The following is a 230686-nucleotide window of genomic DNA, read 5'->3' as shown; positions in this document are numbered from 1 at the left end:
CAGTGGGCAAACATACAAGGTGGACCAACTATTGCGAATCTTTCTTTACACGGTCAAACTACAAAAGCAGGATTGAATTTTGGTTTGAATGTAATCAATGATACACGCGGTGTATTGAATACCTCGGGGTTATCAGTTGCCTTTGGATACTCCGCTTCGTTGTCGGATCAGGTTTCACTTCGTTTTGGTGTTTCGGTTGGGGGAGCCTGGAACATGGTTAACCTGGAAGAAATTGAAGATGCATCTGATCCGGCTCTTGCTGAGTTGTTGGATCAGAATGCTTTCCTGCTCGGCAACGCTGGAATATCGTTGCATGCCAAAACATTTCACCTGGGGGTATCGCTGCCATCTATATTTTCACCATCGTATGTAAGTGTAGATCCGTTCTCTTTCAAAGAAGTCAAGCCTTTTCAATCTGTAATTGTCAGCGCCAGCAATCGGTTTTACTTTGGTGGGGATAAACACATTTTTGAACCTTACGTATTGTATCGTATCAACACCGGTTTGCCTTCACAATATGAGGTTGCCGGTGTGGTTCACCTGAATCATGTTATATGGGTTGGTGGAAGCTATAAACAGGATTTCGGCATATCCGCATTGGGCGGTGTTAAGATTAATCACACCATTCTTATTGGAGGATCTTATTCTTTGAAAAATACCGGCATCAATGAACTGAACAGTCCAACTTATGAGGTGCAAATGAGTTATCTACTTGGTCAGCGAAAGCGAAATGTACCGCACTATTCTTTCGTTGATGCTGAAAAGGAAAAGCCTAAGAAGCGTAAGTCCGCCAGCGAGTTGATCGCTGAACGTAGAAAAGAACAAGAGGCTGAGCAAAAGAAACGCCAGGAAGAACTGGCCAAAAAGCAACGCGAGGAGCAATTGGCGAAAGAGAAAGCGGCAAAAGAGCGTGAGGCCCAACTACGGGCTGCTCGTGAGGCCGAACAAAAGCAAAAGGAAGCAGAAGTGCTCGCAGCCAAACAGGCAGAACAAAGACAAAAAGAGGCGGAAGCGCAGGCGGCACGACAAGCTGAATTGAACAAACAACAGGCACAACAACAAGCGGTACAAACTCAACCCCAACCCCAACAGCCTCAGCAACAACAAACGCAACCAGTTGTAGTACAGCCTCAGCCTCAACAACGTCAACCTGTTGTGGTTCAACAACCTCAACAAACCCAGCCACAGCCAGTAACACCTGTAGAGCCCCCGTTGGAAGATCATAGTCATGATGGCGGAGCTCGATTCAGAAGTCAATTATATGTGCCGGTTTATGTAAGCGATGAAGAAAATGAACGTACATTAAGGTTAGAGGAGCATGCTGCTGACCCAGATGAGCACCATGGAGAGGATCCGGATTTTCATCCCAATGCCGAGCGCCATGAATTTGTCAAGCGTGGTGGGCATCAGGATGAAATGGATACGGGTGATTTTGTGGTGGTCGGTACCTTCCGATCCAAGGAAAATGCCATACACTTTTCTGAGGGGCTGGTAAAATTGGGTTTCACCGCTGATTACGGCCATTTGACCGAAAAAGAGATGTGGTACGTTTACGTTGCCCAGACAAACGATATTAATACTGCACGCACCGAACGTGATAAATACAGAAAAATGAAAATTTTCAGGGATGCCTGGCTGCTAACGGTACACCATTAATTAAACTATGCGCTCAGTTATTTTATATGGAGTAATACTTTTGATGTCGCTGGTGGTGGCTTCTGCCCAGGTGCCTGCAATCAGTAGTTTCGATCAGGTTACCGATTACCCGTTCTCAACCGTACGCATTAATGGCTCAGGCTTCAGTGCAAACGCGGCACAATTGCAGGTTTGGTTTGGTTCTGTAAAAGGTACTATTTTATCAGCATCAGAAACATCAATTGCCGTTCGCGTACCTGCGGAGGCAAGGGTAAGCAGTGTTGAAGTAATTAACCTGAGCACCAGACTTTCAGCCCGGTCATCAAAAAAGTTTGTTTCAAATTTTAGTGGGGTTCAACCTTTCACTACAAATTTTACGAATAACGCCTTTTCAAACCCAGACGATATTTTTGATTTGTGTTCCTGCGATTTTGATGGAGATGGAAAGCCGGATATGGCAGGCTCAAAATTCAGGGATGGGAAATCCAACATCATGCTACTGCGCAACACCAGTACAGTTGCGGCTAATAACACTACCCTTAGTTTTACCCAAACTTCACTTACGTTAAGTGTGCCCACTTTTAGCGTTACCTGTGGTGATTTGAATGGTGATGGTAAACCTGAATTGGTGGCGAGCAGAGGTGGAACCGTTACAGGTAGCAATATTTATGTATTCCCAAATACCAGTAACGTAGGTACAATCTCCTTTGCTGCACCAGTAACCTTGAATCTTCAAACCGGAGACTTCGCCAAAGAAATCGCCATTGCCGATTTGGATCGCGATGGTAAGCCTGAAATCATTGTTACCAACGGCCAAACCAATAACCTATACATCTTTGATAATAATGTAAGCGCAGGCGTGATAAATGCCGATGCCTTTACCCGTGTTGAAAAAACTGTAGTCGGGGCAACCAATACGCTTGCCCTTGATGTAGCTGATTTTAATGGTGATGGTTGGATTGACATTGCTTTTTCTGCCAACACCAATGCACAGCGTGTATTCATTTATAATAACCCCGCGAACGGCTCACTAAATTTCTCAGCTATTTCCAGTATATTAATCAGTGGAAGTACCAACATCAATGATATCGCTTCCGGAGATTTTAATCTGGATGGCCGCATGGATTTTGTCGTAGCCGATCGTGGTGCCAACAAAGCATTTGTTTACCTCAATACCGGAGGGTTTGCATTCAGTTCAGTGAATTCAACCACAGGCTTCCCCTCACCAACGGCATGGGGTGTTGATGTAGCCGATATGAACGGAGATGGTTTCCTTGATTTTGTTGTGGGCAACCGTGACTTCGCAAGTCCGCAACTCAATGTTTATATCAACAATGGAAATGCGACTCCTGGTTTTGGTCAACATACAATCGTTACACCAAAGGCCAACTGGTTTGTGCGTGCAGCTGATTTCGATGGGGACGCCAAACCCGATATTGCCATCACTTCCACAAACAACGTGGCCAGTTTTTCCATTGATGTATGGAAAAACAGGAATTGTCATCAGCCGGTTATTTTCAATGATGATCCGGTAACAATATGTAACGGTCAGACGATTGAGCTTGCCAGTATTCCCATGCAGGGCGTTGCTTTCTCGTGGAGTTCAGGTGGAACAGGCCCAACCAAAAGCATAACCTTTGCCGATGCGCCTTCCACCATTACATTGACAGCAGTAGGTGAGGGTGGCGCCTGCTCACAACAAGCATCGATTAGTGTAATAGCCGGTGCCGGAAGTGCGCCAGCCAATCCGGTAATCAATGCGCCTGCGGCAGTATGTGCCGGCAATACATTAACGCTAAGTACAACTACTACAGCAACACAATATTTTTGGACGGGGCCGGCAGGGTTCAGTTCAAATCAACAAAACCCTGCCGGTATACCCAATGTGGCAGCCGTTAATGCGGGTACGTATTCGCTTCAGGTACAATCAGGTGATTGCCGAAGCAATGTAACCACGGTAAATGTAGATGTGGTAGAGCCTGCTTCCTTCTCCATCGCCACCAGTACAGGAAGTTCGAAGGTATGTACAGGTCAGGCTATTACGCTTTCTATAAATCCGGTAGCCGGGTATGATTATCAATGGAAGAAGAATGGATCAAATATTATCGGGCAAACGGGAGCATCCTTATCCATTGCATCGGCTGCAGCCGCTGATGCAGCGGCATATACCGTATTGGTTTCTCATCAAACCATTACCTGCACAAGTGAAACGAGCGTATTAAATCTTCAGGTAATCAATACTCCGGTTGCATCGTTTACGACAGCGCCTGCATTGGTATGTGTAGGCACAGCTGTAAACTTTAACAGTGCAGGCTCCATGTTTGACAATGCTGAGGCGGTTGCTTATGCATGGGAATTTGGAGATGGAGACGTAGGCACAGGACAAACCACTACGCATACGTACACAGCCGCGCAAGTTGGCATAGTGGCACGACTTACGCTAAGCTACCCGGGTGTAACAGGCTGTTCAAATAATACAACCCGGAATTTTAATGTAAATGCAGCAACACCGCCTGAAATTGTTGCCGATCCCGATGTAACTGACATATGTGCTGATGGTTCAGAATCTGTCAACTTGAGTGTGGCGGGTTCATTCACCAGCTTTTCATGGAGTACCGGAGGAAGTGGATCATCCATTTCAGTAACGCAACCGGGTACTTTTACTGTAAATACGGTTGACAACAATGGTTGTGCAGGTACTGATGAGCTGATCTTAGAACCAAAGCCTGAGTGTGACGATCCGCAAGGACCGATTGATATTACAATTCCGAAAGTTTTCTCACCTAACAACGATAATATCAATGACTTTTGGATTATTGCCAACGTTGAAAATTACCCCGATTGCAACATGAATGTATTTGACGGAAGAGGCAGAAGAATATATGAGGTAATCGGTTTTCCGGTTACAGGTTGGGATGGCACCAGCAATGGAAAAACCGTCCCTGAGGGTACCTATTACTATGTATTTGGATGCCCCAATGCAGCACCCATAACAGGTAGCGTTTTAGTAGTACGATAAATAGGTTACTTAAATTTTTCTTTTTGCGTATTTCTCCTGAGCCTTTGCGCCATGCTTGGTCATTTTATTATGATGAGAATAGGCAGGGCAGCTTGATAATTCAAAGCTGCAGGAAGCAAGGGCTAAACAAGCGATCAGACTTAGGCCAACGATAGTGCGTTTCATGTGGGTTGTTATTTTTTGATAGTTCAAAAGTAGGGCGGCTAGGCTTCGCAGGATTGCTGTTGTGCCGCGTGTTCTGATTGATGTAAGGGGAGGTGGGTAGATTTACGAAAAACGATTTTGGCTCACGAGAATCGTTTTAAATACTTAAAAGCCTTACACGGTAAAGTGGTGTAACTTAGGTGTAATTGTCTTGAATTACATTTGCGCCAATTGATATTAATGCTCTTCTAATCAAGTGGTTGGAATGAATTTGCAATGCGTAACATGAATAATAAAAGTGCCGATTTATTGCAGAATCAGCCTTTTTAGTAACAAATGGCGAAAAGTTAATTTTTGGATTGAATTCTGGCATTTTGTACCAGAAGTACACATCAGGTTACTGATGAAGGAGATTAATGGTGGGCAAATTCAATGGTTTCTTCCACCTCAACCAGCCCTTTTTCATTGATGGAGGTCAGCCTGACCGACTTCAGTTCATTGATCAGTAGCGGGTCGTATTTGGCGGCTACCCGGATGTAATTCTCCGTAAAGCCGTGCATATTGCCGTCTTCAATGTCATTTTCAAACAGCACTGTAAACTGCTGCCCCAGGTTTTCTTCGTAAAATTTCCTTCTCTTTTTGTCCGACAGAATGTGGAGCATTTTTGATCGCTCTGCCCGGTCCTTTGTGGAAACTGTACCCGGCAAAGTTGCGGCAACCGTATTATCCCGTTCAGAGTACGTAAATACATGCAGGTAGGCGATGTTAAGCTCATTGAGGTAGTTATACGTCTCCAGGAAGTCCTCGTGGGTTTCTCCCGGAAATCCCACAATTACATCAACACCAATACAAGCATGGGGCATGGTGCCTTTTATTTTCTCTACGCGACTGGTATACAATTCGCGCTGGTAACGCCTGCGCATTAACCGGAGTATTTTATTTGATCCCGATTGAAGGGGAATGTGGAAGTGCGGAACAAACTTTTTGGAGGTGGAAACAAACTCAATGATTTCGTCTGAGAGCAGGTTAGGTTCAATGGAAGAAATCCGAATACGCTCTATGCCATCCACCTGAGCAAGGGCTTTTACCAGGTCAACGAATCGTTCAACGCGGTTTCCGTTTTGTATGCCAAAATCACCCGTGTTTACACCCGTCAGTACAATTTCCTTCACGCCTGATTTAGCAATCTCCTGCGCATTCTTTACCACATTTTCAAGGGTATCGCTTCGGCTTGAGCCGCGTGCCAACGGAATGGTGCAGAAGGTACAGGAATAGTCGCACCCATCCTGAATTTTAAGGAATGTGCGGGTACGGTCGTGCAAGGAAAATGACGTATTGAAAGATTGGGCCGATTCAACTTCAGAGGCATAGACAACCGCCTCAGGCTTTCGCACAAAGCCATCCAGTAATTCTACCAACCGAAATTTTTCAGCAGCCCCGAGCACGGCATCTACACCGGGTATCTCCGAAATTTCTTTTGGCTTTAATTGCGCATAGCATCCGATGATGGCCACATAGGCATCAGGAGAAATGGCACGCGCTTCGCGCACAATTTTGTGGCATTTCTTATCCGCATTTTCAGTAACCGAGCATGTATTTATGATGAAAATGTCTGGTGACTCGGTAAATGAAACCTTTTTATAGCCCTTTTCCTCAAACTGCCGTGAAATGGTTGAGGTCTCGGAATAATTGAGCTTACAGCCCAGGGTATAAAAAGCTACTTTTCTCATGTATCGGTTTAACGAACCGCAAAGATAACCTCAGGAAATTGTTGAGCCAACGATTACGCCAGGCTTGTTGGAATATTGTTAAATGTTGGAAATAATGGCGATTATGGTATATATTCCAGTAATAATTGTTCCTCTTGTAGCTTATGAGCACCAATACCATAAAGGTTCTGCTAACCGATGATCATACCCTGATCCGTCATGGTGTGGCTGCAATGCTTAGCGATGTAGATGATGTGGAGGTTATTGGGTCAGTATCCAGTGGGGAAGATGCCATCAATGCAGTGCGGGAGAATCGGCCTGACGTTATTCTTATGGACATTCTGATGGGAGGCATGACAGGCATTGAGGCTACACGGTGGATAAAAGGAGATGATCCTACTATTAAAGTGGTCATGCTCAGTATGGAAATAAGCCGGGAGTATGTTTCTGCGGGTATTCAATCGGGTGTAGATGGATACCTGCCCAAGGATATTGACAAGGATACGCTGGTTGAAGCTATCCGCACCGTTAAAAATGGTGGTCGCTTTTTCAACGATGCGATCATGAAACTTGTGTTTGAAGATTTTTATTCCCGTGAGAAATTTAAAGCCCCATCGTTAAAACTCCCCAACGACCTGACCAAGCGTGAGTTTGAGGTACTTGGTTTGGTGGCTACAGGCCGAACCAATAAAGAGGTAGCCGAATCGCTTTTCATTAGCGTGAAGACCGTGGAAACCCACAAGACCAACATCTTGCAGAAGCTGGGCTTAAAGAATACCGCAGAATTGGTCAAATATGCCATTAAGAACAAGCTCATCGATGTAGATACCATCTAAGGGCTCATTTTTTCTCAGGGTTTTCCCTGATTTCTCAGGGGTATACCTTAAAGCGCTACTCAGGGATTACTCCAATTCTCCTCCTGATAATTTATCAACTCGAAATCAAAATCATCAGTTTTTGATGTACAGGACAGTATAATTCTATTCTGTATCCTGATTTTTCCAATATCCGATTTGCCCTGATTTTTTCGGGCTGTACGTGCTCCACCTTTGCTTCGTGATTACTGAACGCGAAGAACTATTAACAACCCAATTAAAAAATACTTTTATGGACACGTATAACAGATTTGAGTACAACATTGTAAAAGGAACATTCCTCCTGGTGCTGTTCACTGTATTGATGGTGAAGTCATGCATGGCGCAAGCACAACAACCTTTGTATAAAGGAATCGCTACAAATTTTGGTGTGCGAACCTTTACGTTAACCAGCGACATTTCTGAAATCAACAACATGACTGTTGTGCAAGAAGGAGGAAATGCCGGATTTATTATTGGAAATAATATTGTACAGGCACGTATTCACGGATTAGGATACTACTATTCCTCAGCTCGTACGCCACGTACAGTGAATATGATTGAAGTGGAAGGCTTAGCCAATTTCTATCCCATCAACCTGTTCAATAGAAACCTGGAGGCTCGTTTTAATCCTTACTTTCTGGGTGGTGTTACGCAAGATTTTATGAAGTTTCATGGCGCCTACCTGAACAATGAAAATCATCCCGTGAATTACAGTGCTGGCAGTGAGCCTTTGCTGGGCAAGATGGCTGCCACAATTACTTCTGTAGGAATGGGTTTTGAATACCGTATACAAAACTTCGGAACGTTTATCCATATTTTTTCTGAAGTGCGCTACGGCATGCCTATAAACATCAGCAGTGATGACGCATTCAGGAATACAACTCTTTCAAATCAAACATCAGTAAGTATTGGTGTAAGCTTTGGCGCCATTCGCTAACCTGTTTAATAAATTAACTCATGGAGAATTCAACTATGAAACAATCAGCAACATTTCGTCAGTGTACTGAAGAAACCCTGGCGATGCTCACATCAGTTCAAGGTTTGTTATTGCTGACTGAACGCTACTACACACACCCTGACATAAAAGATTATCTCGGGATTATTTCAACCTGCCTGTGTCGTGTTGAGCAGAATATCAAGAAGGCGGTTACACTCAGTGAGTCGGTTGCTACTAAAAATGAAAATTGAAATGAAGACGTTAATTATCATCTGCATGCTGCAAGTGCCACTTATAGTAGCAGCTCAACAAGTTGTACTTCAATCTGGAATTGAGAAAACAGTATCCAATATTGAGTACACGGCAAGGGTAGGATTCGAATTGAAATCGTTGTTTGGCATTGGTGGATTTTACCAGGCCGGTTTGCAACGGGGCACCGAGTCAAACTCATTAAATCGGGTTAACCCGTTCTTTGGCGGGTTTCTTCAAGTGCCGGTAGCCAAAAGTGAACGCTTAGCCTTTTTGATTAACGTACGTGCTGGCATTGTGAACGAGAATTTCTTTGCGGTAGTACCTGGGGTAGAAACCCGTGTACACTTAAGCCCTCGTGTAGGATTTTCTTTCGGCTCTGCGCTTCGCCATGGCCATGCATCCTTTTCTACTCGCTTGTTTCTTAAAATGTTTTAGAAAATTTAATACTTACTACTATGAAAGATACACTCTTATATGATCATACGCGAAGACAGTTGTCCCGCGAAGAAATTGAATTGAAATCTGAAAAGCTTCGTCAGCGCTTGGCAAAAGTAGCAACCGGAATGGTTGTGGCTATTCTGGTATTGACTGTATTGATTACTCTGTTTGACTTTTGATTTAACTTCCGAATCTATGAAACCCTTTCTCAATCTGTTTGTTGTATTGTCAACTTTGGTGTTGTTGGCATGCGAGCCTGCAGCTGATATGTTTAAAACCTTTACGGTTAAACAAGGAGAGCATTACTCTACGCCTCGTCTTGTTCAATCGCTTCAATCGAATACACTTCTGTTTGAGGCCCGTTTCGATGAGTCAGCTATTTATAAATTTAACGAGGAAGGATTTCAGGATTCAAAGAATAAGTTATTGGGCTTTGCTGATTGTAATTCACAACACCATGATAACAGTGCGCGTTTTGGGTGGCAGTGGTATAACGAACAATTGGAAATCTATGCCTATTGCTATGTGAACGGTGAGCGTAAGGAAGCTTTTATAGGGGTTGTTGACATTGATGCGGTTAACCGATACAGCATAACCATTGAGAAAGATGCTTACTTTTTTCAGTTAAATGATGGCGAGCCGGTTGTGATCGAACGAGGCAATACCTGTAATACGGGTGTTTACTACATGTTATGGCCTTACTTCGGTGGGCAGCTCCCAGCGCCTCACGATGTCTCTATTGATTTGAATATCCAATATTAATTCACGCCCCATGAATCGCTTTTATGTTTTGATTATTGTATTGTGCTGTTTCTTTTTCCTGTTGATGTTGGGTGTGCTATTGATCGCCAGTGTCTAACCAATAGTTCAAGAAGTTGTCATCCTGCGGTGGTAATTCACTTGACCCAGGTGGTAATTCAGATGTCCCGCCAGGTGAATCAAAAAGAAAATGGTCGTTACCGGGTATCCCCAAACCTGAACCGGATATTCCGATTCAAGTACTTCCGTATCCAGTTCTTGTAGGGTATGCTTAACCGCTTCTTTCGTTTTTAAAATTTCATCCAGCAATTGATGGCGGGGAATATGGCGCGCGGCAAATTCGTGCTCCCGATTACGTACATAGCCATTTTTATTCAGAACTGCGCCCAGAAAGTGTTGCAGGTTTCCACATAGATGGAGACAGAGTGTGCCCCCAGAATTTTTAATATCTCCGTGTAATGCCCATACCGACTCTTCATCCGGATAGAGGTTAATCTCCTTTTCGAGTTGGGTTAACTCACGATCAAAAAGCGTGGTTAAAGATGCAATGAAATCCTCCTGCATAACTTATAAAGCTAAAAGGTATTTCTCAATATGATTTATTTTCTCATCCAGCTTCTGGTTTGCGATCTCAAATCCATCCCGGCTGGAAATTGTTGTATTCACACTAATGTAGAATTTAATCTTGGGTTCTGTGCCTGACGGACGAACAGATATCTTTGTTCCGTCTTCCAGGTAAAATTGCAGTACATCAGATGTTGGAAAGTTAAGTGTGGTTGTTTCGCCTGAAATCAGATTAGTCTCTTTTAACGTCTTATAATCTAACGAACGCGTAACCGTAACCCCGTTGATGGAAGAGGGGGGATTAGACCTGAACTTCTGCATCATGGCTTTTATTTCCTGTTCGCCTTGCTGTCCTTTTTTTACCAAGTTAATCAATCCTTCTTTATAGAAGCCATGTTCCACGTACATATCAATCAGCCAATCATACAACGATTTACCTTCTTCAGCAGCCACGGCTGTCATGGATGCAAAAAAGGCACAGGCTGAAACGGCATCCTTATCGCGGATAAAATCACCAACCATATATCCGTAACTTTCTTCGCCTGCCGCAATAAACCGTTGCTTGCCTTCCAGTTCACCCATCAGTTGGGCAATGTATTTGAATCCGGTTAAGGTATTGTAACAGGCTACGCCATAGTTGCGGGCAATGGCGTCAACCAGCTCGCTGGTAACAATGGTTTTGGCGATGTACGCATCCTTTTTGTTTTTCAGATTTTTCAAAATAAACCACATCATCAGGCTAAAGGCCTGATTGCCATTCAGCAGCACAAATTCGCCTTGTTTATTCCGCACACCAATTCCCACGCGGTCGGCATCCGGGTCGGTGGCCATCACCACAGAAGCCCCAACAGCTTTTCCCTTTTCGATGGCCATTTCCATGGCTGAACGTTCTTCGGGATTGGGTGATTTTACTGTTGGGAAATTTCCGTCTGCCTTAGCCTGTTCTTCAACAACATGCACGTTGGTAAATCCAATCTGCTTCAGGCATTCGGGTACCATGGTTGAGCCCGTACCATGAAGCCCGGAAAATACGATTGGAATGTTGTGCTGTTTTTTGATGATTTCTTTTTTGGGGATCACACGGATTACTTCCTTGTAATACGCTTCTTCCACTTCTGGACCAATAGTATGAATGCGCTTTGAGTCGCCTTCAAATTTCACCATTCCAAAATCGGTGATGGATTGTACTTCCTTAATGATGTTTTTATCGTGAGGGGGAACCACTTGCGCACCGTCATTCCAATAGGCTTTGTATCCGTTGTATTCTTTCGGATTATGCGAGGCGGTCACCACAATGCCCGACTCACATTTCAGGTAGCGGATGGCATAGGATAGAAGGGGAGTTGGTCTGAGTTCTGAAAACATATACACCTCAATGCCATTAGCCGAAAACACATCCGCAGCAATTTTTGCAAAGTACGGACTGTTGTTTCGGCAATCATGTGCAATGGCCACTTTAATCGGTTTGCCTGCAAAAGCTTTCAGTAAATAGTTGCTAAGCCCTTGTGTGGCCACACCCACGGTGTATTTGTTCATGCAGTTCGAACCTGCGCCCATAATGCCACGCAAGCCACCGGTTCCAAACTCGAGGTCTTTATAGAAATTATCGATTAGTTCACGAGAATCGGAATTGTCCAGTAAAGCCTGTACCTGCTGCTTGGTATTCGTATCAATAACTGAACTTGAAAGCCAAACCCTGGCTTTCTCCTGAATGCTTGAAAGATTAGTGTCCATTTATTTTAATGTCGGTTATAGATTTCCGCGCAATGCCTGTTCCCGTTCAATAGATTCAAACAGGGCTTTGAAATTTCCTTTACCGAACGACTTCGCGCCATTCCGTTCGATGATCTCAAAAAATACAGTTGGTCTGTCTTGTATGGGTTTGGTAAAAATCTGTAACAAATATCCCTCTTCATCACGATCAATGAGAATATTCAGTTTCTTCAATTCTTCCAGACTTTCGTTAATGGAGCCAACGCGTTCCATTACATCTTCATAATAGGTTTCGGGTACGTACAAAAATTCAACACCTCGTTTGCGTAACTCATCTACAGTATGAATGATATCGTCAGTGGCTATAGCGATGTGTTGCACGCCTGCGCCTTTATAAAAATCCAGGTATTCTTCAATTTGTGATTTCTTCTTTCCTTGTGCTGGCTCATTTATTGGAAATTTGATGTAGCCATTTCCATTCGACACTACTTTCGACATGAGGGCACTGTATTCGGTCGAGATGTCTTTGTCATCAAACGTAACCAGCAAACTGAATCCCATTACCTTTTCATAAAAATCTACCCACGTATTCATTTTACCCAGTTCCACATTTCCTACGCAATGATCAACATATTTCAATCCGATCGGTTCAACGTTAACACCACTGGTGCGTGGTTTATATCCCGGAAGGAATGGGCCGTTATACTTTTTACGCTCTACGAAAGTATGGATGGTTTCGCCATAGGTTTTAATGGCCGATACGGTAACTTCTCCAAACTCATCTTTCAACACTTTCGGTGCAAAGGCGGGTTCGGCACCTCGAAGCGTAGTTTCCTGGAACGATTTTGTTGCATCGTCTACCCATAAGGCCAACACTTTCACACCATCGCCATGTTTCTTAACGTGCTCAGCTATTTCTGAGTCGGGCTGAAGGGAGGTGGTCAGTACCAACGTAATTTTATTCTGACGAAGTACATAGGAGGCGCGGTCACGAACACCGGTTTCGGGGCCGGCATAAGCAATCAACTGAAAGCCAAAAGCATACTGATAAAACAGAGCCGATTGCTTGGCGTTGCCTACATAAAATTCAATATGATCTGTTCCATTGATGGGTAAGAAATCCTGTGCCATGGTAGTTTACTTTTGACTGGGTAAAGTTAATCTGAAAGGACTAATCTTTCACCCAGAATGACGGAAAATCCAACGTGCTAGAACTGGAAATAGATAAACGGTTGAGATGCCTGCAGGCTTTGGTGCGCCAGGTACATAACCATAACCGCAATGGCAGCCTGATAACCCCAGTGGAGGTTAGCAAAAAACTCTCGATACTTATTTTTAAAATCACTGCTCAACCAGTGTATAACAAAGCCTAGAAGTAATACCACAAAGTAGATGTCGTATGCCTGTATAGCCTGCGGGATAACGGCCGCGTGAAATTGGGTTCCAATCTGGCTCATCATGTGCCGGGCAGTTTCCATATCGGGGGAGCGAAAGAAAATACGCGTAAAGGTGATGAACGAAAGCGTGAGGGTTATTTTCCAGATTCTTGCCACCAGGTGATTGGATTTTTCCCAAGGACTGATGCTTCGCCAAAGTTTGTACACTACTACACCCAATCCGTTTAGTCCACCCCAGATCACAAAGTTCCAACTGGCACCATGCCACAGCCCACCAAGCAACATGGTGATCATGATGTTTACATTGGTATTTACCCAATTCCGAAAGGAGGGAGAGATTCTGGAAATGATAACTAATACAAGTGTAGAAACTAAAATCACAGCCCCAACCTGAACCCAGAGTTTGCCACTCAGTGCGACCATGATGATCATGATTCCACTAATACAGATATAGGTAGCGAGCGTGCCCACTTTATTTCCACCCAACGGAATGTAGAGGTAATCTTTAAGCCACGTACTAAGCGAAATGTGCCACCGCTGCCAGAACTCGCCCACATGCAAAGCTTTATAAGGGGAATTGAAATTGGTATTTAACCTGAAGCCCATAAGTAAGGCAATGCCAATGGCGATGTCTGTGTAGCCTGAGAAATCTGCGTACACCTGCATGGTATATCCGATGATGGCCATCAGGTTTTCAAAGCCGGTAAACCGGAGCGGATCTTCAAATACACCATCTATAAATCCGTTAGCCAGAAAATCGGCCAGAAACGCTTTTTTAAGCAAGCCGTTTAAAATCCAGAATAAGCCAATGCCAAAATCATATCGAGTAATCTGATGTAGATTATTGAGTTGGGGAATGAAATCCTTGGCCCTCACAATCGGCCCGGCCACCAATTGGGGAAAGAAGGAAACGTAGAAACCAAAATCCAGGATGTTGTAAACCGGCTGCACCTCTTTTCGGTACACATCAACAATGTAGCTAATGGTTTGAAAGGTGTAGAATGAAATGCCAACCGGCAACAAAATTTTCTCTACACGAAAGGTTCCTCCAAACTGATCGTTAACCCATGCGGCCAAAACGTTTTTTACCTGCAGGTACTCACCGATGTTGGTGTTCCAGAATTCATTGAATGAAGAAACAAACAGGTTGTATGAGTCGGTAAAGAAGTAGGCATATTTAAAGTAGAAAAGCACCAACAGGTTTATGGTGATGCTGATGGCCAGAATTATTTTCTTGCCGCGTAACCCACTTGCCCGGTGGATGCCAATTCCACTTGCGTAGTTTATAAGCGTGGAGAAAACAAGAATCAGAAAGAAGAAACCGCTGGTTTTGTAATAAAAGAAAAGACTGGCTGCAAACAAAAAAGCATTTCGCGATGCGGTTTTGTGATTGTGCATCGCATAGTAAATAATAAAAAAGGCAAAGGTTGACCAGCAGATAAAGACGGGTCCTAATTGTGCCCATGTAAAGTAGAATAAACCAAGTATCGCGCTGGTGGTGCTGAATAGCAGGGCGGTGTACCACTTGTTTCCTTCTTCAATCAGCGATTGCAGGCCCAACACCAGCAGCAAGAATATCCAAAAGTAGACTTTTGTAAAAAACAGTCCATCGGACATACCCGAACCGACCGGATCTTCCCAAAAGAAAAAGATATATTCAAGCCACTCGATCATCAGCGCTTTGCTTTGGCCAGTATGTGTTTTTCGTAATCCTGAATGATGGCACTGGCGAGTAGGCTACCTAGTAACCGGTAGCCATCACCTGTAAAATGTAGCTTGTCTGTTTTGGCGAGGCGTGCGTCAATCCAGGTATCAATGCTGCCGCGGCCACCCATAATGCTGTACATATCCCAAACGGCTGTATTGAATTGTGCCGATAATTCACTCATTGCCTGCTTTACTTTTTCTCCATTGGGATTTACATACCTCCGTTTAAAATAGCTGTCGTTGTTGGTAGTGAATAATATGGCAGCCTCCGGTGCTACGGATTTTATTCTTCTGATCAACTCCCGATAGTTTTCTTTGTAGGCTTGTGGTGAAAAACTGGGATACAAGGCATCGTTTATTCCAATCGAAAGAATTACCAGGTCAGGGGGAGAGGTTTGCAGGTCGCGCGCGAAATTCGGGCTGCGCAAATACGCAGGTACATCTGCGCCATTGACTCCTACGGCATTGTAGTAGATACCGGGTTTATCAGTTTCAAGTTTAAATCCGTAACAGGTAAAGTACTGCTGAAGTGAATCGGTTTGCTTTACCTGAAGATGAAGGGTGTCTAACGCCCGTGTAAATGTAATTTTTGAATAGCCTTTATCTGGAAAGGTTTCAATAGTAGCTGCCGGATCGTTGGGAAATTCAAAGCAGAATGATTGCGCATCGGTAGCGTGGTAAACAATGACTTTGGTAAAGCGGTAATCAATAAGCTGATTTTCCTTCAACGCAATTTTTAACCACGCATCATTTCTTTCTGTGGTAACGGAAACCCCAAGTACACCCAGGTTGCAATCCTTATTTTTTTCCACATTGCGACATCCTTCCCAACCACCGGCATAATCAACTGTGTAATCATAGGGTGTATTTGTTCTGGCCGCCCGATAGGGAAAAACGAAACCTCTTCCTGCAACAATACCCGGGTGAAGGGCATGCAACGCTTCCCGTACACTACCCGACCATATTCCTGCCTGAATGTGTGATCCGCCAACATGCAGAATATTGATTTGTCCTTCGCCACGGTAAATCAGTTGATCGAGTTTATCATAAAAGCCACGCATGGGCTCAGCGGTACCAAAATATTGCAATTGATTCTTATCGTAATCAATGAAATCATAATTCGGGTAGTCATGAATATAGCGCTGCGCCTGCACGCTAAATGCCAGCAGAAGCATAAGGATAATCATGTAGGTTGTATTACTTCGAAAGTTCATTTTCCTTTTTCTTAGTCGGTGTGTTTGATTTGGTTTTTTGCTGCTTGAACTGCTGGTAATCTTTCAACAAGGCATCCATAAACCATTGGCTCACTTTCAAAGCTCCCTTGTCGGTAAAGTGTGCATAATCTTTTATGGCCAAGGGCGGATTGGCGTTAACCCATTCTTTCATGGATCCCTTGCCACCCATGGCTTCATACAAATCCCAATAGGCTGCACCCGCTTCATGAGCCGCTGTTTTCAATGCGTCACGAACTTGTGGTAGATGCGGATACGTTTCCCAATTGGTGCCGTTTAATACACTCATATCCGATGGTCCAATTACCAGTATCGCAGCATTTGGTTTAAGCTGCTTCAGGTATTGAATGTTGCGTTTAAAATTCCGGGCATACCCTTTAATCCGTTCTTCACTTTTTGCATACGGAACGGCATTGCCACCAAACTGAAGAATGAAAAGTGGAATATTGAATTCCCTGAATGCGAGGCTGTAGGATTCTTGTTCAAGTGAAATGAAACTTGCACCTGAATCGCCACGCATACCAATGTTGTCTACCATTATACCTTGTGTATCGTCAAGTGAAACTCCATACACATCAGGGCTTTCGTTTCCTGAAAAACGAATCGTTACCTCATTTATATATTTCGGAAAGGTGTACCGCACTAATCCAGGATTAGTTCTCGGTTTCAGAATTTTTGTATAGACTACCGAATCTTTATGCACCAGTTCTAGTGTAACGGGTTGATTATTCTTTCCATAAAATATGCGCACGTCCCTGAATGATCGTGTGCCTGAATAGGATCGTGATGATGATTTATAACTCACCCAGGCATAGTGCGTAGTACTGTCCTGCGTGGTGCTGTCCGGATAATCGGTAAACCGGGAAAAAATTCCCAGGTGTCCGTAAAGGCGATGGTCAACAAGACTGTCGCCTTGATTGTAGAAGTAATATGATTTCCAATTATCAGAATGATTGAGAATCACACTGCGGGGATAGGCGAGGGGTTTCACCGGCAACCAACCTGGTCCGCGTCCGCCAAATTGTTCCTGAAGCTTTTGACGGATGTAAGCCGTAATTCTATCGCCTTCAATTTGGCTATCGCCATAATGCACAATGTGAATAGGCTTTTTGTTGCTGTTCACTTTTTCCATCGTACTAAAGAAATTGTATAAAATACTTTTGTCGTTGTTTGGGTAATGAATACTTAGTTGTGCGCTGCGGATGGAATCTCTTATTTGAATGGAGCGAATGGAGTCTTGTTTGAATTTAACGGAATTGGAAATGGAATCAGATAAAATCTCTTCTTTTAAAATGGCCTGCAGGCGTTCTTGTTCTGATCGATCCGTTTGAATGAAGACTTCTTTTGCGGTTGGAAAATACAATCCGAAATTTTCCGTTAAACGAATGCCGTTTTCTGGATGAATAAGTTGAATGATGATTCCCGCAAGGAAAATTACCGTACCAAATAAAACGATCCGGTTAAGTTTCATTGTTTCTTGATTTTTAAAACCTGACCGATATCAATGCGTTCACCAATATTATTCCAGCGCATAATGTCATTAACTGTAACACCCGGAAATTGCTGAGAAATCGACCAGAGCGAATCGCCCTGCTTAACCGTGTATTCCGTGTAGGTTCCGGGTTCAAGCTTTTGTTCTTTTACTACTCCATTTGAAGCGGGCGCTGTGCTTTTGATTTGTTCTTTCGTGTAAATGATAAGTTGTTGCCCTACATTGATTCTATCACTTTTCAGATTATTCCATTCCTTTAATTGCCGGATGCTTACGCGATGATTCATGGCAATGCGTCCCAGGTTATCGCCATGCCGAACGGTGTACATAACGTTAAAGGTATTTTCGGGTGGAACGACTGGCTTTTTTTCGATTACTATTTTTCTGGTTTGAATTATAGAATCTTGTTGTTGCTGCAACTGATCAACGTTGGCGACAAGACTATCTTTCTGTTGCTTCGGAAGAAAGATGAACGTACCAGCCGGAATTTTCTTTCCACGTAAGGATGGATTGTATGCCGCGATTTCTGTTTCAGAAGTTTTCAGTAAAAGGGCCAGTGAGATGATCAGTGTTTGATTTTTAATTTGTACACTATCGACAGAAGGCAATAGCCCGTTGGGATGTTTCTCTCTGAAAGGCACTTCGTCAGGGAGAATAGAGGCAATGTAATTCCATAAAAAGATGTCTTCGCGTGTAGCGGCAGGCAGCTGATCGTAGATGTAATTCATTTTGGCAGCTTCATCTTTGAAACGCATGGTTTCCATTTTTGAAAATGCTGCTCTAACCGAACCCTCACTGTTGAAAAAGGCCAGCAAGGCCATATTGGTATCGCCACCAAACGTTTGTATCAGATCAGACAAGTAGTGAACGGCAATACGCGTATTGTGAATGGGATCAAGACGCTGATCGACATCATGCGTAAGCATAAGGTTATACTGTACGGCAATCAGGTGCGGAAGTTGCCATAGCCCTGCGCGCCCATCCGGCCCATAAAAGTTGTGTTGCATGGCTGAAAGGCTTAACGGTATCCATTTGAATGATGGAGGCAGATTATGTTGCCTGATCAGGCTATCGATTTCCGGGAAGTAGTTGTTCCCAAGGGCAAGAGCTGCGCCAAGCGTTTTCGGGTTTACGATGTTCCGGTCTCTCCAGCGGTTGGTTTGCTGTACAGAAAAGGCATCTTTCAGGTAAAATCGTGGCGTAGGAGGTGGTTTTATTTCAGGGTAGGATTTTGCCGAGGTGGTTGCCAACGCCAGGGTGAAAACAGTATCGCGGGAAAATTGAGAATAACTCCGCAGGCTGACACACAAACAGCCAGTCAGAAGGAAGAGGGTAATGAAAAATTTGGGGTACCGGACTGAAAAACTCAACGTTGAAAAAATATAGTTCATGTTTGGTTTACAAATTTACATGATTCGGTGAATTGTCCGCCTGGCTCGAATTATGTCTTTCAATTTCCCTTGAATTGTGCAATCTTTGTACAAAATGTTTACGTAATGGATTATAAGAAATTAGATAAGACCCTTTCTGCAATCATTGACAAGAAAAATGAACTTGAGAAGATAGATTACAACGATCCGCGCTACGATGAGGTTGAAGATGCGCTGCATGAGTTGGAGGATGATTTTGTGGATGAGTTTGGCGACTACATGGAGGAGAAACTTCAGGAAGTACACGACCGCATTTGTCCGGATACGGATGTACTTTCTCCTACAGCATACATTGGGAAAGGCGTAATTGTCGACCTGGAGAAGTTTCCCGGAAAGGAAGCCCGACTGTTAATTAATGGCAACCCTACCAGCATTGTTTTAGCCGTACGCGATAAGCAGGAGATACTCTGGAAAGCAGATTAATTAGAAGCCATCTCAAAAATACGGTCAGTGTCAGGTTGAGCCTGTCGAAACCGATTTTAGTATTCAAAACTGCCTTCGACATCCCGATAATTATCGGGACAGGCTGACAGAAGAAACTGATTTTTGAGATGGCTTTAGCAACGTCTACCGGAATCCTAACTTTTTACGAACACGTTCCAGTACACTAATGGCAATGGTGCGTGCCTTGTCTTCTCCTTGCTGAAGTTTTTTTTCCAGCTCTTCGGTATTGGAGTAATAGAAGTTGAACGCTTCCCGTTCGGCAGCAAATTTTTTCAGGATCAGTTCATGCAATTCCTTCTTGGCATGTCCATATCCATAATTACCAGCCAGGTAATTTTTACGCATCGACTCTACTTCCTCGGGTGAAGCCAGTAAACTATAGATGGCAAAAGTGTTGTCCTTATCCGGATCTTTTGGGGCTTCCAAAGGTGTGCTATCCGAAACAATGGATTTGATTTGTTTGAGTAATTCCTTTTCAGGAAGAAAGATATCAATAATGTTACCGTATGATTTACTCATTTTCTGACCATCTGTTCCCGGTATGGTCATTACTTGTTCTTCAATCTTTGCTTCGGGCACCACAAAAGTTTCTCCGTATTGCGTGTTGAACGAAGATGCAATGTCGCGCGCCATCTCCAGGTGCTGTTTCTGGTCTTTGCCCACCGGAACAATATTGGCATCGTATAGGATTATATCGGCCGTCATCAATACCGGGTAGGTGAATAACCCCGCATTAACATCCGCCAACCGATCGGCTTTATCCTTGAATGAATGGGCATTGGCCAGCATGGGAAAAGGAGTGAAGCAGTTGAGGTACCACGTAAGCTCGCACACTTCCGGAATGCGTGATTGCCGGTACAAGTAATTCTTCTCTACATCAAAGCCGAAGGCGAGCCACGCTGCTGCCACAGCCCGTACATTCTCCTCACGTGTTTTGGAGTCCTTAATCGTGGTTAAAGAATGCAGGTCGGCAATGAAAAAGAACGATTCATTTTCAGGCTGTTTGGAGAGTTTAATGGCAGGGATAATGGCCCCCAATAAATTGCCCAAATGGGGCCTTCCGCTGCTCTGAATACCGGTTAAAATACGTGTCATGCCGCAAAGAAAATAAAATAACCCGAACGGAATTATGTTTTAATTTTACAGTCGAAATAAATCTGCGATATGAAACGAATCAGTGCTGTCAGCTTATTTGTGGTAATGGGAGTGGTGGCCTTCGCCCAGTTAGCGAAGCCCGTTCAGTTTAGGGAGGAATCACATGATTTTGGAACCGTTATTGAGGAAGACGGGCCAGTGGCGCATGAGTTTGTATTCACCAATAATGGCTCAACCCCGATTCAAATATTGAAGGTGCAGCCCTCCTGCGGTTGTACTACCCCGGGCTGGTCCAAAGAACCGATTATGCCGGGAAAAACAGGAAGCATTAAAGCCCAGTATGATCCCAAAGGAAGACCGGGTTACTTCAGTAAATCGCTTACGGTAACAACTGATGCAAACAATCAGCCGATTGTATTGCATATAAAAGGTACGGTTACTTCTAAAAATGGATTTTCAACAGCCGAGTTTCAGGCACTTAGCGGAAGTATCCGTTTGAAAAGCCTGTCGTTTAACTTTGGTAAAATATACCTGAAAGATGAATTTGTAGTGCGTGAGTATGAGTTTGTGAATTCCGGTACCAATCCCATCACGTTTTTAGGTAAAGTCGATGCGCCTGCCTACATCCGGGTTGCTGCCGAGCCCACTGTAGTTGAACCCGGAAAGAAAGGAATCCTGAAAGTCAGCTACAACGGTAAGTTGAAAGGGCAATACGGTTTCCAGACAGATCATATCAATGTGCATACAAACGATGAAGTGCAGCCGGTTAAGGGTTTTAATGTGTATGCTACCCTGGAGGACTTTTTTCCACCTATGAATACTGATGAACTTGCCAAAGCACCTCTGCTTCGGTTTGCTTCTACTACTGTTGAATATGGATCTATGAAGCAGAACATTTCGGTTACACGTGAGGTAGAAATTTCCAACACCGGAAAATCTACGCTTGAAATCCGTTCGGTTCAAGGAAATTGCACGTGTATCAAAACAGAAGTAGAGAAACAAAAACTAAAGCCGGGTGAAACAACTAAGCTTTCCATCAGCTTTAATCCACAGGATAGAAAGGGTACACAAACCAAATCGGTTACTATTTACTCCAACGACCCGATAAATCCCGTACAACGGATTACGTTGACTGGAGTAGTTGACTGATTACTGTGCGAAAATTTTAACTGTTCGTGTGGTGTTGCCAGATTTGATGCGAACAAAATAAATTCCGGAAGGTACGCGTTGACCAACTTCATTTAGCCGGTTCCAGGTTGCAGTCAGTATTCCATCGCTTTCGGTGTAGTGAGAAATTCTTTTTAGTTGAACACCGAGTTGGTTGGTGATAGTAATTTCATAGCCCGTGTTTCTCATTGATTTTGATTGGATGGTTACGTCCTCAATGAATGGGTTTGGAAAAACGCGCACATCCGATAAAAAGGCTTCTTCCGCAATGCTGGTCACCACTTCTTCAATAATGTCCTCACCTTCAATTTTAATATCATCATAACAAATGCTGATACCAGCAAGTGGTTGATGTTCCGGTACAATTTCAATGCGGTCGATGTTGGTCCAGTCGAACAAGCCTTGTGGGTTATACCACGCATTATCCCAGGCGCCTTTTTCCTCCAATGTCTTTAGTGGGATTCTCACTTCCTGCCATTGGCCGTTAAACGAAGTAACGGTGTTGTCAATTGTTTTGCCCATGCGCCAAGGTCTGTCGGTTGGTCCTGTCTTGGTATCTAAAAAGCGTATATCAAATTTTACAGATGGCGAGGCTGATTTCACTTTGAATGCCAGTTCAAAATCATGGTCTTTTAGTTTGCTTAAATCTACGTCCGGCCTGAAGTCGAGTGCGATGGCATCGTATTGGCCCACATCATTCCAGCACAAACAGTAGTCTCCGCTGAAGGCGTTAGGGGCATAAAAATCAAGCACTCCGCTGCTGCGGTAGCTTGTATTGTAAAGTCTCGGACCGGGATAATCATCGTATAAAACCAAACTTTTTAGTTCTGGTTTTTTCACATACTCCTGTTGTGGTGGAACGGTAAAATTGAGTTTTTGCAGCAGGGGTACGTTCAAATCGTAGTCAAACATTTCTCCCGAATTTTTTTCAAACAAGCCAAAGCCACCTTTGTAATCCCACATCGTCCACGAAATACCTTTTTGATTCAGGTATTCGGTAACTACTTCATACCACAGAATACGATCTGCATTGTTGCTGTTTGGAATATACACACCAAGTTCTCCACAAAAGATTGGCACATTGCGTTGTTCTTTAAAGGCAACGGCAATATCAATGAGTTGACGCACGCGGTTAATAGTTCCTTCAGTAGGATAGTTGTTTATGGCGCTTTCAACCCACGTTCCTTTCAGATCATTGGGTGTGGCAGGCATGGAAGCTGCCTGGTAAGGAAAAGGAACGTTAGCCAAAGAGGCCATAGAAGGACTTCCCCAGGTAGCGCCTTGATGCGTGAAAATAAATGGATCGTAGAAATGAAAGGTGTAGATGAGTTTGTCATCTGCGTAAACCGGCAACGCTGAAAGGTTATTGTATCCGTTCCAGCCGGCACCGCCTACAACAATGTAATGTTCAGTATCGTGTTCACGGATCACATCAATTACTTCTTGCTGTATCTGGGCCCACGTAGCATCAGCAATACCGTGTGGTTCATTCAGTATTTCATAGTAGATGTATTCCGATCTGTTTTTGAAGTGCTCGGCCATCTGTGCCCATGTCTTTTTTAGTGGATGGATTACATCCGGTGACGTATCGACAGATGGATCAAATGTATGGTTGTCAAGAATTAAATGAATTTCTAATTCTTCTGCCCAGTCAACAACCTGATCAAGCATATTTAAAAACAGCGGATCGAGCGTGTAGTCAGGTTCACCGTTGGTCATGTAATGCAGGTTAATCGGCAGCCGGATTACATCACAACCCAATGATTTTATTTGCTCAAAATCATTCTTGGTAAACATGGTAAATTGAATTTCACGCGCGCTGCCCGACTGAAACCATCCGGTAACATTGACACCTTTGGTAAAATGCTGGGCGCTGGTTTGTGTCAGCGCAGTTACAAGCCACAGTAACATCAGGATCTTTATGGTAGCCTTCATTATTTCGTTTCGCTAAGCGCTTGCTTGAAATATTTTCCTTGTCGGGTAGTATTAAAATTCCAATCGCGTATCAACATCGGGCCCCAATCCGGATCAAAACACCAAACGATATACGAGATTCCTTTTTGTTTACTGTAAGCGGTAATGGCATCACCGTACGACTCATCACTGATTACCGGAATATGTGCCCCTTTTTCTTCTTCACCACTGAAACCAATTTCAGTAAGCATAATGGGGTAGCGTTCTGCCATAAAACCCCAATCCTTAGTCCATTTTTCTTCCCAGGGTTTCTCGCGTTTCATCGGGTAGGGGTGACTTACATAGCCTATATCCGTTGCACGTATCGGTTCAGCGCCAGCTTCTATGAGGTCGTAGCCCCAGTTAAACCCTGCCACGAGGGGGATGTTTGTTGCGCCTTCAGCACGAATGATGGCAATTAGATCTTCCATAATCGTTTTCCATTCGGCCCACGTGCAGCTTCCAAAATCACCATTGTTCACAGGTTCATTGAATAATTCAAAAAAGGCAACCGTTGAATTTTTACCATACTGTTTAGCCATAGTTTGCCAGAAATCGCGGGTTTCACTTATTGTGGTTTTGTATGATGGCCGGTGAAACACTTCCGTTTTCAGGTTACCGATGCTGTGCCAGTCGATGATTACATAAAGTTGTAACTCGGTAGCCCACTGAATACCCTCATCTAATAGTTTTATGTAGGCTTCTTTACCCAGCGTACGCCAGTTGGCCGGATGTACCGGAAACCGAACCGCATTTGCTCCCCAGTTTTTGATTTCCTGAAAGTACCGTTTGTTCCATTGTTTGTCGGCCTGTAGTTTGTAAGGATCGCTTGTGTTGAGCCCTCGAAATACAACGGGTTCTCCAATATTATTTACAAACAGATTTCCTTTTACCTGTATTTGCGGTAGCGGTGTTGGCTGAGCGTGAATGAAGCTGCTCAAACACACAAATACAATCAGTGTTATTTGATGAAAATATTCCTTCATAAAAGTTGGTCTACTTGTCTATCAACACTTCAAAACAGGATGCGGGTAGATTGGCCTTGTTAAAAAGATTCGGATTGGAATCATTTTTATAGGCGAAGCGAAAACCTTTTACTGTTTGAAGAGGTTTTGTATTCAGGACTACAGTTGCTCCGTTGATTTTAGCAGAAGCAGAAAGCCACTGTTTCCCATCGTAGAGCTCAAACTCGCTTAACACGCCACCTTTGGCTAACAATCCTCCTTCGCTGTGCCTGAAATGAATAATTACCTTACCATTTTTTATTTCATACGATTGATACAGCGGCCCTGAAAATGGAATGGTAAATCCATAATCATGATGAAGTGCCCATGCCACCAATCTTTTTCCCACATCGATTTTGTTTCGGGGATGGATGTCTTCCAGATCGCCAATATCGGATACAACTACCAACCCGGTATTAGGAACTGACTCCGTTACTTTTCGTTGTTGATCCCGTACAACAGCTCCCGAAACATTATCCTTACCATAACCCGACCATGGGGCTATCTGGACGATGTAGAATGGAAAGTCGTAGCCCCATGACGCGCGCCAACTGTTAATCAGCGCTGTTAGTGTTCGTTGGTAGTGGTTAGCATTGCTTGTGTTTGCTTCACCTTGATACCACAATGCGCCCTTGATCTTGTAAGGAATTAGAGGATGGACCATAGTGTTGTACAAACGTGCCGGTTCAATCGGGCTCCACCTGACAGGCGTTAATGAATTGGCGCTTGCTTTTAAGATGTTGTCACTTTCAAAAATGGATTCAGGCATCCACGCTTCAGCAGGTGAACCACCCCAAGCTGAACAGATAAGTCCGACTGGAGCATTTACTTTGGAATGAATTTCCCTTCCGAAAAAATACATCAACGCGCTGAAGTAGTACATACTTTCCGGAGTACACACCACCCATTTTCCGGCCACATACTTTTGTGGTGTTGGATCAGCCCAGGGCAGAACTGTAAAAAACCGTAGCTGCGGATAATTGGCTTTCAATTTTTCATCTTCACCACCATCAATTTTCATGGCTGGCGTCCACTCCATGTTAGATTGACCACTGCCCAACCACACTTCACCAATAAGTACATCATCGATAACAATGGTGTTATACCCTTGTATGGTAATCTGATAGGGGCCTCCGGCTTTTGGGGTTTCAATATTGAAACTCCAGTGGGAGGTAACATCCGTCACTTTCTTGTATTCTTTGGCTGTATTCCAGCTTACTGTAATTTTTACTTCTTCCAGCGCCTTGGCCCATCCCCAAATGGTAACGGTGGTATTTTGTTGCAGCACCATGTGATCGCTGAAAAGGGATGGTAGAATGACATTCGCTTTTGCTGCACTGACATCAGCTATGAGGATAACAAACAGAACGATTCTTAGGCTACATTTCATTATTTCTCCATCATGTTTCGTTGGGCATATTCTGAAGGTGTAACGCCAAACATTTTCTTAAAACATTCACGGAAGTAGGGGAGATCTGTAAATCCAACTTCGTAGGTCACTTCTGCTATGGTAAGCTGTTGTTGTTCCAACAGTTGTGCAGCACGTTTCAAGCGCATGCAACGAATAAACTCATTGGCAGAAAGGCCTGTGAGTGCTTTTAGTTTTCGGTATAGCTGCATGCGGCTCATGGCAACATCATGGCAAAGATGTTCTATGGTGTACTCAGCATTAGGCATGTTGTTTTCTATGCTCTCCAGCACTTGTTGTATGAATAATTCGTCTGCTGAGTTGAGTGTTACTTTTTTAGGTTCAATGTTAAGTACCTGGCTGTTCTTAAAGGCTTCGTGCAAGCGAGCACGAAGTTGAAGCAGGTTTCTCGCTTTTAACTCCAGCACCCTGGGGTTGAATGGCTTTGTCAGGTATTCATCAGCCCCCGTTTCAAGCCCTTCCACTTTAAAAATCAAGGAGGTACGCGCAGTAAGCAAAATAAGTGGAATGTGTGATGTTCGTTTGTCAGATTTTAGTCGCTTACATAACGTAATGCCATCCATAACCGGCATCATTACATCGCTGATAATAATATCGGGGATGTTGTTCAACGCCTTATCCCATCCTTCTTCACCTTGTGTGGCTTCTATAACTGTATAATTTTTATTAAAAATCGATTTAATGTACGCGCGTACAGCGCCAACATCTTCCACGATCAACAGTTTCGGTAAGGACGATTTGCTTCTGTCGCTCTTTTCATTTGACTCCTCGTAAACGATGGAGCTCCATTCCGCATCAATCAGCGAAGGGTAGTGGTCCATGGATTCCAGGTCATCTGACCAGGGTTGAATTTCTTCATGAGTGAAGTGGTCTTTTCCTTTCTTTAAGGTGATCTTAAAATGTGTGTATTCCCCTTCCTTACTTTCAACCTGAAGGGTTCCGTGGTGCATATCGATCAGGCTTTTTGAAAGTGCAAGTCCTATGCCTGTTCCGGTATGTTGCCGGTCTTCATCATAACTGAAAAAGGTTTGAAAAATTTGTTCGAAGTGTTCCTGGCGGATGCCTCTACCGGAGTCTTTTACGATAATCTCCACATGGTTACCCACGTCATTCACCTCAAGCACGATTCTTCCGCCTTGCGGAGTGTGTTTAAATGCATTGGATAACAGGTTGAACAGGATTTTTTCAAATTGATCGCGATCAAACCACACCTTAATATTTTCATGGGTAGATTCCATGCGGAAATTGATCTGCATCTGTTCAGCTAGCGAATCAAATGAAAGTTTGATTTCACGCACAAACCTCACCATGTTGCCTTCAGATACTTTCAGGTCAAGGTTTCCTGATTCGGCTTTTCTGAAATCTAGCAGTTGATTAACAAGCCTTAGCAAGCGTTGCGAATTGTCGCTGATACTGGCAACATCGTTTCTTCCCTGCTTGCTTAACTCTCCCGATTCTAAAAGTGATTGTGCCGGCCCGAGTATAAGGGTAAGTGGTGTACGGAACTCGTGAGAAATATTCGTAAAGAAATCGAGTTTGGCTTTGTTTAACTTTTCCAGGTTTTCGCGTTGTAAGCGTTCAAGTTTTATGTCGTGAAGCAAGTTGGCACGTAGCAGAATGAATTTTCTGAAAATGTACAGGGCTACAAATCCGAGCAATACATATAATACGGCTGCCCAGTATGTTTTCCACCAAGGCGGATGAATGATAAGCGTGAGCTGACTGTACTTTTCCTGCCAGGTACCGTCTATGCCGGATGCCTTTACCTTAAACGTGTAGGTACCGGGGTTCAGGTTGGTATAGTTGGCAAACCTTCTATCACTTTCTGTGTAACTCCAGGTATCGTTAAATCCTTCCAGCATATACGCATACCGGATTTTAGGAGGAGCTGCAAAATCGAGCGAGGCAAACTCGAAGGCAATGGAGTTTTCGAAATGCTTCAATTCAATGATGGAGTTATTGCGAAGCGGTTCGTTTAACAGTGTTCGGCCGTTTACTTCTTCTCCATAGGCAACGTCTTTTCCAAATAATTCAAACTGGGTAATGGCTAAAGGAGAATTTTCAGGTCGTTGAATTATTTTTTTTGTGTCAATCCGGTTAAAACCTTCCGAACCTGCAAACAGCAGCTCTCCCTCTATGCCTTTGGTACAAACATTATTATAGTAGAAACCGCCCATGATATGATCGTTTCGATCATAGTTTCGTGTCCAGGTTTCATCTGAAGGGTCAACTACGGTCAAGCCATTCCAGTGGGCAAGCCATAATTTTCCCTGACTATCCTCCAGGATGCTCACAATAACATCGTTACTGGGGCCTCCCTCAATTTTGTAATGCTCAAAGATGTTACGCCTTCTGTCAAAGGAACTTAATCCGCCATCGGTTGCCAGCCAAAAAATTCCGGCATGATCTTCATATATGCAGTTGATGAAATTATCGTTGATGCTATTTGTCTCCGATCGTTTATAGTGTTCTACTTTTAGCTCTACTCCGTCTTCTTTAATGCTGAAGAAACCATTGCCGCGGGTGCCTACCCAGGTTGTGCCCGACCGGTCAACATATAGGATCACATTAGGTGCGGTTGACAGCCGCGGATCTTCATAGCGAATAACATCACCATGTTGCAGAATCTTATATAAGCCACCGCTCCATGTTCCAATCAATACATTGTCACGTCCATCGCTTGTTATGGCCATGATGTAATTATCCTTTAATATAGGATTGGTTTCAGTTGAATAATGATTGTAAGAAGTGATCTCTGGTGTGGTAAGCTGATGTTCATTGAAGTGATAAACGCCAGCGCCAGCGGTGCCCACCCATACACTTCCCTTTCCATCAGAGTACAGGGTTTGAACAAACTCGGTGAAGGTATTTTCTTCCGGTGCGATAATCTTATACTTTGTGAAGGAATTATTTCCATCAAACTTATAAAGCCCTCCACCAATGGTAGATATCCAATACCCTCCAGTAGCGGATAGTTGAATGCCTGTAATAATACTTTTGGTTTTATCGAACTGGGCAACAGTAAACGACTCAAATTCTTTAGTGTACGAGTCAAATTTATTGATACCCTTTTTTGTACCCACCCACAATACACCACCACGATCAATATATAACGATGTGACAGAACCGTGGCTTAAATTCATTTCGTTCCAACCGGTTTGAATGCGTTCATCAAATTGCATGGCCGCTACATCGAAGAATGAAATTCCAGACTCAGAACCCGCTATCAGGTAGGGGCGGTCGCCCGGAACAACCTGAAGACTGCTAAACAAACTGTAACTTGCGGGTTTGTTAGGGACGCTATAGCTGTTAAGCTGTCCATTAATAAGCGCCTTAAGTCCTTTTTTGGTTGTTAGCCAAATGCCGGTACCATTTTCAGTAGGAAGACTTGCGATATCATAAATGTGGTTATGTAACCCATGGTTTTCCGGTTCCTTATCGAACAGGTAGTTTTTAAACACATAACGGTCATCGCCACTTTGTAATTTATTGAGTCCGTAGACTGTGCCAATCCACATTTCGTTGTTGGCTGACTTGTGTAATGATGTAATATAGTCGTGAGTAAGCGTAGGGGAGGTTTTAGTATTGATGTGTGAAAAACCTGAGCCATCTTTTTTAAGAATGTTGATTCCATTTTCAGTTCCAATCCACAAATTGCCTGCAGCATCTTCCTGTATGGCGCGGATATTATTGTTGCTTAGACTGGATGGATCAAGCTCATCGTTTGCAAATTTTTCAAACGTAGTATTGTTTTTGTTATACCGGAAAAGGCCGCCCATATGTGTGCCTATCCACAGAAATCCGGATTGATCTTCGTATAGCGTAAGTATCTTATTGCTTTGTAATTTTCCGGGTTGATTTTCGGAGTGAAACACGGTGGTTGTATATCCATCATAGCGAATCAATCCTGACCAGGTACCGATCCAGAGGTATCCTTCGCTGTCCTGTAAGATACAATTGATTGAACTTTGTGATAAGCTTAACTCTTCCTGCAGCTGATCAAATACGAGTTTTTTCTTGTGTAAATCTTCGGGTTGAGCCTGGCTGATAAACGGAATTAACACAATCACCAGGATGCTCATCCATAGCAGGAGGGCGCTACTTCTTCTATTCGCTGCTGTATTCCGTTTCATGAATATTAATCTATTCATTTTATCCTTTTAAAACAAACAGTGCATTCACCCATACACGGTGAAGAACTTATCGTATCAATAATTTCTGAACTACGGTTTTGTTTGCGTTTGCAACCTTAATGATATAAACTGCTGGTTTTATCAACAGTCGTTCCGTTGAAAAGATAATTTCCTGTTTGTCTGTTTTTTCTTCGATTAATTTCTTTCCGGACAGATCAAAAATACTGACCCATGTTGGTGAGTAGAATTCTTTAAACTCAACAACAATCTGATGCCGGTCCGGGATAAGCTTCACATGCACGTTATCCGCGTTAAAATTTTCTTCGTTTGACAGGATGAGTAGAGGCTGATATATGTTTTCAATCTCATCGCTAAACATCACATGTTTTGAGTTTTTAAAATTGCTGAAGCTTTGTTTGGCCGCTGTTGTACTGGCGGCATGTGGCACATAGGGATGCGACCAACTGGCGTTAATCCACGTCAATACCCATGCAATATTTAATGCCTTTCCGGATGTATCATTTACAATAGCCGGCAGCACGGTATCGTTCCAATACTTAGCGGCAGTTTCTCCGTTTCCTGTATCGTTTCGATATCCGGTTTCACTCAACACCGCAATTTTACCGTGTGTCTGGGCATAGTCTACAATAGCTGCTATATATTGACGAAAAGGGTTCGCTGTAATTTCATACATATCCAGGCCAAGTACATCTACATATTCATCGCCAGGGTAATAATTCGTGATTACCGTACTGTTAACCGGACTATTGGGCGACCAACAGAATAAAACACTTGTTGTTCTTTCTTTAATATATTTGACTGTTAGTTGAAAGAGAGCTTTGTACTCAGCAGGGGTAAATCCTGAACAGTTGGCGCCCCACCAAAACCAATTGCCATTCATTTCATGCAGTGGCCTGAATACAATGGGTATGTTCTCACCGTTCACGACCAAATCGTTGTTAATGATGTCGACCACCTTATCCAATTCAGCGAGGTACCAATCGCGATCGCCATTTGTATTTCCAGTGGCAATATTCTTAGCCAGATTAACAGGTGATCCATCGCAGGTGTACGATGAGGTGTTTCGGGCGCTAATGTGCCAGTCAAAAGTAACAACAAGCCCTTGTTGGTAAGCCCATTTTACTGCATCGGTGTGGTAGCCTCTTTCTGTGTCGCTCTTGTCAAGATAGTAATGGAAGTCTGACCCAAGCACGGCAGGGTAGGCTCCGGTTACTTCATGACTATCGGAATAGGTTTCATCACCATGTGCACTACCGGAACTAAACTTGAAACTGTTAAAAAACTCTTGTCCGAATAGAAAGTAATTGCTGTTTTGAATGGCCTTGAGATTATTGTACAGGATAATTGTTTTTTCTGATGCGTTATCATCTACTTGAGCAAATGAACGCAGCATCAATAAAACACAGCTTGCGATTAAAGTGGACCGATCAATCATTTACAAAGCACTATAGATCAAGCACCACCGTAGTTATGGTTTTACCCGGAAGGATTATCGATTTTGAAGGAGATGTAGTTGTTACCGATGTGTAGTAGCTTCCTTCCTTGCTTTGAACCACGCTAATACCGGTAGCCGTTTTACCTTCGGCAATAAAATGCACTTTAGCATTCGATGTGCCGTTATTAATTACAACGATGGTGACTTTCGTGTTATCAGGACTTACAAATGCTGACGTAACTAAATTTGAGGCAGGAGTGGTAGCCGTTGTTGTTTCTACCCGATGGTAGCCTGCATCGATATTTTTTGAGAAGTGCTTGATGAGATGATAGTAGGGTGTTACCTGGTACGGTGAAGTTGGACTTGATCCGGTACTGATCATAGCTGCATCTTCGCCTGAAGTGGGTGTGGCCCACATGAGTTTCCAATAAATGTAAGCCGAAGTGTTGGCGCGAGTTAAAGACTCCTGAATAAACAAGGCTGTATTGAACCATGAAAGGTTATCAGAGAACTCGGTCATCATATTGGGCTTTGATGAAAGGCTGGCTACGTTGTTGAGTGATGCAGTAATGGATGCGGCCGAAGTGGTTGAGTTAATGTTATAAGGATGCCAGCCAAACATGGCGCAATTCGGATTGTCTTTCAAGACATTCACAAATGGGCTATACGTAGGTATGTCTTGCGACTCGGGTCCAATCAATAGCGGTACATTCGCACGGTTTTTTATCTTATCATATACTTTATTGAGGGCCGTATTGTATCCCGGTAATGCTGCGGTTTCAGAAATGGACCACTTACAGGTTGTCCAGTTTGAATTGGTGTAGGTGGGTTCATTCTGGATGCTGATATAGTCAGGGTTAAAGGGGGTGTAGTCCAACAGATTGTTCCAGTATTCTGCGAACTCATCGTACATAAAGCCATTTTCATTTTTCTTAAGGGTACCTTCTCTTAATTTATTATTGTCTTTCAAGGATATTGGTGGTCCCCATGATGATAGCAGAACCTTTACGTTGGGGTTTCGTTGCTTTGCCAGTGTGTATAACTGATTGGTTGCATCCCAATGCGCTTTTGCATAATCATTGTCTCCGTTGTTAGACATATTGCTTACTTCCTTGTTGGAGGGATAGTTGTCAGGATAGTACCATGTTTTGAAACGGATAATATCAATACCCAAATCAGTAAACATCAGGTCGGCAATTTCATTTACCTTGGTATTGGAGGTAAGCCAATTACTGTACCAGGTAAGCGCGCCTCCAAAGCCGATCATTTCCTGCTTTTTGTTGGTCAGGTTTATGGTTAATGCAATACTATCTGAAACCGGATCCACATCGGGTTCTTTTGCTTCAGGTGTTTCGCTACTACAAGAGAATAAAATGGTTATGACAAGTAAGCAACACGCACTGATAACTAGCTTGGAAATTTTCATGTTCGAATCGGAATTGGGACGTATCTAATAAATATAATTGGTCTTTAATTTAAAGAATAGAAGGCTATTTTTAGCTAATAGCCTTCTTATTCTTTGTTCTATTACTGATTTAATTTCTTAATCCTATTTCATCAAAATACAGGGTTACCGGTAGGTTGGCGTTGTTGTTTTTAATGCGCAATTCTGAAACTGCGCTGGTGTTGCCATTCATAGTGGCTACAGGTAAACTTACTTCACTCCAACCCTGTGGTATGTTCAAATAATTATCGGCATCATTGTTTAGTTGCACGATTAACTGTTGCGCGGCAGCAGCATATACACGGAAGGTTAAAGTGGTGTACCCCGTCATGTCAAAGGCTGATCCTCGTCCAATCTGAATAGCACCATATTGGCCACTGTAAACGGCTTTTATAGACTTGGTTCCTTTAAACACTTCTTCCTCATTTGCAAAATCTTTGGAGTTCAGGTCCCAACCATCCCACTGTTGCCAACCATTTTGCAGCGCATCATCAAACAGATAATAATCCAAAGGCGCAGGTCCCGCTGGGCCAAAACCAACCCGGTCTGCATAAATAATGGATGAAGATGCGCCCTCAACCTTCAAGGCGAATCGTACAACCTGTGTGAGGTTTGTTGTCGGGTATGAACTAAGGGGGATTTGGTATTCTGTCCATGCGCCCTCTACCAATGTTACTGAATTATAATCACCCCAGTTATCATTGAGAATGGCGGCTACCTCAAGCCCATCGGTTCCGGGACCACCATACACAGCGAAGGTAAATACTTCCTGACTTGTTGCATCAACAGCGGTGATGCCACCAGCCGAAAGACCACCACCACTTGTGGTTTCGAACTTCCATGCCACATCGCCAGAATAGAACTGCTCCGTGCTTGCCCGATCCGACACTACGGCATTCCAACTCCAATCGCCACCACCGGCCGCAATGGTTTCGTCATACAAGGTTATGGGAAGCGGGGGAGGTCCAGGGGCTGGTACGCGTACCGTTACACCCAGGTTTCCGGAGAAACCGTGAATAGTTTTGTAGGTAATGCCACCTGATTTTGTTCCTTCCGGAACTGCAAGTACTATCTGTGTTGCCGTGTGTGATTTAAAACTTGTGGCTGCAACAGCACCGTAAGTTGGTAGGCCTAATTCTGCAACGAGATCAAGGTTTGTACCGGTAATGGTAAGGTCATCCGTTCCGGGAACAGCCGGTGAGGGGGTTGCTGCTGTACCGATTGGTAAGATGATGGTAAGTTCATCTTCCGTTTGTACCGTTACCGGTGAAGCTTGCTTTAATGTTAACTTTCCTTTGATGGTTGTAGCCGGAACATTAACGATTATTTCGGTTTCTGAATGACTGACAAAATCAGCCTTTAGCACCTCAGCGCCTCCGCCAAACGTTACGGCAGTAACCAGATCCAGGTCAGTACCGGTAATAGTTAGTTCATGTGTGTGTCTGATCGATAAGGGCTCAACATCGGTAACCGTAGGAACGGTAACGATTAGTTGCTCTTCAGTGCCAAAAGTCATGCCTTCCGTTCCACCAACTGTGAAAATCAGAAATCCGGTTTGCGCTTCCATGGGTACGGTAACGACTACTTCAGTAAGTGATCGACTTACAAAGTCGTCTTTTGAAATCGTCAGGTCGCTTGGAAACGTGATGTCCTCAATCCAGTTTACCTTTTCACCGCTAATGGTAATGTTGGTTCCCGGTTTTGCTTCTGCTGTTATACTTTCAATTACAACAGGCACATCAAAATTCAAGATAGTCTTGCTTTCGATATCGCCTTGCGGAGTTTTTAAAAGGATTGTTCCAGCTTCCGCTTCATCGGGTACAATTATATTTATACGTTCAGCAGTTACCGATTTGAACGAACTTTTAGGAATTTCCACATTGGGTCTAAGAACGATGGCAGTTACCTTATCGAGGTTTTGCCCGAAGAAGGTAATTTCATCGCCATGCTGTACACCCGATGGGCCAAAACTCAACAAAACGATCTCGCTGGGTTTTTCATCATCCTGGCACGAAGTAAGTAGACTAAGGCTGCTGATTGTGCAAGCCATAACCAGGAAGTATATGCTGTATGTAACAATGTTTCTCATCTTTTTAGTAATTAAAATTCTACGAAACGAATGTTGTCAATGTGGAACTCAACGTTACCTCCGTTGTTTTCAGGTGACCCCAGGAACCATGTGCTGAAAGAACCTGCCGCAGATTCAACAAAAGGTTGATTAGGTGTATACACCACATTCGATCCCTCCATGCCCATATAATACTGGAATTCGGTTAATGGAATGGTTACGGTGATCCATCTTCCGTTTGTGGTAACCTCCGAACCTGTTGCTGCCCACGGTCCCCAAATGGCTCTTGCATTTAAGCTGTTGCTCCAGATTTCCTGATTGCTTCCTGCATGGGTAGGTGTAGACAAACACAAGTTGAGGTATCCACCATACCAGTTTTTGATTTTGGCTTCAAACTTCACTACGTACTCACGATATGAGTTGGGGTATAACGGATAAAAATTCTCAGTACGACCGGCAGGTCCACCCCAGAACTCCATACAAAGCGGTGATTCTGATGGTGCGCCAGGGCCTTCATCGCGTTGGTTAGCGGCAATATTCCCACGGATCACCAAATAGTTTCCATCTATCGGGTTTTCGAGATTTTCACGTAATCCAATTCGCCATCCATTTGCCACTTTGTCATCAAAATTCAAAATGATGTTTCGTGAATCCCAAACATGAAAGCCGGACTCAACGTCTCCAAAATTTGTAGCAACAGTGACAGGCCCTTCTGTGGCACCTTCAGGAACGGTAACCTCTACACGCGACTGTGTTACGGATACGACTTCACCTTGAACACCACCTGAAAATGTAACGGTTACAGGATCGAAAAAGTAGTTGCCGTTGATCACCAGGTTCTCACCATCTTGAGGCCATTCGTTACGTGCACTGGTAACAACAGGGGGTGGAATGGCCACCACAAATGGATATTCAAGTGTGTTTCCTTTTGCATCAACCAGATACAACTTGTCTGTGATTGTACCGGGTGCAATACTGGGTACACTCACAAAAATGTTACGGTTTGTAACCCAGGTTGGATTTAACCCAACAGCTTTTTGGTCGTTAAACCAAACTTCACGGGTTCCACCCAGGTTTTTACCCATAATCACTATACCTGTTCCCAGTGTTGCGCTCGCGATTAGCGAATCTGAAGTTTCAGGGTTAGCCAACCGGATGTAGTTGATGACAGGAGGCCCATCAGGTGATTCTATGTTCGTTCCATCTCCAGTCATCTCGCATGATGTTGGAACAAGAAGTGCACTTAACAGCATACATGGTATGAGTGCACCAATTAAATATTTTTTCAGTTTCATGTTCATCCTGGATTTTTAGTTGAAATCATACTCTACAGGTTCCTGATCAGGTGCCAGTAACGGATTAATCACCACCTGATTTCCAGGAATAGGTAATCTCATTTTGGAAGCCGTAAACACTACAACCGGATCCGTATTTTGATTGTCGTTTGGTGATGTGGTACCGGCTGGAACGAGTTCATATCCGGCAGGATCATTTTCCAAAGCATCATTGGCATCAATTCTAAAATACATGTCGGTCCGGTTTTGGCTGTTCAGGTAATTGAGAGCTTCATTGGCATTGCGGTAGTACCTGCGTTTTATATCAAGCCAGGATTGGGCCTCTAATGCCAACTCAATTCTCCGTTCATTAAATAGCTGTTCATACGTAACGGTAGTTCGTGGGTCAAGACCAGCCCTGGCCCGTACTGCGTTAAGGGCATCAAGTCCGGGGCCTCCGGATAATTCATTGCTTGCACCCATCAAGGCTTCAGTGTACAGCAGGTAAACATCGGCCAGGCGTAAATAATAGATATCGAGCGGTGAGTCCTGATTTGTGATTGCGAAACCTCCATTGTCGACATCATTGCCAACAATTTGTTTCTTTAAACTAGTAAGTGTAGGCGTAGAGCCCTCTATTACTGTATTCTCGGCATCGCGCGAAACAATATTATAGGTATATCCACCATTTTCAGTTGAGATGTAATCATAGTGATCACCACTTTGCATATAGATAGCCTTTCTACGTAGGTCAGTATCACCGCCTGCATTTGCAGAAACTGTATTGATTAAACTTACGGTAGCACACTTTCCTGATCCCCACGCGGTGGCATCACCGGTAACAACGGTACTTCGGGCAAAACGCGCCTGACGACTGCTACCGAATCCCCAACCACCGTTTATGAGTTGTGGCGCAAAAAGAATTTCGGGATTGTGTTCATTCTCAACCTTAAATAAGTCCTCATAATTTGGGTGTAACGAACGCCCGCTGTTATTGATTACATCGGCTGCGTAATTCGCGGCAAGTGTAAAATCATTAGCTGATCCAATGTTTTCACCACCCACACTTCGTTGTGCCAGGGAAAGGTGAAGTTTGGCAAGTAATCCTTTAGCGGCCCATTGCGTTACTCTTCCCGGATCATCTGTAGCCGGAAGATTTTCGGCAGCAAAAACCAAATCTCTTCGGGCAAATTCATACAGGCTTGCTGTTGTGTTTTTAGGTAACAACAAGTCGCCACTGGCAACTTTCTCTGCTGCTCTTTCAATAATGGGTGCTTCGCCCCAATATTCAACCAACATATAGTAGGCGATACCGCGCATAAACCTGGCTTCTCCCAAGCCTTCATTGATAGTGGTTTGATCAACCCCGTAACCGGAGGCAATGGTTGGCATATCGTCAATGATGAGGTTGGCAAAGGATATGACATCATAAAATCCTTGCCAACCTTGACCGATATACTGGTTTGCTTCATTGAACGACATATAAAAGAATTGTCCTTCGGCATCCCAGTTATGGTGAATGTCACCGGCCATTACATCACCGGCCAGCCAACTGAATTGATCATTAACACTCCACCAAACGCGTCCATACAGGGAAGCTGTTGCCTGGCGTATTTCGCTTTTGTTGCGGTACCAGGAATTTACCGTGGGTCTGTCTTCCGGAACGTATTCCAGAAAATCTTCTTTACATGAGCTGAGTACAACCAGGAGTACTGCAGTCAAAAAATATTTTGTGTATTGCTTCATAGTTGTAATCATTTTAGAAATCAACATTAATACCGAATGTGTATACACGAGGTGCCGGATAACGTCCCATGTCAACGTTCTGCATCAATGCGCTTTGGTTGAACGCACCGATTTGAGGGTCAAGTCCCTTGTACTTGGTAATGGTAGCCAGGTTTTGAATGTTGGCGTAAACCTGCACGTTGGAAATTTTAACCTTTTTAAGAATCGCTTGCGGTAGGTTGTAGCTGAACCGTGTGTTCTGAAGTCTAACATAGGTGCCATCTTCAATCCACCGGCTTGACATGTAGTGATTGCGATTTTCTCCACCGTTATCAAATCGTGGCATATTTGTTTCTGGATTGACCAGCTCCACATCATCAATAACGTTTATATCAAGACCATCCGGTTTTAGTTGGGTTCGGGCCCTGTTGATTACACTCATAGATTGGTTATCAAAGTTTCCAATCATTTGCTCATTACGGGCGCGTGAGTAATTCAGAATGTCGCCACCAACAGATCCAATGATGAACAGATCCAAACTAAATGGACCATAGGTGAACGTGTTGTTGAAACCAAATGTGAAATCGGGGTTAGGATCGCCAATAACTGTTTGATCCTGACTATTGATTACGCCATCTCCGTTAATGTCTTTCCATTTAACATCGCCTAACCACAAACCTTGCGTTCTTTCTATCAGGTTAACACCATTTGGATTTTCAGCTGTGACTGAATTAGGTGCCTGAATTTGAACGGCATGGTTTAGAATTTCTTCTTTTGAAGTGAAGATGCCTTCCATCACAAAACCATAGAATTGACCAACCGGAAAACCAGCGCGTGTCATGGTTGCTGTTTCAAATCCGGTATACCAATACAGGTTTCTGAAAATGGTGGTGCCACCCATATCGGTAACGCGGTTTCGGTTAACGGATAGGTTTGCGTTGGACGTCCATTTAAATCTTCCTTTGTCGATGTTTACAGTTGTAAGTGTCAATTCAACTCCTTTGTTGGTCATACTGCCAACATTGGCCTGAGGACCTTGAACCTGATTTCCAAATGTTGCCGGCAGCGGCACTTGAAGTAGCAGGTTATCGGTTACTTTATTGTAGGCCTCAAACGTAAGTGTAGCCCGGCCACTCCACAATTCTGCATCCAATCCAATATTGGTCATGGCAGTAGCTTCCCATTGAACATCCGGGTTGGAGTAGGCATTGTTGCGTACGGAGGGTCCGAAAAAAGATTGCACCGTAGTGAGCATGGAACCAAAAGCATAGTTCTGGATTTCCTGATTACCTGTTTGTCCCCATCCCAATCTCAGTTTAACGTTACTGATTACATCATTTTGAGGGAAGAAGTTTTCGTTCGAAACACGCCATGCAAATGATACGGAAGGGAATACTCCCCATCGGTTATTCGCACCAAACCGGGAAGAACCATCTCTTCGTACAGTCGCGGTTAGCAGATAGCGATCATTGTAGTTGTAGTTGATTCGCCCAAATTGTGAGTAAAGGGAGTTCCATTCAATTTGCCCGGTAGGAGGGAAATTCTCGTTAACGTCTCCCTGACTAACCACCGGAAGGTCGTTCGGTACGTTAAATTTATAGATGATCATATTTTCCCAACGGCCTTTCTGGGCTTCTATACCCGCCATGGCTGTAATATCATGGCCACCAAATGATTTATTGTATGTAGCATAATTTTTCCACAGCCAGAAAAAGCTTTGATCCGAACGTTGCCCCAGTTGACTGATGGTATTTCTAACACGCCCCCATTCATACGTTGGCATGAAAGCTTTATTAAGTGTGGTGTTGTAATCAACACCAATCTCAGACCTGAAATTTAGCCCTTTAATAAATTCAACATCCACATACATGTTCGACATGAGTCTGTTGTTGAGTACAGTGTTGTTTCTCAATAGGGCAAGTGCTACTGGGTTGGCGCCAACCTGGGCTGAAAGTTCCTGTTGACTTGGGCCCGCAAAGCTTCCATCAAAGTTGCGTACAGGAATATGTGGACCCATTTGTGCAGCCTGCGAGATTACACCATCACCACCATCCTGAAGTGTTATCGTTTCGTTCTTCCTGGAAAGACCGATGCTCATTCCCATTTTTACTTTTTCCTTTACCCGGCTGTCGATATTGGCGCGCAGGTTAAACCGATCGAAGTTCGATCCGATGATGATACCATCCTGTTTGAAGTATCCTCCCGAAACCATGTATTGAGTATTTTCATTTCCGCCTGTTGCAGTAAGGGTGTGGCTTTGCATCGGGGCTACACGAAAAACAGCATCCTGCCAATCGGTGCCCGGACCTAACAGGCTCGGATCAGCAAAGTTCGGGTTAGCGGTAATGGTTGATACTTCCTGTGCAACTTCATTATTGTATTGTGCATAGGTGGGTAAATCCATCATGTCGAACACTTTATACACTTCCTGAAAGGCGTAGAAGCTGTTGAAATTGAGTTTTGCTTCTCCTTGTTTTCCCCGCTTTGTAGTAACAATGACAACACCATTTGCTGCACGTGATCCGTAGATCGCGGTAGCAGAAGCATCTTTAAGAATTTCTATACTCTCAATGTCGGTTGGGTTAATAGCCGCAAGCGGGTTACTGGCAGCTTGTTGTTGACCTCCTGCTCCGCCCTGCCAGTCGAAACCGGAAATTCCCTGCGCATTACCGCCAACCTGAATGCCGTCAATAATATAGAGTGGTTCGCTACTTTGTGTAAGGGAAGTTGTTCCCCTGATGCGAATGGACACTGCACCACCCGGCTGACCGGAGTTTTGTGTTACCTGAACACCGGCTGCACGGCCTTGCAAAGCCTGATCAATACTTGCGGTTACTGTGCCCCTTAGTGATTCTCCGGAAACAGAAGAAAGCGCTCCTGTTAAATCACTTTTTCTCTGGGTACCATAACCCACCACTACTACTTCCTGAAGAGCGGTTATGTCTTCCTGTAGGGTAATGTTAATGACCGATTGAGAGCCGACTCTTATTTCCTGCGAGGCATACCCAATAAAGGAGAATACCAGCACATCATCAGGGCCTGCTTCAATGCTGAATCTGCCGTTGGCATCTGTTGTAACACCAGTAAGCGATCCTTTAATTAGTACGTTTACTGCCGGCATTTCAACACCGGAAGGATCTTTCACAAGTCCGGTAACCACAGCTTTTTGTGCCATGGCGTGCGCCCCCGCAAATAGCAGGCACACCATCAGGCCGGCCATTCGCATGTTGTTTTTCAGTAAAAACAATTTTCTCATAAATGGTGGGTTTAGTGTTTAGGGTTAATAGAAGAAAATACGAAGCAGGATAAGGATTACGAGGAGCGCACAGAGGCCGATGCCTATTTCGAGTTGCTTGAGAAAGCGTTCGTTACGAAGCAATTTTCTGAGCCTGGTGCGCATGGTTTCGGTTTACCTAACCCTGATTTTTATTTTAATCCACAGAAAGTTGGGATACAATCAGGAAATAGAGCAGGGGCAGACAGCTCAAAATAGGAGGGCAAACGTTTTCGGGAGGATTAATTTGCAATCCGTTGCTGACGCGAACATTAGATCACTTGAATAAATTAGCAGATTTGAAACTAACAGATGTTAGAATTATGCAAAATGTAAGGGGAATTAGGTATTGTGTACCCGAAGTAGCATTAGATAGCGGGGCAGGTTTAGTTAGTGGCAGGGTTTCAAATAAGCATTGATCACCAAGTGAATCCGGTGCAGCAAGTGACGTTGAAATGGGTTTTGGATAAGTAATTCAACTGATTATAGCTCAAGAATATCAGTCTCTATTATATTACTATTGTTCAATGCCCTATCCTTGATCTGTATCGATATTTTAAGCTTTTTCCCTCCAAATAACGGTTTAAACCCGTTGCTTTGTATGGTATAGGTTATTTTACCCTCGAAATTGTTCTTGACTTGGATAGTAAATGGGCCCGATGAAATGGTTGAATTATTTTTGGCTTCACTCAAATCGGGGAATCTTCCATTTAATGTATGACAAATTAATTCCATCCAATCGAGTTCTATAAAGTCAATGCCATTGTCACTCCAAAAGAACTTCACTAAAATATTAAAATGATTTTCGTTTAGTTGATAGTAGAGGAACTTATTCTCATAGTAATACCAATACTTACAATCGTACTTATTAACGTATGGTATAGTGTCATATGGAGGATAATCTAAATCAGAATATTGAATAAGATCATCAATTGAGGCTTCTTTGAAAAAAAAATGATCAGAGGTAACAGGGCTACCATCGATTTTCCTGAAGAAATAAGCATGATGAAATGGATCACTCTGGTATTCAAGGGATTGATCAAGTCCTAGGTTTGAATCGCCATCTCGATAATAAAAAGTCAAAGCGATTTCATCCGGCTCTGTTACATCAGGTGTTTCTGTAAATTTTATAGACCTAAATTCCATGTAAGGCTCAATCGGATAGTTCGGAGTTTCATCTTCCGAACATTTAGATAATAGAAACGAAAGGCCAACAAACAGAAGGGGGACTAACTTTCTGATCATAAGCTAAATTGTATATAAATAAATCTTCGTTACCGCAGAATGCAATCTACACAAAAGCCTGAATTCCCGTAATCTCCTTGCCTAAAATCAACAGGTGTATGTCGTGTGTGCCCTCATAGGTAATTACCGATTCAAGATTGGCCATGTGGCGCATGATCGGGTATTCACCGGTAATGCCCATACCGCCATGTATTTGTCGTGCTTCGCGGGCAATCTCTAAGGCTACATGCACATTGTTACGTTTGGCCAGGGAAATTTGTGCTGTGGTTGCTTTACCCTCGTTCATTAATGTGCCTAATCGCCAGTTCAGGAGTTGTGCCTTCGTTATTTCCGTTAGCATTTCAGCTAATTTCTTTTGCACCAATTGAAATGAAGCAATGGGTTTTCCAAACTGAATGCGTTCTATGGCATAGCGTCTGGCTGAATCGTAGCAATCCATAGCCGCGCCAATTGCTCCCCATGCAATGCCATAGCGAGCAGAGTCCAGGCACATCATGGGTGCGCCTAATCCGCTTTTACCGGGCAACAGATTTTCTTTCGGAACTTTTACGTTATCAAAAACAAGCTCACCGGTTGCACTTGCTCGCAGCGACCACTTGCCATGGGTTTCAGGCGTTGAAAAACCTTCCATGCCGCGCTCCACAATCAATCCGTGAATTCTTCCTTCTTCATTCTTGGCCCACACCACAGCCACATCGGCTTTGGGTGAGTTGGATATCCACATCTTGGCGCCATTTAACAAGTAATGATCGCCCATGTCTTTAAAGTTGGTCACCATGCCCGATGGATTCGAGCCATGATCGGGTTCGGTTAGCCCGAAGCACCCCAACCATTCACCCGACCCAAGTTTTGGAAGATATTTTTTCCGTTGTGCCTCACTTCCGAATTTATAAATCGGGTACATCACCAACGAGCCCTGCACGGAAGCGGTTGAACGCATACCTGAATCACCGCGCTCAATCTCTTGCATAATTAACCCATAGGAGATATAATCCAGTCCGCCACCACCATATTCGGTTGGAATGGATGGTCCAAACGCACCGATATCACCAAATTTCTTAACGATTTCATAAGGAAAGTGCGCCCGCTGTGCCCAATCTTCAATGTATGGGCTTATTTCCTTCTTCACAAAATCCCGGATGGAACTGCGGATGAGTTTATGCTCTTCCGTAAGCAAACTGTCAATTGCATAGAAATCAGGGTGATCGAACAGGTCTTGTTTCATGGATTTAACAGCCTTTTGCTCCAGGGTATGCGATGCCATAAGATTTTGTTTAATTAGCGGGCAATTTACACAAAGCGTTTCTAATCCGTAACACCATGGACGACCAGAAAGTTAACCCCGAATTACTCACCCAGCTTAAAAAACTTCAGGAGAAATATGACGTAATGGGTCAGGACTTATCCTCCTACCTGGATGGCTTGCTGTACTCGGATTATTTAACGTATTGGGATTACATCCATTTGGATACGTTGTTAAGCCTGCAAAGTCCTAAAACCAGTTTTCCGGATGAGCACATCTTTATTATTTATCATCAGATCACGGAGCTTTATTTTCGGTTGGTGATTCTGGAGCTGGAACAAATCACTTCGAAGGAAAATCCGGATGAGAAATTTTTCATAGAGCGATTGGATCGCGTAAACCGGTATTTCAGTCACCTGGAAAATTCGTTCGACATTATGGTGAAGGGTATGGAGCGCGATCAGTTTTTGAAATTCCGGATGTCGCTACTTCCGGCCAGCGGATTTCAATCGGCACAGTATAGAGTTATTGAATTTTATGCCACGGATGTGATTAACCTGGTAGCTGAAAAAGATCGGCAGCACATTACCGATCCGAAAAATGTGGATCAGGTAGTAGACCATTTGTATTGGCGCAGCGGAGCTACCGAACTGGCCACTGGAAAGAAAACACTTACGTTACAACAATTTGAGAAAAAGTACCTCCATGAATTTCGCGAGTTAAGTCTGTCGTTGGCGAACCGGAATTTATATCGGCTTTATAAAAAGCATTTTGAGGGAAATCAGAATGTTATCGATCGACTAAGAGAATTTGATACACTGGCCAATGTGTTGTGGCCGTTGGCGCATATGAAATCGGCAGCCCATTACCTCGAAAAAGATCCTGAAGACATCAAGGCAACCGGTGGTACCAACTGGCAAAAGTACCTGCCCCCACGTTTTCAACGCATTATCTTTTTCCCGGAATTATGGACTGAACAAGAAAAGGCCGAGTGGGGGAAAGCTGCCTTCATCCGCAAATAGTTTCATATTTTGTATCTTGCGGTAATCTTCTGAACGTGAAAAGGTTATCTCTGATCGGCTTTGTACTTTTAACGGTTCAAACCTATGCACAGGTTTTTATCCGGCAAACCTATCACGATCGCGAAAAGCGTTACATCAAGGAAGTTTACCAGGTAAAAGATACTGTCCGCAACATTCTTCACGGCCGTTATGCTTCCTATTTTCTTAATGGCAACATTGAGTCGAAGGGATATTTCTCGAACAATGAAACAACCGGCATTTGGGAATTCTTCTATGAATCCGGGAACATGAAAATGCGTGGGGCTTTGCGGCAAAATTCAAACTACGGCTTGTGGGAATACTTCTACGAGAGCGGACAGAAAAGCATGGAGGGCACTGTAAACGGAAAAGCCCGCGAAGGGGAATGGAAAACGTTTTATGAAAATGGCCAGATCAAAGAGATCGGGGTATACACCAATAATAAACGAACCGGTTTATGGAAATCATTCTATGAAGATGGTGTTCGGAAAGGCGAAATCGATTATCAGGATGATTATGGTCGCTATACGGAATATTATCACTCGGGAAAGGTAGCTGCTGAAGGGCCTAAGTCCGGAATGCGCAACGTGGGGCATTGGCGTTTTTATGATGAAACTTCCGGTACGCTACACATTGAAGGCGATTATGAAAATGGAAAAAAGCATGGTGAATGGATAACCTACTATGCTTCAGGTAATGTGGCCGTTCGTGGTGCCTACCATCATGATCAACCGGTTGGTAAATGGGAATATTATTTTGAGGATGGAACGATCAGTTCAGCTGGTGAGTATTTGGGAGGTCAGAAAAACGGATACTGGAGTTCATTCTCTGCTGACGGAAAATTATTGAGTGAAATTACATACGATAAAGGCACTGGCGAATACCGCGAGTTCTACGCCAGTGGCAAGTTGAAGTCGAAAGGCTTGATGAAAGATGATAAGCGTGAAGGGAAGTGGGAGTATTTTTATGAGGATGGCAAGAAGGAAGGAGAGTGCGAGTTTCAAAATGATCGCGGCACCTATTTTGGCTATTACCCGGATGGCTCGCTACAAACCCGTGGTGAGATTGATGGCGATAAGAAGATTGGCACCTGGGAGTTGTATGAGCGAGACGGAACTTTGTCTGGCTATTACAGGCCGTACTACAACGAAAAGCCCAACCTGGCAAAAGAGATTACTGAATTGGCGGAACGAACTTCAACTGTAAAACGCGTTACCGGAAATAGTTTTGATTATTTCATGCCGCGTGCCAATGAATACAAGGGCGTAATCGTGGAAGGAAATCCGGTACTTATGTTTGCCGGTCGCTTTCCGATGGCGGTAGAATTTTATTCACAAGAACGACTTGGCCATTCCTTCGAATTTATTGGTATTCGTAATCCATTTTTTGAAGCTGATGATCAGGTAGCGCCCTATAAGCTTTTCGAGCGCGGCTATAGCATTTCCATCAAACAAAAATTCTACAACCCGATAAAAGCGGGCATGTGGTATTTTGGTCATCAACTCAGGTTTACGAACATGGGGCATTTTACCAATGTAGTGTTTAATGGTAATCCGGAAAGTATCATCACGTTCACGGCCCCCGACCAACGGATTGAATATGGTGTATTATTAGGTTACCGGATCATTCAACGAAACAATGCCAGCGGATTTACTATTGATTTGTATGGTGCCGCTGGAGTGGGATATAGAAACGTAGATGTAGATGAGGTAAGTGCATCGTATTTTCAAAATGTTGATCAGCAGAAATTCATTGCTACCTTTTCATTCGGGCTTAACGTAGGGAATGTATTTTCCTACCGGTAGCCGTATATTTGCAGTATTGAAGGTTAACTCCCTTCCTGTATGTCAGTAAAAGAGATCATTCTTTCGCCTGAAGAGGCATTTGATGAAAGTCGGTTCACGACTTCGATTTACCAGAAACTTGGTATTAAGCAAGATGGCGATCAGTGGGTTCGGCCCATCAAGCGTTCCATCGATGCCCGCGGCAAGAAAATAGTGGTGCGTGTTCAATGCGAAGTTTTTCCGGCTTCCGAAAAAAAACCGTTGATCACGTATTCCAGAAATTATCCTGATGTTAATCATAAGCCTGCAGTTATCATCGTGGGTTCCGGTCCAGCAGGTTTGTTTGCCGCATTACGGTTAATTGAATTCGGCATTAAGCCAATTATTCTCGAACGCGGTGCTGATGTGCGTGCGCGCAGGCGCGATCTGGCAGCTATTAATAAAGATCAAATAGTTAATCCTGATTCCAATTACTGCTTTGGCGAGGGCGGTGCCGGCACTTATTCGGATGGGAAGCTCTACACCCGTTCAAAAAAGCGGGGAGATGTTGCCCGTATTATGGAGATTCTTGTAGCACACGGAGCAAAAGAAGAAATTCTATTCGATGCACACCCGCATATCGGAACGAATAAGTTGCCAAAATTGATTGAAGAGATCAGAAAAAGCATTCTGGATGCCGGTGGCGAAATTCATTTTAACACACGTGTTGTCGATTTTATTTTAGATGACAATCATATTGCAGGAGTTAAAACGCTTTCAGGCGAAACATTTACAGGTGAAGCGGTAATATTAGCTACCGGTCATTCCGCTCGTGATATCTTCGAATTACTTCACGCTCGAAAAATTTTGATAGAACAGAAGCCTTTCGCGCTTGGTCTGCGGGTGGAGCATGCACAACAACTGATCGACCGGATCCAATACCATTGTCCCGTTGAGCGTGGACCTTATTTACCGGCATCATCGTATGCGTTGGTGCATCAGGCTCACGTTAACGGCCAGCAGCGCGGTGTGTTTTCTTTTTGCATGTGTCCCGGTGGATTTATTGTTCCCTCAGCAACTGCACCGGGTGAAGTGGTGGTGAATGGCATGAGCCCTTCGCGAAGAGATTCGCGTTTTGCTAATTCAGGTATTGTTGTTTCAGTCAGTGAAGCAGACTTTAAACCCTATACAAAATTTGGTCCGCTGGCAGGCGTGCATTTTCAAGCGGCCATAGAAAAGCAAGCGTGTGCCACGGCTGGTGGCTCACAAGTAGCTCCCGCACAACGATTGGCCGATTTTGTTGAGCGAAAGGTTTCTAATTCATTGCTGGATACTTCTTATCAGCCGGGCCTTGCATCGGTTGATCTTGCTGAAGTGTTGCCCGGGTTTATTGCAGAATCCTTACGTCAAGGCTTTAAAAACTTTGGGTCTAAAATGAAAGGCTACCTCACCAACGAGGCGCAAGTAGTGGGGGTGGAGAGCCGAACTTCATCGCCTGTTCGTATTCCGCGCGATAGGGAAACCTTGGAGCATCCACAGGTTAAGGGATTATTCCCCTGTGGAGAGGGAGCGGGCTATGCAGGTGGAATTGTTTCGGCTGCGATGGATGGTGAACGATGTGCTGAAGCTGTGTGTTTGAAGATTGGAGTTAATACTAAAGAATGAAGACGGTTATTATTGGGGCAACACCTAATCCATCACGCTATGCTTACCTCGCAGCCGAAATGCTAACGGAGTATGATCATGAATTTGTGCCTGTGGGAATAAAAAAGGGCGAACTTTTCGGAAAGGAGATTCTAGACATCCGGACAAAACCACCTGTTGCGGATGTGGATACAGTAACGATGTACATCGGTCCGCAGCACCAGCCTGAATGGTACGAATACATCATCGGGTTGAAACCTCGCAGAATCATTTTTAATCCGGGTACGGAGAATTATGAATTTGAAACGTTAGCCCGGGAAAATAAAATTGAACCTATCGAAGCGTGTACGTTGGTGATGCTCCGCACCGGGCAGTACTAATCAGCGCACGGGTTCATTTTCTTTCTGCACGGCAATCACCGAAACGCAAACAATCTTCCACTGTCCGTTAATTTTTTCCATCACGCGAACTTCCGCCTGCGGTGGGCGACCAATATTATCGGATACTTCCTGGGTAAAGCGGATGTAGGCAAAGTTGCCGGCTATCCGGATGTGATGCCAGGTGCGCGTAATTTTTGCTGTAGAAGGTTTTGAGGTCTTAAAGTAGTTGTTGAAACCTTTATAAATTTCATCCCATCCTGAAAAAGAATTGACATCCGTTGTATCGGCAAACGACCAGAAGGCATAGGGTTCATGTACCCACAAATCAGCCCACGTTTTTTGATCGATTTCAAAAAAAGCTTTTGTTTCTTGTTCAATTATTGCCTTGATCTTCGCCTCATCCTGTTGTTGGGTATCGGGAGCTTTTTCTTTTGATTTTTTTTGGCCGTAAACCGCAACACTGGTGAGCAAAAGAACGACCATGAGCAGGTAAAGGATATTCGTGGATTTCATATCACATGAATTAAAGATTGCGGTGGTGGTAAATAGTTTAGAAGGTTGTGGTGATTTCCTGCCTGAAATTTTGTATCCATTCAGCCAGATCAAGCATCACATTTCGTAAATAACTCGCTGCAACGAGGCTGGCCACAAGATAGAGAAACAGGAAATCCAGCTTTTTAAAGGCTAGTTTCATAGGTTCTGGGTTTAGGTGATTAAAAGTTACGGAAACTTGTGTTTAAAACCAATGAAAATCCTCGCTCGGATATGAGCGAAATCATGTTGAGGTTCTGCGAATAACTTTTATCTTCATAACCGTTAATGCTACACCTATGCTCTCCGATGAAAAATTAATTAATGCCAAGAAGCTTTATGCCAAACCAGGTAAAAAAGTAAAACTAGCGGACTTTGATACTGAATACAAAGGCAAACAACTGGTAAAGAAAGAAGCTGAGCGGTTACTTGAAGAGGGGCGTAAACACCTCGCTGAAATTCAGGATATGCTGTATGCGCATAATCAATACAGTATTCTCATTATTTTTCAGGCCATGGATGCAGCCGGCAAGGATGGTGCGGTAAAGCATATCATGTCGGGGTTTAATCCGCTTGGTGTTAAAGTGTATAGCTTCAAAGCGCCAACCTCACATGAACTCGATCACGATTTCTTTTGGCGCCACAACCTGGCCTTACCGGCACGAGGGGAGATCGCGATTCATAACCGTTCGCATTATGAGAATGTGTTGGTGACTAAAGTTCATCCAGAGTGGATTTTGAATGAAAACATACCGGGAATTGAAACGGTAAAGGATATCAACGATAAGTTTTGGGAAAATCGGTACAAGCAAATTGTTCGTTATGAAAAGAACCTTGCGGCAAACGGAACCATCATTCTGAAATTCTTTTTGCATGTATCCAAAAAGGAGCAGAAGAAGCGATTTCTTGAACGCATTGACGATCCATCGAAGAACTGGAAGTTTTCGTTGTCGGATTTAAAAGAGCGCGGCTTTTGGGATGATTACCAGCGGGCGTATGAGATGGCCATTTCAGAGACATCAAAAGAACATGCTCCGTGGTTTATTATACCAGCCGATGATAAGTGGTATGCACGATTGGCCATTGCAGCCATCATTTATCGGCAATTTAAAAAACTCAACATGAGTTACCCTCAGGTTACCGATGCACAAAAGGCAGAATTGCAAAAAGCACGATTACACCTGATGGCCGAGAATGGCTCTACGAAATCAACTAAAGCAAAAAGTAAAAAGGTAAAGAAAGCTGCATCCTAATTATCCCCGGGTGGGTCCACTTCATCCTCGAGGGTATTCAGGTGAACGACCGTTCCTTTCTTGCGCAGTACTTCAGCAATACGGATGATGTCGTCATCTTTTTCCCATGCATTTCCCGTGAGTGCAAAAATCTGCAGTTTATCAAATGTGCTAAGTTCTTCTGGTATGCCATAGAGATTGGTGCGGGAAATGTCCAGATTCTCCAGGTTCTTCAAGGATAGAATTTCGTAAGGAAAGGTTGTTAATGAGTTATTGTTTACGCGAAGTACTTTCAGTTGACTCAGATTTGAAAGACTTTTGGGAAGGTAGTTGAGTTTGTTATGCGATAAGTATAGCTCCTGAAGGTTGGATAGTTGTCCGATGCTTTCCGTTAATGCGGTTAGTTCATTATTGGAAAGATATAAGATCTCCAGCTTTTTTAGTTTGCTCAGATCGATTGAAACGGCAGTCAACTGATTGAAGTACAAATCAATTTGCCGCAGGTTTTCAAGTTCTTCAATGCCTTTGCTTAGTTCTTTGAGCTTACAATTGTAAAAAGCCAGTTCCTCCAGTTTTTTCAGTTGACCGATGGCCGGATCAATATGACTTACTTGATTATTACTCAGAACTAATTTCTTAAGCGAAGGAAAGTGAGCAATTTCTGCCGGAACATGCGTAACCTTATTTCCTATTAGGTTTAATTCTTCTAGTGAACTACTGCGTATCTTTTTCAAATCATTCAGAGTTAACTGGTTTCCTATCAGATTGAGTTTAACCAATTTCTTGTTTTGTGTGATCGCTGGAAATTGATTGAATCCTATATTTCCAGACAGATCAAGTTCACGAAGTGAAGTAAAAGCTTTGTACTTCTTAGGTAGCCTTGCTGCTTCCGTTCCGCGAATGAGCACCTCTTCGATTGTCTTATTTTTTGCAAGACGCAATCGCGCTTTTGGAGTGTGGTTGTATACATAAATGCTTTTCAGTTCTGGGAGATTGCCCAGCTTTTTGGGAAGCTTTTTAACACGGGTATTCACCAGTTCAAGTTCTTTCAGGTTGGCACACTCAAAAATTATTTTCGGTAATTTTTTAAGCGAATTATTGGAGAAGCTTAGTTGTGTTACTTGTTTGGGATCTACCTTACCGTTCAATACATCCTGGTAATCTGTAAATTCATCATTTGGCTTGTAAATCACTTTGTAGCCAATAATCTTCGCTCTCAGGGTGTTGGAAATAGTTAGCAGACTATCAAACTTTTTGCGGTTCTCCATTGAGTTTGGATTTTGCTGTACAAGTTCCCGTATTGCAATTTGAACCTGAGAATATTGTGTTGAATCTGTTTTGTCTTTGAAAACAGGAGCGGAAATCTGGGCCTCAGCGACCAAAACAGTAATGAAAAGAAGGGCTATGACAAGTCTGTTTTTCATGCGAACAGGGGTTCAAAATCAACGTAATGCCCAAGGTCTTTTTTAGTCACCGGACAATCGAAAATAAAGTTAACTTTTTGCCTTTTAAATGCCTCATTTTCTTACGAAATCCCCTCGGAAAACCTTAATTTTGAAGGTTTTAAACTGTACTCATGAGTGACGTAAAGAAGAAAGCGCCAGCCGATTATTCAGCCAGCAATATTCAGGTTTTAGAAGGCCTGGAGGCCGTACGTAAGCGCCCGGCCATGTACATTGGCGATGTGAGCGTGAAAGGGCTTCATCACCTCATTTGGGAAGTGGTGGATAACTCGATCGATGAGGCTTTGGCCGGCTATTGCGATACCATCCGCGTAACCGTAAATGAAGATAATTCCATCCTGGTGGAAGATAACGGCAGGGGTATACCTACTGATATCCATGTGAAGGAAAAACGCTCAGCCCTGGAGGTGGTCATGACGGTGTTGCACGCAGGGGGCAAGTTCGATAAAAACACATATAAGGTATCCGGTGGTTTGCATGGTGTTGGGGTTTCTTGCGTAAATGCCTTATCGGAAGTACTGCATGCAACGGTTTACCGCGATGGCAAAGTATTCGAACAGGAGTATCACCGGGGTGTACCCCAGTATGCCGTTCGGGTAATTGGCGATACGGATAGGCGTGGAACTTCCGTGAAGTTTCTTCCGGATAAAGAGATCTTTACCGTTACAGAATACAATTACGTAACCATTGCTTCACGCTTGCGCGAGTTGGCGTTTTTGAATCCGGGTATCAAAATTTACCTGACCGATCTTCGGGAAAAAGATGAAGAAGGCAAGCCTCGTCAGGATGAGTTTTTCTCTGAAGGCGGACTTCGTGAGTTCGTCAGCTACATTGATGCAACCCGCGAAAAGCTTATTCCGCAGCCGATATACATTGAAAATGATAAAGGCGATATACCGGTTCAGGTAGCCTTAAGTTACAATACCTCATTTAGTGAAAACCTGGTTTCGTATGTGAACAACATCAATACGCACGAGGGGGGTACGCATGTGGCTGGTTTTAGAAGGGCGCTTACGCGTACATTAAAAACTTATGCCGATAAATCAGGCTTGCTGGACAAAGTAAAAATTGAAATCAACGGAGACGACTTCCGTGAAGGCCTTACTGCGGTCATCTCAGTAAAAGTAGCCGAACCTCAATTTGAAGGACAAACCAAAACCAAGCTCGGTAACTCCGATGCGATGGGTGCGGTTGATCAATCGGTAGGTGAGGTGTTGCAGTATTATTTGGAAGAACATCCAAAAGAAGCCAAGCTGATCGTAAGTAAAGTTATTCTGGCGGCACAAGCCCGTCATGCGGCACGCAAGGCACGCGAAATGGTTCAGCGTAAGAACGTACTAACAGGAACCGGATTACCGGGCAAGCTGGCCGACTGCTCCAGCACTGATCCCGGTATTTGCGAACTGTACCTGGTGGAGGGTGACTCTGCCGGAGGCTCAGCCAAGCAAGGAAGAGACCGTGCTTTCCAGGCGATTCTTCCGCTTCGTGGAAAAATCCTGAACGTGGAAAAAGCGCAGGAACACAAAATCTACGACAACGAAGAAATCAAGAATATCATTACAGCCCTGGGCGTTTCCTTTGGAACTGCCGAGGATGGAAAAGCGTTGAATCTGTCGAAGCTCCGGTACCATAAAATCATCATCATGACCGATGCGGATGTTGATGGCAGCCACATTCGTACGCTGATTTTGACCTTCTTCTTCCGTTACATGAAGGAGTTGATCGAAAATGGTTATGTGTACATTGCACTTCCTCCTTTGTATTTGGTTAAGAAGGGCAAAGAAGAGCGCTATTGCTGGACAGAGGAAGAGCGTGATGCTTTGGTAAAGGAGTTGGGTGGCGGAAAGGATGATTCGGTAACGTTGCAGCGCTACAAGGGTTTGGGAGAAATGAACCCCGAGCAGTTGTGGTCGACTACCATGGATCCTGCCCGCAGAACGCTAAAGCAGGTAAGCATTGAATCAGCTGCGGAAGCAGACCACTTGTTCTCCATGTTGATGGGTGATGAAGTGGCGCCTCGCAGGGATTTCATTGAGAAGAATGCGAAGTACGCCCGCATCGATATTTAATAATTTTTTAACCGATTAATTTCCTGTTGCACGTGTTGCCGTTGCGACCTTGCAACAATGTTTTGCTATGAATGACCCCGTAGCTGTTCGCGATCAGGTTTTAAACCGTATTGATGAAAGCCGTTACATTAGTCGTGACCTGAGCTGGATTCAATTCAACTACCGTGTGCTCGATCAGGCCAAGCACATCAACCGGAGTATCTTCGACCGATTGAAGTTTTTGGCCATTACGGCCTCCAACCTCGATGAATTCTGCACCATACGGCTCGGTAGTTTGTACAATTACCTCGACTATGGAAAGGAACGCTTCGATTACAGTGGGTTGCGCGAAGAACCTTTTCGGAAGTTGTTGCTTAATGCCATCCGGAATTTTGTTCAGGATCAGCACGAATACTATATCTATAAACTGAAACCCCTGTTTCAGGACAATGGATTTATGATTTGTCCGTATGAAGAGTTGTCGGAAGAGCATACCCGGCTGGTAAACGACTACTTTCATCATACAATATTCCCGATGCTAACCCCCATGGCATTTGATACCTATCATACATTTCCGGTGTTGAAGAATAACCGCTTGTTGTTTGGTGTGGTAACAAAGGTCATTGGCGATAGCCAGAATCAAAATCGGGTATCCTTTATTCAGGTGCCGAGTAATATTCCGCGTTTTTTTGAATTAAAGGGCGATGATGCTGTTCGGTTTATTCCCATTGAAGAAATCATCCGTCATAATATTCAGCACCTTTTCAGAAATGTCGACATCCAAAGCATTAACCTTTTCCGGATAAATAGAAATGGTGATTTTACGCTTGATGAAAGCGATGATATTGAATCGAATTTTCTGGAAGATTTAAAACAGAAGTTAAAGAGCAGACGAAGCGGTAGGGTAGTGCGCATGGAAGTTCACGGTCAGGTTGATCCATGGATGATGCGCCTGTTAAAAATTCAATGGGATATTGATGACAACAACATCTTCAGCATTCCCACCAAAAGCCTGTTGGATTTGGGTAGTTTAACCCAGATTATTTCGCATACTGAATTTAAAGGCAGGCGTGCGCAGCATCCGGGGCCAATACGCCCCCTGAACTATCCGGATGAAGAAAATCAGGAGTTGTTTGAGATTTTAAAGGAACGCGATATTCTATTGCATCATCCGTACAATTCGATGGAGCCCGTTTTGGAGTTGCTCGAACGTGCTGCAGATGATCCGTATGTATTGTCTATCAAAATTACGATCTACCGCGTTTCACGGGATTCTCGTGTGACCCGTGCATTGTTACGCGCAGCGGAAAATGGTAAACACGTAGCCGTGTTGTTTGAAGTGAAGGCGCGTTTTGATGAGGAAAACAACATGCGTGAAGCGCAGCGTTTGCAGAAGGCCGGTTGCTTTGTGATTTATGGCGTGAGTAGTTTGAAAACGCACACCAAGCTGATGCTCATTGTGCGGAAGGAGCCCGATGAAAAAGTATATCGGTATGTTCACCTGTCGAGTGGTAACTATAACGAATCCACTTCGCGACTATATACCGATATTGGCCTACTGACCACAAAGGAGATTTACGCCAACGATGTATCGGAATTCTTTAATGTAATCACAGGGCATTCGTACCCCACCACCTATCGAAACCTGATTACATCACCTCGTGATATGCGCATTCAGTTGTGCAACCTGGTTAGGAGAGAGGCAGAAAATGCTAAACAAGGTCTTCCTTCCGGTATCGTTATAAAAATAAATTCGCTGCAGGATAAAGAATTTATTGATGAGCTGTACGCGGCTTCACAAGCTGGCGTTCCGATTCGACTCGTTGTCCGAGGTATGTGCTGCCTGCGTCCCGGCCGACAGGGGTTAAGTGAAAATATTCAGGTGATCTCCATTGTGGGTGAGTACCTGGAGCATTCGCGGATTTATTATTTTCATAACGAAGGTGATCCGAAGGTGTACATCGGCAGTGCGGATGCCATGGTGCGAAGCTTTGATCGCAGGATTGAATCCTTATTTATGCTGGATGAAGCTATTCTGAAAAAGCAAGCCATGAACATTCTTCGCTTTAACCTGAAGGATAATGTGAACACCTACATCATGCAGGAAGACGGAACGTATACGTTAAAGCAATTAAATGATGAGCCTCCATTTAATGTACACAAGGAATTCTACACGGTTTCTAAGGAGATGGTGAAGGACGTTCAGTTGTTTTAGAACTTAATCACTTTCCTTCCTTTTGATTGATCCTCGATGTTGGCAAACTCGATTTTCTTTTGGCTTGAGTTCTTCCTGAACAGGTGAAGCATGATGCCGTCTTTTAATCCTACTTCAGGTACTTGTATGTATTTCGCATTCGCCCAATCCATTACTTTAATGTAGATGCTGCTGGCGGGTACAATGACATCTGCCCGGTCGGGGTTCATTTGCAGTTTATAAATACGCTCTTCAAGGGTATGCTTTTCAACCATCTCTTTGATCTCGCGTACGCGCTTCAACGACATTAGCCGGTGAGGCTTAAGTTGTGCCAGGTCAAAAATTTTGCTGATGTTACCGCCTGTTCCGATGGCTGTTACTTTTCCGTAGTCGGACTTAACGTTTTGCTTCACCCATTTTTCCATGTCTGCCCACATGGCTGGTGAGTCGTGATGTTCAAGAATACGTACCGAACCAATTTTAAATGACTGCGTTTTTACCTTTTTGCCATGCACGTAAATGTTCAACTCAGTGCTACCGCCTCCTACATCAATGTGCAGATACGTAGCATCGTTTAGGTACGAGATGATGGCCTGGTTAATGTATTCGGCTTCCTGTTTTCCATCTATGATGTTAATATCCAGTCCGATTTCTTCCTTAACCTGCCTTGCCAGTTCGGCCCCATTTTCTGATTCACGCATGGCCGAGGTGGCGCAGGCCATGTAATCGTCTACCTCATACAACTCAATCAGACTTTTAAATACCTGCATCAGTTTCTTAAACTTTGCCACGCTCTTTTCACTGATGCGGTTCATGGTGAATACATCATGACCTAATCGAAGTGGAAAGCGGACGTATTCCATTTTCTTGAAGATGACGCGTTCGGGAGAGTTGAGAACTGAAGAGACCTGGAAGCGGATGGCGTTGGAGCCAATATCAACTGCGGCTAATTTCATGCTGAAGCAAAAATAAGGCATTGGCTTTTCTTTTTAAGCACTTCTTTTTGTTTCTTTGTGGCACTTATCCAGAAAGACCGAGGGACTGGGCCCCATGACGTCTTAGCATCCTGTTCAGGTTAACGTTATGTTAATCAAACGTTGTGCTAAATCCCATCCTGCTCCGATTGCTATCGGGTTCAGGTAAAGATAAGTAACCCACCTTACCGGGCTCTCTGGATAATGTTGTGATGTATCCGATTTCAGAGCCTATGAAAATTGAAGACATTTTAAAAGAACGCATACTCGTACTGGATGGCGCCATGGGCACCATGATCCAACGGTATTCACTTGAAGAGCCGGATTTCCGGGGTGATCGTTTTTCAAATCATGCACATCCGCTAAAAGGAAACAACGACTTGCTTTCCATTACACGGCCCGATGTGATCAAAGAAATTCACAAGAAATACCTGGAGGCCGGAGCAGATATTATTGAGACCAATACATTCAGCAGTACTAGTGTGGCCCAGGCCGACTATCACCTCGAATCGTTGGCATATGAATTAAATTATCAGTCGGCTAAGATTGCCCGTGAAGTGGCTGATGAATTCACCAAAGCAAATCCTTCAAAACCTCGTTTTGTTGCTGGTGCCCTTGGCCCGACTAACAAAACAGCCTCCATTTCGCCACAGGTAAACGATCCGGGCTATCGGGCGATTACGTTCGATCAGCTGGTAGATGCCTACTATGAGCAAACAAAAGGATTGGTTGAGGGTGGATCTGATCTGCTATTGGTTGAAACCATATTTGACACCCTGAATGCAAAGGCTGCATTATTCGCTATTCAGAAATATTTTGATGATGCAGGAAAAGTATTACCCATCATGGTATCCGGAACCATTACCGATGCGAGTGGCAGAACCCTTTCCGGACAAACAACAGAAGCCTTTATGATTTCCATGTCGCACGTTCCGTTACTAAGCATTGGACTAAACTGTGCGTTAGGAGCCAATCAATTACGACCCTACCTGCAGGTAATGGCACGTGAATCCGATACGTTTGTCAGCGCCTATCCGAATGCCGGATTACCAAATGCGTTTGGTCATTACGACCAGACACCTGAAGAGATGGCCGCTCAAATTGAGGAGTACTTAAAGGAAGGATTGGTGAATATTGTGGGCGGCTGTTGTGGAACAACGCCAGATCATATTAAGAAGATTGCGGAAGTAGCGATGAAGTATAAGCCTCGTGTTCTTTTATTAGTCGATAGTAATTAGTCGATAGTCCATAGTTCAATGTGTAATTACTAATCAAGCAAAGTATGGCATTTAAGTTTGAAAATCTTAAGGTCTGGCAAAAGTCAATTGAACTCTCAGGTGAAATTTCGGAGCTGACTGAAAAGTTTCCTAAAAAAGAAATGTTTGTTCTGACTTCACAAATTCAACGGGCATCTGATTCCATTGCATTAAATATTGCTGAGGGGTCAACTGGTCAAACCAACCCCGAATTCAGAAGATTTTTGGCAATTGCGCTGCGCTCTGCCATTGAAGTTGTTTGCTGCCTTCACATTGGAAAAAGAAGAAGATTAGTTAATGAAAAAGAGTTCAGCTATTTCTATGATTTTCTGACCGAGATAGTGAAAAGTATTCAGGCCCTTCGAAATTCAATTAAGTAATGAGCTATCGACCATCTACTATCGACTATCGTCTGAAATTAAGTGGACTTGAACCGGTTACGGTAACACCCGCATCTAACTTTGTTAATATTGGCGAGCGAACCAACGTTACGGGTTCAGCAAAATTTTTAAAGCTGATCAAGGAAGATAAGTTTGATGAAGCCCTTGAAGTGGCACTTGATCAGGTGCGTGGCGGTGCTCAGGTGATTGATGTGAACATGGATGAAGGCATGCTCGATTCACAGGCGGCCATGGTTCGCTTTCTTAACCTGATGGCAGCGGAACCTGAAATTGCCCGTGTGCCGGTGATGATCGATTCCTCCAAGTGGGAGGTGATTGAAGCGGGGTTGAAATGTTTGCAAGGTAAAGGCATTGTCAATTCGATCAGCATGAAAGCTGGCGAAGAAGAATTTGTTCGTCAGGCAAAGCTGGTAAGGCGTTATGGTGCCGCTGTTGTTGTGATGGCCTTCGATGAACAAGGTCAGGCCGATACATTTGAGCGCAGGATTTCAATCTGCAAACGGGCATATGATATTCTGGTAGAGAAAGTAAAATTTCCACCACAGGATATCATTTTCGACCCGAACATTTTTCCGGTGGCAACCGGCATCGATGAGCATAAGAATTACGCCCTCGATTTCTTTCGTGCGGCAAAATGGATTCGGGAGAATCTGCCACACGCGCATGTCAGCGGTGGAGTAAGTAACGTGTCGTTTAGCTTTCGCGGAAACCAGAAAGTGCGTGAAGCCATGCATGCGGCATTTCTGTATCACGGCATTCAGCATGGCATGGATATGGGTATCGTAAACCCAACCATGCTGGAGGTGTATGATGAGATTGATAAGGAATTGCTGGAACGCGTGGAAGATGTGCTGCTGAACAGGCGGGATGATGCCACTGAGCGTCTGCTTGAGTTTGCTGAGACGGTAAAGGGATCAGCTAAGAAAAAGGAGGCGGATGACTCCTGGCGGAAAGGAACGGTTGAAGAGCGCATTACGCACGCGTTGGTAAAAGGTATAATTGATTTCATCGATCAGGATACTGAAGAAGCTCGGCAGAAATATGCCAAACCACTCGATGTGATTGAAGGTCCGTTGATGGCCGGCATGAATGTGGTAGGTGATTTGTTTGGCTCGGGTAAAATGTTTTTGCCGCAAGTGGTGAAGAGTGCACGAGTCATGAAAAAGGCGGTGGCATACCTGGAGCCTTTTTTACAGGAAGAAAAAATCAAAAGCGGCCAGGTGGGTAAACCTGCAGCCAAAATTTTATTGGCCACTGTAAAAGGCGATGTGCACGATATCGGGAAGAATATTGTAGGTGTAGTGCTTGCGTGTAACAACTACGATGTAGTTGATTTAGGGGTGATGGTGCCTGCAGATAAGATTCTTGAAGCAGCTCGTAAAGAGAAAGTAGACATCATCGGATTGAGCGGCCTGATTACGCCTTCATTGGATGAGATGGTATACGTAGCTAAGGAAATGCAACGCGAGAAATTCGATCTTCCCTTGCTGATTGGTGGTGCTACGACTTCACGTATCCATACCGCTGTGAAGATTGACCCGGTTTATGATGGCCCGGTGGTGTATGTGCTGGATGCATCGCGAAGTGTGCCGGTGGCGAGTGAGTTGATCAGTGAAAATTCACGCATAAACTTTAAGACAAAAACCAAAGAGGAGTATCAAAAACTTCGGCAGGATCATGAAAGCAGGAAGGAACTAAAAAATTATATCACGCTCACCGAAGCGCGCAAGAATAAAACAGCTATCGACTGGAATGCATTTGTTCCGGTCAAGCCGTCCTTTTATGGAAAGAAAGTGTTGTTGAATTATTCGTTGGAAGAATTACGCCAGTATATCGATTGGACGCCTTTCTTTCAGACGTGGATGCTGGCAGGTCGTTTTCCGGGAATTCTGGAAGATGCAGTGGTTGGGGCAGAGGCGAAAAAGCTTTATGATGATGCGCAAAAGATGCTCGATGAAATCATCCGAGAAAAAAGTCTTCAGGCAAATGGCGTGGTGGCATTTTATCGCGCTAACCGTACCGATCGCGAAGATGTAAAACTTTTCAAGGATGATGCTGCCGAACAGCCTTTTGCAACGCTTCATTTTCTGCGGCAGCAAAACAAGAAAGCGCAAAACCTGCCAAACTTTTCATTGGCTGATTTTATTGCGCCTGCAGACTCTGGAAAAACCGACTACATTGGCATGTTTGCGGTAACAGCGGGTATCGGATTGGAGAAACTGATTGAAAAGTATAAAGCTAATCATGATGATTATTCCGAAATCATGGCAAAGGCACTAGCCGATCGACTAGCAGAGGCTTTTGCGGAGTGTTTGCATGAACGCGTGCGCAAAGAATTCTGGGGTTATGCCAAGGATGAACAGTTGGGCAATGACCAGCTGATTGCAGAAAAATATCAAGGCATTCGTCCGGCACCGGGTTATCCCGCTTGTCCGGATCATACGGAGAAGCGAACCATTTTTGAAATACTGGAAGCAGAGAAAGAAGCAGGAATTAAGTTAACCGAATCCTGTGCGATGTATCCGGCTGCGGCAGTAAGCGGATATTATTTCTCCCATCCTGAATCAAAATACTTCGGTCTTGGAAAGATTGAAAAAGATCAGGTGGAAGAGTATGCTGAACGCAAGGGAATGAAGGTAGAGGAGGTGGAGCGTTGGCTCTCGCCAAACTTGTCTTATAACTAAATTCAATTAAAAAATTCTAAAGATGTACTTACTGGTGTTATGCACATGTTGCCACAACGACACAAAGTCACAAAGAAATTTAGTGCTTTGTGCCTCGGAGTCTTTGTGGCCTTTTTCATAATGTCAGTATGTAACTCAAATTACTTTATAGTCTGAAAACATGAAAGTAACAGAACATCTGGCAAAAGCCAACGGTAAAACGTTATTCACGATTGAAGTACTCCCACCTTTAAAAGGTGAGAACATCCGTTCGTTGTTCGATCACATGGATCCCTTGATGGAGTTCAAACCTTGTTTTGTGGATGTAACCTACCACCGGGAGGAATATGTGTACAAGAAACGCGAGAATGGCTTGCTGGAAAAAAAATCTACGCGTAAGCGTCCAGGAACAGTAGCGCTATGCGCAGCCATTCAAAATCATTATAAGGTTGATACCGTGCCTCACATTATTTGCGGTGGCTTTTCAAAAGATGAAACCGAAAACGCCTTGATCGACCTGCATTTTCTTGGAATTGAAAATGTGCTGGTATTGCAAGGTGATGGTATTAAAAACGAAGGCCGCTTTGTGCCAGAACCTGACGGCCATAAGTTTGCTTCGGAGTTATTGCAACAGGTAGCCGATATGAACAGAGGTGTTTACCTGGATGAAGAGTTACTCAACACAACACCCACCAATTTCTGTATCGGGGTGGCAGGCTATCCGGAAAAGCATTTTGCTGCGCCTAATCTGAAAACAGATTTGAAATATCTAAAACTAAAAGTTGATTTAGGAGCCGAGTACATCGTTACGCAAATGTTTTTCGATAACCAGAAGTACTTCGACTTTGTAGCCAAATGCCGGGAGGCTGGTATCAACGTGCCGATAATCCCTGGGATAAAACCCATCACTACAAAAAATCAGGTGAGTGTGCTGCCTACTATTTTTCATATCGACTTGCCGGAAGCGCTGGCCGATGAAGTGGAGAAGTGCAAAGACAACGCGGCTGTTCGCCAGGTTGGGGTTGAGTGGGCAGTTAAACAATCGAAGGAATTGATCAAGGCTGGTGTGCCCACACTCCATTTTTATTCCATGGGTAAATCTGATCCCATATATAAGATTGCCAAAGAGCTTTTTTAAGCGTCCGCTGGCGGACGAAAAAGTTCATAAAGGGACGAGCAGTCCGCGAAATGGTTGAAGGAAAGCCTGAAAACAAGGTTTTCTTTATAGGCACTTTCATTGTATAGGGGTTTCCATTCAAACCAACTCCATACTTTTTAGCCTATGTTTCTCAACTACCTCAAAATCACCATCCGCACCCTGATCAAGTATAAGGGGTATGCTACTATAAACTTATTGGGATTATCGCTGGGTCTTACTGCGGGTGTATTGATACTCGTTTATGTATTGGACGAACTCTCGTATGACCGGTTTCATGCCAAAGGCGATCGCATTTACCGCGTGGGTACCGATATGTACGACATTAAAACGGGAGCGCTTAACGGTGGCATTGAAGGCAATGGCTGGGCAGTTGGTAAATTGCTTGAGCGCGACTTCCCTGAAGTGGAAAAAGTGGTGTATATCTCCAACGCATCCGGCCTGCAGATTAACCACAACGGCAAACATCTTGACCAACGCATATTTTTTGCAGGTCAGGAATTCTTCGATATTTTTTCATTTCCGCTGATAAAAGGAAATTCCCAAACTGCGCTTGCACAACCGAACAGCATCGTCATCACAGCGTCAATGGAAGAAAAATATTTTCCCGATGAAGATGCGTTGGGAAAAACCATGCTTTTTGAAGACAGCCTGCTGTTTACGGTTACCGGTGTATTGAAAGATATTCCTGCACAATCGCACATGCAGTTTGATATACTGATTTCATTTACCACCTACGAATCTCTCAACCGGGGATTTACCTATGATGGGGGTTGGGGAAACCTGAACGTCCGTAACTACATTTTATTAAAAGACGGGGTTGACGCCAGTGCATTCTTTGCCAAGGCACGCGACCTGTATATGAACTATGTGGAAGAAGACATGCGCAAATGGGGCATGTTTATGTATGTGGGCTTTGAACCGTTGCAGCAAGTCTATCTGCACTCAAAGCGTGGCAATGGAATGGGACCGCTAGGTAGCATGGATCGCGTTTACCTGGTTTCCGGAGTGGCGTTGTTTGTAGTACTGTTGGCGTGTATCAATTTTATAAATCTTTCTACCGCGCGCTCGGCACACCGCGCCAAAGAAGTGGGGTTGCGCAAAGTAGTGGGTTCATCGCGAACTTACCTCATCACCCAGTTTTTAAGTGAATCATTCGTGTTGACGGTGTTGGCTTTTCTGGTGGCTCTTGGTTTAATCGGGGTAATACTGCCCATGTTCAACCAGTTGATCGGCAAAACATATAGCCTGGGTATTCTTATTCAGCCAGCAGTTGTTATTGGGGTGGTGGCCATGCTTGTTTCTGTCACGTTGCTATCGGGTTACTATCCCGCTATTGCCATTTCATCCCTAAGGCCAGCGGAAGTATTGAAAGGAAAAATCATGACCAGTCAGCGTGGCGTGCAGTTAAGGCGCGTGTTGGTGGTATTTCAATTTGTTATTTCTGCCGGATTGATCTTGTGTACCCTGGTGGTGATGAATCAACTTCAGTTCATGCAGAATCGCGACCTGGGTTTTAACCGGGATGAAGTGTTGATCGTTGATGTGGGAAAGGTTCCTTCTGGTGAGCAAGCCTATCACAACGCCTTTAAGAATGATTTAAGTGCGCTATCTGCTATTGAGTTAATAAGTTTTAGCAATGCAGTACCAGGCCGTAATGGCTGGGTAGGGCAGTGGGCGCATGCAGCCGATCGCAGTTCAGAAGAAAGCATCGGTACGGAATTCATGACCATTGATGAACATTATTTTAATACGCTCGACATCAAATTATTAGCCGGAAGAAATTTTGATCCGAACAATACTTCCGATCTGCAGGAAGGACTTATCATAAACGAAACTGCGGTGAAGCAATTTGGTTGGGAGACTCCCGAGAATGCCTTGGGTAAGAAAGTGGATTCTCCTTCCAGGCATCCGGCCGGAACGGTAATCGGGGTAGTGAAGGATTATCATCAGTGGGGTTTGCAACAGCAAATCTACCCGCAGGCCATGGCTTATAAGCCGCACTTCTCACGGTACTTTGTTTTGCGCTATAATGCTGCGGCAACAGCCGAGCTGCTTCCGCAATTGGAGTCCATCTGGAAAAAGCATTTTGAGGGGCATGATTTCAGCTACTTCTTCTTGGATGAGGATTTTGAGCGACAGTATCATGCAGAACAACGATTGGTGAAGGTGTTCACTGTTTTTTCTATTGTTACTATAATCATTGCCGTTATCGGTTTAACCGGTTTGGTTTCATTCATGGTAACCGCACGCACAAAAGAGATTGGCATCAGAAAAGTGCTTGGCGCAGATGTGTTGAACATCACACGACTTTTGTCGCGTGAGTTTTTAATGTTGGTAATCATTGCCAACCTGATTGCATTTCCGGTGGCGTGGTACTTAACCAATCAATGGCTGAATGGCTTTGCGTACAAAGTGACTATTGGTGCCTCCTTGTTTGTGCTAACATTTGTCTTGGCTATTGGCACAACGTTGCTTACCGTTGGCTATCAAACGATACGTGCTGCGTTGTCCGATCCGGTTGATTCACTTCGCTATGAGTAGGTTGATCTTAACGAATAATCTGTAAAAACTTTCAAATGTTTAAATCCATTTTAACTACCGCACTTCGGAATATTTACCGCAACCGGTTTTTCTCCATCGTGAATATGTTGGGGCTTGCCTTCAGCATGTCGCTGGGGTTGCTCATTATCCTGATTGTAAAGGAACAGTACACGTACGATAACTTTCATCAGGATATCGATCGGATTTATCGCATAAATACGGCTGCACTTCGTGTAAATGGTGACCGCGAGGAATATGCATCTACCGCTTACCCCATCGGGCAAGCTTTACTGGAGAACTACACCTTTGCAGAAGCAGTTGTTCGCATTAACCGGAGATTAAACGGAGATGCCATTTTCGGAAAAGTGAACGTACCGATTCGGGGCGTATTGGCTGATCCATCTTTCCTTACCGTATTCAATTTTCCGTTGGAGAAGGGTAATCCGGCAACGGCCTTGAATGAGCCCAACAACTTGATTTTAACCGCAGAAGCGGCAGAGAAAATATTTGGTGACGGAGAGCCCCTGGGCCAATCGTTGACCATATCCGGGTACGGTGAATTTGTAGTAACCGGAGTGCTTCAGAAAATTAAAGACAAGACTCACTTCGAGTTTGAGGTGATTGGCTCAACCACTGCGTTACCAGTTTTTGAACGCGATGGTGTGATTAGTGCCTCTGTCGATAATTGGAATAACTATTACAGCAGCTACATCTATGTAAAGCTAAAAGAAGGAAGAACGGGTGAGGAAGTTAAGCAAGCGCTTGATAAACTATACACTACCCACTATGCCGGACTAAAATTGGAAACACGTGATAAAGGATATGAATTTTATCTTCAGCCTTTATCAGCTATAACCCCGGGCCCTGCATTGTCCAATCAAATGGGTACTGGCATGCCTTCGTTGCTGATTATATTCATGGGTGTGCTGGCTGGTGTGGTCATGTTGCTGGCCTGCTTTAATTATACCAACCTGATGATTGCCAAATCGCTGGCGCGTGCCCGCGAAATTGGTATACGAAAAGTAGTGGGCGCCATGCGCTGGCAAGTGTTTGCCCAGTTTGTGGGCGAGGCTGTCGTGTTTTCATTGGTGGCCCTGATTTTTTCCTACTTGCTTTTACAATTTTTAAAACCTGGGTTCATGCAGCTAAGTATGGCGCAGGAGTTTGCTACTGAATTAACGGAAGATTACGCGATTTACCTGTACTTTGTATTGTTCGCCATTGGTGTTGGCGTGTTGGCCGGATTGCTTCCGGCAGGTTACCTCTCGGCCTTTAAGCCTACACGGGTGTTGAAAGATGCATCTGGCTTCAAGGTTTATTCTCGCCTAACTTTTAGAAAAGCGCTGATTGTAACGCAGTTCACGTTTTCGGTCGTTTTCGTTTTGGTTGTATTGATTATCTACAACCAGATAACCTTTATGGTATCAAAAGATTATGGATTGAAGGAAGACAATATCTACAACGTGCGCCTTCAGGGAATGGCGTTTGATAAGCTGGCCAATGAAGTGCAACAATTGCCCGGTGTTGTTCAGGTAGGAGGGGTTTCACATGCCTTGGGTACGTGGGCCGACCGCGCCAGTGACTACAAGCGTAACCGTAATGATGAGCCTTTTACGATTCGGGATTTTATAGTGGATGACAAGTACGTTGATAACATCGGCTTGAATTTTTTAGCCGGCAAAAATTTTGATGCGCAAGCAGAAGGCGAACATGAACGCCATGCCATTTTAAATGAACAGGCGCTTAGCTATTTCGGATTTACGGACCCAGCTTCAGCCATTGGTCAGACCCTGTACGTGAATGATTCGGTGATGTTGGCGGTGATCGGTGTGGTTCAGGATTTTCATTTCCGTCCGCTTAATTATGAAATTGGCCCGCTGGTGCTTCGGTATGATGTGGATCAGCTTGGCTGGTTAAGTGTGTTGGTGGCACCCGATAAAATGACTGAAACGGCCAACAGCATTGCGGCCATCTGGAAGCAGCTTGATCCGGTGCATGCATACGATGCAATTTCCATGGCTGATCAGATCGATGATGCCTATCGCACAGCCGGTTTTTTTGACATCCTTACCATCGTGGGCTATATTTCATTTCTCACCGTTACGCTGGCGTGTATGGGCATGTTGGGTATGGCTATGTACGCTACGCAAACGCGCACCAAGGAAATTGGTGTGCGAAAAGTAATGGGCGCTTCTGTGAAGCAAATTACGTTATTGCTGAGCCGTTCGTTTTTTATCATGATCGGTTTGGCTACGGTTATCGGAACACCGTTAGCCTTTTTATTGGGCGAACAGTTTTTGTCTATGTACGCCTTTAAAATTGAAATTACCCCGTGGTTGTTGCTGTCGGGTATTAGTATTGTGGCGTTGGCCGGATTTGTAACCATCAGCACGCAAACGCTACGGGCAGCATCCGCCAACCCGGTAAATTCTCTTCGCTACGAATAAATTATACGGATATGAAAACTTCATTCATTGTGTTTCTTTTTGTTGCTACGGGATTGTTGCAAGCGCAAGCCCAGTCAACCGACCGTGAGCAGGTTTACGCAGCCATTGAAGATTATGTAGATGGCTTATACCTCGTGCAGCCTGATCGTATCAAACGAAGTGTGCATCCGAATTTAACCAAAAAGGGTTTTTGGCGACAGCCGGATAAAACCGCCTACGAGAAGGAATCCATCATGACCTTTGATCAGCTTGTGGATTTAGCCGGAAGGTGGAATGCCAAGGGCACGCTTCCGAAAGAGGCACCAAGAATCATTGAAGTGTTTGATGTGCTGGATCAGACAGCAAGCGCCAAGCTAACCGCGCATTGGGGCATTGATTATTTTCAATTGGCGAAGTATGATGGGAAGTGGCTGATTGTAAATATCGTCTGGCAGGCACATCCACCTAAAGGATTATGATTATGCTTTGATAAAAATATTTGTAAACCACAAAGCCTGCCTGCCGGGCAGGCTCTCAAAGGTTTACACAAAGGGCACAAAGTTTTGTTATCTCCGGAAACTTCTTTGTGCGCTTTGTGTCTCCTTTGTGCACTCTGTGGTTAAGCTTTGGTAAGGTGACTTAATAATTATGATTTAGACCTCAGCCCACATGTTCAAGAACAACCTGAAAATCGCCATGCGCAATTTACTGCGACAAAAGATTTATTCCTTTATCAACGTAATGGGGTTGGCCGTAGGCGTAGCCAGTTGCCTGCTCATTGTGTTGTTCATCCGCCATGAATTTTCATACGATAAAAATTTTGCCGATCACGATCGCATTTACCGCATGGTGCTGGAGCGCAAGTATCCCAATCATTCTACGTTCTATGCCATCATCCCGGCTTCGTATGAAGATGTTGCCAGGCGTGAGTTTGCCGAGGTGGAAGCATCCACGCAGGCTTTCCGGTTTACCGATGTAGCCTTCTCATTCACCAATGAGCAGGAAGAGTTGATTCAGTTTGATGAAGAAAGCGTGCTGATAGTCGATAGTTCGTTTTTCGATGTATTCAGTTTTTCGTTTGTAAAAGGTAATCCCGAGCGTGCGCTGCTATCGCCAAATGAAATGGTAATTACCGAAGAATTGGCTAAACGCTATTTTGGGGAAGTTGATCCCATCAATAAAACCATCCGGGGTCCCGGCCCGCAAGGCGAGTTTAAAGTTGTGGGAGTGGTGTCCGATATTCCGGAAAACACACATTTTAAGTTCAGTGCCATCTTGTCGGCTTCTACATTTCCGTTTACGCGACAAGAAAATTTCACCAGCTTTTCGAACTACACGTATTTTAAATTACGAGCAGGAACCGATACGCGGGCTTTTGAAGAAAAATTCTCCGGGTTGGTTGACACGTACGCGGCCGCGCAGATTGAGCGCGAGTTGGGTAAGTCGTGGGAAGATTACAAACGCGAAGGCAATGGTTACCGCTATTATCTTCAACCGCTTTCTTCCATTCACCTTGATCCCGTTTACCTCGAGGCACAAATGAAGCCCAGCGGCAACATCAACTCGGTGTACATCATGATTGCGGTGGCCATACTCATTCTGGTTATTGCCTGCATCAATTTTATGAACCTCTCAACCGCCCGTTCGGCTGAGCGTTCGCGCGAAGTAGGGGTGCGAAAGGTAATGGGATCGTTGCGGCAACAATTGATGTCGCAGTTTTTAACGGAAGCATTTGTGCTGAGCGCCATTGGCGTGTTGTTAGCCATTGTGCTCATGACCTTCTTTCTGCCGTTTTTCAACAACCTTATTGGTATTGACCTGAGTTTCTCGCTTGAGCCAACCACCGTGGGTATGTTGTTCCTGTTAACGGCCATTGTTGGATTGTTGGCGGGGTTGTATCCGGCTTTTGTGTTATCCTCATTCAACCCGGTAACGGTAATGAAGGGCAAGTTCACGGGTAGTCAGAAAGGCAAATGGATACGAAACGGGTTGGTAGTTTTTCAATTCTGGATTTCGATCGTGCTCATGATCGGCACGTGGGTAATTGGCGACCAGATGAAGTTCATGCAGGAGAAATCACTCGGCTTTGATAAGGAACAACTGCTGGTGGTGGAGCGCGGCTTCAGCCTGCAACCCCAGCAAGGCAAAACCCTGATTGACGAATTGCGAAGATTACCCGAAGTACAATCCGCTGCCGGTGCGTTTGCCATACCCGGGCGGGAGGATAATTTCTTTGGCGTTCAGTTTCAGCCGGAAGGCTCATCGGAAATTCTCACCACCAAATCCATGGTGGTTTCAGATGGGTTGAGTGAAACGCTTGGGTTCGAGTTAGTGGAAGGGAGATTGTTTTCTGAAGATACGAACGATTCGCTTTCGGTGATCTTAAATGAAACGGCTGTTAAAACCATGGGGCTGGAAGACCCCATTGGAGGGAAACTGGTAGACATGCAGCAACAGCAGGACAGCATTGTGGCGGTTCCGTTTCGGGTTATCGGTGTGGTGAAGGATTTTAACTTCAACTCCCTGCGCGATCAGGTTACGCCTTTGGTGATTCAAAGCAACGAGTTGTTCAATGGCGGCAATCAGTATTACGTGGCCCGGATAAAACCAAACCAATTGGCATCAGCCATTCAGGCTGTGGAAACGAAGTGGAAAGAGATTGCCCCACAGGAACCGTTCAAGTATTTATTTCTCGATGAAAGCCTGAACCAGTTGTATACAGCCGAGCAACGCACGGGCAGGTTGTTTGCTGTCTTTTCAGGTCTTGCCATTTTTGTGGCGTGTATCGGCTTGTTTGCGTTATCTGCCTACATCACCACGCTGCGCATAAAAGAAATTGGTGTGCGCAAAGTGTTGGGTGCATCCGTAAGCAGCATTGTTGTTTTACTCTCTAGAGATTTTACCAAAATGGTGGCCCTGGCTTTTGTATTGGCCGTACCGGTGGCCTGGTATGTAATGGAACATTGGTGGCTGCAGAATTTTGCCTACCGCATACAAATGGGTGTTTGGATATTTGGTGGAGCAGGCATGGTAGCCATTTTAATTGCGTGGATTACGGTGAGCTATCAGTCCATCAAAGCCGCTACCAGCGACCCGGTGAAGTCGTTGCGGTATGAATAAATTCATTAACGATAATGAGAGCAACCCATAAAAGGTTGCTTTTTTCTTTTAATGGAAAACTGTACTTTAAAGCGTTAACCTTAATCATAGCTTCATGACTTCGTTTAAAACCTCACGCAGAAAGTTTATTCAGCAGGCAGGCCTTGCGGCCGCAGCGTTTACCATAGTGCCCCGCCACGTGCTGGGCGGCAAAGGATTTTTAGCTCCCAGCGATACCCTGTCGGTAGCGGGTATAGGCGTAGGTGGCCAGGGCGGTGGCGATATCAATGGAATTTTTGGTACCAACAAGGCCGTGATCTCCTTTTTGTGCGATGTGGATGACCGCAGGGCGGCCAATGCCATCAAGAATTTCCCAAAAGCCAAATACTACAAGGATTTCCGCGAGATGCTCGATAAGGAGCATAAAAGCATTGATGCCGTTTCGGTTTCCACACCCGATCATAACCATGCCGTGCAGGCCATGGCGGCCATGCAGTTGGGCAAGCACGTGTACGTGCAAAAGCCGTTAACCCACGATATTTATGAAGCGCGCATGCTCACCGAGGCTGCGAAGAAATACAGGGTAGTAACCCAAATGGGCAACCAGGGCGCATCGGGTGATGGCGTGCGTCAGTTGGTGGAATGGTACCAGGCCGGACTGATTGGCGAGGTGCACACCGTGTATTGCTGGACGAACCGCCCCGTGTGGCCGCAAGGCATTCCCTGGCCGGCACAAAAGGCAGAAGTGCCCAAAGAACTCGATTGGGATCTGTGGCTCGGCACCGCACCCTATAAAGATTACATTGAAAAGCTGGTGCCCTTTAACTGGCGCGGCTGGTGGGATTACGGTACCGGTGCCCTGGGCGATATGGCGTGTCACATTGTCGAGCCGCCCTTCCGTGTGCTGGAATTAGGTTACCCGATTGATGTACAGGCCAGCGTGGGCAGCGTGTATGTGGATGAATTCCGCAGGGGATATTTCCCGGAGAGTTGCCCGCCTTCGTCACACATTGTGATGACCTTCCCTGAGCGTGGAACCAAACCGAAAGTAAAAGTGCATTGGATGGATGGAGGCATCCAGCCGGAGCGCCCGGAAGAGTTGGGCCCGAATGAACAATTCGGTGATGGCGGCAATGGCGCGTTGTTTATCGGCACAAAAGGTAAGATGATGTGCGGCACGTACGGCATACTGCCCAAGTTACTGCCTACCTCAAGAACGGAGGAAGTAAATGTTCCGCAAACCTTAAAGCGTGTACCGAATGGTGACCGTGGGCATTATGCCAACTGGGTTGAAGGTTGTTTGGCCGGGTATGGCAAAACCGAGTTAAGTTCTCCGTTTGAAATAGCAGGACCGCTTACCGAAATGGTATTGATGGGCAACCTGGCCATTCGCAGTCATGATATCCGCATTCCAAGAAAAGATAATCCGAATCAATTCACCTATCCGGGTAGAGACATTAAACTGTTGTGGGATGGTGTGAACATGAAGATCACCAACTTTGAGGAAGCCAATCAGTTTGTGAAGCGCGAGTATCGGGCGGGCTGGAAGTTGTAACTTGCGAAATGTTTTTTCAGGATAAAGTTGTTTGGATAACCGGTGCCTCATCGGGTATCGGTGAGTCGTTGGCGTATGCGTTTGCCAGGCAAGGGGCAAAGCTTGTCTTGTCGGCCAGAAGGGTAGAGGAGTTGCAGCGTGTAAAAGCAGCGTGCAACATACCGGATGAAAAGGTGTTGATTTTACCGCTTGATGTTTCGGATACAGAAACCATTCCGGCACAAGCCAAAGCCGTATACGATCAGTTTGGCCAGGTAGATATTCTGATCAACAACGCTGGCGTTAGCCACTGGACGAAAATAAAAGACTTGTCGCTGGAGGTGATTCATAAAATTTTCAACGTGAATTTTTTTGGAGGCATTGCGCTTACAAAAGCTGTACTGCCAAAGATGTTGGAAAGCAAACGCGGACACATTGTGGTGATCTCAAGTGTGTTGGGTAAGATGGTGGTGCAGAAACAAGCGGCCTACAATGCGAGCAAACATGCGTTGCAGGGATTTTATGATACCCTGCGGCTGGAGGTGGCTGCGGATGGCGTAAACGTGTTGTTGGTTTGTCCGGGATTTGTACGCACCAACGTAGCGAAGAACTCGCTGAATAAAGATGGCGTGGCCATCAACCAGGATAATGATAAAATTGCCAAAGGCCTCGACCCCGATTATGTAGCTGAAGAAATACTAAAAGCCATTGAAAAGAATAAGGATGAAATCATTCTCGCGGGTAGACCTGAGAAGTCGGCTATATTATTAAAACGACTGGCACCCGGACTATTTTCGAAAATGATGCGCAAGCGTAAACTGCTGTAAGAAATGAATTTGCTGGAGTTGGTAGAGAAGTTGCAGGAGCGATTGAAACACGAATTGCCGGGGGCGAAAGCGCATGAGGTGTTGCGTGCAACACCGGTTGGCACCGTTCTTCCCAAGTTCGAACACAAAGTACCCCCCAAGCCCGGCAGTGTTTTAATACTGCTGTACCCCGAATCAAACGAAATCTATTTCCCGTTAATTAAACGCCCCGATTATTTGGGTGCACACAGCGGTCAGGTGAGTTTGCCGGGTGGCAAAGCCGAAGCCGGAGAGACCGTATTTGACACCGCCTTGCGCGAAGCACAAGAGGAGATTGGTATTCATCCTTCACGTGTAAAAGTGTTGGGCACGTTGAGTGATTTTTTTGTAGTACCCAGCAATTTTATGGTTACGCCTGTTATTGGTGTGGCAGAAGGAAAGCCCGAATGGATTCCGGATCAGCATGAAGTCGCACGCGTACTGCATGGAAGCATCGCACACATTGTTCAAGACGATGCCATCTTAATAAAAGAAATTATGGCAGCCGGCCGCTACAAAATGCTGGCGCCACACTTTGAAATAGAAGGGGAGGTGGTGTGGGGTGCTACGGCAATGATGTTGAATGAGTTGCGGCAAGTCGTTCAAGAACTCTATGTAAAAAAATAGGCCACCTGTCGGTGACCTATTTTTATTAAAGCCCTTTGTTGTTTTAGTTACCGGTATAGGTATCCCAATTCAATTCAGCTTGTGGAACAGGAAACTGTGTAAAAATTGTTCCCAGGTCATAGCTGGTTGGGATTTCATCAAGTTTGTCGTATCGTCTGGCATCGATCCAACGATGTCCCCAAGGCTCTGCCCACAGTGAGTATCTACGCTGATAGAGAATTTCATCAATCAATTCATCTAATGAGGTGCCTCCACCATATGGACCAATATCAGCTGCGTCACGGATAATGTCAATGGCCTCAACAGCCAGTGTAGGCTGGTTCAATTGAGCGTGGGCTTCAGCTTTTATCAAAATGAGTTCCTCATTTCTGATAAACGGTATAGCTGCTGTATTGCTTGCCCAGCGCTTATCCTGATGCGTACCAACAAGGGGAGTAGCATCCGTTGTGATCGTCACGGGAGTAGTCCGTTCAAAGAACTTATTCTCAACGCGTAAGTCGCCTGGTGTGGCGTCATCAATCATGGATGGATGAACAACAATGATGGTGTTGATGTTGGCATCCAGAACGTAGAACAACGGATTAAATGCATCCGGAGGTGCGCCATAGGTATGGGCAGGTCCAGCTTGCAAGTTTCCATCCAGATCCATAAACGAATCATCCAAGGCATCAAGTGCACCTTGCCAGTCTTCTCTGTAAACAGCAAGGCGTGCAGCAATTGCCCGGTTAACCTGCTTTAAGCCATCAATGGTGTTGAATCCGGCCCAACCGGAAGTTAATGTAAAAGGTAATGTAGTACCAGCTGCATTAAGATCGGCATAGCCTTCAGTCAACAAGGTATTGATAAAGGTCAGCGCCTGATCATAGGATACAAATGGTCCCGGGTTAAACGGATCCTTAACATCTATGCGTATACCATTTTGGTAGAGCCAATTAGCAGGAATCATAAATTGATACGCCTTAATGGTTTTGGCAAATCCTGACACAGCTTTCTTCTCCTGTTCATTGAGAAAAATCGTATTTTGTGCTGCATCAATCAAAACATCCGCTTGCTTGATTGCCTGGTACGGAACAGCGTAAGAACCACCACCTGTAGTGCCAAATCCAAAGTATGCGGCATCCGGCACACGACCAGCTTGGCCTAACCAGTCTGTTTGGAAACGTGGATCTGAGCCATTCAAATACCATACTTCGCGACCAAAGGTATTCCATGCTTGCGAAATATTGGTTACGTATCCACGGTGCCGTGATTCCAGCCCCGTAACCAAAAACTGAATTTGCCTACGTGACGCGTTATTGGCAACGCTGCTCACGTTGGGGTTATTGGGGTCAATCAACTCATCAACCTGAAAGGGGTTACAAGCTGCTGCAAATGCCAATAATCCAAAAAGATATTTTTTTAAATTGTTCATATGCATGTGAATTAAAAATCAATTTGTATATGGAAAAATAAGCGCCTTGTAGTAGGATATGGAGCAATGTCAACGTTGTTAGCCAAAGGCTGTGCACCAAATGTTGATGTCTCTGGATCATACCCTTCATAATCCGTTATCATAAACAGGTTATTACCTGAGAATCCTACACGGGCACGTTGAATTACATTTCCGAACCATTTTGAGGTTACTTCAGCGGGCACATTGTAGTACAATCCAATTTCTCTTACCTTCAAGAAAGTGGCATCCTGTACCCAACGACCTGCGTTATTGTACGGTGCAGGAGGTCTTTGGCGTCCATTGGGTGTTCCATCACCGTCATCATCATCAAACCATCCGTTGGTTGTTCCGCCACCATCTGTGAGGAAGCTTGACAAGTTTATGTTGTCTCCACCTTTTCTATACTCCATCAGGAAGTTAAGTTCGAAGTTTTTGAAAAGCGTTAATGAGTTATACCACGATGAGGTCCAATCTGGTTGAGCATCGCCCCATACCGTAAATACACCTGGTGATATGGCTGGTGTTCCAACAATGGTAGTTGGGGATATCCCTTCCTGAACAAGGAATGTTCCAAGTCCAGTACCAAATGCACCAGTTAGATACGAAGGTATTCCTAGCCTGGTGGTTTCTACTTCATTCTTCCACCACAGCAATCTTGAGAACCACCTGATGTTCGAATTATCAAGCACGTTTCCTGAAATACCAAGCTCTATACCTTTATTTTGAAGTTCGGCTTCGTTGCTAAGTGTTGATGTAACTCCAGTAGAAGGTGAAAGGTTTAGAAGTTGGAGATTGTCAATTGTGTTTTTGATATAATACGTTGCTTCTAAAGAAATTCTATTATTTAGAAAACCAGCATCAATACCGAATTCTATTTCTTCTGCTCTTTCAGGTACAATCTGAAGGTTTCCGATTGATGTTCCAACTACCGATCCCAAACCGCCTCCAATATTCGTTCCGCCAAGAGGAGTAAAGGTAGCCCCAAACGGAACCGGACCTGCTGTCTGACCATATGCAACGCGTGGTTTAAGAGAAGATACAGCATCTACTGTCCAGAAATCGAAGTTGGCCACGTTTACAGCAAGTGATGCTTTAGGAAAAGCAAAGAATTTATTAGCATCACCGTTGGTATTTGATTTATCCCAGCGTACACCAACCGTTCCTATGATTTTGTCTTCAAAGTTTAATTCCTGCTGAAAAAATATACCAACATCTTGTTGGGTACTTGCAAATTGAGATTCAATTTCCTGTACCGTTGCCTGCTTCAGGTTGCTTTGTCCCGGAGCAAGGCCTCTGCCACGATTAAATATAGACTCGTTTCTGAAATCCAATCGAGCAAACCCAGCTTGGGTATTCATATTAATGCGGCTTAGATTCCAATTATAGACCAAAGCAGTTTGGAAGTTGGTATTCAAACTTTCTTGCCGTCCAATTAATACATCGCCTGGATTTGCCTGTCCACGTTGAAACTGCAGATCATCTGGTAAGTAGATAATTGTAGAGTTTTGCAGATAATCCAATCCTCCATTTACTCGAAGCTTTAATTGCGAAGTAGCTGTGTTTAGTAAATTAGCATCTAAAGAAAAAGACTGGACAAAACGATTTACCAAGGAATTATTGATTGCCTTATCGGTAACAGCTACTGGGTTTTCAGCAAAGTAAGGGTTATCCGGATAAACACCTTCAACCGGTCTGAGATCAAAATAATTTGGAACATAAGCAATATTATAACCTATACTGGCACCGGAATTATTCTGGTTACCGGTAAATCCTCTGTCTGTATCAGTGCGGATATAGTTAGAGTTAACTGATAAATTAATATTTTTAGTCAGTTTGTGATCAATATTTGCACGTATAGATTGTCTTTGAAAGCCTGTTCTTCTAACAATACCCTCTTCATCAGTTAATGAGCCTGAAATAAAGAACTTTGTTTTTTCATCTCCACCTCTTAAACTTAAACGCGTGTTGCTTAGTAAAGCTGTATTATTATAGAAGAAATCTTCATAATCAACAAAGGTACCAGATGCAACCGCATCATTGTAACGTTGCAACTCTAAAGGTCTACGTGCAGCGGGGAAGAAGAAATTAATTTTATCCTCACTCCAATCGTCAACTCCCAAGAGTTTCAAGGGGGTTCCAATTCCAATATCTTGACCAAAGCTAATAACCGTTTTACCGGCTTGTCCTTTTTTGGTTGTGATAACAATAACCCCCGCATTTGCCCTTGTTCCATAGATAGCAGCAGCGGAAGGACCTTTCAGAATTTCCATGCTCTCAATGTCGTTGGGGTTAAGATCGGCAAGTCTATTTGCACCATCATCCTGATTGGAAGCACCCGCTCCCGTAACGGTAGCTCTTCCAGTACGTTGAAATGAGTTATTGAAATAAACACCATCAACGATTATTAGTGGTACTGGTGCAGTATTAATGCTTGATAGACCACGCAATTGAATGGAGAGACCTCCCCCCGGTGCGCCAGAATTCATTCTGATGTTAGCTCCCGCAATTCTGCCATAAAGCGCTCCGTCAGCTGTTTGGATTTGTGTTGTTCCGGTAATATCCTTTGCTGACACAGTTGTAACGGCATTGGCCAGGTTGGAACGCTTAATGGATGAGGCCAAACCTGTAATTACGACCTCCTCCAAACTTGTGTAATCTTCCTCCAGGTTAACAGTAACACTGGAGTTAGATGCACTCACACCCGTTTCCATTGTACGGTACCCGATGAAGGAGAAAACCAATGTTGCAGTTTCAGCATTCACCTGAAGGGAGAAATTCCCTTCGGCATCAGTAACTGTTCCAAGTGTGGTACCCTTAACAGTAACGTTTACACCAGGCATGGAATCACCGGTGCGGGCATCCTTTACAGACCCGCTGGCCGTGAACCCCTGTGCCATAATTTCCCCGGATGCAATAAGCAGCATACCGAGGAGAAAATTCCTCAAGTAAAATTTTAGCATAGAGTTTTTATTTGGTTAATAATACACCAAGCTAAAGAAAAATTTGAGATAGGTTATTAGAATTCGATTAGAAAATGAAAGAGGAAAATTGACCATAAAAGGGTACTTGTTCAATTCTGGACACTTGAGAAAGCCGTGTGCTAAACGGAGCAACAACCACTAAAGTTTTAAAAAATGAAGGAAAGAATTGTTGTGCTCCCTTAAGTTTAAATAAGGAAACAAATCATCCCACCTTCGTTGCAAACGCCTCCAACTTTCCGATCTCCTGATCAATCATCCACAACCCAACACCTTCTTCACCAATCAGGTCAAACAGTTCAACGGCCCTGCGGGCAATGGTTTCTTCTTCGCGTTGCTCCATCACATACCATTGTAAAAAGTTAAAGGTGGCGAAGTCTTTTGATTGAAAGCAATGATCCACAATGCTGTTGATGGAGCGGGTTACATCCAGTTCATGATTCAACACGGTTTCAAAAACTTCACGAAGTGATTTGAAGGTGTGTTTGATGCCGGTGATTTCCGGTTGTAGTGCATGACCACCTGCTGTGTTTACATAATGGATCAGCTTGAGCATGTGCATGCGTTCTTCTTCGGAATGTTTGTACAGAAACTGGGCTGATGTTTCATAACCTTTTGTCTCACACCAGGAAGCCATCGACAGGTAGGCGGCTGATGATTTGCCTTCCAGGACAATTTGGTTATTCAATAGGTCCTCGGTTTCCTTGGAGAGTGAGCGGGAAGGGGTGACGATCTGCTGTTTCATGGTTTTGAAATTTATGAAGGGATCAGATTACTTATCGTATGTAAGCTTATCTGATCCCTTCGTATTGAATTAAAAAAAACTAGCGTCTTCTTTTTGCTTTGCTGCCGCTCTTTTTCTTGGCTGCTTTCCTGGTCACTTTTTTGGCAACTTTCTTCGCGCCTTTTCTTACCACTTTTTTAGAAGCTTTTTTCGCGACCTTCTTTTTAGGAGTCACCTTTTTAGTGACCTTCTTCTTGGTGGTGGCCTTTTTAGTTACCTTTTTCTTCGCAGCAACTTTTTTAGTGGCTTTCTTTTTCGTTGCCGCCTTCTTCACTTTCCTGGCGGCTTTCTTTTGGGTTGCAGTTGGTTTTGCTTTAGCTGGTGATTTTTTAGCTGAAGCTTTCTTCGCAGCAGGTTTAGCGCTTGCTTTCTTCGCGCTGATCTGCTTAGCCATCAGGTTAAGCGCTGAACCAGCCTTGAACCATTCAATTTGTCCGGCATTGTAGGTGTGATTTACCTTAATGGTATCACTGCTTCCGTCTTTGTGTTTCAATACCAGTGTTAACTGCTTGTCAGGAGCAAATGAAGTCAGGTCAACAATATCAATGGTGTCGTCTTCCTGAATCTTGTCGTAGTCTGCTTCGTTGGCAAACGTTACAGCCAACATGCCTTGCTTCTTCAAATTGGTCTCGTGGATACGGGCAAAGGATTTTACCAGGATTACTCGAATGCCAAGGTGGCGTGGCTGCATGGCGGCATGCTCACGTGATGAACCTTCACCATAATTATGATCACCCACCACAATAGTTGGTACGCCTGCGGCTTTATAGGCGCGCTGGGTAGCAGGTACCGGACCGTATTCACCGGTAAGTTGATTTTTAACGTTATCGGTTTTCTCGTTGAAGTAGTTTACTGCACCGGTAAGCGTGTTGTTGGCGATGTTATCCAGGTGACCACGGAAACGCAACCATGGACCAGCCATCGAGATATGATCGGTGGTACACTTTCCTTTTGCCTTGATCAACAACTTCATGCCGGTTAGATTCTTGCCATCCCAAGCCTTGAATGGTGACAGGGCCTGCAAGCGGGTTGAATCTTTGGCAATCCGTACTTCAACCTTGCTGCCGTCTTTAGCCGGTTCAATGTAGCCGGCATCTTCCACATCAAAACCTTGTGGTGGAAACTCAACGCCTTTGGGTTCATCCAATTTAACCTGCTGTCCTTCTTCGTTGGTGAGCGTGTCGGTGAGCGGATTGAATGTAAGATCACCGGCAATGGCAAACGCGGTAGTAATTTCCGGAGACGCAACAAACGCATGCGTATTCGGATTACCATCGTTACGCTTGGCAAAGTTCCGGTTGAAAGAAGTGATAATTGAATTCTTTCTGTTCGGATCGTTGGTATGGCGTGCCCACTGACCGATACACGGTCCGCATGCATTGGCCAATACCACACCGCCCATTTTCTCAAATACACCCAGGTACCCATCGCGTTCTACTGTGTAGCGCACTTGTTCCGAACCTGGGGTAATGGTGAACTCTGCTTTAGCTTTTAGTTTTTTATCAACAGCTTGTTTTGCAAGTGACGCTGATCGGGTAATGTCTTCATACGAAGAGTTGGTACAGGAGCCGATCAAACCAACTTCCAGTTCCTGTGGCCAGCCGTTTTTCTTTACTTCTTCAGCGAATTTTGAAATCGGAATGGCGCGGTCTGGTGTAAACGGTCCGTTTACATGTGGCTCTAATGTTGAAAGATCAATTTCAATTACCTGATCAAAATATTTTTCGGGATTGGCATAAACTTCTGCATCACCGGTTAAATGTTCCTTAACCGAGTTGGCCAGGTCGGCCACTTCTTTGCGACCGGTTCCGCGCAGGTATTCGGCCATCTTCTCATCATACCCAAAGGTTGATGTGGTAGCACCAATCTCAGCGCCCATGTTACAGATGGTACCTTTACCTGTACACGATAAAGTAAGAGCACCCGGTCCGAAATATTCTACAATCGCTCCGGTACCACCTTTAACGGTTAGGATACCCGCAACTTTCAAGATCACATCTTTCGCGGAGGTCCAGCCACTAAGCTTGCCGGTAAGTTTTACACCGATCAGCTTGGGCCACTTTAATTCCCACGGCATTCCGGCCATCACATCTACGGCATCTGCTCCACCTACACCAATCGCTACCATGCCCAGTCCACCGGCATTTACCGTGTGTGAGTCGGTACCGATCATCATGCCTCCAGGGAAGCCGTAGTTTTCAAGCACCACCTGGTGGATGATACCGGCACCGGGCTTCCAAAAGCCAATGCCGAATTTATTGGAAACCGATTCGAGGAAGTTAAACACTTCACCGCTGGCGGTTAATGATTCTTTTAAATCCTGTGCTGCGCCATTCTTGGCTAAGATTAGGTGATCGCAATGAACCGTTGAAGGCACGCGTACCTTGGGTATTCCGGCCGACATGAATTGAAGCAGGGCCATTTGCGCGGTAGCATCCTGCATAGCCACCCGATCGGGTGAGAAATTCACATATGATTTACCGCGTTGAAAGTTTTCAACTGGCTGATCATCGTGCAGGTGACTGTAAAGGATTTTTTCAGAAAGGGTGAGGGGTTTTCCAACAGCTTTACGGGCTTTGGCGATGCGGCCGGGCATTGCCTTGTAAACGGCCTTAATCATGTCTAAATCAAAAACCATAGGTATCAAATTTAAGAGTGCTAAACTACAAATTATTTGGTTTTTAGTACGGTTTTGAGGGGTTTGAAACGACTAAAATCCACCTGTTAAACAATTATAATTCACTGCCTGTTCATGTAGCGGCATGAAAGTAGTTGTTATTGGCGCAGGCGTGGCAGGATTAGCAACAGCCAACCGGTTAAAGGCTTTGGGGTTGGATGTACAGGTGTTGGAAGCCAACGCTTACCCCGGAGGTAAGCTAACGGCTTTTGAGCAATCCGGATACCGGTTTGATGCCGGTCCTTCTTTGTTTACCATGCCGGATTTTCTGGATGATGTATTTCGGTTCTGTAAAAAAGATCCACGCGATTACTACACGTACCAAAAGCTGGATGTGGCATGTCACTATTTCTATGATGACGGAACCTTTCTATGTGGATACGCGGATGCTTCAAACTTCGCCTATGAGGTAGAAAAGAAGCTTGGTGTTTCAAAGGATTTGGTAGTCCGGTACTTGAATGATTCGGCCAGGCTTTACGAAACTACCGGCAGGATTTTTCTGGAGCAACCGCTTAACCGGTTAGCAACGTGGCTTTCCAAACCGGTTATGAAAGCCCTGACCTACATCCCCCGAATGGGGTTGTTTCAAACGCTGAATGGATTTAATGAAGCCAGGCTGGCGCACCCCAAACTGATTCAGTTATTCAATCGATATGCTACCTACAATGGCTCCGATCCGTATCGGGCACCGGGTATTCTAAGCACCATTCCGAATCTTGAATTTAACGTGGGTACGTTTTTGCCCGAAGGTGGCATGCATGCCATCACGAATGCGTTGGTAAAATTGGCCACTGATCAAGGCGTAACGATTCAATACCATACACCGGTTGAGGAGATACTGGTAAAAGAGAATCAGGTTTATGGTGTCCGAACCACTGATGAAATAATACAAGCCGATTTGGTGGTAAGCAATATGGATGTGTACTACACCTATCGGAAACTATTACCAACCCAACCTGCACCCGAGCGTAAACTCAGGCAGGAGCGTTCAAGTTCAGCGCTGATATTTTATTGGGGAATTAAACATACATTTCCTCAACTCGATTTGCATAATATTTTCTTCAGCGCAGATTACCGTAAAGAGTTTGATACCATTTTTAAAGAGAAAACCATTTCGGAAGACCCAACGGTTTACATCAACATAACTTCCAAATATGTAAAGACGGATGCGCCTGAAGGTTGCGAAAACTGGTTTGTGATGATCAATGTTCCGCCTGATGAAGGTCAGGATTGGGATAGCCTGATCAGCGAGGCCCGCGTGAATATAAAGCGAAAACTTAGCCGTATGCTGAATGCGGATGTCAATTCATTAATCGAAACTGAATCCATACTGGATCCGAGGTTGATTCAATCCAGAACACAATCGTTTCAGGGTTCGCTTTACGGAACCAGTTCCAATAGTCGGTATGCTGCCTTTTTACGCCACCCTAATGATTCCGTCATAAAGAACCTCTACTTCTGTGGTGGCAGTGTACATCCGGGGGGAGGCATTCCGCTTTGCCTGCAATCGGCCCGAATTGTGGCCAATCATATCGAAAACACTTTGCGCTAAGGGTTGTTTTATAAAACATGATAGCACGGGTTTACCAGGGTCTGCACCAAATAGTTCAATCGTATTCGCTTTCAATACTCGTGTTGATGCATGTGGTAGGCATTGTTGGGTTGCTTTCACCGTATCAGGAAATTTTCAGACTGTTAACACCCGTTAACCTGATGGTGAGCGCGTTATTGTTGAGCTTAAATCATTCCGATCGGTCGACCCGGTTTGTGTGGGCATCAGCACTCATATTTTCGTTTGGATTTATGGTTGAACTGGTGGGGGTGCATACGGGTATCATCTTTGGAGAATATCGTTATGGAGCCACCCTTGGACCGAAACTGATGGGTGTGCCTGTAATCATCGGATTAAACTGGTTATTGATTGTATATTGTATTGCCTCCCTGATGGAAGCGATAAAAATTCCAACCTGGCTTAAAGTGGTTTCCGGTTCTGTACTGGCTGTGCTTATCGATATGTTGATTGAACCGGTAGCGATGAAATATGATTTCTGGACGTGGAGTAAGTATACTGTTCCCTTACAGAACTACATCGGCTGGTTTATTACCTCCATGATCATGTTTTCAATTCTGTATCTGTTTAAAGTTAAAACCGAAAACAGAATTGCGTTGGGTTATTACTTTATTCAACTATTCTTCTTTTTGATTTTATTTCTTCTGATCTGATTAATTATTGAATCAGAAAATTTAACCATGTCATTGCGAGGAATAGGGAGGGAAGTGAGTAGGCTGACGAAGCAATCTCATCCAATACTATGGTTTTGAGTTATAAAATGGTCGCATAAAAAAAACCGACTGAAATGTCGGTTTTATTTTTAGATCACTAAGGAAAATTATTTTGCGTTGATATAATTCAGGAACTCACGCTTGATATTCTCATCATTAAATTTTCCTGAAAAATGTGCCGTTCCGGTTTTGCTGTTGGTGTCACCCACACCACGCGAAGCTACACACAAGTGAGTGGCATCAATCACTACTGCCACATCATCGGTATGCAATACACGTTGAAGTTCTTTCGCGATTTGTACGGTCAACCGTTCCTGCACCTGCGGTCGCTTGGAAAAATACTGAACAATGCGATTGATTTTGGATAAGCCAATTACCTTCCCGCTGGAAAAATAGGCCACATGTGCTTTGCCAAAAATGGGCACGAAGTGGTGCTCGCAATGGGAGTAGAACGTAATATCCTTCTCAACCAGCATCTGGTCATACTTGTACTTATTTTCAAACAATCGTGCATGCGGCCTGTTTTTGGGATTCAGACCGCTGAACACTTCCTTCACGTACATCTTGGCTACACGCTTGGGCGTTCCGTTCAGGCTGTCGTCTGTCAGGTCGAGCCCAAGTATGGTCATGATTTCACGAAAGTGCTTTTCAATGCGCACAATCTTTTCGTCATCATCCAGCTCAAAGGCATCGGGGCGGAGTGGCGTGTTGTATGAGGATGCAGCGTGGTCATCGCCCAACTCATCCGCATCGTTAAGAGGCCGGATATTCAACATAATTTCTTTCTGTCTCATACAGGGTAATTTTTAAATCAAGGGACGAGTCTATCTTATCACGCAAAATCTTCCAGATGACAACAGCGATGTTTTCAGCCGTGGGATTAAGGCTTTTAAAATATTCGGTATCTAAGTTAAGGTTTTTGTGGTCAAATTTTGAAGTAACGTGCTCACGAATCAGGTCGCTCAACACCTTCATATCGAATACATAACCCGTTTCCGGGTCAGGTGTTCCGGTTAGCGTGACTATTATCTCGTAATTATGACCATGGTAGTTCGGGTTGCTGCATTTGCCGAAAACGCGGGCATTCTCCTCATCACTCCAGGCAGGGTTAAACAGCCGGTGGGCTGCGTTGAAGTGCTCCTTACGCGATACTTTTACCTTCATTTGAACAATTGATAAACACGGATTAATGTAAAAGGTTCTTGATTTACCTGATCCGCACGAAAATACTTATTTCTATTGGCCTTCAGGTAACAAACGGTTGCATAACTGATATTTTACTCGAACCCCGGATATTGTCCTGCGTTTTTGTTTTCTTTGAATCTCTATGGATTTTAACGGAATCAAAGCGAAAATTGAGCAATATAAAGCTGAAAACAAGAAGGTCTTTACCAGTTCCTCGTTTCAATCGCACAGCCTGGTGTTGCTTCATATCCTGAGCCGGATTGATCAGTCCATTCCGGTTTACTTCATCAACACCGGTTATCACTTTCCGGAGACTATCCGCTTTCGGGATGAGGTTACCGAACTGTTCGGACTCAATACCATCGACCTGCAGTCGGAGGTACCCAAATACATGCAACGCGACAGTGAAGGCAGGCTGCTGTTTGCCTCCGATCCGGATCATTGTTGCTACTTAAACAAAACCCAACCGATGGATGGGGTACTGCGTACCCATGATGTGTGGATCAATGGTGTTCGTGCCGACCAAAGTGCTGTACGTGCGGCCATGAAAATAGAGCAACCGGCTCCTCATGGTGCCATCCGTTTTCATCCCATGCTGGATTGGTCTGCCAAAATGATATGGGAATATCAGAAAGAGTTTAAGTTACCCAAGCATCCGTTGGAAGAGAAAGGTTATGTAAGCATTGGCTGTGAACCCTGTACCCGCAGGCTCGATCCTGCCATGCAAGAACGTGAAGCACGTTGGTACGGATTGAAGAAAGTGGAGTGTGGATTACACACCGAGTTGGTATCGAAATAAAATTAGAGAGAACTACCCATAAGATGAATATACTGATAACTGGTGGAGCAGGATATATCGGAACGGAACTTACCCGCATTCTTGCACAGGATAAGGCTGTAGATAAAATCGTTGTCTACGATAATCTTAGCCGACAAAACTATAACCTGTTTCTGGGTTCGAAATTTCAGGGTCAGGAGAAAGTTCAATTCATCAAAGGTGAGTTGTTGGATTCACGCAATCTTAAAAAAGCATTAAAAGATATTGATGTGGTGTATCACCTGGCCGCGCGTGTAACCACACCGTTTGCCAATGCGGATGCACATTTGTATGAGCAGATCAACCATTGGGGCACTGCCGAGTTGGTGTATGCCGTTGAAGAAAGCAAGGTGAAGAAATTTATCTACGCCAGCAGTGTTGGGGTGTATGGTTCATCTGAGCAGGCGCTGGATGAACAATCTGCACCAAATCCAAAGACCTTTTATGCCATTTCAAAGCTCAGGGGAGAAGAGCACGTGAGGCGCTTACTACCCAAAATGGATACCTACATCTTCCGTTGCGGTAATGTGTATGGCTATAGTCCGAGTATGCGCTTTGATGCGGTCATCAATAAATTTGTATTTGAAGCAAACTTTGAAAAGCGCATTACCATACATGGTGATGGCGAACAAGCACGAACCTTTATTCATATTGATTTGATTGCACGTGCGCTTGCCAATGTGCTGACTAAAAATCTGGCAGGGGGGACTTACAACCTCGTTGAGCGTACATTAAAAGTAATGGACATTGTTGATGAGTTGAAGCAACTTATGCCGGAGCTGGAATTTATCCTGATTAATCAACACATGAAATTAAATCAGCTTGTGATTAAAGCAAATGATTCAATCAATAAGCAACTCGATATAAATAACCCAAGAAGCCTGAAGGAAGAACTTCAGGAATTTGTATCTCGCCTTTCTTTCTGATATTAGAAATCGCTGATCTGTGTCAGGTCGTGGAAATTAAATACGCCCAGGTTTAAGCCCAACGTTATTTCATGTGAGGTGAAACGTGTACCCACCGAATTGTTGGTAGGCATTTCAAACACATAGCCAAACCTCAGCTCATTGATTTTCATTTGGGCTAAAAACCCGTAGGTATTGAAATTTCGGGTGAGCACGCCAACGGCATAGCGTTCATCAATGTTAAATTGAAAATTAAGATCTGTGGAGAGCGGGGAACCGCTCACGGCTCGCAGTAAAACTGCTGGTTTTAATTTTACTCTGTCAGAGAGCAGGAAAACATAGGAGGCGAATCCGTAAAAGTGTTGCGTGTATAACGAAGTGGTTACCTCTTCAAAGGTTTCCTCCACGTTCAGAATTCGAGGGACAGATAACCCAAGGAATAATTTATCCGTCCGGAAAATGGCACCGGCTCCAAAGGATGGCTTAATGGTATTTAAATTTGTGAATGCCGGATCACCGGGGTCTGCGATATTCAACTCGCTGTTATCGCTTCTGAAATTCATAAAGCCGGCCTGCAGACCAAAGGATATATACCGGTAATCATCAAAGCGAACTTTGTATGAGTACGTAGCCTGAACAAACGTATTTGTGTTTTCCCCAACTTTATCTTGTGAGATAATCAAACCGGCCCCCATACGGTTATCAAACAAACTGGTATGTCCGGTTGCAGAAATAGTGGTTGGGCTTCCATCAAACCCGGCCCATTGTTTCCGGTAGCCAACCATCAGGTTCATAGATTTGTTCATACCACCGTAAGCAGGGTTGATCAGGAACGGGTTATTCAGGTATTGTGAATACAAGGGGTCAACCTGTCCTTGAACAGAAGTGGAAAGAAGGGCACACGCGGCAACAAGGGTAAAAACTATTCGCATGCAAGTTGGGGGTTAGAGTCTTTTTAGTTTTAATTACAAGATTAAAGATACAATGCCGGGCGATATGGCGGAAGTAAGTTCAAAAATATAAGATCACATATGCATGTTATAGAGATAGTCATAATCCTGCTGGCAGTTGTTACAGCTTTAGCTGAAATAACCGATAAGGTACGGATTCCGTACCCGATTTTATTGGTTTTGGCTGGTCTTGCCATTGGTTTTGTTCCCGGCTTACCCAGGCTGGATCTGGATCCGGATATAATTTTTCTACTTTTTCTGCCACCCATGCTATATGCCGATGCGTGGTACACTTCCTGGCCCGACTTCAAAGCAGCAAGGAGACCGATCTCCTTACTGGCTATTGGCTGCGTGATTTTTACTACCTGTGCCATCGCCTGGGTAGCGCAAGCCTTCATTCCGGGAATAGGTTGGCCGGAAGCGTTTGTGCTTGGCGCGATTATCTCGCCCACGGATACTTTGGCGGCAACGGCTGCGACCCAGGGGTTGAATGTGCCCAAGCGCGTGATAACAGTAATTCAAGGTGAAAGCCTGGTGAATGATTCTACCGGGTTAATTGCCTACAGGTTTGCGGTGGCTGCCGTGGTAACCGGTGCATTTAGTTTGGGTGATGCCACCCTGCAATTCTTTGTGGTAGCTGGGGGCGGAATTTTGCTTGGCGTGGGCATCGCGTATGTATTTAAGTGGATCCACCAGATAACCCCCGATAATGCCACCACCGATACAACCCTGACTTTTATTACGCCCTATGTCTGTTATTTGGTTGCCGATCATTTGGGGTTATCCGCTGTGTTGGCAGTTGTGGCATGCGGATTATTATTGAGTAGGAAAGCCAATGAGTTTCTTTCACAGAAGGCGCGGATTCAGACCATCGCCACCTGGGATACGGTAGTGTTTATCATGAACGGCATCATCTTCATCTTAATAGGACTTCAATTGCCGTATGTGTTGGATGCCATACAGAAATTTTCACTAGGTGAATTGATTCGCTATGGATTGATCATAAGTGGTGCAGTTATTCTTATCAGGATCATTTGGGTTTACCCTGGTGCTTATGTGCCACGGTGGTTGAGTAAAGAAATTCGTAAAAAGGAAACGACCACGAACCTTCGCACGGTAACCATTGTCGCATGGTCAGGAATACGCGGTGTGGTATCGCTTGCTGCTGCGATGGCGCTGCCGTTAACCATTGCCAATGATTCACCGTTTCCAAACCGCGAGTTGATTATCTTTTTAACGTTCAGTGTCATCTTCGCCACATTGGTTGTGCAAGGATTAACCCTGCGACCTTTAATTAAGTGGTTGGGACTCAAACCCGATAATCAGGTAGTAAAAGATGAGGAAGAAGCCAGGCTCCGGATTGCATCTGGCTTGATTGAACATATTGAAGAGAATTATTCTCTGATTGGTGATGACCTGCTACCCATTATAAAGAGCAAGTACGAAATCCGAATTCAGCGCATCCGAAAAGACCAGAGCCAAAGAAAGATTGATGACGAAACATTACATGCATTTTTAAACATTCAGCGTGAGTTAATTGCGACCGAAAGAGGAATGGTTTCGACTTTACGTAAGGAGGGAAAAATCAGTGAGGAAGTTTTACGAAAAATCGAATACGAGCTTGATTTGGAGGAGACTAGACTGATTATGGAGCATAGTTAAATCTTAGCAATTGCGTAATGAATATCCTCATCGCTCCTGATAAATTTAAAGGAACCCTTTCCGCAGCCCAGGTTTGCGATGCAATTGATCAGGGATTGTCGAATACCGGATTGAATTTTACTACACGGAAATTCCCACTAGCCGATGGCGGAGAAGGTACACTGGATATTTTTCTTCGACACAAAAATGGGCGGCTTATTGAACTAGAGGTACACGATCCGTTGATGCGAAAAATAAAATCGGGTTATGGCCTGTCAGCTGATGGTGCATTGGCTTTTGTTGAGATGGCTAATGCAAGTGGATTAGGTTTGTTGCGCGCAGAAGAGCGGAATCCGTTGCGGACCACCACTTTCGGAACAGGCGAATTAATTGCGGATGCAGTGAGGAGAGGGGCCAGTCATATTCTACTCAGCATAGGTGGCAGTGCAACAAATGATGCCGCGCTTGGCGCATTGGTAGCCCTGGGTGCGAAAATCACCGACCAATCTGGTGATTTGATTTTTCCAGTTGGTGAATCGCTAAAGCGTATCTGCAACATTGAACGTCAGTCGGTTTTGGATTTACTGGAAGACAAACGTATTACTGCTATCTGTGATGTTGATAATCCGTTTTATGGACGTGAGGGTGCAGCGGTTACTTATGCGCCACAAAAGGGCGCAGATGAAGCTGCGGTTCAGGTGCTGGATGCCGGTTTGCAGCATGTGGCCGATCTCGTGCTTCGTGACCAAGGAATAGATCTGCAACACGTTTATGGATCCGGAGCAGGTGGTGGGTTTGCCGGTGGACTTCATGCCTTTATGGGTGCGGAGTTAAAACGTGGAACGGATGTTATCTTTGAGATTACCAACTTTAATGAAGCCGTTGCCTGGGCGGATGTAGTGATTACAGGAGAGGGAAAACTCGACAATCAAACCTTGCAGGGCAAACTTGTTCATGGTGTTGTAGGAGCAGCGAAAAAATTAGGTAAGCCCGTTTACATAATCTGTGGAGAAAGTCAGCTCACCGCAGATCAGGTTCAATCCCTTAAGGCTACTTCGATCTTTTCACTTACAAGTTATGCAGGAAAGGAAACTGCGATGATTCAACCTGCCAAGACCTTATCAAAAATGACTGAGCTTCAGGTGGCTCAATCCATAAAAAAAGGTGACGGATAAGGTCACCTTTCTTTCTGCAAATATTTCTAACGATTAGCAGTACTCTTCAAACACTTCCAGCAAATGATTGCCGATCATTTGCGCGTTACGCCCTTCAATGTGATGGCGTTCGATGAAGTGAACCAGTTCACCGTCCTTAAATAAGGCAATGGAAGGAGATGATGGTGGATAAGGTAGCGTATACTCGCGTGCCTTTGCTACAGCTTCTTTATCCACACCTGCAAAAACCGTAGCTAACGTATCTGGCTTTTTGGTGGTTTGCTCAATGGCCCAACGAACACCAGGACGGGCTGCACCAGCTGCGCAACCACATACGCTGTTGATCACCAACAACGTTGTTCCTTTATGGTTTTTTAAGTGATTGTCTACGTCCTCAGCGGTTTTGAATTCCGTAAATCCGGCTGTGGTTAAATCAGCCCGCATGGGGGCTACAAGTGGTTCGGGATACATATTTTATATTAGTTATGGATGTATATGATTGATAATTTACTGATTCAACATAGTTACATAAAGCCTAGTTCCAATTTGGCTGCTTCGCTCATCATATCTTGCGAATAGGGTGGATCGAAGGTGATCTCAACTTTTACATCATTAATTCCTTCAATGGCTTTTACCTTTTGCTCCACTTCACCCGGCAACACTTCAGCCGAAGGGCATGACGGTGAGGTCAGTGTCATTAAAATGTACACGTTGTTAATCGGGTATACATTGATCTCATAAATCAATCCCAACTCGTATACATCTACGGGTATTTCCGGGTCGTATACCGATTTGATGGCACTTACAATCTTCGACTTCAAATCGGGTATTTCTACCGTTGCGTTTTCTTTATCGGTTTGTGATTCACTCATGAGCGAACTTCCTGTTTAGTTTTAAAGGCCAGGGCATACAGTTTCATTTGCTTGATCATGGCCGCAAAGCCATTTGAACGCTGGGTGCCAATAAACCGTTCCATCCCGATTTTATTCATAAAGTATAAGTCGGCATTTAAAATGGCATCGGGTGTCTGACCGTTGAAAATTCTTACCAGCAAACTTACCAGTCCTTTCGTTATGGCGGTATTGCTCTCTGCTGAGAAATAGATTTTATCCTGATCGAGGTTTGCCGTAAGCCATACTTTCGATTGGCATCCCTTAACAATATTTTCTTCAGTCTTGTCCGCTTCCTTCATGTCCGGGAGTTTTTGTCCGAGTTCCATGATATAGAATACGGTCATTTCCATATCACCATCCAGCAACGAAAACTCGCTGATAATTTCATCTTGAATGGTATTGATGGACTGCATTACTTAAAGACTGTTAATTCCAGCTTTGAAATTCTTTTTTCGTGTTCAGCAACAAGCCTGATTTCATCTGCCAGTTTAAGAATTGCGCGTGAATTCTCTGCGGTTTGCAATCCTTGCTTTATTAGCTCGGTATTCATCTGCTTGATTTGATCTTTCATTTCGGAAACTTCTCCGACAAGCCGATCTTGCCCACGAACCATTTCTGCCAGTAACTCAATAATTTTTTCTTCGTTTTTCATGGTTAGAACTATTTTGCTGACATGAAGTTAATAATTCTATCAAGTCCCTCCACTAAACTATCAATCTCCTGCTTTGTATTGTAAACAGCAAATGAGGCACGTACGGTTCCTTCAATGCCAAAGTGATCCATTAGCGGTTGCGTACAATGGTGCCCTGTGCGAACAGCCACACCTCGCGCATCAAGCATCTGTCCGATGTCGAAGGGATGAATGCCATCAACCGTAAAGGACAGTACGCTCACTTTGCTTTTTGCGGTGCCAATTAGTTTAACGTCTTTAAGCGCTGACACTTTTTCGGTAGCGTAGGTGAGTAGCTCGTGCTCATAAGCGCCTATGTTCTTTTTTCCAAGCTGATTGATGAATTGGATGGCAAAGTTTAAGGCTATCACATCAGCAATGTTAGGGGTACCCGCCTCAAATTTGTATGGCAGATCGTTGTAGGTTGTTTTTTCAAACGTTACCTCCTTGATCATCTCTCCGCCTCCCTGATACGGTGGCATTTTTTTGAGCAATTCTTTTTTGCCGTACAATATACCTGCACCTGTCGGACCATACATTTTATGGGCAGAGAGGCAATAGAAATCGCAGTTCAATTCCTGAACGTCAATTTCCAGGTGTGCACCTGCTTGTGCGCCATCAATCAATACAACGGCACCTGCTTCGTGAGCAGCATCAATGATTTCTTTAATGGGATTGATCGTACCCAGACTATTGGAAGCATGGTTGACAGATACAATTTTAGTTTTTTCAGACAGGAGTTTTTTAAACAAATCCAAATCCAGTTCTCCGTTTTCAAGAACGGGAATGACTTTTAGTATAGCCTGCTTTTCTTCACACAGCATTTGCCACGGAACGATGTTCGAGTGATGCTCCAGGCCGGATATAATGACTTCATCTCCAGCCTTAATAAAAGCCCTGCCGTATGTAGATGCAACCAGGTTTATCGCTTCCGTAACACCGCGAACGAAAATAACTTCTTGCTCAGAAGCTGCATTGATAAAAGCTTTGGCCGAATGCCGGGTATCTTCAAAAGCTTTGGTGGCTTTTTCTGCCAGGGTATGAATGCCGCGATGTATGTTGGCATTGTAGCCTTTGTAGTAATCAACTAACGCGTTAATTACGCCCAGTGGTTTCTGACTGGTTGCTGCATTATCAAAATAAACCAGTGGCTTACCATTTACCTGTTGGTGAAGCACTGGAAATTGCTCCCGTATTTGTTCAATATTCAAAATACCGGTAACGGGAGCATTCATACGATTAAAAGTTTTTGTGCAGGCGTTCGCTGATCAACGAATCGAAATAATTTTTCAAGGGCTCTGAATTGATTTTATCCAACACTTCTCCAGCGAAGGCATAAAGCATCATGGCACGGGCTGTTATTTTGTCAATGCCGCGTGCCTGTAGGTAGAACATCGCCTCTTCATCCAACTGACCGGTGGTACAACCATGCGAACATTTCACATCATCCGCCCAGATTTCAAGTTGAGGTTTGGTATTTACAGTTGCCTTATCGGAAAGCAGAATGTTTCGGTTTGATTGAAACGCATTTGTTTTTTGCGCATCAGGGCGAACATAGATTTTGCCATTGAAAACACCTTTGGCATTATCATCGATTACGCCTTTGTACAATTCGTTACTGTTGGCGTGCGGCTTTCTATGATCTACTACGGTGTGGTTATCCACTAACGTATCACCTTGTAGGATGTATAACCCATCCATATGTGATTCAATGCCTTCGCCATCCAGTATCAGTTGAAGGTTGTTTCGTATAAGCTTTCCATCCAGCGTAAGCGTAAATGAATTTACCCGACTGTCGCGGGTTTGCCAAATAGAGGTTTGACCGAAATGAAAACGTTTTCCTTTATCGGCTTGCAGACTGAAGAGATTCAATGCTGCATTTTCTTCTACAAATCCCTCGGTAACGATGTTGGAGAAACCAGCTTGATCACCAAAGGTATCTTGTTTTTCAATGACGGTTAAGCTGCTGCTTTTCCCTAATCGAATAATGTTTCGTGTAAACGATTTTACTTCGCCTTTTGAGTTGTCGTGTATATAATGCAACACAACAGGCTTGCTTACGGATGTGTTGGCTTTCACTTCAATTGAAATGCCACTGGTCCAGGCAGCTGTGTTCCATGCAACCAATGCATCCGATTTGTAATCCGCTAGTGTTCCAAAACCATTTTCTGTTCCAGATGTTGCTGTGATCTTCAAATCAGTTTGGTTGTACCGGGAGAGTTCCTCAACAAAAACTCCGTTTACAAAAACAAGGGTGTGTGCATCAACACCGGGAATAGCAAATGATTCGGTGCTTTTCAGTTCGCTTGCACTGTTTTTGGTAGCGAAGTTGAAATTCTTTTCAAGCGTACGGGTTATGGGTGTGAATTTATACTCTTCACTTTTATTGCCGGGTAAGCCGAGTTGTTCCAATACCGCGAATGCTTCAGCTTTTAACCCATCAATGGGTTTTATCGCTGCGAGGATATCCGAAAGTAGGGGAGATGTTTCAATTACTGCACTCATGATTACGCTACGGCTACCTCATCTTTAATCCAGTCGTATCCTTTCGCTTCAAGTTCAAGCGCCAGTTCTTTTGTACCTGACTTCACAATCTTGCCTTTGTACAATACGTGCACAAAATCCGGAACAATGTATTCCAGTAAGCGCTGGTAGTGCGTTACAACAATAATCGCTTTATTCTTGTCGCGTAATTTATTCACCCCATTTGCCACAATACGCAAGGCATCAATATCAAGACCGGAATCCGTTTCGTCAAGAATGGCTAACTTGGGTTCCAGCATGGCCATTTGAAATATTTCGTTGCGCTTTTTCTCGCCACCCGAGAACCCTTCATTCAACGATCGATTTAACAACGACTGATCAATCTCCACCAGCTTCATTTTTTCCTTCATCAGTCCGAGAAATGAAACGGCATCTAAGGGTTGCTGTCCACGCGCTTCACGTACCTGGTTAACAGCCGTTTTCATAAAGTTGATGGTGCTTACGCCCGGTATTTCAACCGGATATTGAAAGGCAAGGAATACACCTTCGCGGGCACGTTCTTCCGGAGCAAGCTCAAGCAAATCTTTGCCTAAGTACTCAACGGTTCCATCGGTAACTTCAAACTCTTCACGGCCAGCCAAAACCGAAGCCAGTGTACTTTTTCCGGAACCATTAGGCCCCATAATGGCGTGAACTTCTCCTGGTTTTACTTCCAGGTTCAAACCATTAAGAATTTGATTGTCTTCAATCTTGGCGTGTAAATTCTTTATCGACAGCATACTTTCTATTTCTGACTAATACGTGTAATTAAATTTTAAATCAACCTACGCTTCCCTCAAGCGTAAGTGCTAAAAGCTTTTGTGCCTCAACGGCAAACTCCATCGGCAGTTGATTGAGGACTTCTTTGGCGTAACCATTTACGATAAGGGCTACGGCTGACTCTTCATCGATGCCACGTTGTAAGCAATAGAATATCTGATCTTCGCCAATTTTAGACGTAGTAGCCTCGTGCTCCACTTTGGCGGAATTGTTTTCAACATCAATGTACGGGAAGGTGTGGGCACCACACTTATCGCCCATCAACAGTGAATCGCATTGGGAGAAGTTACGCGCACCTTCGGCACGTTTCAAAATGTGCACCTGACCGCGGTAACTGTTTTGTGAATGACCGGCTGAAATACCTTTCGATACAATTCTGGATTTAGTATGCTTACCGATATGAATCATCTTGGTTCCCGTGTCGGCTTGCTGGTAATTGTTGGTTACAGCAACCGAGTAGAATTCACCCGATGAATGATCACCCTTGAGTACACAGGATGGATACTTCCAGGTAATGGCTGATCCGGTTTCTACCTGTGTCCAGGAAACTTTGGAATGATCACCGGCACACAAGGCACGCTTGGTAACGAAGTTGTAAATACCACCTTTACCTTCTTTATCGCCAGGATACCAGTTCTGCACCGTAGAGTACTTTACATGCGCATCCTTCATGGCGTAGATTTCTACCACCGCAGCGTGAAGTTGATTTTCATCGCGTTGTGGAGCGGTGCAACCTTCCAGGTAGCTCACGTACGAACCTTCATCGGCAACGATCAACGTGCGTTCAAACTGACCTGTATTAGCTGCGTTTATGCGGAAGTAGGTAGATAATTCCATTGGGCAACGAACGCCTTTTGGAATATAGCAGAAGGAACCATCGCTGAACACAGCAGAGTTCAAGGCTGCAAAGTAGTTGTCATTCATCGGCACAACCGAACCGAGGTATTTCTTTACCAACTCCGGATGCTCTTGAACAGCTTCACTGAAGGAACAGAAGATTATGCCGAGTTCGCCTAACTTTTCTTTGAACGTAGTAGCTACGGATACGCTATCCAGTACCGCATCAACCGCAATGCCGGTCAGGCGTTTTTGTTCTGTAAGGGATATGCCGAGCTTTTCGAATGTCTTGAGTAATTCAGGGTCTACTTCTTCCAGGCTCTTCGGTTTTACCTTTTGCTTAGGAGCAGCATAGTAGATAACATCCTGATAATTGATTTCAGGGTAGGTAACATTAGGCCATTTCGGCTCTTTCATGTTCACCCACTGACGATAGGCTTTCAGACGCCATTCAAGCAGCCACTCGGGTTCATTCTTTTTGGCTGAAATAAACCGAACAATGTCCTCATTCAGCCCCTTAGGGGCCGATTCCATTTCGATGTTGGAGGACCATCCATGCTCGTATTCTTTCGAGGTGATTTCTTCCAGAACCTGATTGTCTTTGCTCATTTCAGCCTATTTAGACTAATTTTAAATATCCGCAAAGATATAACAGAAAGGGCAGTTTTTGGTTCGAAATCCCAATAAGTTTGTACTTAAACCAGATCCAGATTACGGTCCAGACTCTCTTCCAGGCTAATCATGGTCTCGGTACGCTCAATTCCGTCAACCTGCTGGATTTTGTCGTGAAGTACTTCTTTCAGGTGGTTTGTATCCCGGCAATGGATTTTGCAGAACATGCTGTAGTTGCCAGTGGTGTAGTGGATATTCGTGATTTCCGGTATGGATTTAAGCTTTGCTAACACTCTGTCGTATAAGGCGCTCTTTTCCAGGAAGATACCCAGAAAAGCCGTGATGTCGTACCCCAACTTGGCGTAATTGACTTTCAAGGTAGTTTTCTCCACAATGCCGGCTTCTTCCAATTTATTCATCCGAACATGCACTGTTCCACCTGAAACAAAAACCCGTTTTGCCACTTCGGTATAGGGTCTTTTAGCATCCTGCATGAGAATTTCCAATATCTGCAGGTCGGTTTTATCAATTTGTAAATTTCTGGACATTTTAGTTAATCGATTATTAGATTATTTCAATAAAAGTATATAAAAATTAAATATATCATAATAATAAGTACTATACTTGAATCAATAATCAGTGTTGGGCTTACTTTGTTGCGTAATTAATAATTACATCGTTCTAAACTTATATTGTAGGGTGTTGAAATTGGCAGACAAGCCCTCCTGTCTCGGGGGTGGGGAGCCAAGGATAAACGCAGGATAATGCCTGTCGGGTTTACCTGACAGACGGGGGTTGACCACCAAAGTTCTCTCGGTATGTCCTGTAGCTAACTTCCCTTTGCAGGTTCGAGTCCTGCTCCTACAGCGCTCTTCATGGTTATTTAAGTTTGAGAAAAACCCCGGCATCAGTTGGGGTTTTTGTTTTTATTTCAAAGGCATTCAGGTTCGCTTTACGTGCTTTATATTTGGCTCAAACAATCGTTTGTTAAGCAGTCAACCGTAAAGCACCATGAAAGATTTTCCCTGGATCAAGAATTACCCTGAAGGCATTCCCGCTGAGATTCATTTGTACGATTATCATTCTTTGGTAGACCTGTTTGAAAAGTCGTGCAAGCAATTCGCGGATCGTGTGGCGTTTGAAAATATGGGAGCTACACTCACTTATGCTCAGGTGGATAAGCTTTCGCTTGATTTTGCTGCTTACCTACAAAGCATTGGTTTACAAAAAGGTGATCGCATCGCCATTCAGATGCCCAACGTGCTTCAGTTTCCTATCGCTTTCTTCGGTGCCCTGCGTGCCGGCCTGATTGTAGTGAATACAAATCCGCTCTACACGCCTCGCGAAATGGAGCACCAGTTTAAAGACTCGGGTGCCAAGGCGATTGTGATTGTAGCAAACTTTGCCCATAGTCTGGAGAAGATTCTATCTCACACCTCCATTCAACATGTTATTGTTACGCAGTTGGGAGATATGCTTGGCGGTTTCAAAGGTTGGCTGGTAAATTTTGTGGTGAAGCACATTAAAAAGATGGTTCCTGCGTATCACCTTCCTACAGCCGTCAACTTCATGGATACCCTGAAGAAAGGTGCGGGGTTTTCTTTATCAAAACCAACTATTACGAATGACGATGTTGCTGTTCTTCAATATACCGGTGGCACAACGGGTGTTGCCAAAGGTGCGCAACTATCTCACGGAAATATCGTGGCACATAATTCCATGGTCACCAAGTGGTTTATTCCATACCTGAAGCAAACACCTAAAGTGCAGGAAGTGATCATCACCGCCATTCCGATGTACCACATTTTTGCACTTACCGTAAATGGGGTATTGATGTTCAGTGTCGGTGCGAAAAGTATTCTTATCACCAACCCGCGCGATATTCCCGGTTTCGTGAAGGAATTAAAAAAACATAAGTTCTCGATCATTACAGGTGTAAATACATTGTTCAATGGCTTGCTCAACAATCCAGACTTTGCAGCACTCGACTTCTCGTTTTTGAAAGGAGCAGTAGGGGGTGGCATGGCTGTACAAGATGTGGTAGCAAAAAAATGGCATCAGGTTACGGGTAAACCATTAGTTGAAGGATATGGGTTAAGTGAAACATCACCTGTGCTGTGTTGCAATCCGCTTGACGGAACACACCAAATGGGAACGATAGGTTTACCGATGCCCAGTACGGAGGTGGCGATTTTTGATGATGAAGGAAATCAACTGCCGCAAGGAGAGAATGGTGAGATTTGTGCCCGTGGTCCTCAGGTCATGTCGGGCTATTGGCAAAAAGATAATACGGGTGTTTTCTTTCCTGGCGGATGGTTCAGAACCGGGGATATTGGTTTCATGAATGAACAAGGGTTCTTCAAGATCGTTGATCGGAAGAAGGACATGATCAAAGTGTCTGGCTTCAACGTGTTCCCGAATGAAATTGAAAATGTATTAGCCGGGCATCCCAAAATTCTGGAGATCGCAGCCATTGGCGTACCGGATGAGAAATCGGGTGAAGCCATAAAAGCCTTTGTGGTGAAGCGCGACCAATCCCTTACAGCCGATGAGGTGATTGCCTACGCGCGGGAAAACCTTACGAATTATAAAATTCCACGGCACATTGAGTTCCGGTCGGAGTTACCCAAAACCAACGTTGGAAAGATTCTTCGTAGGGCACTGAAGGAAGAAACGGCCTCCTAGGTTCTTGTTTATTATTGGTATTTTCTTTTCGCACACGGGTATTATTCCTCCCACTGGCGTTATATTTTTGCGCCTTCAATTAATACCCCATTTTCATGCTATTCCGTTTGTTTGTTACCCTTATTGCATTGTTCACGATTGTATCCTGTTCAACTAAAAAGGAAGAGAATACTGCAGTAGAATATAACGAAGCTGCTGATTCGTTGAAGTATCCCAATGAAAGGCATATCCGAAACCTTCGTCAGTTGACATTTGGTGGGGATAATGCCGAGGCATACTGGAGTTTCGATAACACCAAACTTGTATTTCAATCCAACAACAAGGCGTGGGGAGTTCAATGCGATCATATTTTTTACACCACCGTTGGTGTAGATAATCTGAAAGAGAATAAGCCTGCCATGATCAGCAATGGAAAGGGGAGAACAACCTGCTCATACTTCTTGCCAGGCGATTCAACAGTGGTTTATGCATCAACACATTTAGGGGGTGATGCCTGCCCTGCTGATCCGGAACGCGTACCGGGTGGCAAATACCTATGGCCGATTTTTCCAACCTATGATATTTTTGTTGCCGATCTGAACGGTAACATCCTCAAGCAACTCACAACCGAAACCGGTTACGATGCGGAAGCAACCGTATCTCCAAAAGGAGATAAAATCGTATTTACCTCTACCCGTAATGGCGACCTTGACTTATACACCATGAATCTGGACGGATCGGATGTAAAACAAATCACATTTGATCTTGGATACGATGGGGGAGCATTCTTTTCACCGGATGGAAGCAAAATTGTTTTCCGCGCTTCACGTCCTAAAACTGATGAGGAAATAGCTGAATACAAAGATTATTTATCGAAAGGCCTCGTTGCACCTACCAATATGGAGATTTATATCTGCAATGTAGATGGATCAGATCTTCGCCAGGTTACCAACCTGGGCAAAGCCAACTGGGCACCTTTTTATCATCCTTCTGGTAAGAAGATTGTATTTTCTTCCAACCACCATGGCGAGCGCGGTTTTCAGTTTAACCTGTTTATGATCAATGAAGATGGTACCGGTCTGGAACAACTCACCTACGATGGTGTGTTTGATTCCTTCCCGATGTTTTCATACGATGGAAATCACCTGGTATTTTCTTCAAACCGCAATAATGGTGGAACGCGCAACACCAACCTGTTCGTAGCCGAGTGGGTTGATTGATTCAAATTTGTGGTGGCTGAGATACTCGAAGCCACCGTATTTGAGTCTTCACGGCAGTTTCCTTAATTTGCTGAAAATATCTACGGCTATGAAAGGATTTTTTGAGCACCAGTACCTCTCGTATAAGAAAAACCACCTGAAGCACTTGCTGGCCTTGGCCAATGCCGATGGAACGATTCACGAAAAGGAACTTAAGCTGTTGTTCAAGCTGGGTAAGAAGTATGGCCTCAAGGATTGGCAGATCCAGAACCTGGTGGATAGCAAGGAAAAATTTAAGCTGAACATTCCGGATAATTTCTATGACCGGATGAACCTCTTGTATGATTTGATTCTGATGGTGTATGCTGATGGTGTGGTGGAGAAAAGGGAGATCGCGTTTTGCGAAGATGTGGCCATTAAATTCAAAATGAAGAAGAGCATTGTAAAATGGTTACTCGAGAATTTTGAAAAGGGAACACCTCCGCCACCCGATGAATGGGAGGAGATCAAAGAACAAGCCCTGGAGAAGTATACGGTTGCCTAGTGCACCGACTTTTCAATTAGCTCACTTCTGTACTTGTTGAAAATCGCTGACTTGGAAATGAACCCGAGGTATTTACCCTGACGTGTTACAGGTAAATTCCATGAGTCAGTTGCATCAAACTTCTTCATGACCTCATCCATAGATTCGCCTTCTTCAATAATGGCTGGTGCTTTTCGCATCAGTTCTTTTACAACAATTTTATCGTAGAGTTCAGTGTTGAACATGATCTCCCGAATTGAATTGAGTTCAATCACTCCGGTCAGTTTACCTTCTTCGGTTATCACCGGAAAAATATTTCGGGTTGTTTTTTCAATGACAGCAATCAGGTCACGTAGCCGCGCTGTCTCCACGATTGATTGAAAATTCGTTTCGATTAAATTAGATAGGGATAGATCCGACAGAATTTTCTTGTCCCGATCGTGAATAATAACTGCGCCTTTTTGTGCGAGCTTTTTACTTTCTATAGACTCGGGTTCAATGAATCGGGATACGGTGTAACTGATAGAAGCAACAATCATCAACGGAATCATCAGTCCGTAGCCACCGGTAACCTCAGCAATAAGGAATATAGCCGTTAGCGGGGCATGCATGACACCACTCATAACCCCCGCCATGGCTACCAGTGTAAAATTGCTTTCCGGCAATTTGCCAAAGCCGGTCAGGTTAATGAATCGTGAGAAGAAGAACCCAAGAAAAGCTCCCGTCATCAGGGAAGGAGCGAAGTTGCCACCGTTTCCTCCGCTGCTTATGGTTGCACCTACCGCGAAAGTCTTGGCCAGCATAATGCCACCGATAAACAGAAGTATCAGCCATTCATTCGTAATAAAGTCTTTGAGGATGCTTGCATTCAACAAGGTTTGGGTGCTGTTCTGCGAAAGCGCAATTACACTGGAATACCCTTCACCAAAGAGGGGAGGAAAGAGTAGGATGAGTACAGCCAATATGCCGCCACCGATAAATACTTTTACATACGGACTTTTTCGCTTCGCAAACCAGGCATCCACTTGCAAAAAAGTACGGGAATGATAGGTGGCCAGCAACCCAGCAAATATTCCCATCAACACATAGTACGGAACGTTGTAAAAGTTAAATGGTATTTGTGTTTTGAAGGATAGCAGGATACCATCTTGTAAAATTATGTTCGAGCATAAAGCACCAACTGCTGATGCAATAATGAGTGGAATGAATGCTGTGGCGCTGATGTCAAGCAATAAAATTTCAATGGCAAAGAGTACTCCGGCAATAGGGGCGTTAAACGCAGCGGCAATACCTGCGGCTGCCCCGCAGGAAAGCAACAACGTACGTTGCCTGTAATTCAGGTGGTAGGTGCGGGCATAGTTTGAGCCAATGGCTGAGCCCGTAGTGGCTATGGGCGCCTCAAGTCCCGATGATCCGCCAAACCCGATGGTAATCGCACTGGTAATCAGGTGGGCTACCATGTGAAACGGTGCCATCAGGCTTGATTTCCTAGTTATGGCATACAGGATGAAAGAGGTGCCCTTATCGAATGAGCCTTTGTGAAAACGCTGCGCATAGAGTACTGTAATCAATAAACCGATAAAGGGTAAGAACAAGTAGAGCCAGAATTGAAAAGGCAGTTGGTAATCGTGGGTGACTAGTTCATAAATCAGATGCACCAACGATTTGAGCAGTACCGCTGCAAGCCCAGCGGTAAGCCCCACCAACACACTTGAAAGAATGAAGAATTGTCGTTCGCTAAGTTTTTGCTGTATCCAGCTTAATAACAGACTATGTTTTTGCGCCCATTCATTCATGCGTTCTTACTTGTCACAGGATTTTATCCAGTCCGAAAAATTTATCGATGATGATCAGGATAGAAAACAGCCCAAGCAATACAGGGCAAACATACTTGATGGTAAAGTTTATATACGATTCAATAAATGAACCCTTGTATCCGGGATTACCATTGGCAATCTCTTCGCTCATGTTCCTTGCGCTCCACCTTCTCGAAATAAAAATAGTCATGAGGCAACCTCCGAGAGGTAAACTAATATCGGAGAATACTTCACTAACAAAATCCAACGCTGACTTATCGTTATAGAAGCTAAGTGATGAGAATATGTCAACAGCGCCTTGTGAAAGCATGCTGGGCAATCCAAGAACAAAAACCAATGCGGCTAATATCCATACACTGATTTTTCTGGGCACTTTCTTTTGATCAACCATGTAGGCTACCGGTACTTCCAGCAATGAAATAGTTGAGGTTAATGCTGCAAAGCAGAGGAGCAGGAAAAAACCACCACCGACAACCTTGCCTAATATCGGACCCATAGCCTGGAAAATGCCGGGCAATACAACGAACACAAGCGCAGGTCCTTGTTCAGGCGACTGGCCTTGTGAGAAAACCAATGGAAAAATTAATAAACCTGCTAGAAATGCTACTGAAATATCAATGAATGTAATCGTCAATGCTGATTTCAAAATATTTTGATTCTTACTCACATATGATCCATATGTAATCAATGCACCCATGCCAAGCGATAAAGAGAAAAATGCTTGCCCCATGCCGGAGTAAAGTGTTTCAAGGGTAATTTCACTAAAATCCGGAAGGAGATAAAACTTAACACCATCCATAGCATTAGGCAATGTAAGGCTATAGATGATCAAGCTTATGAGAATCACAAATAACGTAGGCATCATAATTTTGGATGCCCGCTCAATACCGCCCTGCACACCCTTTACTACAATAAATGCAGTAATGAACATGAAGCATAGCGAAAAGATCAGGTTATCCCAGAAGTCGACCACATAACGCCCAAAAAAGGCGCCATAATCTTGCTCATTGAGTAAATCGCTGAAGGAAATTTCAATGAAGTATCCGAATGCCCAGCCCGCAACCACATTATAAAAAGAGAGGATCATGATGCCGCACAGGATTCCATAGAGCCCAAGAAAGCCCCACTTTTTTCCCCCAAGCTTGTTGTATGAACCGTAGGCATCCAGCCCGACCCTTCGGCCGATGGAAATTTCACCCACCATTACGGGGTAACAGAATAAGAAAGTCAAGGCCAGGTAAATGAGCAAAAATGCAGCACCACCGTTTTGGCCGGTCTCGTAGGGGAACTTCCAGATGTTGCCTAACCCTACGGCCGAACCTGCTGCCGCCAGTATAAATCCTATCCGACTGGTAAAACTTCCGCGTTGATCCATTTGTTTTATCTGGTAAAGTGCGAAAAATAGACCATCTGCGTTAATATTCAAAAAAACATACAACGCTTGAGTGGTTCGTTCAAGGTTGTTTACCTTTGATTGAATTTTTTGAACTGGCTTTAATCAATGTTGGGTATGATGGATGAATTCAGGAAACTGACTACGCAGGAAAAGGCGCTGCGTATTAACCTTAGTCGGGATGTGTATGGCTCCTTCGCAGAAATTGGTGCAGGGCAGGAGGTAGCGGCAAACTTCTTTAAAGCGGGCGGTGCTTCCGGAACTATAGCCAAAACCATGTCGGCTTACGACATGAAGTTCAGTGATGCCATCTATGGACAATGCGAGCGATATGTGTGTGAACCCAGGTTGATGAAAATGCTGGAACATGAATATCCTCTTTTAGCTGAACGACTTCCTCATCGCATTGAAACCACGAAATTTTTTGCATTTGCGAATACGGTTGAGGTGCTGAATTTTGAACGTACCAATCAGGCTCATGGATGGATTGGTTTACGCTTTCAGCTAAATCCGAAGGCGGATTATAATGATTGTGTAATACATGTGAAAATGCATGACAACGATCCGTTGCAACAGCAGTACGCATTGGGAATTGTTGGCGTAAACCTGATTTATGCATGTACATACTTTACCGATCCGGAACAAATTCTCATGTCATTGCTTGATGGATTACAAGGCAAGCGGATTGAAATCGATATGTTTCGACTTGCCGGTCCGGACTTCAAGAATGTCGATAACAGGCTTATGGCGTTGAAACTTGTTAAAAATGGTTTTACACGTGCAGCTATGTTTGGGCCGGATGGCGAAGTGATGCAGCCCTCTGATGAATTATATAAAAAAAATGTGCTCGTTTTACGTGGACGTTTCCGTCCGCCAACTCACGTAAATGTTGACATGTTGCTGGCTGCCCGAAGAAAATTCAAACATGAACCAGACGTAGAGCGATCAAATATTATGGTGTTGACTGAGTTGACACTTAATGATCTTAGCGCAGACGGTGCAATTGATGAAACAGACTTCTTACATCGTGCTGATATCATCTGCTCGTTGGGTCAAAATGTACTCATTTCAAATTATTTTGAATACTATCGTTTAGTCGATTATCTATCGCGTATAACCCGAGGAAAGAAAATCGGGATCATCATGGGTATTAATGCCTTGCAGAAGGTTTTTGATGAGAAGACGTATGAAAATACGCGTGGCGGAATTCTGGAATGTTTTGCTTCTCTGTTCGGAACCAATGTGAAACTCTATATCTATCCGGCATTGGTGCGTAACTCGGCCAACATCATGACCTTAAAAGATTTTGAAGAGGATTTGCCGGTCAACCTCAAAAACCTGTTCCGCTATTTAATGGACAACAACAAGCTGGAAGACATCAAAGATGCCAACACCAAAAACCTGCACATCATTTCCGATCATGTGCTGGCCATGATTAAGAATGGTCAGGTTGGTTGGGAGAAATTCGTGCCACACAAAGTAGAAGAGGCCATCAAAGAGCGAGGACTTTTTGATTATCATCCATCCGGAGGTGTTCCGGTATCTTAACCTTCTTTTGCTTTAAGATCGGCAAAATATCGTCTGGCTTCTTTTAACACGTTGGGAGCCAACAAAAATCCAGATACCATTGTGGGTATGGCCATTAATGCGTAAGCGATATCAATGATATTCATAATATCCTGCATGGAGGCAATTGCACCCAATACCACGGTTATCAGGTAAAAATAGTTGTACCACTTGCTGGCCTTAACTCCGAATAAAAAGGACAGTGATTTACTTCCGTAATAGCTATAGGAGAATACAGATGTAATCGCAAAGAAGAATGCGCAGGTTAGCAGAATGTATTTTCCAAAGCCGGGCAGTGCGCTTTGAAACGCCATAGAAGTTAAGGTTACACCATTCGCATCGGTTGTTTTCCAAACACCGGTTGCTAAAATTGCCAACGCAGTTAGCGTACATACAATCAGCGTGTCAATAGCCGGGCTCAACATGGAGACCAAGCCTTCGCGAATTGGCTCAGTGCTTTTTGATGCACCGAGGGCCATAGGTGCTGTACCAATACCTGCTTCATTAGAGAAGGAAGCTCTTCTGATTCCGGCAATGATCAAGCCGCCCAATATACCACCGAGTGCGGGCTCGCCATGATAGTTTTCAGCGGCAAAGGCATCGGTAACAATCATCCATAAATAATGAGGTATATCGGTGATGTGCATAATCAATATGGCAAACACCGAAAGAAAATAGAGCACAATCATCATCGGCACCATTTTGCCAGCCCAATTACCGATGCGTTGTATACCACCCAGAATTACAATACCGGCAATGATCATCAATGACAAACCAATAATAAATTTTGGGGTGCTGATGGTAAAGCCGATAAAGCTAAACGTTGCTGCTTTTATTTCTTCCGAACTGATTCCGATATCAACAATGGCTTGTGTTAATTGATTGGCCTGGAAAATTGGTAGGCAACCTACGAGGCAGCACACACTAAACAACACGGCCAGTGGATACCATTTCTTGCCTAAAGCTTCGCGTATCACATACATGGGGCCACCTTGAATTTCTCCGGCTGAATCTTTACCTCGATACATAACAGCAAGCGTACTGGTAAAGAAGTTGGTTGACATGCCAACGAAAGCGGTAACCCACATCCAAAACAAGGCACCTGGTCCACCAATGGAAATAGCAGCCGCGACACCGGCAATATTTCCCATGCCCACTGTTGATGCCAATGCGGTTGATAACGCTTGGTACGGATTGATTTGTCCGGGGTCGTTGGGGTTTGTGTATTTACCGCGCAACACATTAATGGCGTGCTTGAAATATTTATATTGAGCAAACCGGGAATAAATCAAAAAGAATAGTCCACCAAGAATCAGCAGGAAGGCTACAGGTGTGTAAATATCATTGGCGATGCGTGCAATCCATTCGCTCATGTGGCTAGCGTTTAAAAGTTTAGAAGCCTTAAAAGTATAAATTCTTTGTTGAATTCATATGCCATCTTCTGTAAGTGATTCCAGGCAAATTGCTCGTGCGCGTGCGCGCGTGATAGAAAAACATTTTTGACTTGCAAATATTTTTTTTAATTCAACTATGATTAGAGCTTTCTAATTTGTGTTTTTTGATGTGTAATATTTCTGTTTATCAGCACATTGAGCACTTTTCAAACATCTTAATAGGAGGGTGCTAAACAAACAATGTAGATGTAGCGTTGAGTTCTCAACTATCGTGTTGTTATCTGCTGAAATTTGATTTTTTAAAAATTTGCAGATATTTGAACCCTTTGATTAACGCGTAGACATGGGAAAAAATCTGGTAATCGTTGAGTCTCCGGCAAAAGCAAAAACCATTGAAGGTTATCTTGGAAAGGATTTCAAGGTGGCCTCAAGCATGGGTCATGTGCGTGATTTGCCTAAGGGCAGTGGTGCTATAGATATTGAGAACGGATTTGAACCAACGTATGAAATCAGTCCTGAAAAGAAGGATGTAATCAAGACACTTAAAAAGTTAGCCGAGGATGCAGAGATGGTTTACCTCGCGAGTGATGAGGACCGTGAAGGAGAAGCGATAGCCTGGCATCTGAAAGAGTCCCTTGACCTCAATGACAAAAAGACCCGAAGAATTGTATTTACAGAAATCACTAAGAAGGCAATTCTGAATGCACTTGAAAATCCACGCAGTATAGATATTGATCTGGTAAATGCACAACAGGCACGAAGGGTACTCGACAGGTTGGTTGGTTATGAACTTTCGCCTATTCTTTGGAAGAAAGTAAAGACGGGTTTATCTGCAGGTCGTGTGCAATCTGTTGCTGTGCGGTTGGTGGTTGAGCGTGAACGCGAGATTACCGACTTCAAAGCTAAGTCTGCGTTCCGCGTAACAGCATTGTTCGATTTAGGAAAGGGCAAACAACTTCAGGCTGAGTTGCCTGAACGCTTCGATTCTGAAGACGAGGCATTGGAGTTTTTGGAATCGTGCAAGGGAGCAAAATTCTCTATTGGTGATTTGCAGACCAAGCCCTTGAAACGTTCACCTGCGCCTCCGTTCACTACCTCTACATTGCAACAGGAAGCATCGCGCAAGTTGAGTTTCTCGGTAACACAAACCATGATGGTTGCGCAAAAGCTTTATGAAGGAGGTAAAATCAGTTACATGCGTACCGACTCTGTGAACCTATCGGACGAAGCGCAACAAGGTGCCAAGAAGCAAATTCAGGATACGTATGGAAATGAATTTGTTAACCTGCGTCAATACAAAACGAAATCATCAAGTGCACAAGAAGCTCACGAGGCGATTCGACCAACCGATTTTTCTGTACTTAATCCGGGTATGGATCGAAACGCCCAACGTTTATATGAGCTGATTTGGAAACGTGCCATTGCTTCGCAAATGGCTGATGCTGAATTAGAGAAGACTACCGCTACCATTGATATTTCCACTAATCCGCGAAAGCTTATCGCTACAGGTGAAGTGATTAAGTTTCAGGGATTTTTGTCTGTGTATATGGAGTCAGACGATGATGAAGATGAAGAACAAAGTGGAAAGGTATTGCCTCCGCTAATAGTAGGTCAAGATTTGAAATTAGACGAGCTCATGGCTCGCCAGACTTTTTCCCGTAATCCACCACGCTATACCGAAGCAAGCTTGGTTAAAAAACTGGAAGAACTCGGTATTGGTCGACCTTCAACCTATGCGCCAACCATCTCGACCATTCAAAAGCGTGGGTATGTGGTGAAGGAGAGTCGCGAAGGAGTGGAACGTGCTTACCATGTTTTCAAACTGGAAAATGATACGGTATCCCGTAAGGAAGAAACGGAAATAACGGGTGCTGAAAAGAATAAGTTGTTCCCAACCAACATTGCTATGGTTGTGAACGATTTCCTGGTCGATCATTTCCCGGACATTACCGACTACTCATTTACATCTGAAATTGAGCAGGAGTTCGATGAAATTGCCATGGGCAAACTGGAGTGGCATAAAATGCTGGATAATTTCTATTCACCATTCCATAAGAAAGTTAAGAAGACAGAACAAGTCGAGCGTTCATCGGTAAGTAAGAATCGCGAGCTGGGTGTAGACCCCAAAACAGGAAAGAATGTTTACGTTAAGCTTGGTAAGTTCGGTGCTTATATTCAATTGGGTGAAAATCCAGATGACAATGGGGGTGAGAAACCAAAGTTTGCCAGCCTTCGTCCCGGTCAGTTTATCGAAAACATTACCCTTGAAGATGCGCTTGAACTAATGAAGATGCCCAGGCAAATGGGAGAGTTTGAGGAAGGTCCGGTAGTAGTAAACATAGGTCGGTTTGGTCCTTATGTTTTACACGATAAAAAATTTGTTTCTATCCCAAAGGAAGAAGATCCGTATACCATCACACTTGATCGTGCCATTGAGTTGATTCAAAACAAGCGAATTGCAGACGCGAACAAAACTATAAAAACGTTTGATGAGAATCCGGATATCCAGGTGTTGAATGGTCGTTTTGGTCCATACATTAAAGCCGGGAAGAAAAATGTCAAAATTCCGAAAGACAAGGAGCCGAAGGACTTAACATTAGCGGAATGCCTGGAACTTGCGGCCAATGCACCGGAGAAGAAAGGAAGATGGGGACGTTTTGGCGGAGCGAAGAAGAACGAGGAGTCAACGGATCCCCCAGTGGCAAAGACAGCGAAAAAGACAGCAAAAGCTCCCGCAAAGAAAACCGCTAAAAAGACGGCCAAAAAATCAGCAGTCCGAAAGAAGAAATCATAACAGCACTCCTGATTTGATGTTTGACTCTTAATATGTTAGCGATTTCCAAAATCGTTGTCATGGTCATTAAGTTTAATTTCAAATGAAACATCTTGTTATCCTTACTGGCGCGGGCATAAGTGCTGAAAGTGGTATTCCCACATTCCGCGATGCCGGTGGTTTATGGGAAGGTTTTAAGGTAGAAGACGTAGCAACCCCAGAGGCATGGCAACGAAATCCGCAACTGGTTCTTGATTTCTATAATCAACGGAGGAAGCGCGCATTGGAAGTTAAGCCTAATCGTGGTCATGAAATTTTAGCCGAGCTTGAATCGCAGTTTAGGGTAACAATAGTTACACAGAATGTTGATAACCTTCATGAACGTGCGGGGTCTTCGCATGTCCTACATCTTCATGGAAGCTTGTTCGAATCCAGAAGCACAATAGATGAATCTTTGATTTATCCAGTAGAAGGTTGGGAACTTAATCCGGGTGATACCTGTGCGAAAGGCTCGCAGTTACGGCCCAACATTGTGTGGTTTGGAGAACTGGTTCCCATGATGGAAGTAGCCATTCAGTATGCGGCTACTGCTGATTTCTTTCTAGTCGTTGGAACATCATTGGTCGTATACCCGGCTGCGGGATTATTGCATTATGTGGCTCATGATGTTCCAAAATTTTTGGTTGATCCGAATATTCCCGATCTTACCTTCGTTGGACGTGTGGAAGTGGTTCAAGACAAGGCCAGTACCGGGCTGGAAAAATTAAAATCACGATTAATCGAACTTGCGTAAGTATGGTATTGGTACTTGATATCGGTAATTCAGACATCACCATTGGTTTTTTTGATCGGGACGAACTCAAACACGTTTGGCGTATTCCTGCGGTAGCGGAACGGCCGGAGTTATTTTATGGAATTAAATTCCGCGATTATTTTCTGGAGGCAGGATTGCCTATCACCGTGGTAGAAAAAATTGTGTTGAGCAGTGTGGTTCCGAATCTTACCGGAAAAATCATCAATGTTACCGTTTCGTTGTTTGAGAAGAATCCAATTGTATTGGGGCCTGATGTGTATTCCAAGTTGCCTATTGAAGTGCTTAACCCGTATGAGATAGGTTCTGACCTGGTGGCGAATGCAGTGGCCGCGCATAATTTGTTTCAACGGAACTGTATTATTGTTGACTTTGGAACTGCGTTAACGTTTACTACTGTATCTGCAACAGGTAAAATTCTTGGAGTTGCTATTGCACCTGGGTTGAAAACAGCCATCCGTGCACTCTCACAAAATACAGCGAAGTTGTTTGATGTTCCCCTGGAACAGCCCAAGTCAGCTTTAGGTAAAAATACTGTACATGCCATTCAGGCGGGTATTTTATTAGGTTATGAAGGGTTGGTGAAATCAATGATAGAGCGAATACAAAATGAGCTAAACGATCCTGAGATAGCCACCGTTGCCACAGGTGGGTTGTCTTCTGTTATCACACCCGCTAACGGGACATTCACCCGCATTGAACCAAACCTTACTTTAAACGGATTGCGTTTGGTTGCCGGCTGTATCTAGTCTTATTCCAGAGCAAGATCGTGTAGCATTCGGATATACTTCTCAGTATCATAATTTGTTGTTCCAATCTTTTGGTGTACAATTTTTCCCTTTTTGTTGATGATAAACGTGGTTGGAATGGAGGGAACATTTAACTGATTGGATAAACTACCGGAAGGCATAACAACCGGAAAGGAGAATTTATGCCGGTTAATATAGTTTTTTACTTTTTCTTCATCGCCTTCTTTGTCGATTGAGAGCATGACAAATTCAACCTCGTCTGATTTCGTTTTATCGTACAACTTTTGAATTGAGGGCATCTCTGCTCGACAAGGTCCGCACCACGTTGCCCAAAGATTAAGAAATACTACTTTGCCTTTATAGGAATCAAAGGGTATGGTTTGACCAGACATATCTTTTACCGTGAAGGCATAATCAAAGTTTTTATTCTTTAAGTCTGGAGTTGATTTACGGTTAAACCCCGTGATATAGAGCACTACAATGGCAGTTATGAGTGCAATGGGAATTAATTTTTTAAGGGAATTCATCATTAAAATTAGGCCCGGTTATTGAATTGGATGGTTTGGTTTACAGAGATTTTAATTAATTTCGAAATTAATAAGTTCCACAGTAATGGCAAAAAGGCATCTGACCAGGATTATTTTTCTTCTATTACTTCCCATTTGCGCAAACGCTCAAAAGATTAAGTATAAAGAGGTATTCACCTTGCTTAGCTCCAAACAATATGATTTGGCTGAACCTTTCCTGAGAAAATACATTCAGGAGAATGGAAGTAAATCCGAGCCAAGTAGTTACCTGTACATGGGCATTATTTATCAGGAAAAAGGTGGTAAAGTTGATGTATTGAAAGATACAGAGACCGCACAAATACAAATTGATTCAGCATTGTATTTTTTGGATCTGGCATTTAAAAACATAAACGAAAAGGAGTTTAAAGGCAGTAGTAAAGATTACTACGCCATGTATAGTAGACGGGATATGCGTTCCGGTGAATTTGGAGCCAAGCTATCGGATGTACATTTTGATATTGAGAAACGAACAGCCGATTTGCGCGAACGCAAAGACAAGGTAAAGATGGTCAAACACTACTTTACCGAAATGCAAGAGTTGTATAAACAAAGCCAAAATCTTTTTGGTGCCATTCAAAAGAACTTTCCCGGTGAACGTGAGTTTTATCTTCGTGCGGATGAGGCCACGTTAAAACGTTTGGATACTTTGGCTCAGCGATATGACGCAAGCTTTAAAGCATTTGAGCACTATAAGATAAGTGCAGGTAACCTTGGGAAAATCGGGTATAATCATGAATGGAATGCGAGTGATATCAAGGATTTTAAATTGGATGGACAATCGTTACCTGATTTTTACCAAAGTGACTTGAAGGTTTGGGATTATAAAAAGTTTGCCGATAACGCTATCGCTATAATAAACACGGAGATCAAACCGATTCGGGAAAACCTGGTTCAATACGATATTGAAATCAATAAGCTTCACGAGCGATTAAAAGTTGATTCTGTCTCAGTTAAGAGCGACCTGACAACGCTTGTAGAAAACCTGCTAGGGGAGAAGCTTAAAAAATTTGATGCCGATCCACTGCCTTTGAGTGTGATGGCTGTAAAAGTTGCTGATCTGGAATATAAATGTACCTTATTGGAGCACAAAAAATCTGACTCTCCCTCAAACGTTTTTGTTCGATTGGAACAAACCAAGCAGGAACTGGCCGATTTACGGAAACTGGATAGTCTGTTGACCCGACTATTGGCGGTTAACATTGATGAAGAAGCGTTAAACTATGTCCATTTTGTTAGCCAAACATATAATAGCGGTGCATTGCTTAAGGCTTATATTAAAACAAAGAAGGAGTATGTTGATCGGGAAAGACGCCAAAAAGAGGCTGACCTTGCGGTACGTCAAAAGGCCTTGGATTGGCTTGTAGTGGGCGCTGACTCCATCCCGCTTAATGAGCAACTGGCCACCAGTGCCTTCACGCCCAAGTTGATTGAACCCGAACAGTATACGGCCGGATTAGCCACAAAAGACTCTGTTGCAATTAAGGGCTATTTCTACACGGTTACGCCAACTCGAATACCCGATGTAAAGGTCAATTTTCCTGTGGATAATTCTTGGGTAACCAACAACAACCTAAGTTTAATTAAAGGGCTTGCCACAAAGGATGAAGGAGATCACATTTACTTTGTGCTGGTATTTCACAGCACACCGGTAGAGGGAAAATACAAAGCTTCATTGGCTAAAGTGTATCGCTCCGATGGGCTCTCGTGGAGTCATAACTTTACGTTTGATTTTATACCACAGTCATTGGAGTATCAGCAAGACACGGGAGAACTTGTGGTGAAATCAGGAGAAATGTTTGTGATTGTAGATAAAACAGGAAAAATAAAGCAATCCTGAGGGTAATCAGGCCGCACCAACTAATTTTTTCCAGTCCTGGAAGCGCATTTCAATACGGGCGGCCATCTTATCGTAATTTTCCCAGCTATCGGTAACGTGATAAATGGAAGGTAGCGTTTTTACCAACAGCTCATCATAATCATTCCTATACAAGCCGCCACCATAGTAATAGTAGGTAAACATGTTACCCTGACGATTAAACAATTCATATCCCAGGTAACCATCCCATATTTCGCTGAGAATGGTGCAGGATATTTCCCTTCTTTTAAACCGGAATATTTGAATAGAGGCCTCTTCTTCAAAAAACTCGGAATAAAGTCCCTTATCTATAATCCAACCCAGGTACATGCCAATGTGTACATAAGCTTGTTCAATCGGTAATGAGTCAGGGAAATTTCCAAGAAAATGCGACTTGGCATTATCATAAATGGTTTTTTGAATTTCAGCTTTTCGATCCATAATACAATGTTACGGGTATCAGCGGTGCTATCCAAATTGAAGGTTTGCACAACTATAGCCATGCTTGCTAGCATGGGAAAAGTATTTAATTTATGGTATCTTTGGCATATTTTTTTAACAAAAGTTACCGATTTATGAATTACCACGGTCTATTTGTTGGCTGCATTGCTTTAATTCTGTCCTGTTACAATTCTACTTTGGCTCAAACAGGGCCTGGTGGAGTAGGAAATTCCACTGGCAGTGGAGGACAACCTCGAAATGTACTATGGCTACGGGCCGATGCTGGCGTTGTACAATCTTCCGGACGGGTCTCTTCATGGGCAGATCAATCTGGAAATGGTTTGAATGCCAGTCAGGCAACTGGAACTGCACAGCCGTTGTGGACAAATTCAAACACCAACATGAATAATCAAGCCTCCATAAATTTTGCAAGTGGAGGTGGATTTTCAAATGTAATGCTTGCTATTCCAGATAATGATATTCTGGATGATGGCGGTGGGTTTTCATTTTTTGTTGCCGTACGTTCCGCTACTGGAGGTGGGCCTATGGGTATTTTGAATAAACGTACCGGAGCAGATGTAAATCAGTCCTACCGGATTTATAAGGATGGCAACAACCTGATTTCGAATATGGCAAATAACGCCAGTGGAGTCATTACAATTGGGGGATTTACGGACAATACCAATCATCTTTACTCAGGTATTTTTGACGGATCGCTTTCAGGAAATAAATACACAGCCTTTAGGTCATCTGTTAACTCAGGCAGTACTGCAGGGCCTGCCGTGATTCCGAATAATGCTTCTCCCGTTTATATTGGCAATTTCAACTTAGGAGATAACCGAAGCTTTTCGGGTGATATCGCAGAGGTTATCATCTACAAGAATGCATTAACCATTCCTGAGAGGTTGGTTGTTGAAAATTATCTGAGCCAAAAATATTCGATAAATATCGGTTCGAATGATCTCTTCGGAAATGATGCGATGTACATCAGTTCATTTGCCGAAAATCTAACGGGTATAGGTTCTGTTGATGGTGTCATTAAAAGAATTGAGGCGGTATCAGATGCTTTCCAGCTTCGTGAGTCAGAGAATTCATTGAGTAGCAATGAATTTATTCTTTTTGCGCATGATGGAACAGTTCCCGCGAGTGGTGTTATTACGAATCTTGGCGAACCTGAAATTACAAGCCGGTGGGCGAGAAGTTGGTACCTGGAATCCACCTTTAATGGATCAGTGGATGCGGGAAATATTGCGGCCAATCTGGTATTTGATTTTGCCACGGCTGGACTGCCGTTTACGGGCAATGCAGGTGACTATGTTTTGATTTACCGGGACAATGCAGGAGGTAACTTTTCACGGGTGGTGGCAACAAGTTATGCGGTTGAAGCCGGAACTCGATTAGTAGTTTCTGTTTCTGCGAATCGTCTAAAAACAGGTTATTATACAATTGCTTTAGGTAGCCAATTAACCGCTAACACATGGTATGTCTTTCAAGATGGAAATTGGAGCGATCCAAATACCTGGACTTTAGATGCTTCTGTTACTCCAATTTACAATAATCCTGGAAGTGCCATACCGGGCCCAGATGATGATGTTTTGATTCGATCAGGACGAACCGTAACGATTCAACCGGTAACGAACAATATTATTATCAATTCAATTGAGGTACGTGGTACACTGAATTTAACAAACTCAACAGGCCACAACTTTAACCGGATTGATGGAAATGGTATTATCCGAATGGCAGGTTTTAATCCTGGAAGCGGACTTGTTGACAATTTCCCATCCGGTAATGTTGAAAGCAATATTGGTTTTGCTGATCAGACAAATGGTGGAACAGTAGTAATTGATGGAACAGGAAACATAACCTTAAACGTAAATCGAAATTGGAGAAATGTTCGAATCGAACGCGTCTCAAATACGGATGAAGTATACCTTGGATCAGATTATCTTGTACGGCAAGATTTTACTGTTCGTAATGGCAATTTCTTCTTTGGCGATAATACATCGGTAGGTAGATCACTTATTGTTGAAGGTAATGTGCTTGTTGAAGATAATAGTACAACCCGAATAGGCCGAATTAGAACACGTAATGTAACAGGAGCTGTACACACATTTGAGCTTAAAGGAAATCTCACCAACAATGGTCAGGTATATTTCACGAACCGGGCTGATTTTGGTTCAGATGCAGCGCGATATAATCCTGCTAATGCCTATTACACCACAGATGATAATGCTGGAAGAGTCAATGTTGCGTTTACAGGCAATACAAACAATCAGACCCTTGTACTAAACAATACAGGATTCTTTTCGCGTATTGTGGTTGATAAGGGGGGCAGTAGTACCTACATACTTGATATACAAGCTACAGACAGTGCACATTTTAGGCTCTTAGGAAGGGCAAATTATAACATCGATTCAGATGTTACTTCTCCTGCAGCTAACTTAAATTCATTCTCGTTAATAAGTGGTACTGCCCGACTTAATTCGAATGTAATCATACCCGTTCTTAACACCGTAACAAATTATAGCATTCCATCTGCTGCCAGGTTATGGGTAAATGGGGGCTATGTTAGAAAGACTTCGGGCACGGCTATCGTTCCATATGGAGCAATAGAGGTAGGTGCCGGGCAATTGATAGCTACAGTAGGTAGCGGTATAACAGTACGTGGAAGCGGATCATTAAAAGTTACAGGGGGTTCTGTCACGGTTAGGGCTTTTAGAACTTCTGTACAGGGAGCATCTGCGCAAGGTACTTATGAACAATCCGGGGGAACAGTAACTGTACTGGGTGGAGCAGGGATAAATGCCGATTATGCGGTTTTCTCATTGACCTACACAGGCAATGTATTTATTATGTCTGGCGGAACATTACGTATTCAAGGGCGTACTTCACTAGGTACTGGGAATCTGAGAGGAACAATATTCATAAATGCCGATGCTTCCAACCAAAATGTAACGGGTGGAACTGTTATTTTCGACAGTAACACTACTACTCAATACCGAATTACGTCACGCGCGCCTTTTTATAATGTTCGAATGCGTGCCACTGTTGCATCAGCTGGTGATGTTGTTTTGGATGGAACCAGTTCAGGTACCGGTGCTTTTCCCGATACGCAAAATCTTACTGCTCAGCCATTACGGGTATTAAATGATTTGATCCTCGAAGGCGATGATGTTTATCCACAACCACAGTCGGTGGTTTTTAGACCTGTAACTTCAGGAGCCAATGTTAATGATGTATATATAGGTGGAACTTTTTTTGTTGATAGAACCGCCAGTTATATTCCCGTTTTTGGTGGGGTTGCTCCCTATGATGGAGTTGCCGACCAACCAACTGCTGTCAACACCACCTACTTCAACCAAACCATTGGCACATCAGCGATCGACACACTTTATTTTGGATCAGGCGGTCAGTTTGAGTTGGGTGCATTTGTGTTGGATCGTACCTCGGGAAATGAACTACGAACGATTGGCCGATCAACTCGTGGTAGCGCATCCATTATGATTGATGTAAATGGAGATGCCAGTGTGTTATCGGGAACACTTGATCAAAATCGTTTTACTTTCCGCATATGGGCAAGTATTGTAAATAATGACCGGATGGGCACTTATTATAACACTGGACCGTATCCTACGGCATCGGGTACTCCATCCTTAGCTCAGGTTCGTTTCCGTGAAGATCCTCCTCTTACAATTACAACAAGCGCTGGTTCTGTGTTTGGTAATATTCGTTTTAATGTTGGTGCAGCCACTTTGGTAGAGTTAACCAGTGATGTCCGTATAGAGCGAATGGAATACCTGAACGGAAGAATATATACCAGGAATTTTACCTTAACGGTTGACGAAATCTGGAATTGGAATAATGGAGGAGGTGTTTTCTTTGACAATAATGTGGCGTCAAGCAGTTTATTGCGCGTAACCAATACTGGATTTACCGGAAATATTTGTGTGTTTTCAGATGGCAAAGCCAGTGATGGCGGATTACGCGTCAGGGTTTCGGGTAACACGTTAGCTGAAGACGCAACAACGCGTATAAACAATACAGGCCCAATGACGTTTCCAGTAGGCTTCACGTTAGATGGTGGGACTACCGTATATTATAGACCAGCTCAATTAAAAGTTAAGAATTTCACAGACGATGGATATGTTCAAATACGCGTAGTAAGTGGGGAACTGACCACAACTGCCATTACGGGTGGAGAAATTTTGCGGCATTATTGGCGCGTTACCCACGATGGTTTTGCCACTTTACCAACGGTTGCTTTACGCCTGTATTATCGTAATCGTACAGATGGAAATATTGTTGATTTGCAAACCGGTAATACCCAACAAGCCAATTATGTACCGGGTTATGTAGTTGATAACCTTCCATATACCCGTACATTTGAATCTGATCCGGTAGCCGATGTAACTGATTTGCAAAATGGACCTAACACAAATACAAGACACATTGTGTTTAATGGATCCTCCACGAATGCTGAATTTACCCAAGCTGGATTCGTAGGATTTACCCTTACTAATGGTAATTATACAACAGGTGAGTCAACACGATTTGTGGGGGCTCCAACAGTTTATTATTCCCGGCTAAGTGATGGCAGCAGTTGGTATGATAGATTTTGGGAAGATGGGAACAACTGGTCAACTGTACCCCACGATGGAGCGGCCAATAATGCTGCCCGACCTGCAGCAGGAACTTGGCCACAGGCGGGAGATATTGCTGTAATTGGATACGGTGGGTTTACCGGGGGAATTTCACCTACCCATTCCATGAACATAGCGAATGGCAACAATATTCAGGTTGCTGAAATACTCTATGAAAATCCTCTAGGAAACGGAAGCCGTCTTGTTGTTAATAGAACATCGACCTTAACCTTTGGAAAAATTGGAGGTACAGGAGGTACATTTATGGAGCGTCCGAATAGTCCGGCAGAAGCTGCAATTATTTCTGGCGATTTTGGTGATTTTTATTCAAGCAACACGTTCACGTATGCCTATTTCTTAAATGGTAATGGCACCTATACCATAAATCCACCCACTACTGTGTTTCCAAACCTTCGGATAGAAGGAGGAAATAATAGCCGCATAGCTATTTTTAACAACGATATTCAAGTTAACAATAACCTTACTGTTGACGGAAATACAATTCTCCGCACCGGCACAGGTAATTTTGTAGTGGAGCAGGAATGCCGTATTGGTGGCTACCTGGGCGGTACTTTGCAATTTGGTACGAATACAGCAGTGACTTTTGAAGTCGGTGGATTAAGGCTTCGGGGCAGTGCCGATAATTCCAATGTACAGGTGCTGAACACAACCCCTAATGGGTTGAATCATCGATTGATTGTGAATGGTAATATCATCCAGGAACGACCCGGTGTTTTGGATTTGTTTAATGGAAATGGTGCTACTGACAATAATGCAGTGCTCGAATTAAGTGGTGAAGGTATTCATGCTTATTCATGGACAAGTGGATCAGTACCCGAATTGTATAGATTGCTTGTTAATAAGGGTTCTTCTATTACATCTTCATTTTCGTTCGATTTTCCTTTTACCCTAAACGGCCCTACAAACCAAGTTAATAAAGCGGTTGAAATTGTTAATGGTTCTCTCATTTTAAATGATCCAACCATCGACATTATACTGTCATCTGGAGGTGGCAATTTTCTGCTGCCGAATTTAGCGGATCCACAAGCTTCGTCAGGGTCTGGTGGATTGATACTGACTCGCGGAATTGCCCGGGTAACAGGAACAAACACAGGCATTATTCTGGATGGTTTGCTTCGTATTAACGGGGGAGAATTAAACCTGGATGGTGGCGCTGGTGTAAATAACTTTATGGAGTATAGTGCTTCCGGTAATGCGGTGATCGAACTTTCTGCCGGAAACCTGATTGTTGGATCTCAATTAAGAAGATCGTTGGTTTCTACTTCGGGTATTTTAAAGTACCGTCAAACAGGAGGGAGTGCGCTTTTTGCTAAAAACGCAACACCTAATACAGCACGGGGTGCATTTGAAATTATCAATGCTGGTAGCGAGTTTACCTTTACGGGTGGTGAATTTGCTATTGAAAGACATATTAATAGCCCAACACGACCAACACTCTTACTGGAACCCGACAATTTCACTGTAGGAGGAAGGGCTATTGAATTAGGAAATGCTACAACGCCTGTCAATCAGAATAATTTTAATGTTCGTTCAAGTATTCTGATTGATAGTTTAGTGTTGGCATCTGCAAATGTTTCTACTAGGATAATTGGTCTGCCATTAAGCGTTAATCATTTGGTAGTCGCCAATGGCGCTTCATTCAACCCTGATATCTATGCGTTGACAGTAAATAGTTCTCTTACAAATAACGGAACGTTTTCAGTTACTGGTTTAACTCAAACTACTTTTTTTCCATCTTCAAGCACCACTACCATAACAGGTATTGGGGCCACTACCTTCAGAAATATTGATAAGGCAGGAACCGGAACTTTGCTGTTGGAAAAAGATATTACTGCAGTAAACGATGTGTCCATTACCGGGGGTACGATCAATACACAGAATTTTGCATTTAATATTGGTAAAGACCTGACCTTTAATACAACACATCTTAGTGATCCAGGAGGAGCTGGAATTGTTTTCAACGGATCACAAAAGCAAAAACTACTACGAACCTCGCCTGGAAGCAGCTTCTTTAGTTCTATCCGGTTGAATAATTCCGAAGGTCTGGTTATTGAAGCAACAGACCTCAACTTTCAAATTAATCAACGACTCGTGTTGGAATCAGGAGTTTTTGATATAGGAGGTAACTTACTGACATTTACCCCTGCAGCTGTTATTGAAAACGGTTTGGGGAATACAACTAAAGATGACTTTAATGTAAACCGCATGATACAAACCAATAGTTCAATCAATGACTTTGGTGTGCGGAAGTTATTTAATACGGTGAGTAGTGGAAATGTTACGTTTACTTTTCCGGTGGGGCTTATAGCCTATACGCCAGTAGTGGCTACTATCAACGATATCAATCCTAGCAGTATAACTGTGAGGCCAGTGGCAGACGTTCCCCCGGTTCCGGAAGATAGCGAATCTGCGTTACCATGTTCAGATCCTGAAATAACCGATGCAAGCAATGTTTTGCAATACTACTGGATTATTAAAAGCAGTGGAACTACTTCATTCAATGGAGAATTGGAAATGTTTTATGATCCAGGTTCGTTCAGTGTAACCGCACCATACACCGTTGCTAATTATGGTCCTGCGCGATTGTATAATGCTGGAAATACATGGGATAAGGTATTTTCTCAAGCTCAGTTTGATGAAGTCAATCAACGTATTGAATTTCCATTTACAGGCAATGGGGATGCAACCATTTCCGGAATTTATACTGCAGGAGTTACACTTGAAAATGATGGTACAACCTTGTTGTGCGGAGCCGCAATCCCAGATGTTGTACCTGAATTTATTACGTTGGAAGCTGTAGCAACTGGAAACTTTTACGCGGATCCATCTTACCAAGGGGGTGTTGCTCCTTTGATTGGTTCAACCCCGGACATAACCGTGAAGAGTGGGTTTACACTCACATTGGATGTGAATAGTATCCGTACACGTAAAATCACTATTGAATCTGGGGCAACATTGGAAGTAAATGGGACCATTGGTCATAACCTGGGCTTCGTTACCGGTGAAGGAACCTTAAAGTTGGTTTCAAATACACCATCTATTTCGTTTCCCGCTGGGGATTATCAGGATTTCTTTCCTACGGGCGCATGTATAGGTGGAGGTGGACTGGAATATGCCGGATCCGGTAGTTACAGTATCTTATCAGGCTTGTCAAATGTGAGGAGGCTGATATTGTCCGGTTCTGGTGATCGGGTGTTCTCTAATAATACCAACGTTAGAATTTGTGAAAACCTGGAAATTCTGGGTTCTGTGGATGCATTAGTGCCAGATGGAAATAGTATAATTACTGTGTTGGGGAATGTCTATAAGTCAGACTTAGCTACGTTTGACAATGGAGGAGGTAGTTCAAAAGTCGTTCTCGAAGGAACATCCTTACAACTCATAGCGGGTTCTTTTACTGGAACAAATGCCTTTAATGATCTTGAGCTTAATAATGCAAGTGGGTTAACCATTGTAAACAGCGCGGATGCTGGTAGGGGAATTGCGGCAGGAGGAGATATTGACATTCAGTCATCACTACTTTTTTCAAATGGTATTATTACAACCGATGCAGCCAATCAGTTACGATTACTCAATCTGGCTACGGCTGATAATTATTCTTCCACGCGATATGTGAATGGGCCTTTGATTCGACAGTTAGCACCTGTTGTTCAATCTTTTCCCTTTCCTGTTGGGACAGCTACACGTTACGGCTTGATGGAAATCGCTTCTCCAGCATCTTATGCAGGGTTAAAAAACTTTACCGTACAATACTTTAATGCCCTTTCACCAAATGATGTGTTCAGCTTAACACCAGCTGCTAGTGCTGCAGGTGTGGACAAAGCCAGTGGAAATGAATATTGGAATGTGGACGCTGTGTCACCCGCTTCTTCACGGGTTCAGCTTTATTGGGACGCACTATCCGATGTACAAAGTACAATCAGTAATCTCCGGATATTATTTTGGAATGGAACAGCCTGGGATTTATTAAGTACGATAAGTGCGCCTTCAGGAAGTGTGACTTCCGGTTCTATGATAAGCGGTCCACTAACGTATAGTAATCGGGATATAACATTTGGAACATTAAACGCAACTGCAACTCCACTTCCAGTCGAATTGACTGATTTTACAGGAAAACGAATGCAAGGCGTTCATTACCTGGAGTGGATTACAAGCTCAGAATTGAATAATGATTATTTTGAAATACAACGATCCATCGATGGTGAGTCTTTCGTAACTATTGGGAGAAAAGAAGGGAAAGGAACTACAGGTGAACGATCGATTTACACCTTTGCAGATGAGCTACCCTTGCTTGGAAATAATTATTACCGACTTAAACAGGTTGACTTCGATGGCACCACCTCTTTTTCATGGGTTATTGTAATAAATAATCCAGATGGAAAGGGTCAATTCAATATGTGGTTTTATCCAAACCCGGTGCATGCTGGCGATGAACTAACTTTACGCCTTGCTAAGGATAACTCAAGCGCTGCGTTACTTGGCATCTATGACCTAATGGGACGAGAGGTATACTCAACAATTGTATCAACTAAAGAATTTGAGGAGATACAGCTTGTGCTGCCTGAGGTTGTCCCCGGTGTTTATCTCGTGGAATTCAGGCAAGGTTTACGCAAAGTTGTGAAGCGTTTGGTAGTAAAGTAATTACAAACAAAAATTTAGAGCTGAAGGGCATTGAGTAAACAGCAGGCAACTACGCCTGCTGTTTCTGTTCGTAAACGGCTTTTTCCAAGGCTAACCTTCTGAAAACCATTACGTTGGGCAAATTCAAGCTCGGGTAGTGAGAAGTCGCCTTCAGGGCCAATCAATACCAAATAATTGCTCCCTTTTTCTGCTTTCTTCATTAAATGCTCTGGATTGGATGAATCCACATAGGCGATGAAACGTTGGTCGGTACCTGAATTCAATTGCATGAATTCCTGAAAGGAAATCAGGTCACTTAAATCGGGTAATGTAGCCCGTTGCGATTGTTTCATGGCACTGAGTGCAACCTTTTTCAATCGATCGGTTTTCAACCATGGTCGCTCGGTGTTTTCACAATTGATGAATGTAATTTTATCGATCCCGATTTCAACACATTTTTCCACCATCCATTCCAGCCGATCCGGATTTTTGGTTGGCGATATGGCTAGGTGGATATGGAAATTCCTGGAAGGTTCAGCATACTTACGCGTAATATGAAACGTACACTTCCGTGGATTGGCATCAGCAATGATGGCCTCATAATACGAGCCTTTACCATCCGTCAATAAAAAAGGTTCTCCGCTCTTTTTGCGGAGAACCTTAATGCAATGTTTTGATTCTTCTTCGTTCAGGTAATCAGCTCCCTGATCCAGGTCAGGTTGATAGAAGAGTTGCTCCATACCTGCGGAGCTTTACTTGTATTGTTGATACAAGCTGTCCATAAAGGCAACGTATTCCGACATGGCAGTTTCTTTTGACTTTCCTTTCAACTCTGACCATGCATCGAATTTCGCTATGGCCTTAAAGTCAAAACCTCCTGGCCGCTCACCACTCACATCTCCTTCGCTGGCTTGTTTAAAAAGGGCGTATAGCGTTAACAGCTCTTCATTGGAAGGTCGCCTGGTCAGTTCTTTTGAGCGCGCAACAGCGGCCTCAAATTGCTGTTGAAGATCCATTCGACTTATCGCTTATTCATGCTTACGTACGGCCGAACAATATTGCCGGTGTAAATCTGCCTTGGCCGACCAATTGGTTCGTTGTTTTTACGCAGTTCCAGCCACTGGGCGATCCATCCCGGTAAACGGCCCATGGCAAACATTACGGTAAACATATCTACGGGAATGCCAAGGGCACGGTAGATGATGCCGGAGTAGAAATCTACGTTCGGATAAAGTTTACGCTCAACGAAGTACGGATCTTTAAGTGCAATCTCTTCCAGTTTCTTGGCAATGTCGAGAACCGGATCACTTACCCCTAATTTGCCCAACACGTCATCAGCGGCTTTCTTGATAATCTTGGCTCTTGGGTCAAAGTTTTTGTACACGCGGTGACCGAATCCCATCAGGCGGAACGGATCGTTTTTATCTTTTGCTTTCGCGATCCACTTGTCGATATTGCCACCATCGTTGCGAATGTTTTCCAACATCACAATTACTTCCTGGTTGGCGCCTCCGTGTAGCGGACCCCACAACGCATTAATACCAGCTGAAATAGCTGAGTAAATACTGGCTTTTGACGACCCAACTATCCGCACAGTAGAAGTAGAACAGTTTTGTTCATGGTCGGCATGCAGGATGAATAATTTGTCTAAAGCATCCGCAACGACCGGATCTACTTCATAATCCTGGCCAGGCATACCAAACATCATTTTCAAAAAGCGACTGCAATAGTCAAGCTTGTTGTCGGGATAGTTAACCGGATGGCCAACTGCATTTTTGTATGCCCATGCAGCAAATGTGGGCATCTTGGCCAGGGAGCGGATAATACTCAGGTAAACACCATCCTCCGGGCGATTCGGATTTAATGATTCCGGATAAAATGCTGTCTGTGCACAAAATAAAGAAGAAAGCACACCCATCGGATGAGAGGTAGAGGGAAATCCATCCAATATCTTCTTGATATCCTCATGCACCAACGTGCGTTTTGTGATGTCGTTATTCCATTTTTCGTATTCAGCTTTGGTCGGCAGTTCCCCAAAAATCAGCAGGTAAGCTACTTCAAGAAAGTTGGACTTCTCTGCCAACTCTTCAATAGCATAACCCCGGTAATGTAGCACGCCCTTTTCTCCGTCAAGAAAGGTAATGGCACTTTTTGTTGCTCCGGTATTTTTATACCCAACATCAAGGGTCACATAGCCGGTTTTATCACGAAGATCGCTGATGTCGATGGCTAACTCGTTTTCTGTTCCTTCAATTACAGGAAAGGAGTATGACTTGCCTTCAATAATTAACTCTACTGTTTTTGACATAGTGAAAAGTACGTTTAAATGCTGATTTTGAAGCCTAAATATAACGGGTTAGGGTGGTTCTATGAAGTCCGCTCAAATATTTATATCCCCCTAATTACCGCCCAAAATCATAGGTAATCCATCTTTTCCACTGCCCACAACAACCACCTTCGAGTTAGGCGATTTGGCCAGTTCAAGCGTGGCTTCGATTCCTCGCATTTTTAACAATTTATCGGTTAAACTGTTATTGATAATGTTGTTTGCACGGGCTTCGCCTTCAGCCTGAATGCGTTTACGTTCAGCTTCACTTTTCTCCTTATCCAACCTGAACTGATAGGCAAGCGCTTCCTGTTCTTGTTGAAGCTTATTTTGGATCGCTACTTTAATTTGTTCAGGTAATTGAATGGATCTGATCAAAAGCGCCACCATTGTCACATTATTTTGACCAAGAATCTTTTCTGACTCTTCTTTAATGGTTGCTTCCACCTCGGCACGTTTGGTGGAATAGATTTCTTCCGCAGAATACCGACCCATGATCTGTCTTACCACTGAACGCATTTCGGGAATAACCAAAACGCCTACATAACCGCGGTTGAATTTTTCGTGGATGTACCCGATTTTATCAGGTACGGGGTGAAAACGTACAGAAACCTCAACGTGGATGGATAAACCGTTTCTGTCTAGTACATCCATGTTCTCATCGGCTGAAGTTTCGCGCACAGCATAGATATACACTTCATTCCATGGTGCTTTCATATGAAAACCCGGTTGTACAATGTGGTCTTTATCCAGGCCTTCTCCAAATTTGTAGAAGATGACAGCCCGTTCATCCGCCTGAACGGTGAAAAACAAACTGGACGAAATGCCCAGCACAACAAACAAGGCAATAACGCCAAGAATAATAAATGGAAGTAGTCTTCTGTTATTCATATAAGTTAATTTTAATAGAGTTTAAGATTCAAGTTGATTTTCTTCGGGAGGCTTCGGTTTGATCATCAGATTTCCAATAATCAACACCGTGAACAAAGTTCCCCAAACGGCTTCAATAACACTAATGTTCTTGATAAGTTTATGTGCGTCCGGATAGTCGGTATCAATTCCACCCAAAACGTGAAAGGAATAAGCCACGCATTCTGAATAGTTGGGTATCCCTAATGGGATTTCGGTACCTAAGCTACCCGGCATTGCAATGCAGATCAGATCATACAAGCTTCCAAACGAAATACCGATCATTAAAAAGACGCAGGCAGATCCCCACAGTTTGTCTACTGTAAAATACTGGCCCATGAAAATATCCCGGATTGCAAAACTAATTACGGTAACTTCAATAGGAAACAGGAATCCATGTATAGTAAACAGTGCGGCTTGCCGGTTCTGAATTTCAATAACCTTGTAGTAGGGGAACTCAATCAAAATGCCAAACACCGTAATGCTGACCAGCACAAAGAAGATAATGGCAATTAGGGATTTGCTTTGGGTGAAATTGCGCAACAGATCCCAAAGCAGGAAGGCATAAAGGCCACCAAACCCTGAAAATAAGGTAATCAGAAATTTGGAGACATCGCTGTTCGGATCCTCCAAAAGGGGGGAATACAAAGTTAAGCCAAGTGTAACGATAACCACCTGGGTGGCCACTACATTCCGGTAGTCCTTCTGTTTTTCGCGTTGCAGTTCCAGCCTGCCAAGTAATGACTTAACTGAGTCGAGTTTTATCATGAACCTGAAAGATAGCGTGATTTTAGGAATTCAGCGTGTAAATTACCTTTTGTGAATTCGTGGAATTTAGTTTACTATTACTTTTGGATAGCTGTTTTTAAGTATTTGATTAGCAAATCATTATATAGCCTCAACAAAATTTTTATATCGCTTGGTCTGGCGATGCTTTTTTGCGCGCACGCATTTGGGCAATCACCGGTCATGGATAGTTTGAAAAACGCGTTGGAAAAGTCTCGAGACCCCCAGAGAAGGGTGGATATTCTAAATGCATTGGCATACGAATATTATGATTTCAACGATAGCATTGCATTAGGGTATGCGAAACTGGCGCTGCAAGAAGCGCAGAAAGCTGGGTACAAGCGTGGCGAAAAAAACGCCTACACCATGGTGGGTACGGGCTACCTTACGTTTGCACAATTTGACCAGGCCTTTTATTACTTACGTCTCTCTGATAAGGTGGAGATACCTGAAGCGATTGATCAAGCGGCCTATAATTTGTCGGTAATGGCCAGTACCCATCGAACATTAGCTAATTATGATTCAGCCCGTCATTATTATTTGAAGGCATTGCAGCTTGGCGAGAATAAGCTATCACCTGATGTATTGGGCACGGTCTATAAAAATCTTGGGCATCTTGAAGTAATCTTGTGGAATAACGCAATCGCACGAGAATATCTACGAAAAGCCGAAAACCTGGCTATTGAGGCAAACGATACATACTTGCTGGCAGAAGTATATGGGCATCTGGGCGTGTTATCAGAACAGGTACTTGAATTCCGCCAAGCTGAGCTCTACTTTAATAAGCTCTGTGATCTTGCCTCAAAGCAAGTGTTTTATTTTCATTTGATAAAGTGTGAATTACGAAAGGCAGAACTCTTTTACCAAAAGGGATTTTATGCTGAAGCATTAAACACCAGCTTGACAGCGCTTAAACTAACCGAGAAATACGAATATAAACCACAGTTGGCCGAATTGTATCTGATGATGGGGGATATTTATAATGAATTGGCCCAGTACGATTTGGCTCTTCGCTACTATTTTCAAGCATTGAAGATCACCGAACAATTCGGATTGCGCTTGCAAACCGCTCAGCTCTATGCGCAAATAGCATGGGTAAATAAGCAGCAGTCTAATTTTGACTTAGCCATGAATTACATAAACCGATCACTTGAACTGCGCAAGGAGATAGGAGATAGACACGGTATTTCCAATGCCTTTAATTACAGGGGGCTTCTTTATTATCAAACAAAACAATATAAAGAGGCTGTGTATGATCTAAAAGCTTCCAGAAAGATTCGTGAGGAAATTGGCCATACAGAAGGTGTTGCTTCAGCCATTTTTAATCTTTCACTTGTTTATGAAGATTTAAGGGAATTAGATAATGCGTATGCTTTATTGCTTGAGGTAATTGAACTTGAAAAGCAAGTCGTTGATCCTATTAGTTTGGGATTAACCTATAACCAGATGGGTAACATCCTGACTCAACAAAAGCGTTTTAAAGAAGCAAAGGAATATCTTGAACTTGCAAAACAAAAGGCAATTGAAGCAAATTCTATTTTATTCGAACTAGGAAACACCCGGTTTTTTGCCAGGTGGTATGAAGCGACTGGTGATTTTAAGGGTGCTTATGATCACCAGGTGCGGTATCAGCAATTGAACGATAGTGTCTACAACCGCAGCATATCCACCAAGCTTGCCGAGATGGAGGCTCTCTATCGTGTTGAGCAAAAGGAGCAACAGATCCGGCTCCTGAATCAGGAAAACGAACTTCAAAATAATAAGCTTGCTTTGCAGCAATCCCGAATTCGTTCGCAGAGCATCATCATTGCCTCTTCGTTAATTGGCCTGGCATTGCTTTCTATACTGGCATTTAATATTTATTTGTATAACAGGCGGATCAGACGGGCTAACACGGAAATTCTGGAACAAAAGGAAGAGATTCAAACTCAGGCAGAAGAACTGGTGGATGCCAATGAGATTTTACTTCGGCTAAATCGTGAGGTGACTGAAAAGAACGAAGAAATACAAGCGCAATCAGAGGAGTTGATGGAGGCCAACCAAACCATCTATGAGATCAACAAGGGTTTGGAAGAGAAGGTGAGCGAGCGAACCAACCGATTAAAGGAAGCTTACAAGGAATTGGATACATTTTTCTACCGGGCTTCTCATGATTTCAGGCGACCACTCACCACCTTTATGGGATTGGCTGAGGTGGCAAGAATAACGGTTAAGGATAAAACGGCTCTGGAGCTTTTTGAAAAGGTTGATGAGACGGCTCATACATTGGATCGTATGTTGGTGAAATTGCAATCAATTAGTGATGTTGGGGCACAACAACTGGTGTATAAAGAAGTCCTCATCTCCGAACTGATAAATGACATACTCACCGATTTCCGTGAGGAAATTAAGTCGAAGAGCATAAAGATTAATAATTCGGTGTCCTTAATGGATTCTTTTTATTCGTACCCAGCTATGGTAAAGATTGCGTTGGGTAATTTAATAGAGAATGCCATTCAGTTCAATGGACCCGAAAATCCAACGATCTCTATTTCGGTTGAGCAAGAAGGTGCTCAGGTTTTTTTACGCGTTGCCGATAATGGGCAGGGCATCGATGCTGAGTTACATGACAAAATCTTTGACATGTACTTCCGGGGCAGCGATCGATCTACGGGAAATGGTTTGGGTCTTTACATTGCAAAGAAGGCTGTTGAAAAGCTTGGAGGAACGATCACTGTATCGAGCACGGTTTATAAAGGAAGCATGTTTACAATAACCTTACCACTGGGCGATTCAAACGGCTAGTGACATCAATCATTTTTTTATCCGTTATTAAGCCCTAATTTTCGGATTGATATGATCAGTATGTTCAAAAACCGAAGCTTTTCTATAGATCTGGGCAACAACAATACGCTAGTCGCGGATTCCACCAGGATGCTGCTTGCGCAGCCATCTTACATTGTTTTTAATTCAAACCACTCGGTTAAAGCTGTTGGCGAACAGGCGTATGAGATGTTTGAAAAAACCCATGAAGAGCTTACACCTGTAAAGCCTTTGCGTGGCGGTGTTATTGCTGATTTCAATTCGGCTACGCTAATGATTAAAGAACTGGTGAATAAGGCTTACACACACAAGGCCTCATTCTTTTCCGGGTATGATCACATCATTTCAGGTGTGCCGTATTATACCACTGAAGTAGAGCGAAGGGCGCTTCGTGATGCCATTGATCAATTCAACCCGCGTAAGCGATCGTTGTTGTTTGAACCCTTGGCGGCAGCCATCGGTATGGGACTAAACATCCGGGAACCGGAAGGAAAAATGGTAATTGATATTGGAGGGGGCATCACGGAAATCGTAATCATTTCCCTTTCGGGGATAGCAGCCTTTGAATCGCTCAAAGTGGCTGGCGATACGTTCGACATGAACATTCAGGATTATTTCCGTAGAAATTTTAATATGTCTATCGGGCTGAAGACCGCTGAGCAAGTTAAAATTCGTGCAGGCGCTGTGCTGGAAGAAGTTGATCCAATACCGGATACCATCGCTGTAAAGGGAAAGGACTTGATGACGGGCATCCCGGTTACACGAAAGATAGATCACCGTGAAATCGCCTTAATTCTTGAAAAGTCAGTTGCTTCAATTGAGCGCAGTATTATTCAAACCCTGGAAACCTGTCCGCCTGAACTTGCTGCTGATATTTACCAAAACGGAATGCACATTACCGGTGGCAGTTCATTATTGCGAGGCCTCAAGCAACGTTTTGAAAGGCACATGAAGCTTCCGGTTCATCTTGATGAACAACCGTTGTCGTCTGTTAGCCGGGGTATTGCCCGCGTGTTGGCTAACCCGAAAAAATTTACGGGTGTACTTATTGATTAACCTTTACGTGTTGTGTTCAGGATGCTCGCCCGATTGATCTTGAAAGCCATGGGCTGGAAGACCGAGCCCGTTGGTCCGTTTCCAATCAAGCCAAAAAAGTATGTGGTAATTGTAGCACCGCACACCAGCGGCTGGGATTTTATTATTGGCGTACTATTCCGCAGCGTACTACGGTTAACGGATGCCCGATATTTGGGTAAAAAGGAGCTGTTCAAACCGCCTTTTGGTTTCATCTTCCGCTGGCTGGGTGGCACCCCGGTTGATCGCAGTACCAGTCATAATATGGTAGATGAAGTGGTGAAGATTTTTGAACGACATGAGCGTTTTGCGATAGCCTTATCTCCTGAAGGAACCCGACAACGGGTGGAGCGGCTGCGAACGGGATTTTACAACATTGCTAAAAATGCTGGAGTGCCCATTGTAATGGTGGGGCTCGACTTCAAGAACAAGCAGGTAATCTTTTCAGAACCCTTCATGACTTCAAATGATCAACAGAAGGACTTTGACCATATTCTTCGGTTCTTTGGCCCAATCGAAGGCAAGTTTCCCGAGCAGGGGCTTCGTCACTTGCTGCCCGCTACCTGATTCACTTCAGTTTTGAGGCATAAAAAAACCCCGATAAAATCAGGGTCTTTTTTCCTTTCAGTGGATTGGGGAAAATTACATTCCTGAACCACCGTTGTTGGTGTCGAACAAGGAAGGAGCCGGTGCGGGAGCAACCGGTGCAGGTGCTGGAGCCGATGCAGGTTTTGCAACGCTGGCAACTTTCTTCTTCACCCTCTTCACTTTCTTCACCACTTTTTTCTTAGCTGAAGACGCAGCCTTCTTGGCTTTGGAAGCTGACTTTTTAACAGCTTTCTTCACTTTTTTCGCAGCCTTCTTGGCTTTCTTAACAACTTTTTTCGCGGATTTTTTCACCGACTTCTTCGCTGCTTTTACTTTCTTCTTAGCAGCCTTTTTTACTTTCTTTTTAGCCATAGCAATTTATTTGTGTTTAACTCCCGAAAAGTTAAGTATTCTTTACGATACACTACTTCACGAACACAAAAAATTTTTATCGTCTGCGGCCAGCACCTCTTCGGTTGTTGCTGCCTTCGTACGATCTGCCGCGGCCTCCTTTGCTTTTCTTGCTGCTACTTTCCCTTCTTCCTTCGGTCAACTCAACGCGTACTTGTCTGCCTTCAAACTCAACGCCCTGCAGGCCTGAAATGATGGCATCACTCTTTTCTTTCTCTACTTCAAAGAAGGAGTAAGCGCCTTTGATGTCAATTTTCCCAACATGCTTTTTGCCCACTTTGCAACATTCATCCAGCATCTCCAGCAGGTCGGCCTTTTCCAGGTTATCCATCTTACCCAGGTTTATGAAGAAGCGATCGCCTGTGCTGTAGCGCTCTGCGCCACGGTCGGAAGAGGATGCATTTACATTTAAATCGGGGGCATTGCGGTAATAATCCAGGAAGCGGTTAAACTCAATGGAAGCAAAACGCTTGATCAATTCATTCTTGGTCAGGTCTTTCAGCTCCTCGTAAACAGCCGGTAAAAAGGCTTCAATTTCCGATTCATTTACTTTCACATCATGCACCTTTTTCATCAGGGCGAGTAATTGTTTTTGGCATACTTCAGGGCCTGATGGTACGGGTATCCGGGTAAAGGTTGTTCTAACCGCCTTTTCAATCTGGCGGATTTTGCCGGTTTCTTTTGAGTTAACCAAGGCGATTGAGATACCCTTTTTACCTGCACGGGCGGTACGACCGCTTCGGTGGGTATAGAATTCCATTTCATCCGGAATATTCATGTGGATCACATGGGTGATACTTTCCACATCAATACCACGGGCTGCCACATCGGTAGCCACCAGAATCTGCACAGATCTGTTCCGGAATTTCATCATCACTTTATCGCGCTGTGCCTGGTTCAGGTCGCCATGCAGGGAGTCGGCATTGTAGCCATCTTTCATTAACATTTCGGCAACGCGTTGGGTGTCGATACGGGTACGACAGAAGATCAACCCGAAAATATCGGGGTGGAAATCCAGTAAGCGCTTCAGGGCACTGTATTTATCGCGATCGTGAACCACAACATATTGATGTTCGATGTTGACATTGCCGGTATTTTTATCACCCACCGTCAATTCCATCGGGTCGGTCATGTAGTTGTTGGCAATCGCCCGTACTTCACGGGGCATGGTAGCCGAGAACAACCAGGTGATTTTGGTGTCTGGAGTCTTGGAAAGAATTTCATCAATATCTTCCTTGAAGCCCATGTTCAACATTTCATCGGCCTCATCCAATACTACATATTGAATGGTGCTCAGGTTGATGGCCTTGCGTCCCAGCATGTCGATAAGTCGACCGGGAGTAGCCACAACGATTTGCGCACCACGCTTTACTTTACGGATTTGTTCGCTGATGCTCGCGCCACCATAAATGGCTACGATGTTCAGTTTTTTAAAATTTTCAGAGAAGTTTTCCAGGTCGCTCACGATCTGGAGCCCGAGTTCACGGGTTGGTGCCAAGACCAGTGCTTGTGTAGCCGAAGAATTTTCGTCAACCAACTCCAGTAGAGGTAAACCAAAGGCAGCAGTTTTACCGGTACCGGTTTGTGCCAGTCCGATGAAGTCGCGAGTGCCTGTTAATAAAAGTGGAATTGCCTTTTCCTGAATAGGGGTAGGCGTTTCGAAGCCAATAATTTGCACAGCTTCAGCCAGCCCGGCCGACAAGCCGAGCGCTTGAAAGTTTTTCATGAATGTTTGTTATGTAAATAAAAAGTTACTGTTACAACGTCATTGCGAAGAGATCCCTTGAATTTCCGATGCCAATCGGTGTGGGATGACGTTGCAACCGCGTAGAACGGTGCAAAGGTACACTTAATAATCGGGATAACCGCATGCGGTCTGAAATCAGGCATTGATTGGGTGTTTTGGCAAACAACAAATTGAAAGCGTTGGAGAAGTTGCTTTACGACAAAGGATATTTGGCTGATCCGTAGTAGCCATTTTCCGTGGTTATCGAATTTTTGTACTTTAGAAAATCAAAAGCAACCGTATGATGCGCTATTTATTTATTTCATTGATTGTGATTACTGCCTGCAACACCCGCGTTGAAGTAACCGAAAAGGAGTCGCCTGAAGCGAAGGTTGTTCCCGAACCACAGTACTCACTCTCCAGTAAACAAACCCACAATAAGTTCAGCCGAAGTATTGCGCCAGTGCTGAATGTGAAAAGTGGTGCCGTGATTGAATTCTTTACCGAGGAAGCAACGGATGGCCAGCTAAACCCTGGTTCAACCGTTGAAGATCTTTCTAAGTTAAGTTTCGATCCGATTCACCCGCTTACCGGACCTGTATTTGTTGAAGAGGCTGAACCAGGCGATGTACTGGCAGTGACGCTGCACAAAATTGAAATCGGTGATTGGGGTTGGACAGCCATCATACCCGGCTTTGGTTTTTTAGCAGAAGACTTCAAAGAACCCTACCTGAAAACCTACACCTTTAACAAGGATGATAAGAAGGTAAAGTTTAACAATCATATTCATATTCCGGTAAAACCGTTTGCCGGAGTGTTGGGTGTAGCGCCTGATATAGATTCGTTATTAAGCACCATTCCGCCTCGGGCTAACGGAGGTAACATGGATGATCCGAACATGACGGAAGGGACAACTGTATACTTACCTGTTTTTGTAGAAGGGGCTTTGTTTTCGATTGGTGATGCACATGTGACACAAGGCTTGGGTGAAGTATGTGGTACAGCGGTAGAAGCCCCCATGCGTTTTATCGTGGAGCTGAACCTGATAAAAGGCAAGCGCAAAATTCAGGAGCCACAATACGAAACAGATGCGTATTACGCCACCACTGGCTTTGATACAACCATTGATGGAGCAACGAAAAAGGCTGTCCGATACATGATCGAATACCTGGTAGCTGAGCACGGTATGGATCGGAACGATGCCTATGCGCTTTGCTCGCTGGCGGGCGATTTACACATTGCTGAAGTGGTGGACATGCCCCACATGTTGGTATCCATGCATATCAACAAAAGTTTGTTTGCTGATCCGAAGCACTACACGCTCTTAAAAAAATAATATGCGCTTTTTCCTTAGCCTGTTGATTGCTGTGTCGATCCTTCTTTCATCCTGTTCAGGTAATCGTACCAACGAACGTATTGATCACATTATTCTGGTAGTGAATGATCTTGAAAAGGGCATGCAGCAGTTCGAAGAATTAACAGGAGTAAAACCTGTGTTTGGAGGGAAGCATCCCAACTCGTTTACCCAAAATGCGCTGGTGGCACTTGATCGAAATGCGTATATCGAAATACTGGCTCCCCGCACCGATGTGCCGGCTCCCGATTGGATCATGCAGTTCCGAAGTCTGACACCAAGCGGTTGGGCGGTTTACACTTCAGATATTGAGGCGACAAAACAGAAACTTGCTGAGATGGGTTTCTCGCTGTCGGAGGTTATGTCGGGTGCACGGGCCAAACCCGATGGCAATATGCTTTCATGGTCAACCATGGGATTCACGAACAAAGACACGCAGGTGTTTCCTTTTTTTATTCAATGGGGTGAAGATGTGGTGCATCCTGCCGCCAGTTCACCCACTGGCTGTAGCATCATGAAATTCGAAATCACAACGGAGAATAAGGACCTGGATAAACTCAATGAACATTTCAAGCTTGGCATTTCTACGTCAAGCGGTGAGCCCAGGTTAGTATTGCGTTTGCGAACACCAAAGGGTGTTGTGACTTTCCCCGCTTATTGAAAAATTCAGCCTGATGGTACCATCAGGCTGGTATCTGTTTACTTTAATTTTTGGTTAGCACATTTCTCTGTGCTGTGATGGTAACCAGCAAGGTTTCTTTCTTGACCTCGCGTGACTGATAAACCAGGTTAAGTGCCTTTTCTTTTTTAAGATGAGTTTGCAACTCGGGTACTGAAATTTCCATTGGTTTATGATCCACCAAGGCATCAGCATACTTCCAGGTTTTCAATATGTTTTGTTGATCGTCCTTCAGTAGTATGCTTCGAGCTGTACCGATTTTTCCACACTCGCTGTAGAATACGGTAAGAAGTCCCTTTTCATCCGGTGCAAGTTGAAGGGTAGGGGTTTCCTTTTTGCTGTGAACATAATGCTCAATAACCTGCTTGTTGTTCAGGTGAATGGTGAAACTGTTGCCACCAAATGTGAATGCCATCAGCATGATGCCCAGTACCAGGCCAAACATGAGTTTCATTGATTTCATACGTTAATGGGTTTATTGTTGGAGTTACTTTTTTCTAACGTTGAATATCGGAATCAGGTAATGGATATGGATTTAACTTTGATATCTGGTATACTTTGCTTGATGAACTGCATTGTTTATCTTGTTCAGTCAACCAAATCGAACGTCATGAAAACTGTTTTTGTATTTCTATTTACCCTTGTTTCCATTGTTGGCTTAGCTCAAGGGGGTATGTTGAAGGAAAGTTTGAAGGTGAAAAGTGCCATCCTGAATAAAGAGGTGGAATATAGCGTCTACCTACCTCCGGATTATGCTTACAGCAGTCGTAAGTATCCTGTCTTATACTTACTGCATGGCTACACGGATGACGAAACCGGATGGACACAATTTGGCGAAGTGAAAGCTATCGCGGATAAACAAATCGAAAATCAGGAGATGACCTCCATGATCATTGCTATGCCCGATGGAGGAGTGAGCTGGTACATCAACAGTGCGGATGGTAAAGTGAAGTATGAAGATTTCTTTATCAAGGAATTTATTCCGCACATTGAAGCCACCTTTCAGGTAAGAAAGGAGAAGCAATTCCGGGCTATAGCCGGTCTTTCCATGGGTGGTCACGGAACGATGATCATGGCGCTCAAGTATCCGGATATGTTTGCAGTGGCAGCTCCGCTAAGTGCAGGAATTTTTACACGAGAGGAGCTTGTAAACATGCCAGAACAAAACTGGAATAATGTATTTGGCCCGCCTTACGGAAGCCACGTTGGTGAGGCGAGGGTTACGGATCACCTCAATAAAAACTGGATACTTTGTCTGGTTCGTGATGCTTCCGCTGACGAGTTGAAAAAAGTAAAATACTACATTGATTGTGGCGACAAGGATTTTTTGATCAAGGGAAATATGGAATTACACGCCTTGTTGATTGATAAGAAAGTGCCACATGAATTTCGGGTGCGTGATGGAATTCACAATTGGGATTATTGGCGAACTGCTTTGCCCGAAGTGTTCAGGTTTGTAACGGCTACCTTTCATCGGTAAAAGGGAGTTTCATTCTCTTACTTTTCCAGTCAAGACACTAATTTTATCCGATAGTGGATTACCAGAAGCTCTTCGAAATGAAACCACTTGTCCCACATGCCACAAGCAATCCGAGATCGGACCATTAATTAAATTCCAAAAAGGAAATTCGGATTGGGATTCACCCCGTTTCATAATCAAATCCATTTCTTCCATGTCACTATCGTTGGAAGCCTTCAGGTTATCGCTGGCTAATTTGAAATTTTGAAGCGTTTGTTTTCGCAGGTCAGCGAATGATAATTTTGGTGCTGCTGCTAAGGTGGTGGGTTGTTTGGCTGAGGCATTGGCAATCATGGCCGACATCGCATGAATGTGTGTTAAGGTTTCCATGCAAGTCCTCGCTTCGGGTGAGGGACGGTAGGCTAAATCTTCTTCCCGCAGATTTTCAGTAGCCCAATAATACCGCAGCCCCAGTCCATCGATTAAGCGTGCAGCAACGTGCGTGGCTGTATAGCTTGCCGGAGCTTCCGGTATTTCTCTATAGGGTAAATCCTGTGCGTAAAGCATTTGCGATGCAATCATCACAAGTGGGGCAATAAGTAGCTTCATGGATTGTGTTGGTAAATGATGAACTTTTTGAAAGTTAAACGGTTATTTTAGCCTTGAGATATTAATTTATGACAAAAGGTACAGTTATCAAATCCATAAAGCCCTTGGGTTTTCCCTGGCAAACACAAGATCCCTTCTTATTCTGCGTGTATCACCTTGATTTTTATCCAAAAGGAAATGAAAATCTGGGGCCAGCTGCTTCGCTGGCAGGTCGGGCGCTTGGGCAGGATTTCGCACCGAACAAGGAAGGATGGCGCATGTACCATGGTGAAAAAGTGCCGGGTTTTCCCGCGCACCCGCATTGCGGTTTTGAAACGGTAACGATTGTTACAAAGGGTTTGGTTGATCATTCCGATTCACTGGGCGCTGCGGGAAGATTTGGTTTTGGTGATGTGCAGTGGATGACAGCCGGCAAAGGCGTACAACATTGTGAAATGTTTCCGTTACTGAAACAAGATGATGAAAATCCGTTAGAGTTATTTCAAATTTGGCTTAACCTTCCGCGCTCAGCAAAAAAAGCAGAACCACATTTTGCCATGCTGTGGAGTGATGCCATTCCGGTATATGAGAAAACCGATGCTAATGGAAAGAAAACCAACGTGCGTGTGGTGGCCGGTGAACTCAACGGTGTGGTGGCACCGCCCCCTGCACCAAACTCCTGGGCGGCAGATCCTATGCACGAAGTGGCCATCTGGACGATGAAGATGGAAGCCGGGGCAGTCTTCACGTTGCCAAAGGCCTCTGCTTCCGTTAACCGGTCGCTTTATTTCTATACCGGAGATTCCATTTCTGTTGCTGGTCAACAATTCAATAAACCGAAGACGATTGAATTACACGCGGATCACGAAGTGGAACTGCTTGCCGGAAACACCGACTGTTATTTGCTGTTACTTCAGGGTAAACCCATTGGTGAGCCTGTTGTGCAACACGGACCTTTCGTGGGTAATACACAAGCCGATATTCAACAGGCGTTTCAGGATTACCAGCAAACACAATTCGGGGGTTGGCCCTGGCCAAGTTATGAGCATGTGCATTCCCGTGAAAAGGGACGGTTTGCCCGTTATCCGGATGGGAGCGAGGTTGTGAAAAGCTAAAAATTAATTCTCCGTCTTCTCCATCGGTAATTCCGGAATGCGCGTCCACTCCTGAAGTGAGCCATCGTATAGCTTCATGTTGTAGCCCAGCATTCTGCCGGCCATGTATACCACACTTGCGGTTTGACCAATGAAACAATAAACCACGGCTTCCTTATTTTTATCGGGAAGCACGGGTGTGAAGTAGCCTTGTAATTCAGCTTCTGATTTGAATAAATTGGCTTCGTTAAGTAATTCAGGATAGGGAATGTTTACGGCACCTTTAATATGACCTGCACGCGGATATCCGGTTGGATCACCATCATAAAATCTTTTTGCACGTGCATCTACAATTGTTACATACGGGCTTTCCAGATTTTTTATCACAAAATCTTTATTAACAATCAGGTCATTAATTTTTGGTTTGAACTTACCCGGTTTATAGGTTGGGATTTCCTTCGTTACCGGAAATCCTGCCTGTTTCCAGGCTTCCACACCGCCATTCAAGAAAGATACATTTCCTCTTAGCCCCAGGTATTCCAACATCAGAAACATTCTTGCGGTAGGTGAAACTTCATTTCGTGGATGATACAGCACCACATGTGAATTACTTGATATTCCGAGAGATTGTAATGTTTGCGTTGCTTGGGTAAGATCAGGTACATTCATACTTCCTTCCGGAGAATCCGGTGCCAGCCATCCGGGCCAAAGAAACCGCGCGCCTTCAATGTGTTCCTGCTCGTAATCCAACCGCAGAAAACTGACGTGCAGAATGACCAGATCAGGATCGCTTTTGTGTTGCTGAAGCCATTCGGCAGAAACCAGGATGGGTTTACTTTCTGCGAAAGCCAAGTGAAAGGCAAATAGGAACAGGGCAGTTGTCAGGATGGTCTGTTTCATAGGGTTGACGTTTCATTAACAAACGGACAGGATGTTAATACTGCCGTAATCTTTACACCAAATCGGCAATTCTGTTGATAAGAGGCTAAGTTTTGTGGTTATGCTGCTAATTATCAGGTATATGACTAACAAAGGTCATGTGGTATTTCGGTGATTCAGGGTAAACTCGATTAATCAAAACCGTAAAGTCATGGGACTATTTCATGAACCTAAAAAAACAAGTAAGGCTGATCTTGAGAAGTTCCGCCCCTTGGTGTTTAACCTGAGTTTGGTAATAACCTTACTGCTGGTGATTGCTGCCTTTGAGTGGGAGGGAAGTGTAACAGGTGAAAAGAAAGTAGTGGCTGTTGATAAATCTGACTTTGAAGAAATCATCGAAGTTCCGCAAACAGAAATTCCGCCACCACCTCCACCGCAGGTAATTCAACAGCCCCGAATTGTTGAAGTGCCCGATCAGGAAGAGATTGAAGAAGAAATCAAGGTGCAATTTGATATTGATGTGACTGATCAGAGTGTATCGCAGGAATTTAAAATTGAAACACAACCAGTTGTTGAAGAAGAGGAAGTTGACAAGATATTTCTGGTGGTTGAACAACCGGCATCTCCAAAAGGAGGTATGTCTGCTTTCTACGAATTTGTTTCAAAAAATATTCACTATCCTTCCCAAGCCAGGCGAATGGGTGTTGAAGGAAAAGTTTTTGTGGAATTTGTGGTAGAGAAAGATGGTACGCTATCTTCTTTCACCGTGATTAAAGGAATCGGAGCCGGTTGTGACGAAGAAGCCATTCGCATATTGCAACTATCGCCCGCGTGGTTTCCTGGTAAACAACGCGGGCAACCGGTTAAGCAACGCATGGTGCTGCCCATACACTTCAAGATGGCACAACGGGTTTAGAAAAATTTAATGAACTGTTTAAGTATATCGACTCGGACTTTTTAAATTTTTTCAACATTTTTAAACGTAATCACTGAACTCATGAAACGTATCCTCGTACCCACCGATTTTTCTGAAAATGCATCGCACGCCATTGAATATGCGGCCGAGACAGCAAAGGCTGTTGGTGCAGAACTCATCATTTTGAATGTGTATGTACCTCCGGTTTCCATGCAAAGTGCCATTCATGCGGTAATGGCTGAAGATGTTGGTCGCGAGACAAAAGCAGCAAAGGCGAGATTGAAAACTATAACAGATACCATTCAGGAAGAATATAAAGGTTTGGCATGCTCATATGCTGTTACAGTCGGTGAGCCAGTGCCTGAAATTCTTGGCTATGCTGAAGAGAATGCGGTTGATCTGATTGTGATGGGTACACAAGGAGCCAGTAAAATGGCGAATGTGTTGTTTGGCAGCAACACAGCATCCATTATTGAAAAGGCAAGTTGCCCGGTACTGTGTATTCCGTTTAACCTATCGTATAAGAAGCCAGAAAAAATCCTCTTTGCCACAAACTTTGCCTACAGCGATATTGATGGAGCGAAAAAGTTGGTGACCCTGGCAAAAGGATTTAAGTCTGCCTTGATTTTTGCGCATGTAGTGGTGGGCGCAGAAGAGACCGATGCTGAGCGCGAAGTGATTGAAAAATTTGCCTCTGAGATAAAACTGCAAACGGGTTACCCCCAGATATCAGGTACGGTTATCAGTGATGCCACTATTAACACCGGACTGGATGCGTTGATTGAAAAGCACAGTGCTGATATTATTGCACTGGCTACCCGTAAGCGCAACGTATTTCAGAAATTGTTTAACCCCAGTATTACAAAAAAATATTCCTATCATACTACTGTTCCGCTGCTGGCTTTCCATAGCCCTGCCGATGATGAACAGACCGGTAAGGATTTTTAGAGCTCTGGTGTCCAGCGAAAAGGGTGTAAAACCGCTCACATAAATTGCCCGCATATCTTGCTGAGTGGCATGGGTTTATGCCTGTCTGTGCATATTTTGCCAACTGGTAAAATCCATGAATGCATATGAAGATAAAACTACTCGTAAGTTGTGTGGCCATTCTATTGGCCGTACTGGTGGGAACACAGCCTGCCGAAGCTCAAAAGAAATCCAAATCAAAACAAACCACCCCAGCGGCCAGTCCTGCTCCGAAAGCGGATAGTACAAAAGCCCGCAGTGCAAACGGGTTGAAGCCGTATAACCAGGTTATAACAGCCAAGGCCAAAACACAGGCTGGTTTGTTCACGGTTCATAAGGTTAATGAAGATTATTTCTTTGAAATACCCGAATCAATCTTAGGCCGTGAGTTCATGTCCGTAACACGTTCAATAAAAACACCATCCGGTGCCGGGTATGGTGGTGAACAGATTAATCGCCAGGTACTGCGCTGGGAAAAAGGCCCGAATAACAAAATGTTTTTGCGTGCTGTGTTGCACATCAACGCCAGTGGTGATTCGACCAAGCCCATTATGGAAGCAGTGCGCAATTCAAATGTTGAGCCTATTGCCCAGGCATTCGATATCAAAGCCATTAATGATGGAAAGAGCTACGTGATTAATGTGAACGACTTCTTTAACAGCGATCATCAGTTGGTGTCCTTGAGTCCGGCCACTAAAAGACGGTATAGTCTCGGAGGCATCCAGAAAGATCGTTCTTATATCAGCAGCATGAAGTCCTTTCCGATCAACACAGAAATACGTACGGTAAAGACATTTGCTTCAAATCTACCCCCTCCATCTGGATCAAATGCGGTAACACAATTGCCAGCCGGTGCAAGTACAGGTTTTGTCACCATCGAGATGAATGTTTCCATGATCTTGCTGCCAGAAGTACCCATGCGCAAGCGTTTGTTTGATAGTCGTGTAGGATTTTTTGCCAATGGATATACCGTTTACGGTGAAGAATCGCAGCGTGCAGATCGCGAAGTGTTTGCCGTTCGCTGGCGGTTAGAGCCTAAGCCAGAAGATGTGGAAAAAATGAAGCGTGGTGAATTGGTTGAGCCGATTAAACCGATTGTGTTTTACATTGATCCGGCTACGCCAGTGAAGTGGAGAAAATACCTGAAGCAAGGTGTTGAAGACTGGCAGGTAGCCTTTGAGCAGGCTGGTTTTAAAAATGCCATTCTTGCCAAAGAAGTACCGGAAGGTGACACCACTATCAGCACGGAAGATGCACGGTACTCGTTTATTCGCTATTTCGCTTCGGATATTCAAAATGCCTATGGCCCGAATGTGCACGATCCACGTACCGGAGAAATTTTGGAAAGTCATATCGGTTGGTATCACAACGTGATGAACCTGCTTACCAACTGGTACACCATTCAAACCGCAGCGGTTGATCCAAGAGCACGTAAAAAAGAGTTTGATGATGAATTGATGGGCGAGTTGGTACGCTTTGTTGCGGCCCACGAAGTAGGGCATACCATTGGGTTGCGTCACAACTTTGGGTCAAGCTATGCTACACCGGTTGAAAAGCTGCGCGACAAGGAATTCCTGCAAAAGTATCGCCACACAGCTTCTATTATGGATTATGCACGCTTTAACTATGTAGCTCAACCAGAAGATAATATTCCTGCAGAGTTATTATTTCCAGGTGTTGGGGTTTACGATCGTTGGGCGATTGAATGGGGGTACAAGCCCATCTTCGATACCAAGGATCCGGAGGAAGATAAGAAGGTGTTGAACAAATGGGTGCTCAGCCACGCCAATGATCCGATGTATTGGTTTGGAACAGAAATCAACTCTTACGATCCACGTTCACAGAATGAAGACTTGGGTAACAACTCCATGAAGGCAAGTGAGTACGGTATAAAAAATCTAAAACGTATTCTGCCTGAACTGGAGGGCTGGTATAAAGGAGAAGCTGAGAAATACGATGCGCTCAACGACATGTACAACCAGGTGGTTGGTCAGTTCCGCAGGTACATGGGACACGTAACCAAGAACATTGGTGGTATTTATGAAACACCAAAAACCTATGAACAAGCTGGTGTAGTGTATGAGCCAACACCAAAGGCTCTGCAAAAAGATGCAGTCGCTTTTCTAAACAAACAATTGTTTGAAACCCCAACCTGGATGTTGGATCAGAAAGTATTGAGTAAGATTAAGCCGGGTTCAGGTGTTGAACAACTTCAATCTATTCAGGAGAGTACTATTAACAGCATATTTGATTATGCCCGCATGCAACGCCTCATTGAAACGCATGCTGCCAATGCCGGGGCATATGGGTTGGATGAAATGTTTACGGATATCCGCTCAGGTATTTGGTCGGAGTTGCGTTCAAGAAGAGCCATTGATGTGTACCGCAGAAACCTGCAGAAAGTACACCTGGAAAAAATGATTTCTTTGTTGAACCCTAAGGAAACTAATTCTTCCGGAGGTTCACGCTTTTCGAGTCCATTCGCCCCTCCGGCTTCACCTGTGGCCGATCCAAAAATGAGCGATGTGATTTCAGTAACACGCGGTCATTTGGTTGCCTTGCGCAGCGATATCAACGCAGCATTGCCAGGCATCAGCGATAAGATGAGCCGTTATCACTTACAAGATGTAGTAACACGCATTAATCAAGCGTTGGAACCGAAGTAATGCGTTAATAAATTGTATTCAGAAAGTTAAAGGCTCGTGGTGACGCGGGCCTTTTTCTTTTTATAGTGTAAAGTCTTTGCTAAGAATTATTTTTGGGTCCTATGCACTACCCGGTACAGGAAATTCTTCCCGATCTAAAGGAAAAACTGGCAGCAAACAACCGATTAATCCTTCAGGCTCCACCAGGTGCGGGTAAGTCGACTATTGTACCGTTAGCTTTAATGGATGAGTTGTGGTTGCAGGGAAAGAAAATCATCATGCTGGAGCCACGCAGGTTAGCCGCACGTTCAGTAGCCATGCGGATGGCTTCCTTGGTGGAAGAGGAGATTGGAAAAAGGGTTGGCTATCGGGTGCGTTTTGAAAACAAGGTGAGTAATCAAACCTGTATTGAAGTAGTTACGGAAGGTATTCTTACGCGCATGATTCAACGGGATAATGCGTTGGAAGATGTCGGGCTTGTCATCTTTGATGAATTTCATGAACGAAGTCTGCAAGCCGATCTGGCATTGGCACTATGTCTTCAATCGCAGCATATTTTACGTGATGATTTGCGCATACTCATTATGTCTGCCACGCTGGATGAGAAAGCGTTATCCAAAAAATTAAAAGCCCCGGTAGTGAGCAGCCAGGGAAAGCAGTATCCTGTTGAAGTCAGGTATTTGGGTGATCATAAAGACATACATGTTTCGGTGTACATGGCAAAAGTAATCAAAAAAGCTTTGGCTGAAGAAGAAGGCGATGTACTGGCTTTTTTACCTGGTACCGGGGAGATCAAACGAACCGTTGACTTGTTGGAGTCGGAGAATCTTTCGGTAATTCTTTTCCCACTATATGGCGATCTGCCTTTTAAAAAGCAGCAGGAAGCCATTTTACCGGATCCGCAAGGCAGGCGAAAGGTTGTGTTGGCCACGAGCATTGCTGAAACATCGCTCACCATTGAAGGCATTCGTGTGGTTATCGATTCCGGACTTTCGCGTGTGCCAAAATTCGATCCACGTAGCGGATTAACGCGATTGGAAACGGTTCGCGTTACACAAGATGCAGCCGATCAACGCACAGGTCGTGCGGGACGATTAGCACCTGGTGTCTGTTATCGGCTTTGGAGTGAAGCCACGCAACGCAACCTGCAACCAAACCGAAAACCGGAAATGTTGGAGGCTGACCTTAGCTCACTCGTATTGGAATTGGCTGCCTGGGGGATTACAGAAGTAAATAACCTGACCTGGGTCACTCCGCCTCCTGTAGGTGCCGTAAGTCAGGCGAAGGAATTGCTAACCAGTTTAGGTTCGTTGGAGGATGGCCGTGTTACCAAACATGGTAAAGCTATGGCAGAGTTACCTACGCATCCCCGCATTGCACACATGCTGGTGAGTCATACGCAAAGCAGCGCATTGGCAGCCGATGTAGCGGCTTTGCTGGAGGAGCGCGATCCCTTGAATACTTCGGGTAGTGCAGATTTGACCTTACGGTTGGAGACGTTGCGAAAATGGCGAAACAAGGAATATGTACAAGCGGATCGGAATGTGTTGGAGCGTATTGAGCGATTGGCGCAATCCTGGCGAAAAGTGTTTTCTGTTTCTATTGAAAACGATATGGTCAGTGATTACGAAGTTGGAAAATTATTGGCGCTTGCTTATCCCGATCGCATTGCCAAAAGATTAGAGAAGCACAATGAACGATATAAACTGATGAATGGTCGTGTGGCCCGCCTTCCTTCACATGATCCGTTGATGCATGCCGAGTGGTTGGTGGTGGCTCAATTGGATGCCGGTTCGGGCGAAGGAAAGATTTTTATGGCTGCGCCTGTTCATGAAGAGGATCTTATTCCGCAGGCTTCTGCTGTTCAACAGGTTCGCTGGAATGCGGAGCGGGGTGTGGTAGAAGGCGTTAAGGAATTGAAAATCGGAAATCTTGTTTTATCGCAGAAAAAATTAGGTATCGTTCCAGAGGATCAACGTATTCATGTGTTGTGCACAGTTATTCAGGAAAGCGGAGTGGCCATGCTCGGCTTTTCCGAAACAGTCCGTGAGTTGCAGGCACGGGTGGGTAGTTTGAAAAGTTGGCGACAAAATGAACCTTGGCCTGATTTATCGGATGACTATTTGGTGCAACATGTTCACGATTGGCTTCCGCCATTTTTACAGCACGTGAATTCCTTAAATGAGTTGCAAAAACTCGATTGGTATTCAATTTTGATGACGCTGATTCCCTGGGATTTACAGCGTAGGTTGGATGAACTTGCGCCCGCGCGACTGGAAGTGCCTAGTGGCTCCATGATTAAAATTCAATACGCTACCGATGGAAGCTCACCCGTAATGGAAGTGCGCTTGCAAGAGTGTTTTGGTTTATTGGAAACGCCAACCGTAAATGAAGATCGCGTTAAAATGCTCATGCACCTGCTTTCTCCCGGTTTTAAACCCGTACAGGTTACGCAGGATTTAAAAAGCTTCTGGAGTACAACGTATCACGAAGTGAAGAAGGAATTAAAAAGACGTTACCCTAAACACGCGTGGCCCGATGATCCGTTTACAGCGAAGGCGGTGAGGGGAGTAGTTAGACGTAAGACATAAGACATAAGACGTAAGACATGGTCTTACTACTTGAGTCTACTTTTTCAATTCCAACACCGTCATGCTCATCGGCTGAATTTTGAAGGATTCCGAAGTGCTCATGGATTCTCCGGTAAGCACATTGCTTGCTTTGGTAAAACCACTTGCACGTTCTGCGTATTTGGAAAAATCTACATCCATTTCCTTATCATTTGTGTTCATGATGCACATAATGGTTTGGTTGGTATCGTACCGGAAATAAACATATAGCCCATCTACCGGAAGGTAATGCATGAATTTACCGGTTTTCAGTGCAGAAGATTGCTTGCGAAAATTTGCTAATGTTTTAATCAGGGAATAGACTTCTTGCTCTTCAGGTGTTCTTCCCGCTTTCGTAAATTTATTCATCTTGTCGCCCGGCCAGCCTCCAGGAAAATCCAAACGCACCCAACCGTCCGGATTGGTGATTCCTTTCATTAAGATTTCGCCTCCGTAATACATTTGTGGTATACCGCGGCAGGTGAGGAGCCAGGTGAAACCAACTTTTACTTTTTTCACATCTTCCCCGACAACGGAATAAAACCGACTCAGGTCATGGTTATCCAGAAAAATCACCTGACGCATTGGGTCCTTATAGATCAGATCATTTGAGAGGGTTTGATACAGTTTATTCACGCCTTCTGTCCACCCGAATTTTTCGTTTACCGCAGGCTGAATGCCGTAGAACAGTGTTTGAAAATCTGTTGTGGCAGGTAGATTACTTTTAAAAGGTATGTCCAGGTTGTTTTCGCAGAAAAAAGCCTGATTGATAACACCATGCACCCACGTTTCACCAAATAAACTGAGTTTAGGGTATTCATCCATCAACGCCTTGTTGCAACGATTCATGAATTCTAGATCGTTGTATGCATAGGTATCAATGCGAAAACCGTCAACGGCAAACTCTTCCACGCACCAGATGGCATGTTGGATGAGGTATTTTTCAACGAACGGATTTTGATGATTTAAGTCCGGCATCATGGGTGTAAACCACCCATCGCTCATGATTTTTGTTTCAGACGGAACAGCATTCGGATCAAACAACGTCTGATCTTTATAACTGGTGTTGGTGTATTTCGGCCATTCGTGCAACCAATCGGCCATGGGCTTATCCTGCACCGTGAAATGATAAAAGCCCACGTGGTTATAGACTGCATCCTTAATTAACTTCATGCCTCTGCGATGCAACTCGTATCCCAGTTTCTTGTAGGCATCTTCACCACCTAATCGCGGTTCAATTTTGTAATGATTGGTAAAGGCATAGCCATGTTCGCTGCGGTTGGGCATATCGTTTTCCAGAACGGGCATCATCCAGATAGCCGTTACACCAAGGTCTTGCAGGTAATCGAGGTGATTGATTACGCCTTGCAAGTCGCCACCATGTCGATGAAAAATCGAATCGCGGTCAAGTGATTGATCACGCATGCCGGCTATGCGATCGTTTGATGGATCACCATTGCTGAACCGATCGGGCATTAGCAGATAAATAAAATCAGATGAGGTAACACCCTGTGCAAACTCGGTTCCATTTCCATTTCTTCGGGGTTTCAGGGTAAAGGGAACATCAATCGATTTTGATGCTTGCTTAATGTTGATCGTCAGTTTTCCCGGTGCAGCCTTTGCGCCAATAGTCAAATCGACAAAGAGGTAGTTGGTGTTTTCAACGTAATGCACTTTGGTAAGAGTTACTCCTGGATACTTTACCGATACTGCGGGTTTGCCCGTACCAATTTCTTTTCCATATAGCATCAATTGAATGGAGTTCGTCTTCATGCCCGACCACCAATGTGGCGGATATACTTCAGGTTGAGCCAGTACAGCACCGGAGATAAACAACAAAAGAAAAAGTAAATTACGTTTCATAGGATTTCATTCGTTTGCGGTAGTCATAAAATGATAATCGCGACCAAAGTCGCGAATGTTTTTCTGAATTTATTTAGGTCATCTCAGAAAGTGCTCCGTCATTTCGAACGCAGTGAAGCAATCCCTCATTTTGAAGTTGAAAATGAGATTGCTTCGGTCGTTCCTCCCTCGCAATGACGATCTTCCTATTTTTGAGATGGATTTTAATAAAGATTAGTCCTCCATGATCTCAATTTCAATCCGGTTATTCAAACGGGCTGCTGAAGCTGTACCTTGTTTCACCAACATCTCCATTCCACCCCAGGCGTAAATATCAATTCGCTTTTTATCAATGCCATTGTCCATTAAGTATTGTTGAATGGTTTCTGCCCGTACTTGCGACAACTCCTTTCCATTTCCCATTTTAGTTTTCGATCCGGCCATGGCAAAATAATTTTTGTTATCACCCAATATAGTTATCCGAATATTTTTATCGTTTCCATTATTATGCCCGTGAATTTTGATTTTATAGTTGGGATTCAACTTCATCATGCTCACTAATTCATCCAGTTCAGTTTGGGAAGCGGGCGTCATCACCACGGCATCCTTGTAAAAGGAAACATTATACATCACGGATACATCGCCTTTCTTCAGTCGTTCAAGCTGATAGGGGATGACCCATGCGCCTTTTTCGTCTTGTGTGGCTCCCGGTGTTTGTGCGGGATCATTGAAGTCAATTATTTTTACTTCCTCTTTAAATCCAAATATTCCGCAAACAATCGACAACGGCATGGATGGATCAGCAGGACGCGTAACATCAGCATAGGTCCCTGACGGATACGTAGCCAGATCACGACCTTGTAAACGATCTACGTTATGCAACGTGGTTTGCAGCGGTGTGCCATCGGCTGTGGTTACAACAAATTTAAAGTACTTGCCCCGTGCTGGTGGAAGTGGTTTATCTTCGGGTTCTTCATCGGGAGTTTCTTTTGGCTCTTCAACCGGTTGTTCGGTAGGTTCTTCAACAGGTTCTTCTTTAGGCTCTACTGCCGGATCTTCCTTTGGCTCTTCAACCGGCTCTTCTTTTACGACAACGGGTTCTTCTTTTGGAAGAGTGGGTGTCTTAACTACAGGCGACTGTGAATCCTCTTTCGTGGTTAAAGGCCCTTTATAGAGCCATGCATCTTTGAATTCCGAGTTTTTCTGAAGATGAACCGTTAACTGGGTGGCTTGCTGACGGTCACTGGTTTTTAGAACATAGATGTAGGTTAATTGACGTTGTTCCTGTTTTCCCTGGCGGGCATCGTATTTCGCGTTTCGGGCATAGCCGGTAAAAATATCGGCATATTTTTGAACGCGATAGGCACCGATTACCACATAATAATCCTGGGCCTGAAGCCCGGCTGCGGCAATGAATAATAAGAGTACGAGGAGTGATTTTTTTGTAAAGAGGGTCATCAGGTAACAGTATTAGCTGTTAAAGTTAATAATCGATCAGGAAAACTCAAGTCGTGAAAGCAATTAAAGCGAAGACTGATTAAACGTATCGCCTTGAGCCGGATCACCGGTTTCAAAACCCCGTTTGAACCACCGCATACGTTGTTCGGAAGTACCATGCGTAAAGGAATCGGGCACTACGTGTCCGCGTGCCTGCATCTGCAATTGGTCATCACCGATGGCGCTGGCAGCCTGCATGGCCTCTTCCAGATCGCCAATATCCAGGTATCCCTTGTTTTGGGTATGGTGTGCCCACACGCCCGCCAGAAAATCAGCCTGTAGCTCAAGCCGGACGGAAAGCTTATTGTATTCGGCTTCACTTAATTGATTACGCATGCTGTGCACTTTATCGGTAATGCCTAGCAAATGCTGCACATGGTGTCCCACTTCATGGGCAATTACGTAGGCTTGCGCAAAATCTCCGGGCGCATCAAACCTGTTTTTGAGTTGCTCGTAAAAGCCCAGATCAATGTATATGGTTTGATCACGCGGGCAATAGAATGGCCCAACGGCCGATGATGCTTCCCCACAGGCCGATTCAACGTAATCGGTAAACAGTACCAGGGTGGGTTCACGATAGCCGTCCATCAGTTCGTTCCAGACATCTTCTGTATCGGCCAGCACCACTTTAACGAATTGAGCGAGTTCATTTTCTTCGGCAGTAGTAACCGGAGAATCGACAGCGTAGGTGTCGGTACCTGTTCCGGTTTGTTGGAGCAGTTGTAGTGGATTGGTTCCTGTTAACCAGCTGATGATCAGGATAACCACGATGGTGCCCAACCCACCTTTCGTTAACAGACCACCCATACCACCCATGGGTCGGGCGGATTGCCCGCGCTGATCGCGCACGTTATCGCTTTGCCTTCTGCCTCGCCATTTCATAAACAATTCGTTTTATGAAATTTAAGCAATATTCTGTAACTCCTGAACTATTGATTTTTGTATACCCGTGTTTCGGGATGAAAAGTTCGCCAGCTATGCCAAAATTCCTGGTAAGCGCTTATTGCTTCCAAGGTTGATCCATCAGCATTTCTTCCTGAAAAATCATATTGACTGGTGGTGCTGATCAGCGAATCATTACGAATAACGAAGTGCTCATCATGCGTCCTTCTTCGAAATGCACCAAAACTTTGACCATCACCAGAAAGCACAAGTAAAATGGGAATAGATCCGATGCTATCGTGAATAAGTTGTTGGTGTTTCAACTCATTCCAATCATAGGCTTTTGTCTTGTTTTCAATCTGAATGCCTACCACCCATGATTTGTCTTTCCACGAAAGTGAATCCGTTCCGGTGAGTTTGCTTTTGCTTTTTCCTTGTTCAAATTTTCCGAGCGTATCGTATTTGGGAATGGAAGCAACTTCTGCTTGCATCACTTTTCCAAACGGATAGAGAAAGAAAAACTTGCCCATTGTAAGTTGTTGCGATTCGATTTCGGGCAACAATTGTCCTTTCAGCGGACCGGTAACAGCCTCACCTGTTGCCTGCCTCCACCAACTTTTAGTGGTTTCATCTTCAAACATCGCATTGAAATGATCCATGCCTACCAGTCGGAAATTTTCGGGTTTACCGGATACCTGTGGTTCAAACACCCTGCCTGTTCGGCACACACTGCAATAGGTTACCATAATGGGTTTGCCTCCCAGTGTATCGCGCACCTGATGATGGTAAACGATATACCGTATGGGATACGCCTTCGCTTCATTGTTAAGCGTTACGGCTATAATTAATGTGCTGTCACTCAAAGTATTTTCGGCACGCGAATGAAATGTAATACTTTCAGGCTGGAGAAACATGTGGTCGGCAGTCATCCTGAAATTGAAAAGATAGGTTACGGCAATAGCCAATACTACCACTAAGCCAGGTATCCATTTTTTTGTTGTTTGCAAGGCTTGAAAACTTCCGATCAATGCAAGAAGGAGAAAGACAATGCGAAAATACCACCGATAGGAGTAAAGAAAATAGGCCAGATCAATTGAATCTATTCGTTGGCTGCCCGGCATGGGCATGATGAAATAGACGTTGAGGACTTCAAAGAGGGAAAGCCCAATAAGTCCGATGTAGAATAAGCTGCGCATATTCACCTTACCACCTCACTGACCAAAATTACCGGGGCTATATTGGTGTAGTTTGCGATATCGGCTCTTATCGCATCTCTATTCGGAGCAATGGCAGCCTGATAATCCTCCAGACTCTTTACATAAAATGTTCCGATTGCCATATAGGGTAGTGGTTGGTTAGGGATTCCGCTGGCTACTCCTTTTTCAATGGTGTACTTTACCAAATTGCTGCCCAAAAAACCCGCGACCATAGGCATGTGCTTGCTTTCATAATACTCCATATCAAACGTTTTCCCTTCAGTGAAAGGATACATAACCGATATTTTGATTAATCCTTTTTCAACGACTTCGGCATTGGTGTTTTTTGATTTGTTCGTTTGTTTTCCCTGGCCAATTGCTGCAAAGCTTACGGTCAAAAGCATGAAGGATATGATAAGTCTGAAATTCATGGTCATTGTATTTGAGAATAATCGTTTTTAATATGTCAATCTCGTGAGAAAACCTGTTTAATCAAAAGAAGGATGGTAGTAGTTTAGTCTTTACTTCCCGATACAAAACTTACTAAAAATATTGTCGAGTAAATCTTCAGTAGTTATGGTACCTGTTATTTCCCCCAGGTAATGCAACGCTTGCCTGATATCCATGGCCAGAAAATCTCCTGTGATGCCTGAACTCAAACCATCCAACACGCGCTGCAAAGCATCAAACGTTTGGGTGAGGTTTTGGTAATGACGCAGGTTGGTGACCATCACATCGCCTTGCTTTACATGTTTGATGTGGAAGTTAGCAAGGATTTTATCCTTGAGGTCTTGTATGTTTTTCTTTTGGGCTGCCGATATAAACACAAAATCACGAGCCTGAAGTTTTTTTAACAACTCGGGATTGGCCTTGTCCAGTTTGTTGCCCACTTTGAGGTGGGGGATACCCAGTGCCTTCAGGTGTTCTTCTTCCTGTTCAATTTCTTCCCATGTGGTATCGGAAAGATCGAACAGATAAATGATGAGTGCAGCGCGTTTCATGTGCTCGCGTGTGCGTTGAACGCCAAGGGCTTCAATCACATCATCGGTTTCGCGCAAGCCGGCTGTATCGATAAACCGGAAATTGATTCCGCCCAGCACCATTTCATCTTCAATGGTGTCGCGGGTGGTTCCGGCAATCTCCGAAACGATGGCGCGTTCCTCATTTAAAAGCGTATTTAGCAAGGTTGACTTTCCTGCGTTTGGTTTTCCGGCTATTACGGTGGGTACACCATTCTTAATTACATTACCGGCATCGAATGAATCAATCAACACCCTCAGATACGATTGAATTTTTACAATCAGGTTTCGTAAATCATCACGCTTGGCGAATTCCACATCTTCTTCACCAAAATCAAGCTCCAGTTCAATCAATGAGGCAAAGTGGATCAACTCTTCGCGCAAGTGGTTGATCTCTTTTGAAAAACCTCCACGCATTTGATTAATAGCAGCTTGCCTGGCATTATCGGTTTCAGCATGGATGATGTCGGCAATGGCTTCGGCTTGCGTCAGGTCAATTCGTCCGTTTAAAAAAGCACGTCTGGTGAACTCACCTGGCTCGGCCAGTCGTGCTCCCGTTTTTAAAAAGACTTTGATTAACTCCTTAACTACTACTGGTGATCCATGGCATGAAATTTCGGCAATGTTTTCGCGCGTAAATGATTTTGGTTCTTTAAACAAGGTTACGACCACCTCATCAATTACCTTCTCGCCATCTACTATGGAACCATAATGGACGGTTTGGGTGGGTTGCTTTTCCAGGTCTTTTCCTTGAAATACTTTGTTCACGATTTTGATGGCATCCGTACCGGAAAGTCGAACTACTGCCAGCGCACTTATGCCTTGCGCGGTGGCAAGGGCAACAATGGTATCGGTATGATGTGTATTGACCACGCGGCAAGTTAACAGAAAGGCGTAACAGCAAAAAGTTTAGTCAATGAACACCGGCTTTGATTTTTCTAAAGAACAGTCCGTATGTAGGAGAGAAGATGAGTACAAAGCCAAAGATTACTCCACTCATGGTAGCAATTGCTCCTGCAATAGAGCCGTCAAGCCAAACTGCCAGGTAATAGCCGGTAATAGAGGCAACAGCCCCGATTATACAAGACAATAAAAGCATGATTTTAAAATTATCAGTTAGTAGATAGGCAGTAGCTGCGGGAGCGATTAATAAGGCGACAACCAATATGGCGCCCACTGATTCAAATGAAGCAACAGTGGTCATGGACACGGCACCCATCAGCGCATAATGCCAGAGTGCGGTGGAGATTCCAATAGCTTGAGCATATGCAGGATCGAAAGTCGTTAGAAATAACTTTCGGTAAAACAGTAGCACAAACAACACATTCACGATCAAAATAATGCCTGATACATACAAGGCCTTTGGACCAATGTTGGTTCCATCGGGTGTGATGATGACATCCAACGGCACATAGGCAATTTCTCCATAGAGCACGCAATCCTGATCAAGGTCAACTTTTCCTGCAAACAGGGAAATCATGACTACACCAATCGCGAACAACCACGTAAACGTTACCCCAATGGAGGCATCGGTTTGCAAGCGTGCCTTTTTGTGAAAGAATTCGATCAGGAAAGTAGTAAAGATGCCAATTACTCCAGCGCCAAGTAACATGGTAACGGAATCTCTTGAACCCGATAATAAAAATGCAATAACAATCCCCGGTAAAACTGCATGTGAAATGGCGTCACCCACCATAGCCATCTTGCGCAAAATCAAAAAACTTCCCAGCAAAGCACAGCTTGCAGAAACAAGTGTGGCGGTTAGTATGATGTAGAGGTCGTTCATCACTCAATTAACAGTTTACAATTAGCAATTAACAATAAGTTTCTACGTTTTACGTGATGTGTTGATAATGCTAAAAAGGATTTTTAAGAGTTCTTCGCAATCATTTATTAATGATTCAGCGAGACTGATTTCAATTATTTCTGAATCCCTTAATAAGCGAAGCCAATATTTTGTTTCTCGTGCTTCTTTATAGGCAATGTTCATTTTGTTTATAAAATCCTTGCGGGATGAACCACCCGTAGCTTCTTCAATATTTGCTCCAATAGATGTTCCACTTCGTAAAACCTGGCTTGAGATTTCAAATTGCTTCAATCCCTTGGATAAGTGAAGGTGCAGCTTCACAATCCGCAAACCGAATTGATAAGACTTAACCAGTATCACGTTCTCCTTATCCATATATTGCTAATTGTTAATTCCTAATTGTTAATTGTTGTACGGTATAGTCGATTGGTGCGGGTCCACTTTCGGATAGCCCAATAGTTTTTCCAGTCGCTCTTCCAGTTCGGGTGTCAGCAAGTGTTCTATGGTGTCAGCATCTTCGTGAACATGATCGGGCGCGATGTGCATGTAGGTAGTGAGGTACAACTCCCACAAGCGGTGAATTTTAACTACACGTTGTGCCCGATTTTTTCCTTCCTCTGTTAATGCCCAAACATTTCGTGTGCGTTCAATATATCCCTGTCGGGTTAGTCGCTTTAAAATGTTCAGCAGGGTTTGCTTATCATAAAAACGTCTTCGTATAATTTCATCGGTTAACCGCGGAATAAAGAAATGCTTACTCTCTTCGCCTAACTGATACAGAATTTTTAATACGTTTTCTTCATTGATCATTTTCCGTAGTCTGCGTTGCCGCCAATACCGACCGATTACACCACGCCCCGGAGCCATAAAGAACGAGATAAAGGCGATGGTTGATATCACAATAACAATCCACGGTCCGGTGGGCATGGCTGGGGCTGTGTAAGAAATAAATGCGCCACTGAGCCCGCTGACGGCCCCAAAGATGCTTGCCAGTAAAAACATCACCGCGATTTTGTCAGTCCAGAATCGTGCGGCCGCAGCAGGTGTAATTAAAATGGCCGCCATGAGCACAACACCAACCGCCTGAATGCCGATAACCACAGCCAACACAATCAACGAAGTAAGAACAAGCTCAATTGCTTTTACCGGCAAACCAATTGATCGGGCATAATCCTTATCAAAAGCCAGCACTGAAAATTCTTTAAACAAAAGAAATACCATAATGACCAGAATAATGGCCACTGCACTGAAGGTGATTAAATCGCTGCCCACGAGGGAAGCTGCCTTTCCAAATAAGAAATGATCTAAACCGGATTGTGATGCGTTGCCGCTTTTTTGAATCACGGTAAGCATCAGAATGCCAATACCAAAAAAAACTGACAGAATTAATCCGATGGCTGTATCTTCCTTGATTCTTGTTTTATTGGTGATGTACTCTACCAATACAACTGAAATCCAGCCGGTAACAAAAGCGCCAATGATCAAGGCTACCGGATTTTTTGTGCCGGTCATAATAAACCCGAGACAAATACCGGGTAAGACAGCATGGGCAATGGCATCGCCCACCAACGATTTTTTGTTGAGAAAAGTAAAAGACCCTACCAATGCTGAGCTGGCTGTAAGCAAAATTGAACCAAGTGCCACGTAGCGGATGTTCGGATCACTGAACGACAAAAATTCCCACAGCGTATTCATGGCTTCAACACATTTTCTTCGCGGCTTGGATAGTCCTCTCTTCGCATCAAATCGGCTACATCGGTGAGCAAGGTTAATTTACCACCATAGGTTGATTCCAGGTTTTCGGTTGTAAACGTTGTTTCAGTTGGACCCGATGCTACGAGGCGTGTGTTCAACATCACCACCCAATCAAAATACTGGCTTACCGATTGAAGATCGTGATGCACTACAATGACCGTTTTATTTTGAGCGGTCATTTCCCGAAGCAGTGTAACAATTGCTTTTTCGGTGGCCGCATCCACACCGGCAAAAGGTTCATCCATAAAATACAAATCAGCCTGTTGCGCCAATGCACGTGCTAAAAACGTTCGCTGTTGTTGCCCGCCAGAAAGCTGCGATATCTGTCGGTTGATAAACCCTTCCATGCCAACCTTTTTCAAGCAATCCATGGCCACATCTTTATCCGCTTTGCGCGGACGTTTGAACAAACCTAGTTTCGCGTAACGCCCCATCAACACCACATCCATCACAGAAGCCGGAAAATCCCAATCGACAGACTCGCGTTGTGGTACGTAACTCACTCGGTCGCGTATCTCGTTCAGCGGTTTATCAAAAAGTTTTACAAATCCGCTGCTGAGTGGGAGTATACCCATAGCTGCTTTAATAAGCGTTGATTTACCAGCTCCATTTGGACCGATGATCCCAACAAGTTTTCCTTGCGGAACTAACAAATCGATATTCCAGAGCACAGGTTTGCGATCGAAGGCAACGGTAAGGTCATGTATTTCTAATGCGGTATTCATAGATTATTTTTTCTATTTCAAGGCCTCAACGATGGTCTTCACGTTGGCATTGACCATCCCGATGTAAGTTCCTTCGGGCGTACCCGGATCACCCATGGCATCGGAGTAGAGGTTGCCACCAATTTTAACTTGCCAGTTTTTCTTCCGGCATCCTTCTTCAACTGCTTGAATTGATTTCGGTGAGATGGATGATTCTACAAAAATGGCTTTGATCTTTCTTTCAATAATGAAATCTACCAGCTCCGTAACATCGCGTAAGCCAAATTCGGCTACTGTTGAAATGCCCTGAAGGCCACGCACCTGAATGTTGTAGGCGCGACCAAAATAACCGAATGCATCATGTGCGGTAATCAATACGCGTTGCTCTTCAGGAATGGTTAACAGTTGTGCACTTACCGCCCCATGCAAGGAATCCAATTGCATGGTGTACGCATGTGCTGCAGAATCGTAGTATGCTTTGTGTGTGGAATCAATTTCAACCATGTAGGTGTGAATGGTTTGTACCGCTTCGCGCCAAAGCTTTACATCAAACCAGATGTGCGGGTCGGTGATGCCTTCAAATCCTTCCACTTCCAGCAAAATGCTGTCGGGTAGGGAAGCGGCAACGGCCAGCACCGGTTTCGTTCGCGATAGTTTTTCCAATACTTCACCCATCTTGCCCTCGAGGTGAAGTCCGTTGTAGAAGACAACATCCGCTTCCGTTAGCTTCTTTAAATCGCCTTGTGTGGCTTTGTACAAATGCGGATCAACCCCCGGGCCCATCAAGGCTTCCACCTGCGCATGTACACCGGTAATGTTTTTCACGGCATCCTGAATCATGCCGGTGGTGGTAACAATTTTCAATACCTCTTGCTCCTGAGTTTCCGGTTTGGAAGAACAGGCAGCCAAAAAAATAAGAGACGCTCCAAATAATATCCGAATCATTCTGTCACCAGTATATTTTCACTGGCCTCCTTTGAGATGTACACTTTTTTCTTTCCGTCAATCATGATTTCCAGCGATCCATCAAACTCCATCCGTTCCAGTATTTGAATGGTTGCCCCGATGTAAATGCCAATTTTGCTCAGGTAATCCAGGAAGGAGGGAGAGCTGTTTTTCACAGCACGTGCAATGGATTTTTTTCCGGTGGCTTCTGCTAACGGGATTTGTCGCGAAATGTGAAATTTACCGTTCTTATCCGGTATTGGATGCCCGTGCGGATCGGCTGATGGAAAGCCGAGAAACTCATCCAGCTTTTCAATTAACAAAGGCGACTGAATGTGTTCCAGTTGTTCAGCCACATCATGAACCTGTCCCCAATCGAACCCCAGTTTTTCTACCAGAAAGGTTTCCCATAGCCGGTGCTTCCGGATAATGGTAAGTGCTTCCGATTTTCCCTGGCGCGTCACCTTTACACCGTAGTACTTTTCATAGGTGATCAGGTTTTTCACGGCCAGTTTTTTTACCATGTCGGTAACCGATGCAGGTTTGGTTTGAATCGATTCCGCGATTTCATTGGTGAGCACGGATTTCGTGCCACCGTCTGAAAGGTGGTAAATGGCTTTGAGGTAGTTTTCTTCGGTTAGACTAAGCATACGCCATGATTAACGTTATGCAAAGCTATAAAGTTTAGGGTGGTCTAAAAAAATATTTAGATTATTTATTATATCCCAAAAGCTGGATGAGCGAAGGTACATCCTGATCAAAGTACAGGTTCTCCTGGCTCACGGGGAACCTGAAGTTTTTCATTTCTGATATAAGTTGTTGATAATCTGATTTTTGATTAAGAACCATTCCTGTTTTGTTTTGCTCTACCAATGCTTCTGATTGTGCATTGTGCGAGATCAAAACAGGAAGATGGAGCCCCATGTATTCATATAGCTTGGTGGGGATGGAGCAAGCCGTACTGGGGTTTGGCGGATACCAGATAATACCGAAATCGGCCTTATGAATGGCATTCAAAATGGATTCATGCGGTATGGGCTGTTCACTTCCCCGGTACTGAATGAAGTTTTTTTGTTCGCTCAGCTTTAACAGCTGGTTGTGAACAGAAGTAGATGGCGCATGCCCAATAATGGTAAGTGTAAACGAGTCGTCAAGTTTGTGCAGCTCTTCCGTTAACCGGATGGCGTGAAATACACCAGTCGTTTCAGCTAATGTGCCGGTAAACAGCAGGTGTGCGTAACCACTTTGCTGCTTCTTCCTGTATTGATCTGCTGTAGCCTTTGTGATTTTGTTTTCGAGTACCAGGTGTGGCTTCATAAAGGGCATTTCTTCTGCATACCCTTTTTCAGCCAGTATGTATGTTGTGATGATGGGGCGCAATAACCGTTCTTTTAGTCGTACCCACAAGGCGAGTACTGATCTTAGCCCAATAGGAAAGGCCGTTGTATACCGGATGTTACGGTAATAGTTTTCCTGTACATCGTATAGCACCTTGCACCCCGTAATGAGTTTACACCATAGCGCTGTAAACAATAGTTCATGCGTGGTGATGATGAAATAATCGGGCTTTAGTTTTAGAACCATACGGAGCACCCGAAGTGATGCGAATAACCGGGTTAAGCTAAGTCGCTTAAATGGATGCGAGGAAATAGGGTGTAGACTGATTTTTGAATTGGACTCGGTGACTTTTGCTGACGGAAAGCCAATTAGATGTACCTCATGCCCTGCAAGTGCCAAGGAACTCCCGATTTTCTCAAACATGCGGGTTTCATCCACAGGTTTCAGTATGGATGCAAGTACTATTCTGCTGATTTTGCTTACTTGCGGCAAAATTATTTGGGCATTAAAATCTTGCGTTAAAGATGGAATTAAAACAGATCATTGAAAAGACATGGGATGACAGAAGTCTGCTGCAACACCCCGAACACCAGGCCGCCATACGCACGGTTGTGGAGAAGCTGGATAAGGGTGAACTGCGGGTTGCCCAGCCAACCGAAGATAGCTGGCAAGTGAACGAATGGGTGAAGAAGGCGGTGATCCTGTATTTTCCGATCCAACAAATGGAAACCATTGAAGTTGGTCCGTTTGAATTTCACGACAAGATTGCATTGAAGAAAAACTATAAAGCCCTGGGGGTGCGCGTGGTTCCGCATGCCATTGCCCGATACGGTGCTTATGTGAGTAAAGGCGTTATCATGATGCCTTCTTATGTAAATATTGGTGCGTATGTAGACGAAGGAACCATGGTTGATACCTGGGCCACTGTGGGGAGTTGTGCACAGATAGGCAAGAATGTTCACCTGAGTGGGGGTGTGGGAATTGGTGGCGTGTTGGAGCCGGTTCAGGCTGCGCCTGTAATCATTGAGGACAATGCCTTTATCGGATCGCGATGCATTGTAGTGGAAGGTGTACGCGTTGGCAAAGAAGCTGTGTTGGGTGCTAACGTTGTGCTAACCGCCAGTTCCAAAATCATTGATGTCACCGGGTCGTCTCCGGTAGAATACAAGGGTTATGTACCCGAACGTTCTGTAGTTATTCCCGGATCCTACGCCAAGAAATTTCCGGCTGGCGAATTTTCCGTGGGCTGTGCCTTGATTATTGGCAAGCGTAAGGAGAGCACCGACAAAAAAACATCGCTGAATGACGCCTTACGCGAAAATAATGTGTCGGTTTAGGCCAGGATTGCTCGAAAATCATTTTTGGCACCGGGTTTGAAAGCATAATGCATAGGAAATATCTGTTTTATAACTTTGTACTATGCGTCTGCTTGGCTTAAGCGCTTTCCTGTTTATCATCCTTACTGCTTTCACTCAAAGTGAGCGGGTAAACGACATTTATCCCTATGTCCCGAATAACAGTTTTGGTAAGGGTGAAGTGCTGGAGTACAAAATGAGCTACGGCATCTTCAACATTGGAAAGGGCAGAACGGTCATCCACGACACCTACCATAAAATGAACGACCGCCACTGTTTCAAGGTGGATGTGTATGGCAAAACTACGGGTATGGTAGATTGGGTTGCAGATGTAGACGATCAATGGGGTGCCTACATTGATACCATCGCACTGGTTCCGCACATGTCTTATCGTAAAATACGGGAAGGAAAATACAAAAAGGATGAGGTTGTAAACTTTAATCACGAAAAGGCAAAGATCGAAGCTAAAGTGTTGAACCAAAAAACAGGTCAGTACAAGGAACCCAAATTTTATGATGCTCCTCCGCAGGTGCGCGATCTGATTGCCGGGTTTATGTACATGCGTACACAGGATTTCAGTAAAGTAAAAGTGAATGACACCATTGTGGTAAAAGGCTTTTTTGAAGATACCCTCTATGAGTTAAAGATTCTGTATAAGGGAAAAGAAACGGTGAAAACCAAAGCCGGAAAGTTTAATGCCATAGTTCTAAAGCCCCTCATGCCCGACAATAAAATGTTCAGCGGGGAGAATTCCATAACAGCATGGTTTTCGGATGATAAGAATCGAATACCCATTAAGATCAGCGCCAATATGTTTATTGGCAGTGCAGGTGTTGAACTCACCTCATACTCCGGCCTTCGCAACCCGATTAATCGCATCAAGTAACATTCTCTTCTTATAGGTGTTGTATAAGTCATGATGAAGTGGCTTGTTGCTTTTTTACTATTATCCCAAACCGGATTTACGCAAACATCATTCTCCCGGTATAGAACGGTTTATATTTTCTACACAGATGACATTATCATTAAATCAACAATTGGAATGGCTTTCAGCTGAAAAGGCAGGTTGTGATGAACGGGATATACAAATTCTCAAGGTTCACATACAAAAAGTCGCAAAAAGTGAACTTGATAGGTTTTCGGTTAATGAGAAGTTTACCGTAGTGCTTATGGGGAAAGATGGTACAGAAAAGTACCGCAGCGAAGAACCTGTACCAACAAAAACACTTTTTGGGCTCATTGATCAGATGCCCATGCGACAATCAGAACTGAAAAGAAAGGGTGTTAGTCCTTACTGATTTGGTCTTTTTTGTGTTACTTATAGCATAAATTAAACGACTTAATCTATGTTACAAGAATTCAAAAAGTTTGCCATGCGGGGTAACGTAATCGACCTCGCCATTGGTGTGATCATTGGGGGTGCATTCGGTAAAATTGTGAGCTCCCTGATTGACGATGTAATTACCCCTTTGTTATTAAAGCCTGCGTTGGATGCCGCTCAATTGAGCGAACTGAGTCAGCTTACGCTATGGGGTACGGTAAAATATGGTAACTTCTTATCGGGTGTGCTTAATTTTGTGATCATTGCGTTTGTTTTGTTCCTGATTGTTAAAGGGATCAATGCAACCAAAAAGAAAGAGGCCGCGGCTGCACCACCAGCACCACCTGCCGATGTTCAGTTGCTTACGGAGATAAGAGATCTGTTAAAGAAATAAGTGATAATACGCAGTTCGTAATTAGTCGTTGGTGTAAAAATCAGCGACTAATTATTGCTTTTGCTCCCCGAAGTACTTCATCAGGTATTGCAAAAGTTTTCGCATTTCAAAGGGCTTAACCATGTGCTCATTCATACCGGCATCGATTATTTCGGCCGTATGTTCAGGAGTTCCGTAACTGGTTAGCGCAAATATGGGGATCTTCTTAAAGTAGTCATCCCGTTCATCCCGTATCCAACGGACCGCATCAAGTCCATCTTGTTCAGGCATGTTAATATCCATGATAATAAAGTCGAACTCTTTTGATTTTAATGCGCGAAGCGCCTCTACACCATTGCCGACTGCTTTATTTCGAATGCCTTGTCCGTCCAGCGCTTTTTGCATAATTAGCTGAAGGATATCATCATCCTCGACAATCAACGCGTAGAGGTGTTGGAAGTGCATGGGTTGTAAAAGACGTACTGAAAGTTACTGAAATCTTTCAGCAACTTTTAATTCTTTGCTTCCCGGTGTATACGCATAGAAACCGCTGCCAGTTTTTACTCCTTTGTGCCCGGCCTGTACCATGTTAACCAGTAATGGGCAAGGTGCATATTTAGGATTGCCGAAGCCATCATGCAATACGTGCAGGATTGAGAGGCAAACATCCAATCCGATAAAGTCGGCTAGTTGAAGCGGCCCCATAGGGTGGGCCATTCCCAGCTTCATAACGGTGTCAATTTCAGTTACACCGGCAACGCCTTCATACAAGGTGTAGATAGCCTCATTGATCATGGGCATCAAAATCCGGTTGGCCACAAAACCCGGGTAATCGTTTACTTCAACCGGAACCTTCTCCAGCATTTTGGAAAGGTTCATGATGGTTTGCGTTACCGCATCGCTGGTGTTGTAGCCACGAATCACTTCCACCAGTTTCATCACCGGTACCGGGTTCATAAAGTGCATACCAATTACCTTGTCCGGTCGCTTGGTGGCTGCCGCGATTTTGGTAATGGAAATGGATGATGTATTCGAAGCCAGGATGGCCTCTGGCTTGCTGTATGCATCGAGATCGTTGAATATTTTAAGTTTCAGATCAACATTTTCGGTGGCTGCTTCTACAATCAGATCGGCTGAAGCCACACCGGTTTTCAAATCGGTATAGGTGGTGATGTTGCTCAATGCTTTATTCTTCGCATCTTCTGTAATGAGTTGTTTGGAAACTTGTCTATCGAGGTTTTTGCCAATGGTAGCCAATGCTTTTTTAAGGGCGTCTTCTGAAATATCCACCAGGTTTACGGCATAACCGTATTGTGCAAAAACGTGCGCTATACCATTTCCCATCGTACCGGATCCAACTACAGCGATCTTTTTCATATCAATTAGTATTTTGTGGCGCAAAGATAAACTTTAGCACATGGCTGAAAAACAAAAACTCGCTCGTTTATCCTCACGTTTTTTGGGGCCATACCGTTGGTATTTGTACATTCTTTACATCGTTGCCTTTAACAGCATTGCTATTTTATCGATCCGAGTGGGACGGGGATTCGCTGTTATTCAGACTACTGTTTATGGATGGATGTTTTATAGAGGTATTCAGATTATTGGAAGGTTTCAACAGGTTTATTTCGACCAGGAATTCCTGTATGTTTATCAAAATCAGCAGGATTATATTATTCCGTTGGAAAACATTGAGTCAGTAGAAATCGAATCACTTGGAGGTGTATACAAAGTCAACCTTTATCATCCGGAACAATTGGGCAAGGAATTCTATTTCAAAACATCTTTACTCTATCCGCTAAACGCAAAAAAGAAAGATGCACTGGTAAACGTGCTTCGAAAGAAAATCGATCTGGCTAAATCGAAGCGTCAGGTTTTTCAGCGCAATGCATTAATGAGTTAATCGTCTCGCTTCAGGTGTGGCAATACTTTGCTGGCGCTTTTCGGAGTGCCCAGTTTCAGAATATCAGCCGGCTGATGACACACCACCGCTTTTCCATTAAAAATGGCTATCGGGTTTTTGATGAGTTGCGGATTGTGCATGATCACGTCCAACCATCCCGTCATGGTATAGGTTTGTGTGCCCACTTTGGTTTTGTAATCCGGGTGTGACTGATCCAACAAATCCTGTGGTTCAACACCTAATTTTGTAATCACTTCCTTCCAGTAGGTGGGGCCTAGTTTCTCATTCAGCGAATCAACTTCATTAATATGGCTGCAGATGTCCAGCGCCATAGCCTTGGTTTTCTTTCCATCCGAAGAATTCGGATTGTACAATAGAAACATTTCGTTTGGGTGATATTGCATAGTTGCCGGGTTTTAATCAAACGATCAAGGGAACTTGAAGATACAAAAAATCAAACGCAAATAAAATGGCCTGTCACTCGATGGTCACCTCATTCGCCAAACCCATGGCAGTAAAGCGCACAATCAACTTTAAAGGAACTTCAGAAGGTGTTGAACAGTCCGGGCCGGCCGTAACAAAATAGGTATAAAATTTCTGGTTGCGCTTGTACAGTTCGTTTTGATCGGGTCGACCCATAAGTTTGATAATCTGCTTCTCGTTAAGCGCAAGCAGTTTGTCTTTTTCATTTCGGATGGCTTGCTCCATGGCTGATCGCTTCCCGGTACAGCCCTGGGTATCGGCTTTCCATTCCTCGAGGTTAACGGCTTCAAAGGTGGGCAGGGATTTTCCACACGCGACTAAAAAGACGAAAAGGATCAGGCTAAGCCAGTTGAACGGCCGCATGTTTTTTGGTAACGACATAAAACCAGGTAAATGAAATGAAGAAATAGCCGATACCAATAACATGGTACCATGCGGGAAGGTTGAGGAAATAGGTGACAGCTATTAACAAAGCAGGGTAGAGGATGATGCGCAACCATTCCGACCATACTACCCACTTTCGGTTTTCAAACAGCACACCACAATTCACAACGGTTAAAGAAATCAAAACGGTTATGAAGGCCTTTTCGCCCAATGAAAACTTGGCAGAATTAAATAAGAACAAAGCCGTTGCCACCAAACATAATGTGTATTGAAACAATACATAGTAATTCAACAGAATGGGTGCCGGTGTGTCGTACTTTTGATAGGTGGCTTTATCTACTTGCGGTGCAGCCCGGTATCCACCCATGTAGTCGGGTAACCATCCGGGTTTTTTGAATAAATATTTAATGCGATCACTCCATTTTGGAATTTGCTTCATGTCTTTACCCATCTCGGCATAATGACTGATGTTTGCCCAGATGGGATTCCAACTGTTAATGGGTTTCGTGATGCCATAAGTGGGACGTTCTTCTTCTTCCTGAAACGTGCCGAACATTTTATCCCAAATGATCAGCGTACCTGCGTGGTTTTTATCGATGTACTTTGGATCGCGCCCGTGATGCACGCGGTGGTGGGAGGGCGTGTTGAAGATGTATTCGAACCAACCCATTTTATTGATCGTTTCGGTATGAATCCAAAACTGGTATAACGTTATGAAAGCCGACATCAGGGCGAAGTCGAGGGTTTTAAAGCCGATAAACGCAAGCGGCAGACTAAACGCAAACGTCCACACTACTTGCAGGGAACTTTGACGAAGTGCAACCGACAAGTTATACTCCTCACTTTGATGATGCACCACATGTCCGCCCCAAAATAAATTGATTTCATGGCTCATCCGGTGCGCCCAATAGTAAGCCATGTCAGCCAGCAGGAAAAGCATCAACCAATAGAACCACGTACGTTCAAGTGTGAAGAAGGCAAAGTGCTCAAACAGAAACTGGTAGGCACCAATCGCAAATATTTTCAAAAACAATCCGGACAACTGACTGGTAATGCCGCAGCTCAGGTTGGCGATCGCATCAGGCAGCCGGTAAAGCTTCTGGTGTGTGAGCCGCTCCACAATCAGTTCAATGCCCATCAGGATGAAAAAGATGGGTATGGAAAGCACAATCGGGTTTATGTTCAAGGTGTTTTGTTGTTTATTTGCGGCACTAATTTACGAACATGATTCTAAAAGTTTTCAGAGGGGTATGGTTTCTGTCGCTTATGGCGGCTATGGCAAATTTGATGTATGTGTATGCCGGTTTGCCCGAGCAGGTTGTGGTGCAAGAGGAGGGAGTAAACACCACGGCCATCAGTAAAGAGACGGTATTTTATGTATGGCTGGCCGTACTGGGTATTGTAAACGTGCTGGTGTATGTATTTGGCAAAAAGCTGGTGCCCAGCGAAGCATTACGAGCCTGGTTTACGGGGCTGATCATAATCCTGAACCTGTTCTTCATCATCGCCTTTAGTTTTATCGGCCTGTATAATAGCAGTGAAAGTTTTGATTTCAGTCGTGCGGGATTTGTGTTGTACATCAGCCTGGGTTTGATCGGGGCGTGGGTTGTTGGCGGAGCGATTTACGGAGCAATAAAAAAATTTTCCGCCTGATTTTTTAGTTATAGAACACTTCTTCTATGCGCTATCAATCAATCACTTATGGTATGAGAGTTTATAAATTTTTGCAATTCAGCATTTTCACGATATCGTTGCAGTGATGCGAAATTTCGCGTTATTGGCAGATAACCTCATTTTTTAAACTGGTTTTTAAATTTTTATGGCTAAAGCTTCTAAACCTGAAAAAGCCCCCAATGTGTTTGAGTACAACGAAGCCAGTATTAAATCGCTCGACTGGCGGGAGCACATCCGGCTCAGGCCGGGGATGTACATTGGTAAGTTGGGCGATGGAACCGCAAAGGATGATGGAATTTATGTACTCGTAAAGGAGGTAGTCGATAACTGTATCGATGAGCACATGATGGGGTATGGAAAGACCATCGACATTACCATAACCGAAAAAGGCGTTACCGTTCGCGACTATGGCCGCGGCATTCCGTTGGGTAAGGTGGTAGATGTAGTGTCTAAAATCAACACCGGTGCCAAATACGATTCAGGGGCTTTCCAGAAATCAGTAGGATTGAATGGAGTAGGTACCAAGGCAGTAAATGCTCTTTCCAATTATTTCAAGGTTCAGGCGTTTCGCGATGGGCAGACCAAACTGGCTGAATTCAAGAAGGGCATTCTGACCAGCGATCCGAAGGTAGCAAAAACCAAAGAACGCAACGGCACACTGGTTGAGTTTGAGCCGGATAACACCATGTTTAAAAACTACCACTTCATTCCGGATTATCTGGAAGACCTGATGTGGAATTATGCGTTTTTGAATGCGGGCCTTACTATCAATTATAATGGTAAGAAGTTCTATTCCAAAGACGGGTTGCTTGACCTGCTCAAGCAAAAAACAGAGCCTGAAGAAATCCGCTACCCGATTATTCATGTAAAGGGTGATGATATAGAGTTTGCGCTTACGCATGGCAATCAGTACGGTGAAGAATATTACTCGTTTGTTAACGGACAAAATACCACACAGGGTGGAACACACCTCGCTGCTTTCCGCGAAGGCATGATTAAAGGTGTGCGTGATTTCTATAAGAAAGATTTTGATGCTTCCGACATCCGCGCCAGCGTAATTGCCGCCATTGCGGTACGCGTGCAGGAGCCTGTGTTTGAATCGCAAACGAAAACGAAGTTAGGCTCCGTAAACATGGCACCAGATGGACAATCGGTGCGGTCGTATGTAGGCGATTTTGTTGCCAAAGAGCTTGAAATCTACCTCCATAAAAATCCTTCGGTTGCCGATGCCATGCAAAAGCGCATTTTGCAATCGGAGCGTGAGCGCAAGGAGATTGCTGGTATTAAAAAGCTGGCCAACGAGCGTGCTAAAAAGGCCAACCTACACAACAAAAAACTGCGCGATTGCCGCTTTCACTTCGATGAGAAAGACGAGCGCGGTTTCGGTTCCATGATCTTCATTACCGAAGGTGACTCGGCCAGTGGGTCGATTACCAAATCAAGAAACGTAGAAACCCAAGCGGTTTTCTCGCTGAGAGGTAAGCCGTTAAACTGTTTTGGCTTAACCAAAAAAGTGGTTTATGAAAATGAAGAGTTCAACCTGCTTCAGCACGCATTGAATATTGAAGATGGGTTGGATGGCCTGCGTTACAACAAGGTGATCATCGCCACGGATGCCGATGTAGACGGCATGCACATACGCTTATTGCTGATGACGTTCTTCTTGCAATTCTTTCCCGATTTGGTGAAGGCCGGACATGTGTTCATTTTGGAGACTCCGTTGTTCCGCGTACGCAACAAGAAGGAAACCATTTACTGCTACAGTGAAGAGGAGAAGCAAGATGCCATTAAGAAATTAGGCAGCAAACCCGAGATCACCCGCTTCAAGGGATTGGGCGAAATTTCTCCGGATGAGTTCGGCAAGTTTATCGGAGAGAACATCAGGCTGCAGCCCGTGCAATTAGACAAAGACAGTCACTTGCGCGAGGTGCTGGAGTTTTACATGGGTAAAAACACACCCGATCGTCAGGATTTCATCATTGATAACCTGAGGATTGAACTGGATAAAGTTGAATCCCTTGAAGAAGAATTAGAGGAACCAGCTTAGCGCCTCCGCGACTTTGCGGTTAAAATATCCGAATGTAATCGGAACCGCAGAGACGCCAAGACGCCAAGCTACCGCAAAGAAGAAAAAGCTTAAGTACTGTCGTAAGAGATGAGCAAGAAAAAGAAAGCTGTAAAAGCACCTGAAGTAAAAGGCAAAAGCAAAAAGGACAAGGATGGGATCATTTCCATTGGTGTGGATGGCCTGTACCAGGATTGGTTCCTCGATTATGCCTCATATGTAATTCTGGAGCGTGCCGTACCGCGCATTGAAGATGGCTTCAAACCCGTGCAGCGCAGGATCATGCACTCACTGAAGGAGATGGACGATGGCCGCTTCAACAAAGTGGCAAACGTAATCGGTAATACCATGCAATATCACCCGCATGGGGATGCAGCCATCGGGGAGGCGATTGTAAACATCGGTCAGAAGGACATACTAATTGAAACCCAGGGTAACTGGGGCGATGTACGCACAGGCGATAGCGCTGCTGCACCTCGCTACATTGAAGCCCGTCTTTCCAAATTTGCGTTGGATGTGGTGTACAACGCCCAGACAACGGAATGGCAGCTTTCGTACGATGGCCGTAAAAAAGAGCCCGTTACGCTTCCGGTTAAGTTTCCGTTGCTATTGGCACAAGGTGTTGAAGGTATTGCGGTGGGCCTTTCTACTAAAATCCTTCCCCACAACTTCTGTGAGCTGATCAAAGCTTCCATTGATGTACTGAAAGGCAAGAACCCTAAAATCTATCCGGACTTCCCAACGGGCGGTATTGCCGATTTTTCTGAATACAACCAGGGATTGCGTGGTGGAAAAATAAAGGTGCGTGCAAAAATTGAAATAGCCGATAAAAAGACACTTGTAATCAGGGAGATACCGTTTGCTACCACCACTACTTCTTTGATGGAATCCATCGTAAAAGCCAGTGAGAAGGGGCAGATTAAGGTAAAGCAGGTGGTGGATAATACCGCCAAGGATGTAGAAATTCAGATTAACCTGCAGCCGGGGCAGTCGCCTGAAGTGGCCATGGATGCCCTGTATGCCTTTACAGATTGCGAAATCAGCATTTCGCCCAACGCATGCGTGATTGTGGAAGACAAACCGCAATTCATGAGCGTAAACGACATCCTGAAATACAACACCCAGCAAACGGTAAAGCTGCTGAAACAGGAGTTGGAGATCAGAAAGGCCGAATTGAAGGAGAAAATCCTGTTTTCGTCATTGGAGAAGATCTTCATCGAAAACCGAATTTACCGCGACATTGAAGAATGCGAAAGCTGGGAGGAAGTGATTTCTACCATCGATAAAGGCCTGAAACCCCATAAAAAGAAGTTTTATAGAGAAATCACCACGGATGACATTGTTCGCCTTACGGAGATCAAGATTAAGCGCATTTCCCGCTACGATTCATTCAAGGCTGATGAGTTGCTTAAAGATTTGGAAAAGCAGCTGAAGGAAACGGAACACCACCTGAAGCACCTGACCGATTACGCGATTTCGTATTACCAGAATCTGTTGGATAAATATGGTAAAGGTCGGGAACGCAAAACAGAGATCAAGAGCTTCCAGTCGGTAACCGCAACGGAAGTAATTGCCATCAACCAGAAGTTGTATGTAAACCGTTCGGATGGCTTTGTAGGTTATGGATTAAAGCGCGATGAGTTTGTATGCGATTGCTCCGAACTGGATGACATCATTGCCATCCGCAAAGATGGTAAGGCGCTGGTGAGCCGCATCTCGGAGAAAGTCTTTATGGGTAAAGATATTTTGTATGTGGGTGTGTGGAAGAAAGGGGATGACCGCATGGTGTATAACCTGATTTATTCCGATGGCAAATCCGGAAAAGGTTTTGTGAAGCGCTTCACCATGCCGGGCGTTATCCGTGATAAAGAATATGACCTCACGCAAGGTCATCCGAACTCGAAGATTCATTACGTAACAGGTAACCCGAACGGTGAAGCAGAGATTGTTGAAGTGAAGTTATCGCAGTCGAGTACAGCGCGTAAAAAAATATTTGAATTTGATTTTGCCGATCTGGAAGTGAAAGGTCGTGGTGCGCGTGGTAACATTCTTACCAAGTATCCCATCCGTAAAGTCGACTTCCTGCAAGCGGGTACTTCAACTTTAGGCAAACTGAATTTGTGGTACGATGCTGATGCCGGTAGATTGAACAAAGATGAGCGCGGCAAATACCTCGGTAAGTTTGCAGGCGAGGATCAGATCATTACCTTCCTGCGCAACGGTTCCTATCGCATTACCGGGTACGACATCACCACCCGTTTCGATCCGGAGAAAACGTTGGCCGTGGAGAAGTTCAATCCCAAGAAAGTGATCTCGGCCGTGTACATCGATGGGGAGTCGAAGCAGCATATGGTGAAACGATTTTTGATTGAAACCAGTACAGTCGATAAAGAATTTGGGTTTATCTCTGAAACTATCGGCTCTCGCTTAGTATTGGTAACTACAAGCGATACACCTGAAATTGAACTTGAGTTAAGTAAAGGAAAGGACAAAAAGAAGGTTACCGAGGTAGTTAACCTGGAGGATGTGGTGGATGTGAAAGGGTGGAAAGCTCTGGGCAACCGACTCAGTCAGTTTAAGATAACCAAGGTGCATTTGCCTGACGAACCTGAGGACCAAACACCTGACGAAGCTGACGACACCGAGGCGACCGAAACCGGAAAGGGTATTGACCCCGATAGCTATCGGGGAAAAAAAAAAGAGGAAACGGAGCCCGAGCAAGCCAGCCTCTTCGAAGAGCCCAAAAGGCAAAGCCAGGAAGACAGCAACCAAAGCAACAAAAAAGCCAAGCAAAAAGTCGAGCAGGCAAGCCTCTTCGGGGAAAGCAAAAGTCAGCAAGAAAAAAGCAAAGAAGAAGTAGGTAAAGACGAGACTAAAAAACCTCGGCAAAAGAAAACGGATAAACCCAACGATTCAAAAGGCGGTAAAGCCTTTGGTGTAGGGGAGACGATTGAGTTGGAACTTTGATGGGATAAATGTTTATCTTTGACTAAGATCTTTATCGTCATGGGTAAGACTATTCATATCAGCAGAAGAATAAAGAAGGAAGATTTAGCCAAAGCTGTTGAACGCTTATCAAAGAAAAAGCGGCTCGATGCTCGAAAGTTTTGTGGTCTTGTTAGGTGGAAAGAAGATGCTCTTGTTGCTCAAAAACGTATGAGAAATGAGTGGGTAATGAATTATGGACACACTTAATGAGTAATTGTCCATTCACCTTTAAAGTAGAAAAGACGGGACAGAATTTAATGCATGACGCCTTAACAATCCAGATTGGCATGCTCATGGCAAGACAGTAAATGAAGTCTTGGAAAACCTAATGGCTGCTGTGCAATTCTATCTTAATAAATTGCTCGATACTAATAATTACCAGAAGAGATAATGCTTTTTAAATGCACTAAACCTTGGTTTTTCTCTTTAAGTAGATCTGTCAATAAAGCTTCAAATTTATCCAACTTTTCGTTTATAATTTTATGTAGATGATAACCATCAGGCTCCAGTGAATAATCTCGTAAATCGATTTTTGATGAATTCGCTTGCCTAATTATCCACTCCTCAAGCCTTGGCTTAATAATGATTAAGCGAATTTGCATTTTTGTGACAGACCATTCTTCAATATCAAATTTAGCCTCGGATATTTTTGTGTATTTCGAAAAATAACCAGCATTTGCGGTACCCGGATCTTCATCAACAATCCCAATAGCTCCACGATTTCGATCTAAATAACTCAATACCCTCGCTTTGCTTGGTTGATGTGTTACATTTTTCTTGGTGAAGCCTAAGGCTCTTACTAAGGCCTCATCTGGTTTACATTCTACTACAATATCCATTAATCGAGCAGCTTATCAAGGTTAAAGTAAAAATCAACACCTTTGTTAAGAAGTTCAGAGAGCCTGCTTGGTGATATTTGATGAACCTTTGTTTGATAATCTTCCATAGTAGTCACAAAAACGGCTAACTCCTCAATTGGAGTTTTACTTATCAATGAATCTAGTAAATAAGGATTGTGCGTAGCTATGAAATATTGATTTTGGGAATCAAAAGCAATCAACTCAGCAAGCTGTTTGGTGTACATTGGGAATGTATTTGATTCAGGCTCATCTAAAACTAATACAGAGCCTTTATTTGTTTCGATTATCAACGTGTAGAAAATGATTCTTTGAAGGGTCTCTGAAATTGATTGATAGGGATAGGCATAGAGTTCATCATTAACATCTTTTGCCATACTAAAGTCATTTTCGGTTGGCTTTAGCATAAGTCTAAAGCCCTTCGCTTTAAAGATTGTCCGTATCCTTTCTTGGTATCCTTTATTTGAGATCAGTAAGGAGGGAATATTTTCACCAAATGGAGGATTAAGAAATGGTCTAAAGTTAGATTTAAAATCCTTTAATTTTTTAAAAGTATAAGTTTTAAAGGGGCTATCAAGAATACCAGAAGGTGTATCAATTTCACCGCTAAATTGTAGCCGAAAAAAAATACTATTTGATAGCTTACCCAACTGTTGCTCATTCCATACTGAATTCAGAAAGTCCTTATCAATTGTTGCTGGATAAATAAGCCCTTCTAAATGGTTTAAAAGTGCACCATTTGTATTTCTGGCATATCTTAAAATAAAATTAAACTTGGATGTTGATATTTCAATCGGATTTGAGGCATCAAAGTCATAAAAGAAATCAGTAGCTGTCTTAAATCTGAAAATTTCAGGGAATACCCTTTGGTCGAGTGCGTTTACTGAAAACCAAGTTAAGGCTTCAAGAATATTGCTTTTACCGGAATTATGTTCACCGATAAAGACATTGATTCTTTTAGTCTCTATGTTCAAAGACTTTATCGATTTAAAATTCTTTATTTTAAGATTTGAAATCATGTTTTATTCACTTAATACATTGAATATAGGATTTCTTTTGATTTAAAGGAAGTCGAAATAATCAAGTGGACAAAACAAATTCATTGATTTTAATTTTAAAGTCTATCCTTTTCTTATCTCTTAAACTTCTCCTTCAGCAACGCCAGCTTTTCTTCCATACTCAACTCAGGTTGTTTGGGCTTGTGTTGTGGTTTTCCTTTTGGTTTTGATGATCCCGGTTTGCCTGGGCTGGCCTTTTTACCTGGAGCAGGTTGTTGCGGCTGTTCTGCAAACGGATCGCTTTTCATGGATAACCCGATGCGTTTGCGCGGTACATCTACTTCCACCACGGTAACCATTACCTTTTGCTGAACGGTAACTGATTCATTTGGATCTTTAATGAACTTATCGGCCAGGTGGGAAATATGCACTAAACCATCCTGGTGAACGCCAATGTCCACAAACGCACCAAAATTAGTCACGTTGGTTACAATGCCGGGTAGTTTCATACCCAGTTTCAGGTCTTCGATTGTGTTCACGCCTTCGGTAAAGCTGAAGATTTCAAACACCTTGCGGGGGTCGCGACCGGGTTTTTCAAGTTCCGAAACGATATCCGTAAGGGTGGGGAGCCCGGTTTTATCGGTCAGGTACTTGGTTAGGTCGAGTTGCCTGCGAAGTTCTGTGCTGGTCATCAGGTCTTTTACTGAACAGTTCAGGTCTTTCGCCATTTTACTCACAATGTCGTAGCTTTCAGGGTGTACGGCACTGGCGTCCAACGGATTTTCAGCTTCACGTATGCGTAAAAATCCTGCTGCCTGTTCAAACACTTTCTCTCCAAAGCGCGTCACCTTCATCAGCTCTTCGCGACTTTTAAACGGGCCATTCTGATTTCGGTATTCTACGATGTTACGGGCCAAAGCAGGGGTTAGCCCTGAAACGTAAGAGAGTAATTCCTTGCTGGCGGTATTTACTTCAACGCCTACTGCGTTTACGCAACTGATCACTACATCGTCAAGTCCTTGCTTCAGTTTACTTTGATCCACATCATGCTGGTACTGCCCAACGCCAATCGATTTGGCATCAATCTTTACCAGTTCAGCTAACGGATCGACCAACCTTCTGCCTATTGAAACGGCACCACGCACGGTTACATCCTTGTCGGGGAATTCTTCACGCGCTACATCCGATGCAGAATACACGGAAGCTCCGCTTTCGTTCACCATCACGATGATGATTTTGTTCGGTAACCCGATCGATTTGACAAACGATTCCGTTTCCCGACTTGCGGTTCCATTACCAATAGCAATGGCTTCAATTTCAAATTTCTCACAAAGCGCTTTAATCAATGCACCTGCTTTGGCTTTCTCACGCTGTGGTTCGTGCGGATAAATAACATCGTGATGCACGAGCTTTCCTTGCCGGTCGAGGCACACGACCTTACAACCACTACGAAAGCCTGGATCAAGCGCCAACACATTTTTTTGTCCGAGTGGTGCCGCCAGCAGCAACTCTTTCAGGTTGGTAGCAAATACTTTTATCGCTTCTTCATCCGCTTTCATTTTTGACTCCATGCGAATTTCAGTTTCAAGCGATGGCCGAAGCAAACGTTTGTAGCTGTCATGAACGGCAAGCTTCACTTGTTCGGTAGCAGCATTTGCTCCTTTGATGTACTGTCGCTCCAATAACTCTGTAGCCGATTCTTCCAGAGGGAAAATGTCCAGTGTAAGAATGCCTTCCTTTTCGCCTCTGCGTAAGGCCAACAATCGATGTGAAGGTGTTTTGGCAATAGGTTCATTCCAATCAAAGTAATCTTTGAACTTTTGCCCTTCCGCTTCTTTGCTCTTGACAACCTTTGCTACAACGGTTCCTTCCTTCCAGAAAAGTTCGCGTAGGTTTTTACGTGTTTCCGGATTTTCACTTACCCATTCGGCAATGATATCACGCGCACCGGCCAATGCTTCTTCGAGATCGGCAACTCCTTTTTCAGTATCCACAAAAGATTTCGCGAAAGCATCGAGGTCAAACTTCTCCTGATCGAATATTTTTTGTGCCAACGGCTCAAGCCCTTTTTCCTTAGCCATACTGGCGCGGGTCTTACGTTTGGGTCTGAAGGGCAGATAAATATCTTCCACCTCAGCCAGGGTTTTGGCTTTGGCCAATAACGCCAGCAATTCAGGTGTTAGAAATCCTTGCTTTTCAATAGAACTGATCACGGCTTCCCTGCGCTTATCCAGTTCCTGAAGTTGTTCAAGCCGGTCGCGTACGTTCGCAATGTTCACTTCATCCATGCTACCGGTCATTTCCTTGCGGTAACGCGAGATGAAGGGGATGGTGGAGCCTTCGGCTAATAACTCGGCCACGGCACGAACGTATTTCACGGGTTGATTCAGTTCCTCAGCAATCAGGTCGGTATAGCGGACCAGCGTTTCTTGTTCCATGTTTTCTTTAAAGCAGGTGGCAAAAATAGGATAAGGTTTTTAACTCGCAAGGATGTTTTTACAGTCTGATTTTGTGCACTTGCATTAGAATTTATGTTAAGTTTAACCTTAACACAACTTGAATTTCAATCGCTTATGTCTCCTTACCTCGCAGAATTTTTAGGCACACTTACACTTATTTTATTGGGTGATGGGGTTGTGGCTTCCGTAGTATTAAAACGAACCAAAGCCGAGAATGCCGGATGGTTAGTCATTGTCATCGCCTGGGGGCTCGCGGTTACCCTAGCCATCTATGCCGTTGGGCAATTCAGCGGTGCGCACATAAATCCGGCTGTAACGTTGGCGCTTGCATTTTCAGGAAGTTTTGATTGGGCACAAGTGCCTGGATATATATTGGCACAATTGGCAGGCGCCTTTACAGGTGCCATTTTAGTGTGGCTGCACTACCTGCCGCACTGGTCGGCCACAAATGACCCTGCCGGAAAGCTGGCCATTTTCAGCACGGGGCCTGCTATACGTTCACCCTTAAACAACCTGATCAGTGAAATCATCGGCACAGCGGTGTTGATTTTAGGCTTACTGACCATTGGTGCCAACACATTCACGGAAGGTTTAAATCCGCTCGTGGTTGGTTTACTCATTATTTCAATTGGTCTTTCGTTAGGCGGTACAACGGGTTTCGCCATTAATCCGGCCCGCGACCTTGGTCCGCGATTAGCTCATTTTCTTTTACCGATTCACGGTAAGGGTTCTTCTGATTGGAGCTATGCATGGATACCAGTGGTGGGGCCGATTGTTGGCGGAGTTTTAGGTGCTTGGTTATACCAGATATTATTTAGTTAATCGATTTATCGTTTAAGCGAAATGTATCCTGTCATCCTTGGCCGGTTTGAGTTGAACTCCAAAATGTAAAAGTAATTTCCACTCGGTAGTTCCTTTCCATTATTGGTTTGACCCTTGAACGGATTTGTAGCGTTGTCGTAATTCGTGGCTTCAAACACCAGGTCGCCCCAACGATTGTAAATTTTTAATTTGTTCTCGCGTGCATCAGCCAAAATATCAATGTTTCGGATGATGAGGTAATCGTTCAGGTCATCTCCATTATCGGGAGATATGGCATTGTAAACGATTAACTCGTTGCAGAATTCTTCTGTTACAGTAAACCCAGCTGATGGTATGCTCGCACAATTGTTCGCATCAAGTACCTGCACGGTGTATGTTCCGGCTGCCGTTACTTCAATTTGTTGTGTGGTTTCTCCGGTTGACCATAAGTACCCGCTAAACCCGGATGGTGCCTGTAGCACGGCAGGGTTTGCAGCAGTAGGACAGTTCAGTAGACCTGTAGCCGCAATAGTGGGTTGGGCGGGTAGAGGTAATATGATGGCCTGTACTTCAGCGCGTGTACTTTCATTACTGAACGAAGCAATAGAAACAAAATAACTGGTATTAGTAGTGAGTGCTGGAGTTGTAAAGGTAGCACTTGTCTCATTTGCGATAGGTGCACCCCCAACAGCGGTTGTATACCACCGATACGATTGTGCACCCACTGCACCACTGGCGGTGAGCGTAACCGTTCCAGGACCACATTGGGTTCCATCTGTTACAGTTGGGGCAACCAGTGGTTCGATAAATACGGCAAAGATTACCTGGTCGCTGGTCAGGTTTACGGTTAGCGGATTGGTGAAGCCAGTTGCATCACCTTGCCAGCTATCGAATATCCAACCCGTAGCTGGAATAGCCGTAACCGTTACGGTCTGAACGCCTTCATAGCGATTTAGATTTGGTGTTTTCTGGATAACACCTTGGCCGTTGGCTTCTACCAATAAATTGAAATAGGGCCCACCACACAGTTTGGTGCGTATGGAATTATCAGTTTCATCGTATTCCAATGGATCGCTGTTTCGGATTTCTGCGTAGAGATCATAGGTTTTATTGATCACCAGCCATTCGGTTTGAACGGTTGTCGTTTCATTTCCATTTAAGGTGAAACTTTTGGTCTCAATTGGAATGGTATCTGATTCTGTGATGTAATAGAAAAATACTTCAGCAGTAGCCTGCAGATCACCGGCATTGTTCAGGGTAGCGGTTATGATCACGTTGTCGCCATCATCGGGGCAGGCAATGTCAGCCTGCAGGTCGGTAAACAGCAGGTTAGGCGCTTCGCCAACAACAAGTGCGCGTGTAGCCACATTGTTGAGTTTGTTTGTTTCGGTGAGTTCGTTATCCGGATCAAGAATGGCGCGGATAACCCGTATACCTGCAGTAGGACTACTGTAAGGAGTATGCACTTCAATGGTGCCATCATCACCAGCGGGTACAGATGGGATATCCACATCAGGGCCTAACGGAACATCATCAACCAGTATCCGTGCTTTAAACGGACCGCTTGCACCAATGCCAATGTTGTCGTACGATAGGAATAGCAGGATCGGCTCACCTACATCCGGATTAATTTTACTGGGTGAAATATATTCTGAGAATATCCGCACATCAGGGGCAGGAACATTTACGGTAATATTTCTTTTGTATTCATTGTTGTCTTCACGGCATTCGGTGTATGCATTCAGTTCATCTACTACAACTTTTAATTCAAACGTTCCCGCCTGATCGAAAAGATGTGGAATGGAAATGATATAATTTCCGGCAGTTAAACCAGGTTGAACTACAGGAATTACTTCAGAGGCAATCTTAACGTTGTCAAGGAAGAAGGAAACTTCCACATCAGTCGCGGTGAATAATCCGTAATTATAAACTGATGCGGTCAGGTTTTGAACAGTGTTTACGTAGAAGCTTCCCCACACGCCACCAACAGGAGATACGTTAAAATCAACACATAATGGCATTTGCGCTACGTTATCTGCTTCACTGCTTTCTGTTATGGAATTATCTGAGTCAACGCGCACACGAACAGTGTGGTTTCCGTCAGTAGCCAGGCTTGTCGTCAGGCTGACATTTCGGGTAGTGCCTGGCAAAATGGTTTCGTTCACGTTTTGTGTTTCAATACGCGGCACCCCGCTTTCTGTTACCATCAATTCAATATTGAACGGAGCCGCCACAGCAACCTGTCCGTTGCTACGGTATACTACGTTGATATCGAAGTTTGTGCCGGGTGCCGGTAGAGGTGGCGTAACCGTGATGTCATAATTGCTGATATTCAGGTTTGGGAATAGTGGCGGTGGAGGAATATGCCGTATCGTCTTTGAAAATTCATTGTTTGTTTCCCGGTATTCATCCACAACACCCGATCCGATGGGCTCGTCCACGCGGATGGTTAACACCTTATCGTTCGTGTCGGCAAAATTATGGTTTACTGAAAATGTATTTCCCTCGCAATTATTCAACAAGGCAATGGGCTGGGTATGGATCAACGCACCATCGATATATACATTAACATCAAAAGGAGTGGTTGCCGGTATGCCACCAATGTTATCCACACGAACTGAGAAGGTGAACGGATTAAGCATGTTAACATTGCCGGGTATTACACCATTGGTCGTGTTAACAGGCGTGAGGTCAGGCTTATCTGGTAACACGGTTAAGTATACGGCAGCCTGGTTGTTGCCTTCCGACCTTTCTGCCACCTGATTATTCACATCTGCGTGGCTGGCGAACTGACAGTTATTTCGGTTGAAGCAATCTCCGATTACGCTGGTGGTTGTAGTGAACGTAAACACACGGGATTCACCAGGTGCCAATGAAGCAATAATTTCTTCACCCAACACCACATCGCAGTTGAAATACCGGAACAGGAAATTGGTAGCTGTTGCATTGCCAATATTTTGAACGATTGTGGTTCCTGAAACACTTTCACCCGGGAATATCGTGGATGTATTGAGTGAAATTATGGTCGATAAGTCAGGCTGTGGTGGTGCCGGCAAAACGGTGATGGTGATGGGGCCCTGGTATCCGGTTAACGTATAATCGGTTACTTCAATGTTTAAGGCATACGTGCCCGGTGTTAAAGGTGCAAAAACACCAAGCGTGTATGATCCATCCGGCAACGTTGTGGTTTGTGCTGCACTTCCGCCCGTAATTCGGGCAATGGCCGTTGCACCAGCTACATCGGGATTTACCCCTGCATCAATACCAAAGTATTGAGCCACACCGGTAATGGTTATGCCTTGTCCGGGAAATAGTGATAACGGGCCTGCCGTTGCATCTGGATCAATGCCCCCGGGCAGTTGATAATCGCCAGTCAGAATCGGACGTATGGCAAAGTTGTTCAGTTCATTATCTTCATCCAATACATTGGTTTCATCAATTACAACCTTTACCGGGTAAAATCCTGCGGCAGCAAATACCTGGTCCCACTGCAAGGTGATGGATGCCTGCGGATTGAGTTGTGTTATGGTTTGAGTAAACACCTGAACCTCTTCGATGTAGGCAGACACCACAAAATTCTCCGCCAGGTAATCAGACGTGTTACGCACTCGTGCATAAATCTTGATGGATTCATTGATGGCCGGGTTAGCTTTGCTGAATGAAATATCATTCGCGTAGATGCCAATGTCGAGTAAATCGTTTGAGACAAGTGGACGAGAAATAAAAGACGTTTGTGCCGTACATCCATCTGCACTACGCGCAACGATACGCGATCGCCAGGAAATTAAATCGGATAAATTCGTAATGGTAACGCGATACTCCTTACCGTCTGTTACATCCGTATCTGCCGGGTCAAGTTCAGTCATTTCACGAATGATATCCAGCGGGTCAGTGGGCAAACCATTTCCATTGGCATCCAGCTCAACACGTGGGTAACCTGATGCCGGTAAATTTCCACCGGCATCGGTATAGATCATTCTAAAATCAAATGGCGTATCGCTCGCTCCCTGCAACGGGGATACGAATGATGTGGTATACCCGGTTTCGTTGGTAAAGCTGATTGTTGGAATTTCTCTTACCGTAACCGTTACGGTTCTTGTTACCTGGCAACCATTTGCATTCGAAATTAATACGGTATAGGTAGTGGTGGTTGTTGGTGTAACGTTAATGCTCGCAGTTGTGGCTCCGGTGCTCCACTGGTATCCGGTTCCACCTGTTGCGGTTAAAGTTGTGGTTTCGGTTCTGCAAATGGTCAGGTCATTTGTAAGGGTCGTTACCAGATCGGGGAAATGTGTGAAACTTAAATTGATTTCATCATTGGCCGTGTTCTGATCGCCAGTCAGGATAAGGAAGGCCCGTATATCGTAGGCTTGCTTGGCAGAAAGATTTATTTTTTGCGTGAACGTAAATTCAAATTTTCCGCCCGGTGGAATGGTAACCGCGCCCGGCACACTTTCAATAACCGGAGCGGCTGGCAAGAGTTCATACCCTACCTGAAATCCGGAGATGGCAGCCGAACCCAGGTTGGTGATTTCAATGCGTACATCTTCGGTACTCGTTAAGGCGCAAGATGATGCAGGCGTAATGATGCGACTTATTGTTCCATCGGTTGTAAAGGCTGCTGTAAACTGTGATGCGCCAATACTTACAGGTAGAGTTCGTGCTACACCATTGATGTCGGTGGGTACAATTGCGGTAAGATCTAAACCTGCACCTGCAAGGGAAGAAGCGAGCGCATTGAGATCACTTTCAGATTGGTATAGTGGATCAACAGAAAGTGAATTTGCATCTTGTCCGCTTAATGATTGCCAGTCTGTTAGGTTAGCAGTAGTGGTATTATCCCATAATCCCAAAACTGCACCCGAATTAAAATAATTGTTGTAATCAATTTGCCCGAGGGCTATAGGGTCAGAAATATTTGCAGCAGGGCCACTCGTAGCTTTAATAATGTTGTTGATGATGTTAACATTTTGGCCTGCAGCGGATGTGTATTGAAATGCTGTACCAACACCCGTGGCATTTATGTTATTGTGATAGAAGTTAACGTTACGCAGGTAGGAGAGAAAAGCGGTTACAAAGGACGGACCATTGTTGGTTTGAAAAAAGTTATTGGCTATTAAACCGGGGCTACCTGCCGAAGATAACGCAGCATTGATGAATAGTGCAGAGCCATTTCCACCGGTTACCCGATTGGCGGTGATTTGGAAAGCACCATCGACTGAACTGATATCCAAGCCCCTGAAATTATTGGCCGATGGATTATTCAATACCTGATTTTGGTGTAGAATAAAACCCGTTTGATTGGTCAGATCAATGCCGTGGTAATATGCCTTGTCGATAGTGTTACCCGAAATGACTGTTCCGGTTGCTTTTGATGAGGGCCCGGCAAAGAGAATTCCATACGAGCCGTTTCGAATCGTATTATTACTAATCAGCAAATTCTGTGATTGTGCAGGCGAAATGTGGATACCAACGTGATGAGCGGCTGTTGAAGTAGTAACCATGCTCTCGATGATGTTCTCCTCGAGGCGAATATCCACCAAGCGGTTAATTACATCCACGACACGCGCATACGTAGCGCCCTCTGCTTTAATGGTTAAATTTCTGAAATGATGGTGGTCTGCATTACTTAACCGGATGGTGAAATTTGATCCACTGGTAGTGGCTGTAAATCGGATTACAGCATCCTGTGGTTGGCCGGTTGCGGATTCAAATGTTACGGTGTTTGTTGTCGATGAACCTGATACGGCCAGAAAAGTAAGCTGTTCATTAAATTCTCCGGTTACTTTAAATACCACCGGACCACTGATTCCAAAATTCTTAAGCGCATCCAGGGCAGCCGTTATTGTTGTGAAGTTGGTTGTACCGCTTCCGGCAGCATTGATGGTGTACTCGCCACTTAGAGGCGTACCAGATGTACCGAATTGATTCGCACCAATACTTGGAGTTGACGGACGTGCAATCCCGTCAATATCATCGGGAACTTCCGTGTTTACATTTTTACCTGCTGCGGCAAGCGCACTAACTGCGGTATAGAGTTGAGTATTTGATTGGTATTGCGGATCGATGGATAGTCCGTTTGCTTCAAAACCTGTGGCGGTCTGCCAGTCGGAAAATGTTCCATAGTTGGTTGAAACATCACGCCCGATGAACGATCCCGATGTAAACAGGTTATTGTGGTTGCTCTCCAAAATGGAATTCACGGCTGTGGAAGTCTGGAACTCTACGGCATGAGCCGTGTTGGCCCTAAAGATGTTATTGACAATCCGGTTACCGGTAGACTGGTGGCGGTTAAAGTGAAAAGCCTCCCCGCTGGAAGTGTTGTTTACGCTGTTGTGATAGATGTTGGTGTAGTTCAATCCGTACAGGATGTAGAATGTAGCGTAACTGGAGTTGGAATGGAAGAAGTTGTTGGCGATGATGGAAGGCTGTGCTTCCAGTCCGGAGCAGTAATACAGGCGCACGGCATGGCCCACCGAGCCGGTGATACGGTTGCGCAGCATCTCCAGGTATCCGGTAGTATTTTGAATGCCCGCCCCGTAGTAATCGCTCCAGGCTGTAGTGTTGGAGATGGTGTTGTCGTTGAAGATAATGTCCTGCATGTATTCCAGGTACACCGGTCGTGCAAACACGTTGGTGATGGTGTTGCCGGTGAATACCGTTCCCGGTGAACGGCTGCTGTTGTTGCCAATGTGAACAATACCCTGCGATCCACCGGTAATGGTGTTGTTGATAAAGCGAATATTGGTAGAAGTGGATGGACGCGCGAGGATAGCAGCACGGTCTTCTGTTACTGATGTAGTAGCCGGTAGGGTAATGACCAGGTTCTCGAAAGTAATGTCATCAGCCCGGTTAATGACATGGATGGCCCGGTTGAAATTGGTGCCTGTGCCGGGAGTGAAGGTGAGGTTACGAAACGTAACAAAGGTAGCATTGGAAAGCTGTGCAATGTAGTTGGTTCCTCCATCGATAGCCGCTGCGGGCGCAAGCACTACATCTGCAGCATTGCCCGACTGTGCCTGGAAGGTGATGGTGTTGGTGGATGAAGATCCGGAGATGGAAGGCAGTATAAACCGTTCTGCGAATGTCTGGGTGTTTAACAGGAATGTTACCGGCCCGCTAATGCCATTCACTTTCATCGCATCGATGGCTGCATTAATAGTGGTGTAAGTTTGCCCGGTGCCAACTGTATAGGTTCCGGATAATGGCGTTAAAGCAGCTGCGCTGAACTGGTTGGCCCCAATGCTGGGTGTTATTGTACGTGCGGTTCCGTCAATGTCAGCAGGTACAACCGAGAATAAATTTTTACCAGCTGAGGCAATGCCCGGTGCAGACGCATAGAGTGAAGTATTGGAAGCAAACTGCGGGTCGAAGAACACCGAATTGGTTTCAAAACCGGAAGCCGTACGCCATTGCTCCAGGGTGCCATAGTAGGCAGATACATCACGAACCAAAAACGATCCGGAGGTAAACAGGTTGTTGTAGTTACTTTCCAGGATGGAGTTCACGGCTGTGGAAGTCTGGAACTCTACGGCATGAGCCGTGTTGGCCCTAAAGATGTTATTGACAATCCGGTTACCGGTAGACTGGTGGCGGTTAAAGTGAAAAGCCTCCCCGCTGGAAGTGTTGTTTACGCTGTTGTGATAGATGTTGGTGTAGTTCAATCCGTACAGGATGTAGAATGTAGCGTAACTGGAGTTGGAATGGAAGAAGTTGTTGGCGATGATGGAAGGCTGTGCTTCCAGTCCGGAGCAGTAATACAGGCGCACGGCATGGCCCACCGAGCCGGTGATACGGTTGCGCAGCATCTCCAGGTATCCGGTAGTATTTTGAATGCCCGCCCCGTAGTAATCGCTCCAGGCCGTAGTGTTGGAGATGGTGTTGTCGTTGAAGATAATGTCCTGCATGTATTCCAGGTACACCGGTCGTGCAAACACGTTGGTGATGGTGTTGCCGGTGAATACCGTTCCCGGTGAACGGCTGCTGTTGTTGCCAATGTGAACAATACCCTGCGATCCACCGGTAATGGTGTTGTTGATAAAGCGAATATTGGTAGAAGTGGATGGACGCGCGAGGATAGCAGCACGGTCTTCTGTTACTGATGTAGTAGCCGGTAGGGTAATGACCAGGTTCTCGAAAGTAATGTCATCAGCCCGGTTAATGACATGGATGGCCCGGTTGAAATTGGTGCCTGTGCCGGGAGTGAAGGTGAGGTTACGAAACGTAACAAAGGTAGCATTGGAAAGCTGTGCAATGTAGTTGGTTCCTCCATCGGTAGCCGCTGCGGGCGCAAGCACTACATCTGCAGCATTGCCCGACTGTGCCTGGAAGGTGATGGTGTTGGTGGATGATGATCCGGAGATGGAGGGCAGTATAAACCGTTCTGCGAATGTCTGGGTGTTTAACAGGAATGTTACCGGCCCGCTAATGCCGTTCACCTTCATGGCATCAATGGCTGCGTTAATAGTGGTGTAAGTTTGCCCGGTGCCAACTGTATACGTTCCGGATAGTGGCGTTAAAGCAGCTGCGCTGAACTGGTTGGCCCCAATGCTGGGTGTTATTGTACGTGCGGTTCCGTCAATGTCAGCAGGTACAACCGAGAATAAATTTTTACCAGCTGAGGCAATGCCCGGTGCAGACGCATAGAGTGAAGTATTGGAAGCAAACTGTGGATCGAAAAACACCGAATTGGCTTCAAAACCGGAAGCCGTACGCCATTGCTCCAGGGTGCCGTAGTAGGCAGATACATCACGAACCAAAAACGATCCGGAGGTAAACAGGTTGTTGTAGTTACTTTCCAGGATGGAGTTCACGGCTGTGGAAGTCTGGAACTCTACGGCATGAGCCGTGTTGGCCCTAAAGATGTTATTGACAATCCGGTTACCGGTAGACTGGTGGCGGTTAAAGTGAAAAGCCTCCCCGCTGGAAGTGTTGTTTACGCTGTTGTGATAGATGTTGGTGTAGTTCAATCCGTACAGGATGTAGAATGTAGCGTAACTGGAGTTGGAATGGAAGAAGTTGTTGGCGATAATGGAAGGCTGTGCTTCCAGTCCCGAGCAGTAATACAGGCGCACAGCATGGCCCACCGAGCCGGTGATACGGTTGCGCAGCATCTCCAGGTATCCGGTAGTATTTTGAATGCCCGCCCCGTAGTAATCGCTCCAGGCCGTAGTGTTGGAGATGGTGTTGTCGTTGAAGATAATGTCCTGCATGTATTCCAGGTACACCGGTCGTGCAAACACGTTGGTGATGGTGTTGCCGGTGAATACCGTTCCCGGTGAACGGCTGCTGTTGTTGCCAATGTGAACAATACCCTGCGATCCACCGGTAATGGTGTTGTTGATAAAGCGAATATTGGTAGAAGTGGATGGACGCGCGAGGATAGCAGCACGGTCTTCTGTTACTGATGTAGTAGCCGGTAGGGTAATGACCAGGTTCTCGAAAGTAATGTCATCAGCCCGGTTAATGACATGGATGGCCCGGTTGAAATTGGTGCCTGTGCCGGGAGTGAAGGTGAGGTTACGAAACGTAACAAAGGTAGCATTGGAAAGCTGTGCAATGTAGTTGGTTCCTCCATCGGTAGCCGCTGCGGGCGCAAGCACTACATCTGCAGCATTGCCCGACTGTGCCTGGAAGGTGATGGTGTTGGTGGATGATGATCCGGAGATGGAGGGCAGTATAAACCGTTCTGCGAATGTCTGGGTGTTTAACAGGAATGTTACCGGCCCGCTAATGCCGTTCACCTTCATGGCATCAATGGCTGCGTTAATAGTGGTGTAAGTTTGCCCGGTGCCAACTGTATACGTTCCGGATAGTGGCGTTAAAGCAGCTGCACTGAACTGGTTGGCCCCAATGCTGGGTGTTATTGTACGTGCGGTTCCGTCAATGTCAGCAGGTACAACCGAGAATAAATTTTTACCAGCTGAGGCAATGCCCGGTGCAGACGCATAGAGTGACGTATTGGAAGCAAACTGTGGATCGAAGAACACCGAATTGGTTTCAAATCCTGAAGCTGTGCGCCATTGCTCCAGGGTGCCGTAGTAGGCAGATACATCACGAACCAAAAACGATCCGGAAGTAAACAGGTTGTTGTAGTTGCTTTCCAGGATGGAGTTCACGGCTGTGGAAGTTTGGAACTCTACGGCATGTGCGGAGTTGGCCCGGAAGATGTTATTGACGATGCGGTTACCGGTAGACTGGTGGCGGTTAAAGTGAAAAGCCTCTCCGCTGGAAGTGTTGTTTACACTGTTGTGATAGATGTTGGTGTAGTTCAACCCGTACAGGATGTAGAATGTAGCGTAACTGGAGTTGGAATGGAAGAAATTGTTGGCGATAATGGAAGGCTGTGCTTCCAGTCCCGAGCAGTAATACAGGCGCACGGCATGGCCCACCGAGCCGGTGATACGGTTGCGCAGCATCTCCAGGTATCCGGTAGTATTTTGAATACCCGCCCCGTAGTAATCGCTCCAGGCTGTAGTGTTGGAGATGGTGTTGTCGTTGAAGATAATGTCCTGCATGTATTCCAGGTACACCGGTCGTGCAAACACGTTGGTGATGGTGTTGCCGGTGAATACCGTTCCCGGTGAACGGGCAGAGTTGTTACCAATATGGAGGATGCCATTTGAACCTCCCGAAATGGTATTGTTCAGAAACCTGATATTTGTAGATAGGGTAGGCCTGAGAATAATTGCCCCCCGTTCTTCTGTTACGGAAGTTGTATTAGGTAATGTAATCTGCAGTTGTTGAAACGTAATGGAATTCAGGTTGTTGATGCCATGTATGGCTCGCGTGTGCGTGCTTCCGGTTGGTTGAATGCTCAGGTTTCGAAGTGTGATGAAGCTGGCATTGTCTAACCGGATCACATAATTATTCGTACTGGTAGTCTCAAACGTAAGCACTGCATCGGTGGCATTACCCGATTCTGCTTCAAACGTGATGGTATTGGTAGCAGAAGCACCCGTTATGGCACCAATGATAACCTGTTCGTTAAAAGTGCCCGTTCGCAACCGGAATGTAACCGGTCCGTTAACCCCGCGGGTTGTCAAATCAGTTATGGCAGCTGATAAAGTAGGGTAAGTACCGCCTGATCCAACGGTAAAAGCGCCCGAAAGCGGTTGTGCATAACCAAAAGAAGAAATTAATGTTAAGAATAGAAGAGTAATAAATGCTCTTCTTGGGAAAAGGATTGTTGCGAAGAGGGTTAGTCGCATATAAAATGAAGGTATTACAAGTTGTAGTGGCGGAGAACAGCAATACTAAGGTACTTCTTAAATCTGTTTCAACTCATTACGGATCAGTAATATTTTTTGTTTAAGGTTTTATGGATTTTATTGATCCTTAATGACAGATAAACTTGACGGGTAACCGTTTTTTTGTAGTTTGGAAATCATCTTAACAGCAAATGAACAACCGGACAGAATGTATTGAAACGCTTGCTTCCGGATCGTTTGATGTCCTGATTATTGGCGGTGGCATTACCGGTGCCGGCATTGCGTTGGATGCTGCATCCCGTGGTTTAAAGACCGCACTCATTGAAAAAAATGATTTTGCCTGGGGTACGTCAAGTCGATCGACCAAGCTAATACATGGCGGCCTACGCTACCTGAAGCAGTTGGAGTTCGGATTGGTAAAAGAAGTGGGAAGTGAACGTGCAATTGTACACAAACTGGCGCCACACCTGGTTGTTGCAGAGAAAATGTTGCTTCCATTAAAAGAAGGCAGGGGATTTGGCACACTACTCACCTCATTCGGATTAAAATTGTACGATTGGCTGGCCGGGGTAAAAGAAGCTGACCAACGAAAAATGCTAACACGGCAACAAACGCTGCGGTATGAACCCTTGCTAAGACCGGATGGGATTAAAGGTGGTGGTTTGTATGCGGAATACCGAACGGATGATGCACGCCTCACACTTGAAATTATTAAAACGGCTGTTTCCTATGGTGCGCTTATCAGTAATTATGTAGAAGCCAATGCATTTCAATATACTAATGACAAAATATCAGGTGTAACGGTTACAGACCATGTAACACAACGAACATTTCTCATTCAGGCGCAGCAAATTGTGAATGCAACCGGCCCGTGGGTGGATCAGCTTCGTGAAAAAGACAAATCCAAAACCGGTAAAACACTGCACCTGACAAAAGGTGTGCACATTGTGGTGCCGCGTGAAAAATTGCCGGTACAACAATCCATTTATTTCGATGTACCCGATGGCCGAATGATTTTTGCCATTCCGCGTGGGCGTACTACCTATATCGGTACAACGGATACCGATTACGGCCAGGATATTGATCATGTCATTACAACGCAAGCAGATGCAACCTACCTGATTGATGCCGTAAACGATTCGTTTCCGGCTGTTAAACTTTCATTGGATGATGTGGAATCAAGCTGGGCTGGTTTGCGTCCGCTCATTCATGAAGAAGGAAAATCGGCTTCTGAGCTTTCGCGTAAAGATGAAATTTTTGTTTCACCTTCCGGATTGATTTCCATAGCAGGAGGGAAGCTTACCGGTTATCGAAAAATGGCGGAGCGGGTGGTGGATATGGTGACTGAGCGATCGGGTCGTGAAGATTTACTTGAATGTTTTACTGATAAGATCAGCTTGAATAAAAACAATTTCAATCATGCAGAAGCGGTTGCTGCGTTTAGACAATCCATACATGATCAACTTGACGCGTTCAACTTATCTGCGTATTCCGATTACCTCGTTGAAAATTACGGTCGCCAAACCGAAAACGTGATCAGGCAGTTACAGGCATTTCATGATGACGATCCTTCGGTACAGCTGGCGCGGGCCGAATTGAAATTCACCATTGAAAATGAAATGGTTGTATCCATTCTCGATTTCTTTATCAGGCGAACAGGCATGTTGTTTTTTGATATGCCGCGCTTGTTGAAGGTGAAAGATGCTATTCTTATTGACATGAACGTAATGATGCGTTGGGATGCCAAGCAACTTCAAGTTGAGCAAGAAAAACTTGAGCAGGCAATTAAGGAAGCTCGGATTACTACTTCCTGAAATTTTGTTTCTATGGCTTTGTCTTCTCTGAGTTTCTCAGCGGATTCTTTGCGCACTCTGCGGTAAAAATTAACCGCAGAGAGTCGCGGAGAGCTGCGCAGAGGAGTTCGTATAGTTGGCTATTCACACAAACAATCCTATATTTCTTCTTTGAATTCTATTTCTTCATGGAAAAATACATCATTGCATTAGATCAGGGCACCACCAGTTCACGAGCCGTTTTGTTTTCGGCGTCAGGTGAGATAAAGGGAATTGCACAAAAAGAATTTCGGCAAATCTTTCCACAATCGGGTTGGGTGGAGCATGATCCCATAGAGATTCTCAACACGCAACTGGGTGTACTGGGAAGTCTGATTACGGATCATAAGCTTGATCCGAAAGCAATCATGGCTATAGGCATTACCAATCAGCGTGAAACCACCGTGGTGTGGGATAAGACTACAGGTCAGCCCGTATACAACGCCATTGTGTGGCAGGATAAGCGCACAGCTTCCATCTGCGAAGAAATGGTTTCGATGGGACTTGGTCCGTATGTGCGTGAGCAAACCGGTTTGGTGATTGATTCGTATTTCTCGGCAACAAAAGTTAAATGGATTCTCGACAACGTTCCGCAGGCAAGGGAAAAAGCTTCGCGTGGTGAGTTGTTGTTCGGCACGATAGACACCTGGCTTATCTGGAACATGACCAACCGAAAATCGCATGTTACGGATGTAACCAATGCCTCGCGCACTTTGCTGTACAACATTCAGACTTTAAAGTGGGACAAAAAACTTTTAACAGACCTCGATATTCCCGAGAACATGTTGCCGGAAGTAAAAGAATCGTGTGATCACTTTGGTGATTTTGAATTAAACGGTGCCACTATCCCGATTTGTGGCGTAGCCGGTGACCAACAAGCTGCGTTGTTTGGTCAGGCCTGTTTTGAACCGGGCATGGCAAAGAACACGTACGGAACCGGTTGCTTCATGCTGATGAATACCGGAAGCAAGATTCAGCTTTCAAAAAATGGGTTGATCACCACTATTGCATGGAGCATGAACGGCAAGGTGGAATATGCACTGGAAGGCAGCGTGTTTATTGCAGGTGCTGCCGTGCAGTGGCTGCGCGACAGCCTGGGTATTATCGATGAATCCAAAGACTCGGAATACTTTGCCGCAAAAGCATTGGGCTCAAACGAAGTATACGTAGTGCCCGCCTTTGCAGGACTGGGTGCACCACATTGGGATATGTATGCACGTGGCGCCATCTTTGGCCTTACACGCGATACGGGAAAAGAGCACATCATCAAAGCCACGCTGGAATCGTTGGCGTACCAGACCAAAGATGTGCTGAATGCCATGGAAGAAGATGCCGGACTGAAGTTGGCGCGTTTGAAAGTAGATGGGGGAGCTTGTGCCAACAACATTCTCATGCAATTCCAGGCCGATATTTTAGGCACGGAAGTAGAGCGCCCCGAAGTGATAGAATCCACGGCCATGGGTGCAGCCTTTTTAGCCGGTATACACGTGGGGTTGTGGAAGAAGGAAGACATCATCCGCAACCGAAAAATAAATCAGTTGTTCAAGCCCAATATGGACACCGCCACCCGCAATAAACTATACAGCGGTTGGCAGAAAGCTGTGGATCGCACGAAAGGGTGGGTGGGGTAAGTGAAATATATGCAATGCACAAAATAAATATCCTTTAATGCGCTCAGTAAATGAGGATATTTCTTTTGGGTAATGATTATATTTGGATGTTGGCAGCAATTATTCTTACGACAAATGGATTTAACTCACGAAGGACACTACAACTTTACGGGACTATCTAAAATTAATGTCTTACTTGGCAAGAATGGGTCGGGCAAGAGTACAATGTTGAAGAGAATTGAAGACCGGCTAACTACTCAAAACATTGGCGAAATAAGTTACGTAACGCCAGAGAGAGGGGGTTCACTGAGATATGAAGCAGGAGTCGAGCAAAACGTAATGACAGGAGGTAGTTGGACAAGGGATAGAAAACGGGTTAATCAATGGTCACAATTCAAGAACTATTCAGTTGCTCAGTACAGGCGACTAGAAACATTATCATTGAGAGAAATAGAATCCAACCACGCGATTAGAGGTAATTTTGCTTTGACCTTTAATACGACAATTGAAAAAATAAATAACCTACTTACTAACATCAAAATTGTAAGAACACCTAAAGGAGATTTTGAACTATTCACAAAACCAGCAAACACCAAAATAGAACCTGATTCTATCAGCAGCGGAGAATCTGAATTAATTTCGCTAGCTATTGAATGCTTAACATTTGAGAAATCCTGTGATTCAACAAAACAAAATTTACTCTTAATTGATGAGCCAGATGTTCACCTACACCCAGATTTGCAAGCTAAATTTATAGCCTTTCTAATTGAGCTAGTTAATTCAAACAAGTTCTCCGTAATAATTGCAACACATAGTACAGCGATACTAGGCGCGCTATTGAATTATGAACATTCTAGATTTGGTATCCTTTCAAATGGAGCCTTGAATGTTACGTTTAGACAAATCGATGATAAGTATAAGGCAATCTTACCAATTTTTGGAGCGCATCCATTATCGAATCTTTTTAATCAGTCTCCAATTATATTGGTGGAGGGCGAAGACGAGGAACGAATTTTTCAGCAGGCAGTTCGAAGTTCCAATGGTCAACTGAAGCTGTATCCATCTTCGGTTGGAGGAGTTGGTAATTTGCCTGAATATGAAAACAGTGTAATAGAAATACTAAATGGTGTTTACGACAATGCACAGGGCTACTCATTACGAGACCGAGACGAAGGAACCGAAGAAATAAACGATAACCCTCCTTTGGTTAGATTTAAGACAAGTTGTCGAGCAAGTGAAAACCTTATATTGTCTGACGAGGTGCTGCAAACTATGGGAACGACCTGGGAAAATCTGCTAGGACAAATAGAAAAATGGATTGTGGCATTCAACGGACACCCAAGACATGCTGTAATGACCTCATTCAAAACAAATGGTTATAACAGAAAGTCATTTGACCTGAAAGACATCAGAAACATTTTAGTCGGACTAACCGACTACTCGAAACCATGGGAGATAGCTGTCGGACAAACAATAAGTAAATTGGTTCGAGGACAGATTAACAAGGACTTTGGGGACAATAAGCTTTGTAATTTTTTGGGGACAAAATTTTCGAATTGTTTAAGACCAGAATAACTGCTGCCAACATTGTGTTTATGCCAGCTGCGGGGGAAGTGTAAGTATGAAGTTTAGTTTTTATATTTCGTTTCGGCACCTGGGACAGGACGCAGCTCCGAAACCGCAGCCGTCATAAACACAGGTCGTTGGTGGCAAGCATAAACGACAACTCAAAACGACAGAAAGAATGAAAAAATATTTTTGGACACTTCTATTCCTGACGACAATAATGCAATCGGTATATCCTTGTTCGTCATTCGTTCTAAAAAATGGAAAGACAATCCTGTTGGGCAAAAATTTTGATTGGACTTTTGACAAAGGTTATATCATCAAAAATTTAAGGAACACTACGAAAGTTGCGTATTTCACACATAATGGAACATCTGCAAGTTGGACAAGTAAATACGGTAGTATTACGTTCAACCAAAACGGAAAAGAAATGCCTTATGGCGGAATGAACGAAAAAGGGCTTGTAGTAGAAATGCTTTGGTTAGACGATACCCGTTTTAATATTTCGGAAGACAAAACATATCTGAACGAATTGGAATGGATACAATATCAGTTGGACAATTTTCAAACCGTTGACGAAGTTGTCGCCAATGTTGAAACGCTAAAAATATATCCGATTAAAGGAAAAATCCATTACATATTGGCAGACACTTACGGGAAATCGGTAATCATAGAATATTTGGATGGTAAACCTATGGTTTACGAAAAGGAAGCCAACACTTGTCAGGCAATAACCAACAAATCGGTGATGTTTTCCGAAAAGTATATTGACAATATTCATGGTATTCGCCAAAACAACACATCGGAAATTTACCGTTATCATCAACTTGAAAACCAAATAAAGAAACTGCAAAACCCAAGTGATTTTTCGGAAAAAACTGCGTTTCAGTTATTAGAAAACGTAAGCATTCCCAAAGGCGATTTTAAAACGGTATGGTCTGTTGTGTACAACATTGAAACCAAAAACATTGCCTTTTTTTCTCACAAAAACAAAGAAATTAAGCAAATCAATTTGAGCAACATTGACTTTGAACAAGGTTTAAGTTGTTTCAACATCAATCAAAATAAAGAAACGCTGTTAGACAACAAACTACAACCTTTTTCAGAAAAGGTAAATTTTGAAATGGTTTCAGCATCGCTGACACATTTAGGGTTTGATATGGGTTTGAGCAAAGAAATAAGCGAACATCAATTCAATCAAAAATTGGTAACACAATCCTATTTTTCTCAAAATTACTTTCATTTCGATATTAATATTCCTATGGCAGAAGCAGGTAAATCCTTGATTTTTTCGGTTATGGACAGCGAAAAGAATTTTAATAAAAAAGTAGCGGTAACAGGTGGCTATATTGAAGGGACAACAGTAATAGGTACGGCTACAAGACACATTTACGGTTTGAAAAATGGCACATATGCGATGATAGCCCTAATAGACGAAAACAAAAATTATGAACTTGACTTTGACAGCGAAAAAAATCCTGTTGAAAAATACGCAACTTTCAGCAATTTCATCCCAAAGTCAATGGCAGAAATTACGTTTAAAAATTCATCCAACTATTTTACCAACGACAACGCTAAACTGACAGTAGAATGGAGATAAGAATGCCAGCCACCAACATCGGTTTGCCGCAATGGGGGCTGACGTGCTTCTATGAAACTTTTGTGCTTAAACAAACGGCAGTGCTTCGATTGAACATTACTGCTAATAATCCCTCACTGCGGCAAGCCGAGGCACGTTACCACCAATGCTATACCACCGATTCAGACCACCTTGATTTTGTGGTGGGCATTGATGATAAGTGCCAGTGGAATGCGATACCGTTTCTGAACCAGTATCAGGGTATGTTTCATAAAGTAATTCTGTCGGATGAGTTTAATGCTACCTTGTTGAAAAATGAAGTCAGCGGGAGGTATAGCACAACCTTAAATGAAATGCATGCCAAGCAGTTGATCATTGATAAGGCGAATACGTTGCTTGCGGAAATCAACACCTATTAACAACAAAATCGCTAACTAAATATATCTCAAACTAGAATATTCAGGAATGAAGACCAGGCCACTTGATTTCGTACTTGCACTTTTCTTTTCTATTCTCTTTGTCCCTCAGATTTATGCTCAGGAGGACAAGCAGTTAGTGCGTTTGGCAAAATTGGTAATAGACGAAGTGCAATTGGATCAATACAATGCGTTCTTAAAAGAAGAAATTGAGATTTCCGTTCGGGTAGAGCCTGGCGTACTTACATTGTACGCAGTAGCCGAAAAGGAACGACTAAATCACATAACCATCCTTGAAATCTACGCCAATGAAGAAGCGTATCAAAAGCATATTCAAACGCCTCATTTCCTGAAGTATAAAAATGCAACGAAGGATATGGTGAAATCACTTGAGTTGATTGAAGTAAATCCGTTAATACCTGAAATGAAGATCAAGTAGCGCTTCTCACTCTTCTTTTTTTGCCCACGAAGATTGTTCACTTTCCCAATTGTTCCAATAACGCTGCAGTATGCGCAAGTCAGCTTCAATGCACGGATATTGTTCTATGAGTTTCGGATGATGCAATTTCCCCTGCACCAGTTCAGTAGGGCGAATGCCTCCGGTCCACTCAAAATGCCCGGGGTCATAGAGGTAACGCCAGCGGCCACCCCAACGCATGCCCAGTTGCTCTCCTATGATGCCGATCTTTCTCCACAGCGCTTTGTTCTCCCATTGGGCTTCACCATTAACAATGGGCACCAAATCAACAGCTAGTCCGTATTGATGTTTGGATCTTCCGGCACCTTTGCGGGTGTAGGCTTTGCCCATGCCTTTATACTCGGCCTGTTTGGAATGGGTGCGGTAGGTTTCTACAATGGCCAGTTCAATGCCTTTTTGTTTGCAGCGTTCAATTAATTGTACAACCTTATCGCGGAAAATGGGGTGCAGAGCTTGTAATTCGGCTATCATGGGTAGATTACCACGATCTTTGCCGAACGTAAAGTTCTCATTCACCTTCCAGTTTTTCCAGCCATTGAGGGTGTCCTCCAGCCAATATTTCTTGTACTGTTCCAGCTGTATTTGGGCTAATTGGAGTTGTACCTGGTTAACTGAATCGCGATACGCTTGCTCGCGCATGCGCTTTTCTGTTTCAATTCTTTTAATGATTTCGACCTCCGGACGGCAATCGTACGATTCAAATAAGGTCGATTGCGCCTTAAGCGTGGTAAGGGAGATCAGGCTAAAAAGTAGGGAACCAATGAAAAAACGCATTGCTGCCACTGATTTAAACCACAAAAGTAATAAAAAGTGGGAACACGCTATATATGAAGCGTTTAAAACAAAAATCGCGGCCGTTGAGCCGCGATTCAGTATGCATAAGCCTGGGCTGAACTTAGGAGTCTTCCTTATTCAATTCGGCCAGTAATTCCTGGTATTTGGCTTTGGTTTCGGCATTTTCGGCAATGGCCTTCTTTACTTTATTATACACGGCAGCACCAACAAACTCGGTAGCCAGCGTTTTAAAGGTTTCTTGAATTTTGGCGGTGCCTTCGTCTTTAAACTTCAATATTTCTTTAATCGCCTCAACTTCTTCCGGTGTAGCCTCAGCTTCAGCCAGTTTGGTTTCGTCATTAATGATTTTCGATAGATCATTATAGCGGGCGGCTGTTACTTTCTCGTTATTCTTCACCATTTCAGAGATGGTGTTAATGAGGTCTTCCTTCATGTTGTCGATGGAATCCATCACTACTGCATACTTTTTTAATTCTTCTTCGGTAACTTCATCTTGCGCAAATACGCCTTGAAAACCCAGCATCAGAAACAACGCCAGACAGAACTTTGTGAGCTTCATAGGTTATTGGTTTTTGTTAAAAATCAAGTACTTACAAGCTTGCAGTTTACAAGGATGGGCCGATTTATCCAAGCATTTTTTTTTCAGAATGCGCTATTATGCAACTTTTAAATTTTGTTTATGCAATCGATTGAATCATTTCATTTTGCCATATTCTCTCTGTAATTTTGGCGCCTCATTCAACAGCAATTATGACGGACGAATTACTTGTAAACGGCACTTATACGGTAAAACATGCCGAAGCAAAGGAGTGGGTTAAGCAGCTTGCCGACCTGTGTAAACCCGACCAGATCAGGTGGTGCGATGGCTCAAAGGCAGAGTACGATGAACTTTGTGAGTTACTGGTAAACAAGGGAACCTTTATCCGGTTGAATCCGGAGAAGCGCCCAAACAGTTTTGCGTGTTTCTCTGACCCCAGTGACGTGGCGCGTGTGGAAGATCGCACGTATATCTGCAGTCGCAAGAAAGAAAATGCCGGACCCACCAACAATTGGGTGGATCCCAAAGTAATGAAGCAAACCCTTCAGCCATTGCTGGAAGGATGTATGCAAGGTCGTACCATGTATGTGATTCCATTCAGCATGGGGCCGATCGGTTCTGATATCTCACAAATCGGTATTGAAATTACCGACTCTGAATATGTGGTGGTGAACATGCACCTGATGACACGAGTAAGCGCCAAAGTAATGGACTTGCTCGGTGAAGATGGTGAATATGTAAAGTGTTTACACACAGTGGGCGCGCCATTAAAACCCGGACAGGAAGATGCCAAATGGCCCACCAATCCAACTACAAAATACATTGTTCATTTTCCGGAAGAGCGCTCCATCATTTCCTATGGATCGGGATATGGCGGTAATGCCTTGTTAGGTAAAAAATGTTTTGCGCTTCGTATTGCCTCCGTAATGGCCAACGATGAGAACTGGCTGGCCGAGCACATGTTGCTGGTAGGTGTTCAAAGTCCGGACGGGCAAAAAGATTACGTGGCAGCTGCCTTTCCAAGTGCCTGTGGTAAAACCAATTTCGCCATGCTTATTCCACCTAAAGAATTTGATGGTTGGAAAGTAACTACGGTTGGCGATGATATTGCGTGGATTAAACCCGGCAAGGATGGAAAGCTTTATGCGATCAATCCTGAAGCGGGATATTTTGGTGTAGCACCGGGCACCAATCAAAAAACAAACCCGAATGCTATGGCGACCATTGCCAGCAACACCATTTTTACCAACGTGGCCATTACTGAAGATGGCGATGTATGGTGGGAGGGCATGACCAAAGAACCACCCAGGAATTTGATCGACTGGCGCGGACAAAAATGGGATCCAACAGCAGGAAAGCCTGCTGCGCACCCAAACAGTCGCTTTACAGTTTCCGCCAAACAAAATCCGGCTATTGATCCCGAATGGGAAAATCCAAAAGGGGTTGAAGTCAGCGCATTTGTTTTTGGTGGAAGAAGAAGTACCACCATTCCTTTGGTGTATCAATCGGCCAACTGGGCATTTGGAGTTTACCTGGCGGCAACCATGGGCTCGGAAACAACAGCTGCTGCATTTGGCGAAGTGGGAAAAGTAAGACGCGATCCCTTCGCGATGTTGCCATTCTGCGGCTATCACATGGGTGATTATTTTAATCACTGGCTGCAATTTGGTCGTGGGTTGCCGGCACCGCCTCGTATTTATGGCGTGAACTGGTTCCGCAAAGATGCCAACGGCAACTTCATCTGGCCAGGTTTTGGCGATAACATGCGCGTATTGAAATGGATTGTGTTGAAGAGCAGGGGAGAAGTGAACGCAGTGGAAAGCCCTATTGGCTGGATGCCAACGTATGATGACATGGATTGGACGGGCCTGGATTTTACACCCGAACAATTTGAAAGCATCATGTCTATTGAGCGGGAAGAATGGAAGGCCGAATTGCTTCAACATGCAGAATTATTTGAGCGCATGTATGATAAGTTACCAAAAGAGTTTATCTTCATGAGAGAATTGTTGCTGTCCAACCTATGGCGCTCACCGGAGCGTTGGAAACTGGAACCGGAACGTTTTTAAGCAGAACACCTAAACCTAACCTAGATAGAAAGCCCCTTAGCAATGAGGGGCTTTCGCTTTAATCAAATAAGGTGTGTTTCTTAATCGTTTAAATTTTCAAGTTAAAATGCTACCTTAAACAATTCGCCAACATGAAATTTGAAAAGGAAATAACGCGTGTACTGCAAGCCAGGCAAACTACCAGCAATATGATAAATGTTGTTGACGCGTTAGGGTGTACTGAAGGTCAATTACAGCATGCGTTTGAGGTAGCCCTGGAAATGGACAATCAAAACCTGGCCAAGTTGCTATACTCAAATTTTAATGCACAAAAGATTATCATAGAGTTTACCCTATTGGCCTATGATAGGCCACGTTGATTTAAATCCGTAAAGAGAGCTTTCACTTTTTGGTAATTATAAATCTTATTGCGTGCTATTTGCGTCTTTGCGAAAGGTTATTCGAAGAACGGCTTCCACTTTTCCTCCGGTGAAGGTTTGGTAAGTGAACTTACAACAATCAGCATCACCAGTGATGCAACCAGCGAGGGGATGGCGATATAATCAGTATCGACAGGAAAGAGCCAGAAGGAAATGTTACTGACTTCAAGTAATTTGTTGATAACCGGAACAGTCATGCCTGCAATGATGGAAGCCACACCACCAGCTGGCGTTACCCGCTTCCAGAAAAAGCTGGCAATGAGCACAGGCGCAAGTGATGCCCCTATCATCGTGTAAGATATGAACGCCATCTCTAATACCGTTTCAAATTGCGTAACCATCGCAAACGCTACTAAACCGAGTATGACAATACTCACTTGCTGAATGCGAATCAGTTTTTTTGAATCCTTAGTCGACTTAAAAAAGTATGGCTTTAAAATGTCGTTGGAAAGATTGGTTGAGGTGACCATCAGGAAAGTATTACCGGTAGAAAGGATAATCGCGGTACCGGCTGCAAACAACAACGACCCAATCACAGCAGGTATTTGTTCAAACCCTATTCTTAAAATCACTTCTTCCGACATCGCCCGGTTGATCGAACCGTCAGCTAAAAAGAAGCGTGGATCGTTTGAATAGATGGCATAGCCGACAACGGCAATCGTACACATTAACACTTCTATGATCACTACTCCAGCCAGCATACCGATAACAGCCTTTTTTGCGGATGAGGAATCTTTTGCGGAAGCAAACTTTTGATACATGCTGCTCTCACTCATCAGCAATAAAAACGTGGGGAGAATAATCCCCAATACCCAGATGGCATCGTGGCCTTCGAACAAGGAAAGGTATTCCGGTCGTGTATTTTCAATGGTTTGAACGACTTCGCCCCAGCCACCATGCGAAGCAATCGCGAAAGGCAGGGTTAAGGCCATGGCAACAATCATAATGGTGCCATTGAAAATATCAATCGATACAATGGATACCATCCCCGCAAGGGCAGTAAATGCAATGATGATCAGGCAGGTAATAAACGTACCGGTTTGCAAATCGATTGCGCCTTCTGAAAGAATGGAAATAAACCGACCGCCACCTTTAAACTGGTAGCCAGCAATTACCAGGTACGCGACAATGATGGTGACCGTTCCCAATATTCGGGCGGCACGGTTGTAGCGTTGTTCCAGTAAATCGGTAAGTGTGATTTTTGATATTTTCCGAACGCGTTCAGCAATGAAGTATATGGCAATTATTCCGATCCATGCACCGGCTGAGAACCACAGTTCACTAAAACCCGAACGAAAACTTAATCCAGCTGTACCAAACAAACTTCCTGATCCAATCCAGGTACAAACCAATGTGCCGACCAACAGGTATACCGGTACCCCGCGCCCGGCCACCATGAAATCTTCTTCACTCTTAACAGCCTTGCTTTTGTAGATGATGATCCCAATCAAAATAACGATGTAGGTAATGCTGACGATGGAGTAAATCATGCCGCTAATTATGTGATGGTTGAGCGCTAAAAGTAAAGAAAATTTAATAGTTTACTGCCTGATTTATGACCAACACTAAACCTCATGGAAGATAAAAAAGCATTTAAGCCCTACATCGCGCCCAGCGATTTTATACCCGAGTTTACGCTCAAGGCGGTATTGTTGGGCTCCATTTTCGGAATCATTTTCGGAGCTGCCACGGTTTACCTCGGGCTGAAAGTCGGGCTTACCGTAAGCGCCTCTATTCCCATTGCTGTATTGGCAATTTCCATTTTCAAAAAGCTTGGCAAGGCTACCATTTTGGAAAACAACATGGTGCAAACCATCGGATCTGCCGGGGAGTCTGTTGCGGCCGGGGTTGTGTTTACCGTTCCGGCTTTGTTGTTTTTGGCCGGGGGTGAAGCATACTTTCAATACTTCCAGATTTTTGTGCTGGCCCTTGTCGGTGGTGTGCTAGGTGTCTTATTTATGGTGCCGTTACGAAGGGCATTGATTGTAAAGGAACATGGTAATCTTCCGTATCCGGAAGGGGCAGCTTGCGCTGATGTGCTCGTAGCTGGTGAGAAGGGTGGAGCACTTGCCCGGAATGTGTTTTACGGATTAGGAATAGCCTTTTTGTATAAGGGCTTCATGTCTATTCTGGGTTTGTGGAAAGATGTTCCACAGTATGTTTTTGGAAGATCATCGGCTTTGCCAAATGGTACCGTGAATGCTGAGATTACGCCTGAACTACTTGGCGTAGGCTACATCATCGGTCCGCGCATTGCCGGCATTATGGTAGCCGGAGGTGTTTTGTCGTGGCTGGTGTTGATTCCACTGATTACACTCTTAGGTGATAACCTGACTGCACCCATGGCTCCGGAAACGTCTATGCTGATTTCCGAAATGTCGCCTTCGCAGATCTGGAGTAAGTACATTCGTTACATCGGTGCGGGTGCCGTTACGTTTGGCGGTATCATCACGCTCATTAAAACGTTACCTACCATCGTCACCGCATTCAAAGATTCATTCAAAGACTTGCGTTCCCGCAATGCACAAACAGCTGCAACCCAGGTACGTACTGAAAAGGATGTGCCGCTGATTTTTGTTGTAGTTGGCTCTATCGCACTGGTATTTTTAATGGCGATCTTACCGAATGTGCCTACTAATTTTCTATCGGCTATTATGATCGTGGTGTTCGGATTTTTCTTTGTTACGGTAGCCTCGCGCATTGTAGGTTTGATCGGTTCGTCTTCTAGTCCGGTATCGGGTATGACTATCGCCACGTTAATGGCTACTTCACTGATTTTTATCGGTATAGGTTGGACCGGTGATTTCTATCAACCGATAGCGTTGGTTGTAGGGTCTATCGTGTGTATTGCTGCGGCCAATGCAGGCGCAACCTCACAGGATTTGAAGACCGGATTTTTAGTGGGCGCAACCCCAATGAAACAGCAAATAGGTTTATTGATTGGTGTACTGGTTTCTACAGTAGCCATTGGTTTTACCCTGCTATTACTTCATGATACGTTGGGTATTGGTATTGTTACAGAAGAACATCCTAATCCACTACCTGCGCCTCAAGCCATGTTGATGTCTACAGTAATTAAAGGTTTGCTCAGCCAGAATTTACCTTGGGGATTGGTACTGGCCGGCATGGGGCTTTCAGCTGTTGTGGAGTTGTGTGGCGTAAGTTCCTTGGCGTTTGCGGTGGGTGCCTATTTACCGTTGTCAACTACTTCACCCATTTTTGTTGGTGGATTGATCAAAACGCTTGCAGATAAAGTGGCAAATCGGAAAGGAGAGGAGTCGGAAGTAAGTTCGGGTGCTTTGTTCAGTTCAGGACTTATTGCCGGAGGCGCACTTACTGGAATACTTGTAGCGGTACTGCTTGGAACCAATGTAAATACATCTGAAGGTTCCAAATCTGTAATCGGTGCTATCCACGATTCAGTTCACAGCGTGATTCCTGAAGGAGGCGACTTGGTATCGATTATCATGTTTGCTGTTCTTGGCTTCATTGTATTCAGTTTTGCCAAGAAGAAAATCAACGCTTAAACGTAGCCAACCCTAACTCCCCTCCTTGATAAGGAGGGGCCGGGGGTGGTTAATTTGAAATATCAATTATTTCCTTCAAGGCATTCAAGGCCTTGGTTTCCGATTCATCCACTTTACCATCGGCATTGATGATGTCATACATATCCGTAAACACCTTATACTTTACCGGGAATTTTACGGAGGAGAAATGACTGAACGTGTCGCGGAATAGAGTCTTCAGTTGTTTTTTGTCGAAGTCATCGTATAGGTGAAGGGCTTCATTAAATTTCTTGTTAAAATCTTCCGTAGCAGGATAAAGCTTCTTCATTTTTTCCAGGATAACCTGCTTCTCATCTTCATGGAAATCACCATCGGCATGCGCCATGTAGATGTACAGAAAAAGTACAAAGTCCTGAAAGTTTTTATGAATCACCATGAGGGAGAAGAAGTTAACTGCCACAAGTTACATCAGGTACGCTAAAACCCCAAATGAGCATACCAACAAAAAAGCCCTATCGTTTCCGACAGGGCTTTCTCATTACCTATTAAGACGGAATTACATCATGCCGCCCATGCCGCCTCCATGAGGCATAGCAGGTTCAGGCTTCTCTTCCGGAATTTCAGAAACAACCGCCTCAGTTGTAAGCAACAAGCCTGCAATAGAAGCTGCGTTTTCCAAGGCCAGACGAGCTACTTTGGTAGGGTCAATGATACCCGCTTCAAAGAAGTTGTCGAACTTGTTGGTGCGCGCATTATATCCGAAGTCCTTCTTGCCTTCGCGAACCTTATTCACGATTACAGAACCTTCCTGACCAGCGTTTTCAGCAATGGTGCGGAGCGGAGATTCTAATGCAAGACGGATGATGTTTACACCGGTTGATTGATCTTCATTTTCTGTCTGAATATCTTTCAAGGCTTCGATAGCGCGAACATAGGCTACACCACCACCAGGAATTACACCTTCCTGTACGGCAGCGCGGGTTGCGTGCAACGCATCATCAACACGGTCTTTCTTCTCCTTCATTTCAACTTCGGTAGCGGCACCCACGTACAGGATGGCCACACCACCTGAAAGTTTAGCCAAACGCTCCTGAAGTTTTTCTTTATCGTAATCAGATGTAGTTGTTTCAATCTGCGCTTTAATCTGGTTAACACGGCCGGTAATGTCAGCCTTCTTACCAGCACCGTTAACGATGGTTGTATTGTCTTTATCGATGCTTACTTTTTCAGCACGACCAAGCATATCCAACGTAGCGTTCTCCAGTTTGAAGCCAAGTTCTTCAGTAATCACTTTACCACCAGTCAGGATAGCGATATCCTCCAACATAGCTTTTCTTCTGTCGCCAAAGCCAGGGGCTTTAACAGCAGCTACGCGCAGTGCACCACGAATTTTGTTAACAACCAAAGTAGCCAATGCTTCGCCTTCTACTTCTTCAGCAATAATCAACAGCGGCTTACCGGTTTGTGCAGATTGCTCCAGTATAGGAAGCAATTCCTTCATGCTGCTGATCTTCTTGTCGTAGATCAGGATGTAAGGGTTATCCAGGTCAGCTTCCATTTTCTCCGTGTTGGTCACAAAGTAAGGAGAGAGGTACCCGCGATCGAATTGCATACCTTCTACAGTCTTCACTTCGGTTTCTGTTCCTTTAGCTTCTTCAACGGTGATCACACCATCTTTACCAACCTTATCCATTGCATCAGCAATCATCTTACCGATGGTTTCATCGCTGTTGGCAGAAATTGTAGCTACTTGCTCAATTTCGCTTGAGTCTTTGATTTTCTTGGATTGCTTGCGCAGGTGTTCAACAACGGCAACAACAGCCTTGTCAATACCACGCTTCAGATCCATAGGGTTTGCACCAGCAGCTACGTTCTTAATACCGTGGCCGAATATAGATTGTGTTAATACGGTAGCCGTAGTAGTACCATCACCGGCTGCATCCGCAGTTTTGGAAGCTACTTCCTTCACCAATTGAGCGCCCATATTTTCAATAGCATCTTTCAATTCGATTTCTTTTGCTACTGAAACACCGTCTTTGGTAACGGTAGGAGCACCAAATTTCTTATCCAGGATAACGTTGCGTCCTTTAGGACCGAGCGTTACTTTAACGGCATCAGCCAATTTATCAACGCCTTTCTTGAGTCTGTCGCGTGCAGATGTATCAAATGTAATTTCCTTAGCCATAGTTATTTCGAGTTTTTAGTTGATTAGATAATTCCGAAAATGTCTGAGTTTCTCATGATGAGGTACTCCTTGCCATCAATGTTGATTTCAGTACCGGAGTACTTACCATACAACACGTGGTCGCCAACCTTAACGGTTACAGGCTTGTCTTTCAGGCCTTCGCCTACGGCAATCACTTTACCTTTTTGGGGCTTTTCTTTTGAGGAGTCCGGAATGTACAGTCCGGAAGAGGTTTTGGTTTCAGCTTCTGCGGGTTCAACTAATACCCGGTCTTCATTTGGTTTAAAGTTGATCTTTGCCATATAGGTAATTGATTTTAGAGTTTAACAAATTTGTTACTGTTGCGCCTTTAACAGGATTTGTGCCAAGGCTAAAAGTGGTGCGAATAACGTACTTTAACATTACAAAATGGCAGGTTTTTCAAGGTTTTTGCCCTTTTATGGGATAAATCCTGACAAGTTTGTCAGGTTCATACGCCTGCCGGTCGCAACCTGGGGATGCCAGATTGCCGTTAGAATGACAGGGGTTGAAATAAAAGCATCTGAATTGTAAATTTTAAGGCAAAAACGAAACTTATGGAGCAGTTGTCGAAAGATTGGTTGACGCAGGGATTGATTGATTTTGAGTATAAGAAGTACGTGTTGCTGGCCTACCTGAAGCGGGTAAAGCGCTCGTTCGAGCGTGTGGAGCTGTATCCACACATGGGCGATTTGGTGTTTCACTACCGTAACCTGCTGGCCATACGGGACAATAAAACGTTGTTGCGTGAGTCCTTTCCGAAAGAGCTTTCATTGGAAGAGTTTCATAAACTTGAACTCAGTTATCGGAAAATGATTGAGGACGATGCCGTGATGAGCGAGTTGGAATCCATTATAGAATTTTCCATACCCCAGGTAAAGGATTCCCTTCAGGAGGGTTCAGTTATTTTCGAGTATGTTGAATCACAATGTGAAATTTCACCCATTGGCGTTACTCCGCTTTATGCGAAGGAAGGATACCTGTTTGTTACCCAACCTCCCGAACACGAAACCAATGTGTACCGATATCAGGTAAGTATTTTTGGTGATGCCCAGGATCCGCTACGCAGCCTGAACACGGAGTTTGTTGAGGCGATTTCCAAAACGCCAATGGTAACCTATGAAAGTCTGAAGCTCAATCTACTTCGCAAGTACAAAGACTTTCCAAACCCGGCCACCTACCTTATCCTTTCGCGCATGAAGTTTCCTTTTTCTGAAACCCTGATGCCGGTGGCCAAGCGTTTGTTTGTAAAGCATCTTGCCCACGCGGCATAAAAAAAGCCCTGGACGTATCCAAGGCTCGCCATATTAGTATCGAATTTTTCTATTCGTTCTCTGTGCTATCGGAAGAACCTGCATCAGGAAGTGGCAATGTTCCTGCCGGAGCTGCCTGTTCGCTGGCTTTATCTAAAATATCATTTGTGCGACTGGTATTGGGGGCAACAAAGTTTGTGGTTAACAACAGGGTTAACACCATAATGGTAATGGTAAATCCCCAGGTAAGGCGTTCTAATAAATCGCCAGTTTTTTTAACGCCAATAATGTTGCTGGCTCCTGAGCCACCAAACTGGCTGGAAAGTCCGCCACCTTTGGCATTTTGTGCCAGAATAACCACTACGAGCAGAAAACAAACAAACAAAATCAATCCTACAATGAAACCGAACATACGCTATTTCCTTAATTCTTCAATTTGAGCCGCAAAGTAAGCCTTTTTTTGTGGAAACTTCCAAATAAGCTTTTTATAGACCTCGATGGCTTTGTCTTTTTTGCCTTGACGGATGAGTATTTCAGCCAGTGTTTCGGAAACGATATGATCGCCAAATTCGCCACTTTTCAGGGTTGAGGCTAAGTCCTGATTTTCGGAGGGCTTGGATTTAGGTGGCGTAATTAACGGATTGGATTTGATAAACTGCTCAATGATTTCGATTTGCTCCCGGGTCTTCTCGCTTTCCGGCTGAACCTTTTTTCTGGTGGTCTTGATTTCATTTACGAGCGGCTCCAACTCCGTGTTCTTCTCTTTACTCTTTTTGATTGGCTTTTCAGCCCAGGCGGGCTCTTCAGGTGAAGGCGGAACCTTGTTTAACTCCTTAGCCAATTGAACAATGCGTTCTTTCTTGGAAAGCCTTTTCTTCGCAACGGCTGGCTTTGCCTCGGCTTCTTCTGTTTCCTGTTTGTCTGGGGTTACCGTTTGCTCTTCTTGCTTCTTCGGTTTTGGTTCCGGCATAGAGCCATCAAAATAGGCCTCAAAGTTGTGCTTCAACTCCTGCAAACGCTCCAGGTCGTGAATCACCTCATCTGCGTAGTCGGTATCAGTAATTTCTGCTTTTGCAGGCGATTGCTTTTCAGCTTTCGCAACACTCGCTTGCTTGGTCTCCTGCTTATTGTCTTTATCCTTTGCCGGGAGTGGGGCTACGTAATTCACAGGCTCTGACATTAGGTGCTTCAAGGCACTTCTGTCGGTGGCATAAACAGCAGCACGTTGAAGGAGTATTTTCTTCTCCGCATGATCATGATCTTGTGATGCACGTGCGGTGAGTGCCTGTAAAACCTGGCTATATGGATACTGGTTGGCTAACGTGTAAAGTAAATCGGCTTCTTCTGTGGAAGTGCCTGAATGATGGTGCAGAATATTGGTGAGTTGATTTTCCACAGTAGTTAACTCCGTACTGTTGGTAAAAATAGATAAAAATCACCAATTGGCAATTGACGCATTGAAGATGTCGAGGGAGAGTTGGTCAAAAATCTGACGGATTAATGAATCTTCAATATCGGATAAATTCAAATCGTTGCTGAAGTCTCGGTAAAACGAAAATGTTTTGTCTTTGAAGCTCATTGTCTCATCCAGCGTATTCACATACGTAACGCGAACCGTAATGGTGAGTCGTGAAGAGGCAGCTGCGTCAATCTGACTTGGGTCACCACTAGCGCGTGGCGCAATTTGTGAAACTGCATAGCTTGTAACAATACCCTCCAGTTGCAACTCTCCATTTTCCTGCACCACACTCAGGTTGGTGTTCTGAATCATGTAGTCCTTCAATTGGTTGGTGAATACCTGGGCCAGGTTAGCGGGACCTAAATCGGTGTTGTTATAAAACTCAGCAATGGTTATGGTTTTTGCATTGGTGCCCGATCCTGTAAAGGAATACACGCCACAAGAAGAAAACCATACCGGCAATGCAAGTATGGTCACCAGGGTGAGCAGAAAGTTGGTTTTACTCTTCAAGATCGTACTGTTTAATTTTTCGGTAAAGTGTACGCTCTGAAATACCCAAATCCCGTGCCGCATATTTGCGTCTGTTGTTGTTTTTTTGAAGGGCTCGCACAATCAGTTCCTTTTCCTTCTTTTCAATGGAGAGTGAATCTTCCTCCGTTTCATGGGCAATGTCCTGAACTTCTTCATCTGTTTCCACGGCATGTAATCCGGAGTTGGCTGATGGAATGTTCAGCACTACCGGCTCACTGTTGTCTGTCTCAACGCCTTCAAACAAGGACGGATGATCTTTTATGAGTTGCGATGCGGTTCCCTGGCGATTGTATAACTCCAACACAATCTTTTTCAGATCCAACACATCTTTCTTCATATCGAAGAGTACTTTGTAGAGGATGTCGCGCTCGGTAAAGGAATCTGCACTCGATGTTGAAGTACGATATAGTGCTGGCAAACTGCTCTCTTGCGGAATGTAGTGCATTAATTTTTCCGATGTGATTTCCTTGTCATCGGTAGATAACACAGAAATTTGTTCCACTAAATTTTTCAGTTGCCGGATGTTACCCGGGAAACGATATTTCAATAATGCTTCGCGCGCATCATCGGTAAGCGATATCGGTTTTACTTTGTATTTCTCCGCAAAATCGGTTGCAAATTTTCTGAATAACAGATCAATGTCTTTTCCGCGTTCGCGCAAGGGTGGAACATAAATCGGAACCGTGCTTAAGCGATAATATAAATCCTCACGAAACTTTCCTTCTTCGACCTTTTGCATCAGGTTGATGTTGGTAGCGGCTACTACGCGCACATCGGTTTTCTGAACTTTTGAAGAACCAACTTTTATAAATTCTCCATTCTCCAAAACCCGCAGTAAACGAGCCTGTGTGCCCAGAGGCATCTCACCAATCTCATCTAAAAATATGGTGCCGCCATTGGTCACTTCAAAGTATCCTTTGCGTGCTTCGTGCGCACCGGTAAATGATCCCTTTTCGTGTCCAAATAATTCTGAATCAATCGTTCCTTCGGGGATTGATCCGCAGTTGATGGCAATAAACTGACCGTGCTTACGCGCACTCAGGTGGTGAATGATTTTTGAAAACGATTCTTTACCACTGCCGCTTTCACCGGTAATCAATACCGACATGTCGGTAGGGGCAACCTGCATGGCTACACGAACCGCATTGTTTAGCAGGGGCGAAGTGCCAATAATGCCAAATCGTTGTTTAACACTTTGTATATCTGCTTCTGAAAAACTCATGATTAATTAACTGCCTTTCCGATCAGTGTGGCTGCTGTGCAATCCTCCACCAACACGTTAACGTATTGTCCTTTTTGAAAATTCTCCTTCGGGAAAACAACAACTTTATTCGCTGTGTTTCGCCCTTGTAAATGATCGGTCGATTTTTTTGAAAATCCTTCAATCAGAACCTTGTGTACTTTACCCACATCATTGCGGTTACGGACAGCGGAGTGCTCCGTCTGCTTTTGGATGATTTCCTGGAGCCTGCGCTTTTTTATTTCTTCTGGTATATCATCCGGGTATTTTTTGGCCGCTAAAGTTCCGGGCCTTTCCGAATAAAAAAACATGTAGGCAAAATCATACTGTACCAAATCCATCAGGCTTAGGGTTTCCTGATGTTCTTCTTCTGTTTCGGAACAGAAACCGGTTATCATATCGGAAGAAATACCGCAATCCGGTCCGAGAATTTCCCGGATGCGATTTATTTTTTCCAGGTACCATTCGCGGGTATATCCGCGATTCATCATCTCCAGAATGCGCGAGTTGCCCGATTGAACCGGAAGGTGAATGTACTTGCAAATGTTTTCATACTTGGCCATGGTATGCAGTACATCATCGGTTATATCTTTCGGGTGGCTGGTTGAAAAACGAACCCTTAAATCCGGACTAACCTTGGCTACAAGTTCCAACAGGTTGGCAAAATTCACAACCGAGTCAATTCCCTTTTTCGCGATGAAAGCTTTGTTGTTTTCTTCTTCGCTCCATTTGTAGGAGTCCACATTCTGTCCGAGCAAGGTAACTTCGCGATAGCCGCGATTAAATAAATCCTGTGCTTCGGCTACAATGGATTGCGGATCACGACTTCGCTCACGACCACGTGTAAAAGGCACAACACAGAAGGAGCACATGTTATCGCACCCGCGCATGATGGAAATGAATGCCGTTACCCCATTGGAGTTTAACCGAACAGGGGCAATGTCGGCATACGTTTCTTCACGCGATAAAAAGGTGTTTACCGCCTTTTCACCCTCGTCCACCTGGCTGATCAACTGCGGTAAATCGCGATAGGCATCGGGGCCAGCCACCAAGTCAACAATTTTTTCTTCTTCCAGTAGTTTTGATTTCAGTCGTTCGGCCATGCAGCCCAACACACCTATCAGCATTTCGGGGCGTTGCTTTTTAACAGCATTGATTTGCGTTAATCGGTTGCGTACAGTTTGCTCCGCCTTCTCACGAATCGAACATGTATTTAAAAAGACCACATCAGCGTGTTGGATATCGGAGGTGGTATCAAAACCTTCCTTGGCTAAAATAGAAGCCACAATCTCGCTGTCAGAGAAGTTCATTTGGCAGCCATAGCTTTCGATGTAAAGCTTACGTTTTTTACCGGTATTTTGCTCTTTCGAAATGGCAACCGTTTCGCACGATTCCGTTCCTTCCAGAACACCCAAATCCTCAATCAATTCCTTCATTTTGCTTCAAATCAGACTGCAAAAATAAGATTAAAATCTGTAACGTGACATCTTGTCAGGGTATTTTAACTTTTAGGCCTTAATGGTTAAAAAACAAGGTATTTAGCTTAGTTTGGCGCTTATGGGAATCATCAAATCAGTTAGGGGTTTTACCCCGGTATTCGGAAAGGACTGTTACGTGGCTGATGGAGCTGTCGTGGTTGGCGAGGTAACGATGGGGGATAATTGTACCGTGTGGTTCAATGCCGTTGTTCGGGGTGATGTGCACTCCATTACAATTGGCAACAACACCAATATTCAGGATGGAGCGGTTTTGCATTGTACGTATCAGCGGGCAAAGCTGGTGATCGGCAACAACGTATCCATTGCCCATAATGCCGTGGTGCATGGCTGTACCGTTGAGAACAATGTGTTGATTGGCATTGGAGCCGTGATTCTTGATGATGCTGTGATAGGAGAGAATTCTGTAATTGCTGCTGGGGCAGTGGTGTTACCCGGAACTATTGTTGAGCCAGGAAGCATTTATGCTGGTATCCCTGCTAAACGAGTAAAAGATATTGGGGCCGAAATGAGGGAAGTAATCCAGCGAACTGCCCGAAATTACCCGATGTACGCGGGGTGGTTTAAGGAGGAGAAATCGGAATAAGCCTGGCGTCACAATTTATTCCCCTAACTGATGAATATCAGTGAAATTCATCGTCTGTAAACTTTATTTTGATTATATTCAATCGGCATATGAAGACGATAGAAAATAAAGGATTCGATTCGAAAGTGATACAGGAATACAGGGATAAAATGAAAGCCCTGAATCAATCCTATTTGCTGGATGAAACCGATGAGCAATCGGATGAGTTTGCACATTTTTATTTTATAGGTGATGATGATGGAAAGCCTGTCATTTATGATGCCGTTATGTATACGTTGCGCATGCAACACGAGAGTGAGCTTTTTGAAATTGCCGAGCATCGTGCAGCACAACATTTCCCTGACTATAAAAAGATTACGTACGAAGAAGACGAAAACGGCAACCTTGAAACATTGGATGATGTAGAAGAAAAGATTGGGTTGTTTATGGCAGAAGTCATTATGGAACTGGAAGAAGACGGACAGATAAAAGTTAAGGAGCATGTGGATTTAGATAGACACGTTGATTTTGGAATCGCGTTGGATATCGGGTTACATGTCGAAGCAATCTCACCTGCCATTATTGAGAAATTCATTCAGGAGTTTAATAGTGACTCCCTCGAACTGGACCCCACCTTGTATAGCTTTCAAACCGATGGGGCTGAAACTGCCTGAAATTCAAAAGACTAAATTCTAGCCGATACATTGCCACGGGCACAGGATTCTAATATATTTGCGCCTGCTTGCCGCAGGCAGGCACTAAATCTTATATAACTAATGAAGAATCTATTACTTGTTCTGAATGTCGTGTTGCTGATAGCCGTTGGCGTTCTGTATTATGTTCACTTTGCCCCTAAATCTTCAGGTGATTCTACCAGCACCACATCCTTTGATATCGGTGAGCTAAAGGTAGCTTACATTAATTCCGATTCAGTAATGGAAAAATACGATTACCTGAAAGCACGCGTTGAGGTTCTTGAGGCGAAAAAAAACAAAGTTGAGCAGGATTATCTCAATCGGGCTGAGAGCCTACAAAAGGAATTTCAGGCGTATCAGCGAAACATCAATAACATGACAGTAGGCCAGGTGCGCGCGGTAGAAGAAGACCTTGGTAAAAAGCAACAGAATCTTCAGTTGTATGAGCAAAGTGCCACACAAGAACTGATGAACGATCAGGCTAAGTTGAACAAAGAGTTGTACGATCGCATAACCGCGTTTTTAAGCAAATACGGAAAAGAAAAAGGATTGCATATTGTACTGAAGCTGGACACCTCAAGTGATGTTTTATATGGTGTTGAGGCACTTGATATCACTGCAGATGTAGTTGCTGGTCTCAATGCCGAGTACGCAGCAGAAAAAGCGAAGGCTGAACCAGCCAAGTAAAAACCAAATTCCAAATCTCTTTTGAAAACCGGCTTGGATGTGCATCCAAGCCGGTTTTTGTTTTATATTTGAAAAGCTATGGCAAATTTTTTACCTGCTAACTGGGGGATTAAATCCCTGGAACAAAAGCAGGTTGCCTTTATGTTGGCAACCGGTTTTTTCATGGGGGTTTTTATCGCAACCTACCAGGTTACTGCTGACTCATTGTTTCTCAACAGGTTAGGTGAACACCTGGATAAAGCCTTTCTGATAACGGGTATACTGGGAATCGTTTCCACTGCCATTTTTTCATTCCTGCAGAGCTACATCAGATTCTCTTTGCTTACGCTGTTAGTGATTATTGGCATTTTCAGTTTCACCGTAGGCGTATACGTATTGATTCATTTTGGGGAACCGCAATGGCAAAATCCGTTAATCTTTGCCATGTTCTGCTTTTCCGGACCGGTTGTGGCGCTGCTTTTCTTAAGCTACTGGGGTACATTCGGGCGGCTGTTCAACTTCCGGCAATCGAAACGCATTATCGGATGGATTGATACCGGTCAGCTCATTGCGGCAATCATGGCCTCCTTTCTCATACCTGCTACGGCCCGTCTTTTACCCGATACCACCGACTACCTGATGGTATGTGCAGGAAGTATCTTCATGGTAGGAATTTTACTGTTGTTGATTGCCGGTAATTTTTCGCTTTCCAAGAACGACCCGCGCGAGATTGAATATGAGGTAAGAAAGGAATCCAGCCTGCGCAGAATGTTCTCTGATAAGTACATTCTGCTAATGTCATTGCTGTTGGTTGTGTCCATGACCGCTTTTGTGTTTAACCAGTTCTCTTTTCAGGAGATGGTTCGCGAACAGTACCCAGATCAACGAGACCTTACTGACTTTAATGCCTTTTTTACTGGTGCTGTATATGCCTTGAGTTTGATTATGCAAACCTTTGTAAACCACAGAATTATAAGTAATTACGGGCTTCGTATTTCATTGTTTATTTTACCCATAGCGCTTGGTGTACTCTCATTGGGTTCCATTGTTGCAGGCTCAATTTTTGGTTTTGAAAAGGTAACGTCACCGGCCGGGTTTGTTTACTTTTTCTTGTTTGTGGCCATGAGTCGTTTGTTCAATTGGACCTTGCGCGACTCGCTGGAAAACCCCGTATTCAAATTATTCTTTATTCCGCTTGATAGCCGGATCCGTTTTAATATTCAGGCTCGCGTAGAGGGATTGGTTAATGAGTCGGCCCGTTTTGTAGCAGGCTTGCTCATATTCGGTCTTGCTTTTATTCCATTTTTTGAGGTAATCCATATTTCCGTTTTCCTGGTGTTATTGGCGGGCCTTTACTTTTTGGTGGTAAACAGGCTTCACGCAGGGTATAAGGAAAAGATCCGTATGAAGCTTGAAAGTTCTGAATTTCAGCAAGATAAGCTTGAAAAGGGATTGAGTCAGGTAACGCAGCGCCTGGAGGGTATGATGACCTTATCGGATTCCCGAAAAGCAATTTTCTCTTTTAAGCTGCTTGAGAAGATTAACGTTGGTCAAACCTCGCAATGGGTCAACAGCCTGATTAAAAATGAAGATGAATCGGTACGTCACTTTGCGCAAACCAGACTGAATGAAATGAAAGGGCTTTCCGTTTCTGACAAGTACGTTATTCGGGTTGATAGAGATAAGGTAAAGGACGAAGACAAGAGCATGCTCACGGTTTCCGAACTCCAAATGATCATCGAAAATGGGGGAGATATCACAAAGAATCGTATTCAACGCCTGTCACGTTCAAGTAATTCAAGCGACCGCCAATATGCGGCAGAACTGTTGTTGCATACTTCCGCTGATGAGTGTATTTCATTTCTGATTGAATTGCTTTACGATCCCGAACCCAAAGTTCGAAGCACGGCCATCAAGTCGGCTGTTAAAAAGAACACCCCGGAAGTTGTAAACGCGTTAATTGAAAACATGGCCAACCCGATATACAGTAACCAAGCCATGAACTCATTGGTATTGATCGGTCAACAAACATTACCCGCGTTGGATGCAGCATTTTTCCGCAGCAACCAAAGTACTCAGTTGATGCAACGGATCATTCAAACGGTTGGAAGAATTGGTGGGCCACGGGCAAAAGATTTGCTTTGGAATAAAATTGATTATCCTAATAAGGTTGTGGTATCGCAGGTTTTATTGGCGCTTGGCGAGTGCGGATTTAAAGCGGGCATTTCACAAGTGACTCGAATCAAATATGCCATTGAATCGGATATTGCAGACATCCGTTGGAATTTAAGTGCTATACAAGAAATTGGGACTGATGGGTTTAACATTCACATAGCCAATTCGTTACGGTGGGAAATCCAAAATGACATTGAACACATATACATGCTGTTAGCGATGCTTTACGATACCCGATCAATTCAGCTTGTGAAGGAAAATATTGATAGCGGAACAACAGAGGGCATTACGTATGCGGTAGAATTGTTGGATGTGTTTTTATCGGAGCAACTCAAGCAGCGGGTAATTCCTGTACTTGACGACCTGAGTGATTCGGAACGTATAAGCAAGTTGGACGTATTCTATCCAAGAACGAAGTTGGATGGTCGTCTTGTTCTCAAGTTTCTTATCAATCGCGATTTCACGCAATCAAACCGTTGGACAAAAGCCTGTGTATTGTACCAGATTGGCCTTGAGAAAATCGAGGACTTCAAAATGGATTTGATTGCTCAAATGTTTAATCAGGATCTTCTCATTCAGGAAGTCGCGGCATGGGCACTGGCAAAAATCAACCTGCAGGAATATCATAAAAATGTGAAGCGATTGCCCGCTGCCACGAAGAAATCGCTCGATGATATTGTATTGACCCAAAAAATGAGCCGGTTCAGCAAAGTTATGTTTTTCCAAAACGTACCGGTATTTGAACGGGTTCCGGGTATCACGTTGAGTCAGCTTGCAGATATCTGCTCTGAAATTGTGCTGAAGGAAGGGCAAACCTTAACATTGGATGAGCGGGCAAACAATAACTTCTATGTGTTGGCTAAGGGATCGGTAGATTTTTACCAACGTGGGGAACTCGCTTCTTCATTCCAAGAAGGCCAGTTTATCGGAGAACTGTTGGCGTTACCCAATTTCGTAAGCACCAACCTGATTAAAGCGAATGGTGAAGTAAGTCTGCTGACCTTGGATAAGGACCAGTTCTATGAACTTCTATCCGATAATGTGCGGTTGGCCGATCAAGTATTGGAATTCGTTTAAATTTGGCAGGAATCAGTATTTTTCATACATTTCGCTACGATTTTTTAAACTGAGTTAACTTTTTTGACTTTTTAAACTATTTCCTGAAGCGTGCTTTCAAGATTTAACCTTCAAATCGCTAACTTTCAGGTTCTTTGTATCGGTGTATGCTGAGCCAATCATCTCATACGGACCACGAGCAGGAACTAACGGATGTGTTGGTTGAAATTCAGCCAGACAATGATAATCCGTTTCCCGGATTGCGGCCCTTTACGGTAGACGAATGCCACTTGTATTTTGGACGAGAGGGGCAAGTGGATGACATTTTGCTCAAGCTTTCCAGAAACCGGTTTGTTTGTGTAATGGGTTATTCCGGTAGTGGAAAATCCTCGTTGATGTCGTGCGGATTGGTACCGGTTTTGTACGGGGGATTTGTTACGCATTCAGGTCCACATTGGCACGTTATCATTGCGCGCCCCGGCACATCACCATTTGAAAATCTATCAGACGCTGTTGTTGATTATTTGATTTTACACAACCGCATTCAGCCGGAAGACCGGCAGGTTCATCGTGCCATTGTGAACTCCGTTTTGCGAAGTGGCTCACATGGATTAGTTGAAGTATCCAAATACCTGCAGCAACACAAACTCGAAAATGTATTTTTCATGATCGATCAGTTTGAAGAACTGTTTCGCTTTCATGAAACCGAACAAGCTGAAGAAGTTTTTGATGAGACGCAGTTGTATGTAAACCTCATACTAACGGCCATTCAGCAAACCGATACCCCCGTATATGTGGCCGTTACCATGCGGTCTGACTTTATTGCACGCTGCTCCGCCTTCAGCGGGTTAACTGAAGTAATCAATCAGAGCAACTTCCTGGTGCCGCAGATGACGCGGGATCAGAAAAAGGTGGCCATTGAAGGGCCTGTGGCAGTAGCCGGTGGAAGAATTTCACAGCGACTGGTTAAGCGCTTGCTTAACGACATGGGAAGAAATCAGGATCAGCTTCCTATTCTCCAGCACGCACTCATGCGTACATGGGATTATTGGATAGCTAACCGTGAACCCGGTGAACCGATTGACCTTCGCCATTACAATGCCATTGGAAAAATTGAGCAGGCGCTTTCCCTGCACGCCAATGAAATCTTTGAAGAATTATCGCCACGGCAAAAAGAAATTGCCGAGATTCTGTTTAAAAGCATTACTGAAAAAACAGCTGACAACAAGGGCATGCGCAGGCCAGCCCGGCTGGGACTGATTGCAGAAATTGCCGATGCCGATGAAGATGAAGTAATTGAAGTGGTGGAGCATTTTCGTAAGCCGGGTCGATCATTTTTGATGCCAGCCCATACGGTTTCACTTACTCCTGATTCACAGATTGAACTTTCACACGAAAGTTTAATGCGTATATGGAACCGGTTAACGACATGGGTAGAAGAGGAATATGAATCGGCTACCATGTACAAGCGTATTTCGGATGCTGCGGCCATGTACCAGATTGGTAAAACCAGTTTATGGCGTCCGCCCGATTTGCAATTGGCGCTTAACTGGCAAAAGAAGCAACGGCCTACACGTGAATGGGCACAGCGTTATGATGAAGCCTTTGAACGCGCCATTGTATTTCTCGATACAAGCCGGATTACGTATGAAGCGGAATTAAAAAATCAAGAGTTACAGCAAAAGCGAACGCTCCGGAATACACGGGTAACAGCAATTATTCTTGGCGCTGCAGCGGTTATTGCAATTCTATTCCTCGTGTTTGCCTACCTGCAAAAGATTGAGGCGGATAAGAAAACCATTGAGGCCATTAATGCGCAAAAAGAGGCCAATGACCAGAAAGATGCCGCTTTGCAGGCTCAAAAGCTTGCTGAAGAGCGAGCTGAAACAATTAACCTGCAAAAACTTTCTTTGGAGGAACAACGAAAGAAACTCGAGGAGTCATTGGAGGAAACGAGGATAGCAAGAGATGAAGCTAGAGCAAGTTTGGCTTTAGCAGAGCAGCAAACCGCACTTGCTGTTGCGGCCAGTGAAAAAGAGAGAATTGCAAGAATAAAAGCAGACTCTGCAACTATTGTTGCAACCAATAACTACAATCGAGCTGATAGACTTTATATGCTAGCCAAAGCCCAAGAAATGGCTGGAAAATCTGTTCAAGAGGATGATGACAATAACCTGGCAGGAACACTGGCCATGCAAGCGCATTTCTTCCATAAGCGCAATCAAGGAAAGAAATATGATCCGTATATCTACAACGCCCTTTACCATGCCATCACGGTTTCTTCCGGGTTAAGCTACAATGCTATCAAAGTACCCGGCCCCTCACGTAACCGCATGAATGCACTGGCACTATCAAGCAAAGGAAATACGTATTATGCAGCTGCTGCGGATGGAAGAATTTTTATGGGTGATTATGAGAAACGAACCGGGCAACCAACCACATATCAAAATCCAAGTCCGAATAAGGTAGTAGCACTCAGCAAAGACGATCGTTACCTGGCCAACGGAACAGATTCAGCCGTGGTTCAGATTTTTGATCTTCAGGCCGGTTCTCGACCGGTTGCTGTACGCGGACTCAACGGTGGAACCAATGCACTTGAATTTATGCCCGATGGTTCCGGGTTGATCGTCAGTAAAACCGATCGTACCATTTCATTGGTTAATCACCTGAGCGGTGAAGTAAAAACAATTGCAACACCTAACGTTGAATTGAAGGCTATTGCCATCAGCCCGAATGGAAAATCGTTAGCGGGTGCAGCCTGGACCGGACAACTTGTTCTGATCAATCTGGAAACCGGTGCACAGGAGGTATTGGTAAACACGGACGCTGCACAAATACTTTCCGTTAAATTCAGCCCGAATGGAAAGATGATTGCCTACGGAACATTTGAAAAGAACGATAAGCGTGGCTTGGTGAAGTTGTATAATGTGAATGAACGGAAAGAGGAACGCCAGTTCACCGGACACAAAGCAGGTGTTTACTCCGTTGAATTTAGTCCGGATGGTAAGTTGTTGGCCAGTGCCGGCTCCGACAGGTTGTTGCAAATGTGGGTGATTGATTTCCTGGAAGACCTGCCTATCAAGATGGATAATAACAATGGCTTTATTTGGGACATCGCCTTCTCTCATGATTCTAAATACCTGATCGCAGCAGGACATGAATCGGAAATCAGGGTGTGGCCGACCGATCCGGAGTTGTTGGCCAATCAGATTTGTCCGTTGTTGAAACGCAACATGACGCAGGAAGAATGGATAAAGTATGTGGGTAGCGATATTGAATTTGAAAATACTTGTGTTAACCTTTTAATAAAAGATTACTAAGGCAGGGCATGCAGTACAAGATTATAGTTGGCTTCATTCTTTTACTGGCCGTTTTTACTTCCGCGTTTGCGCAGAACAACCGAATGGACTGCGAGCAAACGCTAAGTTTGGCTACAGAAGAATTTAATGCCGGTAGGTTTTACGGAATACCTGCACTGCTAAAGCCGTGTATCGATCGTGGATTTGGTCGGGAGCAGCGGCAACGGGCGTACTTGCTTTTGGCGCAAACGTACTTGATACTGGACGATCCCATCTCTGCAGAAAATAGTTACCTGGAAATCCTGAGGGCGAACCCCGAGTTTGAAGCTGACACCGCTTTACACCCTATTGATTTAGTTTACTTGAGTAAAAAATTTACTGCTGATCCTATTTTTTCGTTGTTTCTGAAATTAGGAGGTAATACATCGCCTGTTCGGGTTATTCATACCATTAATCCATGGGGGAGTGAAATTTCAAATGATTACAAACTCCGATTGGGCGTACAGGTTGGCGGTGGAGTTGATTGGAACATCACCCGTGAGCTGGCGTTAACAGCTGAGTTCAATGCCTTGACTGCATCCTATAGGAAGAATCAAATAAGGGCTAGTGGGGACGAGTTCCTGTACGTGGGCAACCAGTTTTGGTTCATGACTCCCATCTCTGTCCGCTTTAGCGATACAAAGGGAAACTTACGACCATATGGATATGGTGGATTTGCATTGCAATGGTTAGTTTCTGAACGCGGACGGGTAACCTCCATTAAAACCGATATAATTAACGAAGGAACCCCTCAATCGAATACGCGGGAAAGCCCCGCACTTACCATGACTGATTTCAGAAACAAAGTGAACTATTCATTTTTTGTTGGGGGAGGAGTGCGCTACAAGCGCGGATTGGATTATGTCTTTGCTGATGTGCGATACAGTTTTGGATTAAGCAATATTGTCGTGCCTACTTCAACCTATGGGCAACAAACCCCTGCTATTGAATTTGGTCATGTAGATGATTTATTTCGGATAGATAACCTTGCACTTTCGATTGGCTATGTGCGACCATTGTATAAGCCCAGAAAATTGAAGAAGGCCAGGACCCGTTCTGTGTTGAAACTGATTAACCGAGGTGCCAAATGAAGCAGGGGAAGTTTGTCATACCAATTAGCATGCTTCTGTTGTCGCTGATATTAATTACCTGCGATACGAAGAATAACGTTGAACCGACTTTTAAAAACTACTTCATCCGGTATTACGGTGAAGATGGGAATCATGAAGCGAAGGATTTTGTGGTAACGAATGATGGGGGCGTAATAATCGTTGGAACAGAAACTGTTGGACAATCGCAACGGATGTACGTGCTAAAGACCGATCTTGAAGGAAACCAGCTATGGAGTAAAACTTTTGGATCGACTACAAATGAAAGGGCTCAGGATATTGAACCAATAATTTCAGGTGTTGATGCGAGTAATTTTGTAATACTTTCAAACTGGGCAAAACCAGGGGCTGATAGTCTTGCCATGCGATTAACAGTAGTTTCAACAAATGGTGATAGTTTGAAGAGTTTTGCAATCAATATTTTTGAAAGTCAGGAAGGTAATTCTGTTACTCCGCTGCAGAGTGGTGAATATTTAGTAGCTGGTAAGGTCTCCAATGCTGATACGTTAAATGCTGAATTACCAGGCGTGATTGATCGTGATGACTTGCTCTCAGTCAGGGTTAATTCCTCTTTGACCGCTGTAACAGAGTTCGATCGGGTTGGTAGATCATCTGAAGGAGCTAACATTAAGGTTTTTGAAGCAAATAATTACATCTACACAGTTGGATATTCAAATGAATCAATATCAGGAACGCCAACAGCTGTTGAAGATGGTCCAAACTTTTTTTTCCGGTCACTAAGCCCACCCCCAACATCAACTTTGACAACCGATTATGCAGGAACGACCTCAGAAAGACAGGTTATGCGATCTGTGTCCAGAACTTCAACAGGATTGTTTTTTGCTATAGGTGATCAAACTGATTTGACAGATAATCCATCTTCAAGCAGGGCATTTGCAGTTCGGGCAATAGGAAGTGTAGCAAATGTAGATCGATCGAGGGTTATTTTTGGCTCAAATGCTCGTGCAGTGGCTATCTCATCAACCAGTTCATTTGATCAACTTGTATTACTTAACTCAATTGAATCTTCTGAACAACGAAACATCGTCTTATTGAAAATAAATATTGAATTAGACGAAGTCTTAAGTGTTTCTTTTGGTGCTCCTAACAATGACGACCGTGGTGCTGCTGTTGCCGAGCTACCCAATGGCGATATCCTGATTTTAGGTACCATGGAACTCGCTGGGCAGCAGGATAAAATTGCGTTGATTAAGGTACGAGCGAATGGGACTTTTTAAAGATTTAAAATTTTGTTTTTAGGGTTACAATTTAGATAATGCGTTATTAATAGTTTATAGTTGGTTTAACTGCTCCTATGCCTGCACTCTACCGCATTGTTTTTCTTCTTCTTGCTTTTTTTGGAGCGTTTTCAGCCTATTCTCAGGCTAATGTTACCATAACCCCAGCCACCACAACTGGAGGAGTACCCATATGCGTAGGCGGCAGTCCGGTAGGATTAACACCAATAGTTATCTCAGAAACTGATACTGGAGATAACCTAGACGATGATGCGATCGGTGGTCCTTTTGGTGATTGGCTTAATATAACGCTGGTATTGGGTATTCCTGCAGATTTCCAATTTGTACCTGGGGTAGGTTCCGCTTTAGCATCCCCTGGATCAGATGATGTAGTAATTAATTCTATTTCAGTACTGGCAAACTCCGTTACTCTAAATTTCAGTGCATTCAATAATACAGGTACCGATAAATTCGATGCAATTGTTATATCAGGTCTACAGGTTCGGGCTGTCAGTGGTCCGGCACAAACCCTTAACATAACCAGAACTGGGGGAACCAGCACCATAGCTGGTTTAGTGAATGGAACTACTATGGGATCAGTTACCAGTGCATTGCCACCAACACCGGTAATTACAGGAGACAATTCAGTTTGCGCCAATGAGCAAAATGTAGTTTACGCGCTTGCTGTAGATAGTGGTAATAGCTATTCATGGATCGTATCAGGAGGAACTATTGATGGATCCTCAACAGGTAGTTCTGTAACCGTAGATTGGGGTGCATCCGGAACTGGTTTTCTGCGTGTTACTGAAACCAATACAACCACCGGCTGTGCAACCACGACCGCGAACTACAACGTAACAATTAACGCGAACCCTACGCCTGTCATCAGCGGTAACAACAGCGTGTGTGCGAACCAGACCGGAGTAGTGTATAGTACACCAGCCGCAGCAAACCGGACGTATAACTGGACGGTAACAGGCGGAGCGATCACCGCAGGTGCAGGCACCAACAGCATCACGGTGACATGGGGAGCCGCAGGCGCGGGTACCGTACAGTTACAGGAAACCAACAGCATTACTTTTTGCTCAACCACCACGGCCTTATACAACGTTACGATCAACGCCAACCCGGCCCCGGTAATTGTTGGCCCGGCCACGGCCTGTGCCAATGAGTCGGGAGCGGTGTATACCACGGGTGCCACCGGCAACAACTTCAACTGGACCGTGAATGGAGGAACCATCACCGCAGGCCAGGGCAGCAACAGCATCACGGTAACGTGGGGTTCGGCAGGCGCGGGTACCGTTCGGGTAACTGAAACCATCACGGCCACCGGCTGTGCGACCACGACAGCTGATTACAGTGTTACGATCAACGCGAACCCTACGCCTGTCATCAGTGGTAACAACAGCGTGTGTGCGAACCAGACCGGAGTAGTGTATAGTACACCAGCCGCAGCAAACCGGACGTATAACTGGACGGTAACAGGCGGAGCGATCACCGCAGGTGCAGGCACCAACAGCATCACGGTGACATGGGGAGCCGCAGGCGCGGGTACCGTACAGTTACAGGAAACCAACAGCATTACTTTTTGCTCAACCACCACGGCCTTATACAACGTTACGATCAACGCCAACCCGGCCCCGGTAATTGTTGGCCCGGCCACGGCCTGTGCCAATGAGTCGGGAGCGGTGTATACCACGGGTGCCACCGGCAACAACTTCAACTGGACAGTGAATGGGGGAACCATCACCGCAGGCCAGGGCAGCAACAGCATCACGGTAACGTGGGGCTCGGCAGGCGCGGGTACCGTTCAGGTAACTGAAACCATCACGGCCACCGGCTGTGCGACCACGACAGCTGATTACAGTGTTACGATCAACGCGAACCCTACGCCTGTCATCAGTGGTAACAACAGCGTGTGTGCGAACCAGACCGGAGTAGTTTATAGTACACCAGCTGCAGCAGACCGGACGTACACCTGGACAGTGAACGGGGGAGTGATCACATCGGGAGCTGGCATCAACAGCATCACCGTTACATGGGGAGCCGCAGGCGCGGGTACCGTACAGTTACAGGAAACCAACAGCATTACTTTTTGCTCAACCACCACGGCCTTATACAACGTTACGATCAACGCCAACCCGGCCCCGGTAATTGTTGGCCCGGCCACGGCCTGTGCCAATGAGTCGGGAGCGGTGTATACCACGGGTGCCACCGGCAACAACTTCAACTGGACAGTGAATGGTGGAACCATTACCGCAGGCCAGGGCACGAACAGCATCACGGTAACGTGGGGTTCAGCAGGAGCCGGTACCGTTCGGGTAACCGAGACGATCACCGCTACGGGCTGTGCAACCACGACAGCGAACTACAACGTAACGATCAACGCGAACCCTACGCCTGTCATCAGCGGCAACAACAGCGTGTGTGAAAATCAAACCGGAGTCGTGTATAGTACACCAGCCGCAGCAGGCAGAACGTATAACTGGACCGTGGTTGGCGGAGCGATCACCTCGGGTGCCGGCACCAACAGCATCACGGTAACGTGGGGCGCAGCAGGTGCGGGTACGGTTCAACTACAGGAAATTATTGATGCGACAACGTGTTCGGTAACTACACCGTTCTACAACGTAACGATTAACGCCAACCCGGCACCATCCATCGTTGGCCCGGCCACGGCCTGTGCCAATGAGTCGGGAGCGGTGTACACCACAGGTGCCACCGGCAACAACTTCAACTGGACGGTGAATGGCGGAACCATCACTGCAGGCCAGGGCAGCAACAGCATCACGGTAACGTGGGGCTCGGCAGGAGCCGGCACCGTTCGGGTAACCGAGACGATCACCGCTACGGGCTGTGCAACCACGACAGCGAACTACAACGTAACGATCAACGCGAACCCGACCCCGGTTATCAGCGGCAACAACAGCGTGTGTGAAAATCAAACCGGAGTCGTGTATAGTACACCAGCCGCAGCAGGCAGAACGTATAACTGGACCGTGGTTGGCGGAGCGATCACCTCGGGTGCCGGCACCAACAGCATCACCGTAACGTGGGGCGCAGCGGGAGCGGGCACCGTTCAACTACAGGAAATTATTGATGCCACTACGTGTTCGGTAACTACACCGTTCTACAACGTTACGATTAATGCTAACCCGGCACCGGTGATTGCAGGTCCGGCTACAGCCTGTGCCAATGAGTCGGGTGCGGTGTACACCACAGGTGCCACCGGCAACAACTTCAACTGGACAGTGAATGGGGGAACCATCACCGCAGGCCAGGGTAGCAACAGCATCACGGTAACGTGGGGTTCAGCAGGAGCCGGTACCGTTCGGGTAACCGAGACGATCACGGCCACCGGCTGTGCGACCACCACAGCGAATTACAACGTAACGATCAACGCGAATCCTACCCCTGTTATCAGTGGTAACAACAGCGTGTGTGAAAATCAAACCGGAGTCGTGTATAGTACACCAGCCGCAGCAGGCAGAACGTATAACTGGACCGTGGTTGGCGGAGCGATCACCTCGGGTGCCGGCACCAACAGCATCACGGTAACGTGGGGCGCAGCAGGTGCGGGTACGGTTCAACTACAGGAAATTATTGATGCGACAACGTGTTCGGTAACTACACCGTTCTACAACGTAACGATTAACGCCAACCCGGCACCATCCATCGTTGGCCCGGCCACGGCCTGTGCCAATGAGTCGGGAGCGGTGTACACCACAGGTGCCACCGGCAACAACTTCAACTGGACGGTGAATGGCGGAACCATCACTGCAGGCCAGGGCAGCAACAGCATCACGGTAACGTGGGGCTCGGCAGGAGCCGGCACCGTTCGGGTAACCGAGACGATCACCGCTACGGGCTGTGCAACCACGACAGCGAACTACAACGTAACGATCAACGCGAACCCGACCCCGGTTATCAGCGGCAACAACAGCGTGTGTGAAAATCAAACCGGAGTCGTGTATAGTACACCAGCCGCAGCAGGCAGAACGTATAACTGGACCGTGGTTGGCGGAGCGATCACCTCGGGTGCCGGCACCAACAGCATCACGGTAACGTGGGGCGCAGCAGGTGCGGGTACGGTTCAACTACAGGAAATTATTGATGCGACAACGTGTTCGGTAACTACACCGTTCTACAACGTAACGATTAACGCCAACCCGGCACCATCCATCGTTGGCCCGGCCACGGCCTGTGCCAATGAGTCGGGAGCGGTGTACACCACAGGTGCCACCGGCAACAACTTCAACTGGACGGTGAATGGCGGAACCATCACTGCAGGCCAGGGCAGCAACAGCATCACGGTAACGTGGGGCTCGGCAGGAGCCGGCACCGTTCGGGTAACCGAGACGATCACCGCTACGGGCTGTGCAACCACGACAGCGAACTACAACGTAACGATCAACGCGAACCCGACCCCGGTTATCAGCGGCAACAACAGCGTGTGTGAAAATCAAACCGGAGTCGTGTATAGTACACCAGCCGCAGCAGGCAGAACGTATAACTGGACCGTGGTTGGCGGAGCGATCACCTCGGGTGCCGGCACCAACAGCATCACCGTAACGTGGGGCGCAGCGGGAGCGGGCACCGTTCAACTACAGGAAATTATTGATGCCACTACGTGTTCGGTAACTACACCGTTCTACAACGTTACGATTAATGCTAACCCGGCACCGGTGATTGCAGGTCCGGCTACAGCCTGTGCCAATGAGTCGGGTGCGGTGTACACCACAGGTGCCACCGGCAACAACTTCAACTGGACAGTGAATGGGGGAACCATCACTGCCGGTCAGGGCACGAACAGCATCACGGTAACGTGGGGTTCAGCAGGCGCAGGCACCGTTCGGGTAACCGAGACGATCACCGCTACGGGTTGTGCGACCACGACTGCGAATTACAACGTAACGATCAATGCGAATCCTACGCCTGTTATCAGCGGTAACAACAGCGTGTGTGCGAACCAGGCCGGAGTGGTGTACAGCACACCAGCCGCAGCAGGCAGAACGTATAACTGGACCGTAGTTGGCGGAGCGATCACAGCGGGAGCCGGCACCAACAGCATCACGGTAACGTGGGGCGCAGCGGGCGCAGGCACGGTAGAATTAGAAGAGATTATCAATGCGACTTTATGTTCAGTAACCACGCCACTCTACAACGTAACGATCAACGCCAACCCGGCACCGTCCATCGGAGGACCGGCCACGGCCTGTGCGAATGAGACGGGTGCGGTGTATACCACAGCAGCCACGGGCAACAACTTCAACTGGACAGTGAATGGGGGAACCATCACTGCAGGCCAGGGCAGCAACAGCATCACGGTAACGTGGGGCTCGGCAGGAGCCGGCACCGTTCGGGTAACCGAGACGATCGCGGCCACGGGCTGTGCAACCACCACAGCGAATTACAACGTCACGATCAACGCGAATCCAACCCCTGTCATCAGCGGTAACAACAGCGTGTGTGCGAACCAGACCGGAGTAGTGTATAGCACGCCAGCTGCAGCAGGCAGAACGTATAACTGGTCGGTAACAGGCGGAGCGATTACTGCAGGGGCAGGCACCAACAGCATCACCGTAACGTGGGGAGCAGCGGGAGCGGGCACCGTTCAACTACAGGAAATTATTGATGCCACTACGTGTTCGGTAACTACACCGTTCTACAACGTAACGATTAACGCCAACCCGGCACCATCCATCGTTGGTCCGGCCACGGCCTGTGCGAATGAGACGGGTGCGGTGTATACCACAGCAGCCACGGGCAACAACTTCAACTGGACGGTGAATGGGGGAACCATCACTGCCGGTCAGGGCACGAACAGCATCACGGTAACGTGGGGTTCAGCAGGCGCAGGCACCGTTCGGGTAACCGAGACGATCACCGCCACCGGCTGTGCAACCACCACAGCGAATTACAACGTCACGATCAACGCGAATCCTACGCCTGTTATCAGTGGTAACAACAGCGTGTGTGCGAACCAGACCGGAGTAGTGTATAGCACGCCAGCCGCAGCAGGCAGAACGTATAACTGGTCGGTAACAGGGGGAGCGATTACTGCAGGGGCAGGCACCAACAGCATCACCGTAACGTGGGGCGCAGCGGGCGCAGGCACGGTAGAATTAGAAGAGATTATCAATGCGACTTTATGTTCAGTAACCACGTCACTCTACAACGTAACGATCAACGCCAACCCGGCACCGTCCATCGGAGGACCGGCCACGGCCTGTGCGAATGAGACGGGTGCGGTGTATACCACAGCAGCCACGGGCAACAACTTCAACTGGACCGTGAATGGGGGAACCATCACTGCCGGTCAGGGCACGAACAGCATCACGGTAACGTGGGGTTCAGCAGGCGCAGGCACCGTTCGGGTAACTGAGACAATCACGGCCACCGGCTGTGCGACCACGACTGCGAACTACAACGTCACGATCAACGCGAATCCTACGCCTGTTATCAGCGGCAACAACAGTGTGTGTGAAAATCAGACCGGAGTGGTGTATAGCACGCCAGCCGCAGCAGGCAGAACGTATAACTGGTCGGTAACAGGCGGAGCGATTACTGCAGGGGCAGGCACCAACAGCATCACCGTAACGTGGGGAGCAGCGGGAGCGGGCACCGTTCAACTACAGGAAATTATTGATGCGACCTCGTGTTCGGTAACTACACCATTCTACAACGTTACGATCAATGCCAACCCGGCACCATCCATCGCTGGCCCGGCTACGGCTTGTGCCAATGAGTCGGGTGCGGTGTACACCACGGGTGCCACCGGCAACAACTTCAACTGGACCGTGAATGGTGGAACCATTACCGCAGGCCAGGGCAGCAACAGCATCACGGTAACGTGGGGTTCGGCAGGAGCCGGCACCGTTCGGGTAACCGAGACGATCGCGGCCACGGGCTGTGCAACCACCACAGCGAATTACAACGTCACGATCAACGCGAATCCTACGCCTGTTA

At 44.5% G+C, this 230686-nt stretch carries 170 protein-coding genes, 2 pseudogenes and 1 riboswitch (2 of these 173 running past the window's edge); of the genes and pseudogenes, 82 read left to right on the top strand and 90 right to left on the bottom strand.

The window, feature by feature from the left end; all coding sequences use genetic code 11:
• Both QY309_09025 and QY309_09020 read left to right on the top strand, forming a co-directional pair.
• On the top strand, positions 1–1656 hold the 3' portion of the coding sequence (locus QY309_09025) for a PorP/SprF family type IX secretion system membrane protein (GenBank protein ID WKZ61623.1). It extends 174 nt beyond the left edge of the window; the window shows 1656 of its 1830 coding nt (coding positions 175–1830); the start codon falls outside the window, past its left edge; the stop codon is at positions 1654–1656.
• A 7-nt stretch (positions 1657–1663) separates the two neighbouring features.
• Positions 1664–4654, top strand: a complete 2991-nt coding sequence (locus QY309_09020) for an FG-GAP-like repeat-containing protein (GenBank protein ID WKZ61622.1) — start codon at positions 1664–1666, stop codon at positions 4652–4654.
• 9 nt (positions 4655–4663) lie between these two features.
• On the opposite strand, the gene QY309_09015 is transcribed toward QY309_09020, so the two are convergent.
• Both QY309_09015 and mtaB read right to left on the bottom strand, forming a co-directional pair.
• Complete coding sequence (locus tag QY309_09015; GenBank protein ID WKZ61621.1) at positions 4664–4819, bottom strand: hypothetical protein; 156 nt, start codon at positions 4817–4819, stop codon at positions 4664–4666.
• Positions 4820–5211: 392 nt separating this feature from the next.
• Positions 5212–6528 (bottom strand): tRNA (N(6)-L-threonylcarbamoyladenosine(37)-C(2))-methylthiotransferase MtaB, encoded by a 1317-nt coding sequence (gene mtaB, locus QY309_09010; protein ID WKZ61620.1) that lies wholly within the window; start codon positions 6526–6528, stop codon positions 5212–5214.
• Between the two features lie 143 nt (positions 6529–6671).
• Between mtaB and QY309_09005 the strand changes: the two genes are divergently transcribed.
• The 6 genes from QY309_09005 (at position 6672) to QY309_08980 (ending at position 9753) form a co-directional block, all read left to right on the top strand.
• A complete protein-coding gene (locus QY309_09005) occupies positions 6672–7343 on the top strand; it encodes a response regulator transcription factor (protein ID WKZ61619.1) in 672 nt (223 codons plus the stop codon).
• Positions 7344–7614: 271 nt separating this feature from the next.
• Positions 7615–8301, top strand: coding sequence for a hypothetical protein (locus QY309_09000; protein WKZ61618.1), 687 nt, complete (start codon positions 7615–7617; stop codon positions 8299–8301).
• A 35-nt stretch (positions 8302–8336) separates the two neighbouring features.
• The gene (locus tag QY309_08995; protein WKZ61617.1) at positions 8337–8552 is read left to right on the top strand and encodes a hypothetical protein; all 216 of its coding nucleotides are present in this window, start codon (positions 8337–8339) and stop codon (positions 8550–8552) included.
• A 1-nt stretch (position 8553) separates the two neighbouring features.
• Positions 8554–8988 carry a hypothetical protein gene (locus tag QY309_08990; protein ID WKZ61616.1) on the top strand — a complete coding sequence of 145 codons (435 nt, stop codon included), beginning with the start codon at positions 8554–8556 and terminating at the stop codon, positions 8986–8988.
• 20 nt (positions 8989–9008) lie between these two features.
• Positions 9009–9170: a hypothetical protein gene (locus QY309_08985; GenBank protein WKZ61615.1), complete on the top strand. Its 162-nt coding sequence runs from the start codon at positions 9009–9011 to the stop codon at positions 9168–9170.
• Between the two features lie 16 nt (positions 9171–9186).
• The gene (locus tag QY309_08980) at positions 9187–9753 is read left to right on the top strand and encodes a hypothetical protein (GenBank protein ID WKZ61614.1); all 567 of its coding nucleotides are present in this window, start codon (positions 9187–9189) and stop codon (positions 9751–9753) included.
• Between the two features lie 105 nt (positions 9754–9858).
• On the opposite strand, the gene QY309_08975 is transcribed toward QY309_08980, so the two are convergent.
• The 7 genes from QY309_08975 to QY309_08945 all read right to left on the bottom strand — a co-directional run bounded on the left by QY309_08975 (position 9859) and on the right by QY309_08945 (position 19246).
• Positions 9859–10314, bottom strand: a complete 456-nt coding sequence (locus tag QY309_08975) for a DUF1572 family protein (GenBank protein WKZ61613.1) — start codon at positions 10312–10314, stop codon at positions 9859–9861.
• 3 nt (positions 10315–10317) lie between these two features.
• Positions 10318–12048, bottom strand: a complete 1731-nt coding sequence (locus tag QY309_08970) for a phospho-sugar mutase (GenBank protein ID WKZ61612.1) — start codon at positions 12046–12048, stop codon at positions 10318–10320.
• Between the two features lie 15 nt (positions 12049–12063).
• Positions 12064–13158, bottom strand: coding sequence for a 4-hydroxyphenylpyruvate dioxygenase (gene hppD / locus QY309_08965; GenBank protein ID WKZ61611.1), 1095 nt, complete (start codon positions 13156–13158; stop codon positions 12064–12066).
• Between the two features lie 77 nt (positions 13159–13235).
• The gene (locus tag QY309_08960; GenBank protein WKZ61610.1) at positions 13236–15098 is read right to left on the bottom strand and encodes an MBOAT family O-acyltransferase; all 1863 of its coding nucleotides are present in this window, start codon (positions 15096–15098) and stop codon (positions 13236–13238) included.
• Positions 15098–16345, bottom strand: coding sequence for a GDSL-type esterase/lipase family protein (locus QY309_08955; protein WKZ61609.1), 1248 nt, complete (start codon positions 16343–16345; stop codon positions 15098–15100). The genes QY309_08960 and QY309_08955 overlap by 1 nt, the downstream gene beginning before the upstream one ends.
• Positions 16329–17834 (bottom strand): GDSL-type esterase/lipase family protein, encoded by a 1506-nt coding sequence (locus tag QY309_08950; protein WKZ61608.1) that lies wholly within the window; start codon positions 17832–17834, stop codon positions 16329–16331. The genes QY309_08955 and QY309_08950 overlap by 17 nt, the downstream gene beginning before the upstream one ends.
• Positions 17831–19246, bottom strand: coding sequence for a LysM peptidoglycan-binding domain-containing protein (locus QY309_08945; protein ID WKZ61607.1), 1416 nt, complete (start codon positions 19244–19246; stop codon positions 17831–17833). Before QY309_08945 ends, QY309_08950 begins: the two co-directional genes overlap by 4 nt.
• A gap of 105 nt (positions 19247–19351) precedes the next feature.
• Between QY309_08945 and QY309_08940 the strand changes: the two genes are divergently transcribed.
• Positions 19352–19708 carry a hypothetical protein gene (locus tag QY309_08940; protein WKZ61606.1) on the top strand — a complete coding sequence of 119 codons (357 nt, stop codon included), beginning with the start codon at positions 19352–19354 and terminating at the stop codon, positions 19706–19708.
• Between the two features lie 144 nt (positions 19709–19852).
• Here QY309_08940 and trpS read toward each other — a convergent pair whose 3' ends face one another.
• The gene (gene trpS / locus QY309_08935; protein ID WKZ61605.1) at positions 19853–20824 is read right to left on the bottom strand and encodes a tryptophan--tRNA ligase; all 972 of its coding nucleotides are present in this window, start codon (positions 20822–20824) and stop codon (positions 19853–19855) included.
• 69 nt (positions 20825–20893) lie between these two features.
• On the opposite strand from trpS, the gene QY309_08930 reads away from it, so the two are divergent.
• A complete protein-coding gene (locus tag QY309_08930; protein WKZ61604.1) occupies positions 20894–21973 on the top strand; it encodes a DUF1573 domain-containing protein in 1080 nt (359 codons plus the stop codon).
• Here the strand turns inward: QY309_08930 and QY309_08925 are convergent, their stop codons facing one another.
• From QY309_08925 to QY309_08870, 12 genes are all read right to left on the bottom strand, one after another.
• A complete protein-coding gene (locus QY309_08925; protein ID WKZ61603.1) occupies positions 21974–23926 on the bottom strand; it encodes a cellulase family glycosylhydrolase in 1953 nt (650 codons plus the stop codon).
• Positions 23926–24930 (bottom strand): cellulase family glycosylhydrolase, encoded by a 1005-nt coding sequence (locus QY309_08920; GenBank protein WKZ61602.1) that lies wholly within the window; start codon positions 24928–24930, stop codon positions 23926–23928. The genes QY309_08925 and QY309_08920 overlap by 1 nt, the downstream gene beginning before the upstream one ends.
• Positions 24931–24940: 10 nt before the next feature.
• Entirely contained in the window at positions 24941–26338 is a 1398-nt protein-coding gene (locus tag QY309_08915; protein WKZ61601.1) for a sialate O-acetylesterase, read from the bottom strand.
• The gene (locus QY309_08910) at positions 26338–30510 is read right to left on the bottom strand and encodes a two-component regulator propeller domain-containing protein (protein WKZ61600.1); all 4173 of its coding nucleotides are present in this window, start codon (positions 30508–30510) and stop codon (positions 26338–26340) included. Before QY309_08910 ends, QY309_08915 begins: the two co-directional genes overlap by 1 nt.
• 67 nt (positions 30511–30577) lie before the next feature.
• Positions 30578–31924 (bottom strand): glycosyl hydrolase, encoded by a 1347-nt coding sequence (locus QY309_08905; GenBank protein ID WKZ61599.1) that lies wholly within the window; start codon positions 31922–31924, stop codon positions 30578–30580.
• A gap of 52 nt (positions 31925–31976) precedes the next feature.
• The gene (locus QY309_08900; protein WKZ61598.1) at positions 31977–33392 is read right to left on the bottom strand and encodes a glycoside hydrolase family 30 beta sandwich domain-containing protein; all 1416 of its coding nucleotides are present in this window, start codon (positions 33390–33392) and stop codon (positions 31977–31979) included.
• A 109-nt stretch (positions 33393–33501) separates the two neighbouring features.
• Entirely contained in the window at positions 33502–35499 is a 1998-nt protein-coding gene (locus QY309_08895) for an IPT/TIG domain-containing protein (protein ID WKZ61597.1), read from the bottom strand.
• Positions 35500–35510: 11 nt separating this feature from the next.
• Positions 35511–36773 carry a glycan-binding surface protein gene (locus QY309_08890; GenBank protein WKZ61596.1) on the bottom strand — a complete coding sequence of 421 codons (1263 nt, stop codon included), beginning with the start codon at positions 36771–36773 and terminating at the stop codon, positions 35511–35513.
• A gap of 15 nt (positions 36774–36788) precedes the next feature.
• On the bottom strand, positions 36789–38498 hold the full coding sequence (locus tag QY309_08885; protein WKZ61595.1) for a RagB/SusD family nutrient uptake outer membrane protein: 1710 nt from the start codon (positions 38496–38498) through the stop codon (positions 36789–36791).
• 13 nt (positions 38499–38511) lie between these two features.
• A complete protein-coding gene (locus QY309_08880; protein WKZ61594.1) occupies positions 38512–41733 on the bottom strand; it encodes a TonB-dependent receptor in 3222 nt (1073 codons plus the stop codon).
• Between the two features lie 501 nt (positions 41734–42234).
• The gene (locus tag QY309_08875; GenBank protein ID WKZ61593.1) at positions 42235–42996 is read right to left on the bottom strand and encodes a hypothetical protein; all 762 of its coding nucleotides are present in this window, start codon (positions 42994–42996) and stop codon (positions 42235–42237) included.
• A gap of 46 nt (positions 42997–43042) precedes the next feature.
• Positions 43043–44260: an acyl-CoA dehydrogenase family protein gene (locus QY309_08870; protein WKZ61592.1), complete on the bottom strand. Its 1218-nt coding sequence runs from the start codon at positions 44258–44260 to the stop codon at positions 43043–43045.
• Between the two features lie 56 nt (positions 44261–44316).
• On the opposite strand from QY309_08870, the gene QY309_08865 reads away from it, so the two are divergent.
• The 4 genes from QY309_08865 to QY309_08850 are packed head-to-tail and all read left to right on the top strand — an operon-like array spanning position 44317 to position 49066.
• The gene (locus QY309_08865; protein WKZ61591.1) at positions 44317–45261 is read left to right on the top strand and encodes a tryptophan 2,3-dioxygenase family protein; all 945 of its coding nucleotides are present in this window, start codon (positions 44317–44319) and stop codon (positions 45259–45261) included.
• Between the two features lie 35 nt (positions 45262–45296).
• Positions 45297–47084 (top strand): toxin-antitoxin system YwqK family antitoxin, encoded by a 1788-nt coding sequence (locus QY309_08860; GenBank protein WKZ61590.1) that lies wholly within the window; start codon positions 45297–45299, stop codon positions 47082–47084.
• 39 nt (positions 47085–47123) lie between these two features.
• Positions 47124–48707 (top strand): FAD-dependent monooxygenase, encoded by a 1584-nt coding sequence (locus QY309_08855; protein WKZ61589.1) that lies wholly within the window; start codon positions 47124–47126, stop codon positions 48705–48707.
• Positions 48704–49066 carry a CoA-binding protein gene (locus QY309_08850; protein ID WKZ61588.1) on the top strand — a complete coding sequence of 121 codons (363 nt, stop codon included), beginning with the start codon at positions 48704–48706 and terminating at the stop codon, positions 49064–49066. The genes QY309_08855 and QY309_08850 overlap by 4 nt, the downstream gene beginning before the upstream one ends.
• Here QY309_08850 and QY309_08845 read toward each other — a convergent pair whose 3' ends face one another.
• Positions 49067–49579, bottom strand: a complete 513-nt coding sequence (locus QY309_08845) for a hypothetical protein (GenBank protein ID WKZ61587.1) — start codon at positions 49577–49579, stop codon at positions 49067–49069.
• Between the two features lie 37 nt (positions 49580–49616).
• The gene (locus tag QY309_08840; GenBank protein ID WKZ61586.1) at positions 49617–49760 is read right to left on the bottom strand and encodes a hypothetical protein; all 144 of its coding nucleotides are present in this window, start codon (positions 49758–49760) and stop codon (positions 49617–49619) included.
• 136 nt (positions 49761–49896) lie between these two features.
• Here QY309_08840 and QY309_08835 point away from each other — a divergent pair, with 136 nt between their 5' ends.
• On the top strand, positions 49897–50850 hold the full coding sequence (locus tag QY309_08835; GenBank protein WKZ61585.1) for a polyphosphate kinase 2 family protein: 954 nt from the start codon (positions 49897–49899) through the stop codon (positions 50848–50850).
• Here the strand turns inward: QY309_08835 and QY309_08830 are convergent.
• Complete coding sequence (locus QY309_08830) at positions 50847–52253, bottom strand: leucine-rich repeat domain-containing protein (protein WKZ61584.1); 1407 nt, start codon at positions 52251–52253, stop codon at positions 50847–50849. The genes QY309_08835 and QY309_08830 overlap by 4 nt on opposite strands.
• A gap of 152 nt (positions 52254–52405) precedes the next feature.
• On the opposite strand from QY309_08830, the gene gyrB reads away from it, so the two are divergent.
• Both gyrB and ppk1 read left to right on the top strand, forming a co-directional pair.
• The gene (gyrB, locus tag QY309_08825) at positions 52406–54361 is read left to right on the top strand and encodes a DNA topoisomerase (ATP-hydrolyzing) subunit B (GenBank protein WKZ61583.1); all 1956 of its coding nucleotides are present in this window, start codon (positions 52406–52408) and stop codon (positions 54359–54361) included.
• Positions 54362–54428: 67 nt separating this feature from the next.
• Complete coding sequence (gene ppk1, locus QY309_08820; GenBank protein WKZ61582.1) at positions 54429–56555, top strand: polyphosphate kinase 1; 2127 nt, start codon at positions 54429–54431, stop codon at positions 56553–56555.
• On the opposite strand, the gene QY309_08815 is transcribed toward ppk1, so the two are convergent.
• Positions 56552–57490, bottom strand: a complete 939-nt coding sequence (locus QY309_08815) for a phosphatase (GenBank protein WKZ61581.1) — start codon at positions 57488–57490, stop codon at positions 56552–56554. The two genes, ppk1 and QY309_08815, sit on opposite strands and share 4 nt — an antisense overlap.
• Positions 57491–57551: 61 nt before the next feature.
• Positions 57552–57686: riboswitch (SAM riboswitch) on the top strand.
• A 55-nt stretch (positions 57687–57741) separates the two neighbouring features.
• Here QY309_08815 and QY309_08810 point away from each other — a divergent pair.
• From QY309_08810 to QY309_08760, 11 genes and pseudogenes are all read left to right on the top strand, one after another.
• A pseudogene (locus tag QY309_08810) lies at positions 57742–58719 on the top strand (homocysteine S-methyltransferase family protein).
• Between the two features lie 71 nt (positions 58720–58790).
• Complete coding sequence (locus QY309_08805) at positions 58791–59144, top strand: four helix bundle protein (protein WKZ61580.1); 354 nt, start codon at positions 58791–58793, stop codon at positions 59142–59144.
• Between the two features lie 26 nt (positions 59145–59170).
• Positions 59171–61849 (top strand): annotated as a pseudogene (gene metH / locus QY309_08800) (methionine synthase).
• Positions 61850–62009: 160 nt separating this feature from the next.
• Positions 62010–62966 (top strand): methylenetetrahydrofolate reductase [NAD(P)H], encoded by a 957-nt coding sequence (metF, locus tag QY309_08795; protein WKZ61579.1) that lies wholly within the window; start codon positions 62010–62012, stop codon positions 62964–62966.
• A 144-nt stretch (positions 62967–63110) separates the two neighbouring features.
• Entirely contained in the window at positions 63111–65528 is a 2418-nt protein-coding gene (locus QY309_08790) for an ABC transporter permease (GenBank protein WKZ61578.1), read from the top strand.
• Between the two features lie 35 nt (positions 65529–65563).
• Positions 65564–67975 carry an ABC transporter permease gene (locus QY309_08785; protein WKZ61577.1) on the top strand — a complete coding sequence of 804 codons (2412 nt, stop codon included), beginning with the start codon at positions 65564–65566 and terminating at the stop codon, positions 67973–67975.
• An 11-nt stretch (positions 67976–67986) separates the two neighbouring features.
• A complete protein-coding gene (locus tag QY309_08780; GenBank protein ID WKZ61576.1) occupies positions 67987–68433 on the top strand; it encodes a nuclear transport factor 2 family protein in 447 nt (148 codons plus the stop codon).
• 190 nt (positions 68434–68623) lie between these two features.
• Positions 68624–71074 (top strand): ABC transporter permease, encoded by a 2451-nt coding sequence (locus QY309_08775; GenBank protein ID WKZ61575.1) that lies wholly within the window; start codon positions 68624–68626, stop codon positions 71072–71074.
• Between the two features lie 94 nt (positions 71075–71168).
• Positions 71169–72608 carry a Gfo/Idh/MocA family oxidoreductase gene (locus tag QY309_08770; GenBank protein ID WKZ61574.1) on the top strand — a complete coding sequence of 480 codons (1440 nt, stop codon included), beginning with the start codon at positions 71169–71171 and terminating at the stop codon, positions 72606–72608.
• Positions 72609–72616: 8 nt separating this feature from the next.
• Positions 72617–73414, top strand: a complete 798-nt coding sequence (locus QY309_08765) for an SDR family oxidoreductase (protein ID WKZ61573.1) — start codon at positions 72617–72619, stop codon at positions 73412–73414.
• Between the two features lie 3 nt (positions 73415–73417).
• Positions 73418–74059, top strand: coding sequence for a CoA pyrophosphatase (locus tag QY309_08760; protein WKZ61572.1), 642 nt, complete (start codon positions 73418–73420; stop codon positions 74057–74059).
• 43 nt (positions 74060–74102) lie between these two features.
• Here QY309_08760 and QY309_08755 read toward each other — a convergent pair whose 3' ends face one another.
• The 4 genes from QY309_08755 to QY309_08740 all read right to left on the bottom strand — a co-directional run bounded on the left by QY309_08755 (position 74103) and on the right by QY309_08740 (position 81891).
• Positions 74103–75470 (bottom strand): RagB/SusD family nutrient uptake outer membrane protein, encoded by a 1368-nt coding sequence (locus QY309_08755; protein WKZ61571.1) that lies wholly within the window; start codon positions 75468–75470, stop codon positions 74103–74105.
• An 11-nt stretch (positions 75471–75481) separates the two neighbouring features.
• A complete protein-coding gene (locus QY309_08750; protein ID WKZ61570.1) occupies positions 75482–78451 on the bottom strand; it encodes a SusC/RagA family TonB-linked outer membrane protein in 2970 nt (989 codons plus the stop codon).
• 223 nt (positions 78452–78674) lie between these two features.
• Positions 78675–79214, bottom strand: a complete 540-nt coding sequence (locus tag QY309_08745; protein WKZ61569.1) for a ferritin — start codon at positions 79212–79214, stop codon at positions 78675–78677.
• Between the two features lie 79 nt (positions 79215–79293).
• Entirely contained in the window at positions 79294–81891 is a 2598-nt protein-coding gene (locus tag QY309_08740; GenBank protein ID WKZ61568.1) for an aconitate hydratase, read from the bottom strand.
• 124 nt (positions 81892–82015) lie between these two features.
• Between QY309_08740 and crtI the strand changes: the two genes are divergently transcribed.
• Together crtI and QY309_08730 are read left to right on the top strand one after the other, a co-directional pair.
• Complete coding sequence (gene crtI / locus QY309_08735; GenBank protein ID WKZ61567.1) at positions 82016–83482, top strand: phytoene desaturase family protein; 1467 nt, start codon at positions 82016–82018, stop codon at positions 83480–83482.
• 17 nt (positions 83483–83499) lie between these two features.
• Positions 83500–84153: a carotenoid biosynthesis protein gene (locus QY309_08730; protein WKZ61566.1), complete on the top strand. Its 654-nt coding sequence runs from the start codon at positions 83500–83502 to the stop codon at positions 84151–84153.
• Positions 84154–84320: 167 nt separating this feature from the next.
• On the opposite strand, the gene folE is transcribed toward QY309_08730, so the two are convergent.
• Both folE and QY309_08720 read right to left on the bottom strand, forming a co-directional pair.
• Positions 84321–85007, bottom strand: a complete 687-nt coding sequence (gene folE, locus QY309_08725; GenBank protein ID WKZ61565.1) for a GTP cyclohydrolase I FolE — start codon at positions 85005–85007, stop codon at positions 84321–84323.
• Entirely contained in the window at positions 84967–85377 is a 411-nt protein-coding gene (locus QY309_08720) for a 6-carboxytetrahydropterin synthase (protein WKZ61564.1), read from the bottom strand. Before QY309_08720 ends, folE begins: the two co-directional genes overlap by 41 nt.
• Positions 85378–85540: 163 nt before the next feature.
• On the opposite strand from QY309_08720, the gene QY309_08715 reads away from it, so the two are divergent.
• Positions 85541–86197, top strand: coding sequence for a phosphoadenylyl-sulfate reductase (locus tag QY309_08715; protein ID WKZ61563.1), 657 nt, complete (start codon positions 85541–85543; stop codon positions 86195–86197).
• Positions 86198–86220: 23 nt separating this feature from the next.
• Entirely contained in the window at positions 86221–87141 is a 921-nt protein-coding gene (locus QY309_08710; protein WKZ61562.1) for an NAD-dependent epimerase/dehydratase, read from the top strand.
• Positions 87142–87143: 2 nt separating this feature from the next.
• On the opposite strand, the gene QY309_08705 is transcribed toward QY309_08710, so the two are convergent.
• The gene (locus QY309_08705) at positions 87144–88052 is read right to left on the bottom strand and encodes a type IX secretion system membrane protein PorP/SprF (GenBank protein ID WKZ61561.1); all 909 of its coding nucleotides are present in this window, start codon (positions 88050–88052) and stop codon (positions 87144–87146) included.
• A 99-nt stretch (positions 88053–88151) separates the two neighbouring features.
• On the opposite strand from QY309_08705, the gene QY309_08700 reads away from it, so the two are divergent.
• Together QY309_08700 and QY309_08695 are read left to right on the top strand one after the other, a co-directional pair.
• Positions 88152–89732: a Na+/H+ antiporter gene (locus tag QY309_08700; protein ID WKZ61560.1), complete on the top strand. Its 1581-nt coding sequence runs from the start codon at positions 88152–88154 to the stop codon at positions 89730–89732.
• Between the two features lie 17 nt (positions 89733–89749).
• Positions 89750–90886 carry a glycerate kinase gene (locus QY309_08695; protein ID WKZ61559.1) on the top strand — a complete coding sequence of 379 codons (1137 nt, stop codon included), beginning with the start codon at positions 89750–89752 and terminating at the stop codon, positions 90884–90886.
• Between the two features lie 33 nt (positions 90887–90919).
• Here QY309_08695 and QY309_08690 read toward each other — a convergent pair whose 3' ends face one another.
• The 9 genes from QY309_08690 to QY309_08650 all read right to left on the bottom strand — a co-directional run bounded on the left by QY309_08690 (position 90920) and on the right by QY309_08650 (position 97728).
• A complete protein-coding gene (locus QY309_08690) occupies positions 90920–91336 on the bottom strand; it encodes a BrxA/BrxB family bacilliredoxin (GenBank protein WKZ61558.1) in 417 nt (138 codons plus the stop codon).
• 53 nt (positions 91337–91389) lie between these two features.
• Positions 91390–91737 (bottom strand): SUF system Fe-S cluster assembly protein, encoded by a 348-nt coding sequence (locus tag QY309_08685; protein WKZ61557.1) that lies wholly within the window; start codon positions 91735–91737, stop codon positions 91390–91392.
• Positions 91734–92171 (bottom strand): SufE family protein, encoded by a 438-nt coding sequence (locus QY309_08680; GenBank protein WKZ61556.1) that lies wholly within the window; start codon positions 92169–92171, stop codon positions 91734–91736. The genes QY309_08685 and QY309_08680 overlap by 4 nt, the downstream gene beginning before the upstream one ends.
• Positions 92171–92410, bottom strand: a complete 240-nt coding sequence (locus QY309_08675; protein ID WKZ61555.1) for a hypothetical protein — start codon at positions 92408–92410, stop codon at positions 92171–92173. The genes QY309_08680 and QY309_08675 overlap by 1 nt, the downstream gene beginning before the upstream one ends.
• An 8-nt stretch (positions 92411–92418) precedes the next feature.
• Entirely contained in the window at positions 92419–93663 is a 1245-nt protein-coding gene (locus QY309_08670; GenBank protein WKZ61554.1) for a cysteine desulfurase, read from the bottom strand.
• A gap of 4 nt (positions 93664–93667) precedes the next feature.
• Positions 93668–94933, bottom strand: coding sequence for a Fe-S cluster assembly protein SufD (sufD, locus tag QY309_08665; protein ID WKZ61553.1), 1266 nt, complete (start codon positions 94931–94933; stop codon positions 93668–93670).
• Positions 94934–94935: 2 nt separating this feature from the next.
• Positions 94936–95691 carry a Fe-S cluster assembly ATPase SufC gene (sufC, locus tag QY309_08660; GenBank protein ID WKZ61552.1) on the bottom strand — a complete coding sequence of 252 codons (756 nt, stop codon included), beginning with the start codon at positions 95689–95691 and terminating at the stop codon, positions 94936–94938.
• 40 nt (positions 95692–95731) lie between these two features.
• Positions 95732–97177 carry a Fe-S cluster assembly protein SufB gene (gene sufB, locus QY309_08655; GenBank protein ID WKZ61551.1) on the bottom strand — a complete coding sequence of 482 codons (1446 nt, stop codon included), beginning with the start codon at positions 97175–97177 and terminating at the stop codon, positions 95732–95734.
• A gap of 86 nt (positions 97178–97263) precedes the next feature.
• Positions 97264–97728 (bottom strand): Lrp/AsnC ligand binding domain-containing protein, encoded by a 465-nt coding sequence (locus QY309_08650; protein ID WKZ61550.1) that lies wholly within the window; start codon positions 97726–97728, stop codon positions 97264–97266.
• A gap of 463 nt (positions 97729–98191) precedes the next feature.
• On the opposite strand from QY309_08650, the gene QY309_08645 reads away from it, so the two are divergent.
• The 3 genes from QY309_08645 to QY309_08635 all read left to right on the top strand — a co-directional run bounded on the left by QY309_08645 (position 98192) and on the right by QY309_08635 (position 101587).
• Positions 98192–99865: an AMP-binding protein gene (locus QY309_08645; protein ID WKZ61549.1), complete on the top strand. Its 1674-nt coding sequence runs from the start codon at positions 98192–98194 to the stop codon at positions 99863–99865.
• Between the two features lie 95 nt (positions 99866–99960).
• Positions 99961–101064, top strand: coding sequence for a hypothetical protein (locus QY309_08640; GenBank protein ID WKZ61548.1), 1104 nt, complete (start codon positions 99961–99963; stop codon positions 101062–101064).
• A gap of 88 nt (positions 101065–101152) precedes the next feature.
• Positions 101153–101587 (top strand): hypothetical protein, encoded by a 435-nt coding sequence (locus QY309_08635; protein WKZ61547.1) that lies wholly within the window; start codon positions 101153–101155, stop codon positions 101585–101587.
• On the opposite strand, the gene QY309_08630 is transcribed toward QY309_08635, so the two are convergent.
• Entirely contained in the window at positions 101584–103362 is a 1779-nt protein-coding gene (locus QY309_08630) for a chloride channel protein (GenBank protein ID WKZ61546.1), read from the bottom strand. The two genes, QY309_08635 and QY309_08630, sit on opposite strands and share 4 nt — an antisense overlap.
• A gap of 13 nt (positions 103363–103375) precedes the next feature.
• The gene (locus QY309_08625) at positions 103376–104758 is read right to left on the bottom strand and encodes a sodium-dependent transporter (GenBank protein WKZ61545.1); all 1383 of its coding nucleotides are present in this window, start codon (positions 104756–104758) and stop codon (positions 103376–103378) included.
• Between the two features lie 135 nt (positions 104759–104893).
• On the opposite strand from QY309_08625, the gene QY309_08620 reads away from it, so the two are divergent.
• The gene (locus QY309_08620) at positions 104894–106324 is read left to right on the top strand and encodes a TonB-dependent receptor (GenBank protein WKZ61544.1); all 1431 of its coding nucleotides are present in this window, start codon (positions 104894–104896) and stop codon (positions 106322–106324) included.
• Here QY309_08620 and QY309_08615 read toward each other — a convergent pair.
• Complete coding sequence (locus QY309_08615; GenBank protein WKZ61543.1) at positions 106321–107715, bottom strand: alanine/glycine:cation symporter family protein; 1395 nt, start codon at positions 107713–107715, stop codon at positions 106321–106323. The genes QY309_08620 and QY309_08615 overlap by 4 nt on opposite strands.
• 364 nt (positions 107716–108079) lie before the next feature.
• Between QY309_08615 and topA the strand changes: the two genes are divergently transcribed.
• The 3 genes from topA to QY309_08600 all read left to right on the top strand — a co-directional run bounded on the left by topA (position 108080) and on the right by QY309_08600 (position 112069).
• A complete protein-coding gene (gene topA / locus QY309_08610; GenBank protein ID WKZ61542.1) occupies positions 108080–110530 on the top strand; it encodes a type I DNA topoisomerase in 2451 nt (816 codons plus the stop codon).
• 82 nt (positions 110531–110612) lie between these two features.
• Positions 110613–111302, top strand: coding sequence for an NAD-dependent deacylase (locus tag QY309_08605; protein WKZ61541.1), 690 nt, complete (start codon positions 110613–110615; stop codon positions 111300–111302).
• 2 nt (positions 111303–111304) lie between these two features.
• The gene (locus tag QY309_08600) at positions 111305–112069 is read left to right on the top strand and encodes a type III pantothenate kinase (GenBank protein ID WKZ61540.1); all 765 of its coding nucleotides are present in this window, start codon (positions 111305–111307) and stop codon (positions 112067–112069) included.
• Positions 112070–112071: 2 nt separating this feature from the next.
• Here the strand turns inward: QY309_08600 and QY309_08595 are convergent, their stop codons facing one another.
• Positions 112072–112599, bottom strand: a complete 528-nt coding sequence (locus QY309_08595; protein ID WKZ61539.1) for a TlpA disulfide reductase family protein — start codon at positions 112597–112599, stop codon at positions 112072–112074.
• Positions 112600–112681: 82 nt separating this feature from the next.
• On the opposite strand from QY309_08595, the gene QY309_08590 reads away from it, so the two are divergent.
• The gene (locus QY309_08590) at positions 112682–114475 is read left to right on the top strand and encodes a hypothetical protein (protein ID WKZ61538.1); all 1794 of its coding nucleotides are present in this window, start codon (positions 112682–112684) and stop codon (positions 114473–114475) included.
• Positions 114476–114481: 6 nt separating this feature from the next.
• Here the strand turns inward: QY309_08590 and QY309_08585 are convergent, their stop codons facing one another.
• Complete coding sequence (locus tag QY309_08585; GenBank protein WKZ61537.1) at positions 114482–114934, bottom strand: hypothetical protein; 453 nt, start codon at positions 114932–114934, stop codon at positions 114482–114484.
• A 134-nt stretch (positions 114935–115068) separates the two neighbouring features.
• Here QY309_08585 and QY309_08580 point away from each other — a divergent pair, with 134 nt between their 5' ends.
• Positions 115069–124239 carry a T9SS type A sorting domain-containing protein gene (locus QY309_08580; protein WKZ61536.1) on the top strand — a complete coding sequence of 3057 codons (9171 nt, stop codon included), beginning with the start codon at positions 115069–115071 and terminating at the stop codon, positions 124237–124239.
• Positions 124240–124253: 14 nt separating this feature from the next.
• On the opposite strand, the gene QY309_08575 is transcribed toward QY309_08580, so the two are convergent.
• The 5 genes from QY309_08575 to QY309_08555 form a co-directional block, all read right to left on the bottom strand.
• Positions 124254–124958, bottom strand: coding sequence for a 16S rRNA (uracil(1498)-N(3))-methyltransferase (locus QY309_08575; GenBank protein WKZ61535.1), 705 nt, complete (start codon positions 124956–124958; stop codon positions 124254–124256).
• Between the two features lie 12 nt (positions 124959–124970).
• Entirely contained in the window at positions 124971–125234 is a 264-nt protein-coding gene (locus QY309_08570) for an acyl-CoA-binding protein (protein WKZ61534.1), read from the bottom strand.
• Positions 125235–125239: 5 nt separating this feature from the next.
• Complete coding sequence (locus QY309_08565; protein ID WKZ61533.1) at positions 125240–126526, bottom strand: citrate synthase; 1287 nt, start codon at positions 126524–126526, stop codon at positions 125240–125242.
• Between the two features lie 90 nt (positions 126527–126616).
• Positions 126617–127435 (bottom strand): prohibitin family protein, encoded by an 819-nt coding sequence (locus QY309_08560; GenBank protein WKZ61532.1) that lies wholly within the window; start codon positions 127433–127435, stop codon positions 126617–126619.
• Positions 127436–127456: 21 nt separating this feature from the next.
• Entirely contained in the window at positions 127457–128221 is a 765-nt protein-coding gene (locus QY309_08555; GenBank protein WKZ61531.1) for a hypothetical protein, read from the bottom strand.
• Between the two features lie 201 nt (positions 128222–128422).
• Between QY309_08555 and QY309_08550 the strand changes: the two genes are divergently transcribed.
• Genes QY309_08550 through QY309_08540 form a run of 3 tightly spaced genes read left to right on the top strand, consistent with a single transcriptional unit; the run spans position 128423 to position 132682 of the window.
• Entirely contained in the window at positions 128423–131023 is a 2601-nt protein-coding gene (locus QY309_08550) for a tetratricopeptide repeat protein (protein ID WKZ61530.1), read from the top strand.
• A 51-nt stretch (positions 131024–131074) separates the two neighbouring features.
• A complete protein-coding gene (locus QY309_08545; GenBank protein WKZ61529.1) occupies positions 131075–132097 on the top strand; it encodes a rod shape-determining protein in 1023 nt (340 codons plus the stop codon).
• A 21-nt stretch (positions 132098–132118) separates the two neighbouring features.
• A complete protein-coding gene (locus QY309_08540; GenBank protein ID WKZ61690.1) occupies positions 132119–132682 on the top strand; it encodes a 1-acyl-sn-glycerol-3-phosphate acyltransferase in 564 nt (187 codons plus the stop codon).
• A gap of 75 nt (positions 132683–132757) precedes the next feature.
• Here QY309_08540 and QY309_08535 read toward each other — a convergent pair whose 3' ends face one another.
• Positions 132758–133075, bottom strand: a complete 318-nt coding sequence (locus tag QY309_08535) for a hypothetical protein (GenBank protein ID WKZ61528.1) — start codon at positions 133073–133075, stop codon at positions 132758–132760.
• A 76-nt stretch (positions 133076–133151) separates the two neighbouring features.
• Positions 133152–134840 (bottom strand): DEAD/DEAH box helicase, encoded by a 1689-nt coding sequence (locus QY309_08530; GenBank protein ID WKZ61527.1) that lies wholly within the window; start codon positions 134838–134840, stop codon positions 133152–133154.
• A gap of 301 nt (positions 134841–135141) precedes the next feature.
• Between QY309_08530 and QY309_08525 the strand changes: the two genes are divergently transcribed.
• Both QY309_08525 and QY309_08520 read left to right on the top strand, forming a co-directional pair.
• On the top strand, positions 135142–136176 hold the full coding sequence (locus QY309_08525) for an acetamidase/formamidase family protein (GenBank protein WKZ61526.1): 1035 nt from the start codon (positions 135142–135144) through the stop codon (positions 136174–136176).
• Position 136177: 1 nt separating this feature from the next.
• Entirely contained in the window at positions 136178–136855 is a 678-nt protein-coding gene (locus QY309_08520; GenBank protein WKZ61525.1) for a VOC family protein, read from the top strand.
• Between the two features lie 43 nt (positions 136856–136898).
• On the opposite strand, the gene QY309_08515 is transcribed toward QY309_08520, so the two are convergent.
• The gene (locus QY309_08515) at positions 136899–137336 is read right to left on the bottom strand and encodes a hypothetical protein (protein WKZ61524.1); all 438 of its coding nucleotides are present in this window, start codon (positions 137334–137336) and stop codon (positions 136899–136901) included.
• Between the two features lie 147 nt (positions 137337–137483).
• On the opposite strand from QY309_08515, the gene QY309_08510 reads away from it, so the two are divergent.
• Entirely contained in the window at positions 137484–138353 is an 870-nt protein-coding gene (locus tag QY309_08510; GenBank protein ID WKZ61523.1) for an alpha/beta hydrolase-fold protein, read from the top strand.
• Between the two features lie 9 nt (positions 138354–138362).
• Here QY309_08510 and QY309_08505 read toward each other — a convergent pair whose 3' ends face one another.
• Complete coding sequence (locus QY309_08505) at positions 138363–138941, bottom strand: hypothetical protein (GenBank protein ID WKZ61522.1); 579 nt, start codon at positions 138939–138941, stop codon at positions 138363–138365.
• Positions 138942–139009: 68 nt separating this feature from the next.
• Here QY309_08505 and QY309_08500 point away from each other — a divergent pair, with 68 nt between their 5' ends.
• Positions 139010–140035 carry a pirin family protein gene (locus tag QY309_08500; protein WKZ61521.1) on the top strand — a complete coding sequence of 342 codons (1026 nt, stop codon included), beginning with the start codon at positions 139010–139012 and terminating at the stop codon, positions 140033–140035.
• A gap of 3 nt (positions 140036–140038) precedes the next feature.
• Here the strand turns inward: QY309_08500 and QY309_08495 are convergent, their stop codons facing one another.
• Complete coding sequence (locus QY309_08495) at positions 140039–140914, bottom strand: sulfurtransferase (GenBank protein ID WKZ61520.1); 876 nt, start codon at positions 140912–140914, stop codon at positions 140039–140041.
• Between the two features lie 190 nt (positions 140915–141104).
• Here QY309_08495 and QY309_08490 point away from each other — a divergent pair, with 190 nt between their 5' ends.
• The 4 genes from QY309_08490 to hrpB all read left to right on the top strand — a co-directional run bounded on the left by QY309_08490 (position 141105) and on the right by hrpB (position 148011).
• Positions 141105–141809 carry an energy transducer TonB gene (locus QY309_08490; protein WKZ61519.1) on the top strand — a complete coding sequence of 235 codons (705 nt, stop codon included), beginning with the start codon at positions 141105–141107 and terminating at the stop codon, positions 141807–141809.
• Between the two features lie 81 nt (positions 141810–141890).
• Positions 141891–142757: a universal stress protein gene (locus QY309_08485; protein WKZ61518.1), complete on the top strand. Its 867-nt coding sequence runs from the start codon at positions 141891–141893 to the stop codon at positions 142755–142757.
• 119 nt (positions 142758–142876) lie between these two features.
• Entirely contained in the window at positions 142877–145441 is a 2565-nt protein-coding gene (locus QY309_08480) for a zinc-dependent metalloprotease (GenBank protein WKZ61517.1), read from the top strand.
• 101 nt (positions 145442–145542) lie between these two features.
• Positions 145543–148011, top strand: coding sequence for an ATP-dependent helicase HrpB (hrpB, locus tag QY309_08475; GenBank protein WKZ61516.1), 2469 nt, complete (start codon positions 145543–145545; stop codon positions 148009–148011).
• A 36-nt stretch (positions 148012–148047) separates the two neighbouring features.
• Here the strand turns inward: hrpB and QY309_08470 are convergent, their stop codons facing one another.
• The 13 genes from QY309_08470 to QY309_08410 form a co-directional block, all read right to left on the bottom strand.
• A complete protein-coding gene (locus QY309_08470) occupies positions 148048–149892 on the bottom strand; it encodes a glycoside hydrolase family 13 protein (GenBank protein ID WKZ61515.1) in 1845 nt (614 codons plus the stop codon).
• A 213-nt stretch (positions 149893–150105) separates the two neighbouring features.
• Positions 150106–151329: an OmpA family protein gene (locus QY309_08465; protein WKZ61514.1), complete on the bottom strand. Its 1224-nt coding sequence runs from the start codon at positions 151327–151329 to the stop codon at positions 150106–150108.
• A 63-nt stretch (positions 151330–151392) separates the two neighbouring features.
• Positions 151393–152250, bottom strand: coding sequence for a neutral zinc metallopeptidase (locus QY309_08460; protein WKZ61513.1), 858 nt, complete (start codon positions 152248–152250; stop codon positions 151393–151395).
• Between the two features lie 47 nt (positions 152251–152297).
• Complete coding sequence (locus tag QY309_08455) at positions 152298–153446, bottom strand: DUF3179 domain-containing (seleno)protein (GenBank protein ID WKZ61512.1); 1149 nt, start codon at positions 153444–153446, stop codon at positions 152298–152300.
• Positions 153447–153448: 2 nt separating this feature from the next.
• Positions 153449–153877: an EthD family reductase gene (locus QY309_08450; protein WKZ61511.1), complete on the bottom strand. Its 429-nt coding sequence runs from the start codon at positions 153875–153877 to the stop codon at positions 153449–153451.
• A 90-nt stretch (positions 153878–153967) separates the two neighbouring features.
• Positions 153968–155338, bottom strand: a complete 1371-nt coding sequence (gene mnmE / locus QY309_08445) for a tRNA uridine-5-carboxymethylaminomethyl(34) synthesis GTPase MnmE (GenBank protein ID WKZ61510.1) — start codon at positions 155336–155338, stop codon at positions 153968–153970.
• Positions 155339–155378: 40 nt separating this feature from the next.
• Positions 155379–156251 (bottom strand): metal ABC transporter permease, encoded by an 873-nt coding sequence (locus QY309_08440; GenBank protein ID WKZ61509.1) that lies wholly within the window; start codon positions 156249–156251, stop codon positions 155379–155381.
• Positions 156252–156293: 42 nt separating this feature from the next.
• Positions 156294–156647, bottom strand: coding sequence for a four helix bundle protein (locus tag QY309_08435; protein ID WKZ61508.1), 354 nt, complete (start codon positions 156645–156647; stop codon positions 156294–156296).
• A 27-nt stretch (positions 156648–156674) separates the two neighbouring features.
• Positions 156675–157967, bottom strand: coding sequence for an iron chelate uptake ABC transporter family permease subunit (locus tag QY309_08430; GenBank protein WKZ61507.1), 1293 nt, complete (start codon positions 157965–157967; stop codon positions 156675–156677).
• Positions 157964–158752 carry a metal ABC transporter ATP-binding protein gene (locus QY309_08425; GenBank protein WKZ61506.1) on the bottom strand — a complete coding sequence of 263 codons (789 nt, stop codon included), beginning with the start codon at positions 158750–158752 and terminating at the stop codon, positions 157964–157966. The genes QY309_08430 and QY309_08425 overlap by 4 nt, the downstream gene beginning before the upstream one ends.
• A gap of 12 nt (positions 158753–158764) precedes the next feature.
• Positions 158765–159676: a zinc ABC transporter substrate-binding protein gene (locus QY309_08420; protein ID WKZ61505.1), complete on the bottom strand. Its 912-nt coding sequence runs from the start codon at positions 159674–159676 to the stop codon at positions 158765–158767.
• Entirely contained in the window at positions 159673–160326 is a 654-nt protein-coding gene (locus QY309_08415; protein WKZ61504.1) for a metal-dependent transcriptional regulator, read from the bottom strand. Before QY309_08415 ends, QY309_08420 begins: the two co-directional genes overlap by 4 nt.
• A 61-nt stretch (positions 160327–160387) precedes the next feature.
• Entirely contained in the window at positions 160388–161506 is a 1119-nt protein-coding gene (locus QY309_08410; GenBank protein ID WKZ61503.1) for a glycosyltransferase, read from the bottom strand.
• A 32-nt stretch (positions 161507–161538) separates the two neighbouring features.
• On the opposite strand from QY309_08410, the gene QY309_08405 reads away from it, so the two are divergent.
• The 4 genes from QY309_08405 to mscL all read left to right on the top strand — a co-directional run bounded on the left by QY309_08405 (position 161539) and on the right by mscL (position 164084).
• A complete protein-coding gene (locus QY309_08405; protein ID WKZ61502.1) occupies positions 161539–162351 on the top strand; it encodes a 2,3,4,5-tetrahydropyridine-2,6-dicarboxylate N-succinyltransferase in 813 nt (270 codons plus the stop codon).
• An 82-nt stretch (positions 162352–162433) separates the two neighbouring features.
• Positions 162434–163255 (top strand): DUF3108 domain-containing protein, encoded by an 822-nt coding sequence (locus tag QY309_08400; protein WKZ61501.1) that lies wholly within the window; start codon positions 162434–162436, stop codon positions 163253–163255.
• A 127-nt stretch (positions 163256–163382) separates the two neighbouring features.
• Positions 163383–163667, top strand: coding sequence for a DUF4174 domain-containing protein (locus tag QY309_08395; GenBank protein WKZ61500.1), 285 nt, complete (start codon positions 163383–163385; stop codon positions 163665–163667).
• 48 nt (positions 163668–163715) lie between these two features.
• Entirely contained in the window at positions 163716–164084 is a 369-nt protein-coding gene (mscL, locus tag QY309_08390; GenBank protein WKZ61499.1) for a large conductance mechanosensitive channel protein MscL, read from the top strand.
• Positions 164085–164135: 51 nt separating this feature from the next.
• On the opposite strand, the gene QY309_08385 is transcribed toward mscL, so the two are convergent.
• Both QY309_08385 and QY309_08380 read right to left on the bottom strand, forming a co-directional pair.
• Positions 164136–164528, bottom strand: a complete 393-nt coding sequence (locus QY309_08385) for a response regulator (GenBank protein ID WKZ61498.1) — start codon at positions 164526–164528, stop codon at positions 164136–164138.
• A 24-nt stretch (positions 164529–164552) separates the two neighbouring features.
• Complete coding sequence (locus QY309_08380) at positions 164553–165440, bottom strand: 3-hydroxybutyryl-CoA dehydrogenase (GenBank protein ID WKZ61497.1); 888 nt, start codon at positions 165438–165440, stop codon at positions 164553–164555.
• A 40-nt stretch (positions 165441–165480) separates the two neighbouring features.
• Between QY309_08380 and QY309_08375 the strand changes: the two genes are divergently transcribed.
• Positions 165481–165966 (top strand): hypothetical protein, encoded by a 486-nt coding sequence (locus QY309_08375; GenBank protein WKZ61496.1) that lies wholly within the window; start codon positions 165481–165483, stop codon positions 165964–165966.
• On the opposite strand, the gene QY309_08370 is transcribed toward QY309_08375, so the two are convergent.
• The 3 genes from QY309_08370 to QY309_08360 all read right to left on the bottom strand — a co-directional run bounded on the left by QY309_08370 (position 165963) and on the right by QY309_08360 (position 168019).
• Complete coding sequence (locus QY309_08370; protein ID WKZ61495.1) at positions 165963–166370, bottom strand: ArsC/Spx/MgsR family protein; 408 nt, start codon at positions 166368–166370, stop codon at positions 165963–165965. The two genes, QY309_08375 and QY309_08370, sit on opposite strands and share 4 nt — an antisense overlap.
• Positions 166371–166443: 73 nt before the next feature.
• Positions 166444–166830 (bottom strand): hypothetical protein, encoded by a 387-nt coding sequence (locus QY309_08365; GenBank protein ID WKZ61494.1) that lies wholly within the window; start codon positions 166828–166830, stop codon positions 166444–166446.
• Positions 166790–168019, bottom strand: a complete 1230-nt coding sequence (locus QY309_08360) for a sterol desaturase family protein (GenBank protein WKZ61493.1) — start codon at positions 168017–168019, stop codon at positions 166790–166792. Before QY309_08360 ends, QY309_08365 begins: the two co-directional genes overlap by 41 nt.
• Before the next feature lie 38 nt (positions 168020–168057).
• Here QY309_08360 and QY309_08355 point away from each other — a divergent pair, with 38 nt between their 5' ends.
• From QY309_08355 to QY309_08340, 4 genes are all read left to right on the top strand, one after another.
• Positions 168058–168486, top strand: coding sequence for a hypothetical protein (locus QY309_08355; protein ID WKZ61492.1), 429 nt, complete (start codon positions 168058–168060; stop codon positions 168484–168486).
• 166 nt (positions 168487–168652) lie between these two features.
• The gene (locus tag QY309_08350) at positions 168653–170554 is read left to right on the top strand and encodes a DNA topoisomerase IV subunit B (protein ID WKZ61491.1); all 1902 of its coding nucleotides are present in this window, start codon (positions 168653–168655) and stop codon (positions 170552–170554) included.
• A gap of 108 nt (positions 170555–170662) precedes the next feature.
• Positions 170663–173539, top strand: a complete 2877-nt coding sequence (locus tag QY309_08345; GenBank protein ID WKZ61490.1) for a DNA gyrase/topoisomerase IV subunit A — start codon at positions 170663–170665, stop codon at positions 173537–173539.
• 39 nt (positions 173540–173578) lie between these two features.
• Positions 173579–173767 carry a hypothetical protein gene (locus QY309_08340; GenBank protein ID WKZ61489.1) on the top strand — a complete coding sequence of 63 codons (189 nt, stop codon included), beginning with the start codon at positions 173579–173581 and terminating at the stop codon, positions 173765–173767.
• 161 nt (positions 173768–173928) lie between these two features.
• Here the strand turns inward: QY309_08340 and QY309_08335 are convergent, their stop codons facing one another.
• The 3 genes from QY309_08335 to QY309_08325 form a co-directional block, all read right to left on the bottom strand.
• Positions 173929–174399 carry a hypothetical protein gene (locus QY309_08335; GenBank protein ID WKZ61488.1) on the bottom strand — a complete coding sequence of 157 codons (471 nt, stop codon included), beginning with the start codon at positions 174397–174399 and terminating at the stop codon, positions 173929–173931.
• Complete coding sequence (locus QY309_08330; GenBank protein WKZ61487.1) at positions 174399–175436, bottom strand: AAA family ATPase; 1038 nt, start codon at positions 175434–175436, stop codon at positions 174399–174401. The genes QY309_08335 and QY309_08330 overlap by 1 nt, the downstream gene beginning before the upstream one ends.
• 113 nt (positions 175437–175549) lie before the next feature.
• Positions 175550–177853 (bottom strand): Tex family protein, encoded by a 2304-nt coding sequence (locus QY309_08325; protein ID WKZ61486.1) that lies wholly within the window; start codon positions 177851–177853, stop codon positions 175550–175552.
• 135 nt (positions 177854–177988) lie between these two features.
• Here QY309_08325 and QY309_08320 point away from each other — a divergent pair, with 135 nt between their 5' ends.
• Positions 177989–178696 carry an MIP/aquaporin family protein gene (locus tag QY309_08320; protein ID WKZ61485.1) on the top strand — a complete coding sequence of 236 codons (708 nt, stop codon included), beginning with the start codon at positions 177989–177991 and terminating at the stop codon, positions 178694–178696.
• Between the two features lie 5 nt (positions 178697–178701).
• Here QY309_08320 and QY309_08315 read toward each other — a convergent pair whose 3' ends face one another.
• Positions 178702–189885: a CARDB domain-containing protein gene (locus QY309_08315; protein WKZ61484.1), complete on the bottom strand. Its 11184-nt coding sequence runs from the start codon at positions 189883–189885 to the stop codon at positions 178702–178704.
• A 191-nt stretch (positions 189886–190076) separates the two neighbouring features.
• On the opposite strand from QY309_08315, the gene QY309_08310 reads away from it, so the two are divergent.
• The 6 genes from QY309_08310 (at position 190077) to QY309_08285 (ending at position 197327) form a co-directional block, all read left to right on the top strand.
• Positions 190077–191699: a glycerol-3-phosphate dehydrogenase/oxidase gene (locus tag QY309_08310; protein WKZ61483.1), complete on the top strand. Its 1623-nt coding sequence runs from the start codon at positions 190077–190079 to the stop codon at positions 191697–191699.
• 167 nt (positions 191700–191866) lie between these two features.
• A complete protein-coding gene (glpK, locus tag QY309_08305) occupies positions 191867–193348 on the top strand; it encodes a glycerol kinase GlpK (GenBank protein ID WKZ61482.1) in 1482 nt (493 codons plus the stop codon).
• A gap of 114 nt (positions 193349–193462) precedes the next feature.
• A complete protein-coding gene (locus QY309_08300; protein ID WKZ61481.1) occupies positions 193463–194902 on the top strand; it encodes an AAA family ATPase in 1440 nt (479 codons plus the stop codon).
• Between the two features lie 169 nt (positions 194903–195071).
• Positions 195072–196493: a linear amide C-N hydrolase gene (locus QY309_08295; GenBank protein WKZ61480.1), complete on the top strand. Its 1422-nt coding sequence runs from the start codon at positions 195072–195074 to the stop codon at positions 196491–196493.
• Entirely contained in the window at positions 196484–196891 is a 408-nt protein-coding gene (locus QY309_08290; GenBank protein WKZ61479.1) for a hypothetical protein, read from the top strand. The genes QY309_08295 and QY309_08290 overlap by 10 nt, the downstream gene beginning before the upstream one ends.
• A 46-nt stretch (positions 196892–196937) precedes the next feature.
• Positions 196938–197327 (top strand): antibiotic biosynthesis monooxygenase, encoded by a 390-nt coding sequence (locus tag QY309_08285; GenBank protein WKZ61478.1) that lies wholly within the window; start codon positions 196938–196940, stop codon positions 197325–197327.
• Between the two features lie 6 nt (positions 197328–197333).
• Here the strand turns inward: QY309_08285 and QY309_08280 are convergent, their stop codons facing one another.
• Together QY309_08280 and QY309_08275 are read right to left on the bottom strand one after the other, a co-directional pair.
• Positions 197334–198140: a M15 family metallopeptidase gene (locus QY309_08280; GenBank protein WKZ61477.1), complete on the bottom strand. Its 807-nt coding sequence runs from the start codon at positions 198138–198140 to the stop codon at positions 197334–197336.
• Positions 198141–198261: 121 nt separating this feature from the next.
• Positions 198262–198720, bottom strand: a complete 459-nt coding sequence (locus QY309_08275) for a hypothetical protein (GenBank protein WKZ61476.1) — start codon at positions 198718–198720, stop codon at positions 198262–198264.
• Between the two features lie 191 nt (positions 198721–198911).
• On the opposite strand from QY309_08275, the gene QY309_08270 reads away from it, so the two are divergent.
• A complete protein-coding gene (locus QY309_08270) occupies positions 198912–200768 on the top strand; it encodes a phosphoenolpyruvate carboxykinase (GTP) (GenBank protein WKZ61475.1) in 1857 nt (618 codons plus the stop codon).
• A 131-nt stretch (positions 200769–200899) separates the two neighbouring features.
• Positions 200900–201127 carry a hypothetical protein gene (locus QY309_08265; GenBank protein WKZ61474.1) on the top strand — a complete coding sequence of 76 codons (228 nt, stop codon included), beginning with the start codon at positions 200900–200902 and terminating at the stop codon, positions 201125–201127.
• Positions 201128–201204: 77 nt separating this feature from the next.
• Here the strand turns inward: QY309_08265 and QY309_08260 are convergent, their stop codons facing one another.
• The gene (locus QY309_08260; GenBank protein WKZ61473.1) at positions 201205–202677 is read right to left on the bottom strand and encodes a sodium:solute symporter family protein; all 1473 of its coding nucleotides are present in this window, start codon (positions 202675–202677) and stop codon (positions 201205–201207) included.
• 84 nt (positions 202678–202761) lie between these two features.
• On the opposite strand from QY309_08260, the gene QY309_08255 reads away from it, so the two are divergent.
• Positions 202762–204714, top strand: a complete 1953-nt coding sequence (locus QY309_08255; GenBank protein ID WKZ61472.1) for an oligopeptide transporter, OPT family — start codon at positions 202762–202764, stop codon at positions 204712–204714.
• A 49-nt stretch (positions 204715–204763) separates the two neighbouring features.
• On the opposite strand, the gene QY309_08250 is transcribed toward QY309_08255, so the two are convergent.
• The 3 genes from QY309_08250 to QY309_08240 form a co-directional block, all read right to left on the bottom strand.
• Positions 204764–205129 carry a TerB family tellurite resistance protein gene (locus QY309_08250; protein WKZ61471.1) on the bottom strand — a complete coding sequence of 122 codons (366 nt, stop codon included), beginning with the start codon at positions 205127–205129 and terminating at the stop codon, positions 204764–204766.
• Between the two features lie 120 nt (positions 205130–205249).
• Entirely contained in the window at positions 205250–206878 is a 1629-nt protein-coding gene (groL, locus tag QY309_08245) for a chaperonin GroEL (protein WKZ61470.1), read from the bottom strand.
• Between the two features lie 23 nt (positions 206879–206901).
• Positions 206902–207180: a co-chaperone GroES gene (locus QY309_08240; protein WKZ61469.1), complete on the bottom strand. Its 279-nt coding sequence runs from the start codon at positions 207178–207180 to the stop codon at positions 206902–206904.
• A gap of 273 nt (positions 207181–207453) precedes the next feature.
• On the opposite strand from QY309_08240, the gene QY309_08235 reads away from it, so the two are divergent.
• Complete coding sequence (locus QY309_08235) at positions 207454–208170, top strand: hypothetical protein (protein ID WKZ61468.1); 717 nt, start codon at positions 207454–207456, stop codon at positions 208168–208170.
• A 49-nt stretch (positions 208171–208219) separates the two neighbouring features.
• Here QY309_08235 and secG read toward each other — a convergent pair whose 3' ends face one another.
• From secG to miaB, 5 genes are read right to left on the bottom strand one after another with little or no spacing between them, the layout of a single operon-like run.
• The gene (gene secG, locus QY309_08230; protein ID WKZ61467.1) at positions 208220–208561 is read right to left on the bottom strand and encodes a preprotein translocase subunit SecG; all 342 of its coding nucleotides are present in this window, start codon (positions 208559–208561) and stop codon (positions 208220–208222) included.
• 3 nt (positions 208562–208564) lie between these two features.
• Positions 208565–209545 (bottom strand): hypothetical protein, encoded by a 981-nt coding sequence (locus tag QY309_08225; protein WKZ61466.1) that lies wholly within the window; start codon positions 209543–209545, stop codon positions 208565–208567.
• A 39-nt stretch (positions 209546–209584) separates the two neighbouring features.
• Complete coding sequence (locus tag QY309_08220; GenBank protein WKZ61465.1) at positions 209585–210118, bottom strand: LptE family protein; 534 nt, start codon at positions 210116–210118, stop codon at positions 209585–209587.
• Positions 210108–211361 (bottom strand): sigma-54 dependent transcriptional regulator, encoded by a 1254-nt coding sequence (locus tag QY309_08215; GenBank protein WKZ61464.1) that lies wholly within the window; start codon positions 211359–211361, stop codon positions 210108–210110. The genes QY309_08220 and QY309_08215 overlap by 11 nt, the downstream gene beginning before the upstream one ends.
• Positions 211362–211363: 2 nt before the next feature.
• Positions 211364–212815 (bottom strand): tRNA (N6-isopentenyl adenosine(37)-C2)-methylthiotransferase MiaB, encoded by a 1452-nt coding sequence (gene miaB, locus QY309_08210; GenBank protein ID WKZ61463.1) that lies wholly within the window; start codon positions 212813–212815, stop codon positions 211364–211366.
• 121 nt (positions 212816–212936) lie between these two features.
• On the opposite strand from miaB, the gene QY309_08205 reads away from it, so the two are divergent.
• The 8 genes from QY309_08205 to QY309_08170 form a co-directional block, all read left to right on the top strand.
• Entirely contained in the window at positions 212937–213461 is a 525-nt protein-coding gene (locus QY309_08205) for a gamma carbonic anhydrase family protein (protein ID WKZ61462.1), read from the top strand.
• A gap of 89 nt (positions 213462–213550) precedes the next feature.
• Positions 213551–214114: a hypothetical protein gene (locus tag QY309_08200; GenBank protein WKZ61461.1), complete on the top strand. Its 564-nt coding sequence runs from the start codon at positions 213551–213553 to the stop codon at positions 214112–214114.
• Between the two features lie 102 nt (positions 214115–214216).
• Positions 214217–214822 (top strand): OmpH family outer membrane protein, encoded by a 606-nt coding sequence (locus tag QY309_08195; GenBank protein WKZ61460.1) that lies wholly within the window; start codon positions 214217–214219, stop codon positions 214820–214822.
• A gap of 78 nt (positions 214823–214900) precedes the next feature.
• Positions 214901–218053 (top strand): HEAT repeat domain-containing protein, encoded by a 3153-nt coding sequence (locus QY309_08190; GenBank protein WKZ61459.1) that lies wholly within the window; start codon positions 214901–214903, stop codon positions 218051–218053.
• 134 nt (positions 218054–218187) lie between these two features.
• Entirely contained in the window at positions 218188–221352 is a 3165-nt protein-coding gene (locus QY309_08185) for a High-affnity carbon uptake protein Hat/HatR (protein ID WKZ61458.1), read from the top strand.
• An 8-nt stretch (positions 221353–221360) separates the two neighbouring features.
• Entirely contained in the window at positions 221361–222461 is a 1101-nt protein-coding gene (locus tag QY309_08180; GenBank protein ID WKZ61457.1) for an outer membrane beta-barrel protein, read from the top strand.
• Positions 222458–223717, top strand: coding sequence for a hypothetical protein (locus QY309_08175; GenBank protein WKZ61456.1), 1260 nt, complete (start codon positions 222458–222460; stop codon positions 223715–223717). Before QY309_08180 ends, QY309_08175 begins: the two co-directional genes overlap by 4 nt.
• A 77-nt stretch (positions 223718–223794) precedes the next feature.
• Positions 223795–230686, top strand: the 5' end (the start) of a protein-coding gene (locus QY309_08170) for a PKD domain-containing protein (protein WKZ61455.1). 10487 nt of this gene lie beyond the right edge of the window; 6892 of the gene's 17379 nt are visible here — the first part of the coding sequence; it begins with the start codon at positions 223795–223797; the stop codon falls past the right edge of the window.

This window comes from Cyclobacteriaceae bacterium, from assembly GCA_030584025.1.
Lineage (GTDB): Bacteria > Bacteroidota > Bacteroidia > Cytophagales > Cyclobacteriaceae > UBA2336.
The sequence above is the reverse complement of the archived record's forward strand: the minus strand, read 5'-3'. Positions and strand labels throughout refer to the sequence as shown.

Coding starts and splice junctions, on each gene's coding strand:
- miaB (WKZ61463.1), bottom strand. CDS start 212,815: ATGAAGGAATTGATTGAGGATTTGGGTGTTCTGGAAGGAACGGAATCG.
- QY309_08515 (WKZ61524.1), bottom strand. CDS start 137,336: ATGAAATCAATGAAACTCATGTTTGGCCTGGTACTGGGCATCATGCTG.
- QY309_08855 (WKZ61589.1), top strand. CDS start 47,124: ATGTCAGTAAAAGAGATCATTCTTTCGCCTGAAGAGGCATTTGATGAA.
- QY309_08835 (WKZ61585.1), top strand. CDS start 49,897: ATGCTCTCCGATGAAAAATTAATTAATGCCAAGAAGCTTTATGCCAAA.
- QY309_08970 (WKZ61612.1), bottom strand. CDS start 12,048: ATGGACACTAATCTTTCAAGCATTCAGGAGAAAGCCAGGGTTTGGCTT.
- QY309_08510 (WKZ61523.1), top strand. CDS start 137,484: ATGAAAACTGTTTTTGTATTTCTATTTACCCTTGTTTCCATTGTTGGC.
- QY309_08900 (WKZ61598.1), bottom strand. CDS start 33,392: ATGAAAATTTCCAAGCTAGTTATCAGTGCGTGTTGCTTACTTGTCATA.
- QY309_08620 (WKZ61544.1), top strand. CDS start 104,894: ATGATGGATGAATTCAGGAAACTGACTACGCAGGAAAAGGCGCTGCGT.
- QY309_09015 (WKZ61621.1), bottom strand. CDS start 4,819: ATGAAACGCACTATCGTTGGCCTAAGTCTGATCGCTTGTTTAGCCCTT.
- QY309_08250 (WKZ61471.1), bottom strand. CDS start 205,129: ATGGTGATTCATAAAAACTTTCAGGACTTTGTACTTTTTCTGTACATC.
- QY309_08555 (WKZ61531.1), bottom strand. CDS start 128,221: ATGATAAAACTCGACTCAGTTAAGTCATTACTTGGCAGGCTGGAACTG.
- QY309_08845 (WKZ61587.1), bottom strand. CDS start 49,579: ATGAAATCCACGAATATCCTTTACCTGCTCATGGTCGTTCTTTTGCTC.
- QY309_08630 (WKZ61546.1), bottom strand. CDS start 103,362: ATGAATGAATGGGCGCAAAAACATAGTCTGTTATTAAGCTGGATACAG.
- QY309_08450 (WKZ61511.1), bottom strand. CDS start 153,877: ATGAATTTCAGACTTATCATATCCTTCATGCTTTTGACCGTAAGCTTT.
- QY309_08415 (WKZ61504.1), bottom strand. CDS start 160,326: ATGCTTAGTCTAACCGAAGAAAACTACCTCAAAGCCATTTACCACCTT.
- QY309_08385 (WKZ61498.1), bottom strand. CDS start 164,528: ATGCACTTCCAACACCTCTACGCGTTGATTGTCGAGGATGATGATATC.
- QY309_08645 (WKZ61549.1), top strand. CDS start 98,192: ATGAAAGATTTTCCCTGGATCAAGAATTACCCTGAAGGCATTCCCGCT.
- QY309_08545 (WKZ61529.1), top strand. CDS start 131,075: ATGATCAGTATGTTCAAAAACCGAAGCTTTTCTATAGATCTGGGCAAC.
- QY309_08485 (WKZ61518.1), top strand. CDS start 141,891: ATGAAACGTATCCTCGTACCCACCGATTTTTCTGAAAATGCATCGCAC.
- QY309_08715 (WKZ61563.1), top strand. CDS start 85,541: ATGGATTTTAACGGAATCAAAGCGAAAATTGAGCAATATAAAGCTGAA.
- QY309_09000 (WKZ61618.1), top strand. CDS start 7,615: ATGGACACGTATAACAGATTTGAGTACAACATTGTAAAAGGAACATTC.
- QY309_08755 (WKZ61571.1), bottom strand. CDS start 75,470: ATGAACAATTTAAAAAAATATCTTTTTGGATTATTGGCATTTGCAGCA.
- QY309_08315 (WKZ61484.1), bottom strand. CDS start 189,885: ATGCGACTAACCCTCTTCGCAACAATCCTTTTCCCAAGAAGAGCATTT.
- QY309_08670 (WKZ61554.1), bottom strand. CDS start 93,663: ATGAATGCTCCCGTTACCGGTATTTTGAATATTGAACAAATACGGGAG.
- QY309_08805 (WKZ61580.1), top strand. CDS start 58,791: ATGGCATTTAAGTTTGAAAATCTTAAGGTCTGGCAAAAGTCAATTGAA.
- QY309_08380 (WKZ61497.1), bottom strand. CDS start 165,440: ATGAAAAAGATCGCTGTAGTTGGATCCGGTACGATGGGAAATGGTATA.
- QY309_08490 (WKZ61519.1), top strand. CDS start 141,105: ATGGGACTATTTCATGAACCTAAAAAAACAAGTAAGGCTGATCTTGAG.
- QY309_08990 (WKZ61616.1), top strand. CDS start 8,554: ATGAAGACGTTAATTATCATCTGCATGCTGCAAGTGCCACTTATAGTA.
- QY309_08365 (WKZ61494.1), bottom strand. CDS start 166,830: ATGTCGTTACCAAAAAACATGCGGCCGTTCAACTGGCTTAGCCTGATC.
- QY309_08590 (WKZ61538.1), top strand. CDS start 112,682: ATGGCAAAAAGGCATCTGACCAGGATTATTTTTCTTCTATTACTTCCC.
- QY309_08730 (WKZ61566.1), top strand. CDS start 83,500: ATGATAGCACGGGTTTACCAGGGTCTGCACCAAATAGTTCAATCGTAT.
- sufC (WKZ61552.1), bottom strand. CDS start 95,691: ATGCTGTCGATAAAGAATTTACACGCCAAGATTGAAGACAATCAAATT.
- QY309_08950 (WKZ61608.1), bottom strand. CDS start 17,834: ATGAAACTTAACCGGATCGTTTTATTTGGTACGGTAATTTTCCTTGCG.
- QY309_08585 (WKZ61537.1), bottom strand. CDS start 114,934: ATGGATCGAAAAGCTGAAATTCAAAAAACCATTTATGATAATGCCAAG.
- crtI (WKZ61567.1), top strand. CDS start 82,016: ATGAAAGTAGTTGTTATTGGCGCAGGCGTGGCAGGATTAGCAACAGCC.
- folE (WKZ61565.1), bottom strand. CDS start 85,007: ATGAGACAGAAAGAAATTATGTTGAATATCCGGCCTCTTAACGATGCG.
- QY309_08525 (WKZ61526.1), top strand. CDS start 135,142: ATGATGCGCTATTTATTTATTTCATTGATTGTGATTACTGCCTGCAAC.
- QY309_09005 (WKZ61619.1), top strand. CDS start 6,672: ATGAGCACCAATACCATAAAGGTTCTGCTAACCGATGATCATACCCTG.
- QY309_08455 (WKZ61512.1), bottom strand. CDS start 153,446: ATGCGCAGCTTATTCTACATCGGACTTATTGGGCTTTCCCTCTTTGAA.
- QY309_08930 (WKZ61604.1), top strand. CDS start 20,894: ATGAAACGAATCAGTGCTGTCAGCTTATTTGTGGTAATGGGAGTGGTG.
- QY309_08775 (WKZ61575.1), top strand. CDS start 68,624: ATGTTCAAGAACAACCTGAAAATCGCCATGCGCAATTTACTGCGACAA.
- QY309_08460 (WKZ61513.1), bottom strand. CDS start 152,250: ATGAAATGGCGAGGCAGAAGGCAAAGCGATAACGTGCGCGATCAGCGC.
- QY309_08280 (WKZ61477.1), bottom strand. CDS start 198,140: ATGCGTTTTTTCATTGGTTCCCTACTTTTTAGCCTGATCTCCCTTACC.
- QY309_08325 (WKZ61486.1), bottom strand. CDS start 177,853: ATGGAACAAGAAACGCTGGTCCGCTATACCGACCTGATTGCTGAGGAA.
- hppD (WKZ61611.1), bottom strand. CDS start 13,158: ATGGCACAGGATTTCTTACCCATCAATGGAACAGATCATATTGAATTT.
- QY309_08425 (WKZ61506.1), bottom strand. CDS start 158,752: ATGAATACCGCATTAGAAATACATGACCTTACCGTTGCCTTCGATCGC.
- QY309_08750 (WKZ61570.1), bottom strand. CDS start 78,451: ATGCTAAAATTTTACTTGAGGAATTTTCTCCTCGGTATGCTGCTTATT.
- QY309_08745 (WKZ61569.1), bottom strand. CDS start 79,214: ATGAAACAGCAGATCGTCACCCCTTCCCGCTCACTCTCCAAGGAAACC.
- QY309_08340 (WKZ61489.1), top strand. CDS start 173,579: ATGGGTAAGACTATTCATATCAGCAGAAGAATAAAGAAGGAAGATTTA.
- QY309_08405 (WKZ61502.1), top strand. CDS start 161,539: ATGGAATTAAAACAGATCATTGAAAAGACATGGGATGACAGAAGTCTG.
- QY309_08240 (WKZ61469.1), bottom strand. CDS start 207,180: ATGGCAAAGATCAACTTTAAACCAAATGAAGACCGGGTATTAGTTGAA.
- QY309_08850 (WKZ61588.1), top strand. CDS start 48,704: ATGAAGACGGTTATTATTGGGGCAACACCTAATCCATCACGCTATGCT.
- QY309_08920 (WKZ61602.1), bottom strand. CDS start 24,930: ATGAAGGAATATTTTCATCAAATAACACTGATTGTATTTGTGTGTTTG.
- QY309_08370 (WKZ61495.1), bottom strand. CDS start 166,370: ATGCAATATCACCCAAACGAAATGTTTCTATTGTACAATCCGAATTCT.
- QY309_08300 (WKZ61481.1), top strand. CDS start 193,463: ATGGATTTAACTCACGAAGGACACTACAACTTTACGGGACTATCTAAA.
- QY309_08480 (WKZ61517.1), top strand. CDS start 142,877: ATGCATATGAAGATAAAACTACTCGTAAGTTGTGTGGCCATTCTATTG.
- QY309_08895 (WKZ61597.1), bottom strand. CDS start 35,499: ATGAGAAACATTGTTACATACAGCATATACTTCCTGGTTATGGCTTGC.
- QY309_08550 (WKZ61530.1), top strand. CDS start 128,423: ATGGATAGTTTGAAAAACGCGTTGGAAAAGTCTCGAGACCCCCAGAGA.
- sufD (WKZ61553.1), bottom strand. CDS start 94,933: ATGAGTGCAGTAATTGAAACATCTCCCCTACTTTCGGATATCCTCGCA.
- QY309_08780 (WKZ61576.1), top strand. CDS start 67,987: ATGAAAACTTCATTCATTGTGTTTCTTTTTGTTGCTACGGGATTGTTG.
- QY309_08440 (WKZ61509.1), bottom strand. CDS start 156,251: ATGAACGACCTCTACATCATACTAACCGCCACACTTGTTTCTGCAAGC.
- QY309_08430 (WKZ61507.1), bottom strand. CDS start 157,967: ATGAATACGCTGTGGGAATTTTTGTCGTTCAGTGATCCGAACATCCGC.
- QY309_08885 (WKZ61595.1), bottom strand. CDS start 38,498: ATGAAGCAATACACAAAATATTTTTTGACTGCAGTACTCCTGGTTGTA.
- QY309_08500 (WKZ61521.1), top strand. CDS start 139,010: ATGACAAAAGGTACAGTTATCAAATCCATAAAGCCCTTGGGTTTTCCC.
- QY309_08790 (WKZ61578.1), top strand. CDS start 63,111: ATGTTTCTCAACTACCTCAAAATCACCATCCGCACCCTGATCAAGTAT.
- QY309_08705 (WKZ61561.1), bottom strand. CDS start 88,052: ATGCGAATAGTTTTTACCCTTGTTGCCGCGTGTGCCCTTCTTTCCACT.
- QY309_08710 (WKZ61562.1), top strand. CDS start 86,221: ATGAATATACTGATAACTGGTGGAGCAGGATATATCGGAACGGAACTT.
- QY309_08880 (WKZ61594.1), bottom strand. CDS start 41,733: ATGAGAAAATTGTTTTTACTGAAAAACAACATGCGAATGGCCGGCCTG.
- QY309_08255 (WKZ61472.1), top strand. CDS start 202,762: ATGGAAGATAAAAAAGCATTTAAGCCCTACATCGCGCCCAGCGATTTT.
- QY309_08995 (WKZ61617.1), top strand. CDS start 8,337: ATGAAACAATCAGCAACATTTCGTCAGTGTACTGAAGAAACCCTGGCG.
- QY309_08395 (WKZ61500.1), top strand. CDS start 163,383: ATGACATTATCATTAAATCAACAATTGGAATGGCTTTCAGCTGAAAAG.
- QY309_08580 (WKZ61536.1), top strand. CDS start 115,069: ATGAATTACCACGGTCTATTTGTTGGCTGCATTGCTTTAATTCTGTCC.
- QY309_08685 (WKZ61557.1), bottom strand. CDS start 91,737: ATGAGTGAATCACAAACCGATAAAGAAAACGCAACGGTAGAAATACCC.
- QY309_08495 (WKZ61520.1), bottom strand. CDS start 140,914: ATGAAACAGACCATCCTGACAACTGCCCTGTTCCTATTTGCCTTTCAC.
- QY309_08335 (WKZ61488.1), bottom strand. CDS start 174,399: ATGGATATTGTAGTAGAATGTAAACCAGATGAGGCCTTAGTAAGAGCC.
- QY309_08530 (WKZ61527.1), bottom strand. CDS start 134,840: ATGAAAAACTTTCAAGCGCTCGGCTTGTCGGCCGGGCTGGCTGAAGCT.
- QY309_08420 (WKZ61505.1), bottom strand. CDS start 159,676: ATGATTCGGATATTATTTGGAGCGTCTCTTATTTTTTTGGCTGCCTGT.
- QY309_08910 (WKZ61600.1), bottom strand. CDS start 30,510: ATGAAACGGAATACAGCAGCGAATAGAAGAAGTAGCGCCCTCCTGCTA.
- gyrB (WKZ61583.1), top strand. CDS start 52,406: ATGAGTGACGTAAAGAAGAAAGCGCCAGCCGATTATTCAGCCAGCAAT.
- QY309_08770 (WKZ61574.1), top strand. CDS start 71,169: ATGACTTCGTTTAAAACCTCACGCAGAAAGTTTATTCAGCAGGCAGGC.
- QY309_08215 (WKZ61464.1), bottom strand. CDS start 211,361: ATGAGTTTTTCAGAAGCAGATATACAAAGTGTTAAACAACGATTTGGC.
- sufB (WKZ61551.1), bottom strand. CDS start 97,177: ATGAGCAAAGACAATCAGGTTCTGGAAGAAATCACCTCGAAAGAATAC.
- QY309_08605 (WKZ61541.1), top strand. CDS start 110,613: ATGAAACATCTTGTTATCCTTACTGGCGCGGGCATAAGTGCTGAAAGT.
- QY309_08945 (WKZ61607.1), bottom strand. CDS start 19,246: ATGAACTATATTTTTTCAACGTTGAGTTTTTCAGTCCGGTACCCCAAA.
- QY309_08830 (WKZ61584.1), bottom strand. CDS start 52,253: ATGAAAAACAGACTTGTCATAGCCCTTCTTTTCATTACTGTTTTGGTC.
- QY309_08435 (WKZ61508.1), bottom strand. CDS start 156,647: ATGGATAAGGAGAACGTGATACTGGTTAAGTCTTATCAATTCGGTTTG.
- QY309_08285 (WKZ61478.1), top strand. CDS start 196,938: ATGAAGACCAGGCCACTTGATTTCGTACTTGCACTTTTCTTTTCTATT.
- QY309_08270 (WKZ61475.1), top strand. CDS start 198,912: ATGACGGACGAATTACTTGTAAACGGCACTTATACGGTAAAACATGCC.
- QY309_08320 (WKZ61485.1), top strand. CDS start 177,989: ATGTCTCCTTACCTCGCAGAATTTTTAGGCACACTTACACTTATTTTA.
- QY309_08200 (WKZ61461.1), top strand. CDS start 213,551: ATGAAGACGATAGAAAATAAAGGATTCGATTCGAAAGTGATACAGGAA.
- QY309_08700 (WKZ61560.1), top strand. CDS start 88,152: ATGCATGTTATAGAGATAGTCATAATCCTGCTGGCAGTTGTTACAGCT.
- QY309_08635 (WKZ61547.1), top strand. CDS start 101,153: ATGAAAGGATTTTTTGAGCACCAGTACCTCTCGTATAAGAAAAACCAC.
- QY309_09020 (WKZ61622.1), top strand. CDS start 1,664: ATGCGCTCAGTTATTTTATATGGAGTAATACTTTTGATGTCGCTGGTG.
- QY309_08295 (WKZ61480.1), top strand. CDS start 195,072: ATGAAAAAATATTTTTGGACACTTCTATTCCTGACGACAATAATGCAA.
- QY309_08205 (WKZ61462.1), top strand. CDS start 212,937: ATGGGAATCATCAAATCAGTTAGGGGTTTTACCCCGGTATTCGGAAAG.
- QY309_08575 (WKZ61535.1), bottom strand. CDS start 124,958: ATGGAGCAACTCTTCTATCAACCTGACCTGGATCAGGGAGCTGATTAC.
- metF (WKZ61579.1), top strand. CDS start 62,010: ATGAAAGTAACAGAACATCTGGCAAAAGCCAACGGTAAAACGTTATTC.
- trpS (WKZ61605.1), bottom strand. CDS start 20,824: ATGACACGTATTTTAACCGGTATTCAGAGCAGCGGAAGGCCCCATTTG.
- QY309_08975 (WKZ61613.1), bottom strand. CDS start 10,314: ATGCAGGAGGATTTCATTGCATCTTTAACCACGCTTTTTGATCGTGAG.
- QY309_08595 (WKZ61539.1), bottom strand. CDS start 112,599: ATGATGAATTCCCTTAAAAAATTAATTCCCATTGCACTCATAACTGCC.
- QY309_08870 (WKZ61592.1), bottom strand. CDS start 44,260: ATGGCATCGCATACCCTGGAGCAAAAGGCTGTTAAATCCATGAAACAA.
- QY309_08940 (WKZ61606.1), top strand. CDS start 19,352: ATGGATTATAAGAAATTAGATAAGACCCTTTCTGCAATCATTGACAAG.
- QY309_08260 (WKZ61473.1), bottom strand. CDS start 202,677: ATGATTTACTCCATCGTCAGCATTACCTACATCGTTATTTTGATTGGG.
- QY309_08905 (WKZ61599.1), bottom strand. CDS start 31,924: ATGCTGCGTTCATTTGCTCAAGTAGATGATAACGCATCAGAAAAAACA.
- QY309_08690 (WKZ61558.1), bottom strand. CDS start 91,336: ATGTATCCCGAACCACTTGTAGCCCCCATGCGGGCTGATTTAACCACA.
- QY309_08765 (WKZ61573.1), top strand. CDS start 72,617: ATGTTTTTTCAGGATAAAGTTGTTTGGATAACCGGTGCCTCATCGGGT.
- QY309_08560 (WKZ61532.1), bottom strand. CDS start 127,435: ATGAATAACAGAAGACTACTTCCATTTATTATTCTTGGCGTTATTGCC.
- QY309_08650 (WKZ61550.1), bottom strand. CDS start 97,728: ATGTCCAGAAATTTACAAATTGATAAAACCGACCTGCAGATATTGGAA.
- QY309_08195 (WKZ61460.1), top strand. CDS start 214,217: ATGAAGAATCTATTACTTGTTCTGAATGTCGTGTTGCTGATAGCCGTT.
- QY309_08540 (WKZ61690.1), top strand. CDS start 132,119: ATGCTCGCCCGATTGATCTTGAAAGCCATGGGCTGGAAGACCGAGCCC.
- hrpB (WKZ61516.1), top strand. CDS start 145,543: ATGCACTACCCGGTACAGGAAATTCTTCCCGATCTAAAGGAAAAACTG.
- QY309_08615 (WKZ61543.1), bottom strand. CDS start 107,715: ATGAGCGAATGGATTGCACGCATCGCCAATGATATTTACACACCTGTA.
- QY309_08235 (WKZ61468.1), top strand. CDS start 207,454: ATGGAGCAGTTGTCGAAAGATTGGTTGACGCAGGGATTGATTGATTTT.
- topA (WKZ61542.1), top strand. CDS start 108,080: ATGGGAAAAAATCTGGTAATCGTTGAGTCTCCGGCAAAAGCAAAAACC.
- QY309_08350 (WKZ61491.1), top strand. CDS start 168,653: ATGGCTAAAGCTTCTAAACCTGAAAAAGCCCCCAATGTGTTTGAGTAC.
- ppk1 (WKZ61582.1), top strand. CDS start 54,429: ATGAATGACCCCGTAGCTGTTCGCGATCAGGTTTTAAACCGTATTGAT.
- QY309_08175 (WKZ61456.1), top strand. CDS start 222,458: ATGAAGCAGGGGAAGTTTGTCATACCAATTAGCATGCTTCTGTTGTCG.
- QY309_08760 (WKZ61572.1), top strand. CDS start 73,418: ATGAATTTGCTGGAGTTGGTAGAGAAGTTGCAGGAGCGATTGAAACAC.
- QY309_08720 (WKZ61564.1), bottom strand. CDS start 85,377: ATGAAGGTAAAAGTATCGCGTAAGGAGCACTTCAACGCAGCCCACCGG.
- QY309_08570 (WKZ61534.1), bottom strand. CDS start 125,234: ATGGATCTTCAACAGCAATTTGAGGCCGCTGTTGCGCGCTCAAAAGAA.
- QY309_08355 (WKZ61492.1), top strand. CDS start 168,058: ATGATTCTAAAAGTTTTCAGAGGGGTATGGTTTCTGTCGCTTATGGCG.
- secG (WKZ61467.1), bottom strand. CDS start 208,561: ATGTTCGGTTTCATTGTAGGATTGATTTTGTTTGTTTGTTTTCTGCTC.
- QY309_08330 (WKZ61487.1), bottom strand. CDS start 175,436: ATGATTTCAAATCTTAAAATAAAGAATTTTAAATCGATAAAGTCTTTG.
- QY309_08980 (WKZ61614.1), top strand. CDS start 9,187: ATGAAACCCTTTCTCAATCTGTTTGTTGTATTGTCAACTTTGGTGTTG.
- QY309_08840 (WKZ61586.1), bottom strand. CDS start 49,760: ATGAAACTAGCCTTTAAAAAGCTGGATTTCCTGTTTCTCTATCTTGTG.
- QY309_08675 (WKZ61555.1), bottom strand. CDS start 92,410: ATGAAAAACGAAGAAAAAATTATTGAGTTACTGGCAGAAATGGTTCGT.
- QY309_08875 (WKZ61593.1), bottom strand. CDS start 42,996: ATGATCAGAAAGTTAGTCCCCCTTCTGTTTGTTGGCCTTTCGTTTCTA.
- QY309_08960 (WKZ61610.1), bottom strand. CDS start 15,098: ATGATCGAGTGGCTTGAATATATCTTTTTCTTTTGGGAAGATCCGGTC.
- QY309_08565 (WKZ61533.1), bottom strand. CDS start 126,526: ATGTCAAAAACAGTAGAGTTAATTATTGAAGGCAAGTCATACTCCTTT.
- QY309_08915 (WKZ61601.1), bottom strand. CDS start 26,338: ATGAAATGTAGCCTAAGAATCGTTCTGTTTGTTATCCTCATAGCTGAT.
- QY309_08470 (WKZ61515.1), bottom strand. CDS start 149,892: ATGAAACGTAATTTACTTTTTCTTTTGTTGTTTATCTCCGGTGCTGTA.
- QY309_08505 (WKZ61522.1), bottom strand. CDS start 138,941: ATGAAGCTACTTATTGCCCCACTTGTGATGATTGCATCGCAAATGCTT.
- QY309_08890 (WKZ61596.1), bottom strand. CDS start 36,773: ATGAAACTGAAAAAATATTTAATTGGTGCACTCATACCATGTATGCTG.
- mscL (WKZ61499.1), top strand. CDS start 163,716: ATGTTACAAGAATTCAAAAAGTTTGCCATGCGGGGTAACGTAATCGAC.
- QY309_08375 (WKZ61496.1), top strand. CDS start 165,481: ATGGCTGAAAAACAAAAACTCGCTCGTTTATCCTCACGTTTTTTGGGG.
- QY309_08600 (WKZ61540.1), top strand. CDS start 111,305: ATGGTATTGGTACTTGATATCGGTAATTCAGACATCACCATTGGTTTT.
- groL (WKZ61470.1), bottom strand. CDS start 206,878: ATGGCTAAGGAAATTACATTTGATACATCTGCACGCGACAGACTCAAG.
- QY309_08815 (WKZ61581.1), bottom strand. CDS start 57,490: ATGAAATTAGCCGCAGTTGATATTGGCTCCAACGCCATCCGCTTCCAG.
- QY309_08955 (WKZ61609.1), bottom strand. CDS start 16,345: ATGAACTTTCGAAGTAATACAACCTACATGATTATCCTTATGCTTCTG.
- QY309_08680 (WKZ61556.1), bottom strand. CDS start 92,171: ATGCAGTCCATCAATACCATTCAAGATGAAATTATCAGCGAGTTTTCG.
- QY309_08265 (WKZ61474.1), top strand. CDS start 200,900: ATGAAATTTGAAAAGGAAATAACGCGTGTACTGCAAGCCAGGCAAACT.
- QY309_08345 (WKZ61490.1), top strand. CDS start 170,663: ATGAGCAAGAAAAAGAAAGCTGTAAAAGCACCTGAAGTAAAAGGCAAA.
- QY309_08275 (WKZ61476.1), bottom strand. CDS start 198,720: ATGAAGCTCACAAAGTTCTGTCTGGCGTTGTTTCTGATGCTGGGTTTT.
- QY309_08785 (WKZ61577.1), top strand. CDS start 65,564: ATGTTTAAATCCATTTTAACTACCGCACTTCGGAATATTTACCGCAAC.
- QY309_08925 (WKZ61603.1), bottom strand. CDS start 23,926: ATGAAGGCTACCATAAAGATCCTGATGTTACTGTGGCTTGTAACTGCG.
- QY309_08290 (WKZ61479.1), top strand. CDS start 196,484: ATGGAGATAAGAATGCCAGCCACCAACATCGGTTTGCCGCAATGGGGG.
- QY309_08310 (WKZ61483.1), top strand. CDS start 190,077: ATGAACAACCGGACAGAATGTATTGAAACGCTTGCTTCCGGATCGTTT.
- QY309_08535 (WKZ61528.1), bottom strand. CDS start 133,075: ATGGCTAAAAAGAAAGTAAAAAAGGCTGCTAAGAAGAAAGTAAAAGCA.
- QY309_08740 (WKZ61568.1), bottom strand. CDS start 81,891: ATGGTTTTTGATTTAGACATGATTAAGGCCGTTTACAAGGCAATGCCC.
- QY309_08190 (WKZ61459.1), top strand. CDS start 214,901: ATGGCAAATTTTTTACCTGCTAACTGGGGGATTAAATCCCTGGAACAA.
- QY309_08400 (WKZ61501.1), top strand. CDS start 162,434: ATGCGTCTGCTTGGCTTAAGCGCTTTCCTGTTTATCATCCTTACTGCT.
- QY309_08695 (WKZ61559.1), top strand. CDS start 89,750: ATGAATATCCTCATCGCTCCTGATAAATTTAAAGGAACCCTTTCCGCA.
- mtaB (WKZ61620.1), bottom strand. CDS start 6,528: ATGAGAAAAGTAGCTTTTTATACCCTGGGCTGTAAGCTCAATTATTCC.
- QY309_08640 (WKZ61548.1), top strand. CDS start 99,961: ATGCTATTCCGTTTGTTTGTTACCCTTATTGCATTGTTCACGATTGTA.
- QY309_08865 (WKZ61591.1), top strand. CDS start 44,317: ATGGACGACCAGAAAGTTAACCCCGAATTACTCACCCAGCTTAAAAAA.
- QY309_08520 (WKZ61525.1), top strand. CDS start 136,178: ATGCGCTTTTTCCTTAGCCTGTTGATTGCTGTGTCGATCCTTCTTTCA.
- glpK (WKZ61482.1), top strand. CDS start 191,867: ATGGAAAAATACATCATTGCATTAGATCAGGGCACCACCAGTTCACGA.
- QY309_08465 (WKZ61514.1), bottom strand. CDS start 151,329: ATGACCCTCTTTACAAAAAAATCACTCCTCGTACTCTTATTATTCATT.
- QY309_08180 (WKZ61457.1), top strand. CDS start 221,361: ATGCAGTACAAGATTATAGTTGGCTTCATTCTTTTACTGGCCGTTTTT.
- QY309_08625 (WKZ61545.1), bottom strand. CDS start 104,758: ATGGATCAACGCGGAAGTTTTACCAGTCGGATAGGATTTATACTGGCG.
- QY309_08985 (WKZ61615.1), top strand. CDS start 9,009: ATGAAAGATACACTCTTATATGATCATACGCGAAGACAGTTGTCCCGC.